The sequence below is a fragment of the Acidiphilium sp. 20-67-58 genome, from assembly GCF_002255515.1.
GTDB lineage: Bacteria > Pseudomonadota > Alphaproteobacteria > Acetobacterales > Acetobacteraceae > Acidiphilium.
This window is the reverse complement of record NZ_NCAS01000002.1, coordinates 56342-223583: the sequence shown is the minus strand read 5'-3', so window position 1 is coordinate 223583 and position 167242 is coordinate 56342. Positions and strand designations below refer to the sequence as shown.

The window sequence follows — 167242 nt, the reverse complement described above, 5'->3', positions numbered from 1 at the left end:
TTTCCACTCAGGTCTCCCACACCTTGCAAATCCCAATATTGCCCGCCGCTAAAAAGTCATGACTAGATCAGCAAAGTTCGATTTTTCACAGGTGACTAGACTACCATCCGATCCCACCGGATCGGGACATGTCCCGGCTTGTCGCGCCCCCTGCCCCACCCGGCTTGCGCCCGGCTGAGGCCGCGAGCCTCAGGACGCTGCTTCGACGATCCGGGGGAACAGGCCCGATGGCGCCGGCAGCGCAGCACCGGTGTCGAGCGGTATCGCCAGTGATGCGAAGTCACGCCGGTCGGCCCGGACGGCAAGCTGGTCCAGCAATTTCGCCATGCTCTCCGGCATGAAGGGCTGCAACAGAAGACCGACGACGCGCAGCACCTCGCAGAGGGCCCTCAACACGGTCCGCATCCGGTCCGGATCAGTCTTGCGCAAGGCCCAGGGGGCTTGGTGGTCGATATACGCATTGGCGGCGCGCACCAGTTTCCAGACCTCCTCGATCGCCTCCTGATAGGCCAGCCGATCCATTGCCTCGCGCATGCGGTCAGGCAGACCATCGGCGATGGCCCGCAGCGCATGATCGGCCTCGCTTGCGGGGCCAGCTTCGGGCACTGCGGCACCGGCATTCTTGGCGATGAAGGAGAGCGTGCGCTGGGCGAGATTGCCGAGATCGTTGGCGAGCTCGACATTGATCCGCGTGATCACCGAACGGCGGGAGAAATTGCCGTCATTGCCGAAAGGCATTTCGCGCAGCAGACAGAAGCGGAGCTGGTCAAGCCCGAATTCGGCGATCAGCGGCTCGACGGCCAGGGCGTTGTTGAGCGACTTGCTCATCTTCTCGCCCTCGATCGTCCACCAGCCATTGGCGAAGATGCGGCGCGGCGTCGGCAGGCCAGCGGCCATCAGCATTGCGGGCCAGTATATGGCGTGGAAGCGGGTAATTTCCTTGCCGACCAGGTGCAGGTCCGCCGGCCAGTATTTCATCAGCGGCGCGTCCATGTCCGGATAGCCGCAGGCGGTGAGGTAGTTGGTCAGCGCATCGATCCAGACATACATCACGTGATCGGGCGCGCCGGGCACCGGAATGCCCCATTTGAAGCTGGTGCGGCTGATCGAGATGTCACGCAGGCCGGAGCGAACGAAGGAGAGTACCTCGTTGCGACTGGAAGAGGGCTGGATGAAATCCGGGTTGTCTTCATACAATTGCAGAAGACGATCCTGAAATGTGCTGAGTTTGAAGAAATAGGATGGTTCGCGCACCCACTCCACCGGCGCGCCGAAGGGCGAGCGCTTGATGCCGTCGGCGCCGGTGACGAGTTCGCTCTCGTCGTAAAAGGCCTCATCGCGGACGGCGTACCAGCCCTCGTAATGGCCGAGTTCGATGGCCCCTGACCGCTCGATCGCCTGCCAGATTGCCTGGCAGGAGCGGATGTGGCGCGGCTCGGTGGTGCGGATGAAATCGTCGTTCGAGATGTTCATCGCCTGCGCCATGGCACGGAACTCGCCAGCGATGCGGTCGGTGAACTCTTGCGGGGCGATGTTGTTCGCGCGGGCAGTGGCCTCAACCTTCTGGCCATGCTCGTCGGTGCCCGTCAGGAAATGGACGTCGAACCCGTCCAGCCGCTTGAAGCGGGCGAGCGCGTCGGCGGCGACCGAGGTGTAGGCGTGGCCGATATGGGGCGCGCCGTTCACGTAGTAGATCGGGGTCGTGATGTAGAATTTTCGGGTCATGGCACTCGGAGAAGCTGGAGCATGGTCAGAACCGCCGCACGCGGGTCGAGATTGAGACCGTCGACTTCCGCCGCGATCCTGCCGAACTCCTGCCAGAGCCGGGCGCGGCCATCAAGCGCGTTGGACGGGTCAGCGCGGGCGGCGGCGCGGGTTTCGGTGGCCAGTGCTGCGCGCAGCAGTTCGGCGAAGGTGGCAAACCCGTCATCGGCACGGGCGATCGTATCGGCGATGGAGGCGGCGCGCGCGGGTGGGAGCGGCCCGGCGAGCGCCTCGCCAACGAGGCCGGCCAGCGCAAGGCCATCGGCATCGGCGAGCGAGAGCGCACGGCCGATCGAGCCTTCCGCCAGCGTGGCCAGGGCCGTGCGGCGTTCGGCGGGAAGATCTGGCAGATCGGCGGCAAGCAGGAGGCTGAGGGTTTCGGTTGGCAGCTTGTCGAGATCGAGCCGGCGGCAGCGGCTGCGGATGGTGGGCAGCAGCCGGCCCGGGGCGTGGCAGACCAGCAGCCAGATCGCCCGCGCCGGCGGCTCTTCGAGCAGCTTGAGCAAGGCATTGGCGGCATTGCGGTTCAGCGCCTCGGCACCATCGACGATGACAACGCGCCAGCCCCCCTCACCCGGCGTCAGCCGCAGGAAGCGGCCAGCAGCGGCAACCGTGTCGACCACGATTTCACCCTGCATCCGTTTGCGCTTCTCGTCGTAACGGCGCTCGATCACCAGCAGATCGGCATGCGCGCCGGTTGCGATGCGGCGGAAAGCGGGATCTCGCGCCGGCAGCGACAGGTCCGGCGTGCGGGCGCCAGCGAGCAACCAGCGGGCGAAGCGGAAGGCCAACGTCGCCTTGCCGATCCCCGGGGGGCCGGCGATCAGCCAGGCATGATGCAGCCGCGTGCCGGTCGCGGCGCGGAAAAGCTCTGTTACGGCGCTATCATGACCCAGAATCTCGGGATTGGCGCGAGGCGGCAGCATCAGGCGATGGCGAGGCCGAGCCGGGCGCGGATGAGGGCGGCAAGTGCGTCGGTGATCTCCTCGATCCCACCGGCCGCATCGACCACGACACAGCGTTCCGGCGCAGTGGCGGCAATGGCGCGAAAGCCGGCAGCAACCCGGGCGGCGAATTCGGCATCAAATTGTTCGTAGCGATCGGTGGCGCTGCCGCGGCGGGCGAGCCGCGCGCGGGCGGCGGCGTCAGGCAGATCAAGGATCAGGGTGAGATCGGGGGTCAGATCGATCATCGTCTCGAGAGTCGCGATCGTCGTCCGCCCCACGCCGAGGCCGTAGCCCTGATACGCCATGGTGGAATCGGTGAAACGGTCGCACAGGACCACGGCGCCGCGTTCGAGCGCCGGGCGAATAACCGCGGCGACATGATCGGCACGGGCGGCAAAGACCAGCAGCGTATCTGCAAGCGGGGCAAAATGGCGCGCGGGGTCGAGCATCAGCGCGCGGATCGCCTCTGCCCCCGGTGTGCCGCCCGGCTCGCGGGTGGTGAGAACCTCATGCCCGGCGGCGCGGAGCCGGTCGGCAAGGCGGGCGATCTGTGTCGACTTGCCGGCCCCTTCCCCGCCCTCGATCGTGATGAAAACGCCCTGCGGGCTCACCGAACCACAATCCCGGGGCCGGCAATGCCACGGTCGAGCAACGAACGCAGAGCAGCATCGGCAGCGGGCACGCTGTCATAGGGGCCAAGGCGAAGCGAGTAGAGCGTGCGTCCACCGGAGGATTGCGGAACGACTGAACCCGGCATCCCGGAAAGGCGGGCCTGCAGGTTCATCGCGTCCGCGCTCGAGCCGAAGCCGGGAATCTCGACATAGAGCGGGCCGGGCGAAGGCCGGCCGATGCGCACGTTACCTGAAAGATGAGCGGCCGCGCCGGAATGGCGGTGCTGCATGACAGGGTGAGCGGCGGTGCTGATGGCGGTGCCGGCCGTTCCAGTAGCGCCGGGCGGCGGCGGCAGGGCGGCGGCCGCAACCGAGCTGACCGGTGCTGCGCTGAGATGTGGGCCGGCGCCGAGCCGGTCCTGCAAGGCGGAGGACCGACCGGCGAGCAGCCGGACGCGGACCTCGGCGAGACCGTTGGCCGGCATTCCGAGGCGCCGGGCGACATGGGGCGTGACCGCAATGATGCGTCCGGCCTGCATCGGCCCACGGTCGTTCACGCGGACGGTCAGGCTGCGGCCGTTATCCAGGTTGGTAACCCGCACGATCGAGGGCAGTGGCAGGACCGGACTCTGGGCAGTCAGGCTGCCGGCGCGATAGACCTCGCCATCCGCGGTAAGCCGCGCAGGCCCGGATGGGATCACGGTGGAAAGACCAGTCCGGTCATAGCGGCCGAAGACGCGCGGATAATGCCATTGGCCGCCGGCATCATACGGCTTTCCGATCGTGAAGCGGGCATGCTGCCCCGGTGCGGGGTGATGCAATGGCCGGGTGCAGCCGGTAAGCGCCAGCAGGGCGGCCAGCTTCAGTCCCAGGCGGGTCATGCGAGAATCCGGCGGCCGAGTTCGCCAACCGCGAGAGCGTAGAGATCGGATGGATTATAGCTGCGGATCGCGCGGAAATTGCCAAAGGCGAGGAAGGCTTCGCCGGAGGGGCCATCAGGCAGCAGCAACGAGGCCGGCGTGTTCGCCGGCAGGTGACGGGCCGGCGCCAGGCGATGAACGCCGAGCGCCTGCCACTGCGCCAGCGGCAGCACGTGGTCGCGCCCGGCCAGCGCGGCGTTGAGATGCGGCGGGACAAGCACCGGCTCGCTCGATGGCAGGCCGAGCCGCCAGTGCGACTTGCGCATGTAATTGGCGATCGAGGCCATGGTGTCGGGTACGCTGGTCCAGATATTCGGCTGACCATGACCTGAATAGCTGACCGCAGTGCTGAGATAGATGCTCGGCATGAATTGCGGCTGCCCCATGGCTCCGGCCCAGGAGCCACGCAGTTCGGAAAGACGAACATCGCCGCGCGAGACGATGCGCATTGCAGCGATGGCCTCGCGGCCGAAATAGGAACTGTTCTTGTACCAGGCGAGTGTTGCAAGGGCGTCGATCACGTTGAAATCGCCTTGATAATGGCCGAAATCGGTCTCGATCCCCCAGATGCCCATGATCGGCGCGGCAGCGACGCCGAAGCGGGCGCGAACTTGCTCGATAATCCCACGATGCGCGGCGAAGGCCGCTTTTCCGGCGGCGACGCGGGTCTGGGTGACCACGCGCGCACTATATTGCGCCCAAGTCAGGGTGAATTCCGGCTGATGGGTTTCATGCCGGATCACCTCCTGGTTCGGTTTCAGGCCGGACAGGGCGGCGACGGTGATATGAGACGGAACACCTGCCCGGCGCGCCCGGTCTTCGAGCTCATGGATGAAATCTTCGAAGCCGGCGGCGCGGGCCGGCCGGACAAGGGCGGAGGCGCACGGAAGTGCTGCGAGCAGGAAACGGCGTTTCATTTCCCCGTTCTGCCACGCCCGGCGCCGCCGCGGAAGGGAGGCTCAGGTGCTCGCAACGTCGGCCACAGCAAGTTCGATCAGGCGTTCCAGAATGTCGGGCTCCTGGGCGCCGGCGATCGCGGTTTGGCCATCGATGATGAAACAGGGGACGCCGTTGATGCCGAGACGGTGGACAAACAGATTATCGGCATGGATCTGCTCGATCGCCCGATCACTCGTGAGAAAACCTGCGACATCAAGCTGCCGCAGGCCATTTGCTGCGCCGATGGAGGCGAGGGTTTCAGTGTTGCCGATGTCGAGCCCGGCGGAGAAATAGGCTTGGAAGATATCGAGAACCACGCCCTCCGCCGATCCCCCGTGTTCGAGGGCGAAGCGGACGAGACGATGGGCATCGACGGTGCTCGGCGCTCGGGATATCCGCGGAAAAGCGAGGTCAAGCCCGTCTTCGGCGGCGATGGTAGAAATGGCAGCGTGAAACCGCCGCGCGCGATCTTCGTCGCCGAATTTACGTGCGGTGTAGTCGGCGCGGCTGATACCGCTGCGAGGCATATCCGGATTGAGGAGAAACGGGCGCCACGTCGTCACGATCGGCAGGTCGGGGCGACTCTGGCGCAAGCGCTGGAACCGGTGAATTCCAAGATAACACCATGGGCAGACGAAATTGAAAACGATCTCGACGGTCACCCTCGGCGGGCGCGGCAAAGCCATATTCATAATTTGTTAAAATAGCCTACGCGGTTCGGCAGGCAAAGCGAAAAGATGCTCGTGCGCCAATGGTGTTTTTTGGATCACTGGATAGAGATGGAGCGGTGCTGCGGGCGCATGGCATCGGTGATCGCGCTGTAGGTGGAGATCGGCGATGGCCGCCCGAAAAGATAGCCTTGGATTTCATCGGCCCCGCAATCCCTCAGGATGTCGGCCTGGCGCTCGGTTTCCACGCCCTCCACCACCACGGGCAGACGCAGCCCGCGCCCGAGGCCAAGGACCGCATTGACGATGGCAAGGGATTCCGATTCTTCGGCCAGATCGCGGACAAAGCTGCGGTCGATCTTGAGCTTGTTGAAAGGAAAGGCGCGCAGCGTTGCCAGCGAGGAATAGCCAGTGCCGAAATCGTCGATCGAGATGCCGACGCCGAGCGACTTGATCCGCTGCAACGTATCCACAGCCCGCTCGAAATTGCGAATCAGCATGGATTCGGTGACCTCGATCTCGAGCCGGGAAGGCGGCAGACCGGTCTCGCGCAGGATGTCGGTAATGATTGCAGCGAGATCGCCTTGCTGGATCTGGATGGGCGAGACGTTAACCGCCACGGTCAGCGGCACCGACCAACGTGCAGCCTCTGCACAGGCCTCGCGCAAGACCCATGTACCGACCTCCTCCATGAGGCCGATGGATTCGGCGAGGCCAATGAAGAGATCGGGAGCGACGGGACCGTGGACCGGACTGTTCCAGCGCAGCAACGCCTCGAAACCGCTGCACAGGGTGGTGCGCATGCAGATCATCGGCTGATAGACCAGCGACAATTCCCGATGCTGGAGTGCCAGCCTGAGATCCTGTTCCAGAACCCGGCGTTTCTGCCATTCCGACTGGATCGTGGCATCGTAAAAACCGAGGCTGTTGGGCCGTTCCTTTTTCGTGACATGCAGGGCCTGGCTGCTATGGGCGAGCAGCGCGCTGGAGGTCATGCCGTCGAACGGATGCAATGCAATGCCCACGGACGCGGAAATGGCGATCTCACGCCCATCGGCGAGGGTGATCGGCTCGGCAATCGCACGCAACAGGCGCCGCGCCAGCGCTTCAACAATCTCCGGCTCCTCGCAACCGGTTTCAACCACGACGAATTCGTCGCCGCCGACGCGGGCAACGAGATCGGTTTCGCGAACCTGGCGACTGATCCGCGCGGCAACCTCGCGGAGCACGCCGTCTGCCGCCGAATGGCCGAAAAGATCGTTGATTCCCTTGAAATCGTCGATGTCAAAGGTGAGCAGTGCGACGTTTTCCCGGCGCCGCCGTGCCTCCGCAAGCACCTGGTCGAGCCGTTCCAACAAATGCCCACGATTGATGAGGCTGGTCAAAGGGTCATGCGAGGTCATGAAGCGGATTCGCTCGAGCGCCAGCTTCCGGTCGGTGATTTCCTGGCAGAATCCGCGCACGGCGATGACCGCACCGGCAGGGCTGGTCTCCGGTCGCATGTCGATCCAGAACCAGCGCCGCGCACCCTCGCCGCAACCATCGAGCCGGACTTCCACCGCGGCGGGCTCGCCGGTTTCGAAAATGGTCGCAAAGGTCGCGAGGAAGCTGGCGCGGTCGGCCTCGTCCATCTGGCTGGTCAGCGTGTCCTCATGCGGAATGAACGACACGGGATCCGTGCCGAACAATTCGTGCATATCGGCCGACCAGGTCGCGCGACGGTCCTCGGCGGCGATTCGCCAGTTGCCGATCCGGGCAATGCGATGGACGGTCTTCAGGTCGTCAAGCGCCTGGCGGGCGCACCCGATCGAACGTTCGGCGACATCGAGCGCGAGACCCGCGACGCGATTGAATTTCTGCACGGCCGGATGCGCCATGCCCGCGGGCAGATCGCGGGCGAGGTCGGTCGTGGCCTGCGCCAGAGCCGCGCGCAGTTGATCGATTTCCGTGGGATCGAAGGCGGAACATGAAGCTTCCCGTGCTGTCACGACGGCAATCCCATGGGGCACCGGGGGAACGGAAGCCGACGCGGCATCGATAGAAGGCCGAACCCGAGCCGGCTGAGGACGATCGCGAGATCTGGCGGCAGTCCCCCTGCAGCGAAGGCCCGTGCCCGCGCATCAGGCCCGATGCGGCCGATGCGGGAGTGCCGGAGGGGGGCCGGGGTAGAACCGTTCATGTCGATCGTCGGTCTCCGTGATGCCGAAATCATTCATTTGTATAGCCTGAAAAGGTGAACAAAACGTTTCGGATTCCGACAAGTCGGGAGCGCACTTGACTCGCGACGCCGCGAGACCCATCGTAGCCAAACCGAGGGGTGCGCCCACAGGCGCTGAGAGCTGGATGTCCGGCAACCCTTTGAACCTGATCCGGGTTGCGCCGGCGGAGGGACGGGATCAACCAGACCGAACCATACGCCCAAGCGTGGTCCCTGTTACGAGGAGCGCGCCATGAACGTCCAGTCCAAGCCAGCCACCGTTACCACCGGCCCGATCGCCGGCTCACGGAAGGTCTTTTCCTCGCCCACCGACCGGCCGGATATTGCCGTGCCGTTCCGCGAGATCGACCTGCATCCGAGCGCGGGAGAGGCGCCATTCCGGATCTATGACACGTCGGGCCCGTTCACCGACCCGCATTTCAACCTCGATCTCGACAATGGCCTGCCACAGGTGCGCGGCGCGTGGATCGGACGGCGCGGGTTCGACGCCGTCTCCGGCCGGACGGTGAAGCCGGAGGACAATGGGTTTGCGGCACCGGACCGGCTGGTGCCCCCCTGCCCCGCCGGACGGACCGTGTTCGCCGGCAAGGAAGGCGCGCTGGTGACGCAGTATGAATACGCGCGGGCTGGGGTCGTCACCGAGGAGATGATCTATGTCGCCCACCGCGAAAATCTCGGCCGGGCGAAAGCAGCCGAGGGTGCGGCGACGCGGCGGGCGGATGGCGAGCAGTTCGGCGCGGCGGTTCCCGAATTCGTGACGCCGGAATTCGTCCGCAGCGAAATCGCGGCGGGGCGGGCGATCATTCCCGCAAACATCAACCACCCCGAGCTGGAGCCGGTGATCATCGGCCGCAACTTCCTCGTCAAGATCAACGCCAATATCGGCAATTCGGCGGTGACCTCGGGAGCCGCAGAAGAGGTCGAGAAGCTGGTCTGGGCGATCCGCTGGGGCGCGGATACGGTGATGGACCTCTCGACCGGACGGAACATCCACAACATCCGCTCCTGGATCATGCGCAATTCGCCGGTGCCGATCGGCACGGTGCCGATCTACCAGGCGCTGGAGAAGGTCGGCGGTGATCCGGACAAGCTCGACTGGGAAGTGTTCCGCGATACGCTGATCGAACAGGCCGAGCAGGGTGTGGATTATTTCACCATCCATGCCGGGGTGCGGCTCGCGCATGTGCCGCTGACGGCGAAGCGGGTGACCGGCATCGTCTCGCGCGGCGGCTCGATCATGGCGCGCTGGTGCCTCGCGCATCACCGCGAGAGCTTCCTTTACGAGAAGTTCGACGAGATCTGCGACATCATGCGCAAGTATGACGTGTCGTTCTCGTTGGGCGACGGGCTGCGGCCCGGCTCGATCGCCGATGCCAATGATGCGGCACAGTTCGCCGAGCTGGAGACCCTGGGCGAGCTGACCAAGATCGCCTGGGCGAAGGGCTGCCAGGTGATGATCGAAGGCCCCGGCCATGTGCCGATGCACAAGATCAAGGAAAACATGGAAAAACAGCTCGAAGTCTGCCACGAGGCGCCGTTCTACACGCTCGGGCCGCTGACCACCGATATCGCGCCCGGCTACGATCATATCACCTCGGCAATCGGGGCGGCGATGATCGGCTGGTTCGGTACCGCGATGCTCTGCTACGTGACGCCGAAGGAGCATCTCGGCCTGCCCAACCGCGATGACGTGAAGACGGGTGTCATCACCTACCGGCTCGCGGCACATGCGGCGGATCTCGCCAAGGGGCATCCGGCGGCGAAGCTGCGCGACGATGCGGTGAGCCGGGCGCGGTTCGAGTTCCGCTGGGAGGACCAGTTCAATCTCGGCCTCGACCCTGATACGGCGCGCGCCTTCCACGACGAGACGATGCCCAAGGAGGCGCACAAGGTCGCGCATTTCTGCTCGATGTGCGGGCCGAAATTCTGCTCGATGAAGATCACCCAGGACATTCGCGACGAAGTGGCCCGCGGTGAGGGTCTGGCGCAGAAGGCTGCCGAGTTCCGCGACGGCGGCAGCAAGATCTATGTCGAGGATCAGGCAGCGGAGTGAGACTATGAAGGTCGCCATCATCGGCGGCGGCATCATCGGGCTCGCCCTGGGCTGGCGCCTCGCGCAGCGCGGCGCCGAAGCCACGGTGTTCGAGCGCGATACGATCGGTCGCGGCGCTAGTCATGCTGCGGCCGGGATGCTTGCCGCGGGGTGCGAAACCGAGCCGGGCGAGCAGGCACTCGGCGTTCTCAACCGGGAGTCGCAGGCACTCTGGCCGGATTTCGCGGCGGAACTGGAGGCCGCCTCCGGCATGGCGGTCGGGCTGCGCGGCGAGGGCACGATGCTGATCGCCCTCAACCGTGACGATGCCGCGAAGCTGCGGCACGACATGGAGTTCCAGAAACGCCAGGGCATCGAGCTTGAATGGCTGACACCGGCCGAGGCGCGAGCGCGCGAGCCCTATCTCGCGCCGCAACTGGCGGGAGCTGTATTCTCGCCGGCTGACGGGCAGGTGGACAACAGGGCCGCGACGGCGTCGCTGGCCGAAGCGTTCCGGCGCGCGGGCGGCGTGCTGCGTGAGCGGATGCCTGTGCTGCGGATCGAGACCGATGCCAGCCGCGCACGGGGTGTGGTGACAGAAGAGGGCGTTCACGAGGCCGATGTGGTCGTGCTGGCGGCGGGCGCCTGGTCCGCCGGGTTTGATCTGCCGGTGCCGTTGCCGCCGGTCCGCCCGATCAAGGGACAGATGCTGTCTGTCCAGATGGATCCGGCGGCTCCCCTGCTGCGTCATGTGATCTGGGCGCCGCGGGCGTATCTGGTGCCGCGGCGGAGCGGCTTGCTGATCGTCGGTGCGACGGTCGAGGAGCGCGGGTTCGATGGCGCGATCACGGCCGGCGGGCTGTATTCGCTGCTCGATGGCGCCTGGCGCGCATTGCCGGGCATCGAGGACCTCACCGTGGTGGAAACCTGGGTCGGTTTCCGGCCCGGCTCGCGCGACGATGCGCCGGTGCTCGGGCCGAGCGCCCTGCCCGGGCTGATGTTCTGCACCGGGCACCACCGCAACGGCATCCTGCTCACCCCGGTTACAGCTGCAGCGATGGCGGCGACGATCCTGGAACAGAGGCTGGATCCGCGCATGGCCCCGTTCGGCATCGAGCGGTTCACGCGGGTCAGGAGTGCGGCGTGAATCGCGAGGAAATCCGGGTGAACGGTACGTTTGAGCCGATTGCAGCGAGCATTGCCGCGTTGCTGGAGGCGAAGGGGCTACACGAGACGAAAGGCCTGGCAGTGGCGCTGAATGCCGCCGTGGTGCCGCGGGCGGCCTGGGCACGCACGCGTCTGATGCCGGGCGACGAGGTCGAGATCGTTCGCGCAGTCGGAGGAGGCTGAGATGAGCGGATTCGAGATTGCCGGCGTCGGGCTCGGCTCGCGCCTGTTCATGGGCAGCAGCGCCTATCCGAACCAGCAGGTGCTGCTTGACGCGCTGGAGGCAGCCGACCCGTCGCTGGTCACCGTGGCGATCAGGCGGATCAGCCTTGATGCCTATGGCGGCTCGCTGCTCGACGCGCTGGGCGGGCGCTACCGGCTGCTGCCGAACACCGCCGGCTGCTCGACCGTGCGCGACGCGGTGCTGACCGCCGAACTGGCGCGCGAGGCGCTGGAGACCGACTGGATCAAGCTCGAAATCATCGGCGACCGGGAAACCCTGTATCCCGACGCCGAACTGCTGATCGAAGCGACCGGCGTATTGGTGAAGGCCGGCTTTACCGTGCTGCCCTATTGCACCGACGACCCCATCCTCTGCCGCAAGCTGGCCGATCTCGGGGCAGCAGCGGTGATGCCGCTGGGATCGCCGATCGGCTCCGGGCTTGGCATCGCCAACCCCTACAATATCGAGCGAATCTGCGCGCAGAGCGCGGTGCCCGTGGTGCTCGACGCCGGGATCGGCACGGCATCGGACGCGACGCTGGCGATGGAACTCGGCTGCGACGCGGTTCTGCTCAATACCGCGATCGCCCGGGCGCATGATCCGGTGCGCATGGCGGCGGCGATGCGGGCAGCGGTGGAGGCCGGGTATGGTGCCCGCGCTGCCGGCCGCATCCCGAAACGGCTGCGGGCCGAGGCGTCGAGCCCGGAGCTTGGGCTGATCGGCGCCTGAAGCTCACCGCATGGCCGTCCCTGGCCGGCGCAGGCCGTGGGAGCTTCGCGACCGGCTCAGCCCTTGGGTCTCATTTTGCCACCGCTGGATCAGGTCTTTGATATTGCCAAATCGTTGCCGACCGGACCATACTTCGTCTCGTTAAAGAGAGTTTGATTACGGGGACAAAGAAATGGGTCAGCACGCACCCCTGGCAGCCGGTGGTTCGCTGCGGACTGGCGAACTGAAAACGATGGCGGTCGACAGCGAAACCGAGATTGAACTCGATGCGATGATGCAAAACGCGACCACCGCGGCACAGTTCCTGCGGTGCATCGCCAACCCGCACCGGCTGATGGTCCTTTGCCATCTCACACATGGCGAGGCCTCGGTGGGACAGCTCGAACGGGAGCTGGGCATCCGCCAGGCGCATCTGTCGCAGCAGCTCGCGCGACTGCGACAGGACGGGCTGGTCACGACTCGCCGTGATTCGCGGACGATCTATTACGCGTTGGGCAGCGACGCGGCGCGCGATTTGGTCGGGCTGATCTACCGCCTGTTCTGCACCGCCGGCGTCGACAAGGCGGGGGGCTGCGACTGACGCGCGGCATCCAGCCCGCGGACAATCCATATCCCCACGAACATCGCGACCACGAATGGCCAGATCGCTAGCGGGTCGAGCGACAGAGCGGTTATGGCCCGGCCAAGGCAAAGACCGGCCAGCCCCCAGCCGATCCCGAATATCGCGGCCCCGCCTGCAAGGCGCGGAGTGATCCCGCTGCGCCGCAGCAGCGGAAAATGCCCGCCAGCCAGCGGTTTGCCCAGGCGCTTGCCAAGAGCGAATCCGGCTGCCGCGACGATCACGCCACCCCCCATGACAAAGGCGAGGCTCGGGTCCCAATGCCCGGCGATGTCAAGAAAGCCGAGCACCTTGGCGGGATCGACCATGCGGGAGAGCAGAAGCCCGGCGCCAAAAAGCAGGCCAGCGGCGAGGGCGACCAAGGTCTGGCGCATCAGGCGGCTCCAAGATGACGGGTGAGGAAAACCACGAGGCCGGCGATGCCGAGGAAGACCAGCGTCGCCACGATCGAGCGCGGCGAGACGCGGGCGAGGCCGCAGACGCCATGGCCGGAGGTGCATCCGCCGCCGAGTGCGGTGCCGATACCGACCAGAAGGCCGGCGCCGATCATCACCGGCAGACCAGCGGCGACATGGATGGCGGGCGCAGCACCGGCGGCACGGGCAAGCAGGCCGGCGAGCACCAGGCCGGAGATGAAAGCGAGCCGCCACTCCCGCCCGCTGCGCTGAATCAGGTCGCCGGCGATACCGGTAATGCCGGCGATCCGGCCGATGCCGACCCAGAGTAGGGCGGCGGAGGCGCCGATCATCAGCCCGCCCGCGAGATCAGGCAGCGGAGTGAAGCGCGTGCGAAAGAGCACGGGAAGCAGCATGCGGCCAGGTCCTCGCCGTCAGAGCGTGTTGAGCGGAATCTTGAGGTAGCGCCGTCCGTTCGGCCCGGGGTCCGGCAGGTCGCCACCACGGATGTTCACCTGCAGCGATGGCAGGATCAGTACCGGGGCTGCGAGGGTTGCATCCCGCGCCTCGCGCATGGCGACGAACTGCGCCTCGCCGATGCCGGCGTTGATCTGCAGGTTCTTTGCCTTCTGCTCCGCGATCGTGCTCTCCCATTGCGGAGGGCGGCCGCCGGGCTGGTAGTCATGCGCGGTAAAGACCCGGGTTTCATCCGGCAGGGTGTAGAGACGCTGGACAGAACGATAGAGCGCGTGGGCGTCGCCGCCGGGAAAATCGCAGCGGGCGGTGCCATAATCAGGCTGGAACAGCGTGTCACCCACGAAGACGGCATCGCCCACATGATAGGACATGCAGGCCGGCGTATGGCCGGGAGTATAGATGGCCTCTGCCTCGATCGTGCCGATCGCAAAGCGTTCGCCATCCCGGAACAGATGGTCGAATTGCCGTCCATCCGTAGGGAAATCGGGGCCTAGATCGAATATATCGGCGAAATTTTCCTGTACCGGCGCGATTTGATCGCCGATGCCGATCACCCCTCCGCCCAGGCTGCGCTGAATGTAGCGCGCTGCCGAGAAATGATCCGCATGAACGTGGGTTTCGAGAATCCAGTCGATGGTGAGGGCGCGCTCGCGTACCGCGGCGATCAGCGCATCGGCGGATTTGGTGGAAACCCGGCCGGCCTTGGGATCGTAGTCGAGCACCGAATCGATGATCGCGGCACGCAATGTCGCGGGGTCGACCACGATGTAGCTGATCGTGCTCGTCGCGGGGTCGAAAAACGGCAATATCTCGGGGCGCAGAGCCATCGCAGCCTCCTCGTGCATTCATATTCTGTGCATCGAATATGAGCGGCTGGCCGCCGCGGTCAATAGGCTGCGAGGTCAGCCGATCCGGTCGCGCCCTCCCATATAGGGGCGCAGGGCTTCGGGAATCGTGATCGAGCCATCGGCGTTCTGATACGTCTCCATCACCGCGATCAGGGCGCGGCCGGTTGCAACGCCGGAGCCGTTCAGCGTGTGGACGAAATCTGGCTTTGCCGGTTTCGGGCCGGTCTGGACAGGACGATAGCGGGCGTTCATGCGGCGGGCCTGGAAGCCGCGGCAGTTCGAGCAGGAGGAGATTTCGCGATAGGTCCCCTGCCCCGGCATCCAGACCTCTAGATCATAGGTCTTGGCCGAAGAAAAACCGGTATCGCCGGAGCAGAGCAGCATACGGCGATAGGGCAGTCCGAGGCGCTCCAGCACGGTTTCGGCGCAGCGTGTCATCCGCTCGTGCTCGTCGGCGCTGGCCTCCGGCGTGGTGAGCGAGACGAGCTCGACCTTCCAGAATTGATGCTGGCGCAACATTCCGCGGGTGTCGCGCCCGGCCGAGCCGGCCTCGGAGCGGAACGACGGGGTCAGCGCCGTCATGCGCAGCGGCAGGCTGGCGGCATCGAGAATCTCACCGGCAGCGAGGTTGGTCAGCGGAACCTCGGCGGTCGGGATGAGCCAGCGCCCGTCGGTGGTGCGGAAGAGGTCCTCGGCGAATTTCGGGAGCTGGCCGGTGCCGTACATCGTCGCGTCGTTGACGAGCAGCGGCGGCGAAACCTCCGTATAGCCATGCTCGCTCACATGCAGGTCGAGCATGAACTGGCCGAGGGCGCGTTCGAGTCGGGCGAGATCGCCGCGCAGCACCGTGAAGCGGGCGCCGGCGAGCTTGGCAGCACCGGTGAAATCCATCAGGCCGAGAGCTTCGCCCAGTTCGAAATGCTGCTTTGCCGCGAAATCGAACGCGGGCGGCGCGCCAACCTGCTTTTGCTCCGCATTGGCGGACTCGTCGGGGCCATCGGGCACGTCGGCGTCGAGGATGTTGGGCAGGACAGCGAGCATCTCGTCCAGCTTCCGCGCCGATTCCGCCAAATAGGCGTTGGCTGTCTCGATCGACTGGCGCAGCGCGGCGCCTTCGGCTTCGAGGGCCGTCGTATCCTCGCCACCGCGCTTGGCCTGCCCGATAGCGCGGGCAAGTTCGTTGCGGCGGGTCTCGTGGGTTTGCAGCCCGGTCTGGGCATCGCGCCGCTGACGGTCGAGCGCCATTATGGGGTGCTCTGCCCCTTCGGCCGGATAACCGGGGAATTCGGGACCGGTGATCCCGCGCCGGCGCATCGCGGCGGCAAAGGCCGCGGCATCGTCGCGAATGGCTTTCAGGTCATGCATCTTCTGAAACCTCGGCTTTCGGCTCGACCATCTTCACCGCGAAGATCGACAGCTCGAACAGGGCGATCAGCGGCACCGCGAGGCCGGTCATGGTGAAGACATCGGGCGGCGTGAGGATCGCCGCGACGATGAAGCAGCCGACATAGGCATAGCGGCGGTATTTCTTCAGCGCCGCCGCGTTGACGATGCCGACCCGGCCGAGCAGCGTCAGCAGCACCGGCAACTCGAAGCAGATGCCGAAAGCGAAAATCAGCTTCATCACCAGATTGAGATAGTCGGAGACGCGCGGCAGCACGTTGATCTGGAAACTGGCGTCGTGCGGATTGGTTTGAAAACTTAGGAAAAACTTCCAAGCGTTTGGAAATATGACATAATATGCCAACGCACCGCCGGCGAAAAACAGCACCGGGGTGGCGATGAGGAAGGGCAGCAATGCACGTTTTTCCGACCGGTACAGGCCAGGCGCGATGAACAGCCAGATCTGCGAGGCGATGACCGGGAAGGAAATGAACGCGGCGGCGAAGATCGCGACCTTCACATAGGTGAAGAACGCTTCGTAGAGCGCGGTGTAGACGAGTTCCGGCTTCTGTCCTCGCTCCTTGAGGATGTTGACGAGCGGCTGGGCGAGGAAGTGATAGATCGGCTGTGCGTAGTAATACGATACGAGAAAGGCCGCGAGAAAGGCGAGGCCGGACCAGAGCAGGCGGCGGCGCAACTCGGCCAGATGGTCGAGCAGCGGCATTTCCTTGTCGTTGATCGGGTCCGCGTTCTGCGGCGTTTCGGTCTCGTCAGATGTCATGCGGCAGCCCTACCAGAGTCGCGTGCCGGGGGGAATGAAGGCGGGCACCGGGCGGGCGCGCACCGCGTCAGGCGGGACGAAAGCAGGCATGTCGGGCGGCAACTCGTCATCCGCCGCCCCCTCGATCGCGGCATCGGCGGCCGAGGGAACGGCAAAACTGTCGCCGTCCATCGGGTCGAAACTGCTGCGAATGGTGCCATCGGGGTCGACATGACGCTCGATCGTGCTGCCGAGATCGAAATTACGGAGATTGCGCAGATCATTGCCGATATCGGCGAGATCGGCCTCGCGCATGAGTTCCTGGACATGGCCCTGGAACTCGCTGGCGAGGCCGCGCATCTTGCGCAGCCCGGCGGTTGCCGTGCGGATCGCCACCGGCAGGTCTTTCGGTCCGATGACGACAAGCGCCACCATCAAAATCACGCCAATCTCTGGCCAGGAAAATCCGAGCATATCCGTCCGCTTAAACCGGCCTCTCTGCTAGCAGTCCTGCGCCCGAGGTCAAGGATCGGCCGGGGCCGGGCTGGCCGGTTCGACCAGAAGATCGCTGCGCTTGGGCAGATCGCGCAGCGTTTTGAGGCCGAACTGGACCAGGAAATGCGGCGTTGTCGCCCAGAGCGCCGGGCGGCCCGGCGCCTCGCGATGGCCGGCCGGGGTGACCAGATCGGCCTCCAGCAGCGCGTCGAGCGCCGATTGCGAGAGGCTGACGCCGCGGATCTCCTCGATCTCGGCACGGGTGACCGGCTGGTGATAGGCGATGACGGCGAGCGTTTCCATCGCCGCGCGCGGCAGGCGGCGGGGGATTTCTACCACTCGGCGAAGTGAGGGCGCGAGATCCGGCGCGGTGCGGAACATCATCCCCTGCCCTGCCTCGACGAGTTCGATTCCGCCGCCCTCGTGGCGGGCGCGGAGGGTCGCCAGCACGGTGTCGAGATCCACGCCTTCGGGCAGCAGGGTGGCAAGGGTGCGCATCGGCACCGGTTCGCGGCTTGCGAAGATCACCGCCTCGATCAGCCGTTCAGCGTGTGGGCGGGAGCTGGGCGGGCTGGAGCTGGGTGGGGCGGTATCATTCATGGTCGGGTTCTGGCTCCGGGCCGGGGCGGATCTGGATGGGACCGAAAGGCTGCTCCTGGCGGAGCGCGAGCTGGCCGTCGCGGGCCAGTTCGAGACCGGCCAGCAACGTGCTGGAAAGGGCGGCGCGACGGGCAAGCGGCGGTTCGGGCGAATCGGGCAGTTCGGGCGGCAGGAAGCCGGCGAGATCGGTCCAGTCCCGCGTGGCGCCGAGCAGCCGGGTCAGGCGTTCCAGCGCCTGCTGCACCGACCAGAAATTCATCGGCTTCGGCCGGTATTGCCGCTTCGCGCCGGACCTGCGGCGGGCGGCGAGATAGGCTGTCAGCAGCGAGGTGAGGTCGACGCGCAGCCGCGAGCGGTCGATCTCGGTGAAATCCTCAGGCGCACCGCGGGGAAAGACGTCGTGGCCAAGCTGTGGCCGGGCACCGAGCCAGGCGGCCCCTTCGCGGATCGCCTCGAGTGCCTGGAGGCGCGCGGCGAGAACGTCGGCGGCGATCTCGCCCTCCTCGGCGGCGGTCTCGTCTTCGGGCAGCAGCAGGCGGGATTTCAGCCAGGCAAGCCAGGCCGCCATGACCAGCCAGTCCGCCGCGAGTTCCAGCCGTACCCGCCGTGCTCCCTCGACGATCGCGAGATATTGTTCGACGAGGGCGAGGATCGAGACATTGGCGAGATCGACCTTCTGGCTGCGGGCGAGTTCCAGCAGCAGGTCGAGCGGTCCCTCGAACCCTTCGAAGCGGACGATGAAAGCTTCGAGGGGTTCGGGCTGCGGGCCGGGGTCAGAATCCGGCATTGACGCCAGCAAGGTGGAGGAACCACGTGGCGACGCGCGGCACCCAAAGGCCGAGCGCGTCCGATACCGGGTTGAAGCGGATGCCGAACTGGCCGAGCAGCGCGGGCAGGACAAAGATCACCGAGAGGATGAGCAGGATGCCGAGCCGCTCGACGCGGGCGAGCATCCGGGCGACGGGCAGCGGCAGCAGGCCGACGGCGATCCGCCCGCCATCGAACGGCGGCAGCGGCAGCAGGTTGAACAGGCCGAGGACGATGTTGAAGAGCAGGAAATAGAGCAGGAAATCGCCAAGCACCGGCACAGTCCCGAAGGCGGCGATGGCGAAGGCCGCGGCAAGGGCCAGGATGAAATTCGACAGCGGGCCAGCGGCGGCGACGATCGCCATGCCGCGCCGCGGATCGCGGAAACCGGTCGGGTCGACCGGAACCGGCTTCGCCCAGCCGAACATGAAGTCGATCCGCCCGATGGTCAGGAGTTGGCTGGCAATGAGAAACAGCGGCAGGATCACGGTGCCGAACCGGTCGACATGACGCAGCGGATTGAACGAGAGCCGCCCGGCGTGCCTTGCCGTCCGGTCGCCCAGAGCGAGCGCGGCGTAGCCATGCGCGAGTTCATGCAGCACGATCGCCGGAATCGCGGCGAGCACGCTGATCGCCACCGATAGGATGGGGTTCTGGATCATGGCGCCGCCGTCAGTTTCAGGCGGGGGATCAGCGCCTTGTCGAGATCCGGCACGGCTTCGAGCACCGCGCGGTTGGCGGTGAACTCGCCGGGACAATAGAGCGCGAGGTCGCAGCCGGCGGCAAGCGCGCGCAGGGCGCGGGAGTCAGGCGTGCCGTCGAGCGCGCCCATCGCGAGGTCGTCGCTGACCAGGATGCCGTGGAAGCCGATCCGCCCGCGAATGACGTCCTCGATGATCCGGCGCGAGAATGTCGCCGGATTGGCCGGGTCGAGCGCCTCGTAGAGAATATGCGCGGTCATGCCCCAGGGCAGGTCGCGATTTGCCGCGAAGGGCGCGATATCGGCATCGAGTTCCACAGCGGTCACGCGCGGCAAGCCGTGATGGCTGTCGAGCCCCGCCCGGCCGTGGCCAGGCATGTGCTTCATCACCGGCACGACGCCCTGGAATATCAGACCCCAGGCGATGTCAGCCCCCAACGCACCGACCACGGCGGGGTCGGCGGCGATCGCGCGATCGCCGATCACGTCATGCGCGCCCGGAACCGGGACATCGAGCACCGGCGCGGCGACAACGTCGAACCCCGCCTCGCGGGCCATCGCGCCGATCGCGGCGCCGTGGGCGCGGGCGGCGTTGCGGGCGGCGTCCGGGTCAGCGGCGAACATTGCGCCCAGTCGGGCGGCGGGTGGCAGCTCGGGCCAGTGCGGCGCGCGCAGCCGGGCCACGCGGCCGCCTTCCTGGTCGACCATCAGCACCGCCTCCGCGGGGAGTGCCTCGCGCAGGGCGGCCACGAGGTCGCGCAGCTGGGCGGGATCGACGATGTTGCGGCCGAACAAAATCACGCCCGCCGGCGGATGCTCGGCGAACAGCGCGCGTTCCTCCCGCGCAAGGGTAGTGCCGGCGATGCCGAGTATGGCGGCCTTCATGGTCGATGTCTCACTTCGGCGGAACGTAGCAGGCGACATGGCGCGCCTTGAGCCGGTCGCAGAAGGCGGCAGCGTCAGCGGCGCTGGCAAAGCCGCCAAGGCGCAGCCGGTAGAAGGTCTGCCCGTTCACCGTCCCGGGCACCACCACAGGGCTGCGGCCGGCCAGCAGGTCGGGCACGCGGGCGAGCAGAATCTGCCAGGCCTCGTTGGCCTTCGCCATCGAGACGAGGGCGCCGAGCTGGATGTCATGCGGACCGGCACTGGCGGCCTGTTTCGGTGGAATGATCGTCGGCATCGCCTTGCCGATCTGCCGGTTCGGCGCGGCGGCTGCTGCAGCAGCCGGCGGGGCGGCAGGTGGTGCCTCCGCGGGTGGTGTGGCAGCGGTTTTCGCTTCAAGTGCGGGGTTTGCCGACGGCAGCGGTGGCGGTGGCGGCAGCGCCACCGCCGAACTGGGCTCGGGCGACCCGGAGGGTGCCGAGGGGGCAGCCGCAGAACTGGAGGAGGCAGCGGATTTGGGTGCAGGTTGCACCGGCTTCGCCTCGGCGGCGAGCTTGGAGAAATCAGGCTGGGGTGTCGGCGGCGCGAGCTGGGGCGGGCCGGACGCCGTGGTGCCGGACATGATCTGCTCGTTTGCGCCGGGCACCTGAAGACCGCCTGGATTGGAAGGCGCCGTCCGCATCGGCCCCGGCGGCGGTTTGATCACAGGCGGCGGGCCGAGACGCGGACGCACGCCACCCCAGATCAGCGCGACGAGGACGATCGCCCCGGCGAAGCCGCCGGCGATGAGCGCGATCCTGCGCATTTCAGGATCGAACCCGCGCGTGGGCGGACGCCGCACGGCATAGGGCGGAATGTCGATCTCGTCTTCGTAATCCTGTCGGTCCATCATCTCTCCGGGCGGCCGGTGCCGCTCAGCGCATCTCCTCGACCGGGGCAACGCCCATCACGGCGAGGCCGGAGCGGATGACCACCGCGGTTGCCGCCACCAGCGCGAGCCGCGCCCGGCTGGCCTCGGCCGCCTCGGCCTGAATGAAGCGCAATGTTGTATCGGCACGGCCAGCATTCCACAGCGCATGGAAATCACCAGCGAGATCATACAGGAAAAATCCGATTCGGTGCGGCTCGCGTGCCTGTGCTGCCGATTCGACGAGGCGTGGCCAGGCGGCGAGGCGGCGGACCAGCGCCAGTTCCTCGGGCGCAGTCAGGCTGTCGAGCGCGGCCTCCGCGAGGGCGGCATCGGCGGTCTCGCCGAGTTCGGGCATCTCGGCTGCGGCGCGCAGCACCGAGCGGCACCGGGCATGGGCATATTGCACGTAGAAAACCGGGTTTTCCCGCGTCTGCGCCACCGCGGCATCGAGATCGAACTCCATCTGCGCGTCGGATTTGCGCATCAGCATGATGAAGCGGACCACATCCGGCCCCACCGCGTCGATCAGGTCCCGCAGCTCGATATAGGTGCCGGCGCGTTTCGACATGCGCATCGGCGTGCCGTCCTTCATCACGCGGACGATCTGGCAGAGCACGATGTCGAGCGAGGCGTCGCGCCCGGCGGCGAGCGCCTTCACCGCCGCCTGCATCCGCTTGACGTAGCCGCCGTGATCGGCCCCCCAGACATCGATCATCGTATCGAAGCCGCGGGCCATCTTGTCGGCATGGTTGGCGATGTCGTTGAAGAAATAGGTATTCGAGCCGTCCGACTTGCGCACCGGGCGATCGACATCATCGCCGAAGCCGGTGGCGCGGAACAGTGTCTGCTCGCGCGGCTCCCAATCTTCCGGCGTCTTGCCTTTCGGCGGCTCAAGCACGCCCTCGTAGAGCAGGTCCTGCCCGCGCAGGATCGCCTCGGCGCGCTCCACGCCGCCCGCGGCGATCAGCGCCGCCTCGCTGGTGAAGACGTCCTGGCGGACGTTCAGGGCGGCGAGATCCTCACGGATCAGCGCCATCATCGACTCGATCGCGTGGCGGCGGACGGTGTCGAGCCAGGCCTCGGCGGGGGCGATGGACAGGCCGGGGCCGGCAAGCGCATCGCCATGGGCGGCGACCAGCGTCTCCGCCACCGGGACCAGGTAATCACCCGGATATTGCAGGCCGGTCGGGGTCGCCGCGGCAAAATCCGGCTCGGTGAGTTGAGTGCCGAGGGCCTGCAAATAGCGCCAGTAGACCGACCAGGCGAGTGCGGTGACCTGCGCGCCGGCATCGTTGATGTAGTATTCGCGGGTGACATCATACCCGGCCTTGGCCAGCAGCGAGGCCAGAGCGTCGCCCACCACGGCGCCCCGGCAATGGCCGACGGTGAGCGGGCCGGTCGGGTTGGCGGAGACGTATTCGACATTGACGCGCCGCCCCTGCCCCATCGCGCTCGCGCCGAAGGTTTCGCCGGCGCGCAGGATGGCGGCGATCTCGGCGTGCCAGACCGGATCGGCCAGGGTCAGGTTGACGAAGCCGGGTCCGGCAGGCTCGGCCTTCGCAATGTCCGGCAGCGCCGCAAGCGCCGCGGCGAGGGCCGCGGCGATCTCGCGCGGCGGGCGACCGAGCGGCTTGGCGGCGATCAGCGCGGCATTGGTCGCCATGTCGCCATGCGCTGCCTCGCGCGTCGGCGACACCTCGATCCGCGCCTGCACCTCCGCATCGAGGGCCGGGAACAGACGCGCCATCTCGGCGAGGATCAGCCGGCGCAGGGCGGTGAAGATGTTGTGGGACATGCGGAAACCTCAGGCGGGAGAATGGGGGTCGGTCAGGCGGCGATGCTCGTCGAGCGCGGCGCGGTCGGTCATGCCGGCGATATAGTCGCGCACCGCCTCGGCCGCCGCCATGCTGCGCGGCGCGCCGGCGGCGTTGCGCCAGTCATCGGGCAGCAGGTCCGGCCGGGCGAGCAGCAGGCGGGCCATGTCGCGCACCACGAGCTCGACCTTGTGGGTCATCCGGTTGACGCGCCACTGGCGATACATCCGCGCGTACAGGAAGCGGCGGATTTCGGCATTCTCTGCCGCAAGCTCCGGCGCGAAGCCGATCACCGGGTCGGGGCAAGCGCGCACCGCGTCGGAATCGGCGGGTGCGAGGGCGGCGATCCGGCGGCGGCTTTCGGCCAGCGCGCCGCTGACCAGCACGCCGATCATCTGCCGCACGGCATGGGCGCGGATGCGGACCGGGTCGGCCGTCAGGGCGCGGGCCTCTGCCAGGGTGGCGCCGATGATCGGCACAGCGGCAAGATCGTCCGCCGTGAACAGGCCGGCACGCAGCCCGTCATCGATGTCATGGGCGTGATAGGCGATATCGTCCGCGAGAGCGGCGACCTGCGCCTCGGCCGAGGCCTGGCGGGCGAGATCGAGCGGATAGGCGGCATCGAAGGCGGCGATATAGGCGGGTGGCGCGGTCAGCGGGCCGTTATGCTTGGCGAGGCCTTCGAGCGACTCCCAGGTGAGATTCAGACCGTCGAACCCGGCATAGCGGCGCTCCAGCAGGGTGACGGTGCGCAGACTCTGGGCGTTGTGATCGAAGCCGCCATGCTCGCCGAGCGCATCGTTCAGCCCGGCCTCGCCGGCATGGCCGAAGGGCGGGTGGCCGAGATCGTGCGCAAGGGCGAGGGTTTCGGTCAGGTCCTCGTCGAGCCGGAGGCCGCGGGCGATGCTGCGGGCGATCTGCGCCACTTCCAGACTATGGGTCAGCCTCGTGCGATAGAAATCGCCCTCGTGGATCACGAAGACCTGCGTCTTGTATTGCAATGTGCGGAAGGCGGCCGAATGCAGCACGCGGTCGCGGTCGCGCGCGAAGGGGGAGCGGGTCGCGCTTTCGGGTTCGGGATGCTGGCGGCCGCGCGAGGCCCCGGCGCGGGCGGCATAGGGGGCGAGTGACATGGCCCCGGCTTACTAGGAGAGCGCAGGCTTGTCCAAGCGACGCTGGCGATCCGGCGGATGAGCGCCTATATTCCCCTCCATGAGCGAGACGATGGACCGGTTCCGGATCAGTGAGGCGGCGGCGGCGCGGATTGCCGCCATCGTTGCGGCGGAAAACCCCGATTCGGCCCTGCGGGTCGAAGTTCTGGCGGGCGGCTGTAACGGGTTTCAATACAAGTTCGATCTCACCCGCGAGGTGGCAGCCGATGACGTGGTGTTCGAGCGCGGCGGCGCGAAGGTGATCGTCGACCCCGCGAGCCTCGACCTGCTGGACGGCGCCGAGCTTGATTTCAAGGACACGCTGATGGGCGCCTATTTCGCCGTCGGCAACCCGAACGCGACCTCGTCCTGCGGCTGCGGCTCGTCCTTCTCGGTCGACTGAGCGCGGCGTGCGGATCGCAACCTGGAACGTCAACTCGGCGCGCACGCGGGCCGGGCTTGTCGCTGACTTCCTCAAGCGCGAGCAGCCGGATCTGCTGCTGCTGCAGGAAATCAAGTGCGAGGCGGCGCAGTTTCCCGCCGCAATCTTCGAGGCGGAGGGATACCACGCCGAGATCGTCGGGCAGAAGGCGTATAACGGCGTTGCGGTGCTCTCGCGCGAGGCGGTAACGGTGAGGCATCGCCGCCTGCCCGGCGAGGCGGAGGACGCTGCGGCGCGGTTCATCGAGATCGAGACCAGGGGGCTGCTGGTCGGCAATCTTTATTTGCCCAACGGCAACTCCGGTGGCGCCGAGGGTTTCGCCGGCAAGCTCGACTGGATGGAAAAGCTGCGCCTTCACGCCGCCTCCCTGCTTGAGCATGATCGCGATTTCATCCTGGCCGGCGATTACAATGTCTGCCCGACCGATGCCGATCTCGCCAAAGGCGCGCTGCCGGCGGATGATGCGCTGGTGCGTCCGGAAACCCGGGCAGCGTTCCGCGCACTGATCTGGCTTGGCCTGACCGATGCGCTGCGGGCGCTGCATCCGGACGAAACGCTTTACACGTTCTGGGACTATCAGGCCGGCGCCTGGCAGCGCGACCGCGGGCTGCGGATCGACCATGCGCTGCTCTCGCCGCGGGTGGCAGAACGGCTCGACGCGGTGCGTGTCGCGCGCGAGGAGCGGGACAAGCCGCAACCTTCCGACCATGTCCCAGTGATCGTGACGCTCCGCGACCAGATCTGAGCGGCCTAGAGCATCATCCGATCAGATGGAATCATCTGATCGGATAAAGATACTCGGTTTATCAGTATGATAGAGCATGACATCCGATCCAAAAGGATCGGAACGTGCTCTAGCCGCTGACTGATGCCGAGACGGAACACGCGCGGCCTTTGGATGATTATTTACCAGCTTCCTGAAAGAAGATGTCTGCTGGCCGGCCAGCCCGGCAGGAGTGGCGAACCCGGCTTGTTTCGGACAATCTCGATAATCACATTTGCTTGATGTTAGTATGTCCATTCCGGTGAACATGTGATTTTCTCTCTTCGTTCACGCTGATATTCATTAACTATTCATACATATTTCAATATGCGAACATTCATTATTGTTGACAAACTGAAACATCGCTAACGTCCGCGACCACGCCTATTGATTTTCCGAGGAGGAAAATCATGGATCTTGGCGTGAGCGGCACCGTATCGGGAACCTCCGCGTTATCCCCTACCGTGTTCCACGAACCATGGTGGCTCGAAGCCGCTTCAGGCGGAACGTTCGGAGAGGTCATCGTCGAATCCGGCGGACGTCTTGCGGGGCGGTTGCCCTTTGTTGTCCAGCGCCGGGCGCGCAGCTTCGACGTCGTGCGGATTCCCGATCTCACGCACTGCCTGGGCCCGGCGATCGCTGCGGAGTTCGATCCCCCCGGGGCCGTCAAATCGACGAAGGGTATCGAGATTTGCAGCCAGTTGATCGCCCAGCTTCCCAAGGCTGCGCATGTCTGGTTCAGGCTGCATCCGGAAACCGCCAATACGCTGGCGTTCGACAAGGCGGGATTTCTGAGCACAGTGCAATGGTCGGTCGAAATTGCGCCGCGCCCGGAAGAGCAATTGTGGAAGGCGATGCGGGACAAGACCCGCAATGCCATTCGCCGCGGGGGCGACAGGCTGACCGTGACGGCGTGGGACGAACCGGGGCGCTTCCTCGATTTCTACAGGGATTGCCTGCGCCGGAACGACCGCAGGAACCATTACGATGACGCGACGCTGGCGGCGCTGGCAGGCGAGGTTCTGCGGCGCCGGCGCGGGCGGGTGCTGGCCGCGATCAGGCCCGACAATACTCCGGAGGCCGCAATCCTGACGGTCTGGTGCAAGCGCCGTGAGTTCTACTTCATGTCGGCACGGGACACGTCAGCCCATTTCGGTGCCATCAACCTGCTGATCTGGCGCGCCATTCAGGATGCGGCAGCGGCGAATCGCATCTTCGACATGGACAATATCCACGTGGTGGATGGCGCGCTGCCAAACCATCTGATGCTGAGCGGATTTGGCGGCAATGTCGTGCCGCGTTATTGCGTCTCGCGCAGTTCGGCGCTGCTGACCGCATTGCAGGGCGTGCGCCGGGCTCTCGGCCGGTAGAGCCCTTTCGGCAGGGTAACGCCGCCTCAGCCGAGGCTGCGGGCAACAGCCTCGGCAGCGCGGATACCATCGACCCCCGCCGAGAGAATGCCGCCGGCATAGCCCGCGCCTTCGCCGGCGGGAAACAGGCCGCGCGTGTTGAGGCTCTGGCCATCAGCCCCACGGGTGATGCGGATGGGCGCCGAGGTGCGGGTTTCGATACCGGTCAGCACCGCATCGTCACGGTCGAAGCCGGGAATTTTTCGCCCGAATGCGGGCAAAGCCTCGCGGATTGCCTCGATGGCGTAATCCGGGAGCAGTGCCGACAGGTCGGTGAGGGTGACGCCGGGCCGGTAGGACGGGATCACGGCACCGAAATCCGTCGAGGCGCGGCCGGCCAGAAAATCGCCGACGAGTTGCCCCGGCGCGTTGTAGTTCGATCCACCCGCCACATAGGCTGCCGTTTCGAGACGGCGCTGCAACTCGACGCCGGCCAGAACATCGCCCGGAAAATCCTCCGGCGAAATGCCAACCACGATCCCGGCATTGGCGTTGCGCTCGTTGCGCGAATACTGGCTCATGCCGTTGGTCACGACGCGCCCGGGCTCAGACGTGGCGGCGACCACGGTGCCGCCGGGGCACATGCAGAAACTGTAGGCGCTACGGCCGTTTTTCGCGTGATGCACCAGCTTGTAGTCGGCAGCGCCGAGCAGCTTGTGGCCCGCATGATCGCCATAGCGGGCACGGTCGATCACCGATTGCGGATGCTCGATGCGGAAGCCGATGGCGAAGGGTTTCTTGTCCAGATGAACGCCGCGGTCGCGCAGCATGGCGAAGGTGTCGCGCGAGGAATGGCCGATGGCGAGAATGACGTGGTCGGTCTCGATCGTCTCGCCGGACTCCAGCACCACGCCGCGCACCTGGCGGCCGTCGCCGGCGGTGTCGATGACAAGGTCGGTCACCTTCGCGCCGAAACGGTATTCCCCGCCGAGCCGCTCGATCGTCGCACGCATGGTCTCGACCATGCCAACGAGGCGGAACGTGCCGATATGCGGATGCGCGACGTAGAGGATTTCCTCGGGCGCGCCGGCGGCGACGAATTCGGTCAGCACCTTGCGGCCGAGATGGTTGGGATCGCTGATCTGGCTGTAGAGCTTGCCGTCGGAGAACGTTCCTGCCCCGCCCTCGCCGAACTGGACGTTGGATTCGGGCGTCAGCACGCCGCGGCGCCAGAGCGCCCAGGTATCCTTCGTGCGTTCACGCACCACCTTGCCGCGTTCGAGGATCAGCGGGCGCAGCCCTGCCTGGGCGAGGATGAGGGCGGCAAAGATGCCGCAGGGACCGGTGCCAATAACGATGGGCCGGCGCGCCGGCGGGCGGGATTGCGGAAGCCGGTACGAGAAGCTCCGCCTCGTCCTCGGCTTCGACGTCGATCGTATAGGTCAGGACGATCGCGGCCTTGCGCCGGGCATCAACGGCGCGGCGGAACACGGTGAAGCCGCGCAACGCCGCCTCACCGATGCCAAGGCGGGCAAGCACCGCATCGCGCAGGGCGTCGGGGGTGTGGTCGAGCGGCAGGCGGATTTCGGTCAGGCGGATCATGACGGCGCTCTCATACTCCGATCGGCGCTCGCTTGCCATGCGATCCGCGATTGGCCACAAGGCGCGCATGGCCCCTCCCCTGCTCAACCTGCAAGACATAAGGCTCTCGCTCGGCGGCGCACCGCTGCTGGATGGCGCGGAAATCGGCATTGCCGCAGGCGAGCGCATCTGCCTGGTCGGGCGCAACGGATCGGGCAAGTCCACCCTGCTGAAAATCGCAGCGGGTCTGGCAGAGGCCGATTCCGGCACACGGTTCCTGCAGCCCGGCGCCACCCTGCGCTACCTGCCGCAGGAGCCGGACCTCACCCGCTTCCCGACCGTGCTCGATTACGTGTTCGACGGTCTCGATCCGGACGTGGACGGGCACCGGGCCCGCGCCTGCCTCGATCGGCTCGGGCTGACCGGCGCCGAGAGCACCGCCCGCCTGTCCGGCGGCGAGGCGCGCCGGGCCGCGCTGGCCAAGGTGCTGGCGCCGGAGCCCGACGTACTGCTGCTCGACGAACCGACCAACCATCTCGACCTGCCGGCGATCGAATGGCTGGAGGCCGAACTGAAGGCCTCGCGCGCCGGCATCGTGCTGATCAGCCATGACAGGCGATTGCTGGAGACGGTGACACGCAGCATCGTCTGGCTCGATCGCGGCCGGACCAGCCGGATCGATCGCGGCTTCTCGCATTTCGAGGCCTGGCGCGACGAGGTGTTCGAACAGGAAGAGCGCGACGCGCAGAAGCTCTCCCGCGCCATCGTGCGCGAGGAAGACTGGATGCGCTATGGCGTGACGGCGCGGCGCAAGCGCAATGTCCGCCGCGTTGCCGAACTCGCTGCCCTGCGGACCCGCAAGCGCGAGGAGCGGCGCGAGGCGAGGGAGATGAACGTGACGACGAGTGCCGCGACACTCTCCGGCAAGATCGTCGTCGATGCCGAGAACGTTACGAAATCCTTCGGCGAGCGCTGCGTGATCCGCGACCTGACGCTGCGGGTGCTGCGCGGCGACCGGCTCGGCATCGTCGGGCCGAACGGTGCCGGCAAGACCACGCTGCTCCGGCTGCTGACCGGGCAGATCGAGCCGGACACAGGCACGATCACCCAGGGCACCAACCTGGCCGTGGCGACGCTCGACCAGCAGCGCGCCGCCCTCGACCCTGCCCGCACACTGGCCGACACGCTGACCGGCGGCGGGAGTGACATGGTCGAGGTCGGCGGGCAGTTTCGTCATGTCGTTGGCTACATGAAGGATTTCCTTTTCCGCCCCGAACAGGCGCGCACGCCGGTCGGCACGCTCTCGGGCGGCGAGCGCGGCCGGCTGCTGCTGGCCTGCGCGATGGCGCGGCCCTCGAACCTGCTGATCCTCGACGAACCAACCAACGATCTCGACCTCGAAACACTCGACATCCTGCAGGACATGCTGTCCGACTATGCTGGCACGGTGCTGCTGGTCAGCCACGATCGCGACTTTCTCGACCGCATCGCGACCTCCACGCTCGCGGCGGAAGGTGACGGGCGATGGGTTGAATATGCCGGCGGCTATGCGGACATGCTGGCCCAGCGCGGCACGCGTGAGACGCGCGAGGCAACGCCGCGCAAGCAAGCCGCGACGCCACCCAAGCCCAAGGCCGCGGCTTCGGCGTTTTCCTTCCGCGACCGGCACCGGCTGAAGCAGCTCGAAGGCGAGATGGAGGGGCTTCAGGCCGAAATCGCCAAGCACGAGGCACGCCTCGCCGATGCCAATTTCTTTACCCGCGACCCTGACGGGTTCCGCAAGGCCAGCGAAACCGTAGGCGGGGTACAGGAGCGGCTCGCCGCGCTCGAGGCCGAATGGCTCGACCTCGAACTCAGGCGCGAGGCTGCTGATGGGGCGAAAACCTCATCGTGATGCTGCGCGCGATCACCAGCACGATGATGACGACGACGAGTGTCAGGATATCTTCGGCCGAGAATTTCTGGCCATAGAGCTTGATCAGCACCTCGCGGAGGGAAAAGACGATCGTCACGTCGAGCAGCGTCGACAACCTGATGCGCCTGGTGCGCGCATAATCCATGAAGGTGTTGAACAGCTCGATGAGGATGACGACGTCGAGGATCTGCTCGACCAGCACGCGAAGGGTGAATGTGTCCATCGTCTCGGCCCGGAAATCGGGAAAGAGATGGATCGTGCTGGCGACCGCCTCGAGGAACGCGAAGGCGAGGGCGACGAGCATCAGCGGGATGACACCGAGGATGACCGCGTCCACCGCGATGTCGTAGCCGCGGAAGACGAGACCGCGCCAGCGTCCGCGCGGCCTCTCGGTTACGTCAGATGCCACGGGCCGCCATCGCCGCGACGATTTCGCCAACCGCCTCGCCGGCTTCGGGAATGACCCGGCCCATCGTCAGGAAGCCGTGGATCTGCCCTGGAAAGCGCCGCAGCGTGACCGCAATTCCGATTTCCGCAAGATGTCGCGCATAGGCTTCGCCCTCGTCGCGCAGCGGATCGAAGCCGGCCGTGATGACCAGAGCCGGCGGCAGGCGGTCATGCCGGGCGGCACGCATCGGCGAGGCCCGCCAGTCCGCCTTGTCTGCCTCCGAGCGGAGGTAGTGGGCGCGGAAATAGGTCATCATCGCTTTCGTCAGCATGTAGTTCTCGCCGAAGGCCTCGTGGCTCGCGGTCGAGCCCAGCATGTCGGTCGAGGGATAGACCAGCGCCTGAAGCGCGATGGCAGGGCCGGCATTGTCGCGCGCGTCGATCGCGACGACGGCGGCGAGGTTGCCGCCCGCGCTGTCGCCGCCGACGGCGAGGCGCTTCGCGTCGATGCCGAGTGCATCGGCATGGGTCGCGACCCAGGCCGTGGCGTCGATCGCATCCTCGACGGCGGCGGGGAATTTGTGTTCAGGGCCGAGCCGATAATCGACCGAGATGACCACCGCGCGACTGCGCTGCGCGATCTGCCGGCAGACAACGTCATGCGTGTCGCGATCGCCGATCACCCAGCCGCCACCGTGGAAATACACGAGGCAGCCGCGCGCGGTGGCATCGTCCCCATCGCGATAGAGGCGGAGAGGGATGGCGCCGTTGCGGCCCTGGGCGTCGAGATCGCGCACCTGCGTGATTGCCGGAGGCTGGGGCGAAAGGGCGCCGCGCGCCTGCAGGTAGCCGATCCGCGCTTCGGCCGGGCTCAACTGGTCGGCCGGCGGGCGGCCCGCGGCACGGATGAGCTCAAGCGCCGTGGCGGCGCTGCTGTCGAGTTCTGCCATTGACGGTGTCTCCCCTTGTTGTTCAGCCATCGACGAGATGGCCATCGCGCAGCATCACCACGCGATCCATGCGTGCCGCAAGATCGGGATTGTGGGTGGCGATCAGCGCCGCGATGTTTTCATGCCGCACCACCCGCAGCAATTCGCCAAAGACGAGATCAGCGGTGGCAACATCGAGATTGCCGGTCGGCTCGTCGGCGAGCAGGAGCTTCGGTGCGTTCGCCATGGCGCGCGCAATGGCAACGCGCTGGCGCTCGCCGCCCGAGAGCTTGCCCGGCAGATGCTGCGCGCGCGCAGCAAGGCCGAACGCCTCGAGCAGATGTGCCGCGCGGGCCTCGGCATCCTTGCGGGCGCGCCCCGCGATGAGCTGCGGCAGTGCCGCGTTTTCCAGCGCGGTGAATTCCGCCAGCAGATGATGCGCCTGGTAGACGAAGCCGATTTCATTGCGGCGGAGCGTGGTCTTTTCGGAATCCGACAGGCGGGCGGTATCGATCCCGCCGATCCGGATGGTGCCGGCATCGGGCTTCTCCAGAAGCCCGGCGAGGTGCAGCAGGGTGGATTTGCCGGAACCGGAAGGGGCGACGAGTGCGACGATCTCGCCGTTGCGCAGCGAAAGATCGGCGCCACGCAGGATGTGCAGATCCTCGCCCTCGCCATGAAAGGTGCGGACGACACCCTCGAGTTTCAGAACCTCACTCATGGCGCAACGCCTCCACCGGATCGGTTCGCGCGGCCCGCCAGCTCGGATAGAGCGTGGCGACGAAGGACAGGCCGATGGCGATCACCACGACCTCGACCACCTGGCTCCAGACCAGTTTCGCCGGCAGGGATTCAAGGTAATAGACCGTCGGGTTGAAGAGCTGCGTGCCGGTCAGCCCCTGCACGAACTGGCGGATCTGCTCGATATACGCGCAAAAGACAACGCCGAGCCCGAAGCCGGCGATCGTGCCGATCACGCCGACCGACGCGCCGACCATGAAGAAAATCCGCATGATCGAGCCAGAAGTCGCCCCCATCGTGCGCAGGATGGCGATATCGGCGGTCTTGTCCTTCACCATCATGATCATCGAGGACACCACGTTGAACACGGCAACGACAATGATCAGGGTAAGGATCAGGAACATCACGTTCCGCTCGACATTGACCGCCGCGAAGAAGGCGTTGTTGCTGTCCTGCCAGTCCACCACGTTGACCGGTGCGCCGCCCATCGCCTTCGGGATGGCGGCCTTGATCGGGGCGGTATTGTCGGGGTTCTTCACGAAAAGCTGGATCTGCGTCGCGGCGTCCTGCGCGCGGAAGAGCGTCTGCGCCGAGGCGAGCGGCAGGAAGACGAAGCTGGAATCGTATTGCGCCATGCCGGTGCGGAATATCGCGCTGACATGAAAACTCTGGATGCGCGGGATGGTGCCGATGATGGTGGCATCGCCCTGCGGCAGCACGAGGGTGATGGCGCCACCGCGTGAAATGCCGAGTTGGCTGGCGACGCCGGCGCCGATCGCGATATCGCCGCCGGTGAAATCCTTCAGCGAGCCGGCGACGATATGATGCGAGACGGTTCGCAGCTTCGCCAGCCCGCCAGGCTGGATGCCACGCGCCACCCCGCCGATCGCGCCACCATGCGGCCCGGTCATCAGAACCTCACCCTGCACGATGGGGATGGCACTGATCACGCCCGGGATCTTTTCGAGCCGCCCGGCCGCCGCGTCGTATTGGGTGATGTTGTGACCGGCGCCGTAGACGCCGATATCGCCGTTGAGTCCGAGGATCTGCGCCAGCAATTCCTGCCGGAAACCGTTCATCACGCTCATCACGATGATCAGCGTCGCCACCCCGAGCGCAATGCCGATCAGCGAGAATATGGCGATGATCGAGACGAACCGCTCGCCCTTGCGGGCGCGGAGGTAACGGAACGCGACCCGACGCTCGAAGGCGGAAAACATCAGGCGCGCACTTTCGCGAGGGCGGCATCGATGTCGAGTTCGGCGCGCTCGCCGGTGCGGCGGTGCTTGAGCTCGACCTGGCCCTTCGCCGCGCCGCGCGGGCCGACGATGACCTGCCAGGGATGGCCCATCAGGTCGGCATCGGCGAATTTCTCGCCCGCACGGGCCTCGCGGTCGTCATAGAGCGCATCGCGGCCGAGGGCGTCGTAGATCCGCTCGCAGAGCGCGTCGGTCACCTGATCGCCCTGGCGGAGATTGAGGATCGAGGCGCGGAATGGCGAGATCGCATCAGGCCAGATGATCCCCGCCTCGTCATGGCTCGCCTCGATGATCGCACCGGTCAGCCGTGAAACGCCGATACCGTAGCTGCCCATTTCGGGATGCACGCGCGCGCCGTCCGGCCCGACCACGGCGAAATTCATCGCCTGGCTGTATTTGGTGCCGAAATAGAAGATCTGGCCAACCTCGATCCCCCTGCCCTCGCGGCGCCGATCCTCGGGCACTTTCGCCCAGGCGGCCTCGTCGTGCTTCTCGTCGGTCGCGGCATAGAGCGAGGTCATGCGGTCGAAAAACGCGTCGAGATCGGCGCGGGCCTCGTAGTCATAGGCATCATCACCGAGTTCGATCGTCTCGAAGCTCGAATCGTAGAACACACCGCTTTCGCCGGTCGGCGCCAAGATGTGGAATTCATGCGAGAGATTGCCACCGATCGGGCCGGTATCGGCGCGCATCGGCACTGCGCGCACGCCCATGCGCTTGAAGGTCCGCATATAGGCCAGCATCATCCGCCGGTAGCTTTCGACCGCGCCCTCATAATCGAGATCGAAGCTGTAGCCGTCCTTCATGAAGAATTCGCGTCCGCGCAGCACGCCGAAGCGCGGACGCACCTCGTCGCGGAATTTCCACTGGATCTGGTAGAGCATCTGCGGCAGGTCGCGGTAGGACTGCACCGAATCGCGCATGATCGCGGTCAGCATTTCCTCGTTGGTCGGGCCGTAGAGCATCTCGCGATCGTGACGGTCGCGGATGCGCAGCATCTCCGGGCCATACGCATCGTAGCGCCCGCTTTCCCGCCAGAGTTCGGCGGACTGGATCGTCGGCATCAGGATTTCCTGCGCGCCGGCGCGAGCCTGTTCCTCGCGAACGATGTTGGCGATGTTATGCAGCACCCGCAGCCCCGCCGGCAGCCAGGCATAGATGCCGGCCGATTGCTGGCGGATCAACCCGGCGCGCAGCATCAGCCGGTGCGAGACGATCTGCGCTTCGGCGGGCGTTTCCTTGAGAGTGGGAATGAGCGAGCGGGAAAGACGCATGATGAGTCCTGATCGGTTGGGGTCGGAAGCCTGATTACAGCGCCACGCTGCCCTCGGCCAGAGCCGCCGCGCGTTCAGGGTCCAAACCGCGGTTGAAGGCGATCCGCGCGGGCTTCTCGACAAGCAGGTGCAACAGCACGGCGAGGCCCGCAGTGAGTGCCACCAGCGTCCCCGCAACCGCGAGCGGCGCCGCTGCGCGGACGATGCCGAGATGCCGGAACAGCTGCGCGGTCATCAGTTCGGCCGGCGCAAAACTCATGTAGAACGCATAGGACAACACGCCCATGGCCCGCAGCGGGCGAATGGCGCCGAGACAAGCCGGCAGGCCGGCGTCTCCCTGCATGCCAAAACCGAACAACATCAGCCAGAGCCCGAGAACGGTCATGGCATCGTGGCCGGTGGCCGCAAAGAAGAGCGCAACGAGACCACCGATGAGGGCGATCATCCGGTTGGGCGCTGCGTCGGCGATGATGGGGATGAAGACCGCTGTTGCCATGCCGGCGACGAATTCCGGGAAAAACCGCAGCAAGGAGGCGCCAAAGGTCAGATTGAGCCCGCCGAACACTTCGGCGACGAGGGCCAGAACCATGAAACAGAGGGGAAGGGAAATCACGAAGGCTGCCTGGTAAAATGTCCTGGAGGCCGCAATCAACAGCGGAAACATGAGATAGCCGGCCCATTCGGTGCTGATCGACCAGGAGGGATAGTTCCACGCCCAATGGTTCAGCGTTCCCCAGCCCTGCACCAGCAACAAATGACAGAGCAACGCCACCCCGGAGAACCGCGGCGGTTCGCGCGGCGTCACGCCGGCAGCTTTTCCGGCCAGGAACACCGCGCCGAGCAGGACGATCACCGCAAGATGCACCGGATAGATCCGCGCCAGGCGCTTTCCCCAGAATCGAGCCGCACCGCGCATGGTGAGAGGGATGTCCTGATCCACCCGCGTCAGCAACAGCCCGGAGAGAATGAAGAAGCCATCGACCCCGAGATAGCCATGGGTAATCACCGGTGCGAGGGGGCCGAGCCAGCCGGCATACCCTGCCTGCAGATTGACGTGATAGGCGAAGACCCAGAGTGCGAAGAGGGCGCGACAGGCCGTCAGGTCTGTCAGTTCTCGCCGGCGGGTCATCGCGCCTTTCTCCCGGGCGAAAAAAAACCCGCCGGCGAAAAGGCCAGCGGGCCAAGTTCAGGGAGGAAACGCCAGTCACACGGCGGAGCGAAGAACCATTCCCCACTCCACGAACGATAGTGCAGCGCACCACAAAATCGGTAAAGCGAAATCATCGATAATTGCCTATAAAAATGACCGAGAAAACCTCGATTTGATCAATAAAGCGTCTGTTTCTGAATAATTTAGGTTCATTTGCCTAATTATACGGCAATTAGACGTGTATGATGTGAACCTCAACCATCGGACGCTTGCCGAAGCGACGGCCGAGCGCGCGACGGAGCGCCGTCTGTGCCGCCTCACGGACAGCGGATTGATCGGTCCGCAACCCCACCGGCAGATCCTCGAATGTGGCGACGAAATCATCAGCCAGCGCCGCGAGCGCGCTGTCGTCAGCCTCGAACAGGCCTGGTGCCGTGATCTGCGCTGCCCCCTTCACCTTGCCGGCTCGATCAACGGCGAGACTGCCGACCACGACCCCGTTGAGCATCATCCGCCGTCGCGCGGCCATGACGCCGCCCTGCATCGGCACGAGACGATCACCGTCCACGGCCAGCCGCCCGACGGGAACGCTGTCGACAATCTCGGGCGCTTGCGGCGCGAGGCGCAGCACATCGCCGTCCTCCAGCAGCAGCGTGCGTATATTCTCGGATTCGGCGAGATCGGCCTGCGCGGCCATGTGTCGCCATTCCCCATGGGTCGGGATGAGATATTGCGGCCGCACCAGGCGGTAGAGCCGGCGAAGCTCGTCCCGCGCGGGATGACCCGAGACATGCACCATATGATCGTCATCCGTCATGATGTTCACGCCGGCACGCACCAGCTCGTCCTGCACGGCGCCGATCGCACGCTCGTTGCCGGGAATGACGCGCGCTGAAAAAATGACGGTGTCGCCCTCGCCCAGCTCGACATGGCGATGCGTATCAGCAGCCATCCGCGCGAGGGCGGAACGCTTCTCGCCCTGGCTGCCGGTGGCCAGGATCAGCAGATTGTCATCCGGGATCGACCCGGTATCGTCCTCCGGCACGAAATCCGGCAGGTCGGTAAGGTAGCCGCACTCCCGCGCAGCATCGACATATTTCGCGAGGCTGCGGCCAACCAGCGCAACATGCCGGCCAGCCGCCGCGGCCGCTTTCACGACAGTCTCGATCCGGGCGATGTTGCTCGCGAAGCAGGTCACCACGATCCGTCCCCGCAGCCCGGCGATAAGGCTGGTCAGACTGCGGCGCACGGTCGCTTCCGAGCCGGAATGACCTTCGACCAGAGCGTTGGTCGAATCGCAAATCATCGCGAGCACACCCGCATCTCCCAGCTCCCGCAGGGCGTCCTCGTCGGTCGGCGGGCCGATCAGCGGTTCCGGATCGAGCTTCCAGTCTCCGGTATGCAGCACGGTGCCGTATTTCGTGGCAATGACGAGGGCCTGCGACTCAGGCGTGGAATGGGCCATCCGGATATAGCGCAACCCGAACGGGCCGACCTCGAAACTGCCGCCGGGCTGGATTTCGGTAATCCGTACGCTGCGCAACAGACCGGCTTCGCCAAGGCGATAGCGGATCAGCGCCGCGGCAAAAGGCGTCGCGTAAACCGGACAGCGGAGCGCATCCCAGATCCGGGCGATACCGCCAATATGGTCTTCATGCGCGTGGGTGATCACGAGGCCGCAAATGCGCTCGCGGTTCGCGGCAAGAAAGGCCGGGTCGGGGACGAGCAATTCGGCCTCCGGGGCCTCGGGCCCGGCAAAGCCCATCCCGCAATCGACCACCAGAAAATCACCATCCAGCCCGTAGACGTTCAGGTTCATGCCGATCTCGCCGGTGCCGCCAAGCGGGGTAAAACTCAGCCCGTTGCTGATCTCGTTCATGAAGTCACCTTGTTGTTCAGTCGTATGACGCTTGTTCATTCGTGTTCGACATCGCGCGGCCGCAGCTGCGGCGCAGGATTGCGAAGGGCGAGCAGGCGCAGGCCCTCCAGCGTGAGATCGGGATCGGTGAAGCCGATGCTTGACGTGCCCTCGGCAATCAGCGGCGCAAGGCCGCCGGTGGCGATTGTTTTCATCTTGCCGCCGAAATCCGCCTCGATACGCGAGATCAACCCCTCGACCAGACCGACATACCCCCAAAAAATGCCTGAGCGCATGGCCGGGATTGTCGATTTGCCGATCACCTGTTGCGGCCGCCCGATACCGATGCGGGGCAGCCGGGCGGCGGCCTGATGCAAAGCCTCCATCGAGAGGTTGATTCCCGGCGCGATCACGCCGCCGACATACGCGCCGTTGCCGTTGACCACGTCGAAGGTCGTCGCCGTGCCAAAATCGATCACGATGAGTGGCCCTCCATAGCCATGATGGGCGGCCAACGCATTGAGAAGGCGGTCCGCACCGATTTCGGCCGGATTGTCCATCTCGATTGCAAATCCCCAGTCGAGTTCGGCGCGGGCGATCAAGGGTTCGATCCCGAACCAGTCGCGACATAGCCGCCGCAAGTGGTAGAGCGCCGCCGGAACGACGGTACCAATCACGGCGGCGTCGATCCCCGCCGAGGCGATGCCGGCACGATCGAGCAGAAAGCCGAGCCAGACCCCATATTCGTCGGAGGTGCGCTGCGCGTCGGTCGCTATGCGCCAGGCGCCGCGCCAGCGTTCGCCGTCATGAACAGCGAAGACGATATTGGTGTTGCCTGCGTCAATAACCAGTTTCATGTCATGCCGGCTCGGTTGGGCGATCAGATCAGCGAGACGTCGCCGCCGCGCAGCGCGACGACGCGTCCGTCCTCGCGGAGCAGCAGGGCGCCATCCTTGTCAAGTCCGGCATAGGTACCGCTGCGCCGGCCGCCATCGACCGTCAGCGCCGTGCCCTCGGGATGGGCACGGGCGATCCAGGCCTGGCGCAGAGGCTCGGAGTCGAACGCCAGTTTCCCCAGCCAGTGATCGAGCCGTGCACAGAGAGAAGGCGCCAGGTCCTCGGGGGTCATCGTACCGCCAAGCGATGCGAGGCTGGTCGTGGCGCGGCCGGGCACGTCAGGTGCTGCGGCGAGGTTGACGCCAACACCGATCACGAGGCTGGCGATGAGGCCGTTCTCGATTGTCGCATCGAGCAGGATACCGGCAAGCTTCGCCCCCCCCGCCATCACGTCGTTCGGCCATTTCAGGGCGATTACCCCTGGGGTCGGGAGGGCGGGATCGAGTGCCTCGATCAGTGAAAGACCGGCAAGCAGGGCATACCATCCCCCCTGCCCCGCCGGCACGTTCGGCCGCAGCAGAACGGAGCCGTGAAAATTCCCCTCGGGTGAATTCCATTGACGCCCGGCACGCCCGCGTCCGGAGGTTTGCCGGCCGGCCAGCACCATCAACCCGGCAGGCTCGCCCGCTGCTGCCCGCAGTCCACAGACATCCGATGTCGAGTCCAGCGTATCGTAGCGTTCGATCCGCCAGTGCGTCACGCCTGCCGTCAAAAGCCCTGGCTCGCCATGACCGCGTGAGCCGCCATCGTGGACAGGGTCGTCAGCGTCGAGGGATGAAAGGCGAACAGCAACACGCCCGCCGACGCGATCCCGATGACCAGGCTGACCCCCGAATTGCGCGAGTCGAGACCAGGCTCACCGGCATCGAAATACATCACCTTGATCACGCGCAGATAGTAGAAGGCGGCCACCACGCTGGTGACGATGCCGAGCACGGCCAGGGGCGCAAGGCCGGCATTGATCGCGGCCGCGAAGACGTAGAACTTGCCGAAGAAGCCGGCGAGCGGCGGGACGCCGGCCATCGACCACATCATCACCGCCAGCGCGAAGGCAAACCGCGGATCATCCGTTGCCATGCCCGCGAGATCGGCGATCCGGTCGACCGGCTGCCGGCCGCGGCTCATTGCGATGATGCAGCCGAACGTGCCGAGCGACATCACGACATAGATCGCCAGATAGATCAGCGCGCCGCTCACCCCGTCAGCAGTGCCTGCCGCAAGTCCCATCAAGGCGTAACCCATGTGGCCGATTGAAGAATAGCCCATGAGGCGCTTGATGCTGGTCTGCCGGATCGCGCCAACGGCACCGATCACCATCGATGCCGCCGCGAGGAGTTCGACGAGGTCTCGCCATTGCGCGATCGCGGGACCGAACGGCCCCAGCATCACCCGCAGCAGCAGGGCGAAGACGGCGATCTTTGGTGCCGTGGCGAAGAACGCCGTCACTGAGGTCGGAGCACCTTCATAAACATCGGGCGTCCACATATGGAACGGGGCCGCGGAAATCTTGAACGCCAGGCCGACGAGCACAAAGACCAGCCCGACCGTCGAGCCCATGGCGGCAGCCTGGTGGCTTGCCAGCGCACGGGCAATGCCCTCGAAGCTCGTGGTCCCGGCAAACCCGTAGACGAGCGAGATGCCATAGAGCAGCAGCCCGGACGACAGCGCACCAAGCACGAAATATTTCAGCCCGGCTTCAGATGAGCGCAGATTGTGCCGGGCAAAGGCTGCGAGAACGTAGAGCGCAAGCGACTGGATCTCGAACCCGATATAAAGGGTGATCAGATCGTTCGCTGAAACCAGCACGACCATGCCAGTGACCGCGAACAGGATCAGCACCGGGAATTCGAAACGGGTAATGCCGATATTTCGATTGAAGGTCACCGAAAGCGCAAGAGCGCCGATGGCGCCGAGCGCGACCAGCACGTCGGCGAACCGGGTGAAATCGTTTGTCTGATACAACCCATGCAGCACCGTTCCGGTCGGGGCGGCCACGAGCAGTCGCGCGGCGATGGCGATCACCACCCCGGTGACCGCGGTGATCGCAAAACTATGGTCGCGTCGGGCGAAAACGCCGGACATCAGCATGACCATTCCCGCAACCGCGAGAAACAGGATGGGCAGAACGGTGTAGAATGTCGACATTGCCTCGCTCACTGCTTGATCATGGCCAGCCGGGCATGGGCACCGGACGACAGGGCGGCGAGATGCGCATGAACAAGATCCTGCACGGCGCCGCCAAAGATGTGGGTAAGGGCACCAGGTGCGAACCCCAGCACGAGAACCAGCACCGCCAGCGGCGCGAGAAGCAGCCATTCGCGCGGCCCGATATCGGCGATGACCGCGTTGGCGACGCTGCGCGCCTGATCGAACAGTATGCGGCGGACCATCACGAGCATGTACATCACGCTCAGGATCATGCCGGTGCCGACGAGTAAGGCCACCCAGAAATTCGCCTGGATCGCGCCGATCATCACCAGGATTTCGCCGACGAAGCCGGAAGTGCCGGGCAGGCCGACATTCGCCATCACGAACAGCATCAGGAATGTGGCGTAGACCGGCATGCGCGAGGCCAGCCCGCCGAGTTGGTCGAGCCGCAGCGAATGCCCGCGTGCCAGCAGGATGCCGACGCAGAGGAACAGGGCGGCGATGACGAGGCCGTGCGACACCATCTGAAACAGCGCGCCCTCGATGCCGGCGACGGTCACGGTGAAGATGCCGACGACGATCAGGCCCATATGCGCGACCGATGAATAGGCGATCATGCGCTTGATGTCGGTCTGTGCGAGGGCGGCGAAGGAGATGTAGACGATGCCAATGATGCCAAGCGCGAACATGAAAGGTTCGAAATAGGCCGTCGCCTGCGGCAGCATCGGCAGCGAGAAGCGCAGGAAGCCATAAGCGCCCATTTTCGACAGGACCGCGGCAAGCATGATCGTGCCGGGCAGCGGCGCCTCGCCATAGGCGTCAGGCAGCCAGGTGTGCATCGGCCAGACAGCGGCCTTCACGCCAAAGGAAAGCAGGAAGGCGACGAAGAGCCAATCCTGGATGGTCGGCGAAATCGTCGTGTGCATCAGTTGCACCATGTCGGTCGTGCCGGCGTGGTGCCACATCCAGACCAGGGCGAGCAGCATCGGCAGCGAGCCCGCGAGGGTGAAGAGGAAGAACTTCACCGCGGCGTGGATCCGCCGCTCTCCCCCCCAGACGCCGATGATGAGGTACATCGGGATCAGAACGCCCTCGAAGAAGATATAGAACAGCAGGAAATCGAGGGCGGAGAACATGCCGATCGTCATGGTCTCAAGCAGCAGGAAGGCGGCCATGTAGTCGCGCACACGCCGGCTCTCGCGCCAGCTTGCCAGCACGGCGACCGGTGTCAGCAGCGCGCTGAGACCAACGAAGAACAGGCTGATGCCGTCGACGCCCATCCGGTAGCCAATGCCATAGGCCGGTATCCACTCGGCGCTTTCGATATACTGGAAGCCGTGAACCGAGGGATCGAAGCCGGCGATCATCACCACCGCGAGCACGAGCACCAGCAGGCTGGTCCACAGCGCAATCCAGCGCGAATTGCGGGCGGTGGTCGGGTTGGCGGAGTCACCCGTGAAATACATCATCACGGCGCCGGCCAGCGGCAGCCAGGTCATCAGCGAGAGAAGATGTAAATTCATGTGCCGCTCCCCCTCACCGCGCGACCAGGAAAACGGTCACCAGCACCATCAACCCGACCAGCATCACGAACCCGTAAACCGCGATCGATCCGCTCTGCAGCCGGCTGGCGACGCCGGAGGCATCGCCAGTGAGCCGCGCCAGACCTTCCGGCACGCCGTCGATCATCTCCTCATCGCCGATCCGCCAGATCGCGCGCGCGATTCGCAGTGCCGGGCGAACGAAGATCGCGTCATACAGCTCATCAAAATACCATTTGTTCAGCAGAAATGCGTGAAGCCCAGGCCAGGAAGCGGCCAGCCGCGCCGGCAGCCCCGGAGCGAGTTCGTAGAACCAATAAGCGATGCCGATACCGGCAATGGCAAGCAGCAGCGGCATCTTCTCCGCCCAGGCGGGGATGCCGTCGCGCGCGGCCATTACGGCACCGCCATGCGGCAGAGCGATGCTGGAGCCCCAGAAATTGGCAAAATGCGCGCCGATGAAGGTCGGCCCGAGCAGGACGCCGGTGGTCAGCGCCCCGATCGCCAGGACAACCAGCGGCACCAGCATCACCAGCGGACTTTCGTGCGCGTGCGCCAGCGTCTCGCTGGAGGCGCGCGGCTTGCCGTGGAAGGTGAGCAGCATCAGCCGCACGGTGTAGAACGCCGTCAGCCCCGCGCCCAGCGTGCCGCACAGCCAGCCGAACACGGCCGTGTGCGAATGCGCGGCGAAGGCGGCTGACAGGATCGCATCTTTCGAGAAATACCCGGAGAATGGCGGAATCGCGACCAGCGCCAGGCCACCCGCCCACATGGTCACATAGGTGACCGGCAGCTTGCGCCACAGCCCGCCCATCTTGCGGATATCCTGCTCGTCGGCCAGCGCATGGATCACGGAACCGGCGCCGAGGAACAGCAGCGCCTTGAAGAAGGCATGGTTGATCAGATGGAAGATGCCGATCGGCGCCGCCCCCACGCCAACCGCAAGGAACATGTAGCCGAGCTGCGAGCAGGTCGAATAGGCGATGATGCGCTTGATGTCGTTCTGCACGCAGCCGATCGTCGCCGCAAAGAAGGCGGTGAAGCCGCCGATCACCGTGATCAGCGCGAGGGCGACGGGTGCTGCGTCGATCACCGGGGACATCCGCGCGGTCATGAACACGCCGGCGGTGACCATGGTCGCGGCATGGATGAGGGCGGAAATCGGCGTCGGGCCCTCCATCGCATCCGGCAGCCAGGTGTGCAGGAACAGCTGCGCGGACTTGCCCATCGCGCCGATGAAAAGAAGGATCGAGATCACCTCGAGCACCGGCAGGTCGGTACCGAACAAATGGTAGGCGTGCGGCGCAACCTTCGCCACGCCGGCAAAGATCGTATCGAAGTCGACGCTGCCGAACTCGTACCAGGTCAGCGCAATGCCGACTGCGAAGAACAGGTCGCCCACCCGGTTGACGATGAAGGCCTTGATCGCCGCCTCGTTAGCGCTGGCACGGTCGTACCAGTAGCCGATCAGCAGATAGGACATCAGGCCAACGCCTTCCCAGCCAAAGAACAGCTGGAGCAGGTTGTTCGCCGTGGCGAGCATCAGCATCGCGAAGGTGAACATCGAGATGTAGACGAAGAAGCGTGGCTCGGTGCGGTCCTCCGCCATGTATCCCATGCTGTAGACATGGATCAGCGCCGAAACCACGCAGACCATGCCAACCATCACGAGCGAAAGCGTATCCATCCGCAGCGCCCATTGTGGCGCGAAGGTGCCGACCGAGATCCACTGTCCGAGGACGACGAGATGGTCGGCGGCCCCGAGCACGAGATGGCGGTAGACCGTGCCGATCGCGGCGATGGCGGCGATGATCAGAGAGGCGACGCTGAGCCCGACGGCGGGGGCGCGGCCGAGCGTGGGGCGGGCGAGCCCAGCGAGCAGCGCGCCGGCCAGCGGCGCGAGAACGGCAATGGCAAGCAGCATGTCGGCTCAGCCCTTCATCAGCGTGACGTCTTCGACTTCGATCGAGCCGCGATTGCGGAAATACACCACAAGGATCGCCAGCCCGATCGCCGCCTCCGCCGCCGCGACCGAGAGCACGAACATGGTGAAGACCTGGCCTGCCATATCGTGCAGCGCCGAGGAGAAGGCGACGAAATTGATGTTGGCGGCGAGCAGGATCAGCTCGATCGACATCATGATGACGATGATGTTCTTCCGGTTGAGGAAGATACCGAAAATCCCGATCACCAGCAGCAGCCCGGCGACGACGAGATAGGGGCCGAGCCCGACTGCACTCATCGGATCGTCTCCTGACTGGCGGGCGCCGAATTTGTCATCTGCTTCGCTCCCTTGCCGATGCCGAGCTTGACCATCGTCAGCGTCTCGTCGATCGGCCGCTGATGCTGGGCGGAAATGTCCTGCCGGCGCGAGCGGCGCTCACCCGAATGAGTCAGCACGATCGCGCCGATCATCGCAACGAGGAGCAGCAGCGCCACCAGCTCGAAGGCGAACATGTAATGAGTGTAGATCAGGTCGCCGAGTGCCGCGGTGTTCGACAGATGCAGAGGCATTGGCACCTGGCTGGCAAGATGAGCAGCGGGGGTAATCGTCCAGCCCACCGCGACGGCGCCGATTTCAACCATCAGGATGAACCCGATCAGCAGGCCGAGCGGCGCATAGCGCTGGAACCCCTCGCGGAGTGCCACGAAATCGACGTCGAGCATCATCACGACGAACAGGAACAGCACCGCGACCGCGCCGACATAGACGATCACCAGCACCATCGCCAGGAATTCGGCGCCGGCCAGCACGAACAGGGCCGCGGCGTTGATGAAGGCGAGGATGAGGAAGAGTACCGAGTGCACCGGATTGCGCGCGGTGATCACCATGCAGGCGGAAAGCAGCAGGATCGCCGCGAAGACGTAGAATGCGAGGGTGACGATCATGATGCGTTACCGGTAGGGCGCGTCGAGTTCGAGACGCTTGGCCAGCTCGCTTTCCCAGCGATCACCGTTCGCGAGCAGTCTTTCCTTGTCATACATCAGCTCCTCGCGCGTCTCGGTCGCGAATTCGAAATTCGGCCCTTCGACGATCGCATCGACCGGGCAGGCTTCCTCGCAGAGGCCGCAATAGATGCACTTGGTCATGTCGATGTCGTAGCGCGTGGTCCGACGCGAGCCGTCCTCGCGCGGTTCGGCTTCGATGGTAATGGCCTGCGCGGGGCAGACCGCCTCGCAAAGCTTGCAGGCGATGCAACGCTCCTCGCCGTTCGGATATCGCCGCAGCGCATGCTCGCCCTTGAAGCGCGGGCTGATCGCGTTCTTCTCGAACGGATAGTTCAACGTCGCCTTGCGGGTGAAGAAATACCGCAAGGTCAGACGCATGCCGGAAAGAATCTCCAGCAGGAGAAACCGGTGCGCGATGCGATCAAGTCTGGCCATTATCCAATCTCCCGGTCACGCATGCGGCAACCAGCCGAAAATTTCGAGGGCGCTCGCGGTCACCACCAGCCAGCACAGAGAGAACGGCAGGAACACTTTCCAGCCAAGCTGCATAAGCTGGTCGTAGCGGAACCGCGGCAGGGTCGCTCTTACCCAGAGGAACACGAACAGGCAGAGCATGACCTTGAGCAGAAACCAGATAGGCCCCGGAACCCAGGTAAAGGGCGCAACCGGGATCGGCGACAGCCAGCCACCAAGGAAGAAGATGGTCGTCATGCCGCTCATCAGGATCATGTTCGCGTATTCGCCGAGGAAGAAGAGCGCAAAGCTCATCGCACTGTATTCGACGAAAAACCCGGCCACGATTTCGCTCTCGCCTTCCGGCAGATCGAAGGGCGCACGGTTCGTCTCGGCGAGGCCGGAGATGAAGAAGATCACGAACATCGGCAGCAATGGTATGGCGAACCAGACATGCCGCTGCGCCATCACGATGTCGTTCAGGTTCAGGCTGCCGACGCAAACCAGAACCGACAGGATCACGAGGCCGATCGAAACCTCGTAGCTCACCATCTGCGCCGCGCTGCGCATGGCGCCGAGAAACGCGAATTTCGAGTTGCTCGCCCAGCCCGCGATGATGACGCCGTAGACCCCAAGCGACGAAATCGCGAAAAGATAGAGCAGGCCGACATTGATGTTGGCGATTGCCCAGTGGTTGTTCACCGGAATGACGGCCCAGGCGATAATCGCAAGCCCGAACGTGATCATCGGTGCGAACAGGAACAGCAGGCGGCTCGCGCCATCCGGAATGACCGTTTCCTTGAAGAGCATCTTGATCGCATCGGCGAAGGGCTGCCAGAGACCGAACGGGCCGACCACGTTCGGCCCCTTGCGCAGTTGCATGGCCGCCAGCACCTTGCGCTCGGCATAGGTGAGATAGGCAACGCCGATCAGAAGCGGCACCAGAAGGGCCAGCGCGCGCAGCAGCGTGATGACGAGAATACCGAGATCGGTCGAGAAGAAACCCGCCTCCATCACGCTCACTCCGCCGCCATCTGGCGCGGGAGGACAATTTCCTCGATGCATTTCGCCATGGTCGGGCTCGCGCGGCTGATCGGATCGGTCTGGTAATAATTCGCGAAGGCGCGGCCAAACGGCGCATCGCTCACCAGAGCAGGATCGCCTCCCGGAGCAGCGTCGCCGCCATGACCAAGGCGCCGCAGCGCACCAGCCTCGCCGAGGGCAGGATGCGCCTCGACCATCCGGGCACGCAAGGCGTCGAGATCATCATAGGGCAACGGCCGGCCGAGTGCGGCACTCGCCGCGCGCAGGATCGCCCAGTCCTCCCGCGCCTCGCCGGGCGGGAAAATCGCCCGCAGCGCGCGCTGCGCCCTGCCCTCGGTGTTCACATACGTGCCAGGCTTCTCGGTATAGGCTGCTCCGGGCAGGATCACGTCGGCCCGCGCCGCACCACGATCGCCGTGATGGCCCTGATAGACCACAAACGTCTCCGCACCGATCTGCGAAACATCGAACTCGTCGGCGCCGAGCAGCCACAGCACATCGACACCACCGCCCATCATGCCGGCGATGTCCTTGCCCTTGCCCCCCGGCAGGAACCCGAGTTCCAGCGCGCCCATTCGTGAAGCGGCATTGTGCAGCACGTTGAAGCCGTGCCAGTCGGCGCTCAGCATCCCGGTCTGGCGTGCGATCTGCCAGCAGGATGCGAGCACTGAAGCTGCATCCGCCCTGGCAAAAGCCTGTGGGCCGACAATGAGCATCGGCCGCTTCGCTGCCGCCAGACGTTTCGTGAGGGGGTGCTCCGGGTCGAGCAGCGCCTTCAGCGCATCGCCCCCCTCGCCAAGGTGTTCATGATCATAGGTGAGATCGGCCGGCGCGCCGATCAGCCCGGCGACGAAACCGGGGGTTTCGACCCAGCGGCGCCGCAGCCGCGCGTTCAGCACCGGCGCTTCCTGGCGCGGATTGGCGCCGACGATCAACAGGGCATCAGCCTCGTCGATCCCCTCGATCGTCGTGTTGAAACGATAGAATACCGGGTTCGAAACGTCGAACAACGCCCCATCCTGCCGGCAGTCGAGATTGGCGGAGCCGAGCGCGCCCATCAGATCCTTCAGCGCCATCATGCTCTCGGCATCGCAGAGATTGCCCGCAATAGCGCCAATCCGGCTCCCGTCGGTTCCCTTGATCCGGCCGGCAATGGCGGCAAAGGCCTCATCCCAACTCGCCGGGCGCAGCTTGCCATCCTCACGCAGCCAGGGCCGATCGAGCCGGCGGCGCTTGAGGCCATCGATCGAGAAACGCCCCTTGTCGGCAAGCCATTCCTCGTTCACCGCGTCGTTCAGCCGGGGCAACACGCGCAGCACCTCGGCGCCACGGGAATCAATGCGGATATTGGTGCCGACAGCGTCGAACACGTCGATACTGTCGGTCTTGCGCAGCTCCCAGGTCCGGGCGGTGAACGCGTACGGCTTCGAAGTCAGCGCGCCAACCGGGCAGAGATCGATGATATTGCCCGAAAGTTCGGACGATAGCCCGCGTTCGACATAATTGGTGATTTCCATATGCTCGCCGCGCTGCACGGCGCCGAGTTCCGGCACGCCAGCGACCTCGGCCATGAACCTGACGCAGCGGGTGCAATGGATGCACCGCGTCATCACCGTCTTGACCAGCGGGCCGAGATATTTGTCGTTCACCGCGCGCTTGTTGCCATCATAGCGGGTGTGGTCGCGCCCATACCCGACGGCTTCGTCCTGCAGGTCGCACTCGCCGCCCTGATCGCAGATCGGGCAATCGAGAGGGTGGTTGATGAGCAGGAATTCCATCACCCCGCGCCGTGCCTGGCGGACCTTCTCGTTGTCGGTATGGATGACCATGCCCTCGCCCACCGGCTGCCCGCAGGAAGCGACCGGCTTCGGCATCTTCTCGATTTCCACGAGGCACATGCGACAGTTCCCGGCGATCGACAGGCGCTCATGGTAGCAGAAGCGCGGAATTTCCTTGCCGGCCTCCTCGCAGGCCTGCAGCACCGTGTATCCGTTCGGAACCTCGATCTCGACTCCGTCAACCGTGACTTTCGGCATCAGACCCGCACCCCGCCGGTGGCGCGCGCGGCGCCGTTGATCCCCTTGTGCCGCATCGTCCCCTCCGTCATTCCGCCGCGAGGCGCGCTGCCGTGCGTGCCTTGTACTCGGCGATGCGTTGCTCGACCATCGGCCGGAAATGCCGCAGCAGACCCTGGATCGGCCAGGCCGCCGCATCGCCAAGCGGGCAGATCGTATGACCCTCGACCTGTCTCGTGACCTGTTCGAGCAGGTCGATATCGGAGATCTCCGCCCGCCCCTCGACTAGCCGGTTCATCATCCGCATCATCCAGCCGGTACCCTCGCGGCAGGGCGTGCACTGGCCGCAACTCTCATGCTTGTAGAACGCCGCGAGCCGCGCGATCGCCCGGATCAGGTCGGTTGACTTGTCCATCACGATCACCGCCGCGGTGCCAAGCCCGGTACGCTGCTCGCGCAGGCTGTCATAATCCATCAGAACCGTATCGCAGACCGATTTCGGAATCATGTGCACCGAAGAACCGCCCGGGATCACCGCCTGCAGATTGTCCCAGCCACCGCGCACGCCGCCTGCATGTTTCTCGATCAGTTCGCGCAGCGGAATGCCAAGCTCCTCTTCCACATTGCACGGCCTGTTCACGTGGCCGGAAATGCAGAAGATCTTGGTGCCGGAGTTTTTCGGCCGGCCGAGTGCGGAGAACCAGGCGGCCCCCCGCCGCATGATGGTTGCGACCCCGGCAATGGTCTCGACATTGTTGACTGTGGTCGGGCAGCCATAAAGACCGAGTGCCGCCGGGAATGGCGGTTTCATCCGCGGCATGCCCTTCTTGCCTTCAATGCTCTCGATCAGCGCCGATTCCTCGCCGCAGATGTAGGCCCCGGCGCCCCGATGCACGGTGATGTCGAAAGCCCAGCCCGAACCGCAGGCATCATCGCCGATCAGCCCGGCCTCACGCGCCTCGTCAACAGCAGCCTGTAAATTCCTGTATTCGTTATAATATTCACCACGAACATAGATGAACGCACGATGCGCGCCCATGGCGAAGCCCGCGATTAGCGCGCCTTCCACCAATTTGTGGGGCTCATGGCGCAGAATATCGCGATCCTTGCAGGTGCCAGGTTCGCTTTCATCGGCATTGATGACCAGATAACTCGGACGTCCGCCGGTTTCCTTCGGCATGAACGACCATTTCATCCCCGTCGGGAAGCCCGCCCCCCCGCGCCCGCGCAAGCCGGAGGATTTGATTTCCTCGATGATCGCATCGCGCCCGCGGGCCAGAATATCCTTTGTGCCGTCCCAGTCGCCACGCGCGCGGGCGCCGGCAAGCTGCCAGTCATGCAAACCGTAGAGATTAGTGTAGATCCGGTCGCGATCGCTCAGCATGTCATTCCGCTCCGCTCTCTTGCTTGCCGCCCCCCACGTTGAACAGTGTGGTCGGGCCTCCCTCGGGGGCCGAGTTCTGCCGGCCGATCATCGAGCCGCGCGGCGGCACGTCCCCGGCGCGCAGTCGGGCGAGCAGATCTTCGGTGCGCGGACCATCAAGATCCTCGTAGACATCGTCATTCACCTGCACGACCGGCGCGTTGACGCAGCAGCCAAGGCATTCGACCTCTTCGATGCTGAACATCTCGCCATCCGCTTCGGCAGCCTTGCGACAGGAAGCCATCACCTCATCCGACCCACGCAGCCAGCATGGCGTCGTGGTGCAAACCTGAAGGTGATACCTGCCCACCGGCTTGGTATGAAACATCGTGTAGAATGTCGCGACTTCGTAGACGCGCATCGATGGCATCGACAGCCGTCTGGCGATCACATCCATGGCCGTCCGCGGCACCCAGGCATGCCCCGTCTGCCGCGCCATCTGCCGCTGGGCAAGGTCAAGCAGCGGCATGACCGCGCTTGCCTGTTTTCCCTCCGGATATTTGGCGATGATCGAGGGGATCAGCGCCTCGCTCGTTTCATCGAAGCTGAAAGCGGGTTCGGCCATGTCGTTCATCTTTCAGCGATCCACTTCACCGAACACGATATCGATCGAGCCGAGCACGGCGATGGCATCGGCTAGAAGATGGCCCTTCGACATCAGGTTCATCGCCTGGAGATGCGAGAAGCCGGTCGCGCGGATCTTGCAGCGATAGGGCCGGTTGCTGCCGTCGGCGACGAGGTACACCCCAAACTCGCCCTTCGGCGCCTCAACCGCGGTGTAGGTTGTGCCGGCGGGCACATGATACCCCTCGGTGTAGAGCTTGAAGTGATGGATCAGCGCTTCCATCGAGCGTTTCATCTCGGCGCGTTTCGGCGGTGTGATCTTGTGATCCTGCACCTTGATCGGGCCCTCCGGCATCGCCTTGAGCGCCTGGCGGATAATTTTCAGGCTCTCCACCATCTCGCGGATCCGCACGAGGTAGCGATCGAATGAATCGCCATGCCGCCCAACCGGAATGTCGAAATCAACCTCGTCATATTTGTCATAAGGCCGCGCCCGCCGCAGATCCCAAGCGACACCCGAGGCGCGCAGATTGGGGCCGGAGAAGCCCATCGCCAATGCATCTTCGGCCGAGATCACCCCGATATCGACAAGGCGCTGGCGGAAAATCCGGTTGTCATTCAGCAGGTTCTGCAGATCGTCGAGGAATTTCGGGAACCGCTCGCTCCATTCCCAGATCTGATCGGCCAGACCCGCAGGCATATCCTTCGAAACCCCGCCGGGGCGGAAATAATTCGCGTGGAAGCGCGCGCCCGACACAGCCTCGTGGAAGGTCAGCAGCTTCTCCCGCTCTTCATACCCCCAAAGGCTCGGAGATTGTGCGCCGATATCCAGCGCCAGATGAACAGCATTCAGCAAATGATTGAGGATGCGGGTAATTTCGGCAAACAGAACGCGGATCCACTGCGCCCGTTCCGGCACTGTCACGCCGAGCAGCCGCTCGGTCGCCAGGGCGAAGGCATGCTCGCAGCACATCGGGCTGACGTAATCGAGCCGGTCGAAATACGGCACCGCCTGAAGATAGGATTTGTACTCGATCAGCTTCTCGGTCCCGCGGTGCAGCAGGCCAATATGCGGATCGGCGCGCGTCACCGTCTCGCCTTCAAGCTCCATGATCAGGCGCAGCACGCCGTGTGTCGCCGGATGCTGGGGGCCGACATTGACCGTATGACGGTCGTTGATGTCGATCACGCGGCGCTCGGTCTCCTGCGCGCCATTCTGCATCGCACTGCTCATGTGCCTGCCCCCCCGCGAGTCGCCTTCTCATCGCCGGGAAGCGTGTTCATCGCTTCCCACGGCGACAGGAAATCGAAATTCCGGAATTCCTGCGTCAGCGCGACCTTGTCATACACCACCCGCTTCTGTTCCTCGTCGTAGCGGAGTTCGACATGGCCGGTGAGCGGGAAGTCCTTGCGCATCGGGTGCCCCTCGAACCCGTTATCGGTCAGGATCCGCCGATGATCCACAAGCCCGTCGAAGCTCACGCCGAACAAATCGAAGACCTCGCGCTCCCACCACGTCACGCCAGGCCAGATCTCGCTGACGCTCGGCACCGGCGTTGTTTCATTGGTGGTCACGATCACGCGCAGCCGGTCATTCCGGCTAACCGACAGAAGATTGTAGACGACATCGAACCGCTCGGCCCGCTCAGGCCAATCGACACCGCACACGTCCATGCATTGTTCGAAGGCGAAGTGCGGATCGTCACGGAGCGCGCGCATGACTGAGGCAAGCGACTCGCGCACCACCGAAATGATGCGTTCATCACGCTCCAGCGTGACATGCGTTACGCCGGTGATCCCGCGAAGCCGGTCGCCGAAAATATCCTCTAGCGCCTCCGGAGCCGGCGCCTCGGTCTGGTTCTCTTCACTCACGGAAAATCGTCCCCGTCCGGCGAATTTTCTTCTGCAACTGGGTGATCCCGTACACCAGCGCCTCTGCCGTGGGCGGGCAGCCCGGCACGTAGATATCCACCGGGACAATCCGGTCGCAGCCACGCACGACCGAATAGGAATAATGATAATAGCCGCCGCCATTGGCGCAGCTGCCCATCGAGATCACCCAGCGCGGCTCGGGCATCTGGTCGTAGACCTTGCGCAGGGCCGGCGCCATCTTGTTGGTCAGTGTCCCGGCGACGATCATCACATCGCTCTGGCGCGGGGAATTGCGCGGGATGATGCCAAAACGGTCGAGATCCCAGCGCGGCATGTAAGCGTGGATCATCTCGACGGCGCAGCAGGCGAGGCCGAAGGTCATCGGCCACAAGCTGCCGGTTCGGGCCCAGTTCACCAGCCGATCGAGATTGGCCACGACAAATCCCTTGCCGGCGATTTCACCCGTGATGCTGCGGACCACCGCATCCTGATCGGCTCCAGGATCCAGGTGCTCACGATTCCAGGCAATGTCGGGTTGTTGCACGGCGTTCATGTCATGCCTTCCGCTTGGGCCAATTGCGGCCGGTTTATCACTCGTCTCATCCGGGTCAGGCACAGGCAGGGCAAGACTATTCCCAGTCAAGCGCTCCCTTGCGCCATTCATAGATAAACCCGATCGCCAGAATTGCCAGAAACCCCATCATCGACCAGAACCCCAGCGCGCCGATCCGCGACAGGCTCACAGCCCAGGGAAACAGGAACGCGATCTCGACGTCGAATATGATGAAGAGAATTGCCACGAGGTAATACCGGACATCGAACTTGCGACGCGCATCGCTGAATGGAGCGAAGCCACATTCATACGCGGACAGCTTTTCGCCGTAGGGATTCTGTCTCGCGACAAGAAGCGAGCCGACAACGAAAGCGCCGCCAAGAAGACCTGCAATGCCGAGAAAAACCAGTATGGGGAAGTAGACCGACAGATCCGCATGCATCGCGATTGTCCCCTGCATATCCAGTATCAATGGTCAGGTTGCGGTGAACCGCAAGCCAGACCGTCGCAGGCAAGACACGCCAGAGCAACCCGAATATCTCAGGCTGTTACAGGGCATGTCCTCCTTATTTATTGTCTATCCACGTTGCCTGAAGAAAGGCAAAGTGGCGCGAGTGACGGGGCTCGAACCCGCGACCTCCGGCGTGACAGGCCGGCGCTCTAACCAACTGAGCTACACCCGCGTTGTGAGACGTTCCGTATAGCGACGGCCGATGCGCGTCAAGCTCTGGTCGCGAGGTTGTCCCGTGCGCAATCGGGGGACAAACCACTCTCGGGTCATGTCACCACCACCAGATCCCACGGCAAAGGCACAAACCTCCAGCCAAATCCGGCAAACATGGCCCAGCACGGGGCTCCTCCCCCTTTTTCGAGAGTGCGACGACACGACGTTTTCCTGTTTTCGGAGCCATTTACGCGACACTGCTATGCGCTGAGATGAACGACGCCAGCTGCATAGAACCCGAATCGTATCGATTCGCTCAGGTTGTACCGCAAAAGGGAAGGAGACAGTTATGAATGGGCGGTGACGGGATCGAACCGCCGACCCTCTCGGTGTAAACGAGACGCTCTACCTCTGAGCTAACCGCCCGGAGCGGCGCCCTGCCAGTCAGCTGGCAGGGGCTTTGCAATCAATACAGGCCGACTTGGGGATCGACCAGTTTCAGTGTCAGTTCACGGCATCCTTCAGAGTCTTGCCCGGCTTGAACTTGACCGAGGTCGACGCCGCGATCTGGATTTCTTCCCCAGTGCGCGGATTGCGACCTGTCGCCGCCTTCCGTTCAGCCGTGCCGAACGTGCCGAAACCGACCAGGCGGACTTCTTCCTTGCGCTTCAGCGCATCCTCAATGGCAGCAAACACCGCATCCACCACTTCGGTGGCCTTGGCTTTCGTAAGGTCGGTCTTCTCCGCAACGTCTGCGACGAGGTCCATTTTGTTCACGGGTCAGTCTCCCAGTTGGTTTAAACGGAAGTGGCGGTCAAAAAACGAATCGGCTTCCGGCCACGCATTCCGCCGAACGCCGCACACTAAAGGGGCCGGTTTCCCTGCGTCAACGAAGACGAATGGAAACCGGCCGCAAAAAACACGCGATAGGCTAGTGAGGCAGGACTGCACCAGTGGTTGCACCGGGTTGAGCCGGCGCAACCGGCTCAACCGGTTCCGCCCACTCGATCGGCTCAGGTTTGCGCACCAGCGCCTGGGCGATGACCTCGTCAACATGCGAAACCGCGATGATCTTCAGCGATTTCTTCACGTTTTCAGGGATATCCGCGAGATCCTTCTGATTGTCCTTGGGGATCAGCACCGTGGTGATGCCGGCCCTGAGAGCAGCCAGCAGCTTCTCCTTCAGCCCTCCGATCGGCAGAACCCGTCCGCGTAACGTGATCTCGCCGGTCATGGCGATGTCCTTGCGCACAGGGATACCGGTAAGCACTGAAACGATCGAAGTCGCCATCGCGATACCCGCCGAAGGGCCATCCTTTGGCGTCGCGCCTTCGGGAACATGGACGTGAATGTCACGTTTCTCGAAGATCGGCGGCTTGATTCCAAAGCTGATGGCCCGCGAACGAATATAGGAGATCGCCGCAGACACGCTCTCCTGCATCACATCGCCAAGTTTGCCGGTCTGCTTGACGTTTCCCTTGCCCGGCAGCAGCACGCTTTCGATCGTCAAAATCTCGCCGCCGACTTCGGTCCACGCCAGACCGGTGACCACACCGACCATATCTTCGGCCTCGGTCTCGCCATAATGGAACCGCGGGACGCCGGCGAATTTTTCGAGATTCTTCCGGGTAACCGCAACCTTCGTCACTTTCTTTGTAACGATGTCCTTCACCGCCTTGCGGGCGAGATTGGCTATCTCGCGCTCGAGGTTACGAACCCCGGCCTCACGGGTGTAGGTGCGGATAAGTTCGCGGATCGCATCGTCCGAAACGCTCCACTCGCCGGCCTTGAGACCATGTGCTTCGGCCTGTTTCCCGATCAGGTGCCGCTTCGAGATCTCAACCTTCTCGTCCTCGGTATATCCGGGGATACGGATGATCTCCATACGGTCGAGCAACGGCTGCGGCATCCGCAGCGAGTTCGCGGTGGTCACGAACATCACGTCCGAAAGATCGTAATCGACCTCAAGATAATGGTCGTTGAAGGACGCGTTCTGTTCCGGATCAAGCACTTCGAGCAGGGCCGAGGTCGGGTCGCCACGCCAGTCAGCACCGAGCTTGTCGATCTCGTCGAGCAGGAATAGCGGGTTCGACGTCTTCGCTTTCTTCATCCCCTGGATGACCTTGCCCGGCATCGAGCCGATATAGGTCCGGCGATGGCCGCGGATTTCCGCCTCGTCCCGCATGCCGCCGAGCGACATCCTGACAAAGTTGCGTCCCGTTGCCTTGGCGATCGACTTGCCGAGCGACGTCTTGCCAACGCCGGGCGGCCCTACAAGGCAGAGAATCGGCCCCCGGAGTTTCGGGCTGCGCGACTGCACCGCCAGGTATTCCAGAATCCGCTCCTTGACCTTGTCGAGGCCATAATGATCGGCATCGAGGATGCGTTCTGCCTCGATCACGTCGTTCTTGATCTTGGCGCGCTTCTTCCAGGGAATGCCCAGCAGCCAGTCGAGATAATTGCGTACCACCGTCGCTTCGGCGCTCATCGGGCTCATGGTCCGCAGCTTCTTCAGCTCGGCCATCGCCTTGTCGCGCGCTTCCTTCGAGAGCTTGGTGGTCCGGATCTTTTCCTCGAGTTCGGCGGTCTCGTCCTTGCCTTCGTCGCCCTCGCCAAGCTCCTTCTGGATCGCCTTGAGCTGCTCGTTGAGATAATACTCCCGCTGCGTCTTCTCCATCTGCCGCTTCACGCGGTTGCGAATCCGCTTCTCCACCTGGAGTACGCCGATTTCGGATTCCATGTGAGCGAACACACGCTCCAGCCGTTCCGCCACGGAACCGGTCTCAAGCAATTCCTGCTTGTCGGCGATTTTCAGCCCGAGATGGCTTGCAATCGTATCGGCGAGTTTCGACGGATCGTCGATCTGGTTAATGGAAACAAGGACTTCCGGCGCAATCTTCTTGTTCAGCTTGATATATTGCTCGAACTGAGAGACCACCCCGCGGGCCAGACCCTCGAGTTCCTTGCCGCCGATGACGACTTCATCGAGCGGCTCTGCGGTAACTTCGAAATGGCTGTCCACCTCGTGGAACTTGGTAATCCGGGCCCGGCGCACGCCTTCCACGAGCACCTTGACGGTGCCATCCGGAAGCCTCAGCAGTTGCAGTACCGTCGAGATCGTCCCGACTTCGTAAATGTCACCTGGAGCCGGGTCATCCTGCTGGGCGTTCTTTTGTGCCACCAGCAGAATCTGTTTGTCTTCCTTCATCACCCCTTCGAGTGCGCGAACCGATTTTTCGCGGCCTACGAAGAGCGGCACGATCATGTGCGGAAACACGACGATGTCCCGCAGGGGAAGCACGGCCAGCCGCTCACCTTCGAGCGGCGCCTTCACAAGGGCGGCTTTGGTCTTTTTGGGATCGGTCTCTGACATCAGACTACCTTTCGATAAGCGGCGCGCTCTGCCCTGAATCGGCACAGTGCGCGGTGCCGGGCGATCCGGCCACAGGAGAGATATTGTGCCACATCGAGACAGCCGCAATGCCCCGGCACATTGCGGGTCTCACAAGAGCCGAACCCAACGGATCGGCCCGCTCAGGAACCTGTTTCAGCGCGTTCCTTGCCATGCAGAAACAGCGGGTTGGCCCGTCCCTCGGCGACTTCGCCGTTTATGACCACCTCTTCCACGGAATCGAGTCCCGGGAGATCGAACATGGTCTCAAGCAGGATGCTTTCCATGATCGATCGCAAGCCGCGCGCACCGGTCTTGCGCTGGATTGCGCGTGACGCGACCACTTTCAGAGCATCTTCCGTGAAGTTCAGCTTCACCCCTTCCATCTCGAACAGGCGGCCATATTGCTTCACGAGCGCATTTTTCGGCTTGGTGAGGATCTCGATCAACGCTGCTTCGTCGAGATCTTCCAAAGTGGCAACAACCGGGAGACGTCCGATGAATTCCGGGATCAGGCCGAATTTCAGCAGGTCCTCAGGTTCTACCTCGCGCAGGATGGCACCAGTGCGTTGTTCCGTAGGATCGCGCACATCGGCACCGAACCCGATGCCGGACCCCTTGCCCCGCTGGGCGATGATCTTTTCCAGCCCGGCAAACGCGCCGCCGCAGATGAACAGGATATTGGTCGTGTCGACCTGCAGGAATTCCTGCTGCGGATGCTTCCGCCCACCCTGCGGCGGCACCGAAGCAACGGTGCCTTCCATGATCTTGAGCAGCGCCTGCTGCACGCCCTCACCCGAAACATCGCGGGTAATCGAGGGATTATCGGATTTGCGGCTGATCTTGTCGACTTCATCGATGTAGACGATGCCGCGCTGCGCACGCTCGACGTTGTAATCAGCGGCCTGCAGCAGTTTCAGGATGATGTTCTCGACATCCTCGCCCACATAGCCGGCCTCGGTCAGCGTCGTTGCGTCCGCCATGGTGAACGGCACATCGAGAATCCGGGCCAGGGTCTGCGCAAGCAGTGTCTTGCCGGAGCCGGTCGGGCCAACCAGCATGATGTTGGATTTCGCGATCTCGATATCGTTGTTCTTCTGCGCGTGCGCGAGTCGCTTGTAGTGGTTGTGCACTGCGACGCTCAGGATACGTTTGGCGTGTTCCTGCCCGATCACGTAATCGTCGAGCACCTTGCAGATTTCGCGCGGTGTCGGCACGCCATCGCGTGTTTTCACGAGGTGCGTCCGGTTGTCCTCGCGAATGATATCCATACAAAGTTCAACGCATTCATTACAAATGAATACGGTCGGCCCTGCGATAAGTTTCACAACCTCGTGCTGCGATTTGCCGCAGAACGAGCAATACAGGGTGTTCTTCGAGTCTCCGGACTTCGTGCTCATCTATGCTCCAGCAGCGCCGGCAAGAAGACCGGCGCATCGATCAAGGGACTGAGACTAGACCTCAAGTCCCGCCGGCACAAGCATTGCGACGCCGCGCCACCGCGGACGGCTGCCGGGCGGCGCGGCGATGCTTTATTTCGTATCCTTCGCCGGCTGCTTCGTCACAACCTCATCGATCAGGCCGAACGTCTTTGCCTCGTCGGCCGACATGAACCTGTCACGTTCCAGCGCCTGCTCGATCGCTTCGAGCGTCTGCCCGGTATGAGTGACATAGATATCGTTGAGACGGCGGCGCAGGGTAAGTATCTCGCGTGCCTGGATCTCGATATCGGCGGCCTGGCCCTGCGCACCGCCCGAGGGCTGATGCACCATGACCCGCGAATTCGGCAGCGCGAAGCGCTTGCCCTTTTCGCCCGCCGCCAGAAGCAGACTGCCCATCGAAGCTGCCTGCCCGATGCACACCGTCGAGACGGGCGACTTGATGTATTGCATCGTGTCGTAGATCGCGAGGCCGGCCGAAACAACGCCACCTGGGCTATTGATATAGAAGGAAATTTCCTTTGACGGGTTCTCGCTCTCCAGGAACAGCAACTGTGCTGCGATCAGCGAGCCGACCTGGTCATAGACCGGGCCGGTGAGAAAGATGATCCGCTCCTTCAGCAGTCGCGAATAGATATCGTAAGCGCGCTCGCCTCTGGCGGTCTGCTCGACCACCATGGGCACAAGGCTGTTCATGTAGATCTCGGTGGGGTCGCGATCCATCGGCATCTGTCTCCAAGTCGGGGCCGGACGCACCGCACCCGCATGAAATCGTGTCCTGCCGGGAGCGACGGCCGCCGAATCACGGCCGGCGTCGCCCCCTCAGCCTTTTAAGATGAGCCGGGAACAGGGTTACGTCCACCCCCGGGGAGAAAAGAAGCTCAGTCGTCGGAGTCGGCGAACAATGCCTCGACGGTAACCTCTTCATCCGCGACCGTGGCAAGCTCGAGTGCGTAGTCCACCACCTTGTCCTCGAAGATCGGGCCGCGCAGTCGGTCGAGTGCTCCGGGGTTCTTCTGGTAGAACTCCATGATCATCTTTTCCTGGCCGGGGAAGCGCTGCATTTCGGCCATCATCGCGCGGCGCATGTCCTGCTCGGTGATCTGCACGTTGTTGGTGCGGCCGATCTCTGCAACCAGCAGGCCGAGACGCACGCGGCGTTCCGCAATCGCGCGATAATCAGCGCGGAGTGTCTCTTCGTCCTTCGCCGCGTCTTCCTCATCAAGACGACCGGCCTGCTTCTCTGCCTCGACCTGGCGCCAGATCTCGGCAAACTCGGCATCGACCAGGGAGGCCGGCGCCGGGAAATCGGCCTGTTCGGCCAGCTTGTCGAGCAGCGCGCGCTTGACCTTCAGCCGCGAGGCGCCGGCGCGGGACTGTTCCAGCCGGTCGGCGAAGAACTTGCGGAACTCGGCGAGATTCTCGAAGCCGTTGGTCTCGGCGAACGCATCGTCGATCACCGGCGCCACGCGGCGCTTCAGCGCCTTGGCGGTAATATCGAACGTCGCTTCCTTCCCGGCGAGTTCAGCGGCGTGGTACTGCTCGGGGAAGGTCACGGTGATGACCCTGGTCTCTCCGACCTTCATGCCTTCCATCTGCTCGGCAAAGCCGGGGATGAAGCCCGACCCGCCCAGTTCGATATCGGTGTCGGTGCCGGCGCCGCCATCGAAGGGTACGCCGTCGCGCTTGCCGAGGAAGTCGACCATGAGAATGTCGCCGGTCGCGGCCGGCCGGTCTTCAGTGACCACCTCGGCTTCGGCACGCTGTTCGGAGAAACGGGCAATCGCCTCGTCGATCTCGGCCTCGGTCACCGGCGCCTTCGGCCGGGTCAGGCTGATCGCCTTCAGATCGGGGATCGTCACCTCGGGCAGCACTTCGAGCTCGACAGTGAATTCGAGGTCGGAACCGGGATCGGCGCGAACCACCTCGACCTTCGGCTGCACCGCGGGGCGCAGGCTGCGGTCGTTGATCATCCGCTCGGTCGCTTCGTTCACCGAAGCTTCCATCACCTCGGCGGCCACCGCGTCGCCGAAGCGCTTGCGCACCATCGACAGCGGCACCTTGCCCGGGCGGAAGCCCGGCATCTGCATCGTCTTCGACAGCTCGGCGAGGCGCTTCTCGCGCTTCTCGTCAAGATCGCTGCCCGGCACGACGACGGTAAAGCCGCGCTTCAGCCCCTCGGTGAGGGTTTCGGTAACCTGCATGTCCAAACCAATCCTTACGTTACGCCATTTCCCACGCGCCGTGCGGGCACGGCAGATCAACCCCGTCTGCGGGCGGAGGGACTTGAACCCCCACGGCTCGCGCCACCAGAACCTAAATCTGGCGTGTCTACCAGTTCCACCACGCCCGCCCGAACCGGACCAAGCAGGCCATGCGCGTTCGATACCGCGCATGGCCGATCGGCGCGGACTAGCGCGCTTTGCCGTCCGCGACAAGCGAGAACGGCAAACTGCGTGCGCGTCCGCGGCTCAGAAGCGCCAGCGCAGCCCGGCGCTGACCATCCGCTGCTCTCCGGCACGCCGCGCGAAAGTCGTCGCAAGGTCGACCGTCGCCGAAAGCTGGCCTGCAAGCCGCGCTGTGACACCGGCATCCGCCACGCCCCACATCGTCGACAGCTGCGGATAGGTCGTGGTCAGGCCGACCAGCGGCTCGTCGGTGAAAACGCTGGCGAACTGGCCCGGAGCGCCGCCGATCGAGGCCTGAATCCCGAGCGAGCCATGCGGGCGAATCGCGAAGCCGCCCAGCCTGACCTGCGCCGAAGCGGCAAATCCGGCGTCGAACAGCACGCGCCCGAAATCCTGGCCGCCCACCGCCATGGTCAGCGCCGGGTCACCCTGTTCGCTATACGGGTCGACATGCGCGTCTGTCGCATCGATCCCTACGGTCGGGCCGAATTCAACGACACCGCGATGCAACACATAGCCGGCCTGCACGGTAGCACCCAGCGTATGGCCTCGTGGCGAGGCGGTGATCGGCGCCAGCACGCCTGGCCGGCTGATCCGGCCAAACCGGTCGATGCCGTAATCGACCTGCGCATCGAGATAGAGGTGCCGGCTATGCGCAGCGAGATAGGCTGCAAACTGGTAGGCATCGGCATTCAACCGCGCTCCCTCATTCACCGTCGCACTTTCGCGCGAATACCCGATCGCGATGCCGGCGGTGAGGTGGGGGGTGAAGCGGTAATCCGCGCCGGCAGTCACAGTGCCGATCTGGTCGTGAAAGCCGAGGCTGCCTGGTGCCGCCGCCCGGGCGCCGAACCCGTAGCCACCGGCGACGAAAACCGACAGCGCGTGACCGTTGCCCGGCAGTTCCATCGGGCCGGTATCGCCCGCCGCCGCATCCGCCAGCATCGGCGCGCCGGCAAGATCGACCGTCAGCCCCCCGGCACCGTGACGCAGCGCCTCCATCCTGGTGCTGATCGTCTGCGCGAAGGCCGCGGCGCCGGCATCCAGCAGGCGCGCCGGCACCGACAGCGACTGGAAGCCGTTCAACGCGCTGGCGACATAGGCCGCGATCACCTGGTGCCCGTGCGTGGTCGGGTGCACGTTCCACCAAAGATACTGGTTCTGCACCGAGGCTGGCGCAAAGGCGCAGGCCGAACTGGCCGAGGCGAAGCAGGCGTCGGTTACGTTGGTGAAGCCATAGGCCGCAGGATTGGCGCTGATCTCGGAGAAGATCTGCTGCTGGTTGATCAGCAGGATGTTAATCCCGAGTGAGGCATGCATCTGCCCGGCGAGGGTCGCAAGCCCCGCATTATGCGCCGCGATGATCTGGTCGCCGAGCGCAACAAGCTGCGGCGTGCCGTTCACCGTCGGCACATTGCCGAAGGGCACGAGATTTTGCAGCACGATCTGCCGCGCCCCCAGCGCGGCCACCTGCTGAATTGCCTGTCCGGTCTGGGCAAGTACGGTACTCACGTTCTGGCCGACGATCTGCTGCGCTTGGGCAGGGGCAGCGCCCACCAGCGCCTCCGTTGCGAAATAATTGTTTCCGCCGATCCAGATCCCCACCACGTCGGCCGGCGCGAAACGCCCGCCCGATGCGGCAAAACTCTGGATTTCCTGCAATTCGTTGGGCAGGCCGGGCAGCAATGTCGTCGGGAAATTGGCGAGATTGTTGTAGGTCACGCCATTGGCCACAAGCGGCCCGGCGAAGGCGCCACCCACCGCATAGTCGTTCGAGGGTTTGAAGTTCAACCCGGTCAGCCCCGGCAGATACTCCGCCCAGACCGGCCCGTTCGAAAACCGGTAACCGACATAGGGCGGCGGCGGATAGGGAACGCCGGTCAGGCGTGGAATATTGCCATTGTCGCTCAGACTGTCGCCAAACACGTACAGACTGCCTGGCGCCTGCGCCCTCGCTGGCGCAAGCCCCGTGAACGCGGCCGCGATTGCGCCAATCGCCAGTCTTCGAAAGGATATCTCGAAGGTCATCTCGCTCCCCTTTGTTTATCCCGCATCCGGCTGCTTCAAGCCGATTTGGACAGGACATTTCCCATTACGGAGCAATTATGTCGCAGCCGAAATTTCCTGGTCAAATAAAAATTTCGCGCCCTAGAATTTTGTCCTCCCGGCAGAGCCGGGTCACATCAAGCTGGAGTTCAGCCGCTCAAGACGCTGCGGTGACCTCATAGGAGCGGCCGGCCAGCGCCTCGATGAGCGCGCTGCGCAGCTGGGCGAGCTTGCGCTCGTTCTGAACCTTCAGGCCGAACACATCCTTCACATAGAACACGTCGACCGCGCGGACTCCGTAGGTGGTGATATGCGCCGAGGCGATCTGCAGGCCCTGCGAGGTGATCGCAGCGGTGACGTCGTGCAGCAGTCCCGGCCGGTCACGGCCATTCACCTCGATGACGGTGTGGCGGTTGGACGCGCTGTTGTCGACAACGACCCGCGGCGGCACATGGATTGCCCGCATCCGCCCGCCCACAACGCTGTTCGTCGCCTTCTCGATTTCGGTGGCGAGGCGCAGCCGGCCGGACAGCACCTGCTCGATCACGGCGGAAATCTTGGCCAGCCGGTGCGGCGATTCGAGCGAGCCGCCGCCGGCATCCTGGATCCAGAACGTGTCGAGTGCCATGCCGTCCGTCAATGTGTGGATGCGCGCATCGACGATCGTCGCCCCGGCGACCGCGAGCGCTCCGGCGATACGGCTGAACAGACCAGCATGGTCAGCGGTATAGACAACGACTTCAGTCACCGAGCGCGCGGGCAACGGTTCCGCGGCAACGGTCAGGGGCGCATCCCTGTGCCGCGCATCGCGGATCATTCGGCCGTGCCGCGCTATGCTCTCGGGGTCGAAGCCAAGCCAGTAGCCCGGATATCCCATGTTGAGGAAATCATCGCGCTCGGCATCCGGCCAGTCGGAAAGCAGTTCGGCCACCATCTGCTTGACCCGCGCCACCCGGGTATCGCGCTCGGTCGTGGCCAGCCCGCCCTCGAGCACTTCGGCAACACGGGCATAGATTTCGCGCAGCAAGGTGGCCTTCCAGCCGTTCCAGACCTTGGGCGAAACCGCGCGGATGTCCGACACCGTCAGGATCAGCAGCAATCTCAGCCGCTCGGGCGACTGGACCACATCGGCGAGGTCGAGGATCGTCTTGGGGTCGTCGATGTCGCGGGAAAACGCGGTCTGGCTCAGCAGCAAATGATGCAGCACGAGCCAGGACACCATTTCGGTTTCCTCTGGATCAAGGCCAAGCGCCGGACCGATCGTCAGCGCCAGTTCAGCACCGATCTCGGAATGGTCGCCCCCCCTGCCCTTCGCGATGTCATGCAGCAGCAGCGCGACGTAGAGCGCCCGGCGCGACTGCACGTGATGCGCGAGCCCGCTGGCCACCGGTACGATCTCCGAAAGCTCGCCGCGTTCGATCGCGTTCAGCACCCCGATCGCGTGGATCGTGTGCATGTCGACCGTGTAGACATGGTAGGAATCGAATTGCATCTGCCCGACGATGCGCCGCCAGTCGGGCAGATAGCGGCCCAGCGCGCCGGTTTCGTTGAGTATCGCGAGCCACTGGGCGCCATCTTGCCGGGCCTCCCCGTCACCGCAGAGCAGGTCGAGGAATAGTGCCGCGGCGCGGGGATCGGTACGCAGTTCCGCCGTACGACGTGCGCCGCGGATCATCGCGCGAAGCGCAAGTGGATGCAGTTTCAGTCCCCGGTCGCGCGCGACCTGCAGGATCCGCAGCAGCTGGATCGGCTCGGCCATCGGCTCGCGACCGGTGACAAACAGGACCTTGCCGTCTGCCAGCACGAACCCGGCATCGAGCAGTGCCGCGTCGGTCGCCGGCGCGATCGCGGGCGGCCCCAGCGCCGCGCGCACCACGGCGGGTTCCAGCACCCCTGTCACCCGCGCGACCTCGCGCACGACCAGGAAATAGTGCCGCATGAACCGCTCCACCCCATCCTGCCGCCCATGCCGCGTATAGCCCATGCGCGCGCCGATCACCGGCTGCAGATCGAAGGTCAGCCGTTCCTCGGCACGGCCGGCGACATAATGCAGATGGAAGCGCACGCTCCAGAGATAGTCCCATGCCCGCTTGCAGGCGCGCGCCTCGGTGGCGCTGAGAATGCCGCCACCCGGCGCGCCGGCGCCGACCAGCTCGGTCATGGCGAATGTGCCGAACACGTACCGGGCGAGCCAGTAGAGGGTTTGCAGGTCGCGCAGCCCGCCTTTGCCTTCCTTGATGTTCGGCTCGACCATGAAGGGCGTATCGCCGAAACGCCTGTGGCGGGCGGCGCGTTCGGCCTGTTTCGCGGTAATGTAGCCCGCCGGGCTGCCGGCGGCACAATCGTGGCGGAAGGCCTGCTGGAAATGCGCGAACAGCGCCCGGTCGCCGGCAATGCAGCGGGCATCGAGCAAGGATGTCCGTATCGTGCTGTCGCCCTGCGACTCGGTCAGGCAATCGGCTGTCGAGCGGGTGGCGTGCCCGACTTTCAGCCCGAGATCCCACATGAAATACAGGATGAATTCCACCGCGCGGAGCACCCGGGCGGAGGGTTCGCTGTCGGTCAGGAACAGCAGGTCGATATCGCTGAAAGGCGCGAGAGTGGCGCGGCCGTACCCGCCGGTCGCGGCAACGGCGAGGCGATCTCCCTCTTCGACCGGCAGCAGATCGACCGCGTAGCCGATCAGGGCGGCGAGCAGCTCGTCCATAAGCCCCGAGAGAAGACGAGCCGCCGCAAGGCCGGACATGTCGCCCCGCTCGAAGCGGGTCTGCACATGGGTTTGCAGCCGGGCGAGCTGGCGGCGAACGATGCCGAGCGCGTGATCCCGCGATGGCGGATTGCCGCGCGGCAGCGTGCGCGCGAGCTCGGCGCCGATATCGGGGCGACCGATGACCGCGTCATGCGGCGGCGGCGGACTCACGGCCGCTGGCATGACGGGCGGAAAATCGCGCGACGGCTGGCTGGTGTTCGACATGTCACTTCTTCTCTACCGCGCCATCCGCCTTGTCGCCAAGGAAGTTTCGCCGCCACGCGTAGATCAGTTCCAGCGCTGCGCGTGGTGAAAGCTGGTCCGGATCGGCCTCGGCGAGCGCCGCATGCCAGCCATCCGCAGACGGCAGTTCAGCGGATGGCGGATGGCCGTCCTCCGCCGCCGCGAAAAGCGGCAGCGCGCCCGCCTCGCCGGCCCCGCGCTCGGCCGCGCGCAGCAGCGCCTCGGCACGGCGGATCACCGGCTCCGGCAACCCGGCCAGCTTGGCGACATGCACGCCCCAACTGCGCTCCGCCGCGCCCTCGATCACCTCGTGCAGGAACACGACGCTGCCCCGCCACGACTTCACCCGCATCGTGCACGGCCGCAGCCGCGGCAGCGCCGCGCCAAGCTGCACCAGGTCGTGAAAATGCGTGGCGAAGATGCTGCGGCAGCGAATTGACCCGTGCAGCGCCTCCAGCACCGCCTGGGCGATCGCGAGCCCGTCGCGCGTGCCGGTGCCGCGGCCGATCTCGTCGATGATGACGAAGCTGCGCGGCCCGGCCTGGTTGAGGATGGACGCGGTCTCGATCATCTCGACCATGAAGGTCGAGCGACCGGCGGCAAGGTCGTCGGCAGCACCCACGCGGGAGAACAGCCGGTCCACCAGCCCGATCCGCGCCTGGTCCGCCGGCACCGGCAGCCCGGCCTGGGCAAGAACGATCACCAGCGCGTTCTGCCGCAGGAAGGTGGATTTGCCGGCCATGTTCGGCCCAGTCAGCAGCATCAGCCGCCGCTCGGGCGAAAGGTCGGCATCGTTGGCGATGAAGCGCGCCCCGGCGGGCAGCGCCGCCTCGACCACCGGATGCCGCCCGGCGACGATGCTGAACGCCGCGTCCTCGGAAAGCTCGGGCGCGCACCAGCGCCCGCTCTCGGCCAGCGCTGCCGCTGATTGCAGCGCATCGAGCCGTGCCAGCGCCGCCGCGCAGTCCGCCAGCGCCGCCTCCTCGCGCATCACCGCGGCGAGCAGATGGTCGAGCACCAGCGCCTCCCGCGCCGACGCCCGCTCATGCGCCTCGGCGATCCGCCGGTCGAGATCCGACAATTCGGGATGGGTGAACCGCGCCGCCGAAGCCAGCCCCTGCCGCAGGATCAGCTCCGGAAACGCCCGCAGCGCCTCGACCGCCGCCGCCGGCGCCTCCAGCACGTAGCCGAGCTGGCTGTGATGCCGCACCTTGAGGCTGGCGACGCCATAGCGCGAGGCAAGCTCGGTCTGCAGCGCCGCGATCACCTGCCGCGTGTCGTCGCGCAGCCGGCGCTCGCCGTCGAGCTCGCCGTCGAACCCCGCGCGGATCGCCGGCGCATCGCCGATCCGCGCGGGTGGTGTTTCAACCAGCGCGGCCGCCAGCAGCGCCGCCAGCTCCGGCCCGGCGGCGAGCTTCGCCACGTCCTCCGCCAGCGGGTGCATGGGGTCGGCGGCGACCGCCGGCGCAAGCCCCTCGGCCACCGCGCGCGCGGCAGCGAGTGAATCCCGCACCTGGCCCAGATCGCGCGGGGACAGCCGGCCCGCCTTCCGCCCCGCGAGGCCGAGCCGCACGAGTGCGCGGGCCAGGTCCGGCGCGCCGCGCAGTGCGCCGCGCAGTGCGGCAAGTGTGCCCGGGGCGTCGAGCAGGCTCTGCCAGCCCGCCTGCCGCGCCTGCAGCGGGCCGATCGCGTCGAGCGGTGCGGCGATCCAGCCGGCGAGCATCCGCGCGCCTGCGGCGGTCACCGTTCGGCGTACCGCGCCGAACAGGCTGCCGGCCTCACCGCCATCAGCCGTGCGCAGCAGATCGAGGCTTGCGCGGGTCGCGGCGTCCATTGCCAGCAGGCCGGTCTCGCCCGCGCGCACCGGGCGGGCGATGCGCGGCAGCGTGCCGGCCTGGCTGCGCTCGACATAGCGCAGCGCCGCCGCTGCCGCCTGTGCCTCATGGTCGGTAAAGGCACCGAAGGCGTCGAGGGAGGCAACATCGAACAGCCGCGCCAGATCACGCCGGGCCAGCTCCGCAGGCGGTGGCGGGCCAGGATCGGTCCGCCGGCTTTCATGCGGCCCGAGTTCGATATCTGCCGCGGAAAGAATTTCCGCCGGGTCCAGCCGGCCGAGCAGCGCGGCGAGTTCGGCTTCTGCCAGATCGGCGGTTTCGAACGATGCTGTCGAGACATCGAGCCAGGCGGCACCGACCCGGCCGGCCCGCGGCACCAGCGCCAGCAGAAGGCTGGCGCGCCCCGAGTCGAGCAGCGCTTCCTCGGTGATCGTGCCGGGGGTGATGAGCCGGACCACGGCGCGGTCGATCAGCACCTTGCCACCCCGCGCCTTCGCTGCCTCTGGTGCCTCGACCTGCTCGGCTACCGCGACGCGGAATCCCCGCCGGATAAGCCGGGTGAGATAAGTGTCACGCTGCGAGACCGGCACGCCGCACATCGCGATCGGCTCGCCCTGATGGGTACCGCGTGCGGTCAGCGCGATGTCGAGCGCCGCAGAGGCCGCCTCGGCATCCTCGAAGAACAGTTCGTAGAAATCTCCCATCCGGAAGAAGACCAGGGCGTCCGGATAATCGGCCTTCGCGCGGAACCACTGCGCCATCGCGGGGGTTGCGCCGGCGGCGCGCTCTGAATTCATTCGTTCTTTCTAGCCGAGGACACGGCAGACGAGGAAGAGCGCGGTAAAATGTCGAGTGCCGGAAATAATTTCCATCCCTATTCTCGTCAGGAGAAATCCGGTTGAACTCGGAGGAAAAATCCGGCATGAGACCGTCATGCCCAAGACGACAGACGAGATCATCGACCTGCTGGGCGGTGCCGATGCGGCAGCCCGGCTGACCCAGGTTTCGACCGAAGCCGTGCGCAAGTGGCGCAGCGCCGGGGCGATTCCGGCGCGGCACTGGCCGGCGGTGATTGCCGTCACCGGTCTGTCCCTGGCCGATCTTTCAGGAGAGATTGCAATGGAATCCGAAACCACGAAGCCGGACGGGGCGACTGCGGCGCTGGTACTGGGCGACGGGCGCGTGTTCTGGGGAAGCGGTTTCGGCGCGCATTCCGCCGGCAGCCCCGCGGAACTCTGCTTCTCCACCGGGATGACCGGCTATCAGGAAACCCTGACCGACCCTTCCTTCGCCGGGCAGATCATCACTTTTACCTTCCCCCATATCGGCAATGTTGGCGCGAATCCCGAGGATATCGAGGCGAATACGAGCTTCGCCCGCGGCCTTGTGATCAACCGTGACATCACCCAGCCCTCCAGCTGGCGCGCCGCCGAAGGGCTGGCCGCCTGGTGCCGCCGCATCGGATTGCCGGGCATCGCCGGGGTCGATACCCGCGCCCTCACCCGCACCATCCGCGACGACGGCCCGCCCAACGCGCTGATCGCCTATCCCGAGGATGGCCGCTTCGACATTCCCGCCCTGATCGAGCGGGCCCGCGCCTGGCCGGGGCTCGAGGGCATGGACCTCGCGCGCGAGGTGTCCTGCACCCAGAGCTACGAGTGGACCGAGACGCTTTGGGATCTTGCGCACGGGTTCGGCCGGCAGGATACGCCCAAATTCACTGTCGTTGCCGTGGATTACGGCGCGAAGCGGAACATTTTGCGCAATCTCGCGAGCGCCGGCTGCCGGGTCATCGTGGTCCCCGCCACCGCTTCGGCCGAGGATATTCTCCGCCATCAGCCTGACGGCGTGTTCCTCTCCAACGGCCCCGGCGATCCGGCGGCGACAGCCGAATACGCCGTATCGGCGATCCGCGGCGTGCTCGATGCCGGCAAGCCGCTCTTCGGCATCTGCCTCGGCCACCAGCTTCTCGCCCACACGCTCGGCGCACGGACCTACAAGCTCGCCCGCGGCCATCGCGGCGCCAATCAGCCGGTGCAGGAACTTGCGACCGGCAAGGTCGAGATCACCAGTCAGAACCACGGTTTCGCGGTCGACGAGGCGAGCCTCCCCGACGGCGTCACGGTCACCCATCGTTCGCTGTTCGACGGGTCGAACGAGGGCATCGCCTGCCCGGCAAAGAACTGCTTCTCCGTGCAATACCACCCCGAGGCCAGCCCTGGACCGTCGGATGCCAATCACCTGTTCCGGCGCTTTGTCGCGATGATGGAGGGCTGACCATGCCGAAACGTACAGACATCAAATCGATCCTGATCATCGGCGCCGGCCCCATCGTCATCGGCCAGGCCTGCGAGTTCGACTATTCCGGCGCCCAGGCCTGCAAGGCGCTGCGCGAGGAAGGCTACCGGGTGATCCTGGTGAACTCCAATCCCGCCACGATCATGACCGATCCCGAACTGGCCGATGCAACCTATATCGAGCCGATCACGCCGGAGATGGTCGAGAAGATCATTATCAAGGAACGGCCGGATGCGGTGCTGCCCACCATGGGCGGGCAGACGGCGCTGAACACCGCGATGTCGCTCGCCAAGTCCGGCACGCTCGAGAAGCACGGCGTCGAGCTGATCGGCGCCCGCGCCGAGGTGATCGACCGCGCCGAAGACCGGCTGAAATTCCGCGATGCGATGGCCGAGATCGGCATCGAGAGCCCGCGCAGCGCCATCGCCCACACGATGGACGAGGCGCGCGCGGCACTCGACCTCGTCGGCCTGCCGGCGGTGATCCGCCCCTCCTTCACCCTCGGCGGCACTGGCGGCGGCATCGCCTACAACCGCGAGGAGTTCCTCGAAATCGTCGCCGGCGGGCTCGACGCCTCGCCGACCACCGAGGTGCTGATCGAGGAAAGCGTGCTCGGCTGGAAGGAATACGAGATGGAGGTGGTCCGCGACCGGGCGGACAACTGCATCATCGTCTGCTCGATCGAGAACATCGACCCGATGGGCGTGCATACCGGCGATTCCGTCACCGTCGCTCCCGCGCTGACCCTGACCGACCGCGAATACCAGCTCATGCGCGATGCCTCGATCGCGTGCCTGCGCAAGATCGGCGTTGATACCGGTGGCTCTAACGTGCAATTCGGCGTCAATCCGGCCGACGGGCGCGTGGTCATCATCGAGATGAACCCCCGCGTCTCCCGCTCCTCGGCGCTGGCCTCGAAGGCGACCGGCTTTCCCATCGCCAAGATCGCGGCGAAGCTCGCCGTCGGCTATACGCTCGACGAGTTGCGCAACGATATCACCCGCGTCACCCCGGCGAGCTTCGAGCCGACGATCGACTATGTCGTCATCAAGATCCCGCGCTTCACCTTCGAGAAATTCCCCGGCACACCGGCGCTGCTGACCACCTCGATGAAGTCGGTCGGTGAGGCGATGGCGATCGGCCGCTCCTTCCCCGAGGCGCTGCAGAAGGGGCTGCGCAGCCTGGAAACCGGCCTCGCCGGACTCGATCCGGTCGAGAAGCCGGGCGATGGCACCCGCGATGCCTTCCGCGCCGCGCTCTCCACCCCGCGGCCGGACCGGCTGCTGATCGCCGCCGAGGCGCTGCGCGCCGGCCTGACGGTCGAGGAAATCCACGCCGCCTGCAAGTTCGACCCCTGGTTCCTCCGCCAGATGGAGGACATCGTCGAGGCCGAACGGCGGGTGGCCGCCGAAGGCCTGCCCGGCGACGAGCGCGGCATGCGCGCGCTCAAGGCGCTCGGCTTCTCCGACCGCCGACTCGCGGGCCTTACGGGTCAGAGCGAGGCGGATGTGAGCAAGGCGCGCCTCGCCCTCGGCGTCACCCCGGTCTACCGCCGGATCGACAGCACCGGCGGCGAGTTCGCCTCGGCGACCTCCTACATGTTCGCCACCTATGAAGGCGGATTCGGTGCGCCGGTCTGCGAGGCCGAGCCAAGCGAGCGGCGCAAGGTGGTCATTCTCGGCGGCGGCCCGAACCGGATTGGCCAGGGAATCGAGTTCGATTATTGCTGCGTCCACGCCGCCTATGCGCTGCGCGAGGCCGGGTTCGAGACCATCATGGTCAACTGCAACCCCGAAACGGTTTCGACCGACTACGACACCTCCGACCGGCTCTATTTCGAGCCGCTCTTCGCCGAGGACGTGCTCTCCCTGCTCCATCGCGAGCAGGAGCGTGGCACGCTGCTCGGCTGTATCGTGCAGTATGGCGGGCAGACGCCGCTCAAGCTCAGCCAGGCCCTCGCCGAGGCCGGCATCCCGATCCTCGGCACCTCGGCCGACGCGATCGATGCCGCCGAGGACCGCGAGCGCTTCCACGACCTGCTGCGTTCGCTTGGCCTGCGCCAGCCGGAAAACGGCCTGGCCCGCTCGGCCGAGCAGGCCGAGGCGATCGTCGAGCGGATCGGCTTCCCCGTCGTCATCCGCCCTTCCTACGTGCTTGGCGGCCGGGCGATGGAGATCGTCTATGACATCGCGAGCCTGCGCCGTTACATGCGCGAGGCGGTGGTGGTCTCCGGCACCAACCCGGTGCTGATCGACCGCTACCTGAACGACGCGATCGAGGTCGATGTCGACTGCATCGCCGACGGCCAGACCGTCTACGTCGCCGGCGTGATGGAGCATATCGAGGAGGCCGGCATCCATTCCGGCGACTCCGCCTGCTCGCTGCCGCCCTACTCGCTGTCGCCCGCCATCGTCGCCGAACTCCGCGCCGAAACCGAGGCGATGGCGAAGGCGCTCAACGTGATCGGGCTGATGAACGTGCAGTTCGCGATCCAGGGCGAGAATGTCTACGTCCTCGAGGTCAATCCGCGCGCCTCGCGCACCGTGCCCTTCGTCGCCAAGGCGACGGGCGTGTCGGTGGCGAAAATCGGCGCGCGGGTGATGGCCGGCGAGGCGCTGGCCTCCTTCGGGCTGGATGACAGCGTGATGCGCAGTCACGTTGCGGTGAAGGAGGCGGTGTTCCCCTTCGCCCGCTTCTCCGGCGTCGACGTGCTGCTTGGCCCCGAGATGAAGTCAACCGGCGAGGTGATGGGGCTCGATGTCAGCTTCGCCCGCGCCTTCGCCAAGGCGCAGCTCGGCGCCGGGGTCAAGCTGCCGCAGGCCGGCACGGTGTTCCTCTCGGTGCGGGATTCCGACAAGCCGGCGATCCTCGCGATCGCCCGACGCTTCGTCGATCTCGGCTTCGAGATCATGGCGACACGCGGTACCGCCGCGCATCTCTCCGAGGCCGGCATCGCCGCGCGGGCGGTGAACAAGGTGTTGGAAGGCCGCCCGCACTGCGTCGACGCGATCCGCTCGGGTGAGGTGCAGCTCGTCATCAACACCGCCTCCGGTGCGCAGACCGTGTCGGACAGTTTCGACATCCGCCGCCAGGCTCTGAACCACGGGGTGCCGCACTACACGACCATAGCCGGGGCGCGGGCGGCATCGCACGCCATCGCGGCTCTCGCGGCGGGCAACCTTGAAGTTGCGCCGCTTCAGTCGTATTTTCCGCAATCGTTTCGATGACCGCGGTGCCGGGCCGTCCCGGCCCGCGCCTTTTTTGCTCATCCCCACGCCGGATGGCTTAACCTGACTGAAGGAACTGCCGTGCAAAAATTCCCGATGACCGGGCCCGGACTGCAGAATCTCGAAGCCGAGCTGCGCCACCTCAAGTCCGTGGAGCGGCCGGCGATCATTCGGGCGATTGCCGAGGCGCGCAGCCACGGCGACCTGTCGGAAAACGCGGAATACCATTCCGCGCGCGAGCGTCAGTCCTTCATAGAGGGGCGGATTGCCGAGCTCGAGGAGATCGTTTCCGCGGCCGAGGTAATCGATCCATCCACCTTGTCCGGCGACACGATCAAGTTCGGCGCCCATGTCGAGCTCGTCGACGAGGAAAGCGACAAGGAAGTCACCTACCAGATCGTCGGCGTGCATGAGGCGGACATCAAGGCCGGGCGGATTTCCGTGACGTCGCCGCTGGCCAAGTCGCTGATCGGCAAGAAGCCGGGAGACACCGTCTCGGTGCCGGCTCCCGGCGGCGACCGCAGCTACGAGATCCTCGCTGTCCGGTTCGGCTGACGCCTTGGTTACGCTTGCCGATATCGAGGCGGCGGCCGATCGGATCGCCGGCGCGGTATTGCGCACCCCGCTGGTCCGCGCGGACTCGCTCTCGCGCGCGACCGGTGCGGATGTCCATCTCAAGCTCGAAAACCTGCAGGCCACCGGCGCGTTCAAGGAACGGGGGGCTGCGAACCGCATCGCGCTGCTGACGGAGGCCGAGCGCAAATCCGGCGTGATCGCGATGTCGGCTGGCAATCATGCCCAGGCGGTTGCGCGCCACGCCCAGCTCGCCGGCATCCGTGCCACCATCGTGATGCCGCGCTTCACCCCGACCACGAAGGTCACCCGCACCAGGGCCTGGGGGGCGCAGGTGGTGCTGCATGGCGAAACCCTCGCCGAAGCGGCCGCCCATGCCCATGAACTCGCCGCTCGCGAGGGGCTGGTCTTCGTCCACCCCTATGACGACGCCGACGTGATCGCCGGCCAGGGCACCCTTGCCCTTGAAGTCCTCCAGGAGCTGCCGGACCTGGACGCGCTGATCATCCCGACCGGCGGCGGCGGCTTCATTTCCGGCTGTGCGGTGGCAGCCCGGGCGCTGCGGCCCGGCGTCGAAATCCTCGGCGTCGAGGTTGAAAGCTATGCCGGCTTCGCCCAAGCCTTGGCGGGCCAGGAGGTCAAGGTCGGCGGCGCCACGATCGCCGAGGGCATCGCGGTGCGCGATATCGGTCAGCTGCCGCTCGCGCTGCTGAAGGAACACAAGGTCGAGGTGCTGGTTGTGCCGGAAGCGGCGGTGGAGCAGGCGATTGCGATGCTGGCCGAGAATGGCAAGATCGTCGCCGAAGGTGCAGGTGCCGCGGCTCTCGCCGCGGTGCTGACCTTCCCGCAGCGCTTCGCCGGCCGCCGCATCGCCCTGCCGATCTGCGGCGGCAATATCGACACCCGCGTTCTCGCCAACACGCTGCTGCGCAACCTGATGCGCGACGGACGGATCGTGAAGGTGCTGATGGAAATCCCCGACCGCCCCGGCGTGCTGGCCGACATCGCCAGCCGCATCGGCGATCAGGGCGGCAACATCATCGAGGTCGTCCACCAGCGCCAGTTTGCATCACCGACCGTGCAGGCCGCGCATCTCGAAGTGATGTTCGAGGCGCGCGACGCTGCTCACGGCCGGTCGATCACCGAGGCGCTGGAAGCCGCCTACACCGTCCGCCGGCTCTAGAGCGTCATCCGATCAGACGGGGTCACCTGATCGGATAAAGATGCTCTAATTATCAACATGATAGAGCACAATATCCGATACTGATGGATGGGAATGTGCCCTCATCGCGCCCCCGGCGCTCAGATCACGAACGCGCCGGCGCGCATCACCGGCGTCACTGAACCATCGGCATTCACGCCATCGACGTTCATCAGCGCCGAGCCGATCATCCAGTCGACATGGATGAGGCTTTCATTGGCGCCGCGGGCGGCATCGCACCCGCCCTCCATGTTGAGCGCCAGCGCCTGGCCGAGCGCGATGTGGCTCGCCGCGTTCTCGTCGAACAGCGTGTTGCGGAAAATCAGTCCCGAGCGCGATACCGGCGATGCATCCGGCACCAGCGCCACCTCGCCGAGGCGGCTCGCCCCCTCGTCGGTCGCGATCAGGGCGCGGAACACGTCCTCGCCTCGTTTCGCCCTCGCCTCGACGATCCGCCCCGCCTCGAAGCGCACCTCGATTTCCTCGATCAGCGCACCGCCATGAACGAGCGGCTTGCTCGCCCGGACTTTGCCATTCACCCGTTCACGATGCGGCATGGTGAAGACTTCCTCGGTCGGCATATTGGGCATGCAGGCTGTGCCATCCTTCGATGTCGCGGATCCGCCCGCCCAGAGATGTCCGTCGGCGAGGCCGACCTCCAGGTCGGTGCCCGGTCCGCTGAAGCGCAGCGCGGCAAAGCGGCGGGCGTTCAGTGCGTCGCACCGTGCCCGGAGGGACGCGACATGGGCGTGCCAGGCGGTGACCGGATCGGCCTCATTGATGCGGCTGACCTCGAAAATCGCGTCCCACAAAAGCGCGACCGGGTTCGCTTCGTCAGGGAAGACCGATTTCGCCCAACCCGGCGTGGCGAAGGACAGGATCGACCAATTGGTGGCGAAACTGCTGATCAAGCCGCGAACCGGCCTCATCGCCTGCGCCATCGCGCGCTGGGCGCGGCCGATCCGCGCCGGGTCGCAATCCGCGAGCAGCATCGGGTCGGTACCGACAACCGTGAGCATCGCCGCCCCCTCGCCGATCGACTTCGCCACCCCCTCGTAGAGCCAGGAAGGCGCGAAATCGAAACTGTCCTCGCTCGCCTCGTGGAAGCGGGCGCGCTGGATCAGGTCATCGGCGAAGAAGGGGATCACCAGCGCCGCGCCGGCGCGATAGGCATGGGTCGCGATCCGGTCGACGAGGTCACGCGCCTCGATCGGCGCGTTGATGATGAGTTCCTGGCCAGGCTGCACATTGACGCCGATGCGAACGGCGACCTCGGCCAGCCGGTCGAGCTTCTCTTCATGCGTCATGGCGCGTCTCCCTCGATGATCATGCCGTCAAAGGCGGGTTCGATGCCGGGCGGCAGCGTATCGCACAACGTGCGATAATCCATGTCGAGTCCCATATGGGTCAGGATGGTGCGGCGGGGGCGCAGCGCCTTCGCCCAGTCGATCACCTGGTCGAGATAGGCATGGGTCGGGTGTGGTCCCTGTCTGGTAAAACAGTCGACGACCCAGGTGTCCACACCTTCGAGCAGAGCGAACTGATCGGGCGTGAAACGGACCACGTCCGGGCAGTAGGCAACATTGCCGACACGCAGGCCGAGCGAGGGGATGAAGCCGTGATCCTGCCGGATGAAACGCACGGGCAGCCCGGCGATGGTCCGCGTTTCACCGGGATGGACCGTGTGGGTGTGCAGCACCGGGCGGAAGAAGCGAGGCGGCTCCCACGGGCGAAACGCGTAGTCGAAGCGCTGGCGCAGTTCCACCCATGTGCGCTCGTCGGCATAGGTATCGATCGGTGTGCCGCGCAGGCGGTTGAGGATGCGGATATCGTCGAGACCGGCAATATGATCCGCGTGCGAATGGGTGAAGATGACCGCATCGATCCGGTCGATCCGGTGATCGGTGAGCTGCAGGCGGATTTCCGGCGCGGTATCGACGAGGATCCGCTGCCCGTCGGCGGCGGTGAAAACCACGCTGGCGCGGGTGCGGCGATTGCGCGGCTCCGCCGGGTCGCATTGCCCCCAGTCACCGGCCCCGTCCGGGCCGCCGATCTGCGGCAGCCCGGCCGATCCGCCGGTGCCGAGCAGTGTGAGTTTGAACTTCATGAAGCCTTGGCGAACAGGCGCTGAAAATTGGCCGTGGTGAGATCGGCCAGCTCGGCCATCCCCATGCCCTTCACCTCGGCCAGCACCTTGGCGGTGTGGATTGTGTGCGCCGGCTCGTTGCGCTTGCCGCGGAACGGCGCCGGGGCGAGATAGGGCGAATCGGTTTCCACCAGCAGCCGTTCTGGCGGAATATGCCGGGCGATCTCGCGCAGTTCGGCTGATTTCGGGAAGGTCAGGATTCCGGAGAAGGAGAGGAACCCGCCAATCGCCAGCGCCCGCTCGGCCAGCCTCTGGCCCGAGGAAAAACAGTGCAGCAGGAACGCGAAGGGCGCCTTTGCGTGTTCGTCCTCCAGCATGCTGGCAACGTCGTCATCCGCATCGCGGGCATGGATGGCCAGCGGCAGGCCGGTCATTTGCGCCGCGCGGATATGGACACGGAAATTCTCCGCCTGAACATCGCGCGGTGCCTTGTCATAGAAATAGTCGAGCCCGGATTCGCCGATGCCGATCACGCGCGGATGCAGCGTCATCTCGGCGATCGCCTCAGGGCTGGGCACGCCCGCCTCGCCACCGGCATTGTGCGGATGCACGCCGATGCAGGCGAACACGCTGGGATCGCTCTCGGCGATGGCGATCGCGGTTTCCGACTGGTGCATCGAGGTGCCGATGGTCACCATGCGCTCAACCCCGGCCGCGTGGGCGCGGGCGATGACGGCCTGGCGTTCGGCCTCGGTGAAGTAGTCGAGATGGCAATGAGAATCGATCAGCATACGGCCTATATAGAGGTGCCGGCGCCGGATCGGAACCGCGCTTGACCCACACAAGCGCCTCGGTCCATCTGCGGGCGGCAGATGATGGAGAGTGCGATGACCAGGCCGGTGATGCTGACGATACTCGACGGGTTCGGCTGGCGCGAGGATCGCGCCGACAACGCCGTGGCCCAAGCGAAAACGCCGCATTTCGATCGCCTCTGGCGGGAGTCGCCGCACGCCTTCCTCAGCGCCTGCGGCCGCGATGTCGGCCTTCCCGAGGGGCAGATCGGCAATTCCGAAGTGGGCCACACCAATATCGGCGCCGGACGCGTGGTCATGCAGGAACTGCCGCGGATCGACAGCGCGATCGAGGACGGCTCGCTGGCCGAGAACGCCGATCTGCGCCGCTTCGTCGACGCGCTGCGGGAATCGGGCGGCGCCTGCCACCTGCTCGGCCTTGTCTCGCACGGCGGGGTGCACGCGCATCAGCGCCATGTCGCGGCCCTTGCCGGCGCGGTCGCGCGGGCCGGCATTCCCGTCTTTGTCCACGCCATCACCGACGGGCGGGACACGGCGCCGGAAAGCGCGCCGGACAGCCTCGCCTGGCTGCACGACGCGCTGCCGAAAGGGGCGGAAATCGCGACCGTGATCGGCCGCTATTACGCGATGGACCGGGACAATCGCTGGGAACGGGTTCGCCTTGCCTTCGACCTGTTCACCGAGGGCAAGGGCAGCCATGCCGACGACCCCGTCGCCGCGGTGAAGGCAAGCCACGCGGACGGGGTGACGGACGAGTTCGTCAAGCCGGTGGTAATCGGCGGTTACAAGGGCATGCGCGACGGCGATGGCCTGCTCTGCGCCAATTTCCGTGCCGATCGTGTGCGCGAGATCCTGGCCGCCCTGCTCGATCCAGGCTTCGACGGCTTTGCACATGACCGGCACATCCGGTTCGCCGCCGCGCTCGGCATGGTCACCTATTCCGACGAACTCGCGCATTTCATGCACACGCTGTTCCCGCCGCAGCGGATGGACGACCTGCTCGGCGAGGTGGTCGCGCGTGCCGGCAAGCGTCAGCTGCGCGCGGCGGAAACCGAGAAATACCCCCACGTCACCTATTTCCTGAACGGCGGACGGGAGACGCCGTTCGCGGGCGAGGAACGCGTCCTCGTCGCCTCGCCCAAGGTCGCGACTTATGACCTGCAGCCGGAAATGTCCGCGCCGGAACTGACCGACAAGGTCGTCGCCGCGATCGAATCGGGCAGCTTCGACCTCATCGTCCTCAACTTCGCCAACCCCGACATGGTCGGCCATACCGGCTCGCTCCCCGCCGCGATCAAGGCGGTAGAGACGGTCGATGCCGGGCTCGGCCGGATCGATGCGGCGATCCGCGCCCAGGGCGGAGCGATGATCGTCACCGCCGATCACGGGAATTGCGAGCTGATGCGGGATCCGGAGACCGGCGGCCCGCACACCGCCCACACGCTCAACCGCGTGCCGGTGCTGCTGACCGGCGGGCCTGGGGAAGCGAAACTGCGTGACGGCCGGCTCGCCGACCTCGCCCCCACACTTCTCTGCCTGCTCGGGATTCCCCAACCGGAAGCAATGACCGGCCGGAGCCTGATCGGCGCCTGATGCCACAGGCCGCCCGCCGCCTCATCCCGACCGCCGCGCTGCTGGTTGCAGCACTCGCCGCAGGCGCGGCGCGGGCCGACCAGCTCGGCACGGCACGCAACCGGCTCGATCAGGCGAACGCGGCGGCGCAACGCCATCGCGCGGCGGCGGCGGCGGCGGCAAGGGCGGAGGCCGCGGCGGCGTCACGGCGGCAGACGCTGCTGGCCCGCGAGATCGCCGCGAATGCTGCCTTGCGGGCAGCGGAAGACAAAACCGCCCAGATCGTGAGCCAGTTGGCTGACCTCGGCACCAAAACCGAGGCGGCACGGGCGGATATCGAAGCATCCTCCGCAGCCATCGCGCCGTTGCTGCCAATCATCATCAGGCTCGCGCGGCGACCGGCGGCAACCCTCATTGCCGCCGGCTCGGCGCCCGGCAAGGCTGCCGAGGGCGCCCTGGCGATGCAGGGCATCACCCGCCAGATCGCTGCCAGGGCGCGGGAATTGCTCGCGGCACAGCAGCGCTACGCGGTATTGTCCCTGCAACTTCGCGTGCAAAAAGCCAGGATGATTGCGGCCGTTGCTCAACAGAAAGCCGGAGATGCGGCGTTGCAGGCGGCCATCGCCGCCACCGCGGCAGCCGAAAGCCTCGCCGAACGCCGCCGCTACGCCGAAGCCCGGCAGGCCGCCAGCGCCGCAAGCCAGGCGCATGACCTCGTCGGGGTGATCAATCGCCTTGAGCGGGCCCGCGCAGCGGCAGCGCGCGCGGCAGCGGCGCGGGAAGCTGCTGCGCGGATATCTCCTCCCGCAGCGCCGAAAATCCTTGCCGGCGCGCCTGTCGCTGGCCGGCTGATCCGGGCGTTTGCCAGCACCACGGCGACCGGCCCTGCGACCGGCGATACGTTTGCCGCTTCGCCCGGCGCCGTGGTCAGCGCGCCTTGCGGTGGCGGGGTGGTGTTCGCCCGCCCCTTTGCCAGCTACGGCAAGCTGATGATCATCGACTGCGGCGGTGGCTACGATTTCGTGATGGCGGGGTTCCAGAGGTTCGATGTATCGGTGGGCCAGCATGTTCAGCCCGGCCAGCCGGTCGGGCGCATGCCGGCATTCGACACGCACAATCCCGGAAATCAGCCGCGCCTTTATGTCGAGTTGCGGCACGACGGAAAGGCGGTCGATCCGGCGGCGCGCCTCGGTGCCGGGACAGCGAACCGCTGACCCGCCCATCTCCCGCAACGTCGGGCTCTGGACTTCCGGGCCAGCCGCATTAATGGTGGCGTATCTGATGAGGATGGCGTAGATGAAGCTGAGGATTTCCCTGTTGATCATGACGACCTTCGCGGTGGGGGTCGGTGTTGGAATGGTGGAACCTGTAATCCACGGCGCTGTCGCCGGCACACCGCAGAACGACGAAACCTATCGTCAGCTCGGCCTGTTCGAAAACATTTTCCAGCGCATCAAGGCCGACTATGTCGTGCCTGAATCCTCGAAAAAACTGGTCTACGACGCGATGAACGGCATGCTGACCGGGCTCGATCCGCACAGCGCCTACATGAACGCCCAGCAATACAAGGACATGACCGCGGAGACGTCCGGCCAGTTTGGCGGCCTCGGGATCGAGGTTTCCGAGGCGGGCGGCTTCATCAAGGTCATCAGCCCGATCGACGGTACGCCGGCGGCCAAGGCCGGGATCAAGCCCGGTGACCTGATTGTCGCGATCGACGGCAAGCCGATGATCGGCATGACGCTGGACAAGGCGGTCAACCAGATGCGTGGCCCGGCCGGCAGCAAGATCAAACTCACGATCAAGCGCGCCGGCGTCGACAAGCCCATCCATGTCACCCTCACCAGGGCGATCATCCATGTCCATGCGGTCAAGACCGCACTCTATGGCAATGTTGGATACATGCGCCTCGCGAGCTTCTCCGAGAACGCGAATCGAGATATCCGCCGCGGGGTGGCGAAGCTGAAGGCCGAAAGCCACGGCAAGGTGGGCGCCTACATCCTCGACCTGCGCAACAATCCGGGCGGCCTGCTCGACCAGGGCATCGCGGTGGCCGATGATTTCCTCAATACCGGCGAGATCGTCTCCACTCATGGCCGGCACCAGTCCGACGACCAGGTCTGGTACGCGCATGAAGGCGACATCACTGACGGCAAGCCGATTGTCATCCTGGTGAATTCGGGCACCGCCTCGGCCGCCGAAATCGTCAGCGCGGCACTGCAACAGAACCGCCGCGCGGTGGTGATGGGCACCCGCACCTTCGGCAAGGGCTCGGTGCAGACCATCTTCACCATTCCCGGCCACGGCGCGCTGCGAATGACCACCGCGCTCTATTACACACCCTCCGGCAAGTCGCTCCAGGATTACGGTGTCGAGCCCGATCTGGTCGTGCATGAAACCAACAACCCGAAGGATCATTTCCCGAAGATCCGCGAATCGAACATGCCGCACGCCTTCCGCAACCCCTCCGGTATGAAGGCGCCGATCCTGCCGCCGAAGCTGGTGCTGCCGGCCGCTGCGAAGACGATCGCAGCGCGGCCACCCGTTGGCTGGCCGAAGCTTGAGCCAAAGAAGCCGGGAACCGACTACCAGTTGCAGATGGCTCTCAAGCTCGTCCGCGCCATGGCGGCGCCGAAGAGCGGCGCGACGCACTAACTCATGCGCGCGATCCGCATCGCGCGCTCGGTCGGGCGTTTCTGGGCGGGCGTTGGCCTCGCGACCGTTATCGGCGGCGCGACCCTGGCCGTGCTGGGATCGCCGCTGCCGGCAAAGCCGCCTCGGACAACGCTTCTGCGTCACCTCTATCATGGCGCCATTCCGCCGCCGGACCCGAAATTGCTGGTGGGATCCCCAGCCAATCCGGCATGGATGATCCCGCAGCAATCCGGCAAGACCAGTCCGATGACGTATTACGCCGCCCCGGCACACATTGCTGATGGCCTCCATCGCGTGGCCATTCTTGTCGGCGGCATCGGCGAGGCGCTCACGCCCAGCCTCGATGCCGTAACATCGCTACCGCCCTCGGTTTCACTGGCGCTCACGCCCTATGGCCCTCATCTGCAACAGGTCGCAATTGCTGCCCGCAAGGCCGGGCACGAGACCCTGCTGGGGCTGCCGATGGAGACCAGCCGGGAGCCCACGGTGACCGAAGGCGATGAGGCACTGCACGGCAGTGAGCTGGATTCGGTCAATCAGAAGCGGCTTGACTGGGCGCTTTCCCGTGTGGCGGGCTACGCCGGCGTTACCGACGAAATCGGAATGGCGACCGACGAGACATTTCTCTCGCAAGCAATGAACAGCCAGTGGCTCGGCAAGCATCTGCAACCCGCCGGCCTGTTCATGGTGACTGCGTCGAGGGGGGTGAAGCTCCCGCCCGGCATACCTGGCCGTCGGGCGGACGTGGTCATTGATCCCGAGACGAGCGGGGTCGACCAGTTGCAGTCCCTGAACCAGCTGGCGGGCGTCGCCGTGGTTCAGGGCAGCGCTCTTGGCGTCATTTCATCGCCCACGGAAGGTGACATCGATGTGCTGGCGAAATGGTGCGCCGGCCTGAAGGCGCAGGGGCTGGTTCTCGTGCCGGTAAGCGCACTGATCGCGCCACGGAACGCGAAATGACGGAGACGACCACCCTGCCCTACCGGCACAATGTCGGCGCCGCGGTGTTCAACCGCGCCGGTCTGGTGCTGGTTGCCCGCCGGGCCGACCTTGGCCGCGATGCCGCCTATCAGTGGCAGCTGCCCCAGGGCGGCATTGACGACGACGAGGATCCGGCGACCGCGGTGCTGCGGGAGCTGGACGAGGAAATCGGCACCAATGCGGTCGAGGTGATCGGCGAGATCGGGGACTGGCTCACCTATGACTTCCCGCCCGAAGTGGTGGCGAAATTTGGCGCTCGGCATCGTGGCCAGAAACAATGGTGGTTCGCGCTGCGTTTTGTCGGCAGCGACGAGATGATCCGCCTCGATACCCATCAGCATCCCGAATTCGACGAATGGCGCTGGATCGAACTTGGGGCCATTCCCGCGCTGGCGGTGCCGTTCAAACGGCCAATCTATGAGCGTCTCGCGCAGGATTTTGCGCAATTCGCCAACACGGACGGAGCATGACAATGGGTGAAATGATCAACCTGACCGCCTCCTGTGGGCACAAATTCAAGGCCTATGCTGCCGGCGACACCGCCGCGCCGCGAGGCATCGTGATCGTGCAGGAAATCTTCGGCGTGAATTCGCATATGCGGCAGATCTCGGACCACCTGGCCTCGTTCGGCTACCGGGTGATCACACCGGCGCTGTTCGACCGGGTCGAGCGCGGCGTCGAACTCGGCTACGACGCCGTGGGGCGCGACAAGGGGCTCGCCCTGCGTGCAGAAATCACGGAGGAGGCCGTGATGCGCGACATCGAGGCCTCGGCCGCCGCCCTGTCGCCGCGGCCCACCGGGATCATCGGCTATTGCTGGGGCGGCACCATCGCCTGGTGGGGCGCCACACGGAGCAAGAGCTTCAAGGCGGCGATCGGCTGGTATGGCGGCGGCATCGCAGCCACGCGGACTGAGAGGCCCGGCTGCCCGGTGCAGCTGCATTTCGGCGCCGAGGACAAGGGCATTCCGCTGACCGATGTGGAAGCGATCCGCAAGGCGCAGCCCGAGATCGGGATTTTCGTCTATCCAGGCGCCGAGCACGGCTTTGGCTGCCACGATCGCCCGAGCTTCAACCCCCGCGCCAACGAGATCGCCGAGCATCGCAGCCTCGCCTTCTTCGCCGAACACGTCGTCTGACGAGCGGCTGCCGTGAACGCGGCGCGGCCCGGAGGGATTGAACCCGGCCGCGTTGCGTGCTGTTGAGGCGAGATGTCCGACGCACCCTCCGCAGACCGCATCCTCATTCTCGATTTCGGCAGCCAGGTAACGCAGCTGATCGCGCGCCGCCTGCGCGAAACCGGCGTCTATTGCGAAATCTGGCCCTTCGACGCCGACCCGTCGCGTATGGCGGCCTTCGCGCCGAAGGGCATCATCCTCTCCGGCGGGCCGGCGAGCGTGATCGAGGCGGTGGCACCGAAACCTCCGGCCGGCGTGTTCGGCGCCGGCGTGCCGGTGCTCGGCATCTGCTACGGCGAGCAGGCGATCTGCGATGCGCTGGGCGGCGCGGTGGAAGGCTCAGACCACCGGGAATTCGGCCGGGCCTTCATCGACGTCACCGAGGACTGCGCTCTGTTCGAGGGCGTCTGGACCAAGGGCCAGCGCGCTCAGGTCTGGATGAGCCATGGCGACAGGGTGACGGCGCTGCCCCCGGGCTTCCGGGCCGTTGCGGTGAGCGAAGGCGCGCCCTTCGCTGCCATCGCCGACGATACGCGCCGAATTTATGGCGTGCAGTTCCACCCCGAAGTCGTCCACACGCCAGACGGCGCCCGCCTGCTCGCGAATTTTGCACACAAGGTCTGCGGCCTTGCGGGCGGCTGGACGATGGCGAATTTCCGCGAGACGGCGCGCGATGCGATTCGCGTGCAGGTCGGAACCGGGCGGGTGATCTGCGGCCTGTCAGGCGGCGTCGATTCCTCGGTCGCGGCCGCGCTGATCCACGAGGCGATCGGCGACCAGCTTGTGTGCATTTTCGTTGATCACGGCCTGCTCCGCGCCGGCGAGGCCGACGAGGTCGTGCGCGTCTTCCGCGACCGCTTCAACATCCGCCTCGTGCATCGCGACGCGTCGGACCTGTTCTTCGCCGCCCTTGAAGGCGTCACCGATCCGGAGGTGAAGCGCAAGACGATCGGCCGCCTGTTCATCGAGGTGTTCGAGGAAGAGGCGCAGAAGCTCGGCGGCGCCGATTTCCTCGCCCAGGGCACGCTGTATCCGGACGTGATCGAAAGCGTCTCCGCGCGCGGCGGGCCCAGCGCCGTCATCAAGTCGCATCACAATGTCGGCGGCCTGCCGGACCGGATGCGGATGAAGCTGGTCGAACCGCTGCGCGAATTGTTCAAGGATGAAGTCCGCGACCTCGGCCGTGAACTCGGCCTGCCCGAGACCATCGTCGGCCGCCATCCCTTCCCCGGCCCTGGCCTTGCGATCCGCATTCCCGGCCCGGTCGACCGCGAGAAGGTCCGCATCCTGCAGAAGGCCGACGCGATCTACCTTGAGGAGATTCGCAACGCTGGGCTGTATGACGCGATCTGGCAGGCTTTCGTGGCCCTGCTGCCGGTACGCAGCGTCGGCGTGATGGGCGACGGTCGCACCTACGACTTCGCCTGCGCCTTGCGCGCCGTCACCAGCACCGATGGCATGACGGCGGATGTCTATCCATTTGACATGAGCTTCCTCACCCGCGTTGCAGGTCGGATCGTAAACGAGGTCCGCGGCATCAACCGTGTAACCTACGATATCACCAGCAAACCGCCCGGCACGATCGAGTGGGAATGATCCCGGGTCTGGCACAGGCTGCCATCATGGGAAAGCCAGGTTAGAACACGTTCCGATCCTTTCGGATTGGATGCCGCGACCTGTCATGTTGATAGGCAAGAGCATCATCCGATCAGGTGACTCCATCGGATCGGATGATGCTTTGACCTCGCGATTGCGCGGGATCAGCCCGCCAGCACAGCATCGCGACCGACACGGCTTTCATAATTGAGGATCTCACGATGGCGGGCCCCTCTTCCCCATGCCGAGGCCTCGTGAATTCGCTTGTAATGCTGTTGCAGGATATAGCGGCAACGCCTGTAGAACGGCATTCGCGTAAGAAACTGCTCCAGATCGGGATATCGCGAAACGGCCTCGACATAGGGGAGGTATTCTGGCCCCCCCCACGGAAGAAAAGCGCCATGCCAGGGCTTCGGGCTGCCCATATAATGGACAACGCGGGGATCGATCGCCTGCTCAAGTCTCGCGTTGCGCAGAAAAATCGGGAAATTCCAGCTCAGGGACATCGGTATGCGTCGATCCATTGCCACAAGATTGAGGGCATCCTGATCCGGATATCGTGTCTTGCCTTTCAGGTTCTGAAACAGTTTCCAGGATTCCCAGCCGATCCGGTCCCACCCATCGCGGTTGATCCGTAATACCCCGCTGTTGAAATAGTTGCGCTGGCGGTTGTTCTCCAATCCGATCGAGGCGAAATAACTCACCAGGCTCCGGTCGTGTCCTCTGCCCCCATCGAGAGAAAACGTCATCGGATCGTTGGCGGCGCAAAATTGCCCGACAGGAACCTCGGTACGCAGAAGCGGTTCCAACGATCCCGTGATCTGTGTATCGCCATCGATATAGAGCAGATGTCCGTATTGCGGCGGTGCGATACGATCCAGAAACAGCCGGGCAAGCATTGCTCCGACACGCTCGATGGCGGTTTCCGGAACGGAAAAGAAGAGAATGCCCTCGGCCTCGCAGGCGCGACGAAAGACCCGGTCGCACTCGGCGATACCCTTCACGCTGAAAATGGCAACATCCGCAAGGTCTGCTGGCGCATTCCGCCGTGCCTGCAAGGCACTCACGAAACTCGGGAAAAGGTATCCCGGGTCGGTCGTGTATGAAATGCAGCAATCAGCCGTCATGACCACACTCTACCACAACGATCATCACGTACGCTGGCATTCAGCGGTGATCCGGGATGCGCTGGCCAACCGGCGGTTGAGCAGATGTCGGAATGCCTCGCCATCAGTCACACCGGCTGGCGATTCGGCACGGTCCGGCGGCGCCGGCCGACAATATCGCTGACAAAGCGCAGGGCTGACTGTTCGATACCGCTTGGGCGTCCCAGGAGATGCCAGATGGCCATGAGGCTGCCCGCATAAACCGCCATTCCGCTCATGACCAGCAACGCAAGACGGGTGAGTTGCCCCATCATTCCTCCCGGCAAATGCAGAAGGGAGTCCAGACCCACGACCGCAGCCAGCATCACCAGGCTGGCGACAATGCTGCGCTGGCTGACCCGGAGTTGGTCCCGGATGGAAATGCCGCAAAGTTGGCGAATGCTGGCCATGCAAAAGATGGCCGTGACAGTTTCAGATATCAGACGGGCGGCGATCACACCGGCAAATCCCCAATAGAGCGCCCCCCCAACCAGAAGGGGCAGTTTGACTAGCACCTGAACGGTATTCCGGGATGCGATTTCACGGGTGCGGCCGAGCGACATGCCAAGCGGCGAGAGCAGGATGCCAAACATGTAGGGGATCAGGCTGATGGAGAGCCAACGCGTCATCGAGATGGCACTGACCCATTTCGGCCCCAGCAGCACCTGAACCAGTGGCCCCGCGACCGCGGCCTGGCCAATCAGAAGCGGCAGACCGATCGCAATCACCGCACTTGCCGCAAGCTGATAACTCTCGCGCAACCGCGCCAGATCATCGCGAACAACGGTGAAAGCCGACAGCAATGGTCGGAGGATCGGCGAAAACAGAGCGGCCAACGGGATATTGCTGAGATTATTCGCCGTGCTGAACAGGCCGAGACGAGATGCCGGCATGAGCTTGCCGAGAAGAAGCTGCTCTGACTGGATGTTGAACGACATCAGGATTTGCGAAACGCTGACCCAGCCCAGAAACCCGCTGAACAGGCGCCAATCGCGCAGCGAGAGTCGTGGCCTATAGGGGAGGACGACGTAGCCGAGCAGGGTATTCACCACCGGCCCGGCGATGGTGCAAAGCCCGATCGACCAGAATGAATGCGTTGTGAAGGCAAGGATCGCGGCAGTTGCGAAGGCGGTAACTTTCCCCGCCAGTTCGAACCAGAACTCGTAGACGAAATTCAGCGCCTTGGCATATTCGGCAAGCCGCGGCGTCTGCATGCCGCGGGCTGCCGGGGCGAGGCTGAGGGCCTGGATCAGCGGTATCAGCTCGGGGTGGCCATACCAGTGCGCGAACGGGATCGCGATACCGCTGACCAGGAGACACAGCGTCGCACCGCGGAGCAGGCTGAGGGTGAATGCGGTATGCAGGTGATGTGGACTGATTTCCGGCAGTTGGACCAGCGCCTGGCTCAGCGGCATTTCTAGCGCGGCTTCCAGGATGGTCACCAAGGTCATCGCAATCGCGACCAGGCCGAAATCGGCCGGCGAGAGCAGGCGGGCGAGGATCAACATGGTGAACAGGTCGATCACCCGGCTGACCAGCCGTCCGAACACCATGAGCGAACCGCTCAACGCTGTCTTGTGACCTAGCATACGAGAAGAGGATCGTCTGCGGCGCCAGTGGAGGCATCATCGGCGAGCGCCCGCACAAGACGCGCTGGAATCCCGGCATACAAGCCATTCGGCTCGGTCGATTTCGTAACCAGCGACCCGGCGGCAATGACGCACCCGTCGCCGATCGTCACGCCTGGCAGGATCGTGACACCGCTGCCGATCCAGCAGCCGCGGCCGATCACCACCGGCCCGCCGACCGCGTCAACGAGACAGCGTTGGGTTGGCGGGCCGATCTGATGCGAACCGGTAATGATCCGGACAAACTGGCCGATCCGAACATTGGCGCCGATTTCCAGCGGCAAAAAGCCGTCGTAGAAAAATCCGACATTGATAAAGACCTGAGGGCCGATCTTTACCGTCCGGGAACGGAAACTGGCCCGTGCCCAGATGCAGGCAGTCCGGTCGACATTGTAGCCAAGCCTGCGCATGAGCGGCATTCGTATCGATACCGGCACGAATTCGCTGGCGAGCGTGGCATCGACGATACGGTGGATGTAATTTCCCATAACCTGGCGCTCCCTCCTCCCAGGCTCCGCCTCAAATCCGAAACCAGCCGGTGAATTTCGGCCCGCGCCTTGCCGCGCCGAGGAAATAGGCATCCTCACCGCCATAGGTCATGGCATCTGCACCGTTGATGATAAGCCCGTGCGGCTTGTCCAGGGTCTCGATCAGTTCGTTATGCAGATCGAACGCCCGGCGCATTGTATTGGATACGCCCACGACCGACAGGATCAGGTCGGACACGCTGCCCAGTACCAAGCCATCGGAGACGATCGGCAAGGGAGGACTGTCGAGGATGATGTAGTCGAACTCCTCGCCGAGAGTTTCGATGATCCCGCGCAAGGCAGCCTCGTCAAGGCGGGCTCCGCGCTCGGGCGCGGCACCGCCGGAGGGCAGAACCCAGAATTTCCCATCCGGCCAGCGCTGCAGTTTCGGCCGTGAACCTGTCTGCAGCCAGTCGGTCAGCCCGGGCAACCCTTCGAAATCGACCAGCAGGTTAAGCCGGCTCAGATAGAAGTCGCAATCGAGCAGAACCACGCGCTTGCCATCCTCGGCCAAGGTCCGGCACAGATTGGCCGCGATCGTCGTCTTGCCGTCTTGCTTGCTCGCGGAAATCAGGAGGATCGCGGAAGCATGTGATCCGTTCGTGTTTCGGTAGATATTGCGCTTTATGAGCTGAAACGCCTCGGAGAACGGATTGAAATTGTCAGGCCCGAATGCATTCGCACCGATGAGCCGTTGCACCTGCTGGGGCACGGCGCCGTAGACTGGCAATCGCACCGCGCGACGAATCTGCTCTTCGCTCTCATATCGGCCAGAGAAGGCCCGCCGGCCGAACACCAGCGCCAGGCCCGCAAAGAAACCCACCATCGCACCAGCGACCACGGTAATCGCCGCACGCGGTGAGGTTGCCCGCAAAGGCAGGCGCGATGAGGTGACGACGCGCGTATCGATGATGGTCGCAGCCTTCGATATCTGCGCCTGTTCGGCCTTCTGGGTCAGCACCTCGTAAAGCTGAGCCAGTTGCTTCGACTTCCTGGTCAATGCCCGGACCTTGAGCGACTCAGCCGGCTGGTTCTTCAGCTTGGTCCTGTCGCTTGCGATCAGCCTTTCGATGCTTGCCAGACTTTGGGATGCGGAGGCCAGGTCATTGTCGATAAGCTCGCGGATCGAGGCGCGGAGCTGATTGACCTGCGCCTGCTGGATCTGCACGTTCTGGGCACGGTCGGTGAACTCGGCGCGCAACTGGCTCAGCTTCACCTCGGCTTCGGAAAGCGAGGTGGTCAGCGAGGTGAGAACGGGATCATTGGTTTCGCTGGTGAGATAAGGGTTCACGCGCGACCGGCGACCCATCATCGCGCCGTGCAGCTGGCGCAGGGCCTGAAGTTGAAGCAATTGCTGGCCACGGCGCTGCTCCAGCTGGCTCATCTGCTCGACCGCGGCCTGGGCGGCCTGCTGCGGATCGATGATGCCGGTCTTGGCCTGGTAGGCTGACAATTCCTGGTCAGCGCGCGCCAGTCTGCGGGCGACATTCGCGAGCTGGCCGGTGACGAAGGTTTCAGTCACCGAAGCAGCCTCCGCCTTCCATTGGAGCTGGGTCGCGATGTAGTCGTGCATCAGATGGTTCACGAAGATCTGGGCCAGAAATGGATCGGACCAGCGCAGTGAGATCCTCGCAAGCTTGGTCGGCCGCGTTGGCGATCCTCCGGCCGTCACGCGCAGCTGGCCTCCGGCCAGACCATTGGCCAGCGCATCAGGCGCCACGACGCTCAGGTCGAAAATCCGGCCTGGACTGATCTTTGCCAAAGCAGCGCTCGGCACCGCGGCGCCCGGCAAGGTTGCGGCGGAGCCACCGGACTTTCCGGGGCGGGCGAAGCGCACCAGCAAGGCGCCAGCTGCGGTGTGCGCCACAGTGCCAATGGTGCCGCTGAGAACTGGCTTCTCGCGACCGAAAATTCCTCCAGCCTTGTAGAGTTTATAGGTATTTCCAGCACCAGTGACGAGACGAAACTTCCCGACAAGCGTTGCATCCACAACCCGCAGCGCATCCGCTGCCGGGAGAAACGCCTTGGTCGAACCATGGTCGAGCCATTTCCAGCGCCAGTATCTGAGAGCCGGAGCACCGGCAGGATGGATCGTCGCATTCAGCCCGGTTTCCAGCACGGCACGCTGGATCAGGGTGCCGGTGGTCAACAGCTCTATCTGCGTTTCCACGTCGCTCTGCTGGGCATAGGCAGACAGGTTGACCGCATTGCTGGAGCCGCCACCACTACCCGAACCCTGCTGGGTTTCGCCAAGATAGAGCGCGCCGGATGCCGTGAATTGCGGCACTGCCAGCAGAACATGCAGCAGAGCGGCTGCCGCCGCGATGCCGGTGAACAGCAGGATCGTCCGTGCTTGCTGGCGTAGCGTGCGCAGAAACAGCCCGAAATCGACGATATCATGCGGTTCATGCTGCGCATGGAAGCCGATCGCGGGGAGTTGTGTCGCCATTTTCTGCTTCATGGTCACTTCGAGAGGTATTTGATGGAGACAAACGGATTGAGCACGCCGGAGATCGTATTCAGCGAGGGGAGCAACTTGTTCAGAACATCGTTCCATGTCGCGATGCCGGTTGGCGGCACGAAAACGATATCGCCGGGTTCCAGCGCAAAGGGCATTGCCCGCCCATCCATGATCTTTCGGGCATTCACGACGATGAAATCGGCGGATGCGCCATGCGAGCGGATGATCCGGATCTGCGAGAGCTCGGCATCGGTGTAATTCGACAGGGTCATGCCGGCTTCGCTCATGGCTTGCAGCAGAGACAGCGAGCCACCCTGGAAGCCGATGGCGCCCGGCTTGCCCACGGCGCCGAACACGAACGCCTTTTCTTCAGATGCAGGCGGAATGACGATCGTCGCACCCGGCGGCAGCACGATGTTCTGCGACAGATTGCCGTCGAGCAGCAGTGCGCGAAGATCCACCGGTTCCTTTCGTGCCCCGAGCGCGACATAGGCCTGATAGAGATCGGCATTGGCGACATTCAGGCTGCCGCCCAGGGATAGAGCCTCCAGAAGTGTCAGCTCACGCCCCGGATATTTGATCCCGGGGCTCGAGAAATCGCCGAGCAGGTAATACCGCAGACTATGCGGCGTCACCAATTGCACCGAGACATTCGCGTTATTGACGTAGTTTGAATATGCCGCCTGAAGCTTGGCCTGGGCCTGGCTGACTGTCAGTCCGGCCAGCTTGACGGTACCGATCAATGGCAGCCCCACCGTGCCATCGCTGGTGATGAAGGCACCAGCGGGACCCGATGTCACGCCATATTGGGGTGTGGACAACTCGGGGTGCAGATAGACGGAAACGGCGATGACGTCATTGGGCCCCAACCGGTACGGAGTCAGCGATAGTTTCGCGTCCGGCGGGAGGCTCTGCCGCTTCACCGAAACCACCGGCGACGGCATCGTGGCGGCGACGGCGCTGGCCGGCACGGTATGAGATACCGGCGGCTTTGCGGCACAGCCGGCAAGTCCACCCACGCCCAGCAGCAGAGCAATGGCCGTGGGCAGCAGGCCCGGCCGGTTCGTTCCTGACATCAGCTTGCCGCGGGCGCCGGCTTTATGTCTGGTCCAATGCCATAATGCTGGAAGGTGTAATCTGGAAATCTGCGCCGTCACGCCTTGCCCCCAAAATCCTGAAAAACCGTCTGATCCCGCCCGAACGAGAAGGATGGAAAAAAATTTAACCGCTCGTAACATGTTGACGTTTTACCGTCAAAAATTAGATTATTAAAGATAAAACCGGGCAAATTTGTCTATTAAGATTTAACGACGTAAATATCTTGTAAACTCATACAATTTGCATTATCGCGACGGCGTCCAAGCATGGACAAGGACAGAGGCTTTCGCCTACCAATTCTGGGAGTGATTCAATCGATGATCACCGCGATCGGCGCCGTGCTGTTGCCGTTCTGCCTGTGGTTTTGGCGTCGCCCAGCGAATCTTCTCATTCTTGTCATTGTTTTTTCAATATTTTCTGCCAGCGCGATCATTGTCATTGGCGGACTCGGGGTCACACCCGCCTTGCTGCCAACAGCGATGTTTGTATCATTATTTGCAATTAATCTCTTTAATAACATTCATTATCCCGCTGAACGTCAGGCGTTCACGATCATGTTACCTTTTATTCTCGTCACGATCGGCGCCGTCGCCAGTTCGGTCATCATGCCGCGCCTGTTCATGGGACAGGTGATGGTGTGGCCGCAGAAAGTCAGTGCCTTTTTCGTTCGGTCACCGCTTGCACCAAATGCCGGCAATTTCACCCAGGACATGTACCTCATCGCCAATGCGATGCTGGCCGCCACGGCCGCCGTCTATCTGACCCGCCCCGGCAAGGTATTGCCACGGCTGCTTGACGCCTATTTCGCAAGCGGTCTGCTGGTGATCCTGATCGCCCTGTGGCAGTTCGCCAGCACGATCCTGCATATCCCCTTCCCGTCCAGTTTTTTCCTCTCCAACCCCGGGTGGTCGCAGCTCGACGACCAGACCATCGGCATCCTTACCCGTCTCAACGGGCCTTTCAGCGAACCGTCGTCGCTGTCCGCTTATATGTGCGCGTCGCTGAGCGCCGCCGGCTGGTCGGTGATGAACGGTGACCGTCGCTGGCTGCCACGCGCGACCTTTCTGGGCGGCATCGTCGTGGTTCTGCTCAGCACGGCCACGACCGGCTACGTGACAATGGCGGCGATGGCCGCCCTGCTGCTGGCGCGCGTTGCAATTCGGGCAACGCCGCAAATGCGACGGCGTGTCGTCCTGACCGCCGCAGGCATCGGCGTAGCAGGCGGGATTTCAGCTGTGGCGCTCCCGCTGGCAACGCCCGAGGCCGGACAGGAAGCGACGATCATCCTGAATTCAGTGCTGGACAAGACTCAATCGGCATCCTACCGCGCCAGATCTCAAGCGGACTACGACAGCCTACAGGAGATGATGAAGACCTATGGGCTGGGCGTCGGCTGGGGCAGCAACCGCTCATCGAGCCTGTTGCCCGGCCTGCTGGCGGCGATCGGCATCTGGGGCGTGGCCGGCCTCCTCTGGTTCGGCTTCGCGCTCACGCTGCGGGCACGCCAGGCCATGCGCATGACCCGCGCACCCGACCTGCAGTACGTCATCCGGGGCACATCCGCTTCCCTTCTGTCATCGCTGATCTCCGCCCTGCTGTCCGGCCCGACCATTTCCTCGCCGGATTTCTACCTGCTCCTTGCCATGCTGGTCGCAGCCACCGCCCGCGCCCGGTTCGAGACCAAGACGGTTTGGCTGCCGGCACCGACGGATCGCTCACTTTCCGAGCCCGTACCGGCATGACCCCTGCCCCGCTGATCAATGGCCGGTTCGTTACCCAATCGCTTTCCGGCGTCCAAAGGTTTGCAATCGAAATCACGCGGGCGCTGCTGGTGCGCAATGCCGGCGCATCGTTGCTGACGCCTCAGGGCGGAAGCCTTGCCTGGCCGGGCGCCCGCGAGATCGGGAGACGACAGGGGCAGGTCTGGGAACAGCTGGAGTTGCCCCTGCATGCGCGGGGCCGGCTCCTCATCAACCTTGGAAATACCGGACCGCTTCTGGCTGATCGGCAGATCGTCGTGATCCATGACGCCGGGGTATTCAGCACGCCCGAAGCCTATTCGAGACCGTTCCGGCTCTGGTACAAATTCGTCCAGAAAGCACTGATCCGCCGGCGGACGACGATCGTGACAGTCTCCGCGTTTTCGAGACGCGAGATCTCGCGACACCTCTCCCTGCCGGAGTCGCTGATCCGCGTCATGCCCGAGGGCACCGACCATATGCGGCTCATGTCCAGCGACGCGGGAATTCTGGCGGCAAACGGACTCGCCCCTGGCAAGTTCGTCCTCGGTGTCGGCACCTTGTCGGCGCACAAGAACCTTGCCGCGCTTGAAAATCTGGCCGGCCAACTGCACGCACGCGGCACGCCTCTGGTGATTGCCGGCGGCATGGGCGGAGCCGCGTTCAATGCGGCCAATGAGAGCAGGCTGCCGCAGCCCGCGCGCTATATCGGCCGTGTAAGCGACGCCGCATTGAAGGCGCTCTACGAAACTGCCGGGTGCTTCGTCTTTCCGTCCCGCTATGAAGGATTCGGATTGCCGCCCGTCGAGGCCCTGGCCTGTGGCTGCCCGGTTGCCTGCGCGGATATCCCTGCCTTGCGGGAATCCTGCGCCGATGCCGCGCTCTACTTCGATCCGAACGACCCGCAGCAGATCGCCGAAAGCGTCTTGTCGATACTCGATACGCCGTCGCGGCAGAATGGCCTTCGCACCGCCGGCGCAGCACGAGCGGCCGAACTCACCTGGGCCGGAGCCGCGTCAATCCTCGAATCCATCGCCATGGAGGTTCTGGAGCGCCGATGAAGATCGCGATCGTCCACGAGTGGCTGGAACATTACGCGGGCTCCGAGCGCGTCCTTGAAGAATTGCTGAAATGCTATCCGCAGGCCGATATATTCGCGGTCGTCGACTTCCTTGCGGATGATGACCGCCTCTTCCTGGGCGGGCGCCCGGTTACAACGAGCTTCATCCAGAAATTGCCTCTGGCCCGGAAACACTTCCGCAACTACCTGCAATTGATGCCGCTTGCGATCGAGCAGTTTGATCTGACCGGCTATGACCTCGTGATATCGAGCAACCACGCCGTGGCGAAAGGGGTACTGACGGGTCCGAAACAGGTTCACGTCTGTTACATGCATTCGCCCATCCGCTATGCGTGGGACCTTCAGTCTCAATATCTTCGTGAGAGCGGGCTGACCCAGGGCGTCAAGAGCCTTTACGTGCGCTGGCTGTTGCACAGGATCAGGATCTGGGATGCGATGGCGGCTAACGGCGTCGACTGTTTTCTGGCCAACTCCAGCTATATCGCCCGCCGCATACAGAAGACATACCGCCGGGACGCCGAGGTCGTTCCACCGCCGGTCGCCGTGGAGCGATTTGTTCCAGGCGATGGACCGCGGAGCGGCTATCTGGTGGCATCCCGATTCGTGCCCTACAAACGGATCGAACTAATTGCCGAAGCGTTCCGCGAATTGCCCGACTGCCCTCTCACCATCGTCGGCGCGGGAACCAATGAACCGCAGGTGCGCCGGGCCGCAGCGGGTGCGCCCAACATAACCTTGCGGCCTCCGGTTTCACATGCCGAACTGGTGTCACTGATGCAGTCAGCCAAGGCGATGGTCTTCGCCGCGGAGGAGGATTTTGGCATCACGATGGTCGAGGCCCAGGCCTGCGGCACGCCGGTGATTGCCTTCGCCGAGGGCGGGGCGAGAGATATTTTTCCGCAACATTCCGCGGCGCCGACAGGCGTTCTGTTCGGCACCCAGACGAAAGACGCCATCGTCTCCGCAGTACGCCGCTTCGAATCCCACGGCGCGGCGATGTTGCCGGCAGTCTGCCGGGAGAATGCCCTGCGCTTTTCCGCCGCGCTGTTCCGGACCCGAATCCAGGCCGCCGTCGATACAGCGATGGCGCAATTCCGGCATCGGGGCCCCGTCGCGGCACACACCGCTCACGAAAACGGATAACGCCTCATGCGTATCATGCATCTGTTGAATCACTGCGGGAAGGCAAACGGTCACGTCAATGTTTCGGTTGATCTCGCGATCACGCAACATTCGATGGGGCATGACGTCGGCTATACCTGTGCCTCCGGCGATTTCATCCCCCTTCTGGAGTCCGCCGGGGTCAAGGTTTACCATGTAGAGCAGCCACATCGCGGGATTGGCAAGTTTCTCCGGGCCAATTTGCAATTGAACAGGGCAATACGCGACTTCGCGCCAGATATCCTGCATGTGCACATGGCCGCTCAAAGTGTTCTTGTTCAACCTTACCGGCTTCTGGGCCACAAGGTCGTAACAACATTGCATAATGAATTCGACCGCTCCGCATGGTTGATGGGGCGTGCATCGCGGGTTGTGACGGTCGGCCAGACCGGATTTGAAGTCATGCGGAAATCTCATGTTCCTGTTCGCAAGTTGCGGCAGGTACAGAACGGTTCCATCGGCTCGCCGCGGCTGCCTGCGGCGTTCACCCCGGCCGATCTTGCCCACCCCGCTATCCTCACCGTCTGCGGCATGCATCCGCGGAAAGGCGTCGCAGACCTGCTCAACGCTTTCGCCCTGCTACGGAAAACCAACCCGGACGCTCATCTGTATCTCGCCGGCGAAGGTCCGATGCTTCAAGAGTACAAGGCCCAGGCCGAAACGCTCGGAATCGGCGACCATGCTCATTTCCTCGGCTTCTGCAGCGATCCGCGCCAGTATCTCTTCGCGGCCGACATCTTCGTGCTTGCTTCCCATGCTGACCCAGGACCACTCGTGATCGCCGAGGCCCGGCATGCCGGGAATGCCATCGTCGCCAGCAACGTCGATGGCATTCCCGCGATGCTCGATCATGGCGAAGCCGGAATCCTCATCCCGCCGAAGCAACCGGAGCTCCTGGCTTCAACGCTGCGCAACCTGCTCGACGATCCATCCAAACTCGCAGAATATCGCGCGCGGTCGAAACGCGGAGCGGAACGCTTCACGATCGAACGCGTCTGTCGCGATATGGAAAAAATCTACGGCGAATTGATCTGAACAACACGGGCCGCGCATGCCTCGGCACGGGAGGCAATCGCACCAGGCTTTCCGGTGGCTGGCGCCAGTCAAGGAGCGATGGCGCAAGCCCATCGTTATCAACGGTTTCAAAACCCGGAGACACACCGATCCCAGTTTGGCGCTCGGCCAGACTGCCTTGCCAAGGTCAGGGATCTTTGTTCGGCGTCGGACCTGGATCGCCATGGTACCTGGCAAAGCGTCAGCGACCCTTGCTTAGCGCATCATCCGATCAGATGGATATCATCTGATCGGATAAAGTTGCTCTTTTTATCAATATGATAGAGCGCCATACGATCCAGACGGATCGGCTCGCCGGCCTGCTCGCGCCATCCGGCGGTGTGAGCAGATTCATTTCCGAAATGTATTGTATCTGTGTTCATCGGGTCGATGACCCTTCCGGCCGAGCTTCCATTCATCAAACACGGCCTTCATCGCCCCGATAAACTTGTCAGCGATGCAGGAGCTACGCTGTCATAATTATTATCAATTATACAACCTACAAGAGATTATCTATTTTATTGAACACGCGAACTAAATTTCATATTAACTCCCCTTAATTCGACGGCCAGCATACGCATTAGGACTCAAATAGTGGAACGACGGCGGCTTTGAAACACAAACAAATTTCACGACTTAATAGTATGATCCATCTTGAATTCAGAATAGTGTCTGTTTTTATCATGTAATTAATATTAAATATTATAGAATTATTTGCCCCATAATCAGGATCGTTTTGAAAAGAAAACCCATGAATAATCAACTGATCCACGACGCGTTCATCCGAACGGCAGCCGCTTTCCCGGGTAATGTCGCAGTAACTTGCGGTGATGCCGCATGGACCTATGCCGAGCTGGAGCAGAAATCGCGCGAGATGGCGGCAGCTCTTGTCCGGCAAGGCATGGCCCCGGGAGATCGCGTTGCCATTCTCGCCGAGCGGCGGCCCGAGCTGGTCTGGACGGTACTGGGCGCGTTGCGGGCCGGTGTGGCATTTGTGATCATGGACTGGAGTTATCCGGCAAAAAGGCTGGAGACTTTTATCTCAACGTGCCGTCCCCGGCTGATTATTCCGGCCGGGGGGGATGAAGTCCGGGCTCTCGCCAAGGATCTGGCGGAGGAACAGTCCGTGCAGATATTCGCGGCACAAACGGAGTCCGGCCACTCCGATGCCCAGTCCGAAGCCATCGCGCAGCCAGCGATCCGTCCGGATACCGATATTGCCTATATGCTGTTCACGTCGGGCAGCACAGGAACGCCCAAGGGCATCGCGTGCAATCATGCGGCGCTCGTGCATTTCATTGGCTGGCACACCAAGCAGTTCGGTCTTGCCGCCAGCGACACGTTTTCCATGCTTTCCGGGCTCTCCCATGACCCCGTGCTGCGCGATATTTTCACCCCGCTGTCGATTGGCGCAACGCTTGCGGTACCGCGCCAGTGCGAAATCACCGAACCCGGCCGACTGCGATCCTGGCTTGAGAAAAACCTGGTGACCGTGGCGCATCTCACACCGCCGATGGGGCAGCTATTACTGGCAAGCGGGCCGAATGCGGTCACGCTGCCGAAGTTGCGCAGGATGTTCTGGGGCGGGGATCAGCTATCGCCAAAACTGCTCGAATCCGTCTCACGATTCGCTCCCAATGCGGAGCACGTGAATTTCTACGGGTGCAGCGAGACGCCCCAGGCCGTAAGCTTCTACCGGTTTCAACGCGACGAAGGCTGGACGAGCGTGCCGATCGGGGGGGGCGTTGAGGGGTTCAAGGTTCTTGTCATCGGGCCGGATCGGCAGCCCCGTTTCGACCGGGAGCCGGGAGAGATCGCGATCCAGTCACGATTCCTCAGCCTCGGTTACGTCCGCGATGGCGCGGTGATCGAGCCGCAGGACCGCGGCATCGACGAGCTGACAGGCGAGGCGATTTATTACACCGGTGATCAGGGCCGTTATCTCCAGGACGGCAACGTGCTGATGATGGGCCGTGGAGATGATCAGATAAAGATACGCGGCTTCCGGGTCGAGCTTTCGGAGATCAGCGGCGCCCTGCAAGCCTGTCCTGGAGTTCAGATGGCGGTCGCCTTACCGTTCCGGGACGGGGACCGTGCCAGCATCGAGGCGTTCGTCGCGCATGACGATACCATCCGGCTGGATCAGGAAACGATCGCTTCGCGCCTCGCGCAAACGCTTCCCTCCTATATGATGCCTCGCAAGATCTGGCTGTTCGAAACCAAACTGCCCACGCTCCCGAACGGCAAGATCGATCGGGCAGCCTTGATCGACCACGTGCGAACGGCCGGCATTGCGGAGACGAACGCACAACGTCCAGCAGGCTCGGCGAAGGCAGAAACACTGCGCCGTCGCTGGCAGGAAATATTCGGCGCCGAGGAGGTCAGTGCTTCATCGACCTTCGCCGAACTTGGCGGAGACAGCCTCTCTTATGTCGAAGCTTTTCTGGCGGCAGAAGAAATCGTGGGCGAACTTCCTGTCGATTGGCAGGAAAAGAGCATTGCGGAACTGTCGGCAAGAGGGAAGACATCCTCGCGCTGGTCGACATCGGTCGATAGTTTCATGGCCATTCGTGCCGTGGCAATCGTGCTCGTCGTCGCGTATCACTTTGGACTGACGCGGCTGGGAGATGGGGAAACCGGGGCGCTTTTTCTGGTTTCGGGCTATCTCTTCGGGCGGATGCAGTTACGGGAAATTTTCGCGGGAGGGGCAGCACGTCGAATCCTGACCTCGATCAAGAACATTCTGCTCCCGACAATCGGCTTCACCCTCATCGCCACGATCGCCAGCTTCTGGCAAGGCCACCCTCCCCCGCCAAGCTTGTTCATGCTCGGCACCGACTTGGTGAATTACCCTGCGTTGATCGCTCGCCACATGCCTGTTTTCCGGCATGTAATCCTGTTCTGGTACGTCGATGCGTTAATCCAGAATCTTCTCATCATCTATATCCTCCTCCAACTGGCTCCTGCGCGCTGGAAGACCGCCCAATCCCTGCAGCCCTTCACGCTTGCGCTGCTTGGACTTGGCATGGTGGTCAAATTCGGACTGCCCGTGCTGATACAGCCCGATTTTCTAACCCATGGCGCGCCAGAATTGTCGCTCGCCCAGATCTCCCCAATCGGAAATTTTGCAACCTTTGTTCTCGGCATTCTCGTCGCCAATGCGCGCAGCCAGGGACAGAAGGTCAGCGCCATGATCGCCACTTTCGTCTTTGCCCTGCTGGATGGCCCTACCTATGGCTGGCTGAATGCGATTCCGCTTTTTCTCGCGGTATTGTTGATCCTTTACATCCCGCGGATCCGACTGCCCAAAGCTGGCTCAAGCATAATACTCGCGCTGTCTGGCGCGTCGCTATTCATCTATCTTGGTCACGTGTATGTGGGCTTCTTTGTCGGCAAGCTATTTCATGCTTCGGCGATCGCGAAATGCGTTCTGGCACTCCTTGGCGGGGTTGGAATGCATTGGATGTGGGAGCGACGTTCCCTGAAGTGGATCACCCGCCAGAGCAGACAAACAGCTCAAGAGTTCAATATCGAGCCCGATCCCACCGGCGGGAATTGAGGTGTTCGTGATGTTCCCAAGCCTGGACCAAAGGGGTTGTTTTTGGTCTTAGAGCCAGCTCTGATCCATCTGGATCCGATATCGTGCTCTGTCTTGTTGTTTGTCTGAGCATCTTTATCCGATCAGATGATCCCATCTGATCGGATCATGTTCCAGAATTTGCCTGGCGATGCGAATGAGCCGAGACATGCACGACCTGGAGCATCATTATTTAATCTGGTTAATTCTTCGCGGATCGGAGCTTCCAGTCAAAATATGCCAAAGGCCGATCCAATTACCTTTGGCACGACCACGGCGATCTATGAATGGCTCTTCCCATATAAGACGCATATGATTGGCAATAATATTCTTTAGAACTAAAATTAAGGCCTTTTTCCACCGCATTGTTCCCTTTTTGAATAGATAGAGCGGATTGACGACTTGTGCATAACCGAGTTTTGCGCCTGGGGTACGTCCTTTGTTCACACCACGATGAACGCCTTGAAACGTATCCGCTGACACAATTCTGCCCTTGACTAGCAATTGACCGGCAAAATCGACATCCTCCTGCCATCCATAAAGTGGCAAGGTCTCGTCGAAGCGGATGGCACCAACTGCCTTGGCGCGCAATGCCATGTTGCAGCCGTACAGGGAGTCAATATCGCGTATATTTTCAGGCGGATTTGAAATGCTCTGGTTGTTCACGATGTCGACAGATACATCATACTCAATCCCACCTTTTTTTACGCCGTCAGCCAAAACAAGTCCTGTAGACGCCACAATTTCCGGATATTTTTCAAATATCTTTACAATTTCAGCAATCGAATTTCTGGCCGGAATAAAATCATCATCATAAAATACAATAACATCACAGTTGTTTATAACGGACTCAAGACCTCGGTTGCGCTGTGCCGTTAGTCCACGCGGACCTTTTATGATTTCTACTGCAGAAGGTATACCGTCTGGTATGTCATCATTCTTTTCGACCGATAGTATGACTTTCCAGGGCGGCAGGGTTTGTGAAAAAAGATGGGGTAACAACTGTTCTATTTCGTTCCGCCTTCCAATGGAGGCGATGATTATCGCAACTTTCCATTCATCAAAAATTTTTTCAATTTTATGATTTTGCTCAGTCATCATCAAGCCTCAGCGAAACAATAGGTGTTTAAGACAAAGTTTTTATAAAATAAAAAGCCAATATCATCAATATTTTTAATTAAAAAACGCATATTTAAAAATAACATGTCATGTTGGGATATCCACGATCTCCACCTTGGCACGAGAGATATTGGCGATGAAATACAATTATTTCAATTGCTGCCAGGTTAAGCTGCGGCTTGGCTGTCATTATGAGAGCCGTCTCTCAACCGACCGCTGTGGGGGATACACCGTAATTTTCTAGCAGGTAAACCTCGCTAATCGGGCGGGAAAACCAGTAGCCCTGACCATAGGGGCAGCCGAGATCACGCAGCAAACCGGCCTGACTCTCAGTCTCGATACCTTCGGCAATCATGTCGATACCGATACGTTGCCCCATATTTATAACAGTCTCAAGGATCACACGGCCATTTGTGTGCAGGAATACGTCTTCCAGCAGTGCCTGGGCAATCTTGATACGATCGAATTTATATTCATGGATCGGCCGGAAGGATGAATAACCGGTTCCAAAATCATCAAGTATGATTTCACAGCCTAGGGCGCGAATGCGGTCCAGCAGATCGAGGCTGTGACCGCTGACATCGAGCAGGCATGTTTCAGTAATTTCAAACGCAATTCGGCCTGGGCCTAGCCCATTCTGCTCCATCACTTCGGCGATCTTGTCGGGCAGGGTTTCATCGCGCAGTTGCCGTGGCGAAAGGTTGATCGTCACCTGAAGGTCTTGTGTCAGCTGCGCCGCAGCCTGACACGCCATATCTATGACGTATTTGCCAATCATCCCGATGAGACCGCTATCCTCGGCGATCGAGATGAATTCGCCAGGGCTGATGATGCCTCTTGCAGGATGGCGCCAACGTACCAGCGCCTCCATCGCCACAGGCGCCCCCGTGCGTAAATCCACAATCGGCTGATATTCAAGGAAAAGCTGGTTTCGTATCGCAGTATTTTTCAGATCGGCATGAATGGCGATCCGCCGGGTAATGGCGTCCTGTGTATCTGAGTTGAAGAAATTGAACCGGCCGCGCCCCTCCACCTTGGCCTGGTAGAGGGCGAGATCTGCACAATGGTGGATGCCTTCAGGGGTTCTTGCGTCGTTCGGCAGCATGGCGATCCCGACCGACACGCCAACGGTCATCGTCAAACTCCTGATCCGGAACGGCTGACCCAGATGCTCGACGATACGGGCTGCGATCGATGCAACCTCCGGGCGCTGCACACCGGGTACGATGATGGCGAATTCATCACCGCCGAGACGAAACACCATATCCCGACCGCGAACGCACCCGCAAAGACGTTCCGCCGCCGCGCGCAGAAGATTGTCGCCCACGGCGTGGCCAAAGCTGTCATTCACCGTCTTGAAGTAGTCGAGATCGACACATAAAAGAGCCGCCGGCATCTGTTCGGCTTCGTCGATCGCCTGTGCGAGCGCAACTGCGAACATATCCCGATTGAACAGTGTTGTGAGCGGATCGTGACGGGCCAGATAAGTGACCCGCTCCCTAGAGCGATGCAGGTCGGTTATGTCGCGTCCGACGCCCCGATAACAGCCGAGTTCACCACTCTCCTTGAAGATTGGCTTTGCGGAGAGATCCCACCAGCGTAATTCCCCATCGAAAGGGATCGATACGATCATGTCGCGAAACGGCAGGTGCGATTCCAATTGCGCCATGAGTTTGTCGATCGCTTCGTCCCGATGCCGGAAGATCGAACCATCACCGTCGAGAAGCAAATTACGGAGGTTGACCTGCATTGCCGAGGAACGACGCCTCGCAACCTCGCAAAAACGCTCAGATGGATTCACAATTGTCAGGCTATCGTCCAACTCGAACAGCCAGTCGCTGGCACCTTGCTGAAAATCGCGGAGAAGGATTTCGGTCTCCTCCTTAAGCCGGGCGATGCGTATAGCTCCCACCTCTCGCTCGACCAGTTTCCGACTCAATTCGATAATGAGAATGAACGAGACGACGTCGTATGCAACCATGCCAACCAACGTCGCAATCTGCGTATGCGATGCGGGCAGCAGAAGGGCTATCATTGAACCCGTGACGAGCGGTGTCCAGAACAGCAATGAGAAGGTGATTGGCCCTGCAAACACAGCAGTGGAAATCAGACCAATCAAGATCGCGTAAATCTGGGCCATTTGCACAGCATTGCTGTGCGGTAGAGTAGAAATGATTATACCGCCCCAACCTGCACCTATCGAAAATTGAAGAAAACCATAAATTCTAAAGAAAAACTTAAGAAGCTCGATTTTCCGACGACTTCTAATCCAAAATTGACCAAGGAAAACCAACGTTGTGTAAAAAATACTTAATGCAATCACAAGAGCCAGAATCGGCTCATTGGCTGGGCTACCAATAAAACCGGAGGTAAAAGCGATCAGCGCAATCTCGCCCATTACAGCCATTTTCATGCTGAGACGAGCGCGTGTGTCAATTTGCGAAATTTGAACAGTCGTCCGAAAGGATTCCGGCACTATTCTTGTCAAAAGGCGCGCAGAAAACAACGATTCGATAAAATTAAAAAAAATAAACAAATGAACAAAAAGACGGCGCCAGCGTCTCATTTAATTGGTATCCCAGTCAGACGTTGTAAAGTTTTTTACACTAAAAATTGGAAAAATTGTATCATATAATATCTGCAGGTTTTGATGAACCATACCCTTCGATCCAGGAGATCCAAAATGGATGGCTATATTTGCACCAGCAGCGAACTGCAACGACGTGAAACCATACTCGCCATACCGGAAACCCAAGATACGACGGCACGCATAGCAGTAACTCCAGAATTGATGCGAGAGGCTGCTAAGGTACGTTATGATGGTTATCTTTCTTACGGCTATATTGAGGCTCATCGGGACAAACTATTTACTGACGGCTATGACGCTGCAGCTAATAGCCGAACAGTCGTCATATATCGTGATTACAGACCGGCCGCCACAATACGTGTGACTCTCCTTGATCTTGACGGCCGTTGGCCGAGTGCCGACAAAGTTCCTTCCATGGATATTTTTGGTGCAGAGATTTTGGCACTTGGAGAGACGGCGATGCGTGCAGGCCGCTCCGGCCGCATCGTCGAAATCAATCGCTTTGCCAGCGCCCCTAGCTTTGCAAATGATCGAACGCTTATAATTGCAGCCTTCCGAATGGTCGCGTATTTGAGGCTCTACTTTGATGCTGACCTGATGATAAATGCGGTCCGAACCCAACACATGCCGATGTATCGGCGGTTGGGTTTCAAAAAAATCGAAGAGCCTAGACAGTATCCTAATTTGAATTTCTCCACTGGGCTGATGGCGATGTTTCCTGAGCAATACGAAACGGCGCTCCAGAAAATTGGATTTCCGGACGGGGTATCTGTTTCCGACCCAATTTACACCAGATTGATCGCCGGTGAATCGGTGCCGGCCTTTTCTTCTTCTTGGTCTAACCCACGACCGCCTGAAGTTTCTAATGCTACCATAACCATCGGCGGCTAGATCGTCCATTAAAAGGGTGGAATTCCATTCCACCCTAATATGGTTAACATTAGATTAAACCCGATATAGTCGACTTGTTTGAATTATACAACTCATAATAGAATTAATCGCGTCACGCGCGAAATCATTCCTAACTTACATCCGGCGCGGGCACGCGAACCAGGGGATAGAGGGCCGCCCGCAGCCGGTGGCCGAGCATTCGGAACACAATCATGGCCGTCACAAGGAACGCAAATTGCGACAGAGACAGGAAACCGGCACGATAGCAGAACAGACGGAACCTCAGCTCGCTACGCACGTAGCCGAAACCGCCGAGATGCGTATAGGCCGCCTTGTTTTTTCGTACGTCAAGAAGGGCCTTGGGCAAGGCATGAAAATGTGCGCCAGCCAGAACAAGCCGGACATAGAGGTCATAATCCTCCATCCTGCTATACTCGGCCCGGTATCCATCCACCTCGAGGAGCCGTGACCTGCGAACCACCGTCGCCGGGTGCACCAAAACGTTCCGCCACCGCAATACGGCAGCAATATTGTCGTGATCGACCGGCGAAGATTTGAGGAAACGCCGCCCCGAAATCTCGTCAAACTCGCTGCACCAGGCCGACAGCACATCTGTCTCGGGATGAGCCTCAAGATAGTGGCGTTGAAGTGCAACGCGATCAGGCCGGCAGATATTGTCGCTGTCCAACCGCATCACCCATTCGCCGGAGCAATGCGGAATGCCCGCGTTAAGCGCACCGACACGGCCGACATTGCGATCGAGACGGATGACACGAACATCCGTAATTCTTCCATCCCCGGCAAAGTCGCGAAGAACACGGTCCTGATTGTCGTCAATAGGCCCGTCCACAACGATCACGAGTTGTTCGGGGGGCGAGGACTGGCCGAACAGGCTTGCGAGCGAATCGCGCAGGGAAACCGAATTGTCGCCAGCGCTGGTCGTCATCAGCACCGAAATGCCGGCGCCGCGGGAAGGAAGTGCCGTCACTGTCCGCTACCCTCGACGACTGCACCGAACGTTTTGAAGAGTATGACGATGTCACGAACAAAAGACCGGCTCCGAACGTAAGCAACATCAAGACTGACCCGCGCCTCATACGTCAGCGCGTTGCGGCCCATGACCTGCCAGGGGCCGGTCAGCCCGGGCCTGACCGAAAGACAGGTATCGGCGGCATCGCGATAATGGGCGTTGATTTCAGCCTGAGTCACCGGGCGCGGTCCAACAAGACTCATCTCGCCGCGGAGCACGTTCCAAAGCTGCGGCAATTCATCGAGGCTCAGCGCGCGAAGCACGCGGCCAATGCCGGTAATCCGCGGATCGTGCATGAGTTTGTGGGCGCCCTGCCATTCGTGTTTCGCCTCGGGATGCAGTTCGAGATACTCCGCGAGACAATGGTCGGCGCCCATCATCATCGTCCTGAACTTGAAGCAGGGAAACGGGACGCCGTTCCGACCAACACGCCAATGAGCGAAAAACACTGGTCCGCCATCCAGCGCGACCAGAGAGGCGATGAGTGCGAAAATCGGTGAGGCCAACACAAGCAGAAGAGTGGCGGCCATGATGTCGGACACCCGTTTGGCACGGTCACCCAGCGAAACGTGAGCACGATAGCGCAGGGCGGGCAGAGCTTGATAGCCGAGCATGTGCGTAATCTCCCTCAACCTTCAGCAAAATATCGAGATTGCCGCCGGAGCGTTCCGGCGAATGAAATGGCTGCGGGACAGGACACTCGTTGGGCCAAGCACGGCCCAACGTCAGAATCATAAGAAAAGACCGCAGGATAGGACGAGGACCAGGATATCGGCCGCGTATGGAGCATCCCCCCATCCGCGAGGCACGATTTTGAACGCCAAATACCCTGCATCACCTGTCTATCACCCCAGTTTGTCCCAATTCCCCGGCCTGAAGTCCGCCGATTTTTGCCGACCCCCGACCCCAACCGTTTAATTTTTTGCAATTATTATGCCTAAATAACATTCATATAGATTTTAATAAGAGATTTTTTTATAATTCAGTTGTTTATGTGATTTTGATAACTGAATTAGGCGTCTATAAAACTTTATGTTTTATTAAAATATATGTTTCTGTTACGTATCGGGTAACGTTTAATCAAAATTTTCATAAATTTCAAGACATCTTGGACGCAAATATGGATTGTTTTTAATTTTAGACATTTTGGTGGCGATGGAGGGTTTGATCCGCCGCCATCGGTCATCGGGCGACGGCAGCAACAAGCACCACTATGAAACCGATGGATTGGACCAGTTCGGGAGCTTCTGGCGGATCATCCGGTCAGACGGAGTCATCCAATTCGATAAAAATGATTTTTTATCAATATGATAGATAACTTCATCCAATCCGGCAGGATCGGAAAGTGCTCTACAGCCAAAATTCCCAAGCTGGATGAACCGACGGCAAAGCAGACGATGTGAAACGGCCATCATCCGGCATCGCCGGACTTGAGACACAGACGAGTCCTGTGCAATCGGCCATCTGGAGAAGGCGAATCGCCTATCCCTGCAAACACACGGCAGTTGAGGCTCCGCCGAGCCTGAGAGCCGGCCCTGCAGAACGAGACCAGCGCGATCTGTGGATGTGATTTGAAGCGACGAAGAGGTTCGTCGAGTATTGATACCAGAAAAGGATTTCCAAACTCATACTGCGTACGAGCCTCGGACCGATTGCGAGTGGCGTCCCAAATGCGATAAATCTGGGCACTGGAAGCTATTGATATCGTTAGATGTCTAGCGGCGCGGAGCGCCCTGCGTTCAGCCGTTGAACCACTATCCATCGAAGTCTTCCAAATCAGCGACGGCAGCTGGATCTTGAAAGTAGGCGCCAAACGGCATGTCGACCTCTCCGCCATGTGACGTCCCATGCACGGGCGTCGAGATAAACTTGTGAGGACCATGAAGGTCGGGGGGGTGGGCAACCGTTTTTGCGCCGCGCCACGCTGCTGCCCTATCCTGCCCGGCCGGGGCCGGGCGGGATCGGGCCTGTCGGTTCAGGCGGGTTCGGCGACGCGGCGCGCGCGGCGCGGCGGGGTGCGGGCCGGGGCGATGGGGGCGGATGCTGTCGGTGCGGCGTGGGCGGTGCGGAAGCCGGAGACGCGGCTGATTTCCTCGCGCAGGGAGTGGGTGGCGGCGGAGGTCTGCTCGACCATGGCGGCGTTCTGCTGGACGGCCTGGTTCATCTGGCCGGTGGCGGCGTTGATTTCGGCGAGGCTGCCGGCCTGTTCGGCGGCGGCGGTGGCGATTTCGCCGACGAGGCCGCGCAGGTCGGTGACGTGGCCGAGGATGGTGTCGAGCGCGGTGCCGGTTTCGCCGACGAGGCGGACGCCGTTGCCGACCTGTTCGGAGGAGCGGGCGATGAGCTGCTTGATGGACTTGGCGGCATCGGCGGAGCGGTGCGCGAGGGCGCGGACCTCGGAGGCGACGACGGCGAAGCCGCGGCCGGCATCGCCGGCGCGGGCGGCCTCGACCCCGGCGTTGAGGGCGAGGAGGTTGGTCTGGAAGGCCATTTCGTCGATCAGGCCGATGATCTGGTCGATTTCGCGGGCGGAGGTTTCGATGCGGTTCATGGCGACCACGGCCTCGCCGACGATGCTGTGGGACTTGCGGGCGGCCTCGTTGGTGGCGTCGACGGCGCTGGCGGCCTTGGAGGCGTTGTCGGCGGTGGCGCGGATACCGGTGGTGACGCTGTCGAGCACGGAGGAGGTTTCCTCCAGGGTGGAGGCCTGCTGTTCGGTGCGGCGGGCGAGATCTTCGGCGGCGTCGGCGATTTCGGCGACGCCGAGATTGATTTCGTCGGTGCTCTGGCGGACGCCGTTGACGCTTTCGGCGAGGCGGCTTGCGGCGGTGTTGAAGTCGACGCGGAGCTTGTCGAGCGAGGGCATCAGCTGGCGGTCGACGGAGGCGGTGAGATCGCCTTCGGAGACGCGTTCGAGGGCATCGCCGACGAGGCCGACCTCGGCCATGCGCTCGGTGAGGTCGACCGCGAACTTGACGACTTTCGTGACCTTGCCCTGGGCGTCGTAGACTGGGTTGTAGGTGGCTTGGAGCCAGACGTGGCGGCCGCCCTTGCCCACGCGCTCGAAATCACCAGCGATGAATTCGCCCTGGCGCAGGCGTTCCCAGAAGGCCTGGTATTCGCGACTGCCGGCGTATGCTGGTGTAGCGAACATGCTGTGCTTGCGGCCCACGATCTCGTCGCGCTCGTAACCCATCACGCGAAGGAAATTGTCGTTCGCTTCGAGGATCGTGCCGTCGAGCGCGAACTTGATGACGGCCTGGGAACGCTCGATGGCGTTGAGGAGGCTCTGGTTTTCGGCGGCGGCCCGTTTCTCGGCGGTGATGTCGAGGGCGACCTTCACCACCTTGACGACCTTGCCGGCGCGGTTGCGGACGGGGACGTAGGAGGCGCGGAGCCAGACATCGCCGCCGGACTTGGCGATGCGGCGGAACTCGCCGGAGCAGAAGGCGCCGCCGCGCAGGCGCTGCCAGAACTCGCCGTAGGCGGCGCTGTCGCGCTCGGTTACGGTTACAAAAATACGATGATGGCGCCCGATGATGTCGGCGGCGCCGTAGCCCATCAAACGGAGAAAACTGTCGTTGGCGTCGATGATCGTGCCGTCAGGTTTGAAACCGATGATGCCGAAGGAGTTCCCAATGGCATCAACCATCCTGCTTTTGTCAGAGATTTGACGTAGCTTCCCAATAACCACGAAACAATTCCCATTTTTATTGACTGGTCTATTTTATTAAATAAAACTTCTATCTGGGTCTCCTTAGCAATGTATTACCGGAACCTGATATTTTCATGCTGCGCGCTGACTATCATGTCAGTCGGCCAAAGATGCCGCGACTATCAAATAGACAAAGCGCTGCATGCGATGGGATCGGAGGCGTTCCAGATCAAGGTTGTCAGCGCAGCCGTTCCGGCGCACTGGCGACATATTCCGAACGGTTTCTTTGGTCGCGGACCGTCGCGAAGCCGCAAACATCAGCGTTGTGGATCGGCCACCGAACCCTTTTAGCTTCAAGATGGGCGAGCGCGTACGCCGCGGTTCAGCGCGACGAGGCCGGCGGATAGCTGCGAAATCATGATTGAAGCCAGAAACGTTCAAATTTCGAGTCAACATTCTCGATCAGACTTTACTCATTTTGATAAAAAAGATATTAAATTAGACAGCTAATGTTTTGGTCTTAAAATATTGTCTTGTGGGAATAATCTGTGATCAGTTTGAGATTACGCGATGAGCGCGTGAACTGCACACAATCTCCAACCCAGTCTCCCCGCTCCATCCGGCCCAAATGCCTCTACGGTGCCATACTGGCCATGGTTGGCCTCATGCCCAATCTGGTTTGTGGTATTGCAGATGCCAACACAATACGGGATCTCGGATTTCCCCAGGGCATTACCCTGAGGAGTGACCACCTCCAAGCCAGCGTGTTCATGCCGGTCACTCAGGGGGCAATCGGGGGCGACCTGACCCTGCGTTTCATGGCTGCGAGTACACTTGGTGCCGGTGCGGCGCTGACCGTCGAGGCCAATGGCACGCCGGTGGATACCGTTCCCGCCAGCGACGCCGGTTCGCCCATCCGCATCACGATTCCGGCCTCGCTTGTGACAGGGCAATCCTCCTTTCTGCGCCTGACCTTTATCGAGACACTGCCGCCAGTCCGGCGCGGTCACTGCGGCGGCCGCTCTCCGGCAAGCACATGGATCCGCATCGCCGCAAATACCGGCTTCACGCCATCCGGCGGAAAGGCAGGCGTCGGAACCGCTTGGCGCGGACTTTCGACACCAGTGACGATCGCGCTGCCGTCACAGCCGAGCCTCGCCGACATCGATAGTGCGCTCATTCTGTCCACCGCGCTTGTCGAGCGCGGAATCACGCCGTTCGTCTCCGATCAGCCCGACGCATCGATCCGGATCGACCCATCCAAAGACCCGAAACACGATGTGGCAAACGTCGAGACCGGCACCGATGGCCAATCCCAGATCGTCGTCGGCTCGCCCGCCGCGGCGCGCGGTCTGGTGGTGGCCGATCAACTGACCGCCGGCATTCGCTCGGCAGGCGTCACGGCGACGCTGGCGAGTGCCGCCACCAAACGTCAGGGGGCCGATGCTGTCACACTCGGAGCGCTTGGCATCGCCTCGAAAACGGTGACGGTATTCGGCACCAGAACCGTGCCAATTCCTCTCGTTCCGGCGTCCCTGCCGGTCAACAGGCACGTCACTGCCGTAATTCTGGAGGGGAGAGGCGCCGCCCTTCCACCGGGCGACGCCGAGGCCGTTACCTTGCTGGTGGGCGGCAACGTCGTCTGGAGCCGAGCCTTTCGGGGCGCCGTGAGGCTTGACCATGTGCGGATCGATCTGCCCCAGCGACTTCTGTCGGCAGGGGCGCCCGTCACCTTGCAACTGAGCCGGCTTGGCCACACCGAAGTGTGCTCGCAGCCTGCAGGGGTGGACTTCACCCTCATGAACAATACCGAACTGGTTCTGGGGAATGGCCCGCGCCGGCCGACAAGGTTTAACGGGTTTTCCCCGGCGGGCGGCGGCTCGGTTCCCGTGCTGACCGACCTGCCGGCGGCGGCACTCGGCCCGACCCTGCCGCTCGTCGCGCAGTTGCTGGGCAACCATGAGGTCAATCCGATCGCCATCAATGTCATCGCCGCGAACGGACCACCGACCCGTCCGTTCCTGCTGATCGCTGACAAGCCCGGTGATGTGGTGGCACAGGCGCCGCTGCCGCAACCTCGGGCGCCGCACGCCGCCCGAAAGCTTTCGCTTCCCGGCCGGTCGGCAGCGATAGAGCTGCCGCATATTCGTAAATTGACCGTTCTTCAGCTGGTTGCGACCAAGACAGGCGTTCCGGGACTGTGGTTGACTCCCGGCCCACGATCCAGCCTGGCTCAGGCTGTGTTGCCCGGCGATGGTAACATCGCCTTCTATGATGGATCGGGACCGCCAGCGACCTTCGAGACGGCCGCATACCGGGCGGACTTCCACGGTTCTGCCGTCGCCAGCGTGGCGGGCATCGTCGCGGCCTGGCGTCGGGAGCTCTTTGCGGTCATCTGGTTGCTCATCGCTGTCGCTCTCGTCGTGATTCTCGCGCGGCGGAGACACCGTCGATGAGGAGAATAATGCCGGCATGGCGGCTGGCGGCGCTTGTCATCGCCGGCACCGCCGCAACAACATCCGCCGCCAGGGCCGGTGCCTGGCCCGAGCCCGTCGGGCACTGGATCGCGATCGAGACGTTCAGCGACTATCACGCGGCGACCCAGGGCTATGGCCAGTTCGGCCAGCCGGCCGGGCGAGGCCGCTATGTGCAATATGAGTTGTCTCCTTACATCGAATATGGGCTCACTCCACGATTGACTCTGGGTTTCCAACCCAGGGCTCAGGAAGTGATACAGTCGAATCTGCCGGGCACCCGTGGGGCCACCGGCTTCGTGCAATTCAACCTCTGGGCACGCTATGCGGTGTGGCGCGACGCATGGAACGTGATCTCGGTACAGGGGCAACTGGGCATCCCCGGCGTGCAAAGTCCGGCCTCCCCCGTTCTTGCCCAGCCAGGCGCCGAATATGAAGGCCGCGTGCTGTTTGGCCATGCCTTTCGCCTGCCCGGTGGCTGGTCCGGCTATACCGATCTCGAAGCAGGCTATCGGATGGAAGTCGATGGCTGGGCCGATCAGATCCGTGCCGACGGGACGATCGGTATTCGCCCTCGGCGAGGCTGGTTATTGCTCGCGCAAGGCTTCAACACGATCAGCGTCGGCACGGCCGCGCCCGGCGGATCGGATTACAATCTCTACCGCGTCGCGTTTTCCGTGGTGCATGACCTTACTCATCATGTCGCTGTGCAGGCAGGCCTATGGCATGACGCCGGTGGGCGAAACGTCGCTCTCGGCAATGCTGGCTTTCTTGCCGTTTGGCTGAGGTTCTGACGCATGCCCGCTTCGGGCCGGCCACCATGGCGGCCGCCTTCCGCTCGCGATCTGGCAGCACTCGACCGCCTGGTGCAAGCGGGCAGCGTCACCCCCTTGCAACGGGACGAGGCGATCCATACCGCCTATGCCTGGCGCGTCAGTCTGCCAGACGTGTTGAGCGCGATGTATCGCGTCACCAGCTTGCGATGGGCACGAGAACTATCCGCCGCATCGGGTTTGCCGCTTGTCGATCTCCGGGCCAGTCCGTGCGATCACACGCTGCTTGCCGAAGCCGAGCATGACCTTTACCTGCGTCACCTGTTTATTCCCTGGCGGCGCCAGCCGGACGGCGTTGTGGTGATCGCAACCCTGAATCCCGAGGATCCTGCGATCCGCGCCCTCATGCGCGAACGCATGCCGGGCTGTCACGTCGAGTTCGTGATCACGTCGAAATTCGATTTGATCTGGGCCGTTCAACGGATATTTGATCCAGAATTGAGCGAAGCGGCGCGCGAGGCGCTGTTCAACCGGAATCCGGAACTCTCGGCAAAAGTCACGCTTTCGGCGGGCCAGAAGACCGTCGCGGTGGGGATTGGTCTTGCGCTCCTGCTCGCCCTGGGCCTGGCCCCCCGCCTGACGCTGCTCGGCATCATGGCGACGGTTTCCGCACTGTATGCGTCCCTGTTCGCGTTCCGCGGTGTCCTCACGATCGTCGGAAGCGGGAGGCGGACCGATATATCCGTCAATGCGAGCGAACTCGCCGCACTCAAGGACGGGGATCTCCCGGTCTTCACCGTTCTTGTTCCGATGTATCACGAGGCTGAAGTATTGCCGATCCTGGTCGATTCGATCCGACGCCTCGATTATCCGCGGGCGAAGCTCGATGTGAAACTGGTGCTCGAAGCCGGCGACACCGAGACGATCGAGGCAGCAAAGGCCCTCGGTGCTGAGGATCTTTTCGAGATCATCCGGGTTCCGGACAGCCAGCCGAAAACCAAGCCAAAGGCGTGCAACTATGCGCTTCGCTTCGCGCGCGGCGAATACACCGTGATTTTCGACGCCGAGGACAGCCCTGAACCCGACCAGCTGCGCAAGGTTGTCGCGCTGTTCAATGCCTCCGGCCCGGAGGTCGCCTGCGTTCAGGCACGGCTCAACTATTTCAACCGTGATGACAATTTCCTGACCCGGATGTTCACACTCGAGTATAGCCAATGGTTTGACTATCTGCTGCCCGGCCTGTACCGGCTGAACATACCTATCCCCCTCGGCGGAACGTCGAACCACTTCCGAACCGAGGTGCTGCACGAACTCGGCGCCTGGGATCCCTACAACGTCACCGAGGATGCCGATCTTGGCATCCGCCTCACGCAGGCTGGCTATCGGGTGGCCGTGGTCAATTCCACAACATTCGAGGAAGCAAACGGCGTCCTGCACAGCTGGATCAACCAGCGCAGCCGATGGATCAAGGGCTATATGCAGACATGGCTCGTGCATATGCGCCGGCCGGTCGAGCTTTACCGGCGGCTGGGGCCGGTCGGATTTCTCGGCTTCCATATGTTCATCGGCTTCCCCCCGATGACCGCGCTGATCAATCCGTTGCTCTGGATCATGTTTCTCGTCTCGGTCATCGTTGGGCGATCGGCCGTGGCCGGCTTCTTCCCGGGGCCCGTTCTGGTGCTTGCGCTGTTCGATCTGATGGTGGGCAACGCGATGTACGTGTATTTCAATATCGTCGCTGTCGCGAAGCGTCGCTGGTACGGGTTGGTTCCATGGGGACTGCTTGCCCCTGCCTATTGGGTATTGCACTCCGTGGCGGCCTACAAGGCACTCCTGCAACTCGTCACCAACCCTCATTATTGGGAAAAGACAACCCACGGAACGTCCTCGCGCACCCAGGAAACCATTGCCAGCCTCAAGGCGGGTTCCGCCACGGGAAATGAGGCACAGTGAGTAGCGGCGCAAACCACATCCAGGTCCGCGCTTCCGGCCCCCTGGTCACGCGTGCGTGGCGAGTGGCGCTGGTCGTCGGCGGGGCGTCGTTCTTGTTGTTCGCCGCGGCCGCTCACAAGCTCCTGCTGGCCGGCGCGATCGAGCCCGCCCTGCGCGAGTCCTGGAATCACGCCAACTCGCAGATGTTGCTGTCCGGGCAATGGCCGATGTTTGTGATGATCAATCTTCTGCACCTGATACCGGGATGCGGCCCATCCTCGATGGTCGTCATCACAATAACGGCCACCGCTCTGGCGCAGGGGCTTCTGGCGCGTGATCTCATACAACGCGGTTGGTCACCAGGTTTGGCGGCATCGGGTATTCTTGTCACCAGCGCGAACCCGGTGATCGTCATCATCGCGACCAGCGGAGCACCAATGATCTTTTACACGATCGTGGTGGGACTCCTGATTCTGGCGATCGATCGCGTCGAAGCGATCGCCGATACGCGGGCACTTATACTGCTCGGAGTTGGCGTCGCCGCAATGTTCGTCCTCTGGCCAAATGCGATCTACTGGGTAGCGCCCACATTAATCGTGCTGCCCCTCGCCTTTCGCGAAATGAACAGCATTTCCGCCGCGGTCGCGCTATTCACCATTGCACTTCTGCCAGGCTTCATTGTCGTATCGTCAATGATATTAAGCGGTGCAATGTTCGGGCGCCCGCCCGCCGAAGCGATCGCTGTATGGAACGCGATCCTGCACGGGGCGGCTCCACAGGAAGTCCTTCACAGCGCCTGGTTGGCCTCTTTTGGCGGCCAGTTCACGGCAGCGTTCGTTGCGCTGGCGCTGATGTGCGCAACTATCGCGCCAAGAAGCTGGCTGATCATCTGGCGCCTCGGGCTCAACCGGCGGGAGCAAACCCAGCCGGCCACGGCCCTTGCGGCCCTATTGCTGCCGCCGATTTCAGGCGCCCTGGCGACATATTTCTGGCACCTCGACGCACCAATCGTCGTCGTTGCCTGCAGCCTGGCTGCGGTCGCCAGCTGGACCGCCACAGCGAGCCTGCGGCACGGCGAGCGAGCGGCCTGGGTATTGCTGTCGCTGGCCGGAACATCCTTCGGATGGGCGGCGCCACTTTTGTGGCAGGACTCCGGACTTGCACACTTGCGCCACATATTGCTGACATAAGGGGACATTGATCGTGTGTTGATGATCGTCTGCTGATATCGGCTGAGAGGTATTTGGGTGGAGCGGCTCACGGCATCGGATGTGAACTGCCTCGGGTTTGCCAGCAACTGCAATTTAGATTGCTGCCTTGGGGCTTTGGTTGGTGCCGGAAGCGAGCACTGAAGTCTTTCCCGAGAGATCGTGCAGACCCGCATTGTTCATCTGCTCAGGAATTCGATGGATTCCGTGTCCTAACAAGGACCGAAAGACAGTTGCAACCGCGCTCAAGGACATCTACCGGGCCGTGGATGCCAGGGCCGTCGATTTCGCAACGCTCGAATGGGTCGAATGGTTTAACCACAGGCGCCTTCTCGAGCCGATCGGCAACATCCCGCCAGCCGAAGCCGAACAACGATATTTCGCCACACTCGAACAGTTGAAGATCGCCGCCTAATTTAACCCAAATGGCCTCCGGCAAACCCGGGGCGGTTCAAGCTGATCCGTTCTGATCTCCTAAAGGGCTATCAAGCTACCTGCTGTTGTTGCGGCTGTGGAGATGTGGGCAACGCGGCAGCGTTGTCCAAGCTTCTCCGCAGGAGAAGCGTCATATCCACGGCCGTCGGCGGCAGAACGCCGACCATTGCTTCGCGCCACACCGCCATCGGCGCGCGGTTGTCCAACGCCATGTGAGGACGTTGGTGGTTGTAGAAGTCAAACCACTGGCCCAGGCCGGCGCGCAGTTCCGCGCCGTCGGCGTAGCCCTTGATATACAGGTCTTCGTATTTCAGCGATCGCCAGAGCCGCTCGATGAACACGTTGTCCATCCAGCGCCCCTTGCGGTCCATCGAGATCCGGTGCCCCGCCGACGGCTTGCTGGTCCGCGGCTTCGGCCCGAGCGCCGCAATCCCCATCAGCCGCATCAGACGTTGCACTCGCTTGCGGTTGACCCGCACCCCCTCGGCCGCGAGCACCGCCATCAGCCGGCGCGAGCCCAGAAACGGCCAGCGCAAAAACAGCTCGTCGATCCGCCGCATCACGTCCAGATCATTGTCGTTCGCCGCACGACGCCGCCGGTACACCCCGGATCGCGCCAGCCCCAGCAGCACGCACTGCCGGCGGATCGACAGCACAGCATGATCGCGATCGAGCTTCGCTCGCCGGTCCGGCACGCTCATCTTCCGGACCTCTTGGCTAAAAAATCGTTCTCGATCGTCAGTTGGCCGATTTTCGCATGTAGCCTCTCGATCTCCCGCTGCCCGGCGGCCTCCGCATCCTGCCCGATCTTCGGATCAAACGCCCGCGCCGCCTGCTCCTGCAGCTGCTTCTTCCAAGCATAAATCTGGTTCGGATGAACCTGATACAGCGCCGCCTCAATCTTCCGTCTCGTCTTGCTCATGTTCCGCTCCGTCTATCATGACAAAACGGCCAATTTCCAACTTAGCCCCCGGTCCCATCGCCCGGGTCCACTTCAGCAGCCATGCCTCATCATAACCGCCATCGCTCTTCGTGCCGTTCAAAGGCACTCGATCGAGCCGTCGAGCCGACCCGGCATCAGCAACGCTGTCGATCTGAAACAGGGAGCCGTATCGCGAGTTCATAGGATACGCGGTTCAGCGAGAGCGAAGGTGAACGAATGCACGACGCCTCGGCGCTGGCGCGGATGCACCCTGGACAGCGCGCTCCCGGATGCTGCCGGATTACACAGCAACACGCCTGCATTGTCGTGCATGGATTTCATGCAGTGAGTCTGCCGTATCCATCCGCGCCTGATCAAGGGGTCGATCAACGACTGTTGCCGCGGCGACCGACGTCTGCACGTTCCTCGAGCCTCGCAAAACGAGGTGCATCAATGTCAGTCAATGTCGCAGCAACCGCCCCGCTTCCTCGCCGGAGAGTTCGCTCGAGTACCACAGCCAAGAATTCCTCAACCAAGCCCTGCCCGTTCGCCACTGCCGCACGGGCGTTGACCGAGGCGGGCATGGTGGTGATCCCGTGCGGAAAAGCAGACGGCAAGGCGCCGCTCGTCAAATGGGCCGGCCTGGACCAGCCGCTCGCCCCCGAGAAATTGAGAGGCTGGTTGAGATACCCGCGCTTCGCCACCGCCAATATCGGCATCGCCACCGGCCCGTCTGGCCTGACCGTCATCGATTGCGATACGCCGAGCGCTCTCGATCGCGTGATCGAGCGATTCGGCCCTACCCCAGTCATCGTGGCGACGCCTCGTGGCGGGTATCACCTATATTATAAGGCGAATGGGGAGCGCAGCGGCCCGATCCGGGAAGACGGGCTGGCCATCGATGTGAAGGCGCAGGGCGGCTTCGTCGTCGCCCCCCCGAGCGTCCGCCGGACCGGCGAATTCGCCGGAAAATCATACGCGTTCGTCGCTGGAAACTGGGCTGATCTGTCGTCGTTGCCGCATTTGCTGGACGGCGCGCTCGACCGGAAGTTCTATCGCAGCGCCGTCGGCAGCTCCGACGCCGATGCACCTGCCGGCCGCGCGCCCGCGGAAACCGGCAAGGATGTTGGCCGGCGCAACAAGACGTTGTTCGACCATCTCCGGCGTGTCGCGCGTGACGTTGGGAGCCGCACGGAACTCATGGAGGCTGCCGAGGTATTCAATGCCAGATTCGATCCGCCGCTCGCAGCGACCGAGGTCTATCGGACGACGGAGTCCGTCTGGAACTATCGCGAGCAAGGCCGCCTTTTCGCCCCGGGGCAATCCTCGGTCGTGATCCCGGCCGCTATCTTCGATCGCCTGGCGAAAGCCGACAACGGCGCGGACGCGTTCCTGCTACTCGGATGCCTGATCCGCAACCACGGCGCCGGCCACGACGGCGATCTGAGTTTCGTCATTGTTCCGACCGCAATGATGCGCGAAAACGTTGTGCAAGGATGGGCAAGGACGCGCTATCGCAACGCGATCAGGACGCTGCTCTCGGAGAATCTGATCACCATGGCGCACCGAGGCGGCAAGCGTCGCGGCGATCCCCACCGCTATGAATTTGCCAAGGTGCTGGGACCGGCCAAATGCGGCAACCGTGAAGAGCCGGCATAGCGTCTTGGCGCGTGCGACACTGCGCTGCGTCATGCAGCGCGGTGCGCTGACAGCGAAACAACGCCTCACCGAGGAAAGTCATGAAAGCGGCGGCATCCACGGAACGGTCTTTCCCAAGAACTCAATATAACCAAACATCTGTAAAGGGGGTATGGTGCGCGCCGCGCGTTTGAAATTTCGAAGTGGAGATGGTGGGGCCGGTAATGTCTGCGCTTGGAATTGCGGAAATTGTGCTCATCGACGAGGCCGATCTGCGTGAGGCTTTGGTCGATGCTATGCGCAAAGACGCCACGGGCAGTTCGGCCGAACCGTCTCTCGCGGCCTGCGCAGCGCAGGTGCACGCTGCAGCGTCGGCGCAGGTGAAGCGACTCGCAACGGCCCGGGTCAGCGACATGGACGCAGTGGAGCGCACACTCGATTCGGTGGCGCGGCACGCGCAGGAGATTATCAAGGGCCTGGAGCCTGAACTCACCTTCGCCGACGCCGCCGCCCTAGTACCGCGGGTTACCGATGTGACTCTGCCGCTGACCAGCCCCGTCTCGGCAATCGAGAGCGCGGCACGGGCTGCCGGATTTGATCCGCCCGATGACGCTGTGAGGCATGCACTCAGAGAAGTCGCGAATCTTCAACTATGGGCAGCGGCCGGCGCGGATGCATTCCGCACCGGACGTCGCACGCGGGAACGAGCGGGAAGGCCGAATCTGGGCGCGCAAGCACATCAGGATCCGGTGGCCCGCGCGATTGGCCGCGCGATCTCGGAGGTGCTTCCGCCGCAGCCGCGGACCGGTGCCTCAATGAACAGGAGCCCGGCTACCCACGTCCATGTCGGGCGCGATCTGGGCTTCGCGATAATCGACGCCTACCGGACCCTGACGGGTCGTCCCGCCAGCATCTCGCGGACACCGCACACAAAGGCGAGCGCCGGCGGCTCTGTCAGCGGGCCACTTGCGAGATTTGTTCTGACCATGTTCGCCAGGATCCGCACGCGCATGGAACGCGAACCCAGCCTAGCTCGGTTCGCAGTGACACCGGCCTTCAATCCGACCGGCGAGACTGTCGCCAATTGGGCACGCGTCTACAAACGGAGCCTGTGGCCGTAGAAACTTGCGGCGACTGAACAACGAGGAACATGGGCTCGGCACATCGCTGAATGATGTAGATACCATGTGTGCGCGGCGACCGGGTTAGACCAGCGTGCGCGCATGGACAGAGCGCCGATCCCGCACCGCCCGAACGCATCCCGCTCATCGCCACTCGCCGATGAGCCGGGTCGGACAATCGTCGGTCGGGCACTTAGGACGCTGATTGCCGCCCTGGCGCAGCAAGCCGCCAGAGACGCGTTCCGCGCGAGCACGATGCCCGGCGCCGCGCTCGAAGGTGGCGCGAACGCCGGGACCGATGTCCATGTTGGATGACCCGACAACGCCCGGCGGGCCGGCAACAAACTTTCCCGAAAATGCCGAAAGCCACGGCGCGGCGCCGAATGCGGATCAACAACTCGTTGTGTCGTCGGCGGCTCCGCTTGCGTCAGTGCGCTTGCTGTCCGTCCGCGATGTCTCTGACATCTTCGGCCGGACCGACCGGACGGTGCGGAACTGGATCCGGGCCGGGCTCCTGCAGCCCCGGAGGGTCGGGCGCTCTGTTTTCTTCCTCGAATCCGATATCGCGAAGTTACTGTACGGAGAATCGTCGGATGCGCCGGACAATTAATAGTAAATACAAGTGTTTATCCGTGCATCGAAAAGCCATTATCTAAGTAATCGCGGTGATTAGTTTGATATTGTATTTACAAATTTCCGATTTATTCCTATCTTTTCCACATGGAGGGTAAAATGGACTTCGATGAACATGAAAATACTTCATTCGGAGCCGCTCAGGCAACTTGCATCGGGTCGGCGGCGCCTGTCACCGCCGCCGAGGCGATGCGGTTGGTGGAGGCGTGGACGGATCTCAGCGAGACCCGGCGGCGCGACCTGCGCTCGGCGATCTCGGGCACAGTAAAGATGTGCGGGCTGCCTGCCACGAGCGTGATCATGACGCCGGCCTTTCTCTCGCCGCGGGTCGTCGCCAAGCCGCCGGCCGGCTACGGGCTCAGCGACCAGCGCCATTCGGCTGTGCTGTCTGGATTGCGCTTCGTCCTGCGACGCTTGGGTGCCCATGCGCCGTTTCGGGTCACGCTGGCGCCGGAATGGCAGGCGTTGCGCGGGCAGCTCGGGCATTTCGAGCAGACGGCGCTCGCCGCCTGGTTCCGCTTCGCAACGCTCGAGGGGGTCGCGCCGTCCGATGTGGTAGCTTCAACGATCGACAAATTCGAGTGCTGGGTCCGCGACCGCACGCTATGCGATGATCCGAAAACGGCCGCGCGACGTACCGCCGATGCATGGAACCGCGCGGTTACCGCCGTACCGGGCTGGCCGCAGGTCCGCCTCGAACGGCGGCCGACGCGAGACCAATACACGCTACCGCTCAGCGCGTTCCCGCCGTCTCTCGGCGAGGACGTGAAGGCCTGGACCCGCCGCGCCGAGCAGGCCGACGAGGACGAAATTTTCCCTGACGATGTCGCTGAACGTTCGCGCGGTGGTTCTGGGCGTGTAATGCGTGCCGCCAGGCCGCGGACGATCGAGACACGGGTGTTCCAGATCCAGCAGGCCGCCGGCGCTCTCGTGCGCTCCGGGGTCGCACCCTCCGAGATCCGGACACTCGCGGACCTTGTGACACCGAAGGAGCATCCGAAGGCCATCCTCGCCTTCATGCGCGAGCGAGGCCGTGAACGCCGGTCGAGCAATGCTGGCGGCGTCGGCGAGGTTCTGCGGCAGATCGCGAAATTCTGGGCCCGTCTCCCGGAGGATGATGTCCGGCGTATCGCCTTCTGGGCAGCGAACGTCGCACCGGAACGGTCGCGGTCCATGACCCTGTCCAACCGCGAGCGCCTGCGTGCCCTGATTGAACCGCGGCCCCTGGCCAAGCTGCTCCATCTGCCAGGTCGGCTGGAGAAGATGGCCCGAGAGGCAAACCTCCCGGTTCGCCGCGCTGCGATCGCGATGCAGCGCGCGATGCTGGTGGAGACCGCGACGATCTGTCCGTTCCGGATCTCGAACCTGGCGGGGCTCAGGCTTGATCAGCACCTCCGGCGCTCTGACCCGTCGAGCCGCCTCTACACGCATATAGTGATGGATCACGACGAGGTGAAAAACAGCGAGCCGTACCTGTGGCCGATCCCGCGCGAGACCGCGCTCATGCTCGACCGGTGGATCACACGATACCGCCCCACGCTGGCCGCACCGGGAAACCCGTACGTCTTCGTGGGCGAGGCCGACGACGGGCCGATGTCGATCAACGGGCTGCGGACGACATTTATGACGGCGATCGAGGAACATGTCGGCGTCACGGTGAATCCGCACCTGATGCGGCACTTTGCGGCGTGGCTATACCTGCATGAGAACCCTGGCGATTACGAGACGGTCCGCCGCGCCCTGAACCACAAAGACGTCAAAACGACGATCGCGTTCTATTGTGGTTTGGAGACCGACGCGGCTGTCCGCCGCTTCGACGACGTTGTCCTCAAGAAGCGGAAAGCAACGAAGCGCCTCGCGGCAGCGGCCTTCCGGAAGAAGCGGTCGCCGCGTCAAGCGAATTCCATCCATCAGGGCCCAAAACCGCCCTCGAAACAGCTCAACAAGGGTAACCTTTCCGCGTCTGCATCCGGAGAAACATTGCTGAACTTGGCCAATGCTGAGGCGGCAGAATGAGTATTTTCGCCGAGATCCCCCGAAACGATCTTCGACGTCGCGTTCTCCGCCGATACGAATGGCCGGCGATCGACGAGCGCTTGTTCATCCACGGCTGCACGCCGGCTGATGTCTTCGACGAGGACGAGCGTCCGGGCGCCGATTGGACGGAGCCGACGCTGCGGAAAATCATTGGCGCGTACGGTCGCTGGCTCGGCTTCCTCGCAGAGACCGGAAAGCTCGATCCCGATATCCACCCGGCCGACCGGGTCATCGCACCGCGCGTGCGCGCCTATCTGGCCTTGCTGCGGGAAGTTGGGCTGAGCGACTTTTCCATCGTGGGGCTGTTCGCGGACTTGCGCACGGCACTCCGGGTCATGGCGCCCGAGCGCGACTTTGCGTGGCTCACCAATCCGTGCGGCGCATCGCTCCGCTCGCGTCTGCCGATGAAGCGGCGGGACTTCGAGGTACCTTCGAGCCTTATATTATATGAATGGGGCGTCGATCTCATGCATGGCGCGCTCGACCTGCGTGGAGATGTTCGTCGCCGCGTCCAGTACCGTGACGGCTTGCTGATCGCGATCTTCGCCGCCCGCGCGCGCCGCCACCGTGCCATGGCCGGGCTCCACCTCGGCCGCGAGGTCATCCGCCACGGCGACGCGTACCGGGTCATCATCCCGCCCGAACTCATCAAGGGCGGTGCGCGGCACAAAAAATGCGACGAATTCTCGCTTCCTGTCGCACTCACCGCCTACGTCGACCGCTATCTCGAGATCGAGCGCCAGGAACTACTCGCCGGAGAGGCCCACGATGCGTTCTGGGTCAACTGGGACGGGGCGCCGCTCGGCTACCGCGGCATCGACAAGAGGATTCGCTGGCTGTCAGTGAAAAAATTCGGCTTTGCCTTCGGCCCGCATCGGTTCCGGTATTCCGCGGCGACCAGTGCGGCGATCGATGCGGCTTCGTTGCCCGGCCTCGGCGCCGCGATGCTCAACATCACCGGCGAGGTAGCTGAACGGCACTACAACCGGGCGAAGCAGGTTGATGCTGCGGAAAAATATCATGCGACGGTGGCCAGAGTCCGCCGGACACTTCGGTCAGAGTGGTCGGACAGCAAATAAATAATTGATATAAAACATTATTTTGTTGAAAATACATCGTATTTTTGATATATTTTAAGAGCGGATCACTCCCCACAATCCATTCCCGATGCCCCTGCGATCGAGCTTCGATCGTGGGGCGGATCGGTCTGCCCGGCCGGCATGAACGACAAGTCGGCGTCACGGGAAGGGATGATTTTTGGAAAATCCAACATGACAACGACAAACCTCATCGAGGCACTGCGCGCGGACACGCGTGCGAAACTCGCAGTCCTTCACACGCTGCGGGACCTCCAGGAAGCGGTGGCGGTGCTGACCGAAACGATCAACCTCACGCGCACGGCTCCAGAAGATCGGTGCCATGCAGCTTCGGAGAATGATCCCGACCGGCGCCTCGCCTGCGATCTGCTGATGCTCGAGACCGCGCGTGCGGATCTCGTGACACGCCTCGATACGCATGGCCGTGCCCTTGAGGCTGGCTTGTTCGGCCTCCATCAGGCGACCGACAAAATCTGACCAGAACCCCACCTCGCATTCCGCGGGGTGGGGTTTTGGCGTTTCTGAACCGGAATGCATCACGTGAAACGGGCTTGAGATGCGGCTGTTGCATTGGCGAGCGTTACCGATGAGGCAAGATCGACCCGCTTGCTCGGATAGTCGGATGTGGGCCGGAACCGGAATGGCAGGTTTTGGGCATCGGGTTCAAAAAACCAGTCATTAGCGAAATGACAAAAGATTCGTCGCAAAGATGGTGAACACAGCATAACCTATCAATTTGATGGTAATCTAAACACCATAGGTAGCACTTCGCCCATCGGCATAATCTTGAGAGTTTAACATCAAGCATCAAGCATTCATGGATCAGAATCAGTCCTTAATCTCTATTCGGTACGATGTAACGATAATGACGGGAATCTTTTTGTCTCGACTGCGTGATTCCGCCGAACAACGCGGCGGACGTATTTTACATTGTGTCCCTCTGCTTGCTCCATTTTGGTCGAAATTTGCCTGGAACATCCGAGAACCATTGCGTGTGAATTCATAGAAGAACCCTCCAGTATTATTCAAAACACTGTAATAAAATCTGGGCCATGGCCAAAAAAAAGTTTTTGGCAAATGATAAAGAGGAATCTTACTTGTCGACGCCGAACGAATTATTCCTGATCCAAAGATGGATACTGGAGCGGGGTGCTTCCGTACCAATTTGAGGATTTTACAACATAGTTTGTCCCAGTCAGTAGTGGGTCCGGACGGCCCGGTCCCACAGTTAAACGACGCGCCAACCTCCAGATTTCCTGCCGAAGTATTTAGCTGATTACCTTTCAAAAATGCCTGCAGAAAATCGCCAAATTGGATATCGCAATTCTCACGATGGATTGCGGCACCCAACATCCACCATGATGGCCATTTCAATTGAATTTGCGAATTCAGTCGCGAGTGCAGCCGAGGTGCAGCCAAATACCAAGCAAAGGAGTATGGTGGTGATCTTCCTACTGACAAGTCAATACCCGCAAGTGAACATATTTTACTATTAGATCTTTCATACAGGTCGAATATGGGCCAGGTATTGAGCAGATTCAGTTCATTAAACGTGCTTGTGCCGGGGATGTTTGGAGCGATTGGTACGGTGGGGTTGCAGATTTGCCGGTATTGATCCGTCACCTTTGCCTGCAAGAGAACAGCTCGCGCTCCTGTAGAGATAGGTGAACCTGTGGGAGTTACGGTCTCCTCGAATCCGAAAAAAATTGCATCTCCCAGTTCTGTCTTTTTAGAAAGTACTTTTGACATTGCAAAAGGCATCTTATCAATGTAGCCGAGTTCGACACTGAGATAGGCTTCAGCTACCTTACCAGCCGTTGCGGCCTTACTCATCATCGCCGCATGCATATCTCGCAGGTAGCTCGAAGAGAATAGTTTCGAAATTTGTTTGAGTTCCCCCTCTTTCTTGTGTTTACGCCCTTCATTCCACGTTAGAGTATTTATATTAGAGGCGACGGTCGCATCGAACCAGGAATACAATTTGATCTCCATCGCAGAACAGTAGAAGGGGGGCTAGTTCAAAATCAGTATGTCCAATTTATTTGATCATCCGCAAGGGTGGGAAGGGGAATAGGCGCAGTCAGCCATAGGGGGGCCCGCCCTACACGGTTTGCGTCCGCTTTCGGGTCGGCCGAAACTGGTCCGGAATGACCATAAAGGGCGCAGAGCGGACAGGGCACATAACCCCGTGCTTTGTTACGAGCGTGTCCTCACGGTCGCCGCGCAAGCGAGAAAATCGACACATCGGCACATGGCAAACCGGCCGTGTATGCGTCTTGCGCATATCAAGGCGTAATAGCTCCGCTTCCAGAGAAATCGCGGTCGCCGCGCAAGCGAAAATTCGAGCGAATGGAAAAAATTTTCGAGATTCAAAGGGCGCATTTCAGCGGACGCGGCGACCGATGCCTGATGAATGAGGTGTCTCATTTTTTTGGAGACATCTCGGATGGCACCCGAAAATGCCAACCACCCGACCCTTCCCGCTCCCCCAGACCCACATGGGGCACAGCCAGTTGCAAGTAGCCGGACCAGACGGCGCGGATCGTGCACGAAGGTACTGCCTCCACTCCAGATGGAAATGCCGGAGGCACTTGTCGTAACCGACGCCGAAATCGATCTGGTGCTCGGCGCGCACGGTGCTACCATCGCGATGATCTTGAGGGACGACGCATGAACTCGATCACATCCCCTCGGCCGCAGCACACACGCCACGTAAAAGCGCCGACCAGCGGAATCGATGGGCCCGGCCGTGTAGCTATCTACGCACGGGTCTCGACCGGCAAGCAGGCCGAGCAGGACCTCTCGATTCCTGATCAGATCGCCCAGGCAGAATCCTGGGCGGCTCAGAAAGGAGCTGATGTCGTTGCCAGGTTCGTTGAGCCCGGCGCATCCGCCACCGATGACCGCCGGCCCGAGTTCCAGCGGATGATCGACGCCGCCACCGGCCCTGATCGGCCCTTCGACACCGTGCTGGTGCATTCGATGTCACGCTTTTTTCGAGATCAATATCTTTGCGAAATGTATCTCCGCAAACTCGCGAGGGCGGGCGTTGCGGTGGTCTCGATTACCCAGAACTTCGCGGACGACCCGACCGGCCAGTTGATTCGCAAGGTGGTCGGGATCTTCGACGAGTATCAGAGTGCCGAGAATGCTAAGCATACAACCCGCGCGATGAAGGAGAACGCCCGACAGGGGTTCTGGAACGGATCAAAGCCACCCTTCGGCTACCGCGCCGAGGCCGCCGGACAACGGGGGGCGAAAATCAAGAAGCGCCTGGTGATTGACGAAGCTGAGGCAGCCACGGTTCGGCGCATTTTTGGAATGGCACTCGGGCGGGAGGGGCCGCTGATGGGCGTCAAGGCCATCGTCAGCCGGCTGAACGGTGAAGGTGTCTCGTTCCGCGGCAAGCAATTCCAGATCTCCAATGTGCACCGGCTTCTCACCCGGCACACCTATCTCGGCGAGCATGCGTTTAACCTGCGGCACGCAAAAACAGGCCAGTCAAAACCAGAGAGCGAGTGGGTGGTCGCCTCGATTCCGCCGATCATCGATCGCGCGGACTTCGATCGCGTCCAGCAGACGCTCGATGCTCGGAACCCGAAAAAAACCCCGCCGAAGTCGCTCAGCGGCCCGACCTTGCTGACCGGGCTGATCCGTTGCGCGCATTGCGGTAGCGGGATGACGATCCGCACCGGCAAGAGCGGGCGCTATCGCTATTATGTCTGCGCCGGCCGCGCCCAGAAGGGTGAATCAAAGTGTCGGGGCCGCTCGATCGCCATGGAGGCGCTCGACGGCATGATTCTCGACGCCTTGTCCGACCGCCTGTTCACGCCCGACCGCCTGCGCGTCATTCTGGAGTCCTACATCTCCCGTGGTGCTGAGGCCGACAGCGAACGCCAGCGCCGGCTTGGCCTCGCGAAAAAGCGTCAGACTGAAATTTCAGGGAAGATCAACAGGCTGCTGGACCTCGTCGCCAACGGACTAATGGACCCAGGCGACCCCTCGCTTGCAGAAAAACTGCAGGCGTTGAAGGCACAGCGATCCGCCGTCGAGCAGGACATCAACCTGCTCGCCAGTTCAGCGTCGAATTCAGGTAACTTGATCACCGATGCGAAAATCGAACGCTTCGCTCGGGCAATGAGACAGGCGATGCACAACGACGATCCAGCGTTCCGCAAAGCTTATCTGCGGATATTCGTCAGCGAAATCGTGGTGGAAATCGATACGGTGACCATCAACGGTCCGCATTCAACCTTAGTAGCAGCCGTCGGGCGAGACCTTGGGCCGGGTGCGATTGATGGTGCCCAGATCCATCGCGAGTGGCGTCCCGTAGGGGATTCGAACCCCTGTTATCGCCGTGAGAGGGGGACAACAAGCGTCCGGGAACGTCCCATATCGTCCCTAACCCCTATGTAAACCCTTGTTTTATGGTCCTATGGCGTCCCGTGCTGTTCGGGACCATGTATGCCGTATTGAAACCGTATGCCGTATGGTGCTATGACGGCTCTACCATCTCTCGCGCGTATGGAATTGCGAGGGTCATAGGGGGCATAGGGTTTTGACCAAATGTTGAAGGTATATTCTGCAACGTTACAATCCGATGACCTAGAGTCATCGGGGGGTCATAGGGTTAGCGTTAAGGTTGTATCCTGCCGGGGAGCCGCCTGATGCCGAGAAAAGCCCGCGACGAACGCCTCGACACCCGCAATGCTCGCCTGCGCCTACCGGTGCGGCGCGAGCCGTATTTTCGAACGATCCAAGAGGGCCGCGCCATCGGCTACCGGCGCCTGGCGGGCGGTAAGGCCGGCACATGGATTGCCCGGCACTTTGACCGCGACCGCGAGCCGCAACGGCTCTACAAGGCCCTGGGTAATGCCGACGACCTGCTTGATGCTGACGGCTTCGATACGCTGAGCTTTTCACAAGCCCAGACCGCGGCTGCGGCATGGTTCGCCGAACTGGGCCGCGCGTGTGGCCGTGTTGCCGCTCCGCTCACCGTGCAGGCGGCTATGGCCGACTACCTCGCCGATTACCGCGCCAAGGGCGGGAAGGCTCTGGCCGGCACTGAAAGCGCCATCAACGCCCACATCCTGCCGAAGCTGGGCGACAAGCTGGTGGGAGACCTTACGCCCGGCATCATCCGCAACTGGCACCGCGCGCTCGCAACCGCTGCGCCGAGGGTGCGGGCCAAGGCCGGAGCGACCGCTACCCGCAAGATTGACCACAACGATGCAGACGCCACCCGCGCCCGCCGCGCAACCGCCAATCGTGTTTTGACGACACTAAAGGCCGCTCTGAACATGGCATATCGCGACGGCAAGGTGCCGAGCGACGACGCATGGCGCCGGGTTGCGCCGTTTCGTAACGCCGAGGCTCCGCGAATCCGGTATCTGATTGACGACGAAGCGGTGCGGCTGGTGAACGCGACCGGGCCGGAGTTTCGCCCGATGGTAGTGGCCGCCCTACTGACCGGGTGCCGCTATGGCGAACTGTGCCGCCTGAGGACTGGCGACCTCAACGCCGAACAGGGTTCGCTACATATCCGCCAATCGAAAACGAATAAGCCGAGACATATCATGCTGACCGCCGAGGCGGTGGCGTTTTTCTCCGGCCTGTCCGCCGGGCGGAAATCGACAACCCTGATGCTGACCCGCGCGGACGGCACCGCATGGCGGCAGTCAGACCAGCAGCGACCGATGCGCGCGGCATGTGAAGCCGGACAGATCGCGCCGGCAATCTCGTTTCATATCCTGCGTCACACTTATGCATCGCGCCTGGTGATGGCGGGGGTGCCGCTTGGCGTTGTTGCGGCACAGATCGGCGACACAGAGGCGACCACTTCGAAGCACTACGCGCATCTATCGCCCGGCTTCGTGGCCGACAGCATCCGCGCTGCCTTCAAGCCCCTCGGCCTGGCAGCGCAGAACAACGTCGAACCGATACGGGGGCGGCGGTGAACAAGATACCGGCCTGAGCCGGGAACCGTGCCGCGCGGATCGCGGCAAATGGGAATGCCGGAGCGGGATGGACCCCCGCTCCGGCGATGATCCCGAAAGCAACTGGAGGTTAACATGCAGGATCGCTGCATTCCTACCATGAAACGTGAGGCCAATGACAATAGGTCCCGCGTGCTGGTGCTCGACGTGGGCCGCCGGGCCGAAGCTGCCGCTCGCGACCTGGCGGCGATGGCGACGACCGCCAGCGAGCGGCGGCTTGTCGGCCTGATCCTCGAGGGCGCGATGGCGCGGGCGGGGCTGGCATGAACCGGCGCGGCACCCTCAAGGCCGCGATGGCTGGTGCTGCCGCCGCCATCGCCGCCCCTGCGGTCGCTACCGCTGCCGGCAACCCGGACGCCGAGCTTATCGCCATGTGCGACCGCTACATCGCCCTCGATGCACAATACAACGCAGCCTATCGGGTGCCGGGCCTGACAATGGAGACCGAGGAGAAGATCGACCAGCAGACCGCGCCGTTGCAGGACGAGATGAACGACATTCTTGCCCGCATCACGCGCACCGAGGCGAAGACAGGCGCCGGGGTGGCGGCGATCGCCCGCGTTGTCACTGCCTACCTCGATCCGCGCGAGGGCGACCCGGAGGACGAAAGCCGATATCTTAGCGACCGGCTGATCTCGCGCCTCACACGCGAAGCGGGGAGGCTGGCATGACGCGCCCCGTCAAGAGCGTGGTTGAAATCCGCGTTGCCGATGTAGAGGACAGCACCACCCGGATGCAGGACGCCGCCCGCGCCCTGCGGCTGTTCCTGACCAATCTTCCAGCCGCGCCCGACGAATACAGGTTGCGCTCCCTGCGCTGGCTGGTGGACGCGGTGGAAACCGAGGCAGACGTGTTGCGGGATAACTGGCAGAAATTCTGCGACGATGCGGGCATGAACTCCGGCGAGCAGGCAGCATGAGCGGACGGAAACTGAAAGGCGGGGAGCAATCCCCGCCGGCTTCGTCAGGGCGCGGACGAAAAATTAAGAAGACCGGCACACCGCTGACAGATGACCCAATCACAAGGGCGGTTGTTCAAGAGGCGTTTGACAAGGCATCCGTGCAGATGCCTGACGTAGCCGAGATAGACCGATTGGCTTCGATCTTTACAGCCTACAAGGCGTATTTCCGCGATGCCGAGACGCAACGCGCGCTGAACTCTCACGCGCGCGCTGCCGGTGACGCCATTCGCGCTCTCAATGAATCGTTGCCGCCTCTCATGAATTACCATCGCGCTCGCGCCAGCGGTGGCGACCCGTTTTCTGAGCGGCAGGCCGCCGCCATAGAAAAGCTATTCCGGGCGGTGCTGGATTCTGATCTTCAAAGGATCGAAGCACAATCGAACGTGCCGAACGTGATTAAAGATTGGCGATGGCTGGCGACGGTTCTGTTGCCCGTCATTGCTCCCGCTTTCCCTGACGGCACGGGCATGTCTGAAAATGGGCCGGCATCTCGTTTTCTAGCCGAGATGCTTCCTCTGATAAGTGGAGATGCCCCGACACCTTCCGCCGTCGCAACACAGATCAAAAAGTTATCCACAGGGGAGAAATGACCATCAATTCTCCCCTAATGCAATCGGCATCCCAATCATATCAATAGTTCGTCGTTCCGTAACGTTCCAAAGGACGAGTAACGATGACAACCACCCCCGAATATGCCGCCCTCACCGATTGGTGCCGCATCAGCGGCATGACCCGCACCGCGACATACTACGCACTCGCACGCGGCGACTTGCGCGCGAAGAAATGCGGGCGCCGGCTGTTGATCCATGTGCCGAGCGGCTTGGCCTACATCGAGGCGCTGCCGGATGCGACGTTCGGCCTCAAAACGCCGAAAGCCGCCTAGTAAGAGAAAACCCCGCCGCGCGGCGAACGCGGACGGGGCGGAAATCTCTAGCAGACGCACTGCATCATTTAGAGAAAATCCGCTCTACGTCAAGCGAAAACCGCAGCGGCAAGCCATGAAAGGCTTGCCCATGACGACCGATTACAAGACAACCGCTGATCGACTGCACGATCGCCTGATCGGCGATATCGAAGCCAACGACCGCCGCAACCACGCCACTGTGACATTGCCGCTTGCCGACTTGCGCCGCGCCGCCCGCAGCCTGGACGCGCGCGCCGAGGGCCTCTTAGTTCGCCGCGACCGCGACCCGATCTTGCGCGATGCCGCCAACCGCGAGGCCGCCCATTGCCGCCGCCTGGCTGCGCTGCTGCTCGACCTGGCGAGGGGGGCGGAGTGATGCAAACCATCGGCGAAATCATCACCCGCCTGAATCTTTCGCGCGCCGGGCGCTGGCACCGTGGCACCTGCCCGAACTGCGGCAAGGACTCGCTGAGCGTTGCCGAAGGCCGCGCCGGCATCAAGGCGACGTGCCACTACGGTTGCGACCGGGGCGCCCTCCGCGAAGCCCTGGGCGCCGGGAAGTTGCCCCAGCGCGACCCCGAGGCCGATCAGCGCGAAACCGCCGCGCGCGCGTCCGCAACCGAGGCCGCCGCGAAAATCTGGGGCGGTGCCGATCCCGTCACGCCGGACGATCCGGCGGGCCGATACCTGGCTGCCCGTCATCTTGCCGCCGCAATCGGCAACGACCGGCTGCGCTACCGGCGCGACACTCCCCACCCTTCCGGCGCGCGCTGGCCGGCGATGATCTGCCGGATCGACAACGCTGCCGGCGATCTGGTGGCGATCCAGCGCGTCTATCTCGACCTCGAAGGCCGCAAGGCGGACGTTGATCCGGTGAAGGCTTGCAAAGGGCCGCTCTGGGGCGGTGCGATCCGCTTCGCGACCGGGCCGGAAATCGTTGTTGCCGAAGGGCCAGAATCGGCTCTTGCCGCCGGGCATCTGCTGGGCTTACCGGCATGGTCCGCAATTAACGCTGGCAACCTGGGCAAAGGGCTGATCCTGCCGCCGGAGGTGCGGCGGGTGGTAATCGCCGCTGACCACGACAAGCCCGGCATAGAGGCTGCCGAGGCCGCCGCGCGCCGGTGGAAGGCTGAGGGCCGTGCGGTGCGGATCGTCCGCCCTGACAAGCCCGGAGACGACTTCGCGGACGTGCTGGCGCAACGTGCAGGGGGTGCGAACTGATGGCCGACGGTTTCCACGAAATCCCGGTTGACGCAGGTTCCGACGAGGGGAAGGGGCGCAAGCCGCCCCAGCGCGATCAGGTCATCGAGGCGGTGCTCGCCGCCGGCGCTACATTCTGGGCAGACCCGGATCGGGTGCCGTTCGTCACCATTGAACGCAACGGGCGGACTGAACGCTACAAGGTGCGCTCCGCCGCGTTCCGCCAAGTGGTTCGGGCGATCTATGCCGAGCGCAACCCGAGGCAGACAGACGCCGGCCTGATGCTGCCCGGCTCCGTTGGTGACAAGGCGATGATCGAGGCGGTGCAACAATTCGAGGCCCTGGCGAACATGCCGAGCGCCGCGATCCGCGAACCCGCGCTCCGCACCATCCGCGCCGGTGCATCAATCTGGATCGACCGGGGCGCGGAAGACTGGTCATTGATCGAGGTGACGCCGACCGGCTGGCAGGTTGTAAAAGGTGCGGACGTTCCCCTGATCCGCGCGGATGCAATGCGGGCTTTACCGATGCCAGACCGGAAGGCTGCGCCCGGTGCGCTCGACCGGCTCCGCAAGCTCTTGAACCTTGGCCCGGATCAGGATGACGACTTTAAGCTGATCGTTTGCTGGCTGCTCTCGACCCTCTGGCCGAGTGGCCCCTATGCGATCCTCGCCCTCGACGGTGAACAAGGATCGGGCAAATCGACCGCGAGCCGCCTGGTGCGGTCTCTCACCGACCCGAACAAGGCCCCGCTCCGCTCGCCGCCGAAAAAGGAGGATGATCTTGTGGTGGCCGCGAACGCTGGCCGCGTCGTGGCACTCGACAACGTTTCGTTCATCGACGCCGACATGGCGGACGTTCTTTGCAGGATGGCGACAGGTGCCGGCCTATCGAAACGGAGGCTCTACACCGACGACGAAGAACACATCGTTCATGTCTGCCGGCCCGTCCTGCTCAACGGGATAACGTCCCTCATGAGCCGGGGCGACATGGCTGATCGGTGCATCGTCGCCACACTGCCGCGCATCCCTGACGACAAGCGCCGTCTTGAGGCCGATATCGAAAAGGACTTTGCCGCCGCCGCCCCTGGCATCCTCGCCGCACTGCTCGACGGCATGGTGGCATCGCTGGCCGCTTCCCTCTGCATACCCATGAAGGAGACAAAGAGACGAGACTTGCCGCGCATGGCGGACTTCGCCGCGTTGGCGATGAACGCCGCGCCCGCGTTCGGCTGGGACCCCGAACACATCCTGGCCGTCATCCACCGCAACCGCCACGCCGCAAACATCGCGGTCGTTGAATCCGATCCGTTGAGCGAGGCAATCGGGCATGTCCTGGACGAACACGGCACCGCTCGACCCGAGGGCAGACGATGGGAAGGAACGGCGAGCGAACTGCTCGAAAAACTCAATTCTTGCGCGAGTGAGGCGGTAAGGCGAGACCGCGCATGGCCGAAGGATGGAACGCGGCTATCTGGCCGCCTTCGCCGCCTGGCTCCGGCCCTCCGCCGGTGCGGAACGGACGTTGTTCTCCCTGATGGAGGTGGACGACGTGGTAGAGTATTGACGATTCAGCGTTCCGAGCGTTCCCAGCGTTCCATGCAGGAAAATGCAAGGGAAAAGCGGAACGCTAATTCAGAGCGCAGCGTTCCGCCAGCGTTCCCGAGCGTTTCGGATGACGCCGCCAGCGTTCCGCCAGCGTTCCCGAGCGTTACCCAGCGTTCCGCCTTGGAACGGTCTAACATACTGGAAAATATAGATACTAGCACCGAAGCGGAACGCTGGAACGCTGGGAACGCTGTTTTCTCTATTCTCACACCCCCGCACACTTTGGACGACGACGAGGTGGAACTATGAGCGCCGCCCTTTCCGCCTCGCCGCTACTGCCCCGGCTCCGCGCTGCCGGCGCGGAGGTGGTGCTAAGGGAACAACGCCCGGTTGTGCAGCACGCAAGCCGGGTGCCGCCCGCGCTGCTGGCCGAGGCCCGCGCCCGGCGGGATGACCTCGCCGCCGAACTGCTGGCCGAGGCCGATGACGAGGCCGCGTTCATCGCCGCTGAGCGCGCCGCCATCATTGCCGAGGGCGAACACGGGAACCCGGCGGCGGCGGTGGTGCATGACATGCCTGTGAGTTGGGCTGATCCGACGATCCAGCCGACGCCCGGCGCGCGCTGCCGGTGCTGCCGGGGTGCGTCCTGGTGGTGCGAGGCGGAGAGGCCGAAGGGCTGGCGCTGCTCTGCGTGCCACCCGCCGCTGGGCGCTGGTCCGGTGCGGCGGATCGAGACATGACCGGGTGCAGATGACGTTACACCCCCATGCGGGCGGTAACGGATAATGACTTGTCGGGAAAATGCTAGCAAAATTGCCGGTGTTTTCCCGATCATGTTTCGGCAATCCAGCCATACGGCACAGACACGGCATAGGCGGTGCCGGCGCGGCGCCGCGAACCCGTGCTAGAAAGTAAAAAATAGCCTCATTAAATATTTGACAGATTAGACCCTTGAATATCCCATATTATTCTATCTTGTTCCTATCTGTTTTTTGATGATATCAGGTTTTATTTGAAACTATTCAGAATTATTGGTATTCAATACCAATGAAACCGACAATTTCCATTGTCCTAGATCAGCGAACTCTCGATCAGATCGACGGCCTCGCGGCGACCATGCAGGCCAGCCGCTCCTGGACAATCTCGAAGCTGCTCGATGCCGCTCTAAACCCCGGCGCGGAGCATCAGCGCGCCGCCGGCGCTGCCGGAAACCCGCCGCCCGGTATCGGCCCCGTGGCGGCGGGCAGGGGCAACCACACCGGAGATACCGCATGAGTAATCCCTACGGCGACCGCGTCCGCATCGTTGATCGGCGGAAGGTCAATTTCGACAACATTGATCGGCACATCGCGATGCAGGACGCGCCGGAGCCGGTCAAAGTGTTCGCGAAGCTGCCGTTGCCCGAAATCGAACGCATGGAACGCGCCGCCGCTGCGAAGGGCGACGGCAAGACCGCCGATCTCGCCCGCCGCGCTGCTGAACTGCGGATGAGTGGCGTGCCGCCGGAATTGTGTGGTCCCGGCCAGCTTCACGAAGTGACGGCCTTCGATCCTCGCCTGGGCCGGGCCGAGACGCGCTATTTCGGCGATTCTCGCGTGTGGCGTTCAAAGTTCGATCAGCCCGGCCAAAGCGTTGTGATGCCGCCCGCCAAGTCGTTCGAAAAGATCGAGGGCAACGTCGAAATCGCGGGCCACGAGACGCTCATCGCCCGCGCGCCGGACGGATCGGAACGCATTGTGACCGTTCACCGGAAGGAAGACTGAGATGAAACACGGTGCTCACGCCGTCCATTTCGAGCGGCATATCAATCCGGCGCCGATCTTCCCCGACGTGGCAATCGCCACGCTGGCGCCGATTCCGAAGGTGAAATTCGCCCTCAACCTTCCCGGCGCACTGGCTGCGGCGCGCTGGCGCTCGCGGCCTGGCGAGAACTTTGACGCCTTCCGCGACCGCATCCGGCGCGACCTGGCGACCGAGGGGACGCATGGCGTCCTCGTCTCGATCTACGAGCGCGGCGCGCACTTCGAGCGCAACGCGGCCTTTGCAACGATCAAGGAATAACCATCAATGACCCAAATTCCCCCATACTACCCGCTAAACCGCAACCTCGATGAGGTGCTGACGCTCGCCGCCGCATCGGCGAACGCGACCTCAACGACGTTTACGAATCCCAACTATCGCGGCGTCCGTGTCGGCATCGACGTGACGGCGATCAGCGGCACAAGCCCGTCTCTCACAATCAGCATCGTGGGTGTCGATCCCGTGACGGGTTCAACGTTCACCCTCCTGCAAAGCGCCGCCATCTCGGCAACGGGCTACTCGACCCTGCTTGTATATCCGGGCATCACAGCGACGGCGAACGAGACGGTGGATAATGTGCTGCCGTTCAACTGGCAGATCACCGCCGCCATCGGGGGCGCCTCTCCCAGCGTGACCGCCAAGATCAGCGCCGTCGAAATCCTCTGACGGCAACGCCCTGTGAGGTATTACGATATCCAGCTTTTGAAACCGGGCACGTCCACCATTGTGAAGCGGTGGCAATCGTTTCCGAATGGCGTCTTCAATCCGGCGGCGCAAAATGTCCTGATGGATTTCATGCTTACGGCGGAGGATACGCCGCTGGGCGGCTCGTCGCTCAAGATTGAAGGCGTATCGCTCGACGACTTGAAGCAGAGCACGCAATACGGCGCTAATCTGGTCGGCACGACTTACACACCTGGCTTAGATATCCGCGTGTTTGGCGGCATGGGGAAAGGGCTCCCGCTCGCCAATCCGGCACAACAGGGACTAATCCTTGCCGGAACCGTCTTTCAGTCCTACGGGAATTGGGAGGGCGTCAATCAGTCGCTTGATATGGTCATCTATCCGGCGCAAGCGTTCGTCCAGCCGGTAAACCTGACGTTCAACTGGCTGGCCGGGACGCCGCTCTCGCAAGCCCTCGCCGCCACATTCTCGAATGCGTTTCCGGGCTACAAGCAGGTCATCCAGATCAGTCCGAACCGCAAACTGTCCTACACGCAGCCGGGCGTCTATTCGTCGGTTGATCGCTTTGCCGCCATGATTCGGCGCCTGACGGAGGGCCAGCTATCGGCCAACGATCAGGGTGTTTCCATCATCGTGCAAAGCGGCGCCGTGTATGCTCTGGACGGCACCGCGCAGGCAAAGCCGAAGCAACTGAATTTCTATGATCTGATCGGGCAACCGACTTGGCTGACGTTCAAACAAATCCAGATCAAGACCGTGATGCGCGGCGATATTCTGGTGGGTGACGTGGTGGAACTGCCCAACCAGCTTTCCGGACTGCCTGGGCAAGTGATCCAGACAAACCCGGTAACAAGCATTCCGGGCCTACGGCAGAACAGCATCTTCACCGGGAAATTCTCCGTCAACCAGATCAGGCAGATCGGCAATTTCCGGTCACCGAACGGGGCTGATTGGTGCACGATCATGAACTGCGTCAGCTTGGCGGGGGCGTCCTGATGGGCGTATTGATGCGCCGCGCCGTCCTGGCGGCACTGGCTCCGGCCCTCTGGATCGCTCCTGCGCTGGCCGATCCTCTGGCGGCTGGGCCGGGCCATCGCGCGCCTCGCAACGCGCGTCTATGCCGGAATGATCATCGAGGCGGCACAGACCATGCCGCACGCGCTCGTCACGCTGCGGGAGCCTCTGACCGCACTGGCACGCCATCCCGCCGTGTGCCCGGCCTTGCGCGCCGAGGCGCGGACACTGCTCGACGGTGAGGCGGCATGATCGAGGGCGCTTTCATTACCGTTGTGCCGGGCAAGTTCGGGTTTATCGCACCCGAGGGTCATGACCTGGGCAACCTCTATGTCACCGCCGGCACACTCGCCGCCCTGCCGCGCATCCCGCACCGGGGCGACCGCGCCCGGTTCAAGCTGGCGGTCATGAAGGATGGGCGCCGCCGCGCAATCGACGTGGTGCTGATCGAGGGCGAGCAATGACGGGCAAGCGAGGCAAGGGCAAAGGCCAAGGGCCGGCCAAAGGACGCGGTAACGGCAATCCTGCCGCCCCGCCGTTCGATTCCACTACAGGCAGAATAGCCGGCCTGCGGCGCGCCGAATTGTATGAAATGACGCGCGGAGAGGGTGGCAGGTGGACGGGCTTCCGCCCCCGCGTAACCCCGCGCGCGCGTTCGGGAGACAACGCAGATGGGTGACTTTATCCGCTCAAAGATGGCAGCCAAGGCCAGCGCAGCCCCAGCCCGTGCATCGTGCCGGGCCGACCTGGTGGCGGCAAGGCGCAAGCTATGCGCCGCTGCCAAGGCGGTGGACGCCGCCCTCAAACTAGATACCGACCAGATGATCGACGCCGCGCGCCCGCTGGTGGCCGCTGCACGGCTGTTGCCGGATGATCCCCTCGAATGACCGAGGCCGAAATAGCCGAACTGCGCCGCGTTGCTGAAAACCCGCTTGTGCGACCATCGGAGCGGGTGGACGCCCGGCGCAAGCTGGTGGAGATGGGCGAGGTGCGGCAGCGCCGGATCAGCGGCAAGGACAAGTCATATGCCCTGATCGAAGCACGGCAGATGCTCCGCGAAATGGGTTTCGAGTAGAGGCTGGGGGTAGTTTTCCGCATCCCTAAAGGAAACGAGAGGAAAAGTCCCCGCCGAACTGACGCCGCTTGAGCGCAGCGAGCACATCGCGGAATGGGTCAGGCTGACAGGTGAGAAGGTGGAAGGCGCAACTTGCGCCGGCCATCTTGATGCATCTGGTCGCCGTCGTTCGCCTCAACAAATGCCATCCGGCATCAATGCCGCCACCCGCGAACTCGGCATCGACCGCACCGAGGTGCAGCGCCGCAAGGAGGCTTACGAGGCGCTGCATCCCGAGACGAAGCATGGCGCGATTGGGGGCGGCCACGATCAGAGTCGCCAAGTTGGCGACTCTGCCAAAGCCGACCGCTTCACCGCCGACACCGCAGCCCGCACCGGCCAGTCAGAGCGCAGCGCGCAAGCAGCACCGGCCCGGTTATCTCGCACTGCGTGGCGGGCCGCTCTGCGGCGATACGTGAGCCTGTAGAGGCGCCCTAGCCGGCGGAGCGGCAATGCTTCCGGCACCGCCTGGCGACGGGCTGGGCGAGGCCGCAGGCCGGGCGCCGGCTTCCATGACGACGATGCCCGAAACCGTCCCCAGATCGAGCGCAGGTCAATGCGCCATCGCCCCGCATCCTGCCGCCGGACGGGAGCCGGTCATGTGGCGTTGACGGCACCGCAGGGCACGATCTGCTGAACGATCAGAACCCAGCCCAAGCGACGATCCTGCATCGTGCCGATGATGGCTGTAGGCCGGTCTGATCCCGCTAAACCAATATATACAGTTTCGACATATACCTATGCCTCACCTATGCCAAAATAGGCATAGGGGGCATAGGGTTTTTGAAAGTTTGCAGATATAGAGTCGATTTCAACCGAAATTTCGGAAATTCGTTACCCGATGACTCAAGGTTGTAAATGCCAAAAGTCATAGAATATATCTACAATCTTTGAGACTAACCCCTATGCCCCCTATGCCTAATAGACCCCTACGCGCGAGAACCTTGCTCACGAAACTGTGATGCAGTCCGATAAGGCCCTATCCGACACCGTATATGCCGTCTTTGTGCCGTATGACGTATAAAGGGGCTGTGGATAACGCGCATAAGCCATTGATAATAAATGGCGTCCCGTAGGGGATTCGAACCCCTGTTATCGCCGTGAGAGGGCGACGTCCTAGGCCTCTAGACGAACGGGACCGCGTGGTCGTGGGGTAGCGGAGTGGCGGGGGCAGGTCAAGCGGGGGATGCGTCGATCAGGATCAGACTTACCGTCGTGCGGCCATTCCATTGCTCTGCGCGAATGTGACCGGCGAGATTCAGTGGTTCCCCGCCCGGGCGGCTTAGCGCCGCCGCAAGGTCGCTGTCGCCCGCACGAAACAGAATTGTCTTGAGCCGCCCGCCTGTCTCACCCTCGACAATGGCCCGGATCGTCTTTTCGTTACGCCCGATCCTGTCGGAGCGGACGATGCGGGCGCGAGGGACGACAAAGACCGGCTCCTCATTGCCGGCGCCAAACGGCCCCACCCGGCCGATCGCAGCCGCAAGTGTCTCGTCGATTCCGGTAACCGCGGCGGTGCCCTCGATCGGCAGATCCGGAGCGTCGGGCAGCATTGCTGCCGCTGCCAATCGTTCGACCAGGAAATCACGTAACGCGTCGATACGCCCCGCCTCGAGTGTGAATCCCGCGGCCATTGCATGGCCGCCCCCTTTGATCAGCAACCCCGCGTCACGCGCGGCAATGATCGCGCCGCCGAGATCGATCCCGGGTACCGACCGGCCGGACCCGACCGCCCTGCCCTCCGCGATTCCCGCGACCAGGGCCGGGCGGTTGAACGCCTCCTTGATCCGGCCGGCGATGATACCCACGACGCCCGGGTGCCATTGGTCGCCGGCAACCAGTGCCACAGCGGCGCCGGCAGCGAATTGCGCTTCCGCCTGAGCCATCGCCTGATCAAGCAAACCAGCCTCGACCGCCTGGCGTTCGCTGTTGATCTCGTCAAGGCGGCGGGCCAGCACGGCGGCGGTTGCCGGTTCGGGGGCAAGCAGTGTCCGCAGGCCCAGATCGGCTTCATCGATGCGGCCGGCGGCATTGATGCGGGGGCCGATCGCAAAGCCGCAGGTCATCGTGCCCGGCGCCTCCTTCACCTGGGCAACATCGAGCAGCGCGGCAATGCCCGGCCGTTCCCGCCGCGCCATCACCTTTAGCCCCTGCGCCACCAGCGCGCGGTTGAGGCCTGTGAGCGGCATCACGTCGCAGACGGTTGCAAGAGCAACCAGGTCGAGCATGGAAATGAGGTCGATTTCGCGCCGTGCGGCAAAAAAACCGCGCCGGCGGAGTTCGCGCTGCACAGCGACGAGGGCGAGGAAGCTGATCGTCGCCGCACAAACGTTTCCAAGACCGGAGAGATCGTCAGGCCGGTTCGGGTTTACCGTTGCCACGATGGCCGGCGGCGCCCCCTCGCTCTTGTGGTGGTCGAGCACGATGGCGTCAGCCCGGCCGTTCAGGGCCGCAAGGGCATCATGTGCCGCCGTCCCGCAATCGACGCAGACCACCAATTCCGCCCCCTGCGCCGCCAGAGCCAGCAAGGCCGGCGCATTCGGCCCGTAACCCTCGCGTTGCCGGTCGGGCACATAGTTGATGGTCCGGGCGCCAAGCCCCCCGAGCCCGGACGCCATCAGTGCGCCCGAGCAGGCCCCATCGACATCGTAGTCGCCGAAGATCGCAATGGTTGCGCCACGCTGCACTGAGTCGGCGATACGCGAAGCGGCGACATCCATGTCGGTCAAAGCCGAAGGATCCGGCAGATAGGCGCGCAAGGTCGGGCCGAGAAAATCGGCGGCGCGATCAGGCATCACGCCACGCCCGGCGAGCAGGCGTCCGATCACGTCTGGAACGCCGCAGCGCTGGGCGATCGCCTGCGCAATGCGATCTTCGGCAGAACGCCAGAGCCAGCGCCGGCCAGACAGGCTGCGCTCGACCCCAAAGGCCGGCGGGATCTCGCTCAGACGTGCGCCCACGGCTTTGTCTGGAAGTTGTGATGCGCCTCGATGTAGCGGACCGTGCCGGATTTCGAACGCATCACGATCGAGTGCGTCACCGCGCCTGTGGCGTAGCGGCGCACGCCGCGCAGCATCTGGCCCGTCGTCACGCCGGTTGCCGCGAACATCACGCTGCCGGATGCCATCTCATGCACCTGATAGAGGCGGGAAGGATCGGTGATGCCCATGCCCATCGCCCGTTCGATCTGGGCATTGTCCTCGAACATGAGGCGTCCCTGCATCTGCCCTCCCGTGCAGCGCAGCGCCGCCGCCGCAAGAACCCCCTCGGGGGCGCCGCCGGAGCCGACATACAGATCGATCCCTGTTTCGGGCTGGGCCACCGCGATCACGCCAGAGACGTCACCATCGCCGATCAGGGTAATGCGGGCACCGGCCTGGCGGCAGCGGGCGATCAGCTCGGCATGGCGCTCGCGCTCCAGCGTGCAGACCATGAGGTCGGAAATGTCGCAGTTCTTGGCGCGGGCGAGGTTGCGGAGATTTTCCTCGACCGGCGCATCCAGCGTTACAACCCCCTCCGGCAGTCCCGGGCCCACGGCGATCTTGTCCATATATATGTCGGGTGCATGCAGGAATTTACCCCGCTCGGCCAAAGCGATCACCGCGATCGCGTTCGGCGCCCCCTTGGCGGCGATCGTCGTACCCTCCAGCGGGTCAACGGCAATGTCCATTTCCGGCCCGCCGGCGCCGACGCGTTCACCGATATAGAGCATCGGCGCCTCGTCCATCTCGCCCTCGCCGATCACCACCAGACCAGCGATCGCGACGGCGTTGAAGGCCTGGCGCATCGCACCGACGGCAGCCCCGTCCGCACTGTTCTTGTCGCCCCGTCCAATCCAGCTCGATGCGGCAAGCGCGGCGGCTTCGGTCACGCGAACGAGTTCGAGGGCAAGGTTACGGTCCGACTGGTCCGGGGTCTTGGCGTTGTCCATCTACGCGATCTCCTTGGGTCGAGCTTCTGTCAGGCTTGTTCGATGCGGATCAGCGCCGGCGGTTCCTGCACCGCCGGAAGTGCCGCGATCTGAACCAGGGCCGCCGCCATCGCGGCCTCTCCGGTCTCATGGGTGATGATCACCACCGGCACCACATCACCCGGGCTGCGGCCACGCTGGAGCATCGTCTCGAGCGAAATACCGTGGTCGCGCAGCACCGCGGTGACATCGGCGATCACGCCCGGCTGGTCCAGCACCATCAGGCGCAGGCAATAGGCCCCGCGATGCGCTGCCATCGGGACCGATGCCTCTGCGCGCAGCGCATCGGGTGCCATGCCCAGCATCGGCGTCTGCCGGCCGCGGGCAAGGTCGATCAGGTCGGCGACCACGGCCGAAGCGGTCGGCCCCGCCCCGGCGCCGCGCCCCTGGATCACGATATCGCCCACTGGCTCGCCGCTGATCACGACAGCGTTGTTCACACCATCCACCTTTGCCAGCGCCGAGTTCTCGGGCACCATCGCGGGATGCACGCGGGTTTCGATCCCCGCCGCGCTCGCGCGGGCGATGCCGAGCAGCTTGATCCGGTAGCCAAGCTCGTCGGCGAAGGCGATATCGACGGCGCTGATGCGGCGGATGCCCTCGACATGCACGGCACCGAAATCGACCTGGCGGCCGAAGGCGATGGCCGCAAGAATCGCGAGCTTGTGAGCGGTATCCACCCCGTCGATATCGGCCGAGGGGTCTGCCTCGGCATACCCCAATGCCTGCGCCTCGGCGAGCACGTCGGCGAACTCCATCTTCTCGTCGCGCATGCGCGTGAGCATGTAGTTGCAGGTGCCGTTGAAGATGCCGGAAACGCTGGCGATGCGGTTGGCGCCAAGCCCCTCGCGTAGCGCCTTGATGACGGGAATGCCGCCAGCCACCGCCGCCTCGAAGCGTATGCCCGGCCCGCCGCGGATCAACCCGGCGAGCTCGCCGCCCGCCTGGGCAATCAGCGCCTTGTTCGCCGTCACCACCGGCTTGCCGGCGGAAAGAGCCGCCTCGACGAGGTCGCGCGCGGCGCCTGAAGCGCCACCAATCAGCTCGACGACGACATCCACCGCAGGATCGGTGGCGAGCACCAGCGGATCCTCGACCCAGCGAATGCCCTCCAGAGAGATCCCGCGGTCACGCGTGCGATCGCGGGCGGACACCGCCACCACCCGCACCGGCCGCCCGGCCCGCGCGGCGATGATGCCGGCATTCTCCCGCAACAGCCGCACGACCCCGGCACCGACCGTCCCGAGACCGGCGATTCCGACCGACAATTCGCGATTCATGCCGAGACGTTCTCCTGCTGGGACGGCGCATTGCCCGGCGCCATGAAGGCGCGGATGTTGCGCACCGCCTGCCGGAGCCGATGGGTGTTCTCAACCAGCGCGATGCGGACATGGCCATCGCCATACTCGCCAAAGCCGATCCCCGGCGCGACCGCGACCTTGGCGCGTTCGAGCAGCAGCTTTGCGAAATCAACCGAGCCGAGATGCGCGTACCGCTCCGGGATCGGCGCCCAGGCGAACATGGATCCCGCCGGGCTCGGCACGTCCCAGCCGGCCTGCGCAAGGCCCTTGATCAGCACGTCGCGCCGCTCGCGATAGAGCGTGCGCATCTGCTCGACGCAGTCCTGCGGGCCGTTCAGCGCCGCCGTAGCCGCGACCTGGATCGGCGTGAAAGCGCCGTAATCGAGATAGGATTTCATGCGCGCGAGGGCGGAGACCAGCCGCGGGTTGCCGGCAGCGAACCCCATGCGCCAGCCCGGCATCGAATAGGTCTTCGACATCGAGGTGAATTCGACCGTGATGTCTTTCGCCCCTTCGACCTGCAGCACCGAAGGCGGCGGCTCGCCCTCGAAATAGATTTCGGCATAGGCGAGATCGGACAGGATGAAGATCTCGTGCTTGCGGGCGAAGGCGACGATTTCCTTGTAAAAATCGAGCGTCGCCAGATACGCCGTTGGATTTGAGGGAAAATTCACGATCAGCGCCGTCGGCTTCGGCACCGAATGGCGCACTGCACGGTCGAGCGCGCGGAGCATCTCGTCATCGGGCGTGGCCGGCACCGAACGGACCGAGGCGCCGGCGATGATGAAGCCGAACTGGTGGATCGGGTAGGACGGATTGGGCACCAGGATCGTGTCGCCTGGCGAGGTGATCGCGTTGGCGAGGTTGGCCAGCCCCTCCTTCGAGCCCAGCGTGGCGATCACCTCGGTTTCCGGATTGAGCTTCACGCCGAAGCGCCGATCGTAATACGCCGCCAGCGCACGACGCAGGCCGGGAATGCCCTTGCTGGTCGAATAGCGATGGCTGCGCGGGTCGGCAACGGTTTCCACCAGCTTGGCCACGATATGGGGCGGGGTCGCGCTGTCCGGATTGCCCATGCCGAGGTCGATAATGTCTTCGCGCCGGTTGCGCGCAGCCGCCTTGGCCTGGTTGACCTCCGCGAAGACGTAGGGAGGAAGACGGCGGATTCGGTGAAATTCCTCGGTCATGATCGGTCCTGGGCGTCCGGTGTGGTGGAAAGATCGCGGGGGTATATCACCTGCGCCACGCCACCGCGACCGCCTGCAAGCGCTTCAATGCGGATATCCGAAGGTGGCACGCCGGCAGCTTCCAGCGCGTTGGCAACGGCCGTGGCGCGCAGCAGGGCAAGGCGCAGGCTTTCAGGCTCGTCTGCCGGCGCGAATCCGGCGGCAATGACCGGATGGCCGCCCCGCCGGGCAGCGAAACCCCGCAGCAAAGCAACTTGCGTCGATGACAGCACAGCCCCGCGCGGTGCAAATCCCAGACGCAAGGGTGGCACGGCCGGCGCGGGCGGGGCCTGTTTCGGTGACGCCGGCAGGTGCCCACCCAGGCTGTTCTGGCCGCGATTGGCCGCCTCGAGGCGGGTGCGGATCGCAGTCTGGGCAGCGGGCGAAAGAGAAACCGGACGCGCCGGCACGGTCGCCAGATTGGGCCATGGGGATTGCAGGCCCGGTGCCGGTGGCGGCGCCGAATTGATCACCCCTCCCTCGTAGCGATGGAGCAGTGCTTCAGGGCTGTAGGCCGCGCAGCCCGAGAGGGCGAGGCCGGCCAGCGCCATGATTGCAAACGCGATACGGCGCGGGGTTTCGGGATCAGGCGGAATCTGGCTATAGGTCACTTCGGCTCCTCGCTTGCACCCTAGACCTTAGCGCCTGCATCCCGGAGCCGGAAGGAGCGTCAATGGCCGAACAGCAAAATCCGCGGACTACCGAGCCGAACATGTCCGATCCCGCGGCCTATTCACGGACCATGGCTGACATTGCGGCCAGGTCGCAGCGAATCGTCACCGAGTGGCTGGACCGCCAGCACGAGGTCGACGTCGCGATCGATCCGCTCAACATCGGCAGCGCCTTCATGGAGATGATGGCCAAGCTGATGTCCAACCCGTCCACGCTCATCGATGCGCAACTCGGGTTCTGGCAGGACTATGTCACGCTTTGGCAGCATTCCACGCGCCGGATGATGGGGCTGGAGACGGCTCCGGTAGTGCCGCCCGATCCGCGGGACAAGCGCTTCCAGCATGAGGAATGGAAAGAGAACGAGATTTTCGACTTCATCCGGCAGAGCTACCTGCTCTCGGCGCGGTTCGTGCAGGATGTGGTCAGGCGGGTCGACGGGCTCGATCCGAAAACGGCGCAAAAGGTCGATTTTTACGCGAGGCAGTTCGTCGATGCGATGAGCCCGTCCAACTTCGCGCTGACCAATCCGCAGGTCTTGCGCAAGACGGTCGAAACCCGGGGGGAGAATCTGCTGCGGGGCCTGTCCAACCTGCTGCGCGACCTCGAGGCCGGGCGCGGCCAGCTCCATATCCGCATGACCGATGCCGAGGCCTTCAGCGTCGGCGGGAATATCGCGGTCACGCCGGGAAAGGTCGTCTTCCGCAACGAGTTGATGGAGCTGATCCAGTACACGCCGGCAACGCAAACTGTCCGGAAGACACCGCTGGTGATCTTCCCGCCCTGGATCAACAAGTTCTACATCCTCGACCTGCGCCCCAAGAACAGCTTCATCCGCTGGGCCGTCGAGCAGGGGCATACCGTCTTCGTCGCGAGCTGGGTGAACCCGGATGAGCGCCTCGCCGAGAAGGATTTCGCCGACTACATGAAACTCGGCGTGTTCGCCGCCCTCGACGCGATCGAGCAGGCCACAGGCGAACGCCAGGTGAACGCGATCGGCTACTGCCTCGGCGGCACGCTGCTGGCGGCCACCCTCGCGGTGATGGCGCGCCGGCGGGACAACCGGATCAAGTCAGCGACGTTTCTTGTGACATTGACGGATTTCGCCGATGTCGGCGAACTCGGGGTCTTCATCGACGAGGAGCAACTCGTCGCTCTCGAGGAGAAGATGAACCGTCGCGGCTATCTCGAAGGCTCGGCGATGGCCACCACCTTCAACATGCTTCGCTCGAACGACCTGATCTGGAGCTTCGTGGTCAACAACTACCTGCTCGGCAACGAGACCTTCCCGTTCGATCTGCTGTACTGGAACTCCGATTCCACCCGCATGCCGGCGGCGATGCATTCGTTCTATCTCCGGAACATGTATCAGAAGAACCTGCTGAGCCAGAAGGATGCCATCACGCTCGACGGCACGCCGGTCGATCTCCGGCGGGTCAAGGTGCCGGTCTATTTCCTCTCCTGCCGCGAGGATCACATCGCCCCCTGGGCGAGCACCTACCGTGCGACCCAGATGATGGCAGGGCCGAAGCGCTTCGTGCTCGCCGCCTCCGGCCACATCGCCGGCGTGATCAACCCGCCGGACAGCGGCAAATACAACCATTTCGTCAACGCGACCCTGCCGACAAGCCCCGAGGACTGGTTCGCCGGTGCGACCGAAGTGGCAGGCTCCTGGTGGCCGGATTGGCAGCGCTGGATCGCGGCGCAAGGCAGCGAACAGGTTCCCGCCCGCGGACCGGGCGACGGCGCGCTTCCCGCCCTCGCCGATGCCCCCGGCAATTACGTGAAAGTCCGATCTGCTTGAACCAGCCTGACTCGGCCGGCAGCATCGCGATGGTGCTGCCGGCCAGTGAAGCCTTTTCCCCTGGCCGGGCCGGCGCGATCGCCCTGGTTGTCCGGCGGCTCGCTGCTGCGACCGGCGCTTCGGTGATCGGCGCTGCCTGTCAGGAGCCGAGCTTTGCCGGCATTCCGTATAATGCGGTCAGCTTCCGCGCGCCGCTTGCCTACAATGCCGGCGTGCTGCGCCGGCTGCGGCGGCTGCGCCCGGCCAATATCGACATCCACCAACAGCCGCGCCTTGCCCGGCTTGCGGCACGTTTGCTGCCCGCCAGCCGGGTGATGCTGTTCCTGCACAACGAACCGACGACGATGCGCGGCCTCACCAGCCCGCAGGCCCGGGCGCGCACGCTGCGCCGCCTGCACGCGGTGGTCTGCGTGTCCGATCATCTCCGCGCCCACTACGCGACCGGCCTTGCCGACACAGCCGGCCTCGTCACGCTGCACAATCCGCTCACCCTCGCCGGACTACCGGCCTCTCCCGCGATACGGCAGCACGAAATCCTGTTTGCCGGCCGCATCGTCGAGGGCAAGGGGATCGCCGATTTCATCGCCGCCAGCGCCGCCGCCCTGCCACGCCTGCCAGGCTGGTCCGCGCGCATCATCGGTGGCGACCGCTTCGGGCCGGACAGTCCGGAAACCCCGTTCGTGCGCGAGATGCAGGCCCGCGCAAACGCCGCCGGTATCGCCTGGGGCGGCTATCGGCCGCACGAGGAGGTTGTAAGGGCGATGGCCAGCGCCGCGATCGTCGCGGTCCCGAGCCGATGGCCCGAGCCCTTCGGCCTGACCGCGCTCGAAGCAATGGCGACCGGTGCCGCGCTGGTCGCGGCACGGGCGGGTGGGCTGCCGGAGGTGGTGGGCGAGGCCGGGCTGCTGGTGCCGCCCGGCGACGCCTCCGCTTTGGCAGCCGCCTTCCTGCATCTGGCGGGCGACGACGCGGCGCGCGACCGCCTCGCCGCCGCCGGCCGCGCTCGCGCGCGATTGTTCGACACGCCCGTCATTGCCGCCCGCCTGCAGCGGTTGCGCGAAGCGGAAACGCCGGTATGAGCGGAGCATGACGATGCAACGCGCCGCCCTGATCGCCGCCCTGATCCTGCCGTTTGGCCTGCTTTACGCCCGTGCCGGCGCGGAGTTCGCGATGGGGGCGGTCGATATCCTGTTCCTCATCCACTCCGCTCGCACCGGCGATTGGCGCTGGGTGCGGCAACCCTGGTTCGTGCTCGGATGCCTCTGGTGGATCGCGGTGATGATCTGCTCCGCGCCGATCCCGGCCCTCGGCCTCGGGCCGGGCGGCTGGAAATCCTTCACCCAGGCGCTGGTGCTCATCCGCCTGCTGGTACTCGCCGCCGCCCTTGGCCACTGGGTGCTCGACATTGAAGCCGCACGGACCCGGTTCTGGCTCGCCCTCGCCGCCTGCGAAGCCTGGATCCTGCTGCAAAGCTGGCAGCAGGAGATCATCGGTGTGAACATTTTCGGCGACCACCGCTGGGCCGACGGCGCGCTCACCGGCCCATTCTGGGCGCCGCGCGCCGGCCCCCCATTCAGCCACCTGCTGTTTCTCACCGCCCTGCCGGTCATCGCGGCGCTGATCGCGCGGCCCGGAATCGCGTCGAAACTCGCCGCGGCGGCCGTCGGCGGGCTCGGCTTCGCGACAACGCTGGTGATCGGCCAGCGCATGCCCTTCGCGCTGGCCTTGCTTGGCCTCGCCGTCACAGCCCTCGCCTTCCGGCCGATCCGCTTGCCGGCGATCGGCCTTGGCGTGCTGATCGTGCTCGCGATTCCGGCGCTGAAGCTGGTCTCGCCGCCCAGTTTCGACAAGCTGGTGCTGGAGACCAGCCGCCAGATCAGCCACTTCGCGAAAAGCCCCTATGGCGAGCTCTACACGCGGGCGACAGTGATGATCGAGCACGCCCCCTGGCGCGGCTATGGCTTCAACGGTTTCCGCGATTTCTGTCCCGAACCGCGGTTCGATCGCGGCCTCCCCGCGCTGGGGGTCGGCCCGACCAGCCTGAAGCGCGGCGCCTGCAACATCCATCCGCATAATTTCTATCTTCAGGCCGGGCTCGATGGCGGGCTGCTCGGGCTCGCGCTGTTCGCCGCGATGAACGCGGCCTGGCTGCTGGCACTTGGCCGCGGGATCATGCGCCGCCCGCTGGCACTCGGCGCCTTCATCGGCGTGCTGACCTATGCCTGGCCGCTCGCCTCGACCGACAATTTCGCCGTCCTGCCGATGGCGGGCTGGCTGTTCCTCATGCTCGGCCTCGGCCTCGCCCTGCCGCGCTCTGGTCCGACCGAGCCCGCCTGCCTATATCCCGCAGCAACGACACGCCCCTCTATGACAGGATCTCCCGCATGAGCGATCTCGTTCCCGTCACCGTCCTCACCGGCTTTCTCGGTGCGGGCAAGACCACCCTGCTCAACCGCATCCTCACCGAGGATCATGGCCGCAAATACGCGGTCGTGATCAACGAGTTCGGCGAGCGCGGCGTCGACAACGACCTCGTCGTCGATACCGACGAGGAAGTCTTCGAGATGAACAACGGCTGCATCTGCTGCACCGTGCGCGGCGACCTGATCCGCATCATCGGCGGGCTGATGAAGCGCCGCAACCGCTTCGACGGCATCATCGTCGAGACCACCGGCCTCGCCAACCCTGCCCCCGTCGCGCAGACCTTCTTCGTCGACGAGGATGTGAAGGCAAAGACGAGGCTCGATGCGATCGTCACCGTCGTCGACGCGAAGAACCTGCCCGCCCGCCTCGCCGACGCGCCGGAAGCCGAGGACCAGATCGCCTTTGCCGACGTCATCGTGCTGAACAAGCTCGACCTCGTCACCCCGAAGGAACTCGCCGATGTCGAGGCGCGGATCCGCACGATCAACCGTTTCGCGCAGATCCACCACACGACCCGCGCCGACGTCCCGGCCGACCGCCTGCTCGGCATCAACGCCTTCAGCCTCGACCGCGTGCTGCAATCGGTGCCGGATTTCCTTGAAGAGGATTCCCACACCCATGACGAGCACATGAGCAGCATCAGCCTGTCGGTGACAAAGCCGCTCGACCCCGAGCTGTTCAACGCCTGGATCGGCGGCATCCTCGCCACCCAGGGGCAGGACATCCTGCGCACCAAGGGCATCCTCGCCTTCGCCGGCGAGGATCGCCGCTTCGCCTTCCAGGCCGTGCACATGATAGCGGATGGCGATTTCATCCGCCCCTGGAAGGAGGACGAGGAACGCGAAAGCCGCATCGTCTTCATCGGCCGCGATCTCAACCGCCCGATGCTGCGCCGCGGCTTCGAAAGCTGCATCGCCGAATGAGCGGCATGGTCACTGATGCGGACGAGATGCTCCGCGTGCGCGGTGTGACGCACGATTGCGCCGAGTTCGTCACCGCCCTCGCTTTCGACCGTGCCGGCGGCACCCTCGCCGCCGGGCTCGGCGACGGGCGGATCGTGCTGCGCGGCGTCAGCGGCGGCGACTTCGCCGAGCACGCCTGCCATGACGGCGCGGTGCTCGCCCTCGTGCCGGATATCGAAGAGCGCGGCTTCTGTTCGGGCGGCGATGACGGCGCGCTCAAACGTCTCGATCCGGCGACCGGCGAAAGCACCGAACTCGCCAGCTTCGGCATGAAATGGGTCGAGCACGTCCTCACCGTGCCGGATCGCAAGGCGCCGCTACGGGCTGCCGCGGTCGGGAAGACGATCCACCTGCTCGATGCCGGCGGCGCCACGCTCCGCACCCTCGTCCATCCCTCGACCGTCGCCGGCATGGCGCTCGATCCGAAGCACCGCCGCCTTGCCGCGGCGCATTACAACGGTGCCTCGCTCTGGTTCGTCCGCTCCGAGAACGCGAAGCCGCAGGTCTTCGAGTGGAAGGGCAGCCATCTCGCCGTCGCCCTGCATCCCGATATCGAGGCGATGGTCACCGCCATGCAGGAAAACGAACTTCATGGCTGGAAACTGCCCGACGGCCAGCACATGCGGATGAGCGGCTACCCGACAAAGCCCGAATCGCTCGACTTCACCCGCTCCGGCAAATGGCTGGCCACCGCCGGCGCCGAGGCCATCGTGATCTGGCCGTTTTTCGGCGGCGGGCCGATGGGCAAGGCGCCGCTCGAACTCGCTGCCGGCGATACCGTGGTCCGGCGCGTCGCCTGCCATCCGCAGCACGAGGTCGTCGCCGCCGGCTTCGCCGATGGCTCTGTCGTGGTGGCCGACATCGCGCGCGAACGCATCCTGCCCGTTGCCGCCGCCGGGCGCGGCGCGGTCTCCGCCCTCGGCTGGAGCCCGAACGGCGCCCATCTCGCCTTCGGCACGGAAACCGGCTTTGTTGCCCTGATCGATTTCTCGCGAAAGGACTGACATGACAGGCATGCCCATCACCGGCGGCGCGCTCGCCATGCCCAAGCTCGGTCTCGGCACCTGGCGGATGAGCGGGCGCGACTGCACCGCCGCCGTCACCCGCGCGCTATCCCTCGGCTATCGCCATATCGACACCGCCGAGATGTATGGCAACGAGGAAGCCGTCGGCGCCGCCCTCGCCGGCAGTTCCATTCCGCGTGACGAGATCTTTCTCACCACCAAGGTCTGGTACGAAAATCTCACCCCGGATGGCGTGCGCCGCGCCATCGAGGCCAGCCTCGCCAAGTTGCGCACCGATCATGTGAACCTCTTCCTGATCCACTGGCCGTCACCGTCGATGAACCTCGCCGCGGTGCTGGCCACCATGGCGCATCTCAAGCACGAGGGACTGGTGCGGCATATCGGCGTGTCGAACTTCACGGTCGCGCTGATGCGCCAGGCGGTTGAGTCGATCGGCGCCGAAATCGCCTGCAACCAGGTCGAATATCACGTCCTGCTCGGGCAGAAAGCGGTGCTGGACTATGCCCGGGCCCACGGCATCACGGTCACCGCCTATTGCCCGCTCGCCCAGGGCCGGCTGGGCGACCATCCGGCGCTCGCTTCGGTCGCTGCGAAGCACGGAGCAACTCCGGCACAGATCGCCCTCAAATACCTGCTCGACCAGGACGGTGTCGCGGCGATCCCGAAAGCGACGCGCGAGGAAACCCAGCGCGCCAATCTCGCAGCCCTCACCATCGCCCTCGACGACGAGGACCGCGCCGCCCTCGCCGCCCTGCCGAAAACCCAGCGCTTCGTCGACCCGGCCTTCGCGCCGGAGTGGGACTAGAGCATCATCCGATCCGAAAGGATCGCAAAGTGCTCTAACAAAAAACGGCCGGCGTTGTCGCGCCGGCCGGTCTACCTCAATTCAGAACGATATTCCCGCCGGATCAGGCGGCGTCGGACGCCCGCTCCGCCTTCTTGCGCGCATGCGGATCGAGATGCCGCTTGCGCAGCCGCACCGCGCTCGGCGTGACCTCAACCAGTTCGTCGTCCTCGATATAGGCAATCGCCTGCTCCAGGCTCATCCGGCGCGGCGGCGTCAGCAGCAGCGCCTCATCCTTGCCGGCGGCGCGGATATTGGTCAGCTTCTTCTCCTTGATCGGGTTCACGTCGAGATCATTCTCGCGGCTGTGCTCGCCGATGATCATCCCCTCGTAAACCTTCTCGCCGCCGCCGATGAACAGCGCGCCGCGATCTTGCAGGGAGAACAGCGCGTATTGCACGCTCTCGCCATCGGCATTGGCGATCAGCGCGCCGTTACGCCGCCCCTCGATCGTGCCCTTCCAGGGGCCGTAGCCGATGAAGTGGCGGTTCATCACGCCGGAGCCGCGCGTGTCGGTCAGGAACTCGCCGTGATAGCCGATCAGTCCGCGGCTCGGGATGTGGAACGTCAGCCGCTGCTTGTCGCCGCCCGAAGGACGGATATCCTGCAACTCGCCCTTGCGGCGGCTCATCTTTTCGACGACGACACCGGAATAGGGCTCATCGACGTCGATCAGCACTTCTTCCATCGGCTCCTCGCGAACGCCGGTCTCCGGATTGTCACGGGTCAGCACGCGCGGCCGGCCGATGGTCAGCTCGAAGCCCTCGCGGCGCATCGTCTCGATCAGCACGCCGAGCTGCAATTCGCCGCGCCCAGCCACCTCGAACGCCTCGGTTTCATTCGAATCCGTCACGCGGATCGCCACATTGGCTTCCGCCTCGCGGAACAGGCGATCGCGAATCTGCCGCGACGTCACCTTCTTGCCCTCGCGCCCGCCGAGCGGGCCATCATTGATGCGGAAGGTCATCGACAGCGTCGGCGGGTCGATCGGGATCGCCGGCAGCGCGGCGCTGATCTCCATGGCACCGATCGTATCCGGCACGGTCGCCTCCTTGAGGCCGGCGACGGCGATGATGTCGCCCGCCGAAACCTCGTCCACCGGCACGCGCTCCAGGCCGCGGAAGGCGAGCAGCTTGGTCAACCGCCCGGTCTCCACCGCGCGCCCGTCGAAGCTGATGGCGCGCACCGGCATGTTCACGGTCGCCCGCCCCTGCTCGACGCGGCCGGTCAGCACGCGGCCGAGGAAGTTGTCGCTCTCGAGAATGGTCACGACCATGGCGAAGGGTGCGTCGGCATCCAGGCCGGGCGCGGGCACATGGCTCACGATCAGGTCGAACAGCGGCGAGAGGTTCTCGCGCGGTCCGTCCAGGGTCGCCGTTGCCCAGCCCTGACGGCCGGAGGCGTAGAGCATCGGGAAATCGAGCTGCTCGTCATTCGCGCCGAGGGCGGCGAACAGGTCGAACACCTCGTTGTGCACCTCGTCGGCGCGGGAATCCGGACGGTCGATCTTGTTGACGACGACGATCGGCTTCAGCCCGCGCGCCAGCGCCTTGCCGACCACGAACTTGGTCTGCGGCAGCACGCCTTCGGCGGCATCGACCAGGACGACCACGCCGTCCACCATGTTCAGGATGCGCTCGACTTCGCCGCCGAAATCGGCATGGCCTGGCGTGTCGACGATATTGATCCGCACGTCGCCCCACTGCACGGCGGTGCATTTGGCGAGGATGGTGATGCCGCGCTCGCGCTCAAGGTCGTTGCGGTCGAGCGCGCGCTCGGCCACCTGCTGATGCGCGCCGAACGAGCCGGACTGCTTGAGAAGATTGTCCACAAGCGTTGTCTTGCCATGGTCGACATGGGCGATGATCGCCACGTTGCGCAGCTTGGTCTCGGTCATGATACAGGTCTTTCGGGGTTCAACGCGGTTGCTCTACACGTTTTGCATTGCAAAAGCGAGCTTCATGACGCAGACGGGATATGAAGAGTTGAAAAAGGGGCGGCCTTAGAGCACTTTCCGATCCTCTCGGATCGGATGTAGTGCTCTATCATATTGATAAACAGAGCATCTTTATCCGATCAGATGACTCAATCTGGTCGGATGATGCTCTAGCCGCCCGCCCGGCAGGCGAAACGTGGTCCCGGCCGTTATTTTGCCGCCGGTGCCGGCGCTGGCATCATGGGCGCACTGCCGTGGACGGGCATTCCGTTGGCGCCCTGAGCCGGCATCATCGAACCGCTCCCCTGCGCCGGCATCGGCGCCCCCATTGCGGCGCCGCCGCTGATCATCGTTATCGCCCGATGGACCAGCATGCGCGCCCTGGCGTAGTCACCGCGTTCGACAGCGCTGCGGGCCCGCCGCACCGCGTCTATGGCCGGTGTGCGGATCATCCCCTGCACACTCCCCTCGACATAGGAGTTGGTCAGCAGATCGGTCTCGGCCCGGCCGAGCGCGACCCGCGCCCGTGTTTTCTGATGTGCCGCCACCGCCTGCCCGGCGATGCCGAGATAGGTTCCGGCCGAGGCGCCATCGGGCAGCGCGCCGCCCATGCGGGTCGGTGCCGGTGCCTGCGCGAAGGCAATGCCACTCGTCAGGGCCAGGACAAAGCCAGTCAGCATGATGGTCTTCATGATGGTCTCCCTCCTTGAAATGAGGTTTCGCAGTCCCCCGCGAAGCCACGTTCCGCCACAGACGTTGGGTGCGGCACCACAGGGAGCAACAGCGCAAGCGTCTCCGTCCGATTAAACCACCGTCACGAAATCCCGCCCGAGGCTTGACGGCGCCGGGCGCGGGACTGGCAAATGGCGGCATGAACCGGATTCGCGCCATCGCCCTGATCGGCCTGCTCGGCTTTTCCTCTGGCTTGCCGCTCGCCCTGTCCGGCTTCACGCTCCGCCTCTGGCTCGCCCGCGCCCATTTGCCCCTGGAGGCGATCGGGTTCACCGCCAATCTAGGCATCGCCTATTCGCTGAAATTCCTCTGGGCGCCGGCGCTCGACCAATTCCGCCCCCCGCGCCCGTTCCGCGCGCTCGGCCGCCGGCGCGGCTGGCTGCTGCCAATCCAGCTCTGCCTCGCCGCCGCCGTCCTCGCTCTTGCCCTCACCAGCCCGGCGCACGCCCTTGCCGCGACGCTGCTGGCCGGCGGCCTCGTCGCCTTCCTCTCGGCCAGCCAGGACATCATGATCGATACCTGGCGGATCGAGATATTCCCCCAACACCTGCAGGGTGCCGCCACCGCCGGCTATGTCTGGGGTTACCGCGCGGCGATGCTGATCTCGGGCTCCGGCGTCATCGCCCTGTCCACCCTCACCGGCTGGCATGTCGCGATCCTCGCGATGGTTCCGCTCCAGCTCGTCGGCGCCGCCGCAACGCTGGCCTGCGCCGAGCCCACCCCACCGCCGGCGCGCGGGCCGGTCTCGATCGGCGCCCGCTTCCGCGAGGCGGTGATCGCGCCGCTCGCCGATTTCCTCAGCCGCGAGGGCGCCTGGATCATCCTCGCCTTCGTCATCCTGTTCCGCCTCGGCGAAGCGCTGGCCGGGGTGATGCTTGCGCCCTACTACACCCATCTCGGCTTCGACCGCGCGACCATCGCCATTGCCAACGGCCCGCCCTCACTGGTGGCCGTCCTCGCGGGCACGGCACTCGGCGGCGTCGCCGTGGCACGGCTCGGCGTCGGGCGCGCCCTGCTCACCGCCGGCGCCTTCCAGACCCTCACGCTGATCCTCTACCCGCTGCTCGGCCTCTACCCGCATCTGCCGCACATCCTGCTCGCGACCAGCGTCGCGGAAAGCTTCGCAGAAGGCATCGCCGATGCCGCCTTCATCACCTATCTCTCCGGCCTCTGCACCAAGGCCTACACCGCGACGCAATACGCCCTGCTCTCCTCCGTCGCAGCGCTTGCCCTACGCACAATCGGCGGCTTCTCCGGCGTCCTCGTCCATGCGATGGGCTGGCTGCCCTTCTACGAATTCACCGTGATCTCGGCGCTGCCCGCGATGGCGGTGATGCTCTATATCCTGCGCCGCTACCCGCCCGCGCCGGCTGCTCTTGCCGCCGAATGAGGCCGGACGGTCAGCCGGCGGCGGCTTCCAGCGCCGCCTCGGCTTCAAGCCAGGCAGCCTCCCTGGCCTCGATCTCGGTGGCGATGGCAGCGAGGCGGATATTGATCGCCGAAATCTCCTCTGGCTTCGCCCGCGCGTAGAACCCGGCATCGGCGAGCTTCGCCATCAGCGTCCGCTTCTCCGCCTCGAGCCGGCCGATCGCCGCCTCGGCGTCGCGTGCGGCCTTGCGCAGCGGCGCTGTCGCCTCGCGGGCAACGGCGCGGGCCCGCCGGTCATCCTTCGCCGCCGGCGCCGCCTTGCGCTCGCCGGTGCCGGACGGCTTCTGGGTGATCAGCCGACGATAGGACTCGAGATCGTCGTCATAGGCCGCGACCCGCCCGTCCGCGACGAGCAGCAGCCGGTCGGCCACGAGGTCGAGCAGATGCGTATCATGGGTCACCAGCACCACCGCGCCGGCGAAATCGGTGATCGCGCGTACCAGCGCCTCGCGGGCATCGATATCGAGATGGTTGGTCGGCTCGTCGAGGATCAGCACCTGCGGCGCGTCGCGCGTGGCGAGGGCGAGGAGAAGCCGCGCCTTCTCACCGCCGGAAAGCTGGCCGACCACCGTCTCCACCCGGTCGGCGTCGAGGCCGAACCGCGCGGCCTGCGCGCGCAGCTCCGTCACCGTCGCCTTCGGCAGCGTGCGGGCGAGATGGCCGAGCGGGGTGTCCGCGAGGTCGAGATCGTCCTCCTGGTGCTGCGCGAAATAGCCGACGGTGATTCCCCTCGTGCGGAATGACGTCCCCGCCATCGGCTCCAGTCGCCCGGCCAGCGCCTTGGCGAGAGTGGATTTACCGTTGCCATTGGCGCCGAGCAGGGCGATCCGGTCTTCCATGTCGATCCGCAGCGACACCTCGCGCAGCACCGGCTTGCCGTCATAGCCCAGCGTCGCGCGGTCGAGGGCGAGCAGCGGCGGGGAGAGCGGCCGCGGCTCGGGAAAACTGAACCGCGTCGGCGCGTCTTCGACGATCGTGTCGATCACCGGCATCCGCGCCAGCGCCTTGAGGCGGGACTGCGCCTGCCGCGCCTTGGTAGCCTGGGCGCGGAAACGGTCGACGAAGGCCTGCATGTGGGCGCGCTGGGCGGCAATCCGCGCCGCCTCGCGGTTCTGCTGCTCGGCCCGCTCGGTGCGGATACGGACGAATTCGGCAAAGCCGCCGGGCGTCAGCGTGATCCTGCCACGGTCGAGATGGGCGATCGAGTCCACCGCGCGGTCGAGCAGGTCGCGATCATGCGAGACCATCAGCACCGCGCCGGGAAACCGGGCGAGCCAGGTTTCAAGCCATAGCGTCGCTTCCAGATCGAGATGGTTGGTCGGCTCGTCGAGCAACAGCAGGTCAGGGGCGGCGAACAGCGCGGCAGCGAGGGCGACGCGCATCCTCCAGCCGCCTGAAAAGCTCGACATCGGCCGGTTCTGCGCCGCCTCGTCGAACCCGAGCCCGGCGAGAATCGCCCCGGCCCGGGCGGGCGCTGATTCAGCGTCGATCGCGATCAACCGGTCATGGATCGCCGCCAGCCGCTCAGGGTCGGCGCTGGCGGCCTCGTCGAGCAGCGCGCCGCGCTCGGTATCAGCGGCGAGCACGACGGCGGCGGGGGTGATTGTGCCGGCCGGCGCCTCCTGCGCGACCGTGCCGAGCCGCGCGCGGCTGGCAAGGCGGATACTGCCGCCATCCGGCGCGTAAATACCGGCGATCAATTTCAGAAGAGTCGATTTTCCTGCACCATTGCGCCCGATCAGACCGATCTTGCGGCCGGGATCGACGACCAGCCCCGCCCCTTCGAGCAAGGCGCGGCCAGCGATGGAAAAGGACAGGTCTTCGATCCGCAACAGGCTCATGGCCGCTTGCTATCCCACAAGGCGGGACTTGCCCACCCCGGCCCGGCCCTGTATGGGCGCGCCCAACAGCTCAACTCCAGACACGAGGCTCCCATGGCAACCGAACGCACCCTCTCGATCATCAAGCCCGACGCCACGCGCCGCAACCTCACCGGCCGCATCAATGCGAAGTTCGAGGAAACCGGGCTGCGCATCGTCGCCCAGAAGCGCATTCACCTGACCAAGAGCCAGGCCGAGGCGTTCTACGGCGTTCACAAGGAGCGTCCGTTCTTCGCCGGCCTGGTCAGCTTCATGACGTCGGGCCCGGTCGTTGTCCAGGTGCTTGAAGGTGACGACGCGGTAGCCCGCAACCGCGCGATCATGGGTGCGACCGACCCCAAGAAGGCCGAAGCCGGCACCATCCGCGCCGAATTCGCCGAGGACATCGAGGCGAACTCCGTCCATGGCTCCGACGCGGCCGACACCGCGGCGCAGGAAATCGCGTTCTTTTTCGCCGGCACCGAGATCGTCGGCTGATCTGGCCAGGCGAAACCATCGGCTGATCTGACCCGATCAGCAGGACAACAAAAAAGGGGGCGAAAGCCCCCTTTTTCATGCTTGCTCCGGATGGTGCCGAAGCGGTGGCGGGATTATGGCACGTGGCCCAGATTGATCTGGTTCGGGTTCGTCACAGCACCGCCGATCGCACCCACGGCACCGCCGATCAACGCGCCCGTCGCGGCAGAGCCGCCGGTTGCGGCGCCGAGGATGGCGCCCGTTCCGGCACCGATGGCGCCGCCGGAGAGGGCGCGCTGGCCGGGCGTATAGCCGCAGCCGGCAAGCCCAAGCGCCGTAGCGCAGAGCAGGACGGGCAGGATGAAGCGTTGTTTCGATCTCAAGGCCATTGTCTAGGTCTCCTCATTCCATCCGACGCGATATAGGTCTCGGCGTTGCGTCTGGATGTCCGCCGGATGTCGGCATTGTAACGACGGCGTTTTGGCAACTTCATGGGGCTTTTACGGATACACGGGGCAGGTACGGACGGCCTTGTTAATCTGGCGGGTAGCCTGTAATCCGGCCGCTGCATCGACACTCCGAGTTGAGATGCGTTAACAGACGACATTTACTGAACCAAAGCCAGACTGAAAACCGGCGCCGGGAACCGCATGCGAACCCGGCCTGGCCGTGCGGAAAGGATTTCATGCTCTCCAGACTTCTCGGGCTCATGTCCGCCGACATGGCCATCGATTTGGGAACCGCCAACACCCTTGTCTACGTGAAGGGCCGCGGCATCGTTCTCGACGAGCCTTCCGTTGTTGCGATCGCCGAGGTGAAGGGGCGCAAGCAGGTGCTTGCCGTCGGCGAGGAAGCCAAGCACATGCTGGGCCGCACACCGGGCAACATTTCAGCCATTCGTCCGCTGCGCGACGGCGTGATCGCCGATTTCGAGGTGGCGGAGGAAATGATCAAGCATTTCATCCGCAAGGTGCATAACCGGCGGGGATTTGCCTCGCCGCTGATCATCGTCTGCGTTCCGTCCGGCTCGACCGCGGTGGAACGTCGCGCCATCCAGGAAAGTGCCGAGAGTGCCGGGGCTCGCAAGGTTCTGCTCATCGAGGAACCGATGGCGGCGGCAATCGGCGCCGGACTGCCGGTAACCGAGCCTTCGGGTTCGATGGTGGTCGATATTGGCGGCGGCACCACCGAGGTCGCCGTGATCTCGCTCGGCGGCATCGTCTATGCCCGGTCCGTCCGTGTGGGCGGCGACAAGATGGACGAGGCGATCATTTCCTACCTGCGCCGTGGTCACAACCTCTTGATCGGCGAATCCTCGGCCGAAAAGATCAAGCTGGATATCGGCGCGGCGTGGGCAAATCCCGCGACCAACAACGACTGGCACGAGGTGAAGGGCCGGGATCTGATCAACGGCGTCCCGCGCGAGGTCAGGGTTACAAGAGCCCAGATCGCCGAGAGCCTCGCCGAACCGGTCGGCCAGATCGTGGAAACGGTCAAGGTCGCGCTTGAAAACACACCGCCGGAACTTGCCGGCGACATCGTCGATAAAGGGATCGTCCTTACCGGCGGCGGCGCCTTGCTGCGTGGCCTCGACGACGTGCTGCGCGACGCCACCGGCCTGCCTGTCGTCGTTGCCGACGAAGCGCTGCAATGCGTTGCCAAGGGTACCGGCCGCGCGCTCGAGGAACTGAAGCGCCTGCGGACCGTTCTCTCGACGATGTACTGACTCGCTGCCAACGATGTAGCATCATACGCATCATCGAAGCGGTCTGGAGGAATTGACCATGGCGATCCGCAAGATTCTTCTGCCTCTCGCGGGCGCAGCTTCGGCCCGCGCAGCGCTCGGGACGGCGCTCCTGCTCGGCATGCGCTGGCAGGCGCACGTCCACGCCCTTCACGTTCGAACCGATACGCGCGACGTGGCGCCCCTGGCCGGCGAAGGCCTTTCAGGGGCGATGATCGAAGAGATGATGGCGACGACCGAAAAAGAGGGGAACACCGAGGCTCGCGCCCTCTCGGCATTGTTCGACGCCGAAACCGCCGCCCGCGGCATTGCCGTGGGCGCGCCGGTGCGGGCGGCGGGTGGTGCCGTCGAGCAGGCCAGTGCGTGGTTCACCTCCGTTGTCGGCCGCGAGGATGAGCTGGTTGCCAGCGAGGCGAGGCTGTCGGATCTCATCGTTGTGCCGCATCCCAAATCTGCCGAGGATGTCGCCTCGGCGGACGCGCTTCATGCCGTTCTGTTCGATTCTGGCCGGCCCGCCCTGATTGCTCCCGTCGAGCCGGCGAACACGATCGGCACACGAATCGCGATCGCCTGGAACGGCACGGCGGAAAGCGCCTCCGCCGTCGCCTCAATCATGCCCTGGCTCGCCAGCGCCGGGCATGTGCGGATTTTTCACTCGCCGGACTACCAGCGGCAAGGTCCACCGGCCGCCCAGCTCGCGGCCTATCTCGAACTTCACGGCGTCGCCGCCGACGACACCGAATTCCGCGCCACAGACCGCAGTGCCGGCGCCGGGCTCCTCGCAGCCGTGACCGAATACGGGGCGGATCTGCTGGCGATGGGCGCGTATTCGCACTCGCGCCTGCGTCAGCTGATCCTTGGCGGCGTCACCCGGCACGTTCTTGAATATGCCCGACTTCCGGTGCTGATGAACCGATAGACCGATGTTCGGCGTCGAGGATGAAGCCACGGAAACCGCAGTTCGCGCCTATGTCAAGCTCATGCGCGCAAGCCATTCCGTGCTCAACCGCACGCAACCGCGCCTTGCGGCCGCCGGTCTCACGCATGTTCAGCTCGGTGTGCTGGAAGCCCTGCTTCATCTCGGTCCGCTGACGCAGCGCGACCTGACGCGCAAGTTGCTGACCAGTCCCGGCAACCTGACCGACGTGATCGACAAGCTGGCCCGCCGCCTCCTCGTCGAGCGGGTGCAATGCCCCGAAGACCGGCGACGGGTCAGGGTTGTCCTCACCGACGCGGGGCGTCGCTTCATCGAGGAGCTTTTCCCTCAGCATGCCAATGACATCGCCACCGCGATGCGTGGCCTGGATCAGGACGAACTCCTGGTCTTGCAGGGATTGTTGCGGCGGCTCGGCAGCGTTGCCGCCGAGGATTGAACGCCGGCATCTCCACCCCATATATCATTCGATATCGAATAATATCGCGATCCCTCGGATGGATCGTGCAGGAGAAGAAAGATGATCGACATTCGTCCCTTCGCGACATTGGGCAGTTTCCGCAATGACTGGCTGAATGCGCGCCACCATTTCAGCTTCGGCGGCTATCATGAGCCCGCCCGCATGGGCTGGGGCGCGCTGCGGGTCTGGAACGACGATGAAGTTGCCCCGCAAGCCGGGTTTGATCCCCACCCGCATCGCGACATGGAGATCATCACCTTCATCCGCCAGGGCGCGATCACGCACCAGGACAATCTCGGCAATCGCGGCGTGACGCGCGCGGGAGATGTCCAGGTCATGCATGCGGGAACCGGCATTGTGCATGCGGAATACAACCTGGAGGCGGAGCCGACCCGGCTGTTCCAGATCTGGGTATTGCCCGACCGGCGCGGCGTTGAGCCGGGCTGGGCAACCCGGGCGTTTCCAAGATCGACCGGCGCCGGCCTGACCGTGCTGGCCGGCGGGCGGGAGGGCGATGCCGAACGTGGCGCCTTGCCCCTGCATGCCGACGCCGCCGTGCTGGCCGCTCGCATGGCCCCCGGCGAGCGGATCAACCAGCCCATCGCACCCGGCCGCGCCGCCTATCTCGTTCCCGCCAGCGGCTCTTTCACCGTGAATGGCCATGCGGCTGCAACGCGCGATGGCGTGGCGGTGCAGGGAGAACGCGAGATTGTGATCACCGCGGACGCGGACGGCGCCGAGCTCGTGCTTGTCGACATCCGTGAATGAAACGAGTTTCATGGGGGCGGGATAGTGCTGTTTAGGAACCGCTCTATATGCGCTTTCAGGCGATTGATCCGTTTCGGGAACTGTCCCGCTTGTGGAACGGACCAATAGTCCAGATCGGTGCCCCTAGCCTCTGCCCCTCGCGGGGCAGCCCCTTTTCCGCCGGCGCGGCCGGCCGAACAAGAAGGATAGACTGAATGAACCTGTTCCTCGCCCGCCGTCGGCCCGGGCGCCTTGCCGCCCTCACCGCAGTGATGCTGGCCAGCGCCTCGCTGGCCGCGGTTTCGGCCGGCAGCGCTTTCGCCAACAACCAGGCATACGACGCAACGGCCAAGGTCCAGAAGGACTTCAAACCCATCCCGAGCTTTGCCCCGCTGGTCAAGGATGTCAGCCCGGCTGTCGTCTCGGTCACCGTTCATCTCAAGACCCAGACCGCGAGCGATACCCAGTCGCAGAACGGGCTTCCGCCTGGCATGCCCTTCCCCTTCCCCTTCGCGATGCCGCATCCGCAGCGGCCCCAGGCGGTCGAAGCCAAGGGGTCCGGCTTCTTCATTTCCTCGACCGGCTACCTCGTGACCAACAACCACGTCGTGAAACACGCCAAATCTGTGTTCGTCACCCTGTCCGACGGGTCGAAACTGCCGGCCAAGGTCATCGGCACCGACCCGAGCACCGACCTCGCGGTGCTCAAGGTCACGCGCGACAAGCCGTTTCCCTATCTGCAGCTTGGGGACTCGTCCAAGGTCGTACCCGGCCAGTGGGTGATCGCGATCGGCAACCCGTTCGGCCTCGCCGAAACGGTGACGACCGGCGTGGTTTCGGCACTCGGCCGCGATATCGGCGACGGTCAGTATGACAGCTTCATCCAGATCGATGCGCCGATCAACGAAGGCAATTCCGGCGGTCCGCTGCTTAACCAGAGGGGCGAGGTGATCGGCGTGAACACCGCGATCCTGACGCCATCCGGCGGTTCGGTCGGCATCGGTTTCTCGATCCCGTCGGACATGGTGAAACAGATTTCCGATGAGCTGATCAAGTCCGGCCACATCACCCGCGGCTTCATCGGTGTGCAGGTGCAGACGATCACCCCGGAAATGGCGCAGGCCATGGGCGTCTCCGTGCATGATGGCCATGCCGATGGCGCGCTGATCGCGGAAACGATGCCCGATGGTCCGGCGGCCAAGGCTGGCCTCAAGCCCGGCGACATCATCACCAAGGTCGATGGCAAGATGGTGCGCGATCCGCGCGAACTCGCGCTTGCCATCTCCGGGATCAAGCCGGACGGCAATGCCAGCATTACCTATCTGCGGGGCGGCGCATCGCACGAGCTGAACCTGCGTGTCGAGAAGATGCCGGCAAACGCCCAGGCCGCCTTCGGCCCCGGCGGCAACCAGGGCGGCGGCGCGGTGCACAAGCCGGAACTCGGCCTCTCCCTTGCACCGCTGACCGATGCAGCCCGCCAGCAGCTCAATCTGCCGGGCGGTGTCTCCGGCGCGCTGATCGCGCATGTCGCGCCGAATTCGCCGGCGGACGAGGCTGGGCTCCGTCCCGGCGATCTGATCGTCGGTGTCGGCAGCACGACCGTGAACGATCCCGAGCAGGCGGTTGGCGCGATCCACAAGGCGGAAGCCGGCCACGCCAAGGCGATCGCGCTGCGGGTGATGCGCGGCAACCAGGCTCTGTTCGTTGCGGTGCCGTTGCCGCAGCAAAAGACCTCCAAGTAACGGCAAAGCGTTTTACTGCCGGGCGGGGTGCGCGGGGGAGGAAAAACTCCGCGCGGGCCATCCGGAAACCGGTTTCTGCTCAATTCGCCCCCGGCTCTTGCGAGCCGGGGGCGTTTCTGTTTTCCAAAGGTTATTCCTTACGGAAACGAGGCCCGTCATGAGCGCGACAGAGACTATGACCGCCACGCTGGATGCCGATCTCGCGGCACTCGAGGCGGAAAGCATCGAGATCATCCGCGAGACCGCAGCGGGGTTCCGCAACCCGGTCATGCTCTATTCGATCGGCAAGGACAGCTCGGTGATGCTGCATCTCGCGATGAAGGCATTCTACCCGGCGAAACCGCCCTTCCCGCTGATGCACGTCGATACCGGCTGGAAATTCCGCGAGATGATCCGTTTCCGCGACGAAACGGTGCAGCGCCTCGGCCTCGATCTCATCGTCCGCCACAATGCCGAGGCCGCCGCTCGCGGTGTGAACCCGTTCGACTACGGCGCCTCGACCTACACCCAGGTGATGAAGACCGAAACGCTCAAGGCCGGGCTCGACGAGTTGCAGTTCGACGCGGCCTTTGGCGGCGCCCGGCGCGACGAGGAAAA

Annotated in this window: 150 protein-coding genes, 4 tRNA genes, 2 pseudogenes and 1 riboswitch (1 of these 157 only partly in view); of the genes and pseudogenes, 72 read left to right on the top strand and 84 right to left on the bottom strand. The window is 63.7% G+C overall.

Annotated features, from left to right (window positions below):
* Positions 1 to 189 precede the first annotated feature (189 nt).
* From metG to B7Z76_RS01970, 7 genes are all read right to left on the bottom strand, one after another.
* Positions 190 to 1725 carry a methionine--tRNA ligase gene (gene metG / locus B7Z76_RS02000; RefSeq protein WP_291341825.1) on the bottom strand — a complete coding sequence of 512 codons (1536 nt, stop codon included), beginning with the start codon at positions 1723 to 1725 and terminating at the stop codon, positions 190 to 192.
* Positions 1722 to 2690 (bottom strand): DNA polymerase III subunit delta', encoded by a 969-nt coding sequence (locus B7Z76_RS01995; RefSeq protein WP_291341824.1) that lies wholly within the window; start codon positions 2688 to 2690, stop codon positions 1722 to 1724. Before B7Z76_RS01995 ends, metG begins: the two co-directional genes overlap by 4 nt.
* Positions 2690 to 3322, bottom strand: coding sequence for a dTMP kinase (gene tmk / locus B7Z76_RS01990; protein ID WP_291341823.1), 633 nt, complete (start codon positions 3320 to 3322; stop codon positions 2690 to 2692). The genes B7Z76_RS01995 and tmk overlap by 1 nt, the downstream gene beginning before the upstream one ends.
* A complete protein-coding gene (locus B7Z76_RS01985) occupies positions 3319 to 4203 on the bottom strand; it encodes an SPOR domain-containing protein (protein WP_174502242.1) in 885 nt (294 codons plus the stop codon). Before B7Z76_RS01985 ends, tmk begins: the two co-directional genes overlap by 4 nt.
* On the bottom strand, positions 4200 to 5159 hold the full coding sequence (locus B7Z76_RS01980; RefSeq protein ID WP_291341822.1) for a lytic transglycosylase domain-containing protein: 960 nt from the start codon (positions 5157 to 5159) through the stop codon (positions 4200 to 4202). Before B7Z76_RS01980 ends, B7Z76_RS01985 begins: the two co-directional genes overlap by 4 nt.
* A gap of 42 nt (positions 5160 to 5201) precedes the next feature.
* Complete coding sequence (locus B7Z76_RS01975) at positions 5202 to 5843, bottom strand: DsbA family oxidoreductase (RefSeq protein WP_291341821.1); 642 nt, start codon at positions 5841 to 5843, stop codon at positions 5202 to 5204.
* Positions 5844 to 5947: 104 nt separating this feature from the next.
* Positions 5948 to 7726 carry a bifunctional diguanylate cyclase/phosphodiesterase gene (locus B7Z76_RS01970; RefSeq protein WP_291341820.1) on the bottom strand — a complete coding sequence of 593 codons (1779 nt, stop codon included), beginning with the start codon at positions 7724 to 7726 and terminating at the stop codon, positions 5948 to 5950.
* Between the two features lie 426 nt (positions 7727 to 8152).
* Positions 8153 to 8257: riboswitch (TPP riboswitch) on the top strand.
* A 42-nt stretch (positions 8258 to 8299) separates the two neighbouring features.
* Here B7Z76_RS01970 and thiC point away from each other — a divergent pair.
* The 5 genes from thiC (at position 8300) to B7Z76_RS01945 (ending at position 12798) form a co-directional block, all read left to right on the top strand.
* Positions 8300 to 10120 (top strand): phosphomethylpyrimidine synthase ThiC, encoded by a 1821-nt coding sequence (gene thiC / locus B7Z76_RS01965; RefSeq protein WP_174502246.1) that lies wholly within the window; start codon positions 8300 to 8302, stop codon positions 10118 to 10120.
* Between the two features lie 4 nt (positions 10121 to 10124).
* Positions 10125 to 11246 (top strand): glycine oxidase ThiO, encoded by a 1122-nt coding sequence (gene thiO, locus B7Z76_RS01960; RefSeq protein WP_291341819.1) that lies wholly within the window; start codon positions 10125 to 10127, stop codon positions 11244 to 11246.
* Positions 11243 to 11449, top strand: a complete 207-nt coding sequence (thiS, locus tag B7Z76_RS01955) for a sulfur carrier protein ThiS (RefSeq protein WP_291341818.1) — start codon at positions 11243 to 11245, stop codon at positions 11447 to 11449. The genes thiO and thiS overlap by 4 nt, the downstream gene beginning before the upstream one ends.
* A gap of 1 nt (position 11450) precedes the next feature.
* Positions 11451 to 12218, top strand: coding sequence for a thiazole synthase (locus B7Z76_RS01950; protein ID WP_174502249.1), 768 nt, complete (start codon positions 11451 to 11453; stop codon positions 12216 to 12218).
* 172 nt (positions 12219 to 12390) lie between these two features.
* Positions 12391 to 12798 carry a metalloregulator ArsR/SmtB family transcription factor gene (locus B7Z76_RS01945; RefSeq protein ID WP_291341817.1) on the top strand — a complete coding sequence of 136 codons (408 nt, stop codon included), beginning with the start codon at positions 12391 to 12393 and terminating at the stop codon, positions 12796 to 12798.
* Here B7Z76_RS01945 and B7Z76_RS01940 read toward each other — a convergent pair.
* From B7Z76_RS01940 to B7Z76_RS01880, 13 genes are all read right to left on the bottom strand, one after another.
* On the bottom strand, positions 12747 to 13211 hold the full coding sequence (locus tag B7Z76_RS01940; protein WP_291341816.1) for a DUF6691 family protein: 465 nt from the start codon (positions 13209 to 13211) through the stop codon (positions 12747 to 12749). The two genes, B7Z76_RS01945 and B7Z76_RS01940, sit on opposite strands and share 52 nt — an antisense overlap.
* Positions 13211 to 13648 carry a YeeE/YedE family protein gene (locus tag B7Z76_RS01935; protein ID WP_174502252.1) on the bottom strand — a complete coding sequence of 146 codons (438 nt, stop codon included), beginning with the start codon at positions 13646 to 13648 and terminating at the stop codon, positions 13211 to 13213. Before B7Z76_RS01935 ends, B7Z76_RS01940 begins: the two co-directional genes overlap by 1 nt.
* An 18-nt stretch (positions 13649 to 13666) precedes the next feature.
* On the bottom strand, positions 13667 to 14536 hold the full coding sequence (locus B7Z76_RS01930; RefSeq protein ID WP_174502253.1) for an MBL fold metallo-hydrolase: 870 nt from the start codon (positions 14534 to 14536) through the stop codon (positions 13667 to 13669).
* Positions 14537 to 14611: 75 nt separating this feature from the next.
* Positions 14612 to 15922: a serine--tRNA ligase gene (serS, locus tag B7Z76_RS01925; protein ID WP_291341815.1), complete on the bottom strand. Its 1311-nt coding sequence runs from the start codon at positions 15920 to 15922 to the stop codon at positions 14612 to 14614.
* Positions 15915 to 16721, bottom strand: a complete 807-nt coding sequence (gene tatC, locus B7Z76_RS01920) for a twin-arginine translocase subunit TatC (protein ID WP_174502255.1) — start codon at positions 16719 to 16721, stop codon at positions 15915 to 15917. Before tatC ends, serS begins: the two co-directional genes overlap by 8 nt.
* Positions 16722 to 16730: 9 nt before the next feature.
* Complete coding sequence (locus tag B7Z76_RS01915) at positions 16731 to 17174, bottom strand: twin-arginine translocase TatA/TatE family subunit (RefSeq protein ID WP_174502256.1); 444 nt, start codon at positions 17172 to 17174, stop codon at positions 16731 to 16733.
* A gap of 48 nt (positions 17175 to 17222) precedes the next feature.
* Positions 17223 to 17795 (bottom strand): SMC-Scp complex subunit ScpB, encoded by a 573-nt coding sequence (scpB, locus tag B7Z76_RS01910; protein ID WP_174502257.1) that lies wholly within the window; start codon positions 17793 to 17795, stop codon positions 17223 to 17225.
* Positions 17788 to 18582, bottom strand: coding sequence for a ScpA family protein (locus tag B7Z76_RS01905; protein WP_174502258.1), 795 nt, complete (start codon positions 18580 to 18582; stop codon positions 17788 to 17790). Before B7Z76_RS01905 ends, scpB begins: the two co-directional genes overlap by 8 nt.
* Entirely contained in the window at positions 18569 to 19264 is a 696-nt protein-coding gene (locus tag B7Z76_RS01900; RefSeq protein ID WP_174502259.1) for a site-2 protease family protein, read from the bottom strand. Before B7Z76_RS01900 ends, B7Z76_RS01905 begins: the two co-directional genes overlap by 14 nt.
* On the bottom strand, positions 19261 to 20187 hold the full coding sequence (gene nagZ, locus B7Z76_RS01895) for a beta-N-acetylhexosaminidase (RefSeq protein ID WP_291341814.1): 927 nt from the start codon (positions 20185 to 20187) through the stop codon (positions 19261 to 19263). Before nagZ ends, B7Z76_RS01900 begins: the two co-directional genes overlap by 4 nt.
* Before the next feature lie 10 nt (positions 20188 to 20197).
* Positions 20198 to 21076: an SPOR domain-containing protein gene (locus B7Z76_RS01890; RefSeq protein WP_174502261.1), complete on the bottom strand. Its 879-nt coding sequence runs from the start codon at positions 21074 to 21076 to the stop codon at positions 20198 to 20200.
* A 22-nt stretch (positions 21077 to 21098) separates the two neighbouring features.
* Positions 21099 to 22889 (bottom strand): arginine--tRNA ligase, encoded by a 1791-nt coding sequence (locus tag B7Z76_RS01885; protein ID WP_291341813.1) that lies wholly within the window; start codon positions 22887 to 22889, stop codon positions 21099 to 21101.
* Positions 22890 to 22898: 9 nt separating this feature from the next.
* Positions 22899 to 24041, bottom strand: coding sequence for a deoxyguanosinetriphosphate triphosphohydrolase (locus B7Z76_RS01880; RefSeq protein WP_174502263.1), 1143 nt, complete (start codon positions 24039 to 24041; stop codon positions 22899 to 22901).
* A gap of 79 nt (positions 24042 to 24120) precedes the next feature.
* On the opposite strand from B7Z76_RS01880, the gene B7Z76_RS01875 reads away from it, so the two are divergent.
* From B7Z76_RS01875 to B7Z76_RS01865, 3 genes are all read left to right on the top strand, one after another.
* Positions 24121 to 24462 (top strand): iron-sulfur cluster assembly accessory protein, encoded by a 342-nt coding sequence (locus tag B7Z76_RS01875; RefSeq protein WP_291341812.1) that lies wholly within the window; start codon positions 24121 to 24123, stop codon positions 24460 to 24462.
* A 7-nt stretch (positions 24463 to 24469) separates the two neighbouring features.
* Entirely contained in the window at positions 24470 to 25246 is a 777-nt protein-coding gene (locus B7Z76_RS01870; RefSeq protein WP_291341811.1) for an exodeoxyribonuclease III, read from the top strand.
* Between the two features lie 428 nt (positions 25247 to 25674).
* Positions 25675 to 26634, top strand: a complete 960-nt coding sequence (locus tag B7Z76_RS01865; protein ID WP_291341810.1) for a GNAT family N-acetyltransferase — start codon at positions 25675 to 25677, stop codon at positions 26632 to 26634.
* Between the two features lie 26 nt (positions 26635 to 26660).
* On the opposite strand, the pseudogene B7Z76_RS01860 reads toward B7Z76_RS01865, so the two are convergent.
* Positions 26661 to 28215 (bottom strand): annotated as a pseudogene (locus B7Z76_RS01860) (NAD(P)/FAD-dependent oxidoreductase).
* Between the two features lie 67 nt (positions 28216 to 28282).
* On the opposite strand from B7Z76_RS01860, the gene B7Z76_RS01855 reads away from it, so the two are divergent.
* Entirely contained in the window at positions 28283 to 30088 is a 1806-nt protein-coding gene (locus B7Z76_RS01855) for an ABC-F family ATP-binding cassette domain-containing protein (RefSeq protein ID WP_291341809.1), read from the top strand.
* On the opposite strand, the gene B7Z76_RS01850 is transcribed toward B7Z76_RS01855, so the two are convergent.
* From B7Z76_RS01850 to mutS, 34 genes are all read right to left on the bottom strand, one after another.
* Positions 30048 to 30518 carry a phosphate-starvation-inducible PsiE family protein gene (locus tag B7Z76_RS01850; RefSeq protein WP_174502268.1) on the bottom strand — a complete coding sequence of 157 codons (471 nt, stop codon included), beginning with the start codon at positions 30516 to 30518 and terminating at the stop codon, positions 30048 to 30050. The two genes, B7Z76_RS01855 and B7Z76_RS01850, sit on opposite strands and share 41 nt — an antisense overlap.
* Positions 30508 to 31446, bottom strand: a complete 939-nt coding sequence (locus B7Z76_RS01845) for an alpha/beta hydrolase (protein WP_291341808.1) — start codon at positions 31444 to 31446, stop codon at positions 30508 to 30510. Before B7Z76_RS01845 ends, B7Z76_RS01850 begins: the two co-directional genes overlap by 11 nt.
* Before the next feature lie 22 nt (positions 31447 to 31468).
* Positions 31469 to 32146, bottom strand: a complete 678-nt coding sequence (locus B7Z76_RS01840; RefSeq protein WP_174502270.1) for an ABC transporter ATP-binding protein — start codon at positions 32144 to 32146, stop codon at positions 31469 to 31471.
* The gene (locus B7Z76_RS01835) at positions 32139 to 33386 is read right to left on the bottom strand and encodes a lipoprotein-releasing ABC transporter permease subunit (protein ID WP_174502271.1); all 1248 of its coding nucleotides are present in this window, start codon (positions 33384 to 33386) and stop codon (positions 32139 to 32141) included. Before B7Z76_RS01835 ends, B7Z76_RS01840 begins: the two co-directional genes overlap by 8 nt.
* Positions 33386 to 34699 carry a proline--tRNA ligase gene (proS, locus tag B7Z76_RS01830; protein ID WP_174502272.1) on the bottom strand — a complete coding sequence of 438 codons (1314 nt, stop codon included), beginning with the start codon at positions 34697 to 34699 and terminating at the stop codon, positions 33386 to 33388. The genes B7Z76_RS01835 and proS overlap by 1 nt, the downstream gene beginning before the upstream one ends.
* A gap of 34 nt (positions 34700 to 34733) precedes the next feature.
* Positions 34734 to 35828, bottom strand: coding sequence for an acyltransferase (locus B7Z76_RS01825; RefSeq protein WP_291341807.1), 1095 nt, complete (start codon positions 35826 to 35828; stop codon positions 34734 to 34736).
* A gap of 253 nt (positions 35829 to 36081) precedes the next feature.
* A complete protein-coding gene (locus B7Z76_RS01820) occupies positions 36082 to 37728 on the bottom strand; it encodes a ribonuclease J (RefSeq protein WP_174502274.1) in 1647 nt (548 codons plus the stop codon).
* A 35-nt stretch (positions 37729 to 37763) separates the two neighbouring features.
* Positions 37764 to 38564 (bottom strand): type III pantothenate kinase, encoded by an 801-nt coding sequence (locus B7Z76_RS01815; protein ID WP_174502275.1) that lies wholly within the window; start codon positions 38562 to 38564, stop codon positions 37764 to 37766.
* A gap of 23 nt (positions 38565 to 38587) precedes the next feature.
* Positions 38588 to 39304: a biotin--[acetyl-CoA-carboxylase] ligase gene (locus tag B7Z76_RS01810; protein ID WP_291341806.1), complete on the bottom strand. Its 717-nt coding sequence runs from the start codon at positions 39302 to 39304 to the stop codon at positions 38588 to 38590.
* Between the two features lie 8 nt (positions 39305 to 39312).
* A complete protein-coding gene (gene nuoN / locus B7Z76_RS01805) occupies positions 39313 to 40749 on the bottom strand; it encodes an NADH-quinone oxidoreductase subunit NuoN (RefSeq protein WP_174504738.1) in 1437 nt (478 codons plus the stop codon).
* A gap of 8 nt (positions 40750 to 40757) precedes the next feature.
* Positions 40758 to 42275 (bottom strand): NADH-quinone oxidoreductase subunit M, encoded by a 1518-nt coding sequence (locus B7Z76_RS01800; RefSeq protein ID WP_291341805.1) that lies wholly within the window; start codon positions 42273 to 42275, stop codon positions 40758 to 40760.
* Between the two features lie 13 nt (positions 42276 to 42288).
* The gene (gene nuoL / locus B7Z76_RS01795) at positions 42289 to 44217 is read right to left on the bottom strand and encodes an NADH-quinone oxidoreductase subunit L (RefSeq protein WP_174502278.1); all 1929 of its coding nucleotides are present in this window, start codon (positions 44215 to 44217) and stop codon (positions 42289 to 42291) included.
* Between the two features lie 6 nt (positions 44218 to 44223).
* Positions 44224 to 44535: an NADH-quinone oxidoreductase subunit NuoK gene (gene nuoK, locus B7Z76_RS01790; protein WP_011941875.1), complete on the bottom strand. Its 312-nt coding sequence runs from the start codon at positions 44533 to 44535 to the stop codon at positions 44224 to 44226.
* Complete coding sequence (locus B7Z76_RS01785; RefSeq protein ID WP_174502279.1) at positions 44532 to 45182, bottom strand: NADH-quinone oxidoreductase subunit J; 651 nt, start codon at positions 45180 to 45182, stop codon at positions 44532 to 44534. The genes nuoK and B7Z76_RS01785 overlap by 4 nt, the downstream gene beginning before the upstream one ends.
* A 6-nt stretch (positions 45183 to 45188) precedes the next feature.
* Positions 45189 to 45677, bottom strand: a complete 489-nt coding sequence (gene nuoI, locus B7Z76_RS01780; protein ID WP_174502280.1) for an NADH-quinone oxidoreductase subunit NuoI — start codon at positions 45675 to 45677, stop codon at positions 45189 to 45191.
* A gap of 15 nt (positions 45678 to 45692) precedes the next feature.
* Positions 45693 to 46709, bottom strand: coding sequence for an NADH-quinone oxidoreductase subunit NuoH (nuoH, locus tag B7Z76_RS01775; protein WP_174504739.1), 1017 nt, complete (start codon positions 46707 to 46709; stop codon positions 45693 to 45695).
* Positions 46710 to 46714: 5 nt separating this feature from the next.
* The gene (gene nuoG / locus B7Z76_RS01770; RefSeq protein ID WP_291341804.1) at positions 46715 to 48775 is read right to left on the bottom strand and encodes an NADH-quinone oxidoreductase subunit NuoG; all 2061 of its coding nucleotides are present in this window, start codon (positions 48773 to 48775) and stop codon (positions 46715 to 46717) included.
* A 67-nt stretch (positions 48776 to 48842) separates the two neighbouring features.
* A complete protein-coding gene (gene nuoF / locus B7Z76_RS01765; protein WP_174502282.1) occupies positions 48843 to 50138 on the bottom strand; it encodes an NADH-quinone oxidoreductase subunit NuoF in 1296 nt (431 codons plus the stop codon).
* A gap of 1 nt (position 50139) precedes the next feature.
* Positions 50140 to 50751: an NAD(P)H-dependent oxidoreductase subunit E gene (locus B7Z76_RS01760; protein WP_291341803.1), complete on the bottom strand. Its 612-nt coding sequence runs from the start codon at positions 50749 to 50751 to the stop codon at positions 50140 to 50142.
* A gap of 3 nt (positions 50752 to 50754) precedes the next feature.
* The gene (locus B7Z76_RS01755) at positions 50755 to 51975 is read right to left on the bottom strand and encodes an NADH-quinone oxidoreductase subunit D (protein ID WP_291341802.1); all 1221 of its coding nucleotides are present in this window, start codon (positions 51973 to 51975) and stop codon (positions 50755 to 50757) included.
* The gene (locus B7Z76_RS01750) at positions 51972 to 52613 is read right to left on the bottom strand and encodes an NADH-quinone oxidoreductase subunit C (RefSeq protein WP_174502285.1); all 642 of its coding nucleotides are present in this window, start codon (positions 52611 to 52613) and stop codon (positions 51972 to 51974) included. The genes B7Z76_RS01755 and B7Z76_RS01750 overlap by 4 nt, the downstream gene beginning before the upstream one ends.
* Positions 52606 to 53166 carry an NADH-quinone oxidoreductase subunit B family protein gene (locus B7Z76_RS01745; RefSeq protein ID WP_174504740.1) on the bottom strand — a complete coding sequence of 187 codons (561 nt, stop codon included), beginning with the start codon at positions 53164 to 53166 and terminating at the stop codon, positions 52606 to 52608. The genes B7Z76_RS01750 and B7Z76_RS01745 overlap by 8 nt, the downstream gene beginning before the upstream one ends.
* A gap of 76 nt (positions 53167 to 53242) precedes the next feature.
* Complete coding sequence (locus B7Z76_RS01740; protein WP_174504741.1) at positions 53243 to 53608, bottom strand: NADH-quinone oxidoreductase subunit A; 366 nt, start codon at positions 53606 to 53608, stop codon at positions 53243 to 53245.
* A gap of 164 nt (positions 53609 to 53772) precedes the next feature.
* Positions 53773 to 53849, bottom strand: a tRNA-Asp gene (locus B7Z76_RS01735).
* 335 nt (positions 53850 to 54184) lie between these two features.
* A tRNA-Val gene (locus B7Z76_RS01730) sits at positions 54185 to 54256 on the bottom strand.
* A gap of 78 nt (positions 54257 to 54334) precedes the next feature.
* On the bottom strand, positions 54335 to 54598 hold the full coding sequence (locus B7Z76_RS01725; RefSeq protein WP_283770803.1) for an HU family DNA-binding protein: 264 nt from the start codon (positions 54596 to 54598) through the stop codon (positions 54335 to 54337).
* 163 nt (positions 54599 to 54761) lie between these two features.
* Complete coding sequence (gene lon / locus B7Z76_RS01720) at positions 54762 to 57203, bottom strand: endopeptidase La (RefSeq protein ID WP_174502287.1); 2442 nt, start codon at positions 57201 to 57203, stop codon at positions 54762 to 54764.
* Between the two features lie 161 nt (positions 57204 to 57364).
* Positions 57365 to 58621 (bottom strand): ATP-dependent Clp protease ATP-binding subunit ClpX, encoded by a 1257-nt coding sequence (gene clpX / locus B7Z76_RS01715; protein ID WP_174502288.1) that lies wholly within the window; start codon positions 58619 to 58621, stop codon positions 57365 to 57367.
* A 132-nt stretch (positions 58622 to 58753) separates the two neighbouring features.
* Complete coding sequence (gene clpP, locus B7Z76_RS01710; protein WP_174502289.1) at positions 58754 to 59383, bottom strand: ATP-dependent Clp endopeptidase proteolytic subunit ClpP; 630 nt, start codon at positions 59381 to 59383, stop codon at positions 58754 to 58756.
* A 158-nt stretch (positions 59384 to 59541) separates the two neighbouring features.
* Positions 59542 to 60864 (bottom strand): trigger factor, encoded by a 1323-nt coding sequence (tig, locus tag B7Z76_RS01705; RefSeq protein WP_174502290.1) that lies wholly within the window; start codon positions 60862 to 60864, stop codon positions 59542 to 59544.
* Positions 60865 to 60931: 67 nt separating this feature from the next.
* A tRNA-Leu gene (locus B7Z76_RS01700) sits at positions 60932 to 61013 on the bottom strand.
* A gap of 118 nt (positions 61014 to 61131) precedes the next feature.
* Positions 61132 to 62994, bottom strand: a complete 1863-nt coding sequence (locus tag B7Z76_RS01695) for an autotransporter domain-containing protein (protein WP_291341801.1) — start codon at positions 62992 to 62994, stop codon at positions 61132 to 61134.
* A 277-nt stretch (positions 62995 to 63271) separates the two neighbouring features.
* A complete protein-coding gene (locus B7Z76_RS01690; protein WP_174502292.1) occupies positions 63272 to 66088 on the bottom strand; it encodes a [protein-PII] uridylyltransferase in 2817 nt (938 codons plus the stop codon).
* A gap of 1 nt (position 66089) precedes the next feature.
* Positions 66090 to 68738: a DNA mismatch repair protein MutS gene (gene mutS, locus B7Z76_RS01685; protein WP_291341800.1), complete on the bottom strand. Its 2649-nt coding sequence runs from the start codon at positions 68736 to 68738 to the stop codon at positions 66090 to 66092.
* Between the two features lie 136 nt (positions 68739 to 68874).
* Here mutS and carA point away from each other — a divergent pair, with 136 nt between their 5' ends.
* The 4 genes from carA to B7Z76_RS01665 all read left to right on the top strand — a co-directional run bounded on the left by carA (position 68875) and on the right by B7Z76_RS01665 (position 75222).
* On the top strand, positions 68875 to 70218 hold the full coding sequence (gene carA, locus B7Z76_RS01680; RefSeq protein ID WP_291341799.1) for a glutamine-hydrolyzing carbamoyl-phosphate synthase small subunit: 1344 nt from the start codon (positions 68875 to 68877) through the stop codon (positions 70216 to 70218).
* A 2-nt stretch (positions 70219 to 70220) separates the two neighbouring features.
* Positions 70221 to 73466 carry a carbamoyl-phosphate synthase large subunit gene (gene carB / locus B7Z76_RS01675; protein ID WP_174502295.1) on the top strand — a complete coding sequence of 1082 codons (3246 nt, stop codon included), beginning with the start codon at positions 70221 to 70223 and terminating at the stop codon, positions 73464 to 73466.
* A gap of 81 nt (positions 73467 to 73547) precedes the next feature.
* A complete protein-coding gene (greA, locus tag B7Z76_RS01670) occupies positions 73548 to 74021 on the top strand; it encodes a transcription elongation factor GreA (RefSeq protein ID WP_174502296.1) in 474 nt (157 codons plus the stop codon).
* Between the two features lie 4 nt (positions 74022 to 74025).
* Complete coding sequence (locus tag B7Z76_RS01665) at positions 74026 to 75222, top strand: threonine ammonia-lyase (RefSeq protein ID WP_291341798.1); 1197 nt, start codon at positions 74026 to 74028, stop codon at positions 75220 to 75222.
* Between the two features lie 119 nt (positions 75223 to 75341).
* On the opposite strand, the gene B7Z76_RS01660 is transcribed toward B7Z76_RS01665, so the two are convergent.
* From B7Z76_RS01660 to B7Z76_RS01650, 3 genes are read right to left on the bottom strand one after another with little or no spacing between them, the layout of a single operon-like run.
* Positions 75342 to 76547 (bottom strand): aminopeptidase, encoded by a 1206-nt coding sequence (locus tag B7Z76_RS01660; protein ID WP_291341797.1) that lies wholly within the window; start codon positions 76545 to 76547, stop codon positions 75342 to 75344.
* A complete protein-coding gene (locus tag B7Z76_RS01655) occupies positions 76544 to 77347 on the bottom strand; it encodes an MBL fold metallo-hydrolase (protein ID WP_174502299.1) in 804 nt (267 codons plus the stop codon). Before B7Z76_RS01655 ends, B7Z76_RS01660 begins: the two co-directional genes overlap by 4 nt.
* Positions 77344 to 78117, bottom strand: coding sequence for a TatD family hydrolase (locus B7Z76_RS01650; protein ID WP_291341796.1), 774 nt, complete (start codon positions 78115 to 78117; stop codon positions 77344 to 77346). Before B7Z76_RS01650 ends, B7Z76_RS01655 begins: the two co-directional genes overlap by 4 nt.
* A 96-nt stretch (positions 78118 to 78213) precedes the next feature.
* On the opposite strand from B7Z76_RS01650, the gene gpmI reads away from it, so the two are divergent.
* The 7 genes from gpmI to guaA all read left to right on the top strand — a co-directional run bounded on the left by gpmI (position 78214) and on the right by guaA (position 86119).
* The gene (gpmI, locus tag B7Z76_RS01645; RefSeq protein WP_174502301.1) at positions 78214 to 79731 is read left to right on the top strand and encodes a 2,3-bisphosphoglycerate-independent phosphoglycerate mutase; all 1518 of its coding nucleotides are present in this window, start codon (positions 78214 to 78216) and stop codon (positions 79729 to 79731) included.
* Entirely contained in the window at positions 79731 to 80924 is a 1194-nt protein-coding gene (locus tag B7Z76_RS01640) for a murein hydrolase activator EnvC (protein ID WP_291341795.1), read from the top strand. The genes gpmI and B7Z76_RS01640 overlap by 1 nt, the downstream gene beginning before the upstream one ends.
* A gap of 109 nt (positions 80925 to 81033) precedes the next feature.
* Entirely contained in the window at positions 81034 to 82365 is a 1332-nt protein-coding gene (locus tag B7Z76_RS01635) for a S41 family peptidase (protein WP_291341794.1), read from the top strand.
* A 3-nt stretch (positions 82366 to 82368) separates the two neighbouring features.
* Positions 82369 to 83325: a divergent polysaccharide deacetylase family protein gene (locus B7Z76_RS01630; protein ID WP_174502304.1), complete on the top strand. Its 957-nt coding sequence runs from the start codon at positions 82369 to 82371 to the stop codon at positions 83323 to 83325.
* Complete coding sequence (locus B7Z76_RS01625; protein WP_291341793.1) at positions 83322 to 83816, top strand: RNA pyrophosphohydrolase; 495 nt, start codon at positions 83322 to 83324, stop codon at positions 83814 to 83816. The genes B7Z76_RS01630 and B7Z76_RS01625 overlap by 4 nt, the downstream gene beginning before the upstream one ends.
* A gap of 2 nt (positions 83817 to 83818) precedes the next feature.
* Positions 83819 to 84484 (top strand): dienelactone hydrolase family protein, encoded by a 666-nt coding sequence (locus B7Z76_RS01620; RefSeq protein ID WP_174502306.1) that lies wholly within the window; start codon positions 83819 to 83821, stop codon positions 84482 to 84484.
* Between the two features lie 72 nt (positions 84485 to 84556).
* Positions 84557 to 86119, top strand: coding sequence for a glutamine-hydrolyzing GMP synthase (guaA, locus tag B7Z76_RS01615; RefSeq protein WP_174502307.1), 1563 nt, complete (start codon positions 84557 to 84559; stop codon positions 86117 to 86119).
* A gap of 164 nt (positions 86120 to 86283) precedes the next feature.
* Here guaA and B7Z76_RS01610 read toward each other — a convergent pair whose 3' ends face one another.
* The 5 genes from B7Z76_RS01610 to B7Z76_RS01590 form a co-directional block, all read right to left on the bottom strand.
* Positions 86284 to 87246, bottom strand: coding sequence for a glycosyltransferase (locus tag B7Z76_RS01610; RefSeq protein ID WP_174502366.1), 963 nt, complete (start codon positions 87244 to 87246; stop codon positions 86284 to 86286).
* Positions 87247 to 87353: 107 nt separating this feature from the next.
* Entirely contained in the window at positions 87354 to 88832 is a 1479-nt protein-coding gene (locus B7Z76_RS01605; protein ID WP_174502367.1) for a lipopolysaccharide biosynthesis protein, read from the bottom strand.
* 14 nt (positions 88833 to 88846) lie between these two features.
* Positions 88847 to 89380: a DapH/DapD/GlmU-related protein gene (locus tag B7Z76_RS01600; RefSeq protein WP_174502368.1), complete on the bottom strand. Its 534-nt coding sequence runs from the start codon at positions 89378 to 89380 to the stop codon at positions 88847 to 88849.
* Positions 89381 to 89411: 31 nt separating this feature from the next.
* Entirely contained in the window at positions 89412 to 91868 is a 2457-nt protein-coding gene (locus B7Z76_RS01595; RefSeq protein WP_291341791.1) for a polysaccharide biosynthesis tyrosine autokinase, read from the bottom strand.
* 14 nt (positions 91869 to 91882) lie between these two features.
* Positions 91883 to 93118 carry a polysaccharide biosynthesis/export family protein gene (locus B7Z76_RS01590; protein ID WP_291341790.1) on the bottom strand — a complete coding sequence of 412 codons (1236 nt, stop codon included), beginning with the start codon at positions 93116 to 93118 and terminating at the stop codon, positions 91883 to 91885.
* Positions 93119 to 93244: 126 nt separating this feature from the next.
* Between B7Z76_RS01590 and B7Z76_RS01585 the strand changes: the two genes are divergently transcribed.
* The 4 genes from B7Z76_RS01585 to B7Z76_RS01570 are packed head-to-tail and all read left to right on the top strand — an operon-like array spanning position 93245 to position 97994.
* Entirely contained in the window at positions 93245 to 94720 is a 1476-nt protein-coding gene (locus tag B7Z76_RS01585; RefSeq protein WP_291341789.1) for a hypothetical protein, read from the top strand.
* Positions 94717 to 95778 carry a glycosyltransferase family 1 protein gene (locus tag B7Z76_RS01580; RefSeq protein ID WP_291341788.1) on the top strand — a complete coding sequence of 354 codons (1062 nt, stop codon included), beginning with the start codon at positions 94717 to 94719 and terminating at the stop codon, positions 95776 to 95778. The genes B7Z76_RS01585 and B7Z76_RS01580 overlap by 4 nt, the downstream gene beginning before the upstream one ends.
* Positions 95775 to 96941: a glycosyltransferase gene (locus B7Z76_RS01575; protein WP_174502372.1), complete on the top strand. Its 1167-nt coding sequence runs from the start codon at positions 95775 to 95777 to the stop codon at positions 96939 to 96941. Before B7Z76_RS01580 ends, B7Z76_RS01575 begins: the two co-directional genes overlap by 4 nt.
* Positions 96942 to 96947: 6 nt before the next feature.
* Positions 96948 to 97994 (top strand): glycosyltransferase family 4 protein, encoded by a 1047-nt coding sequence (locus B7Z76_RS01570; RefSeq protein WP_174502373.1) that lies wholly within the window; start codon positions 96948 to 96950, stop codon positions 97992 to 97994.
* A 242-nt stretch (positions 97995 to 98236) separates the two neighbouring features.
* Here the strand turns inward: B7Z76_RS01570 and B7Z76_RS01565 are convergent, their stop codons facing one another.
* Positions 98237 to 98395 carry a hypothetical protein gene (locus B7Z76_RS01565; RefSeq protein ID WP_291341787.1) on the bottom strand — a complete coding sequence of 53 codons (159 nt, stop codon included), beginning with the start codon at positions 98393 to 98395 and terminating at the stop codon, positions 98237 to 98239.
* Positions 98396 to 98763: 368 nt separating this feature from the next.
* Between B7Z76_RS01565 and B7Z76_RS01560 the strand changes: the two genes are divergently transcribed.
* Positions 98764 to 101571 carry an amino acid adenylation domain-containing protein gene (locus B7Z76_RS01560; RefSeq protein ID WP_291341786.1) on the top strand — a complete coding sequence of 936 codons (2808 nt, stop codon included), beginning with the start codon at positions 98764 to 98766 and terminating at the stop codon, positions 101569 to 101571.
* Positions 101572 to 101778: 207 nt separating this feature from the next.
* On the opposite strand, the gene B7Z76_RS01555 is transcribed toward B7Z76_RS01560, so the two are convergent.
* Both B7Z76_RS01555 and B7Z76_RS01550 read right to left on the bottom strand, forming a co-directional pair.
* A complete protein-coding gene (locus tag B7Z76_RS01555; protein ID WP_174502376.1) occupies positions 101779 to 102690 on the bottom strand; it encodes a glycosyltransferase family 2 protein in 912 nt (303 codons plus the stop codon).
* Positions 102691 to 102913: 223 nt separating this feature from the next.
* The gene (locus B7Z76_RS01550) at positions 102914 to 105274 is read right to left on the bottom strand and encodes a bifunctional diguanylate cyclase/phosphodiesterase (protein WP_291341785.1); all 2361 of its coding nucleotides are present in this window, start codon (positions 105272 to 105274) and stop codon (positions 102914 to 102916) included.
* Positions 105275 to 105391: 117 nt separating this feature from the next.
* Between B7Z76_RS01550 and B7Z76_RS01545 the strand changes: the two genes are divergently transcribed.
* Positions 105392 to 106186 carry an N-acyl amino acid synthase FeeM domain-containing protein gene (locus B7Z76_RS01545; protein WP_291341784.1) on the top strand — a complete coding sequence of 265 codons (795 nt, stop codon included), beginning with the start codon at positions 105392 to 105394 and terminating at the stop codon, positions 106184 to 106186.
* 130 nt (positions 106187 to 106316) lie between these two features.
* On the opposite strand, the gene B7Z76_RS01540 is transcribed toward B7Z76_RS01545, so the two are convergent.
* The 3 genes from B7Z76_RS01540 to B7Z76_RS01530 all read right to left on the bottom strand — a co-directional run bounded on the left by B7Z76_RS01540 (position 106317) and on the right by B7Z76_RS01530 (position 110868).
* The gene (locus B7Z76_RS01540) at positions 106317 to 107132 is read right to left on the bottom strand and encodes a glycosyltransferase (protein ID WP_291341783.1); all 816 of its coding nucleotides are present in this window, start codon (positions 107130 to 107132) and stop codon (positions 106317 to 106319) included.
* Between the two features lie 38 nt (positions 107133 to 107170).
* The gene (locus tag B7Z76_RS01535; RefSeq protein WP_291341782.1) at positions 107171 to 107830 is read right to left on the bottom strand and encodes a sugar transferase; all 660 of its coding nucleotides are present in this window, start codon (positions 107828 to 107830) and stop codon (positions 107171 to 107173) included.
* A 1361-nt stretch (positions 107831 to 109191) separates the two neighbouring features.
* Entirely contained in the window at positions 109192 to 110868 is a 1677-nt protein-coding gene (locus B7Z76_RS01530) for a PAS domain-containing methyl-accepting chemotaxis protein (protein ID WP_236656198.1), read from the bottom strand.
* A 668-nt stretch (positions 110869 to 111536) separates the two neighbouring features.
* On the opposite strand from B7Z76_RS01530, the gene B7Z76_RS01525 reads away from it, so the two are divergent.
* The 5 genes and pseudogenes from B7Z76_RS01525 to B7Z76_RS01505 all read left to right on the top strand — a co-directional run.
* Positions 111537 to 113327: a cellulose biosynthesis cyclic di-GMP-binding regulatory protein BcsB gene (locus B7Z76_RS01525; RefSeq protein ID WP_291341781.1), complete on the top strand. Its 1791-nt coding sequence runs from the start codon at positions 111537 to 111539 to the stop codon at positions 113325 to 113327.
* Positions 113328 to 113335: 8 nt separating this feature from the next.
* Positions 113336 to 114139, top strand: a complete 804-nt coding sequence (locus B7Z76_RS01520) for a hypothetical protein (RefSeq protein WP_236656202.1) — start codon at positions 113336 to 113338, stop codon at positions 114137 to 114139.
* Positions 114140 to 114142: 3 nt separating this feature from the next.
* On the top strand, positions 114143 to 116071 hold the full coding sequence (locus B7Z76_RS01515) for a glycosyltransferase (protein ID WP_291341780.1): 1929 nt from the start codon (positions 114143 to 114145) through the stop codon (positions 116069 to 116071).
* A 62-nt stretch (positions 116072 to 116133) separates the two neighbouring features.
* Positions 116134 to 117240, top strand: coding sequence for a hypothetical protein (locus tag B7Z76_RS01510; RefSeq protein WP_007424375.1), 1107 nt, complete (start codon positions 116134 to 116136; stop codon positions 117238 to 117240).
* A 295-nt stretch (positions 117241 to 117535) separates the two neighbouring features.
* Positions 117536 to 117673 (top strand): annotated as a pseudogene (locus B7Z76_RS01505) (IS3 family transposase); the annotation flags it as partial.
* A 70-nt stretch (positions 117674 to 117743) separates the two neighbouring features.
* Here B7Z76_RS01505 and B7Z76_RS01500 read toward each other — a convergent pair.
* Genes B7Z76_RS01500 through B7Z76_RS01490 form a run of 3 tightly spaced genes read right to left on the bottom strand, consistent with a single transcriptional unit; the run spans position 117744 to position 118736 of the window.
* The gene (locus tag B7Z76_RS01500; protein WP_174502385.1) at positions 117744 to 118394 is read right to left on the bottom strand and encodes an integrase core domain-containing protein; all 651 of its coding nucleotides are present in this window, start codon (positions 118392 to 118394) and stop codon (positions 117744 to 117746) included.
* A complete protein-coding gene (locus B7Z76_RS01495) occupies positions 118391 to 118615 on the bottom strand; it encodes a hypothetical protein (RefSeq protein ID WP_174502386.1) in 225 nt (74 codons plus the stop codon). The genes B7Z76_RS01500 and B7Z76_RS01495 overlap by 4 nt, the downstream gene beginning before the upstream one ends.
* Positions 118590 to 118736, bottom strand: coding sequence for a hypothetical protein (locus B7Z76_RS01490; RefSeq protein WP_291341779.1), 147 nt, complete (start codon positions 118734 to 118736; stop codon positions 118590 to 118592). Before B7Z76_RS01490 ends, B7Z76_RS01495 begins: the two co-directional genes overlap by 26 nt.
* Positions 118737 to 119182: 446 nt before the next feature.
* On the opposite strand from B7Z76_RS01490, the gene B7Z76_RS01485 reads away from it, so the two are divergent.
* Positions 119183 to 120274 carry a bifunctional DNA primase/polymerase gene (locus B7Z76_RS01485; protein ID WP_291341778.1) on the top strand — a complete coding sequence of 364 codons (1092 nt, stop codon included), beginning with the start codon at positions 119183 to 119185 and terminating at the stop codon, positions 120272 to 120274.
* Positions 120275 to 120477: 203 nt separating this feature from the next.
* Positions 120478 to 121374, top strand: coding sequence for a hypothetical protein (locus tag B7Z76_RS01480; RefSeq protein ID WP_174502388.1), 897 nt, complete (start codon positions 120478 to 120480; stop codon positions 121372 to 121374).
* A 144-nt stretch (positions 121375 to 121518) separates the two neighbouring features.
* On the opposite strand, the gene B7Z76_RS01475 is transcribed toward B7Z76_RS01480, so the two are convergent.
* Positions 121519 to 121680, bottom strand: coding sequence for a hypothetical protein (locus B7Z76_RS01475; protein ID WP_291341777.1), 162 nt, complete (start codon positions 121678 to 121680; stop codon positions 121519 to 121521).
* Between B7Z76_RS01475 and B7Z76_RS01470 the strand changes: the two genes are divergently transcribed.
* The 4 genes from B7Z76_RS01470 (at position 121679) to B7Z76_RS01455 (ending at position 125618) form a co-directional block, all read left to right on the top strand.
* Positions 121679 to 121984 (top strand): helix-turn-helix domain-containing protein, encoded by a 306-nt coding sequence (locus B7Z76_RS01470; protein ID WP_174502389.1) that lies wholly within the window; start codon positions 121679 to 121681, stop codon positions 121982 to 121984. The two genes, B7Z76_RS01475 and B7Z76_RS01470, sit on opposite strands and share 2 nt — an antisense overlap.
* A 122-nt stretch (positions 121985 to 122106) precedes the next feature.
* Positions 122107 to 124023 (top strand): site-specific integrase, encoded by a 1917-nt coding sequence (locus B7Z76_RS01465; RefSeq protein ID WP_291341776.1) that lies wholly within the window; start codon positions 122107 to 122109, stop codon positions 124021 to 124023.
* Positions 124020 to 125123, top strand: a complete 1104-nt coding sequence (locus tag B7Z76_RS01460; protein WP_291341775.1) for a hypothetical protein — start codon at positions 124020 to 124022, stop codon at positions 125121 to 125123. The genes B7Z76_RS01465 and B7Z76_RS01460 overlap by 4 nt, the downstream gene beginning before the upstream one ends.
* Before the next feature lie 141 nt (positions 125124 to 125264).
* Positions 125265 to 125618 carry a hypothetical protein gene (locus tag B7Z76_RS01455; RefSeq protein WP_291341774.1) on the top strand — a complete coding sequence of 118 codons (354 nt, stop codon included), beginning with the start codon at positions 125265 to 125267 and terminating at the stop codon, positions 125616 to 125618.
* A gap of 351 nt (positions 125619 to 125969) precedes the next feature.
* Here the strand turns inward: B7Z76_RS01455 and B7Z76_RS01450 are convergent, their stop codons facing one another.
* On the bottom strand, positions 125970 to 127133 hold the full coding sequence (locus B7Z76_RS01450) for a hypothetical protein (protein WP_291341773.1): 1164 nt from the start codon (positions 127131 to 127133) through the stop codon (positions 125970 to 125972).
* 678 nt (positions 127134 to 127811) lie between these two features.
* Here B7Z76_RS01450 and B7Z76_RS01445 point away from each other — a divergent pair.
* From B7Z76_RS01445 to B7Z76_RS01345, 21 genes are all read left to right on the top strand, one after another.
* On the top strand, positions 127812 to 129557 hold the full coding sequence (locus B7Z76_RS01445) for a recombinase family protein (protein ID WP_291341772.1): 1746 nt from the start codon (positions 127812 to 127814) through the stop codon (positions 129555 to 129557).
* A gap of 251 nt (positions 129558 to 129808) precedes the next feature.
* Complete coding sequence (locus B7Z76_RS01440) at positions 129809 to 131098, top strand: site-specific integrase (RefSeq protein WP_291341771.1); 1290 nt, start codon at positions 129809 to 129811, stop codon at positions 131096 to 131098.
* Between the two features lie 138 nt (positions 131099 to 131236).
* A complete protein-coding gene (locus tag B7Z76_RS01435) occupies positions 131237 to 131404 on the top strand; it encodes a hypothetical protein (protein ID WP_291341770.1) in 168 nt (55 codons plus the stop codon).
* The gene (locus tag B7Z76_RS01430; protein WP_291341769.1) at positions 131401 to 131808 is read left to right on the top strand and encodes a hypothetical protein; all 408 of its coding nucleotides are present in this window, start codon (positions 131401 to 131403) and stop codon (positions 131806 to 131808) included. Before B7Z76_RS01435 ends, B7Z76_RS01430 begins: the two co-directional genes overlap by 4 nt.
* Positions 131805 to 132056 (top strand): hypothetical protein, encoded by a 252-nt coding sequence (locus B7Z76_RS01425; protein WP_291341768.1) that lies wholly within the window; start codon positions 131805 to 131807, stop codon positions 132054 to 132056. Before B7Z76_RS01430 ends, B7Z76_RS01425 begins: the two co-directional genes overlap by 4 nt.
* Positions 132053 to 132688 carry a hypothetical protein gene (locus B7Z76_RS01420; protein WP_291341767.1) on the top strand — a complete coding sequence of 212 codons (636 nt, stop codon included), beginning with the start codon at positions 132053 to 132055 and terminating at the stop codon, positions 132686 to 132688. Before B7Z76_RS01425 ends, B7Z76_RS01420 begins: the two co-directional genes overlap by 4 nt.
* 83 nt (positions 132689 to 132771) lie before the next feature.
* On the top strand, positions 132772 to 132981 hold the full coding sequence (locus B7Z76_RS01415) for a hypothetical protein (protein WP_291341766.1): 210 nt from the start codon (positions 132772 to 132774) through the stop codon (positions 132979 to 132981).
* Between the two features lie 130 nt (positions 132982 to 133111).
* A complete protein-coding gene (locus tag B7Z76_RS01410; protein WP_291341765.1) occupies positions 133112 to 133378 on the top strand; it encodes a hypothetical protein in 267 nt (88 codons plus the stop codon).
* A complete protein-coding gene (locus B7Z76_RS01405; RefSeq protein ID WP_291341764.1) occupies positions 133378 to 134223 on the top strand; it encodes a toprim domain-containing protein in 846 nt (281 codons plus the stop codon). Before B7Z76_RS01410 ends, B7Z76_RS01405 begins: the two co-directional genes overlap by 1 nt.
* Complete coding sequence (locus tag B7Z76_RS01400; protein ID WP_291341763.1) at positions 134223 to 136058, top strand: hypothetical protein; 1836 nt, start codon at positions 134223 to 134225, stop codon at positions 136056 to 136058. The genes B7Z76_RS01405 and B7Z76_RS01400 overlap by 1 nt, the downstream gene beginning before the upstream one ends.
* Positions 136055 to 136489, top strand: coding sequence for a hypothetical protein (locus B7Z76_RS01395; protein ID WP_291341762.1), 435 nt, complete (start codon positions 136055 to 136057; stop codon positions 136487 to 136489). Before B7Z76_RS01400 ends, B7Z76_RS01395 begins: the two co-directional genes overlap by 4 nt.
* 307 nt (positions 136490 to 136796) lie before the next feature.
* Positions 136797 to 137024 carry a CopG family transcriptional regulator gene (locus B7Z76_RS01390; RefSeq protein ID WP_291341761.1) on the top strand — a complete coding sequence of 76 codons (228 nt, stop codon included), beginning with the start codon at positions 136797 to 136799 and terminating at the stop codon, positions 137022 to 137024.
* Positions 137021 to 137512: a hypothetical protein gene (locus tag B7Z76_RS01385; RefSeq protein WP_291341760.1), complete on the top strand. Its 492-nt coding sequence runs from the start codon at positions 137021 to 137023 to the stop codon at positions 137510 to 137512. The genes B7Z76_RS01390 and B7Z76_RS01385 overlap by 4 nt, the downstream gene beginning before the upstream one ends.
* 1 nt (position 137513) lies before the next feature.
* Entirely contained in the window at positions 137514 to 137810 is a 297-nt protein-coding gene (locus B7Z76_RS01380) for a hypothetical protein (RefSeq protein ID WP_291341759.1), read from the top strand.
* Positions 137811 to 137816: 6 nt separating this feature from the next.
* Entirely contained in the window at positions 137817 to 138215 is a 399-nt protein-coding gene (locus B7Z76_RS01375; protein WP_291341758.1) for a hypothetical protein, read from the top strand.
* Positions 138216 to 138227: 12 nt separating this feature from the next.
* Positions 138228 to 139229, top strand: a complete 1002-nt coding sequence (locus tag B7Z76_RS01370) for a hypothetical protein (protein WP_291341757.1) — start codon at positions 138228 to 138230, stop codon at positions 139227 to 139229.
* Between the two features lie 129 nt (positions 139230 to 139358).
* Positions 139359 to 139499, top strand: a complete 141-nt coding sequence (locus B7Z76_RS01365; protein WP_291341756.1) for a hypothetical protein — start codon at positions 139359 to 139361, stop codon at positions 139497 to 139499.
* Entirely contained in the window at positions 139496 to 139711 is a 216-nt protein-coding gene (locus tag B7Z76_RS01360; RefSeq protein ID WP_291341755.1) for a hypothetical protein, read from the top strand. The genes B7Z76_RS01365 and B7Z76_RS01360 overlap by 4 nt, the downstream gene beginning before the upstream one ends.
* Positions 139712 to 139918: 207 nt before the next feature.
* Positions 139919 to 140134, top strand: a complete 216-nt coding sequence (locus B7Z76_RS01355; RefSeq protein ID WP_291341754.1) for a hypothetical protein — start codon at positions 139919 to 139921, stop codon at positions 140132 to 140134.
* Entirely contained in the window at positions 140131 to 140322 is a 192-nt protein-coding gene (locus B7Z76_RS01350) for a hypothetical protein (RefSeq protein WP_291341753.1), read from the top strand. Before B7Z76_RS01355 ends, B7Z76_RS01350 begins: the two co-directional genes overlap by 4 nt.
* Positions 140323 to 140503: 181 nt before the next feature.
* On the top strand, positions 140504 to 140788 hold the full coding sequence (locus tag B7Z76_RS01345; RefSeq protein ID WP_291341752.1) for a hypothetical protein: 285 nt from the start codon (positions 140504 to 140506) through the stop codon (positions 140786 to 140788).
* Positions 140789 to 141424: 636 nt separating this feature from the next.
* Here B7Z76_RS01345 and B7Z76_RS01340 read toward each other — a convergent pair.
* From B7Z76_RS01340 to B7Z76_RS01315, 6 genes are all read right to left on the bottom strand, one after another.
* Positions 141425 to 141500 (bottom strand) — tRNA-Glu (locus B7Z76_RS01340).
* Positions 141501 to 141536: 36 nt separating this feature from the next.
* On the bottom strand, positions 141537 to 143321 hold the full coding sequence (recJ, locus tag B7Z76_RS01335) for a single-stranded-DNA-specific exonuclease RecJ (RefSeq protein ID WP_291341751.1): 1785 nt from the start codon (positions 143319 to 143321) through the stop codon (positions 141537 to 141539).
* A complete protein-coding gene (glpX, locus tag B7Z76_RS01330) occupies positions 143306 to 144292 on the bottom strand; it encodes a class II fructose-bisphosphatase (RefSeq protein ID WP_174502397.1) in 987 nt (328 codons plus the stop codon). Before glpX ends, recJ begins: the two co-directional genes overlap by 16 nt.
* 29 nt (positions 144293 to 144321) lie before the next feature.
* Positions 144322 to 145611: a homoserine dehydrogenase gene (locus B7Z76_RS01325; RefSeq protein WP_291341750.1), complete on the bottom strand. Its 1290-nt coding sequence runs from the start codon at positions 145609 to 145611 to the stop codon at positions 144322 to 144324.
* Positions 145608 to 146819: an LL-diaminopimelate aminotransferase gene (locus tag B7Z76_RS01320; protein WP_291341749.1), complete on the bottom strand. Its 1212-nt coding sequence runs from the start codon at positions 146817 to 146819 to the stop codon at positions 145608 to 145610. The genes B7Z76_RS01325 and B7Z76_RS01320 overlap by 4 nt, the downstream gene beginning before the upstream one ends.
* Positions 146816 to 147469, bottom strand: a complete 654-nt coding sequence (locus B7Z76_RS01315) for a hypothetical protein (RefSeq protein WP_291341748.1) — start codon at positions 147467 to 147469, stop codon at positions 146816 to 146818. The genes B7Z76_RS01320 and B7Z76_RS01315 overlap by 4 nt, the downstream gene beginning before the upstream one ends.
* Positions 147470 to 147531: 62 nt before the next feature.
* On the opposite strand from B7Z76_RS01315, the gene B7Z76_RS01310 reads away from it, so the two are divergent.
* From B7Z76_RS01310 to B7Z76_RS01285, 6 genes are read left to right on the top strand one after another with little or no spacing between them, the layout of a single operon-like run.
* On the top strand, positions 147532 to 149331 hold the full coding sequence (locus tag B7Z76_RS01310) for an alpha/beta hydrolase (protein ID WP_291341747.1): 1800 nt from the start codon (positions 147532 to 147534) through the stop codon (positions 149329 to 149331).
* Positions 149328 to 150410 (top strand): glycosyltransferase family 4 protein, encoded by a 1083-nt coding sequence (locus tag B7Z76_RS01305; protein ID WP_291341746.1) that lies wholly within the window; start codon positions 149328 to 149330, stop codon positions 150408 to 150410. The genes B7Z76_RS01310 and B7Z76_RS01305 overlap by 4 nt, the downstream gene beginning before the upstream one ends.
* A 7-nt stretch (positions 150411 to 150417) precedes the next feature.
* Complete coding sequence (locus tag B7Z76_RS01300) at positions 150418 to 151719, top strand: O-antigen ligase family protein (RefSeq protein WP_291341745.1); 1302 nt, start codon at positions 150418 to 150420, stop codon at positions 151717 to 151719.
* Complete coding sequence (locus tag B7Z76_RS01295) at positions 151716 to 152678, top strand: GTP-binding protein (RefSeq protein ID WP_291341744.1); 963 nt, start codon at positions 151716 to 151718, stop codon at positions 152676 to 152678. Before B7Z76_RS01300 ends, B7Z76_RS01295 begins: the two co-directional genes overlap by 4 nt.
* A complete protein-coding gene (locus B7Z76_RS01290) occupies positions 152675 to 153721 on the top strand; it encodes a WD40 repeat domain-containing protein (RefSeq protein WP_291341743.1) in 1047 nt (348 codons plus the stop codon). Before B7Z76_RS01295 ends, B7Z76_RS01290 begins: the two co-directional genes overlap by 4 nt.
* 1 nt (position 153722) lies before the next feature.
* Entirely contained in the window at positions 153723 to 154547 is an 825-nt protein-coding gene (locus B7Z76_RS01285) for an aldo/keto reductase (protein ID WP_291341742.1), read from the top strand.
* Between the two features lie 103 nt (positions 154548 to 154650).
* On the opposite strand, the gene typA is transcribed toward B7Z76_RS01285, so the two are convergent.
* Complete coding sequence (gene typA / locus B7Z76_RS01280) at positions 154651 to 156483, bottom strand: translational GTPase TypA (RefSeq protein ID WP_174502408.1); 1833 nt, start codon at positions 156481 to 156483, stop codon at positions 154651 to 154653.
* A 248-nt stretch (positions 156484 to 156731) separates the two neighbouring features.
* The gene (locus tag B7Z76_RS01275) at positions 156732 to 157214 is read right to left on the bottom strand and encodes a hypothetical protein (protein WP_174502409.1); all 483 of its coding nucleotides are present in this window, start codon (positions 157212 to 157214) and stop codon (positions 156732 to 156734) included.
* A 179-nt stretch (positions 157215 to 157393) separates the two neighbouring features.
* Between B7Z76_RS01275 and B7Z76_RS01270 the strand changes: the two genes are divergently transcribed.
* Positions 157394 to 158644 (top strand): AmpG family muropeptide MFS transporter, encoded by a 1251-nt coding sequence (locus B7Z76_RS01270; RefSeq protein WP_291341741.1) that lies wholly within the window; start codon positions 157394 to 157396, stop codon positions 158642 to 158644.
* Positions 158645 to 158654: 10 nt separating this feature from the next.
* Here the strand turns inward: B7Z76_RS01270 and B7Z76_RS01265 are convergent, their stop codons facing one another.
* On the bottom strand, positions 158655 to 160523 hold the full coding sequence (locus tag B7Z76_RS01265; RefSeq protein ID WP_174502411.1) for an ABC-F family ATP-binding cassette domain-containing protein: 1869 nt from the start codon (positions 160521 to 160523) through the stop codon (positions 158655 to 158657).
* A 93-nt stretch (positions 160524 to 160616) separates the two neighbouring features.
* Between B7Z76_RS01265 and ndk the strand changes: the two genes are divergently transcribed.
* Positions 160617 to 161039, top strand: coding sequence for a nucleoside-diphosphate kinase (ndk, locus tag B7Z76_RS01260; protein ID WP_291341740.1), 423 nt, complete (start codon positions 160617 to 160619; stop codon positions 161037 to 161039).
* 113 nt (positions 161040 to 161152) lie between these two features.
* Here the strand turns inward: ndk and B7Z76_RS01255 are convergent, their stop codons facing one another.
* Entirely contained in the window at positions 161153 to 161407 is a 255-nt protein-coding gene (locus tag B7Z76_RS01255; RefSeq protein WP_236656211.1) for a YMGG-like glycine zipper-containing protein, read from the bottom strand.
* Between the two features lie 296 nt (positions 161408 to 161703).
* Between B7Z76_RS01255 and B7Z76_RS01250 the strand changes: the two genes are divergently transcribed.
* The 6 genes from B7Z76_RS01250 to cysD all read left to right on the top strand — a co-directional run.
* Positions 161704 to 162744 (top strand): rod shape-determining protein, encoded by a 1041-nt coding sequence (locus B7Z76_RS01250; protein ID WP_174502413.1) that lies wholly within the window; start codon positions 161704 to 161706, stop codon positions 162742 to 162744.
* A 58-nt stretch (positions 162745 to 162802) separates the two neighbouring features.
* Positions 162803 to 163681: a universal stress protein gene (locus B7Z76_RS01245; protein WP_174502414.1), complete on the top strand. Its 879-nt coding sequence runs from the start codon at positions 162803 to 162805 to the stop codon at positions 163679 to 163681.
* 4 nt (positions 163682 to 163685) lie between these two features.
* Positions 163686 to 164135: a MarR family winged helix-turn-helix transcriptional regulator gene (locus tag B7Z76_RS01240; protein WP_174502415.1), complete on the top strand. Its 450-nt coding sequence runs from the start codon at positions 163686 to 163688 to the stop codon at positions 164133 to 164135.
* An 81-nt stretch (positions 164136 to 164216) separates the two neighbouring features.
* Entirely contained in the window at positions 164217 to 164924 is a 708-nt protein-coding gene (locus B7Z76_RS01235; RefSeq protein WP_291341739.1) for a pirin family protein, read from the top strand.
* A gap of 194 nt (positions 164925 to 165118) precedes the next feature.
* Positions 165119 to 166645, top strand: a complete 1527-nt coding sequence (locus tag B7Z76_RS01230) for a trypsin-like peptidase domain-containing protein (RefSeq protein WP_291341738.1) — start codon at positions 165119 to 165121, stop codon at positions 166643 to 166645.
* 157 nt (positions 166646 to 166802) lie between these two features.
* A protein-coding gene (gene cysD, locus B7Z76_RS01225; RefSeq protein WP_174502418.1) for a sulfate adenylyltransferase subunit CysD crosses the window boundary here: on the top strand, positions 166803 to 167242 show its 5' end (the start). The gene runs 487 nt beyond the window's last position; only the first 440 of its 927 coding nucleotides appear in the window; it begins with the start codon at positions 166803 to 166805; its stop codon lies beyond the right edge, outside the window.

Excerpts from the sequence above, each read along its gene's own strand:
- metG (WP_291341825.1), bottom strand. The coding sequence starts at position 1,725 with ATGACCCGAAAATTCTACATCACGACCCCGATCTACTACGTGAACGGC.
- B7Z76_RS01995 (WP_291341824.1), bottom strand. The coding sequence starts at position 2,690 with ATGCTGCCGCCTCGCGCCAATCCCGAGATTCTGGGTCATGATAGCGCC.
- B7Z76_RS01985 (WP_174502242.1), bottom strand. The coding sequence starts at position 4,203 with ATGACCCGCCTGGGACTGAAGCTGGCCGCCCTGCTGGCGCTTACCGGC.
- B7Z76_RS01980 (WP_291341822.1), bottom strand. The coding sequence starts at position 5,159 with ATGAAACGCCGTTTCCTGCTCGCAGCACTTCCGTGCGCCTCCGCCCTT.
- B7Z76_RS01970 (WP_291341820.1), bottom strand. The coding sequence starts at position 7,726 with ATGGCGCATCCGGCCGTGCAGAAATTCAATCGCGTCGCGGGTCTCGCG.
- thiC (WP_174502246.1), top strand. The coding sequence starts at position 8,300 with ATGAACGTCCAGTCCAAGCCAGCCACCGTTACCACCGGCCCGATCGCC.
- thiO (WP_291341819.1), top strand. The coding sequence starts at position 10,125 with ATGAAGGTCGCCATCATCGGCGGCGGCATCATCGGGCTCGCCCTGGGC.
- B7Z76_RS01950 (WP_174502249.1), top strand. The coding sequence starts at position 11,451 with ATGAGCGGATTCGAGATTGCCGGCGTCGGGCTCGGCTCGCGCCTGTTC.
- B7Z76_RS01945 (WP_291341817.1), top strand. The coding sequence starts at position 12,391 with ATGGGTCAGCACGCACCCCTGGCAGCCGGTGGTTCGCTGCGGACTGGC.
- B7Z76_RS01940 (WP_291341816.1), bottom strand. The coding sequence starts at position 13,211 with ATGCGCCAGACCTTGGTCGCCCTCGCCGCTGGCCTGCTTTTTGGCGCC.
- B7Z76_RS01935 (WP_174502252.1), bottom strand. The coding sequence starts at position 13,648 with ATGCTGCTTCCCGTGCTCTTTCGCACGCGCTTCACTCCGCTGCCTGAT.
- B7Z76_RS01930 (WP_174502253.1), bottom strand. The coding sequence starts at position 14,536 with ATGGCTCTGCGCCCCGAGATATTGCCGTTTTTCGACCCCGCGACGAGC.
- serS (WP_291341815.1), bottom strand. The coding sequence starts at position 15,922 with ATGCATGACCTGAAAGCCATTCGCGACGATGCCGCGGCCTTTGCCGCC.
- tatC (WP_174502255.1), bottom strand. The coding sequence starts at position 16,721 with ATGACATCTGACGAGACCGAAACGCCGCAGAACGCGGACCCGATCAAC.
- B7Z76_RS01915 (WP_174502256.1), bottom strand. The coding sequence starts at position 17,174 with ATGCTCGGATTTTCCTGGCCAGAGATTGGCGTGATTTTGATGGTGGCG.
- scpB (WP_174502257.1), bottom strand. The coding sequence starts at position 17,795 with ATGAATGATACCGCCCCACCCAGCTCCAGCCCGCCCAGCTCCCGCCCA.
- B7Z76_RS01905 (WP_174502258.1), bottom strand. The coding sequence starts at position 18,582 with ATGCCGGATTCTGACCCCGGCCCGCAGCCCGAACCCCTCGAAGCTTTC.
- B7Z76_RS01900 (WP_174502259.1), bottom strand. The coding sequence starts at position 19,264 with ATGATCCAGAACCCCATCCTATCGGTGGCGATCAGCGTGCTCGCCGCG.
- nagZ (WP_291341814.1), bottom strand. The coding sequence starts at position 20,187 with ATGAAGGCCGCCATACTCGGCATCGCCGGCACTACCCTTGCGCGGGAG.
- B7Z76_RS01890 (WP_174502261.1), bottom strand. The coding sequence starts at position 21,076 with ATGATGGACCGACAGGATTACGAAGACGAGATCGACATTCCGCCCTAT.
- B7Z76_RS01885 (WP_291341813.1), bottom strand. The coding sequence starts at position 22,889 with ATGTCCCACAACATCTTCACCGCCCTGCGCCGGCTGATCCTCGCCGAG.
- B7Z76_RS01880 (WP_174502263.1), bottom strand. The coding sequence starts at position 24,041 with ATGTCACTCGCCCCCTATGCCGCCCGCGCCGGGGCCTCGCGCGGCCGC.
- B7Z76_RS01875 (WP_291341812.1), top strand. The coding sequence starts at position 24,121 with ATGAGCGAGACGATGGACCGGTTCCGGATCAGTGAGGCGGCGGCGGCG.
- B7Z76_RS01865 (WP_291341810.1), top strand. The coding sequence starts at position 25,675 with ATGGATCTTGGCGTGAGCGGCACCGTATCGGGAACCTCCGCGTTATCC.
- B7Z76_RS01855 (WP_291341809.1), top strand. The coding sequence starts at position 28,283 with ATGGCCCCTCCCCTGCTCAACCTGCAAGACATAAGGCTCTCGCTCGGC.
- B7Z76_RS01845 (WP_291341808.1), bottom strand. The coding sequence starts at position 31,446 with ATGGCAGAACTCGACAGCAGCGCCGCCACGGCGCTTGAGCTCATCCGT.
- B7Z76_RS01840 (WP_174502270.1), bottom strand. The coding sequence starts at position 32,146 with ATGAGTGAGGTTCTGAAACTCGAGGGTGTCGTCCGCACCTTTCATGGC.
- B7Z76_RS01835 (WP_174502271.1), bottom strand. The coding sequence starts at position 33,386 with ATGTTTTCCGCCTTCGAGCGTCGGGTCGCGTTCCGTTACCTCCGCGCC.
- proS (WP_174502272.1), bottom strand. The coding sequence starts at position 34,699 with ATGCGTCTTTCCCGCTCGCTCATTCCCACTCTCAAGGAAACGCCCGCC.
- B7Z76_RS01825 (WP_291341807.1), bottom strand. The coding sequence starts at position 35,828 with ATGACCCGCCGGCGAGAACTGACAGACCTGACGGCCTGTCGCGCCCTC.
- B7Z76_RS01820 (WP_174502274.1), bottom strand. The coding sequence starts at position 37,728 with ATGAACGAGATCAGCAACGGGCTGAGTTTTACCCCGCTTGGCGGCACC.
- B7Z76_RS01815 (WP_174502275.1), bottom strand. The coding sequence starts at position 38,564 with ATGAAACTGGTTATTGACGCAGGCAACACCAATATCGTCTTCGCTGTT.
- nuoN (WP_174504738.1), bottom strand. The coding sequence starts at position 40,749 with ATGTCGACATTCTACACCGTTCTGCCCATCCTGTTTCTCGCGGTTGCG.
- B7Z76_RS01800 (WP_291341805.1), bottom strand. The coding sequence starts at position 42,275 with ATGAATTTACATCTTCTCTCGCTGATGACCTGGCTGCCGCTGGCCGGC.
- nuoL (WP_174502278.1), bottom strand. The coding sequence starts at position 44,217 with ATGCTGCTTGCCATTGCCGTTCTCGCGCCGCTGGCCGGCGCGCTGCTC.
- nuoK (WP_011941875.1), bottom strand. The coding sequence starts at position 44,535 with ATGAGTGCAGTCGGGCTCGGCCCCTATCTCGTCGTCGCCGGGCTGCTG.
- B7Z76_RS01785 (WP_174502279.1), bottom strand. The coding sequence starts at position 45,182 with ATGATCGTCACCCTCGCATTCTACGTCTTCGCGGCGATCCTGCTGCTT.
- nuoI (WP_174502280.1), bottom strand. The coding sequence starts at position 45,677 with ATGGCCAGACTTGATCGCATCGCGCACCGGTTTCTCCTGCTGGAGATT.
- nuoH (WP_174504739.1), bottom strand. The coding sequence starts at position 46,709 with ATGGAGGCGGGTTTCTTCTCGACCGATCTCGGTATTCTCGTCATCACG.
- nuoG (WP_291341804.1), bottom strand. The coding sequence starts at position 48,775 with ATGCCGAAAGTCACGGTTGACGGAGTCGAGATCGAGGTTCCGAACGGA.
- nuoF (WP_174502282.1), bottom strand. The coding sequence starts at position 50,138 with ATGCTGAGCGATCGCGACCGGATCTACACTAATCTCTACGGTTTGCAT.
- B7Z76_RS01760 (WP_291341803.1), bottom strand. The coding sequence starts at position 50,751 with ATGAACGACATGGCCGAACCCGCTTTCAGCTTCGATGAAACGAGCGAG.
- B7Z76_RS01755 (WP_291341802.1), bottom strand. The coding sequence starts at position 51,975 with ATGAGCAGTGCGATGCAGAATGGCGCGCAGGAGACCGAGCGCCGCGTG.
- B7Z76_RS01745 (WP_174504740.1), bottom strand. The coding sequence starts at position 53,166 with ATGAACGCCGTGCAACAACCCGACATTGCCTGGAATCGTGAGCACCTG.
- B7Z76_RS01740 (WP_174504741.1), bottom strand. The coding sequence starts at position 53,608 with ATGCATGCGGATCTGTCGGTCTACTTCCCCATACTGGTTTTTCTCGGC.
- B7Z76_RS01725 (WP_283770803.1), bottom strand. The coding sequence starts at position 54,598 with ATGGACCTCGTCGCAGACGTTGCGGAGAAGACCGACCTTACGAAAGCC.
- lon (WP_174502287.1), bottom strand. The coding sequence starts at position 57,203 with ATGTCAGAGACCGATCCCAAAAAGACCAAAGCCGCCCTTGTGAAGGCG.
- clpX (WP_174502288.1), bottom strand. The coding sequence starts at position 58,621 with ATGAGCACGAAGTCCGGAGACTCGAAGAACACCCTGTATTGCTCGTTC.
- clpP (WP_174502289.1), bottom strand. The coding sequence starts at position 59,383 with ATGGATCGCGACCCCACCGAGATCTACATGAACAGCCTTGTGCCCATG.
- tig (WP_174502290.1), bottom strand. The coding sequence starts at position 60,864 with ATGCAGGTTACCGAAACCCTCACCGAGGGGCTGAAGCGCGGCTTTACC.
- B7Z76_RS01690 (WP_174502292.1), bottom strand. The coding sequence starts at position 66,088 with ATGTCGAACACCAGCCAGCCGTCGCGCGATTTTCCGCCCGTCATGCCA.
- mutS (WP_291341800.1), bottom strand. The coding sequence starts at position 68,738 with ATGAATTCAGAGCGCGCCGCCGGCGCAACCCCCGCGATGGCGCAGTGG.
- carA (WP_291341799.1), top strand. The coding sequence starts at position 68,875 with ATGCCCAAGACGACAGACGAGATCATCGACCTGCTGGGCGGTGCCGAT.
- carB (WP_174502295.1), top strand. The coding sequence starts at position 70,221 with ATGCCGAAACGTACAGACATCAAATCGATCCTGATCATCGGCGCCGGC.
- B7Z76_RS01660 (WP_291341797.1), bottom strand. The coding sequence starts at position 76,547 with ATGACGCATGAAGAGAAGCTCGACCGGCTGGCCGAGGTCGCCGTTCGC.
- B7Z76_RS01655 (WP_174502299.1), bottom strand. The coding sequence starts at position 77,347 with ATGAAGTTCAAACTCACACTGCTCGGCACCGGCGGATCGGCCGGGCTG.
- B7Z76_RS01650 (WP_291341796.1), bottom strand. The coding sequence starts at position 78,117 with ATGCTGATCGATTCTCATTGCCATCTCGACTACTTCACCGAGGCCGAA.
- gpmI (WP_174502301.1), top strand. The coding sequence starts at position 78,214 with ATGACCAGGCCGGTGATGCTGACGATACTCGACGGGTTCGGCTGGCGC.
- B7Z76_RS01640 (WP_291341795.1), top strand. The coding sequence starts at position 79,731 with ATGCCACAGGCCGCCCGCCGCCTCATCCCGACCGCCGCGCTGCTGGTT.
- B7Z76_RS01635 (WP_291341794.1), top strand. The coding sequence starts at position 81,034 with ATGACGACCTTCGCGGTGGGGGTCGGTGTTGGAATGGTGGAACCTGTA.
- B7Z76_RS01630 (WP_174502304.1), top strand. The coding sequence starts at position 82,369 with ATGCGCGCGATCCGCATCGCGCGCTCGGTCGGGCGTTTCTGGGCGGGC.
- B7Z76_RS01625 (WP_291341793.1), top strand. The coding sequence starts at position 83,322 with ATGACGGAGACGACCACCCTGCCCTACCGGCACAATGTCGGCGCCGCG.
- B7Z76_RS01620 (WP_174502306.1), top strand. The coding sequence starts at position 83,819 with ATGGGTGAAATGATCAACCTGACCGCCTCCTGTGGGCACAAATTCAAG.
- guaA (WP_174502307.1), top strand. The coding sequence starts at position 84,557 with ATGTCCGACGCACCCTCCGCAGACCGCATCCTCATTCTCGATTTCGGC.
- B7Z76_RS01610 (WP_174502366.1), bottom strand. The coding sequence starts at position 87,246 with ATGACGGCTGATTGCTGCATTTCATACACGACCGACCCGGGATACCTT.
- B7Z76_RS01600 (WP_174502368.1), bottom strand. The coding sequence starts at position 89,380 with ATGGGAAATTACATCCACCGTATCGTCGATGCCACGCTCGCCAGCGAA.
- B7Z76_RS01595 (WP_291341791.1), bottom strand. The coding sequence starts at position 91,868 with ATGGCGACACAACTCCCCGCGATCGGCTTCCATGCGCAGCATGAACCG.
- B7Z76_RS01590 (WP_291341790.1), bottom strand. The coding sequence starts at position 93,118 with ATGTTACGAGCGGTTAAATTTTTTTCCATCCTTCTCGTTCGGGCGGGA.
- B7Z76_RS01585 (WP_291341789.1), top strand. The coding sequence starts at position 93,245 with ATGGACAAGGACAGAGGCTTTCGCCTACCAATTCTGGGAGTGATTCAA.
- B7Z76_RS01580 (WP_291341788.1), top strand. The coding sequence starts at position 94,717 with ATGACCCCTGCCCCGCTGATCAATGGCCGGTTCGTTACCCAATCGCTT.
- B7Z76_RS01575 (WP_174502372.1), top strand. The coding sequence starts at position 95,775 with ATGAAGATCGCGATCGTCCACGAGTGGCTGGAACATTACGCGGGCTCC.
- B7Z76_RS01570 (WP_174502373.1), top strand. The coding sequence starts at position 96,948 with ATGCGTATCATGCATCTGTTGAATCACTGCGGGAAGGCAAACGGTCAC.
- B7Z76_RS01565 (WP_291341787.1), bottom strand. The coding sequence starts at position 98,395 with ATGAACACAGATACAATACATTTCGGAAATGAATCTGCTCACACCGCC.
- B7Z76_RS01560 (WP_291341786.1), top strand. The coding sequence starts at position 98,764 with ATGAATAATCAACTGATCCACGACGCGTTCATCCGAACGGCAGCCGCT.
- B7Z76_RS01555 (WP_174502376.1), bottom strand. The coding sequence starts at position 102,690 with ATGATGACTGAGCAAAATCATAAAATTGAAAAAATTTTTGATGAATGG.
- B7Z76_RS01550 (WP_291341785.1), bottom strand. The coding sequence starts at position 105,274 with ATGAGACGCTGGCGCCGTCTTTTTGTTCATTTGTTTATTTTTTTTAAT.
- B7Z76_RS01545 (WP_291341784.1), top strand. The coding sequence starts at position 105,392 with ATGGATGGCTATATTTGCACCAGCAGCGAACTGCAACGACGTGAAACC.
- B7Z76_RS01540 (WP_291341783.1), bottom strand. The coding sequence starts at position 107,132 with ATGACGACCAGCGCTGGCGACAATTCGGTTTCCCTGCGCGATTCGCTC.
- B7Z76_RS01535 (WP_291341782.1), bottom strand. The coding sequence starts at position 107,830 with ATGCTCGGCTATCAAGCTCTGCCCGCCCTGCGCTATCGTGCTCACGTT.
- B7Z76_RS01530 (WP_236656198.1), bottom strand. The coding sequence starts at position 110,868 with ATGGTTGATGCCATTGGGAACTCCTTCGGCATCATCGGTTTCAAACCT.
- B7Z76_RS01525 (WP_291341781.1), top strand. The coding sequence starts at position 111,537 with ATGCCCAATCTGGTTTGTGGTATTGCAGATGCCAACACAATACGGGAT.
- B7Z76_RS01520 (WP_236656202.1), top strand. The coding sequence starts at position 113,336 with ATGCCGGCATGGCGGCTGGCGGCGCTTGTCATCGCCGGCACCGCCGCA.
- B7Z76_RS01515 (WP_291341780.1), top strand. The coding sequence starts at position 114,143 with ATGCCCGCTTCGGGCCGGCCACCATGGCGGCCGCCTTCCGCTCGCGAT.
- B7Z76_RS01500 (WP_174502385.1), bottom strand. The coding sequence starts at position 118,394 with ATGAGCGTGCCGGACCGGCGAGCGAAGCTCGATCGCGATCATGCTGTG.
- B7Z76_RS01495 (WP_174502386.1), bottom strand. The coding sequence starts at position 118,615 with ATGAGCAAGACGAGACGGAAGATTGAGGCGGCGCTGTATCAGGTTCAT.
- B7Z76_RS01480 (WP_174502388.1), top strand. The coding sequence starts at position 120,478 with ATGTCTGCGCTTGGAATTGCGGAAATTGTGCTCATCGACGAGGCCGAT.
- B7Z76_RS01470 (WP_174502389.1), top strand. The coding sequence starts at position 121,679 with ATGTTGGATGACCCGACAACGCCCGGCGGGCCGGCAACAAACTTTCCC.
- B7Z76_RS01475 (WP_291341777.1), bottom strand. The coding sequence starts at position 121,680 with ATGGACATCGGTCCCGGCGTTCGCGCCACCTTCGAGCGCGGCGCCGGG.
- B7Z76_RS01465 (WP_291341776.1), top strand. The coding sequence starts at position 122,107 with ATGGACTTCGATGAACATGAAAATACTTCATTCGGAGCCGCTCAGGCA.
- B7Z76_RS01460 (WP_291341775.1), top strand. The coding sequence starts at position 124,020 with ATGAGTATTTTCGCCGAGATCCCCCGAAACGATCTTCGACGTCGCGTT.
- B7Z76_RS01455 (WP_291341774.1), top strand. The coding sequence starts at position 125,265 with ATGAACGACAAGTCGGCGTCACGGGAAGGGATGATTTTTGGAAAATCC.
- B7Z76_RS01450 (WP_291341773.1), bottom strand. The coding sequence starts at position 127,133 with ATGGAGATCAAATTGTATTCCTGGTTCGATGCGACCGTCGCCTCTAAT.
- B7Z76_RS01445 (WP_291341772.1), top strand. The coding sequence starts at position 127,812 with ATGAACTCGATCACATCCCCTCGGCCGCAGCACACACGCCACGTAAAA.
- B7Z76_RS01440 (WP_291341771.1), top strand. The coding sequence starts at position 129,809 with ATGCCGAGAAAAGCCCGCGACGAACGCCTCGACACCCGCAATGCTCGC.
- B7Z76_RS01435 (WP_291341770.1), top strand. The coding sequence starts at position 131,237 with ATGAAACGTGAGGCCAATGACAATAGGTCCCGCGTGCTGGTGCTCGAC.
- B7Z76_RS01430 (WP_291341769.1), top strand. The coding sequence starts at position 131,401 with ATGAACCGGCGCGGCACCCTCAAGGCCGCGATGGCTGGTGCTGCCGCC.
- B7Z76_RS01425 (WP_291341768.1), top strand. The coding sequence starts at position 131,805 with ATGACGCGCCCCGTCAAGAGCGTGGTTGAAATCCGCGTTGCCGATGTA.
- B7Z76_RS01420 (WP_291341767.1), top strand. The coding sequence starts at position 132,053 with ATGAGCGGACGGAAACTGAAAGGCGGGGAGCAATCCCCGCCGGCTTCG.
- B7Z76_RS01415 (WP_291341766.1), top strand. The coding sequence starts at position 132,772 with ATGACAACCACCCCCGAATATGCCGCCCTCACCGATTGGTGCCGCATC.
- B7Z76_RS01410 (WP_291341765.1), top strand. The coding sequence starts at position 133,112 with ATGACGACCGATTACAAGACAACCGCTGATCGACTGCACGATCGCCTG.
- B7Z76_RS01405 (WP_291341764.1), top strand. The coding sequence starts at position 133,378 with ATGCAAACCATCGGCGAAATCATCACCCGCCTGAATCTTTCGCGCGCC.
- B7Z76_RS01400 (WP_291341763.1), top strand. The coding sequence starts at position 134,223 with ATGGCCGACGGTTTCCACGAAATCCCGGTTGACGCAGGTTCCGACGAG.
- B7Z76_RS01395 (WP_291341762.1), top strand. The coding sequence starts at position 136,055 with ATGAGCGCCGCCCTTTCCGCCTCGCCGCTACTGCCCCGGCTCCGCGCT.
- B7Z76_RS01390 (WP_291341761.1), top strand. The coding sequence starts at position 136,797 with ATGAAACCGACAATTTCCATTGTCCTAGATCAGCGAACTCTCGATCAG.
- B7Z76_RS01385 (WP_291341760.1), top strand. The coding sequence starts at position 137,021 with ATGAGTAATCCCTACGGCGACCGCGTCCGCATCGTTGATCGGCGGAAG.
- B7Z76_RS01380 (WP_291341759.1), top strand. The coding sequence starts at position 137,514 with ATGAAACACGGTGCTCACGCCGTCCATTTCGAGCGGCATATCAATCCG.
- B7Z76_RS01375 (WP_291341758.1), top strand. The coding sequence starts at position 137,817 with ATGACCCAAATTCCCCCATACTACCCGCTAAACCGCAACCTCGATGAG.
- B7Z76_RS01365 (WP_291341756.1), top strand. The coding sequence starts at position 139,359 with ATGATCATCGAGGCGGCACAGACCATGCCGCACGCGCTCGTCACGCTG.
- B7Z76_RS01360 (WP_291341755.1), top strand. The coding sequence starts at position 139,496 with ATGATCGAGGGCGCTTTCATTACCGTTGTGCCGGGCAAGTTCGGGTTT.
- B7Z76_RS01355 (WP_291341754.1), top strand. The coding sequence starts at position 139,919 with ATGGGTGACTTTATCCGCTCAAAGATGGCAGCCAAGGCCAGCGCAGCC.
- B7Z76_RS01350 (WP_291341753.1), top strand. The coding sequence starts at position 140,131 with ATGACCGAGGCCGAAATAGCCGAACTGCGCCGCGTTGCTGAAAACCCG.
- B7Z76_RS01345 (WP_291341752.1), top strand. The coding sequence starts at position 140,504 with ATGCCATCCGGCATCAATGCCGCCACCCGCGAACTCGGCATCGACCGC.
- glpX (WP_174502397.1), bottom strand. The coding sequence starts at position 144,292 with ATGGACAACGCCAAGACCCCGGACCAGTCGGACCGTAACCTTGCCCTC.
- B7Z76_RS01325 (WP_291341750.1), bottom strand. The coding sequence starts at position 145,611 with ATGAATCGCGAATTGTCGGTCGGAATCGCCGGTCTCGGGACGGTCGGT.
- B7Z76_RS01320 (WP_291341749.1), bottom strand. The coding sequence starts at position 146,819 with ATGACCGAGGAATTTCACCGAATCCGCCGTCTTCCTCCCTACGTCTTC.
- B7Z76_RS01310 (WP_291341747.1), top strand. The coding sequence starts at position 147,532 with ATGGCCGAACAGCAAAATCCGCGGACTACCGAGCCGAACATGTCCGAT.
- B7Z76_RS01300 (WP_291341745.1), top strand. The coding sequence starts at position 150,418 with ATGACGATGCAACGCGCCGCCCTGATCGCCGCCCTGATCCTGCCGTTT.
- B7Z76_RS01295 (WP_291341744.1), top strand. The coding sequence starts at position 151,716 with ATGAGCGATCTCGTTCCCGTCACCGTCCTCACCGGCTTTCTCGGTGCG.
- B7Z76_RS01290 (WP_291341743.1), top strand. The coding sequence starts at position 152,675 with ATGAGCGGCATGGTCACTGATGCGGACGAGATGCTCCGCGTGCGCGGT.
- B7Z76_RS01285 (WP_291341742.1), top strand. The coding sequence starts at position 153,723 with ATGACAGGCATGCCCATCACCGGCGGCGCGCTCGCCATGCCCAAGCTC.
- typA (WP_174502408.1), bottom strand. The coding sequence starts at position 156,483 with ATGACCGAGACCAAGCTGCGCAACGTGGCGATCATCGCCCATGTCGAC.
- B7Z76_RS01275 (WP_174502409.1), bottom strand. The coding sequence starts at position 157,214 with ATGAAGACCATCATGCTGACTGGCTTTGTCCTGGCCCTGACGAGTGGC.
- B7Z76_RS01270 (WP_291341741.1), top strand. The coding sequence starts at position 157,394 with ATGAACCGGATTCGCGCCATCGCCCTGATCGGCCTGCTCGGCTTTTCC.
- B7Z76_RS01265 (WP_174502411.1), bottom strand. The coding sequence starts at position 160,523 with ATGAGCCTGTTGCGGATCGAAGACCTGTCCTTTTCCATCGCTGGCCGC.
- ndk (WP_291341740.1), top strand. The coding sequence starts at position 160,617 with ATGGCAACCGAACGCACCCTCTCGATCATCAAGCCCGACGCCACGCGC.
- B7Z76_RS01255 (WP_236656211.1), bottom strand. The coding sequence starts at position 161,407 with ATGGCCTTGAGATCGAAACAACGCTTCATCCTGCCCGTCCTGCTCTGC.
- B7Z76_RS01250 (WP_174502413.1), top strand. The coding sequence starts at position 161,704 with ATGCTCTCCAGACTTCTCGGGCTCATGTCCGCCGACATGGCCATCGAT.
- B7Z76_RS01245 (WP_174502414.1), top strand. The coding sequence starts at position 162,803 with ATGGCGATCCGCAAGATTCTTCTGCCTCTCGCGGGCGCAGCTTCGGCC.
- B7Z76_RS01240 (WP_174502415.1), top strand. The coding sequence starts at position 163,686 with ATGTTCGGCGTCGAGGATGAAGCCACGGAAACCGCAGTTCGCGCCTAT.
- B7Z76_RS01235 (WP_291341739.1), top strand. The coding sequence starts at position 164,217 with ATGATCGACATTCGTCCCTTCGCGACATTGGGCAGTTTCCGCAATGAC.
- B7Z76_RS01230 (WP_291341738.1), top strand. The coding sequence starts at position 165,119 with ATGAACCTGTTCCTCGCCCGCCGTCGGCCCGGGCGCCTTGCCGCCCTC.